The sequence below is a fragment of the Paenibacillus sp. J31R34 genome (genome assembly GCF_059383715.1).
Genome location: NZ_JBXENU010000003.1, coordinates 518,341 through 718,882 on the forward strand (window position 1 = coordinate 518,341; position 200,542 = coordinate 718,882).

A 200,542-nucleotide genomic window follows, 5' to 3' on the forward strand; every position below is an offset into this window, starting at 1 on the left:
TTCGAATTATCGGTGAAATGGGCGATTGGAAGCCGAAGGTTGTTATCTGGGAAAACGTGAAAGGAGTGTTGGACAGAGATGTTATGCCGATCTTTAATGAGTATCTCCGAGCTATGCAAAAACTTGGATATACAAATTCGTTTGATGTGGTAGATGCTAGAAACTTCGGAATTCCACACGCGCGGGAAAGGGTATTTTGCATTTCATTGTTAGGCAGCCAAGTATTTGATTTTAGCAGATTAAAGATTAAGAGTATGCGTCATATATCCAACTATCTCGAATACGGGTACAAAGACGATATACCTGAGCAGTACCTGGTGAATATCCCTTCAATGATAAGTAAGATAGCGGAGTTTAATCCTGTAAAAAAAGAAGATGTGTATAAACGCCGATTGGATGTAATCGAGTCGTTTTGCTACACAATAACCGAAAGGCAAGATCGCTGCCCGAATGCAGGGATTATCCGTAACGAAAATGGGAGTTACCGTTATCTGACGGAGCGTGAATGCTGGAGGCTGCTAGGGTTTGATGATATGGATTTTGACCGGATGCTGGAACAATTCCCGACGCAACCAGGAAAACGTAATGCAACACTCTATGCTTTGGCTGGGAACAGTATCGTAGTTCAGGTCTTGGAAGCAATCTTTGACGAACTGCTGCATCCAAGCGAACAACAAGAGGGATACGAATCCGAATCGGACGGGCAGATCAAATTAGCGATTTGAATATTGAAGAACATAAGGAGGAATTACTTTGGGATACGATTTAAAGCCAAGAAATCAAGAGCTTGAGGATATGACAATTGGTGCTTTTGCATGGCCGTGGATGATGAATGCTGGAATCGGTTTATTGGTAGGGGTAGGTGATTCAATAAAGCCAGCTCAATATAGGTATACACCGGACAAACGGGGTGCAAGCCCACTTTCAAATGATGGTTATTATGTAAATTCCAAAACAGCAAAAATGATGGCTGTTGCAGCAAGAGGACTTGCAGGAATTGAAAAAGGAAAATGGTCTGAATGGGAGTCTTACAGTGAGGAAGAGCGTCAAAATATGGAGGACTGGGAAAAACGCATGGATATGAAAACCTACAACATGCCTATCAGAAAGGACTTCATTGAAAAGTTAGAAGCGTTCGCAGAATTTGCAGAAGAATCGCGTGGGTTTAGCATATGGTGAATCGAGCAGGAGCAATTAACCAGCAAATACAATACCTAAACAAATTGCTAGACAAGCTGGGTTGCAAAATTGACGCATTGGAAGTTTACATGGAAAAGCCCCTTTACGAATCGTTGGGGAACGTAGCTAAAGGGGCTTAAGCGGTAATCTCACTACCTTATATAATATTATAGGGGTGAGAGGCATTGGAAGCAACGGCGAAACACGAACAAATGGAACTTTTTCCGAAGGCGACGGCCTCAGACATAGAAAACGCTAAAAAGTTGCTAGAAGAATACGAACAGTGTATAAATGATATTACCGTTTACGAATCTGAGACATTTGAAAAGCTAAGCGAGTTTGAACAAGCTGACTATGAGCTTTGCAAATATAAGGTTCGGCGTCTTGAACGAGCGGTTAAGCAGATAAAAGATAGCTTGGTAAGAGAAATGACTAGTTACCGATATATCGAATGTAATTCCTATACTAGCACCAGCGTGCATTATACCGAGAATAATTTAATGGAAGAAAGAACGGTAAGCAGGAAGCTAAATTCAGGAATTGAATCGGTAGCAAACTCACTTAAGAAATTCGAAATTGTCAGTAGATGGACAGAGAATGAGCAGTAAAGTGCCGTACTCTGCCACTACAATTGAGACCGCATAAAGGTACAGTTAGTTCATCATAAAGAACGGAAACGTTCGGGTGAACCTACTGTACCTTTATCAATTGTAGGACTCGGCCATGCGGTGGGATCGGCGCGTTTGCGCATCCTTAGACGTTGAGCGTCAAGCGTGTGGTGTGAGGTGGGGTTAGATGCCCCATAACAAGGTGACTTGTCCCTTGTTCAGTTGGCCGGATCATTGTGCCGACCAGCTGACGAAAGGATAATTTTATTGGAGCTGCTTCGGCAGCTTTTTTTGTTGGAAAGGAGTTGAGCCGGTTGAGATATACTCGCAGGCTACCAGTAGTAGTTAACGACAAATTACAGCCGGCTCAATGCCGTGGCTGTCCCTGGGGAAGGTTCGAAGGCTCCAAGCAGTTTTGTTCTAAGGTCAAATGTGTGAAGGAGGAAAGAGAGAATGGGAAAATTGCTGGAATGGCTGGCCGCTAAACTTGCGCCGCAGGCAGCAGCACCGCGCAATCGGCTTGAGCGTCGGAAGGGCAGGCGATAGCACATGAACACAATGCAGCCAATAACGGACCCTGAGTTGTTAGAGGATATTATGGATTTTCTCCGGCAAACCAATTTGCATGATTATATTTTTTCTAACAGGCATTAATACAGGGTTCAGAGTAAGCAACTTTTTGAATTTTTAGGTTCGTAGAAATGGAGGATTTACCCTTTTTTTGTTGAATAACTAACAATGTGTAGTTATATAAAAGGGGATGAATTTTTTGGAGAACCATAATACTAAAGAAAAAGAAGAAATGAAGAAGGAGTTTTCGGGAATTACTTACAAATCATTGGGAATTGGGATTGGTAGTTTCCTTATAGGAATTTTAAGTCTTATAGTAGTTCAAAATATGAATTCGGAGAAAGTATCTTTAGGAACCACAGAGATTATTAATTTTGTTTTTTCAATAGCATTATCTACAGCTTCAATAATACTTGCTATTACAGCTATTTATTTGGGTAAATCATCTGAAAAAGTAATGGTAAAAAGAAGTGATGATAGTATTCGATTGCAGAATGATGTGTTTCGTTTAACCACAGAAGCGTTAAATAGAATTCAATCATCTACAGGTGTTACTGAAAAAAGAATAGAAGACATTATCTCTGGTAGGGTAGGAGATATATCAACAAAAATTGCAGGGGTATTAAATGAAAATGGATATATCGAGAAAGATAGCACTCTGCTGGAGAAAAAAATTAGGGACTCAATAATGAGTGAGGTAGCTGCGACAGGTAATTTTGTAGTGAATAAAGAGAAAGAGCATGAAGAATTGGAAAAAGCCAGAAAAAAAGCTGAAGATCGATTAAAATATGAATCGCTATTACAAAGCTTATTATTGCAGGTCGCAAATAACGATAATTACAAAACACTTCGAATAGATCATGGTGATTTTACCGGAAGTAATGATGAGTTGTTTGATGGGGTTTTCTCTTATGAGGATGTTAAGTTCGGTATCTCTCTATTAGATTCAAGCGATTCTTTTAAAAGTTATTACTTGACTAGACTTCCTGGGTATATTAAAAATTTAGTTGCTCAAACAAATGAGTTTGATTATATCTTTCTTATACTGATAGATGACTTTTATTATGAAGTAATTGAAGAGAACTTAAAACTTTACAATAAAGAAAGAACTGATCGTATATTTGTTATTTTGAATGACAGAGGAATTGTAAAAGATTATATTGATCAGAAAATAATAAAACCAATTTAAGCAGAGATATAGCATCTCAGCATTTTTATTCACCCATCTATAAAAATAAATAATAGTGTAATAAAAAGCATTGGACTCATTCAAAGATGAATATCCCTGTAGCTGTGAGCAAGTCTATTTAAAATATAGAATATTGATACAGAAAAGAGCCGGGGGTGCATTCCCTCACAGCTCTCTCTCAAATAATACCATTATCGACAGGCTTTTAAAAGTATATGTCGAATAATTTTATTTGGGAGGTGAAATATTATGGAGGGCCCTGCATCAAAATTGTTGAATGATATATTGCCAATGTTGTGGATTGTTATTCCGTTCGGGCTGGCGTGGTTCTTGTTTAAGAAACGCCCAGTTCCTATTATAGCAGCAACAGTTATCGGCATTGTTTGCTATTTGATTTTTAAATGAGGCACCTTAGGGTGCTTTTTCTTTTGCCCATTAATCAATTTGAGGAGGAGGAAGATCATGTGAATACAGTACAGCCAATACGGAAACAAGAATTAATCGAACAAATTAAACTTTACCTCTTAGAACGCAATGTACGGGACCACTTCCTTTTTGTTATGGGGATTAACATCGGATTAAGAATAACCGACATGCTCTACTTCAAAGTGAAGGATGTGCGAGGTAAAGATGAAGTGCCCATACGTGAACGGAAGACAGGGAAGGAAAAGATCATTCCAATTAACCCCACGTTAAAGCGGGCCATTGCCAAATACACAAAGGACATGCAGCCAAACGATTACTTATTTCCTTCACGCCAGTGTGATGAGAATAATTTAGCAAAGCCAATAACACGAGAACGGGCCTATCAAATCCTGCAAGATGTAGCCGATCACTTCAAGCTTGAACGAATCGGAACGCACAGTTTAAGGAAGACGTACGGCTTTCACTTGTATGAGAAGACGAAGGACTTGGCACTTCTCATGTACATCTTCAATCATTCAACCGAGGCAATAACGCTGCGATACATCGGCAAGAATCAGGAGTCGTACAGCAAGGCGATGAGCGCCTTCGGGCTGTGAGTTTCACACATTGAGGCGTTGTTAAACTCGCTTCATCTAACGCCCATAAAGGCAGTAGGGACGCGGAGTTTGGGCAAGCTTTGAGCTTAACACTTTATAAGATATGTGAAACTCAGAAGGGCTGAAAGGCCCCTTAATGGCAGTTAGATGGGCTGAGCCCAGACAGGGCAAGGCTTCCGAGCTTTTTGGGCTTTGGGTCCCTCCCAGGGGGTAGGTCGGGTGCGGGTGCGCGTGAGCCCGATATTTGGCTGAGTTTAAATAAATTTGCACATAGTGCAATGTGCAAAAGGAGGGGGCGGAATGAGTGCAAAAACGGGTACTAAAATAATCGACGAAGCCTTGTGTATCAACACATCTGCGCTATGCGAAGTGCTGTCTGTACACCGTAATACAGTTGCACAATGGGTCAAGGCGGGGATGCCCAAAAAGGCGAATGGCTGGTATGAACTGAAATCCACCCTGCATTGGGTCATGGAGAACAGAGGCGTGAAGAAAGAGCCGGAGTCCGAGGAAGAAATGACCTTATCACAGCAAAAGCTTTTTTACGAGGCGAAGCTGAAGGAGCAGCAGGCCGATGCGGCCACGCTCAAGAATGCCGTCAGTAAAGGTGAATATATAAATCGTGATTACGTTGTGAGCGAGCTCCAGCGTTTTTTTGTTGTGCTCAAGCGTTCGATGTCTGGATATAGCCGAAGGATAGCTATGGAAGTTTCCCCGTATGTCGAACCCGATCAAGTCAGGATAATCGAACAATCTATTTCAGATACGACCAATGAGGCGCTGCTTCAACTTTCGGTACGGGGCGTTTATGATGCAAAAAAATAACGATTGGCCGAATTGGATAACGGATGCCCTAGACGTACTTCGACCACCCGAGAAATTGACGGTATCGGAATGGTCGGATCGTCATAGGATACTCGACTCGAAGACGTCAGCGGAGCCGGGACCATGGTCGACAGATCGCACGCCTTATTTGCGGGGAATCATGGATGCTTTCACTGATCCGAGGATTGAGGAGATTGTTTTTGTAAAGCCGACGCAGGTCGGAGGAACGGAAAGTTTGAATAATATGTTCGGTTACGTGGTAGCTCAAGACCCCGGCCCCACGCTTGTCGTTTATCCAATGCTGGAACTCGCTGAGCACGTTTCAAAAAACAGGCTTCAACCGATGCTCCAGCTCAGCCCGACGCTGGCTGAACGATTTAAGGAAGATGAGAGCAAGGTTCTTGAGCTGCAATTCAACGGCATGTATGCAGTTATCGCGGGGGCAAATAGTCCAGCTTCGCTTTCAAGCCGTGCCATTCGTTATTTGTTTATGGATGAGGTCGACAAATACCCGAAAAGTGCAGGGAAAGAAGCCGATCCCCGTTCGCTTGCCCGAGAACGGACGAAAACATTTGCATCCAACAAGAAGATCATGCAAACTTCAACGCCTACTTTGAAAAGCGGGCCAATATGGCAAGCGTGGGAAAGCGTCGACGTACAGCTTCATTATTATGTGCCGTGTCCTCATTGTGGACAGCTTCAAATATTCAATCTGAAGCACATCAAGTTTGATAAGTCGCTACCACGCGAGGAAGTAAGGGCGACAGCCTACTACGAGTGTGAGAACTGCGCTTCACCAATTCGCGATGTACACAAGCCTTATATGCTGCGTAATGGCGTATGGATGGATAAGCAGGGCAATAAGAAGGTTGGAACGAAGACAGGCTTCCACCTCAATGCTATATACAGTCCATGGGTGCGGTTTGGCGATGTGGCCTATGAGTTCTTGACGTCGAAAAAATCGCCAGAAGAGCTGATGAACTTTATTAATAGCTGGCTGGCCGAGCCGTGGGAAAACACGCAAGTCAAAATGAACAGTGACAAGGTGTTGGAAAAAGTCAGCGGCTATGAGGAAGGCGTTGTGCCAGATCGAACCTTATTGTTAACAGCGGGTGTCGATGTCCAAAAGGACAGATTTTATTACACCATTCGTGCATGGGGTGAGGGAATGACGAGTTCGAATATCCGGCATGGCGAATTGGAAACTTGGACTCAAATTGAAGATGTGATGAACATTTCCTATATGGCGCGGGATGGGACGGAATATTTCGTTAATCTTTGTGCGATTGACTCCGGATACAATGCGGATGATACGTATACATTCTGTACTCAAAATTCGGAATGGGCGGTTGCCGTTAAAGGCTCCTCTAATGAGCTGCCGACAAAATATCGGTTAACCAAAATCGATAGGGAGGAAAGAGGGATGTACGGTATATCTCTCTACTTGGTATATGGTGAATATTACAAAGATTTTATTGCTAACCGTATTGTTCGGAAGGAGGATGAGCCGGGCGGATGGTTTGTATACATCGATTGCGACATGGAATACGCCGAGCAGGTGACGGCTGAGGAGAAGGTTATTGAGAAGCGCGGGAAGCGGGACGTGGAAGTTTGGCGTCCTAAAACATCGCATGCGGATAATCACTTTTTGGATTGTGAAGTGTATGCGGCATTTGCAGCTGATTGCATGGGTATTCGTTATATGCGTTATGAAACTCCTGTTTCCGAAAAAAAGTCAGAAGATATGAAGCCGATGGAGAAAAAATCATGGGTTAACAAGGGAGGCTCTTGGTTATGACAAGTGAGGAACGCTTGACGTTGCTTCGCGAGCAGCTTGCAGAAGTCAGGAAAGCAATTAGCGCGATACTAGGCGGTGCGCAAGAGTACCGAATCGGTTCGCGGAGCATTAAGCGACCTGATCTCGGGAAGCTCTACGAAGAGCAAAACCGTTTGGAAAAAGAAATCAACTCGCTTGAAAATGGTGGAGGAATGTTCCGTTTAGCCTACTTTGAAGGGAGGTGATGAAACTGAATTGGATAGATCGTTCTATTGCGGCCGTAAGCCCACGCTGGGCATATAAAAGGCTGGCATGGCGTAATGGTATGAGTGTCTTTGATGCAGGCAGTAGAGGACGGCTTAATCAAGGATGGAACCCGTCAGCAACGCCAAATGAGCAACGGAAACAAGCTGAACGCGGACTTATTCGGGCACGAGCACAGGATTTGGAGCATAACAGCGACATTGCGGCTGGTATTTTGCAGGCGTTTGATCGTAATGTAGCGGGTACCGGTATTATGCTTCAGGCAAAAATTCCCCACGATTTGCCGGGGAATGAAGCGGGTGAGTTGAATCAGCGGATTGAATCGCTGTGGAAAGAATATTGCAAGGCTGAAAATATTGATATTACAGCGACGCAATCACTTGAAGAAATTACGGAAATGATTATTCGGCGTTATGTTGTGGACGGAGGTATCCTAATTGTCAAAGTCTATGTGCCGAATAGCGAATTCCCGTTCAAATTGCAGGTTCGTTCGGTAGATGAGCTAAATACAATGGTTCAAGCAGGAGAAGGGAAGCGGATTGTGGAGGGCGTAGAGATCGACGAGTACAATCGTCCGATTGCTTATCACTTCAAACGCTCATCGGATGGATATTTCACCGATCCTGTCGAAACGGTTCGCGTTCCAGCTAAAGATGTTATTTTTCTTTTCAAGAAAACAAGCCCGTTGCAAATTAGAGAGGTATCGCAGCTCGTTACAGCGCTTCCGCGAATTAAAGACGCCAATCAGTTTATTGAGGCGATATCCATTAAAGAACGTGTGCTGGCATGTATGGCCGTATTTATCAAGAAAGACGTCCCACAAGGGGGAATCGGTCGCGGTATACGTGGTACGGGAGATTCAGCGCCCATTGATTATAATGGTGTATCGCTATCGCCTGGCATGATTGGTGAACTAAACCCGGGTGATGAGGTTCAAACGGTCATACCTGCTGGGCAAGCATCGAATTCCAAGGAGTTTATTACAACACTTGTTCGAATGACTTCTGCTGGAATTGGTTTAAGTTATGAGGCGGTTTCAAGGGACTTGTCCCAAGTTAACTACTCGTCTGCTCGACAAGGATTAATAGAGGATCGCAAGCTTTACAAGAAGCTGCAAAAAATGCTGATTGAACGTGTGCTGCGTCCTGTTTACTTGGAGTTTTTAGAGTCAATGTTTCTTTCGAAACAGTTGAGCTTGCCTGGTTATGCTCAGGATAGAAAAAAATACACGTCTCACGTATGGGTGCCACCAGGCAGTACGTGGATTGATCCAAAAAAAGAAGCCGATGCCAATAAAACAGCGCTTGAGTCCAATCAAGATACACTTGCTCGCATCTGCGCGGAGAGGGGTGAGGATTGGCGGGACGTGGTTGTGCAACGGGCTGCGGAAATCAACTTAATCAATGAATTGATTGGCGAAAAATCAGGGAAAGGAGAGGAAACGATTGAGGAAGAGGAACCAGATGAGGAAGAATCAGACGAGGATTCCGACAATATTGAATAGAACATCAGCACCGTCTAGTGAGCAGTTGTCTCGAACGATAACCTTCAGCCGTGACAGCGTCAACGAGGACAGTCGAACAGCTGAACTATCTTTTTCATCAGAAGCACCTTATGAACGTTATTTTGGTAATGAAATTCTTAGCCATGACCCCGAAGCGATTGACCTGAGTAGGTTAACCGATGTCGGGGTTTTGTTATTTGCGCATGGTCGTGATGCCAATTATGGGAGAATGCCGATTGGTGTCATTCAAAAGGTGTGGCTTGATGGCGCAGAGCGTAAAGCGAGGGCGTTGGTTCAATTTGACGATGATGAGGATAGCGATAAGGTTTTCCAAAAAGTTAAAAAGGGCATTATCAAGGGGGTGTCTGTAGGCTATGCCGTATCCTCTTGGGAAGAAGTCAAGGCGGGGAAGACATCGGCTAATGGTAGACATACCGGGCCTGCTTATGTGGCACTGAAATGGCAACCGTTTGAAATCAGTATCGAGCCCACTCCGGCTGATCCATCTGTAGGCGTGGGACGTAGTTATCATAATGAAGGCGAGGATGAAGGTATGAATGGATTGAAAAGGCTGGCTTTAGCTGCACAAGGTTTGATGCATGCTCCGGATACGGGCGGGGGTACAGGTGGAGGCGCACAGCCAGTAACCACAGGTGAGCGAGCAGCAGCTCCACCATCTATAGACCCCGTACAGGCTGCACAACAAGCTGCCACTGCAGAGCGTTCGCGTGTTACGGAGATCAATACGCTTTGCCGTAATTTCGGCTTGGATGCAACGCCTTATATTGAAGATGGAAGCACGGTAGACAAAGTGAAAGATGCCATTTTACAAAAGCAAATCGAAAATATGGCTCCTCAACGTTCAACGGTGCAGGTAGGAGCTGAAGAACAGGACAAGTTTAGGGCGGCGGCTACAGACGGTCTTTTGCTTCGTGCAGCCCGTACCGTGGATAAGCCAGCGCCGGGAGCGCTGGAGCTGCGCGGCTTGCGCTTGCGAGATTTAGCTGTCGAATGCTTAATTCGTGTTGGTGAAACGGGCGCACATTTATTGCGGGATGAGGAGCTATTGAAACGCGCACTTAGTCCAGACAGTACTTTCCAAGGGATTATCTCCAATGCAGCTAATAAAACATTGTCGCAGGCTTATCGTGAAGCGCCTACTACCTTCCAATATTGGACAGGGCGCGGCTCCAATTCGGATTTTAAAGCAGCAGAGCATTACCGGATATCAGAGGCAGGCAATCTAGAACTCACGCCACAGAATGGACTGATTCCATACGATGCGGCCATGAGGGATGAGAAAGTCACAAAAGCGGTGCTCACATACGCTAAACGCTGGGGATTCACCCGTGAGGCGTTCATTAATGACGATTTGAGCATGCTTTCGCGGGTGCCATCGGCATATGTAATTGCTGCGAAGCGGGGCATTAATAAGTTGGTTTATCAAATGCTAGCTGCAAATCCACTTATTTTTGATGGGAAAAACCTATTCGGGGCTGATCACGGCAACTTGGGAACACCAGGAAGGATTGGCACGACAACGATGAGTGAAGGGAGACGCATGATGCGTACCCAGAAGGGGCAACGCGGGGAAACGACGTTGAATATCGCTCCTCGATTCTTGCTTGCCCCAGCAGCTTTAGAGACAGATGCTGTTCAATACATGCGTTCCGAGGCCGATCCTGAAGGAGCGCACAGTGGGGTAGTTAACATTTTTAGAAATTCTTATGAGGTAGTCGTAGATGCTGAGTTAGATCAATATTCTACAACGGCATGGTATCTTGCGGCTGATCCTAATATCGCTGATACAGTAGAGGTAACCTATCTTCGCGGTCAAGAGGAACCTACGCTGGAGACGGATATTTCCTTTGATCGTCTTGGTATTGATTTCCGGATCTTCTTCGACTACGGCGTTACCCTTTTGGATAGCCGGGGAATGCATAAAAATGCGGGTGCTGCTGGAGGTGAAGGGTAATGTTGAAACTCAAGCAGCCCCTTAATTATGCAGGTAGATTGTATTCTATTGGGGAAGATGTGCGCGGCAAGCTCCCCATGGATTTGATTCAGCAGCTCCAACAATCGGGGAATATTGAAGAATTAGTGGAAGAAACACAAGAAGAACAGCAAAGCGCTAAGGACCCAGCCGGAGACATGGGTCAACAGTCTGGTCAGGATAAAGCAGGAGAAGGAACCCAGCCACCCGGCCGAGGACGCCGGAATGGGTAATTTTAAAGATTTTGTCGATCAAGACTTGGCGTGCTTCTTGAATGTTGAGGAGTTCGCCGATCCGATTGATATTGATGGTCGACAGATAACAGCTGTACTCGATCAGGTTATAGATAGTAAGACCCCCTTGGCTTATGCCGAGGGGGTATCACTCGTTACGCATGTGCTTTTTGTCAGCGCTGCGGAAATGGGCCGAGTGCCAGCGCAAAACCAATGGCTACGCATTAATGGAGACCGTTATCGCGTAGACCGGGTAGGGGATGACATGGGCATGTTGACAATATGGCTGGAGGCGAATGTCACATGATTAATGTACGAGCTGAAGCACAGGAAATCCGAAGTGTACTTAGACGCATCGGATTGATGGATAACATGGTGCGTAAATCTTTCTATTCCGCGCTTAATCGCACATCGCAGCGCCTGAAAACAGAAGCTGGACGGAAGGTTCGGGAAACGTATATTGTCCAGGCTAAAGCCGTAACCAGCCAGGTTGTTTTACGTCGTGGTAGTGTTAGTGATTTAAGCAGTGAATTACGGTGGAAAAACGGGAACATTCCCTTATTTAAATTCCGAACCAATCCGAAATCCATTGCAGCCAAGCGGCCGCGCTTTTTACGGGCATCGGTCAAGCGGACAGGCAGCAACAAGAAGGTAGAGGGGGCGTTCCTTGCCCGAATGAGGAGCGGCCATATTGGTGTATTCCGGCGTAGCGCCAAAAAGAGGCTGCCGGTGCAAGAGCTATACGGGCCAGGTGTGCCAGTCATGCTCAATAATCCGGAGATTTCGAAGCATCTGGAGGATGTGGCCGTAACAGAAATGGATAAGCGGATGGAACATGAATTAAGTCGACGGATGAATGGAGGTGCATCATGACGCCTGTTCTGTTAATGATGGCACTGAAAGATTTCTTGGAATCGGCGTTATCTGATGATGCTTCAGCGATACCGAACGTACATCTAGGCGCGCTACCAAGCAAAACCAATGAAAACCGAGATGAAGAGGTGTTCCCTTTAATTATTGTGCGTCCGATGGACGGCAATAGTGCCAATGAGGAGAACAAGGTGACGGTTAAATTGATCTTTGGTACGCAGTCCGAGGATGACACTGGTTTTATCGACGTGTTGAACCTGATGGAGCGTGTACGCATATTACTGATGCGGCAACGGATTGTTGACAAGAAATATCGAATTGAGTCTGATTGGAAATGGACCTTTTTAGAAGATCAGCCGGAACCACAATGGATTTGTCAGGCGCTTACGACTTGGACATTGCCACAAATTAGACAGGAGGTACAGGGATTATGAAGAAAAAAACGTCTCTGCCCAAAGAAAGCCCAAGCATTTACTTGGGGCCAAACTTGCAAGGCGGTCGTTTGTTGCATGCGACTGTATTCCGGGAAGTGCCGGTGCATATTGCCCGGCTACTGGAGCAACAACCGGACGTGAAGGAATTGCTTGTGCCGATCAGTGCTATGGCTGACGTACAGGCACGCATTGAGCAAAAGGGAACAGCGGAAAACGTAGTTTATCAGCGTCTCTTGAAAGGAGTTGTAGAAAATGGCATTTAAACACGGCGTTACGTTAAGTGAACGGCCAACATCAGTGCTTGCTCCTACGCAAGCGACTAGCGGTATTCCGTTTGTGGTCGGTACTGCTCCCGTACACCTAGCGACAAATGCGGCAGTAAATACCCCGGTGCTCGCCTTTACGTATGGTGAGGCAGTTGCGGCGCTCGGATATTCTGAAAACTGGGCGGATTACACCCTTTGTGAAGCGATCTACTCCCATTTTGTGCTATATGGCATGTCACCAATCATGATCGTTAATGTATTGGACCCGGATACACACAAAACGACGGTTGCGCCTGCTACAGTAGCTGTCAGCAGCAGGGTGGTGACAGTTGAAGTAGACGGTGTAATTTTGCCCACCTTGACAGTCAAGTCAGCAGACGGCACTACGACCTATATCAAGGATACGGACTATACAGCGGCACATAATGACGACGGATACGTGATTATTACCACAAAGGGAGCGATACCAGCCAATGCAACACAGCTCCTAATCGGTTATGACACGCTAAATCCTGAAGCTGTTGACGCATTTGACATTATCGGAGGCGTGACAGCTGAAGGCAATTATACAGGGTTTGAGCTCATTAATCAGGCATTCCCACGTTTTGGCGTGCTGCCGGACCTGTTGGCGGCACCGGGCTGGTCCCATCTGCCAGAGGTAGCAGCCGTCATGAAGGCCAAGGCTAGTAATATTAACGGAAATTTCAAGGCGTTCGCCTTGACTGACCTTGACCCTATGCAAAGCTATGCTGATGCGGGGGAGTGGAAATCGGACAACAATTACACGGGCTCATTACAAGCGCCCCTTTATCCAATGCTGTCGCTTGGCAGCAGGCGTTTTCATTATTCATCTCAGTTAGCTGGACTAATTGCGGCAACGGATACAGCTAACGGAGGCGTCCCGTTTGCATCGCCTTCTAATAAGTCCTTGCAAGCAGATGGAACCGTGCTTGGAGATGGCACCCCCCTATACTTGGGCATGGACCAAGCCACCTATCTTAACAGCCTTGGCATTATGACGGCTGTTAACCTGGGCACTAGCGGCTGGAAGTCATGGGGCAACAACACCGGGGCATTTCCGGCCGTTACGGACCCAAAAGAAAGCTTCCTTTCCATTCGGCGCATGTTCAACTGGATCGGTAACAGTTTGATTCTGACTTACATGCAAAAAGTAGACGATGCTATGAATAAAAGGCTGATCGCAGCTGTGACCGACTCTATCAATATTTGGCTGAATGGATTGACGGCAGCAGGGGCGCTTTTAGGGGGGAGAGTGGAGTTTTTGGAGTCTGAAAATCCTATTACAGACCTGATGGCGGGAAAAATCAAATTTCACTTGTATTTCACGCCACCTGGCCCAGCTCAGGAAATTTCATTTGTGTTGGAATACGACACGACATATTTGGCTGCATTAGCAGCTTAGGGGGTATAACAATGAGCGTAATTAGATCAGAACGGGTTATTGACTATTCATGCTTTTTGAATGCCACAGACTATTGCGGCACAGCTACAGCAACGCTACCCGAAATCACGTACTTGGTAGAGACTATCAAGGGTGGGGGAATTAGTGGTGAGACAGAGGCGCCAGCCCCTGGGCAAACCGGAGCAATGACATTAACGCTGAACTGGCGAACGATTGAAAGGTTGGCGGCTGAGCTTTTGGCACCGAAAGTCCATGCATTGGATTTAAGAGCATCAATTCAAATGTTCGATCCGGTGCAAAATGAATATTTGGAAGTGCCATTTAAAATTAGCATGCGAGTTCGGCCGTTAAGTCTTTCGCTAGGAAACTTAGAGCCATCGGCTACGATGGACACCAGCAATACTTTCAGCGTGAGTTATATTAAAGTGATGCTGGACAATAAAGAAATGCTTGAGATTGACAAATACAACTATATTCATAAGGTCAACGGTCATGATTATCTGGCGGCAACAAAAGCCAATCTCGGATTTTAAAATATGAAGGGAGTTTTAAACGATGGACAACGAGCAAAATGAGCAATTAGAAAAAGAAAATGAGGTTTATATCTTGCATCGACCGATAGACTTCGAGGGGAAAAGCGTGTCGGAGCTGAATGTTGATTTTGATCGAATGTCAGGAAACGACATTATCACAATCGGCAGGCAGTATAGAGCAGAAACGAAGCAACCTAGCACATGGGCGCCTGAAATGAACAAAGAATACCAAGCTTACGTTGTGGCGAAGGCGGCAGGCGTACACGTTGATCTTATCAAAGCGCTATCCGGGAAAGACTTTACCCGTCTGACACTGAGGGCCCAAAATTTTTTGCTTCTATAGAGGTAACGGAGAGCAGTGACATTATGGATAACGTCACTGCTCTTGCTATGCTTACCCATACCCCTATCCCGTTTTTTCTCGAAATGCCATTGAGTGAACTTTCGGAATGGACGGATCGGGTACAAAACATGAAAAACAAGCCAAAGGAAGGGAGGTAACCTATGGCGGGGCGTAGCAGGGAATATGATATTGCGTTTCGTCTGAACGGGCTTATGGATAGCTCGTTCAGGCAAACAATGGGGAGCGCTGAACGGAATATTCAGGAGATAGAGCGTGCGCTGAGGGAAATGAACCGACGCGGGGATTTAGACGATCTTCGAAGGGACGCGGATCAAGCGGACAATTCGCTGGATGCTCTTCGAGAATCGGCCGGAAGTTTCAGCGATGTGCTGCGGCGTGCAGCTGAATACACGGGAGCCTTTGCATTAATTGACGCTGCCGGAGCGTCTCTTCAAAATATCGTCGGAACTGTCGTCGATCAATCAGACGCAATGGCTCAATTGAAGGTGTCAACTGGGATGACCGTGGATGAAATGGAACAAATGAATGATATATCCAAGGAAATCTATAGAGGAGGTTACGGTGAAGGATTCGATGATGTGGCAAATGCGATGGCAACCGTCAAGCAGGTAACAGGACAAGCCGGTGAGGAGATGGAAAAAACATCCGAGATGGCAATTGCCTTCAGGGATGTTTTTGGAGAAGAAATAAGCCAAAGCATTAAAGCAGCCGATACCATGATGCGGAATTTTGGCATCACATCCCAACAAGCCTATAACTTACTTGCACAGGGTGCGCAAAAGGGACTGAACAAATCTGACGAGCTTATTGATACCGCTAATGAGTATAGCGGGTATTTTGCGCAATTAGGTTTCTCAGCTGAAGGAATGTTTGACATTTTTGCTGCGGGCATGGAAGCAGGAGCATTTAATCTAGATAAGGTCGGTGACGGAATCAAAGAGTTCGGCATTCGAGCGAAGGACGCTTCTGCGGGGACGATGGAGGCTTATAAAACACTCGGCCTTAATGGAGAGGAGATGACTAAGCAATTCGCAGCTGGGGGGCAGTCAGCGCAAAAGGCATTTTTGGAAGCGGCTAAAGCCATAAAAGCGATTAAGGACCCAGCAACTGCGAACGCTGCTGCTATTCAACTATTTGGTACACAGGCGGAGGATTTGGAAGCGCGGGTTCTCAAGGCGATGCTATCTGCAGAAAGCCAATTCGACATGACCAAACAGACCATGGAAGAGATAGCCATGGTTAAATACGATACCATTACAAAGCAATTTCAGAAAATCGGACGTGGGTTGATGACGGATGTGGTCATACCAATTGCCGAAGACCTTATGCCAGCCTTAGAAGGCCTGGCAGGTTGGTTACGTGATAATAGCCAACTGCTGAAAGTCATTGCTCTTGGAGTACCGGCCACGCTGCTGGTGACGAACACTATTAAAATTGTGCGCAGCTTAGCGTTAATTGGTACTGCAGCTGGGGCAAGCGGGGCTGCTGGAGCTATTGGCGGTCTTGGAAGGGCGTTAGGGATGCTCACGAATCCAGTGGGCATTGCTGTTACTGGAGTCGCGCTGCTGACAGCCGGGGTATTAGCCTATAAAAAACACCAAAAAGAAGCGCGTGAAGAATTGCTGAACATGGGTGATGCGCTAGAAGAAGCCTACTCTAACTACGATGAAGTAGAAGCTGCCAGCAGAAAGACAAAAGAGTTAGTTACCGAGTATGATCGCTTGACAGCGAAAATATCGGATGCGAAAACACCATCAAACCAGTTAACGGAAGCTCGCAGGAAGCTGAAAATCGTAGAACAAGAGCTTATTGAAATGAATCCTGATATTTTGTCTGCGGAAGGCTCTAAAAACAGCAAATTTCGGGAGCAACTAGGCTTGGTTGAAGATATCAACCAAACACGCGAAGAAATGAGTAAACGCGAACTTGAGCATGCTGCACTTGAGGCAGAAGGAAAGTTTCCTCAATTGCAAAGCACGCTTGACGACGCTACTACACAACTGCAAGAGCAAGAGGCAGCGTATGAATCAGCGAAAAAATCCTACCGTGACTATTTGGAATATGTAAACGAACATCAAAGGATCATTTCCAGCGGGCTCAGCTTTGATGATCAAATGACTGAATTAAATGAGCTATCAAATAAGATTGAAGAGACTACCGGGAAAATATACGGGAACAACTGGGCAGCCTTGCATTTTGACATGTCAGATTTCCAGAAGTCCTTTGATGTAAGTCATGAGAAAATAGCTGGCTTAGAGGCGGATATTGCGAATGCGGAAGCTAGTATAGGCAGCTATTATGATTTGCAAGTGCGAATGATTGAGCAGGAACTGGGCGGCGCAATTGATGAAATGGCGGGAAAATACAAAAAAGCTTCGGATGCCGAGAAAACGCGGTTTGACAGCGCCATTGCACAAATTGCTAAACTCAATGCCCAAGTCGATGAACTACCAACGGACAAAAAGATCAATTTACAGGTCGTTTGGCAGCAAATCGGGAAAGCTCCTTCAGGATCGGGAGTAGTAGCAGGCATTCACGGACCAGCATTGGAAGAGTATGCTGATGGCGGGATAGCGACACAAGCCTCCATTTTCGGGGAAGCTGGACCCGAAATGGCGATTCCATTGAACAATAAGCCCCGATCTCATGCTTTGCTGGATCAAGCCAATGAATTAATGGGACGAGGAGCGGGAGCAGTAAATCAGTATCAAATCAACTACGCACCTGTTGTTAATGCTCCTGGTGCGAGCCCTGATGTGCTATCGCAAGTCGAAAATCTCCTCAAAGAGCAACAACGGGATTTTGCGCGGCAAATCGCTCGGATAATTGCTGATCAAGGGAGAGTGAGTTTCGCATGACCTATACGACTGTCCAGGGCGATACATGGGATATTGTCGCTTATAACCTATATGGGCAGGAGTCCTATATGACATTGTTAATGCAGGCGAATCCGGCTCATCTGGAAACCGTCATTTTTGGTGCGGGGAATGTCTTGAATGTGCCGGTTACTCCGGATACAACGGCATTACACTTACCTCCATGGAAGCAGGTGTAACTTGGCCACTCTATCTGGAATGATGGCTCGGCAAGTGTCCTTGTCCATTATCTATAACGGCAAGGATATATCCGGTTCTATTGCATCGTCGTTGCTCGACTTTGCTTATAGCGATAATCCAGCAGGTACATTAGATGACCTGCAAATTACGCTAGAGGATAGCGGGCGGTTATGGCAAGGCAATTGGTCCCCGACAGAAGGTGACACTCTTACTGCTCGAATTAAAACGATTAATTGGGATGGTCCTAATACGTTCGGGTATCTACCGTGCGGCCATTTCGAAATTGATACGGTATCAGTCATTGGCCCACCGGATGTAGTTAAGTTGAAAGCCGTTTCGCTTCCAGCTGACAGCGCGGTGCGTCGGCAGAAAAATAGTCGCGCGTGGGAAAAGGCAACGCTGAAGACCATCGCGGCGGATATTGCGAAAAAGGCAGACTTAAAGCTGCTTTTTTTGTCTTCAACGAATCCGACTTATGAGCGGGAAGAACAGAAAGAGCAATCTGATTTGGCATTTTTAATGAATTTGGCAATCAAAGAAGGGATTGCAATAAAAGTTTCCGGCGGTAATCTGGTGCTATTCGAAGAAGCAGAATTTGAAAAAAAAGCGCCGGTGGCTACGATAAATCGGGAAAATGTCATGTCATTCGAATTTGAATGGAGCACATCCACATCTTATTACCGGGCTTGTGAACTGACCTATACGCAAACGATACCCGAAACCAAAAGCAAATCAAGTTCTAAGTCTTCAGCGACAACAAAGAACAGCAGCAAGTCGATTAAAGTTACCTATACGCCACCTGGTGCGCCAGCATCTGGACCAGTGCTAAAGGTAACGGAAAGTGTAGATTCACAAGCTGAAGCGCTTCGAATAGCTAAGCAAAGGCTAAGGGAGCAGAATAAAAACTTTGGAAAAGGCAGGCTAACGCTACCAGGGGACGTGCGCCTTGTAGCAGGCGTCACCATTATGGTAGAGGGGTGGAAGCGGTTTGATGGAAAATATATTGTTGAGTCAGCTAGCCATAGCATCGGAAACGGATACGGGACGGATATAACGATTAGAAAGGTATTGGGGTGGTAATTATGCAGAAGCTAATAAAAACGGGCACAGTATCGACTACAGACCCGGAAAGTGGTACAGTCCGGGTCATTTTTCCAGATAGTGATGATGCTGTAAGCGCCGAACTGCCTGTTCTACAGGTGGGCGGCGCTTTTTCTATGCCAGATGTTGGGGATAGTGCGGTTTGCTTGATGCTCGGCACATCCAACGGGGACGGTTTTTTCTTGGGCTCGTTTTATGATGGGCTGGCACCGGATGCAGTAGGACGTACAGTTATGGTTCGTGATGTATTGGTACTGGGTCAATTAACGAGCGGAGACTCACCATGATTTTAGGTGCACTTGGTAAAGTGGTCTTTCAGGTGAGTGACACGACTGTTCGCACGTTGGACAACCTTTCTCGTCGTATTGCTGGGAGATGGTCAACCCATAATGTAATCGGCAAAAAGCCTTTAACCCAATGGGACGGTCCGGCACTCGATGAAATCAGTTTCTCAATGACCTTTCACGCTTCCTTCGGAGTGAATCCCCGAAAAGAGCTGGATAATCTCACGCTGATGGCTAATGGCGGCAAAGCCTACCGATTTACGGTCGGAGGCAAGCCGTTCGGCCGATCCGGTATGTGGACCATTACGTCCGTAGAGTTAGACTTCCAACAGCTCAACCAAAAAGGGCAGCTTATCGTTGGAACAGCTCATATAACGATCCAGGAATATACGGTGGTGAAACGATGACAACGACGATTGTGATAGAAAAACCAATACCGATTGACTTTGGGGCTACGGGCCGAGCTGAGATTTTGCAAAACATCCGAACGATTGTCACAACTTTACAAGGAACCGTACCTTTAGACAGGGGATTAGGTATAGAAGCCACTACATTTGACATGCAGCCAGATATTGCTCGGACACTGGTCGCATCGACAATTATTGGAACTGTGTCAGACTACGAACCACGGGTACGTGTAGAGGAGGTTACGTTTGCTGAAACGGATGATCCTGCGAAGATTATCCCTATTTTGCACATTGCATTCATTGAAGAATCAGAGAGTGAGGTATCTGCCTGATGTCGTTAATCGATTTGCCGGAAATAGAGTTTGTTAGCGCCGACGTGACGGCAACGAGCGATAACCTGATAACAGCATTCGAAGCAATCAGCGAGAGTCAGCTTTACCCGGGCGATCCTAGACGCCTTTTTTTATTGTCGATTGCAGCCATCATTGTGCAGCAAAGGAAGCTTATCGACCTGACAGCCAAGGAAAACCTTCTGCGGTACGCTTCGGGCGATGTGTTGGACCATATGGGCGCATTCGCGGAGACGGGGCGACTGCCTGCTGCTCAATCTGCTGTTACGATCAGGTTTACTTTGTCCGCGCCACAAATTGGAGCTGTATCAATCCCAGCTGGTACGAGGGTCTGCACAGAAGGAGAGCCTAAACGGTATTTTGAAACGAGTGTGTTCTCGCAGATTACTCCTGGTGAGGTATCGATTGAGGTTCCAGCCTTATGCACAGAGGCAGGTACGCTGGGCAACGGATTTGTAATCGGGCAAATTAATCAAATTGTTGACCCGATTGCATTTGTTGCTGCGGCATCCAACATTTCAGTCAGTAGTGGCGGGGCGGACATTGAGGACGATGCTTCCTACCGAGAGCGGATTCATACGGCTCCAGAATCTTTTTCCGTCGCGGGGCCAAGCGGGGCATATGAGTATTGGGCAAAGACGGCGAGCGCATCTATCGTGGACGTTGCTGTATTCTCGCCAGCTGCTTGCGAGGTGGTCGTTGTTCCGCTGCTGGAAGACGGCGAGATACCAGGGCAGGCGCTGCTTGATTTGGTAGAGGTAGCAGTTAGCGGCAGGACACGCCGACCTTTAAGTGACCTTGTGACCGTCCAGCCCCCAACAACTGTCAGCTACGACATTACGCTCACCTATTGGATTGCGGACGAGCGAGCGGCAGAGGTGACAGAAATACGGGCGGCGGTAGAGGCAGCGATAAGCAGTTTCGTGCTCTGGCAAAAGTCCAAGCTTGGTCGGAACATAAACCCGTCGGAGCTTATTCGGCGCATTGTAAATGCGGGGGCGCATCGCGTGAATATCATCTCTCCGACTTATGCAGATGTCGAGTCAGATGAGGTTGCTATAGCGGTAAATGTCACTCCGACATACGGAGGATTGACTGATGATTAATATGAGCAGTGTCAGTTTGCTTGATTTGCTGCCACACAATCTTAAAAATGACGAAACGGTCGCAGCAGCAGCGAAGGCCATAGACGGGGAGCTTCGAAACCTTACGGAGCGTATTTCCAAGCTATCGTATTTTAATAGGCTCGACAGCTTGAGTAGCGAGGAGACCGACGCGCTTGCTTGGCAGTATCACGTTGACTTTTACGACGCAACGCTTCCGCTGGAGCAACGGCGGGCGCTTGTTAAAAACAGCTTCGCATGGCACAAGCGCAAGGGCACTCCATCAGCGGTCGAGGAGCTTGTCGCGACGATATTTGGAAGCGGCGATGTCGTGGAATGGTTTGAATACGGAGGGGAGCCAGGCTATTTTCGGGTCGTTACTAGCGATCCGGAGGCAACGGCAGAACGAGCGGAAGAATTTATAAGAGCGGTAAATTCGGTTAAAAACGCCCGTTCCTGGCTGGAATCCATACGAATTACAACCGAAAGCACGATGGATATTTATTATGCTGGATTCGTGCATTCCGGCGATTACATGATAATTGAACAGGCGGTGTGATATGGCAGCATTTGGACAAATGATCTTAACAAACAGAGGGCGCGTATTGCAGGCTAAGGCGCAAACAGGTGTGCAATTGCAATTTACCTCCATAAAAATTGGTGATGGGCAGCTAGGCGGTCAGTCAATCCCGACGCTTAATGCGCTTATTGGGCTTAAAATGACTCTTCCCATCGGGAAAATGCAGGTGCGCCCCGAGGGAAAAGCTGTCATAGGGACGTTTTTATCAAATTCAAGCCTTGCCAGCGGGTTTTATTTTAGGGAGATCGGTGTTTTTGCTACTGACCCCGATGTTGGAGAAGTGCTGTATTGCTACGCAAATGCAGGCAATGCAGCAGACTATATTCCTGCGGGCGGCGGGCCAGATGTAGTTGAAAGGTACATTGACACAATTGCAATTGTGTCAAATGCATCTAACGTGAGCGCAGTAATTGACGTTTCGCTTGCTCTCACAGCATTAGTTGATTTTGAAGCTCACAAAAGTGACACTGTACTCGATCATCCAGACGGATCGGTCACAGATGCTAAAATCGGCAAACGGTCAATTGATGATAATATTGCGGCTGTCGCGCTGGAGGCAACCTTATCGGATAACCTATCCATGTTGGGTAATATGACTAAGCGTATAACAGGTAAGGCTCAGTGGGATATGTCACCCACAAAAAACCTTGAACAACTCAATGCGGACAAGCTGGATAAGACCGGAGGAACTGTGACCGGAGGTCTGAGGGTGGAGACAACGGCGCGGGAAATCAGCGCGGGCTCATGGGCAGACATAAGCGCCAATAGCATGGGGTATGCGCTGTATGCCCAAAACTGCTACACAGCCCACAATAACGAGTATCGGTACAGCAATACTCACGCTTCGCTGGGCGCACGCGGCATCCGATTTAATCATGCATCAGCGACATTGGAGTATTTTGACACAGGAGCAATCGCTACAATAGCTGATGCGGTGTTTACTCCTACGTGGATCAGCATGAGGCCAGACGCAGCAGCAACGGCTAACCGTACCATCCTGCGTGATGCTAGCGGTCGTGGAAAGGTCGCTGCTCCAGCGGCATCCGATGACATTGCCAATAAAGGGTATGTAGATAGTTTGCCTGTATTGTCTATGGCGCGCCAGGCTATAATTAACGGTAATTTTGATGTTTGGCAGCGCGGGTTAAACTTTGTTAACCCAGCAAACGGACAGTACACGGCGGACCGTTATCAGGTGTCCAGCGGTTTAGATGGTGGCACGTCCCCGACAATCACACATTTAAGAGTAGAGACTGCAGGACTTGTAGCAGCTAGTTTTTATTTTTACAGGACTATCTTTGGCGGGACTGGTGCAAGTTTAGGCAACCTAAGCTATTACTGGCTAAGGCAAAAAATAGATCAAGGTACAAGGTTTTTGTGTGGAGCTGGCAAAAAGGTGACGGTCAGCTTTTGGGCCCGATCCGATATTCCCGGCAAAAAGATAGGCTTGCACATACAGCAATATTACGGCAGCGGGGGCTCTCCGTCAGCTCTGGAGACGATTAACGGTGCAAACTGGACTCTAACATCTACATGGACAAAATTCTCGTTCACATTTGATACTAACACGATAGTTGGCAAAACCTTTGGGAGCAATAATGACGATTACCTAATCGCCAACATTATGTATCAATGGGGATCGGGGTATGCAGCTCGTGCGGGGGCGTCAGTTGCTGAGGGATTTGGAGCTACTGGGAATGTGGATGTAACACAAATCCAAGTTTGCAGTGGTGATGCAGCAGTATCTTTCCAGCCTAAATCATTTGTAGACGAGCTCGCTCTGTGTCAGCGATACTACGAAAAGAGCTATGAATATACTACTTTGCCGGGCACTAATTTTGGTTTGTCTGTATCCAGCCCAGTATCGGTAGTGCATCCTTTGTTTCATTATGGGCAGTCGGTAAGCGGACTGCGAAAGCATACACAGACTATTTTTCGTGTTGCCAAACGCTTTACACCAACCGTTAACTATTGGGATTTACAGGGCAACCTCGGCAAAGTAACAACTACTGATTCAGACAACAATGTTGTTGCAAACAATATGACAGAGACATATCAAGGTATAACAGTCAGTAGTAAGACGCTAATTGCACAAAGTGCTATTAATGCAGCAGGATTTTGTCTGCATTGGGCAGCTGACGCTGAATTATAGGAGGGATATGATTGGACGGATACAATCACTATATACGTATTAACGAGTCCGGGACAATCGTCTACGGCTTTTCATCGGCGTTCGAGCAGCCGAAAAATGGCGATGTTTTGCTGCTGGAGGACGCGCCGAGACACTTTCAGCAGGCCTTTTTGGAGCCATTGATTAATGATAGTGGTCAGTATCGCTTTAAGTGGGATGGCGCTGAGGTCGTGGAGCGGACGGCTGTTGAACTGGCTGCAGATATAACAGTTCAACAGCCGTCTATTACTTCGGATCAGCAGCGCCTCGCCGACATTGAGTTGGCGCTCGCCGAACTATTTGCCGGAGGAGGTGATTAATTTGGCGATGGCTGCATACAAAATCCGTATTATCGCGAATGCCTGCTTGACTCGATACGATTCAGGCGAACGCGGCGTCACTAACATTGTTGATAGCTATAACCTAGCTGCGGATGATAAAACGCTCGTCACGGCAGAGATCGTGGCAAAAAGACCAGAAATAGAAATCAATTAAGCTTCGCGGCAGCGGGGCTATTTTTATGGACAAATGAGAGGATGAGAGGCGTGGAGAAAATGGATTTGATTAAATGGGGAACAGCAGGCGGGACAAGTGCATTAACTTATTTGTATGGTGGATGGTCTGGCGTGCTAGGCGCGCTGCTTGTATTTGTAATTATTGATTTTGTATCAGGATTGGCTGCGGCAAGCGCAGCTGGGGAGCTTAAGAGCAAGATCGGACTTATCGGCATCGCGCGGAAGGTATTTATCTTTGCAATGGTCGCGGCGGGTCATTTGATTGACGGAGTGCTAGGAGATGGCCATATGTTTCGCGATGCAATCGCTTATTTCTACATTGCAAACGAGCTACTGTCCATCATCGAAAACGGCGGGAAGCTTGGTGCGCCAATTCCTCCCGTTATTAAGCAGGCAGTTGAAGTATTAAAAGGGAAAGGGGGCGGCGACATTGCTGACACTGACACAAGTAAAAAATAAATCAGCTGCTAAACTCGCAGGGTTGCTACCAGTAGTCGCGACAGCCACAGAGCGCCTTATAGAGCGTTGTTATGCTCGCGGCGTGCTGATTGTGATTACGCAGGGGCTGCGCACAATTGCTGAGCAGGACAAGCTCTATGCGCAAGGCCGAACGGCTGCGGGCAGCATTGTCACGAACGCCAGAGGCGGCTATAGCTATCATAATTTTGGCGTAGCGATAGATTTTGCTTTACTGTCCCCAGACGGAAAGCAGGTGTTTTGGGACACAAAACGCGACGGCAATGCTAATAAAGTCGCAGATTGGGCCGAGGTAGTAGATGAAGCGAAGCGGCTTGGTTTTGCATGGGGAGGAGACTGGACCTCGTTTAAAGATTATCCCCATTTTGAGATGACATTCGGCCTATCTACCGCTCAGCTTCGAGCTGGCATCCGGCCAACAGCAGTACAGATTACGGCAGCGATGACCATTATTACGAAGGAGGACTCCTATATGATGAAAGCAGAAGACGCAAACAAGATTATCAAGAAATACTTACAGCCCGACTGGGCTGATGCTCATAAGAAAGGCGATGCGGAAGGTAAAGCGGAGGCTCACCGGCTCGCAAATGTGCTGCGACAGGCGAGCGGTCAGAAGGAACAGTAAAATCCCAAACGATTGAGAATATCAAAGCCCTGCCGACCAAATGGTTAGCAGGGCTTTTTTGTGTTTATGATTTACTCGCAGCCGACTCCATCCCCGTCTCGGTCTAGCTTACTGCTATACCCTGGATCGCCTTTGTATATCGGGTCGGCTCCAGCAGCACGAACAGCTGCACAGTTTTTATAATAGACAGCAGTAACAGTCGGCTCGATCTTAGGCTCCTTTGTAGGTATAGGAGTTGAGGTTGGCTTAACCGTTGGCTCAGGTGTGGCAGTAGGCTCGCTTGATGCAGCAACCTTGACGCTAGTCACTTCAAACAGTGCCCGTGTCCCGTCTGGATAATCCTCCAGTTGGTTACCGACCCACGAACCGGCTCCACGATTATCCTTTGGCGTCACGTAAGCGATGTCGGCGCCGGCTCCACCTTCCGCGCACATTGCCATCGGCCATTCGTCTCGATCATATCCCTTTTTCGTTGCCACATCTTTTAATGATGCCTCACGGTTTTCATCAGCTCCGGAACGATCTATAGTACATATTGCCGACTTACCCTTACTTATAGCATCAATGATATGATTAGCAGTTTCGGGATATCTAGATGATGGGAACGTGATCGTGACGTCATAACCGCCATCTGACGTTGGCGACGGTGATAGAGTAGGGCTCGCGGTAGAGGTAGGCACTGAGGTAGGAACAACGGTGCTTGAAGTTGTTGCTACTGGCTTGTCTACTGCTGTAGTGGCGCAACCCGAAAGCAGCAGGGATAGCGTCAAGAGGGATGCTATAAATCCTTTCATCATCTTTTCTCGTTAGCGTCGGAAGCGATGAACCAAATACCCTGTTCTTTGCTGCTTTTGAGTATATATTTAATATCATTTCGTACAGTTGATGCGTCCATGTTAGTCCAATCGGCATTGGCATCCATCAAGCCGAGGTCTTTTAAGACATCGCCTCGCTCATCTGCAACTAGGTCTGGATTAGTAGCAACTATTAATGTTCCCATGGCAAAAATTAAGTTGGAAACTGATTCCTGTGTGCCATCAGGCACACCGATAATATAGACCTCCCTCAAACTATCATCCTTTTTGTTTATAGATCCGTTTAAAACAATATTATCAGCAATTTTATGAGTGAAACCGTTCTGCGCTTCTCCCTGGGTAACCTTGATGCCATCAGCACTGAAAATTCCACCAAACTCAGCAGCAGCAATATTAAATGCCGTTTGGAATTCTTCTACATTCATCCCTATGGTTCCTGGAATGGTTTCTTCGACTGCCACAGGTTCCTTAGTTGGTTCTGCTGTCGCTGTTGCTTCTGGCGAGGCCTCTTGTGTCTCTACTGGAGATGCAGACGTAGCAGGCTGTGTACTCTCTTTGGTAGTCGTTGTTGTTTCCGCAGCAGCTCCACACCCAGATAAAACAACCATGGCTGCAATTGATAAAATAATAAGTTTCTTCAAACCAAAATCCCCCTTTTATGTAATCGACATCATTCTACTACATTAATCAGATTTTGGCGATATGTGGAAGCGTACGGAAATAATATACGTTTTGAGTTTTTGTCCACCGATTGTCCACCAAATTCACAAAAAAGTGCCTAAAACCACCTAAAACTACAACAAACGTTACTCAATAAACCTAGTAAAACCGCACTACACCCACATGTACAAGTGGGGTTTTGTGTCCTCTCCCATGAATAGAGCGTCCCGAAAGGGGCGCTCGATTTTTTTTTGTAAACCCTTATGTATCAAGGGGTTTGGGGGATTCCTATTTTTGGGAACCTGATATTGTCCACCACATTAAATCTTTTCTCCTCAAAAGACCTAAGTTTTTTAAGATTTAATAGGGCATTTTTGAAACTGACTTGCCTGGATTTTGAAAGCGACTTGTATGCGGTTTGCAACTTGTTTATTTTAGTCTCATTTTTTAATTTTTTCATTTCAGATAGGATATTGCCAAGTGGAAGTTCAATTTCCTCGGTAATTTTTTTACCTGTCTCTGGGTCAGATATTCGATGAATAATAATTCTACTATCATCACGATAAATATAATGGCTACCCAATAAAATCCGTTCAATTTCGAGCACCTCACTTTATTGTAATATTTATCGAATTTGCGGATTAATCTATTAATATTTAGGCGAGTGATTCGGCGTACGATTTTAAGCTTAGCAGCTGACCCTGTTTTTCTGGTGAGTGATTGGATCGGCGCAGATTTGCGCTCATTGTCTGCTAGCTTAATGGCTAAACGGAAAATTCTGTTCAACTATCCTCGATTTGCGGCCGGTTCAAATTTAGCGACGTCGCTAATTTAATAAACGGTATAAAGATTCAGAAAGCTCAGATTTGAATTATCAGGATTTTCGTACTCTAAACTTCATTTCAGGACTTTCACCAGAATACAAATTCAGCGCGATCTTCTGCCTAAACCTTTCCAGAGATTTGTCCCCCTGCCCCAATCCTGGCAATGCTGATCTGCAAATTGTGGGAAACCTTGACCCAAGCATGTGAAGGGACTCTGCAAAATTGCTGAGTGGCTTGTTTTAACGATCTCAATTGCAAATCGTGGACGTACCACGATTTGAGGAATTGATTCTCTTTATGCAATACGTAGACGTCTGCGGGTTTGCTGGCGGAAACTCAAAATGATTTAGTGCACAAGCTTCACGTCATATTGACGAGCAGCTCATGAGTAATACAGAGCTTCCGGATCGATGAATTTCAAGAGTTCCACATGTGGAACTGCCAACAAGCAGAATCTTTGAAATGTAACGTCGCATCTGGCAACAGGGAACGGTTCCGAAATTACGGATTCGTTAGAATGACGCTCACCAAAACGGGGGAACATTCGAAGATGGAGCGGGAAGGTAACGCAATCATTCAAAAGGTTGTTGACAATTTGAGTACTTTCAATATTCAGAACTGTTTAGGAGTTTAGCTATTCATTGAATATCATATATTGTTGAATTTTGGAAGGTTTTGTATGATTTATATGGAAAGGAGCGCGGGTTATGATGAAGAAAATTCTAGATGAAATTGATGGGTTTCCGACAAAGAAGGATCTGTTTTATTGGTTATTAATAAGTGTATTATTACTAATTGTTATTTCAGTCTGGAAAACTGATAGCCCTGAGAAACTTGTCAATCAGTTATCTTTAGGTGGGACATTGTTTTCAATCGCCTTAGCCGCTATAGCTATTATTTTTTCTTTTGTACAAGCATCCGATTCATCACGTAGTTCAAGTAATATTATTCAGCAGATAAGTGAAGTTACAAGGGAGATAACTCAGCTAAATCAATTAAAAAATGAAATTGGAGCATCAGTTGGTTCACAGGCAAAATTGGCTTCCGAACTTTCAAAAATACTAGAGAAAATGCAAAAGACAATTGTTGATGGGCCTACAAAAGCGCAAGTGAGTAACGAAATTATCGCATGGAAAAAAGTTGAAAAGAAAGTCAATAGTGAATTTTCAGAGCTTCCAAATTCATTTTTTATACGGAATGGTGCTCATGAGGAGGAGGTTTTGAAGTTATTGCCAGCATTAGGGACAGTTCCATTTGATAAAGTTCTGCAGCATCTAAACTCAATTAATGAAAGTTATGGTGTCGGCAACGTTCATGAGTTCTTAACGCATATGGAGGAACGGGGATTACTTATAATGCACTACGTTAATGGTGAATTGTTCATAGAAAAAGCATCCTGAGGGGTGCTTTTTATTTTGTTGAAAGGGCAAGGTTTTTAATTTATTGTTTGAACTATGAGAATTGTAATGACTGAGCTCAAGATATAGAAGCAGCTTTTTCCTGCCAGTTAAACGTAAAGTTATATCGAGCAGCGGATGAGCTCCTATCTCTTGCTTTGGCGTCGATTCTGAGTCGAATTTATGAAAATAAACAAGACGTTATATCTGCATATCATCAGGAAAAGTGAAATAGCACTTAAGCGACCTAATAAGGCTTCAAATACGCTTGCTATTTAAGAATACTGCTTTACTGCCGATAAACAGCATGAGGTGAATGAAATGATAAATTTTTCAGGAGTACAGTCGGTCGCGGACGCCTTATTTGACAAGCTGATTATCGTGCTGATTGTTATGTTCTGTTGCGGTATTGCAGGGGGAATTATTTCATGGTTTTTGTCACATTTCTTGATGCGTCCAGTGATCGGTATATCGGTTATGGCTGGACTGTTTGGATATTTCAAATACTTAAGCAAATAATTAAAAAAGCCGCTTTGATTTCAAGATTTAATCGATAGGTAATTGAATTAGCTGTACATAGAATTATCTTTTGTTATATTATCTATTTCAGTCCATTAATCCATAATAAATCCCTTTATTTTTATCGAGCTTTTATGACACTAATAGAGGGATTTCCTTCCTTTTGTCGAAATTGCTGATTGGGGGTGCTAGATGTGAATTGGAGCCAGTGGTTTTTGCAATCAAACCCAGCTACATGGATTTCGGCAGTTGCTTCTTGTTTGGCTTTGGTAATTTCGCTTTTTTCTTATCAACTCGCTAGAAATACATCTAAAAATACATCTAGGACATTACTTAGGCCTAAGCAAATGTATTTTAAGTTGCACACTTTCGATGAGTTTATCATTGAACTCTACAATCCTGGACCTGGAATTGCCTATAACGTAACCGCTTCGGCTTATGAGATTACGAACTATAAGGGCAGAGGCTCAAAAGGGACTTGGAGAGAACACAAGGTAGTTGTTTCTAATGAAGAATCGAGACTTGAGCCTAATCAATCCGTTAAGCTGAAGTTTGAAAATCTCGATGTTTTCTATTTCCATCATCACAGGCCAGTCAGAATTAGTTACTATTTATCTAATAATAAAAGAATAATTACGTACTGGATTTTTAAAATGGGAGAAAACCAGAAACAGAGGGTGCACCCAATGAGTAATAAGGAAATATTGCATTACAAGATTTTCAAAAGATTTACTATTGATAGGCTTGACAGGTAGTTTTTGACGTTCTTTCTTTTAGCTAATAGCAATTTGTTACTTCTGAAAATAACCACATACCGTCGGGGTATCTTGTTCGATTCTGAAAGATGAAGTATGATCAAAAAGGAGGGATGTTTGTGGGTTTTGATTGGGGGAGCTTTTGTGGTGGAGCTATTGGCACTGTGGGAGCATTTTTGGCTGCAAGATATACATTAAAGAAGCAATGGGAAAAAGACCAACCGAAAGTTGATAAAAATCGATATTCAGTAGCAATAACTGTTTCTCGTACTATTGACTTAGTTAGTTGGAAATTGGTGAATAATTTAGACAAAGATTCATCTGAATTAATGAATACAGTCATCGCTATGCTTCGTGATTTGGACGAGATTATGCCTGATGCAATTGAAGTGGATCGAAGGCTTGTTAAAATCATAGAGAATACCAAACAAGAATTATCTACATTTAATAGAGAAGTATGGCCGAACTTACCGCGTGAGCAAAAGAATTCGAGCGAATACACAATGAGAACAAACGCAATTCTATATGATAAGATTGAGGGCTGTAGAAGTCTAATTTTAGAAATAATTGACAACCGTAGAGCGCCCTAGCCGGTGCTTTTTTATTTTTAGTTAAACAAACTCTGATAGATGGCGGTAAACAATGAGCAAAAATAAAAAGAAACAGGGATTTACATTAAAATTTGTCTCTGTTAGCGATAGGTCGCGTGAAATTGTCGCTGTTCTTATTTAGAACCGAAATAGAAAAATTCCTTGCTGATAATGGTTTAGTCTCGTATAACTTAGATGAAGTTTTACTCCAGTACATTTCATGCAAAGAATAATCACAAACTAATCAAACGATGTAACGATAAGGATTAGTATAAGATAATTGAAGGATAATTAACCATGGAGCTGATATAACTAATGATCTTTTCAAAGGAAGATTACCAGAATGATCTTGAATTATATAAAAGGCAATTAAAAGTTTCATTAAAACAGGAGAAATCAAATTTGTTGTTCCTAAAGTCTAATTTTGAGAAACTAGGTTTAAGCATTCCTCTAGCTGAAATACAACATGATGATTATTACAAATATAATGGAAATGAAGAAGTTTCCAGAATTGAATTAATGAATACATTAAGTAATTCTCTACTTATTACGATATGCGGAAAATTTGAATATCATATGATTGTGCTTTGTGAAGTCCTGCAAAGAGCTTTAGAAATTGGTGTCAGCCACAAGCATATGAAAGGGCAAGGAATAAGAACAGTAGTTAATTATATTGAGGCTCTACTCGGGTTGAAAATACAAGAAAGTCAAAAATACAAACGAATTGATAGTTGGCTGAAGGTAAGGAATCTTCTAACTCATAATTATGGGTTCACAGATAAGGATGGTGATTTCAACCACATCTTTAAAGTGGATATTTTTTTTGATCATGATATAAATTGTATTGTAACTAATATGGATGATTGTTTGAGGATTTTTGATGATCTAGAAGGCTTTACTGACTATTTATTTGATGAATTAATGTTAATTGTTGAAAAGTCAGATGATATTTTTTATCAGGATTATGACTAAGTGTATAAACTAAACAAATACGATATTCGTCTGAGTAATGTAGTACCGATTAGCTGAACTATTGGAGAAGACTCAGCAATTTGGCCGAGTCTTCACTATTTACAGGCAATACTATAGTAAGTGATTTTCAAGATTGCTTTCCTTCTTGCCAGTAGAAGAGTGCATCCTTGGAGCTCTTCATCAATCTACCTTTTCCAACTCTTGCTACGTGGAAGGAGGAACATTTAACAGTTCATATACCGCTTTTCTGCCGATATGAATTATCTCTTGTACGTGAGGCGGTTCTAAAACTAATGGATAATCGTCCCTTAATTTAATCACCGTAATCAGCTCCTTAAAATCTAACCTTAATCTCTATTAATATTTTTGATTCTATTGATGTTATGTATAGTAATCTGAAATTTTAATTAGAGATTTTAGTAGATTAGGGACATTGAGAGAAGGCAACCGGCGGTTACGAAACAGGAAGAAATAGCCCTCGTCACTTGATGACGGATTGATGACAGAACGCTTCATCAAGCATCAAAAAAAGCCCGAAACCATAAAGTAACGGGCAGCATTCCTATATTGAAGAAATACGAGATTTGAGAAACAAAAAGACTCCTTGGTATGATATTGATGGGTCCACGATGCTGGCCAGCGACCGGATCCAAAAACAAACCAAGGAGACTACAAGATGAATTCTACTCAAAATGAACGCATTAATCAAATCACTTCTTCTACCTTAATTATCGGTGTAGACATCGCTAAATTCAAACATGTCGCTCGAGCACAAGACTACCGCGGAGTTGAGTTCGGTAAGTCAATTGCGTTTGAGAACAACCGTGAAGGCTTCGAAATGGTCGTTAGCTGGTTTAAAAAGATTGCAACGGATCAAGGGTTTCAGAACGTCATAGTCGGCATGGAACCAACTGGTCACTACTGGCTGAACCTGGCCCATTTTCTAAGAGAAATGCACGTTACGTGCGTTGTGGTCAATCCGCTCCACGTGAAGAAGAGCAAGGAATTGGATGATAACTCACCGACCAAGAACGACATTAAAGATGCTAAAGTTATCGCACAGCTCGTCAAAGACGGAAGATACGCCGTACCTAACCTTCCCCAGGGCATCTATGCAGAACTAAGGGAAGCGATGAAAATTCGCGATCATCTGTCGACTGACTTGCGTGTTGTCCAAGGCCGCGTCCATAACTGGTTGGATCGGTATTTTCCAGAGTTCCTCACGGTATTTAAGGATTGGGAATGCACATCTGCACGCCAAATGCTCAGTCTTTGTTTGTTGCCGCATGAAATGGTTTCTGAGTCAGAGGAAGCTCTGTTAAGTCATCTCAGAAAGGTTGCGAAGCGAGGTCTCGGCATCGAGCGTATGAGAAATCTGAAAGCAGCTGCAGGCCGTTCTGTTGGCATACGAGAAGGTACAGCACTAGCAAAACTCGAGCTCCAACTGTTGTTAACACAGTACGAGCTGCTTGAAGGAAAGTTTGAAGAACTTGAGGCAAGGCTGGATGAGCTTTTGGTGCAAATCCCGCATGTGAAGCAACTACTGGCCATTAAAGGAATTGGCCGGGACAGTATAGCTGGTTTCCTCGCTGAAATTGGCGACATTGAACGTTACAGGCATCCAAAACAGATCGTTAAGCTTGCAGGCTTGAACTTAAAAGAAAACACGTCCGGTAAACACAAGGGACAAACGAAGATCACGAAGCGAGGCCGTAAGCGGTTGCGAGCGCTGCTATTTCGCGTCATGATGCCACTGGTGGCTAAGAACCAAGCGTTTAAGGCCTTGCATCAGTACTACACCAAGCGGTCAGACAATCCGTTGAAAAAGATGCAGTCGCTCATTGCGCTATGCAACAAGCTGATTCGAATTCTCTTTGGTGTTCTGAAAAAGGGACATCAGTTTAGTGAAGAAAAGATGTTACAGGATATCCCTCGGTTTACGGAAGTTTCGTTAGCAACTTAAATTCATGTTTTTTTAGAAGACGAACGTTAAAAACAAAGGTACAGACAATTGAAGCACGGATGAGTCGGAACAAAACTAACATACGGACGAAGATCCTGCCGGGCAGCATATCCGACCTCCACCTCATGGACAGGTTGAATGAAGGAATGTGGGAGCGAAGACTCTGTGAGACATGGGAGGGTTGACCTCCATGAGGCGATGTGGAGATCCAAAGGTGCGACCATAAATCTCCAGAAAGTCCACTTTTTTAAAAGAGTGGTCTGGGTGGATATGCTTTTTGCACTTTCCCCAACCCATATTTTACTTCTTCTACAACCTTGTTCCATTCAGCAGTTGTCTCGTACGAAAGTAAAAACGTTCAAAATCTAAGAAAACGTGAGCATTTAAGAGAAAAGCGATTCTCCATAGAGGGAGTAGAACTCCAAATATAGCAAACATATTCAGGCATCATTATCCACGCTTAGGAATGAAAAAACACATCTCCCATGAATAGAACGTCCTGAAAGGGGAACTTTATTTTTTTATTTTACAGAAGCATCCTGCGCAATAAACCATACACCCGTTTCCTGCGAGGATTTAATGGTATATACAATGCCATTACGCTCGGCAGATTTATTAAGGTTATATAAATCAACATTGCTGTCCATCATACCTAGCTCCTCAAAAATATCTCCGCTCTCATTGGTTTCCAAATCAGGATTAGTTGCTCCAATTAAAGCTCCGAATGACAAAATCAAATTAGCGCCCGATTGAGCAGTTCCATCACCAGAACCCATAATAAGAAGCTCTTTAATAGCGCCTGTTTCTTTATTTACAAACCCATTGAGGTAGATGGAGTCAGTAAGCTGATGCTGAAAGCCGGAACCTTCTATTTTCAAAGACTTAACGGTAAATTTGGCTCCCAGCGCCTCTGATGCTTTATTGAAAGCTTTACGGAAGCTCTCTACATCTTGAGCCACGACACCTTCAGCCTTTGCCTTTTCGGTCTTAGAAGTTTCTTCCTTCTTAGAGTCTGCTGCATTGCTCGCTGTTTCAGATGCGGTTTTGGTTTCATTTTTTGAACTTTCTGCGTTTGTAGCAGCTGGAGTAGCGCTTCTATCTTTATTCAAATTACTTACACTTCCTACGATTAGGACGATGATTAACCAGAACCACCATTTTGTATAAAGCGGTTTTCTTTGCTGCATTCTAATTGCCCCCTAAGTTCTTTTTATACTTTTTACAGCTATTCCGACTTGGACGATGCCTTATCGAGCTGGCTTTCATTGCTTTTCACCGAGGCGCTGCCTGCGGCATCCTCATCGCGCAGCTGGCCGTTTACAAGACCGGCAAGCAGGATGACGGTGATTACCCAAAACAACCATTTTTTATAAAACGGCTGGCTCTTCATTGTTCATGCTCCTATCGTTTATTCATGTGTGCAGCCTCATTTATTTAACTGTTTAGCTGAAAGGTGACTTCCAGCTTTTTCGAACCGGTTTGGGCTTCGCCTGTACTCGTTAATGCCATTTTACCGGTAGCGAGCGTATAGTGCGAAGTATCGTTCTGGACGACATCTACAAACACCGAATTGACGATCTGCGATTTAGTAAGTGCGATTGAGCAGGCATGCTGCACAAGCTTTTTAAGCTCTTGTTGATTGGCAGTCAGCGTACTGAGCGTAACATGCCAAATACCAGTGTCATCCATATGTTCATCCTTTATTTCGTAAACAGGCAGCTGCACTTCTGGAGAAGGGGAAAAGGATGTCAGTTGCTCCGCACTCGTTGTTATTGAAGGGGGAGCTGGCACCTCATCCGCTATTTGCTGATCTTTATTCCCTGTATAAATGATCCCAACCATACTACCTGCCAAGAGAGCGACAATGATAAAGCGGGTCTGATTGAATAACAGCTTTCTTCGTTTCAATTGTAACGACTCCTATACTAAAATTTACTTGAATTGCTCGCGAACCCCTTCAAAAGCGGCTTTCATATCATCGCTAGCTGCGGTTGAAATGAATCCAAAGCTGAATTTATCTTCTATTATAAGGCCGATAAATTCCTTATCCCCGTCCCCTTTTACCAAAGTCAGGGTACCCTTCGTTCCGTCTTTTTCATAGTCGACTGTCTCCACAACTTTCGGATTCAAAAAATGATCCTTCTCATCAATAACCGCAGATGCGGCAAATACAAATATGCTTTGAACATCAGGATGCATATGCTCCTGGGCAAATTTCTTTCTGGCTTCTACATCGGTTTCATTATAGTAGGAGTTAATATAACCAAGCGTAAGCTGCTCGCTTACGTTCAAGTCCTTTTCAGGCTCGGCGGTCGGTGCGGCAGTTGCCTCGGTTTCCGGTGAAGGAGATGCCGAAGCTTCAAGCGTTGATGAAGGGCTTGGTGATGCAGTAGCCGCTTCTTCCGATGAGCATCCGCTCAGAACGCCAATAGCGACCGCCGTTATTAGGCCATAACTTATCTTTTTGTAAAATGTTTTTCTCGTTTGCAATGTGTCCGCTCCCTTTATCGTTGTTTCGACACCAATATACTACAAAAGTGATGTTTTGGCGATATGTGGAAGAGAAAGCAGAGAGTATAGTAGTTTTTATCAATCCACTTAGCTAGTTCGTGTATGTAAGCCTGATCTAGATCGGTTTTAGTACCAAACATATTGCCTCACCTGCCGGGAATATCGCCCACGACGAACGTGAACCTACATACCGAAAGTTCGCTCTATACTCTTCGCTTTCAGGTTTTACTCCCTGCACAAAGATAGTTGGCGGACACAGCAGCCGCTATTTTGACAGGTTAATGAGGGTCATAACGGATTTGCTGTCCGCTTACGGCATAAAATCGGATCAAAAGCCAGAATAGCGGAACCTCAGTCCTCCAAAATATGCAGGCTGTGTCCCGAGCCACTTGGTGTCAACAACAATTGTGGGCTGTGGCTTTTTATTCCTTTAGAAGCTGTAAATTGGGGATAGCCGAGCATTTTTAACAAAAGCTTTAACCTCTTTAATATCCCATGGCAATTATGGTACGATAGGCGAGGATAGCGAATAAAGGGGGCATTTGGCAGTGAGAGTCATTGCGGGCGCAGCCAAGGGACGACCGCTGAAGGCGGTGCCTGGCAACAATACAAGACCTACGACCGATAAGGTGAAGGAAGCGATTTTCAGCATGATTGGGCCCTTTTTTGACGGGGGCGTTGCGCTGGACTTGTTTGCTGGAACCGGAGGGCTTGGCATAGAGGCTTGGAGCAGAGGGGCCGAGCGGACGATTTTTATCGATCAGGAGAAAAATAGCATCGACATCATTCGCCACAATACGCAGGCGGCCGGCATGGGGCAGGAAGCAGAAATTTACCGCAACGATGCGGAGCGGGCATTAAAGTTGTTGGAAAAGCGTGGAATCGCTTTCTCGCTTGTTTTTCTGGACCCGCCATACCGAATCATAACGGCGGACAAGCTCATGACTTACATGGCTGACCACGGCATGCTTGAAGATGGGGCAACTATTGTCGTTGAACATGACGCAGCCCATACCTATGAGGAGCAGTGGAGCGGCTTTTTTCAACTGAAAAAAAACAAATATGGCGACACGGCGGTAACTATTTATCGCTACGAGCCGAATGAAGCTCAAAATGGAGGACTTAACGATGCAGACAAATGACCAGATTCGCGTAGCCGTATACCCTGGAAGCTTTGACCCTGTCACTTTTGGGCATTTGGATATTATCCGCCGTTCGGCGAAGCAGTTCGACCATTTAATAGTAGCGGTGCTGAATAATACAAGCAAGAACCCGCTTTTCAGCCTGGAGGAGCGCAAGGAAATGATCACCGAGCTGACATCGGATTTGACGAATGTTTCGGTTGAAAGCTTCCGCGATTTGCTCGTGCGTTTCATGAAGTCCCGCAACGCCAACGTGATTGTACGGGGCATTCGCTCGGTAACCGATTTTGAGTATGAGCTTACGCTAGCATCGACGAACCGGCTGCTTGACGAGGACATTGATACGATTTTTATGATGACCGATCCGAAGTATTCTTATCTCAGCTCCAGTATTGTGAAAGAGATCGCGCAGTTTCAAGGTGCGGTGTCTGAGCTCGTTCCGCCCGCGGTGGAGAAGCGCCTGACTGAGAAGTACAAGTCGAAGTAGTAGATGTTAATTGCTCAGCAAAGCTATTTCTGTAGCTGAAACTGAGCATTATTTGGGTATGTCAGCCTCTCTTCGTGCCAGCATATACAGCGCTGCGAGCAGAAGCATGAGCAGCGCTGATGCAGCCAAAGTGTAGGGCCACAGATTAGGGAAATGCTGCGTGTGAAAATAGCCCGGAACCGGGCTGTTCATCCACGCCCCGTTTGATGAAACGGCTGGCAGCGCACTAGCGGCTAGCCGCCAAAAATCAAAAAGGGCGCTGGCGAGCAGCAGCTGCGCCGGCTTCCACAATAGCACCACGAACCAAGCGGCATGGGCGGCATGCAGCAGCTTGGCGCCAGCGAGCGGGAGGAGCTTAAGGTCTGTCCCGCTTGTAGAATAGCCTGCCTGCAGCAGGCCGCTGATGCCGCTCCAAGCGAGTATCGCGGCGGTGATAGCGGCGCTCAGCACAGGTGCGAGGCTCGGTGCTTCCAGCACGGCAGCTGTGTAGGTGCCGATATGGCTTTCCAGCAGCGCGGGCAGGAAGAGCGCTTCCCACCAGCTTCCTGAGCTGATAAAAAGCCAAAGCGGCTGCATAAGCCGGGCGATGACAGCGGTGAAAATAATCAGGCCGCCAATCAGCATCAGCTTCTGCACGCCGCCGGATACGGCTTCGCCGAGCGCCCGCCCGAAGCCGCGGCCGTCGCTTTCCCGCGCGGCGGTGATGGCCTTGGCCGCCCGCTCAATTAAGCGGCCTTCCTGCACCTGGGCGGCGCGGGCCGGCAAAGCCTCGGACCTGCTGGTCAGCAGCAGCAGCCAGGCTGTCCAAAGCGCAGCCAGCCAGACGGCTGCTGCGATCAACAGCCCCAGCTCCGGCTGATGCATAAAGCCTGCGCCGAGAACGACAAGCATGAAGATGGGATTCGGCATATGTGAAAAGGCGAGCAGCCGCTGGCCTTCTTGGAGCGTAACCTGCCCATGCCTGCGAAGCACGGCTGTCGTTTCGGCACCGGCGGGAAAGCCGGATAGCCAGCCGAATAGCAGGGGGAGCGCTGCCTCTCCGGGAAGCCGGAATAAGCGGCGCATGAGCGGCTGGAGCAGCACGCCGATTCCATGTACGAGGCCAAAGGCGGTAATGAGCTCGAATAGGACGAGAAAAGGCAGCAGCCCAGGAAATACAATATTCCACCATAGGGTCAATCCTTGAAGGGAAGCTTGAAAGGCTGCTTCTGACTGGTAGATAACAGCTCCGACCAGCAGAATGGACGCTAGCGCTGCGAGCAAGGTTTTAGCCACTGGACGATCAACTCCATTTCAGGTCATCGTAGGGAATTGCAGGATTTCGATAAGTGCAAAAACACAAATTTTCAGCTGCGCGTATGGAAATACGGGCTATTTGCAGCGCCTGCATGCCCGTCAATTAGAACTTTGCAATACAAAGGCTGCTTGAGAGCGCCGGGAAATGGCAAATGGCAGCTAGTATAGCGGCTTGTACGATATGTATGCAGCCCCTTTGCCCGTTAGAACAAGGGATGAAGAAGGTTTATGAGCAACGAAAGGGGAGCGATTTGTCCTTGAAATCGTCAGGAGTAAGGCAGTTAGGCTTTATTATGATGGCGACCGCTTTATTTATGTATATGCTGTTGTACGCACCAACACCCTATGTCATGTACGAGCCTGGGCTTGCTGCTCCGACGAAGCCAATGGTTCGTTTGGGCGAGGGAGCGGATGATGATGTAGCGGTGAAGCCCTCAGCAAGCCCATCGCCTGCTTCGAAGCCAGAAGAAGGTGTTTTTCTGATGACAGCTGTCAGGCTATCGGATGCGAATTGGTGGGAAACCTTGTCATCTGCATGGGATAAGGATATAGCGACTTACAGCCGCTCATCGATTTTGCGCGGCTATACGGAGCAGGAATACGCGGAGCGAATGACCGTCGTCATGCAAGGCTCGCAAAATCAAGCCATTGAAGCTGCATACCGCTTCGCCCATCTTTCCTATCAATCAGTGGTCGACAGCATTGCGGTGTCGGATGTGTTGCAGGGCAGTGATGGCAGCGGTTGGGAGCCCGGAGATGTTCTCGTTTCGTTAAAAGGCGGCAAGCCATTTGCGGATGCCGAGCAAATCGTCAGCGAGCTTGGTGCCCATAAGCCAGGCGATGAGGCCGTATTTACCGTAAAGCGGGCAGGAGCAGAGCAAGACGTTGCGATTACGCTGGGCGCCTATGAGGCTCCTCTAACGCCTGATAAGCTTCCTGTGGCGCTTGGCGGTGTTCAGCTTGCTGAGCTTCACAGCCTGGAGCCGGACGATAGCCGCTTTAAGCTGCAAATCGATGCAGGAGCCATTGGCGGCCCTTCCGCGGGGCTGATGTTTGCTCTGCAGTCGCTTGATTTGCTGCTCGACAAGCAGGATTTGACGGGCGGAGCGATTATTGCTGGAACAGGTACAATCGCAGCCGATGGGACGGTTGGGGAAATTGGCGGCATTGCGTTCAAGGTCATTGCGGCAAGCCGCGAGGGGGCAGAGCTGTTTCTCGCCCCGTCCGCCAATTACAAGGAGGCTGCGGACAAGGCGAAGGACATCAAGGCGAGCATGAAGGTCGTCAGCGTGGATAGTCTCAGCGAGGCTAAGCAAGTGATCGAGCAGTATGTCAGCGAAAAATAAGCCGTTTGGATTAGAGCATGATCGGCTTGGCATAATAGTCGCGAAATAAGGCGCCCGGCTGCTGGCCTCCAGCATGAGCGAGCATATAGGCAGCAGTAGCTTGCGTATCAAGCTCTAAATAACGGTAGGGCTGATCAGCAGTCGACGCGCTTAACAGGACAGGCAGCGTCGCGGTTGTGCGCATTTTTCGCAGCAGTCCTTTGCCTTTCTCGCTAAAGCCAAGCACGCGAATATATTGCAGTCCGCTGCGCAGCTTGTCCGGTGTGAAATCCGACTTGGCATGTCCAAGCAAAATAGAGAGCAGAGACCGCTGAAGCTTCGTTCGGGTATAACGTTTCGTTTTGAGCTCTGTAAGCAGGTGCTCCACCTGAAGCTGCTTCAGCCGTGGCAGCGTTTTGCGAATGCGATGCTCTAGCCCCTCGGTTATTTCATGCAGTTCGGCCAGCTGCTGCGCTGAACGGGTGACGATGGCGTGCAGGAGAGGAGAAGCGAAGCTGTCCCAGCTTACGGGACTTCGCCCTGCATCCCATTCGCGCGCCAATACGTCATAGGTTGTGTCCGGCACGAAAGGCTTAATGCCTGCAAGCTGCCTTTCCAGCAACAGCTGTTTGCGAATGGCGGTAGCGCTGGCAATGGCACTGTCCGTAACGTCCTCCTGATTATAAGCAGCCTTCTCGCGGCGAATGGTAAAAGGCTCCATACGCCCGCCTAGACGCGCAAGGGCAATCAAATAGTGCAGCCCCAGCGTATGATTGGGCATGGCAAAAGGAAACGCAGCAGCCTCTGGCTTTCCTATGCTGCCCAAATAAGCGGCTACCGCGCTGCTGTAGGCGCTCGGGTAGCTGATCCCCGTAGCCAGCAGCTCTTTTAGCTGCGAGGCGAAAGCGGGCGGCTCCTGCGCGATGACGGAGGCGGCATCCATAAGCGGAGCCAAATCGCCGCTTTCCGTACCGAAGCAGAAGCCATCGACGACGCCCGTTGCCTCCAGCAGCGCAACGGCGCCGTAGGAGAACCATTCCGCTGCCTGTGTTGCGTAGGCTACTGGCAGTTCAATGACGAGATCGCAGCCCCCGCGCAGCGCGGCTTCCGTACGGCTCCATTTGTCCATTACGGCAGGTTCGCCGCGCTGGAGGAAATGCCCGCTCATTACAGCGACAACGGCATCAGAGCCGCTTGCCAGCAGCGACTGCTCCAAATGATAGCGATGGCCATTGTGAAATGGATTATATTCAACAATTAATCCTACCGTACGCATATAACCCTGCTCCTCAATTGTAAAATGGTTGCATTACAAGCGTAAACGGCTTAAGCTATCCTTGGCGGCAAAGCTGCCGTTTCGCTGGTGGAATATAAGCCTACTATAAGTATAAAACTTATCATTGCTTATATTTCAAGAATAACATAGCTATGATTAAGATAAAATCGGAGTCATCATTTTCAACCGTTGAAAGCGAAAAAAGCTAATCCTCTGTGAAAATGTTGACAAAACCCTTATAAAATAGCTATAATAAATTTTGTTTGTTTGAGGTGATAATATGCAGTTTCATGTAGAAGAAACGATGTCCAAGAGGTTAAAGCATACAATCAATGAATCCATTGATGTTGCTCCTCTATTTGAAGGACGGGCTGATGTGATTAACACAGGTCCGCTCCATGTCGCGCTTAAGGTAGAAGGAAATGCAGGATCCATCTTGGTTGATGGTGAAATGACTATCGATTGGGAGCTTGCTTGCTCCAGATGCTTGGAAGCCGTTCAGGAGCATACAGTCATTCCTTTCTCCGAGCAGTTCGAGCCTGCGCCGAAACGTGGCAAAGACGAGGATGAGCAGGAAGAGGACGACGACGACAGCGACTTCATTGCGGTATCCGGTGAAAGATTGAATTTGCAGCCTTATGTGGAAGAGGCGCTTCAACTGTTTATGCCGTTTGCCCCGCTTTGCAAGAGTGATTGTAAAGGACTTTGTCACACATGCGGACAAAACTTAAATGAACAGACATGCGGTTGCAACAACGAGAAGCTTGACCATCGTTTTGCAGCGCTACAGGATTTGTTCAAGGATCAATAGTGTATCGCTTCGCGAATATTGTGAAGGAGGTGTTAAACATGGCAGTACCTCAAAGAAGAACGTCCAAAACTCGCCGCGACAAACGTCGCACTCACTTTAAGTTGGCTGTACCAGGTATGGTAAAATGCGAGCAATGCGGAGAGCTGAAATTGGCTCATCACGTATGCAAAGTGTGCGGATACTACAAAACGAAAGAAATTATTGCTCAATAATTTCCGGGATCTCACAATGGCACTTCATCGCTTGGTGAGGTGCTGTTTTTTTGCACACGTTTAGCTCCTTATAGCAGCGCTTTCCGTTTCTTTGCGGGACGAAGCCGCCTTTAACCAGGCGGAAGTAACCGTCTAGGCTTGACTCGCTGCTTACAGAGGCTTTTTTTATAGAGAAGTTTAGTACCAGGTGATAATAGCAGACGTTGGTCTGTTGGGCCGACGTTTTTATAAAATATATGATTGGTCAAAAAGCATTTTTGCGCCTGCTTACACGCCAGTCCAAGGTGGTGCCGACGATCGAACGAATGCCCAAACGGCAGCGGCATCAGCTGCTTGCCAAACTAATGGAGGAAAATCCGTTCATGACAGACCGGGAGCTTACAAGGCATTTGAAGGTAAGCATCCAAACGATCCGCCTGGATCGGATGGAACTTGGTATTCCCGAACTGCGCGAGCGGCTGAAGCTGATGGCGGAGCGTTCGTACGATACGGTACGGTCATTGCCGCTTCATGAAGTTATAGGTGATATTGTTGATCTTCAGCTGAATAAAAGCGGAATTTCAATCTTTGAAATACGTGAGGAGCACGTTTTCTCGCGAACCGGCATTGCCCGGGGCCATCACGTTTTTGCCCAAGCCAATTCGCTGGCCGTCGCCATTATCGACAATCCCATCGCTTTAACGGTAACGGCGGACATTCGATTTATTCGCCCGGTAAAATTAGATGAAAAATGCATAGCGAAAGCCTATGTGAGGTCGATTTCCGGCGAACGCTCCAAAGCGAAGGTCGAAATTTTCACGTATGTTGGTGAAGAAATGGTTTTTCAAGGGAATTTTGTGATTTTCCGATCCGCGGGGGAGGCGGAGAATGAAGGAGGGGACGAACATGCGGATAGCCATTGATGCTATGGGCGGAGATAATGCGCCTGGCCTCATTGTGAAGGGCGTGCTTGAAGCCGCGCATGAGTGGCCGGATACGGAGCTCGTACTGGTAGGAGATACTGCCATCATCGAGCAGCTGATGGGCGGCAATAAGCCAGCCAATATCAGTCTGTGTCATGCCGATGAGGTCATCGGTCCAGATGATGAGCCGGTAAAGGCTGTAAGGCGTAAAAAAGGAGCCTCCATGGTCGTTGCGGGCCAACTCGTCCGTGAAAAACGCGCAGACGCAATGCTGTCTGCCGGGAATACCGGAGCATTGATGACGACAGGACTGCTCGTTGTCGGCCGTCTGGATGGCATTGAGCGCCCGGCGCTCGCGCCTATGCTTCCGACGATGGACGATGTCGGCATGCTGGCGCTCGATCTAGGTGCCAATATGGATGCAAAGCCAGAGCATTTATTGCAATACGCAATTATGGGGAGCATTTATCGCTCCAAAGTGCATGGAATGGAAAAGCCGCGTGTCGGGCTGCTCAACGTTGGAACGGAAGCTCGCAAAGGCAATGAACTGACTAAGGCGGCGTACGATCTGCTTGAACATGCGCCGATTCATTTTATCGGGAATGTTGAAGCGAGAGATGTGCTAAGCCGCAGCTGTGATGTTCTTATTTGCGACGGCTTTGCCGGAAATATTATGCTGAAAGCGATGGAAGGCACGGCGGGCTCCCTGTTTGGCTTCATCAAAAACGCTTTTGGCGAAACGCTGCTTACCAAGCTGGCCGGAGCGATTATGCTGCCGAAGCTGCGCAAGCTCAAAAACAAAATGGACTATAAAGAACATGGTAGCGCACCGCTGCTCGGTTTGAACGGACTCGTCATGAAATGCCATGGCTCCTCCGACGAGGTAGCTGTCAAAAGTGCGATTCGCCAGGCGCGAATTGCCATTCAAGGCAAGCTGACCGAATCGATTGCAGCGGAAATAAGCGGGAAGTGAGTGTGTTGTGGTGATTTTGCATCCTGTAGGCATTATTGGTACAGGCAAATATGTGCCTGAACGTATTATAACGAATCAGCAGCTTGAACAAATGGTTGAAACGAATGATGAGTGGATCGTTACCCGCACAGGAATTAGCGAGCGCCGGATGGCTGCACCCGAAGAAGCGACGTCGGACCTCGCTTATGAAGCCTCCAAGGCTGCAATTGCAGCTGCAGGGCTTACGGTAGAGGATATCGATCTCATTATCGTGGCGACGATAACGCCAGACATGGCATTTCCATCGACCTCCTGTCTGCTTCAAGAGAAGCTAGGAGCCAAACAGGCGGCAGCATTCGATCTTTCCGCAGCTTGCTCGGGCTTTATTTATGGCCTTGCAACAGCAACGAGCATGATTTCTTCCGGCTTGTATAAGCATGTGCTTGTTGTTGGCGCGGAGACGCTTTCGCGTATTACGGACTACACAGACCGCAATACATGCATTTTGTTTGGTGACGGTGCGGGAGCGGTTGTGCTTGGCGAGGTAGCAGAAGGCAGAGGCTTTAAGTCTTTCCAGCTCGGTGCAGATGGCGGCGGCGGCGAGCTGCTGAAAGTAAGCGGCGGCGGTTCCCGCATGCCAGCTACGGAGGAAAGTGTCGCATCGCGGCAGCATTTTATCCATATGGCTGGAAATGATGTATTCAAGTTTGCAGTGCGCATTATGGGCAGTGCAGCAGAGGAAGCGCTTCGCAAAGCGGATATGACGAAGGATCAAATCGATCTGCTTATCCCGCATCAGGCGAATATCCGAATCATTCAATCGGCGCTTAACCGTTTGAATTTGCCAGAAGAGAAATGCATGATTAATTTGAACAACTATGGCAATATGTCGGCAGCATCGATTCCGGTGGCGCTGGCAGAGGCGGTTGAACAAAACCGGGTAAAAGAAGGAGACGCTCTCGTATTCGTCGGCTTTGGCGGCGGACTGACTTGGGGAGCTTCTGTATTGATTTGGTAACGGAGGGATTGCAGGATGGGTAAAACCGCTTTTGTATTTCCAGGACAAGGTGCTCAGGCTGTAGGGATGGGCAAGGATGTTTATGAAGCATTCGCGGATTCGCGCCAGATTTTTGAACAGGCGGATGAAGCGCTTGGCTTTAAGCTGAGCGATATTATTTTTGAAGGGCCGGAGGTCGCGCTCAAGCAGACGGCCAATACACAGCCTGCGCTGCTTACCGTAAGCGTCGCGTTGCTGCAAGCGCTAGAAGGCCGAGGCTTAAAGGCGGACTATGTAGCAGGCCACAGCCTTGGGGAATATAGCGCGCTAGTAGCTTCTGGCGTATTATCCTTTGAGGATGCCGTTCGTACGGTGCGCTCCCGCGGTCTCTTTATGGAGCAGGCGGTTCCAGGTGGACATGGCGCTATGGCAGCCGTGCTTGGCGCAGAGCGTGAAGCGCTTGCCGAGCTATGTCGCATGGTGACGGCAGAAGGCCATGTTGTTGAGCTTGCGAACGTGAACTGCCCAGGGCAGATCGTCGTTTCCGGTTCCGCAGCAGGCGTTGGGGCCATTGTCGAGCGCGGCAAGGAAGCCGGATTCAAGCGGGTCATTCCGCTTGAGGTTAGCGGCCCCTTCCATTCATCGCTTATGAAGCCTGCTGCTGAGAAGCTTGCCGGCGTATTGGCAGGCGTAAGCATGAGCGATGCAGCTGTGCCGGTTGTAACTAACGTTACAGCCAGCGCAATTACGGATGCGTCGGCGCTTCGCGCCTTGCTGGTCGAGCAAGTTTACTCGCCAGTATTGTGGGAAGACAGCGTTCGTTATTTAATCGCTGAAGGTGTAGATACTTTCGTGGAAATCGGTTCAGGCACGGTGCTTGCTGGCCTGATCAAAAAAATCGATAGATCCGTCAAGGTGATTTCGCTTAACAGCATCGCAGCATTAGATGCTTTGCAAGCAGCCGAATAGGGGAGGTTTTATCATGTTCGCGAATTTGGAAGGCAAGAAGGCGCTTGTAACGGGCGCTTCCCGTGGGATTGGCAGAGCGATTGCGATCGCGCTGGCAGAAGCCGGGGCAGATGTTGCCATTAACTATTCGGGCAGCGAGGCGGCAGCCGCAGAGACAGCTCAAGCTGTAGAGGCGCTTGGACGCCGTGCCATTGTACTGCAGGCTAATGTAGGCAAGGCAGCTGAATTCGATGCTATGGTCAAGGATGTGCTGGAGCAGTTCGGTGCTATTGATATTTTGGTGAATAATGCCGGAATTACAAGAGACAACCTGATTATGCGTATGAAGGAAGAGGAATTTGACCAAGTTATTGAGACGAACTTAAAGGGCGTATTCAATGGCATCAAAGCAGTTACTCGTTCAATGATGAAGCAGCGTTCAGGCCGCATTATTAATATTTCTTCCGTCGTCGGGGTGCTTGGCAATCCTGGACAAGCTAACTATGTTGCTGCTAAGGCTGGCGTTATTGGCCTAACGAAAGCTAGCGCGAAGGAACTCGCTTCGCGTGGCATTACGGTCAATTGCGTCGCGCCAGGCTTCATTCAGACTGAAATGACGGACAAGCTTCCGGAAGAAATGAAGGAATCGCTTGTTGCTCAAATTCCGCTTGCGCGCCTTGGCAGCTCGGAAGATATTGCAGCAGCAGTACGTTTTCTGGCGTCCGATGCAGCAGGCTATATGACGGGTCAAACCGTTCATGTAGATGGCGGCATGTACATGTAATATAGGGCCGCAAGGGCTTTGCCGGGAATTAAAACGGTTACGTATGGCATTTTAGTTTTAATTCTCGTATAATACCAAAGAGGAGGTGAACCGGATGTCCGAAGTAATAGATCGCGTAAAACGTATCGTTGTAGACCGCCTAGGTGTAGACGAAGCGGAAGTAACGCTTGAAGCTTCATTTAAAGATGACCTCGGCGCTGACTCGCTCGATGTCGTGGAATTGGTCATGGAGCTTGAAGACGAGTTCGATATGGAGATCTCTGATGAAGATGCAGAGAAAATCACAACAGTAGGAGAAGTTGTTAAGTACATACAATCTCTTAACTAAGGAAGCCTGGGTCCCGTTGTCACAAACGGGACTTCTCTCCATCTAGGGCATGTGATTATTTAGAAGAATAAATGAGCGTAAGAGCTATTTATATATAAAAGATACAGCGCAGCAGCGTGTTATCTATATTGCAGTTCATAGAGGTGAATCGAAATGAAGCAAAGAGTTGTCGTTACAGGTATGGGAGTTATGACTTCCCTCGGATATGAGCTGGAGGAATTTTGGGGCAATTTGCTTGCAGGCAAGTCCGGTGTGTCCGTTGTGGAAGCGTTCGATTTTTCGGAATACCCAACGTACATTGCCGCAGAAATCAAAAACTTTAGTCCGGAGGAATTCGGATTGGACAAGAAGGAAGCGCGCCGTATGGACCGCTTTGTGCAGTTCGCTGCTGTAGCCAGCCAATTGGCGGTTAAGGATGCGGATTTGAAAATCGGTGAAAATGCTGATGAGGAACGCGTTGGCGTTATGATTGGTTCCGGTATTGGCGGCCTAGGCACTTGGGAAGATCAGCATAATATTTTGCTGGAGAAAGGCCCGAAGCGCGTCAGCCCGTTTTTTATTCCAATGATGATCGCGAATATGGCATCTGGTCAAGTATCGATGCTTACAGGTGCGAAGGGCCCGAACAGCACAGCGGTTACCGCTTGTGCGACAGGTACTCATTCCATTGGTGATTCGTATAAAATGATTATGCGCGGCGACGCTGATGTCATGCTGTGCGGCGGTGCTGAGGCGACTATCCGTCCGACGGGCATGGCCGGCTTCTGCTCCATGCGCGCGATGTCCGTTCGCAATGATGAGCCGAGTAAGGCAAGCCGTCCTTTCGATATAGACCGGGATGGTTTCGTTATGGGCGAGGGCGCAGGCGTGCTCGTATTGGAGTCTCTCGAGCATGCTCAAAAACGCGGAGCACGGATTTACGCTGAAATTATTGGCTATGGCATGAGCGGCGACGCGCATCATATGACAGAGCCAGATCCAGACGGCGCAGCGCGCTGTATGGTGAAAGCGCTCAAAGATGCTGGAATTGCTCCTGAAGCAGTTGATTATATTAATGCTCACGGCACTTCAACGCCGGTAGGCGACCGTTCAGAGACGAAAGCGATTAAGAAAGCATTTGGCGACCACGCTTATAAAGTGGCAGTCAGCTCGACAAAGTCGATGACGGGACATCTGCTTGGCGCGGCCGGCGGAGTGGAAGCGGTTATTTTAGGCTTGACGCTGCAAAACGGTATCATTGCACCAACGATTAACTTAGACAACCAAGATCCGGAATGTGATTTGGATTATGTGCCGAATGAGCCGCGCAAAGCGGATGTTCGTATCGCAATGTCCAACTCCTTCGGTTTTGGCGGTCATAATGCGACGATCGTGATGAAAGTTTATGAAGCATGATTCCTTAAGCGAGCTGCAGTCGCGTCTGGGGCTACGCTTCAAACAACATAGGCTGCTGAAGCAAGCTTTCACGCATACGTCGTATGTAAATGAGCATAAGCATGGCACAATCGAGCATAATGAGCGTTTGGAATTTTTGGGCGATGCGGTATTGCAGCTGCTCGTCTCGGAGTTTCTGTTTCGCTCCTATCCACGCCGGCCGGAAGGCGAGCTTACGCGTATGCGCGCCTCGGTCGTATGTGAACCGTCACTTGCCCTTTTTGCAGAGCGGCTTGCTCTTGGCGCCTACGTCCTGCTGGGACGGGGCGAAGAGCAGCTTGGCGGCAGACAAAGGCCGGCACTGCTGGCGGATTTGTTTGAAGCGTTTGTCGGTGCGATTTTTCTTGATGCAGGTATGGACCGGGCCCGTGCTTTTCTCGAAGAGCATGTGTTTCCATTCATTGAATCGAACGATTACGGCCTGCTCGTGAAGGATTTCAAATCCAAGCTGCAGGAGCGCGCCCAGCATCATGGGCTCGGTACGGTAGAATACCGGATTACCGAGGAGCGCGGACCGGCGCATGATCGCGAGTTTGTCGTGGAAGTGATTTTGGGTGATGCCAGATGCGGCAGCGGCAGCGGTCGGACGAAGAAGGAAGCGGAGCAGCGCGCAGCGGAAGAAGCGTGGCACTCCCTTTCCGCTCAGCAGTAAAGAGGAAGCTTAAAGAAGAGGCTATTGGGATTGTTACAAATCCCGGTAGCCTCTTTTTTATATAAGGAAGCAAACGTTTTCTCTATTCTGTGTTTCTATTTCTCTTTAATGAAACGCGCCACGCCGCCAAAGAGCGGCAGCAACCGTTTCAATGCTGCTCCAAGGATTGAATTCGTATATGGCGGCAAAGGCCATAAAGTGAGGTTATCCGGCGTCTGTATTTTGTGGTACAATAGCGGGTGAGGTGAAAGACAATTTATGTTCCTTAAGCGTATTGAACTAGCAGGTTTTAAATCGTTTGCCGATAAGACGGAGATGGAATTCGTTACGGGGATTACGGCAGTCGTCGGTCCCAACGGCAGCGGCAAAAGCAATATTTCCGACGGCATCCGCTGGGTGCTGGGCGAGCAAAGCGCCAAAAGTCTTCGCGGCGGCAAAATGGAAGATATTATTTTTGCCGGAAGCGACGCGCGCAAAGCAGTCAATTATGGTGAAGTGTCGCTGACGCTCGACAATACGGATGGAGCACTGCCACTGGAGTACAATGAAGTGACAGTAACCCGCCGTGTCCATCGCAGCGGTGACAGTGAATATATGATTAACAAGCAATCATGCCGGCTCAAGGATATTACCGAGCTGTTTATGGATACGGGAATCGGCAAGGAAGCTTATTCGATTATCGGACAAGGCCGAATTGAGGAAATACTAAGTACAAGGTCTGAGGACCGCCGTGGTATTTTTGAAGAGGCTTCCGGTATCGTTAAATATAAATCGCGCAAGCGGGAAGCGCAGAAGAAGCTTGATGAGACGGAGCAGAACCTGCTTCGTATTCACGATTTGGTTACTGAGCTTGAGGATCAGGTTGGTCCGCTCAAGGAGCAATCGGAGAAAGCGATTCATTATAAAGCGCTGCGAGAGCAGCTGCGTACGAAAGAAATTTCCATGTACGTTCATAACATTGATTCGGTCCATAAATCTTGGTCGGAGGCGAATGCGAAGCTTGAGGTGCTCAAGCAAAGCGAGCTGGAACTGTCAACGGTTGTGAGCAAGCATGATGCGCATTTGGAGAAGGATCGCCTTGCGCTGCGCGCAATCGAGGAGAAGCTTGACCGTCTTCATGAAGCGATGCTGCAATACAGCGAGGATTATGAGAAATGCGAAGGCTACGGCGAGGTTTTGAAGGAGCGCAAGCGCAATCTGGAGCATAACAAGGCGCAGCTTGCGGAATCCGCCGCGTCTCAGGATGCCCGCATTGGCACGCTGATGCAGGAAGAAGCTGAATTCCGCAGCCGTGCGGCTGGTCTGGAGCTGCAGCTGGCCGATTTGAAAGCAAAGCTGACTGAGGAGGAAGACCGTCTTATTGGTGTTGTTGGCGGGGCTGCTCCTGATGCTGAGGAGACGCTGAAGGGCGAGCTGCTTGATGTGCTTAGCGCGATGGCGGAGCTGCGCAATGAAATTCGTTATGCCCAGCAGCAGAAGGAAGCTGTTGGCCGGCGCATGGAGCGCCTTGGCGAGGATGAGCTGAAGTGGAAAGAACAGAAGCGGAAAAGTGGGGCTAGACGCGCACAGCTGGAAGCACAGCTGGAATCGATTTTGAAAGATATCAATGGTGCTCGCAACAAATACATAGATGAGGCTGAAAAAGCGAAGCAGACTGGCCAGTATGTGGATGAAGCGGCTGCAGCGATTCGCAAATGGGAGCAAAAAATCGATGCCAGCATTTCCCGTCGCGATACGATGAAGGAAATGCAGGATGCACTCGACGGCTTTATGCATGGCGTTCGGGAAGTGCTCAAAGCATCGCGCCGCACATCCGGCGGCATTAGCGGCGTTCATGGCGCGGTAGCCGAGCTAGTGCGCGTGCCAGAGCGGATAGAGGTTGCGGTTGAAACGGCACTTGGCGGGGCACTTCAGCATGTAGTCATGGAGGATGAGAAGACAGCGCGCGCGGCAATCGCATTTCTGAAGCAGCGTCAGCTGGGCCGAGCTACCTTCCTGCCTCTCGATGTCATTCGCGCAAGGCAAGTGCCGGAGCATGACAAACGACTAGCAGAAAATGCAGAAGGTTTTGTAGGAGTTGCTGCTGATCTTGTCTCGTGCGATCCGCAATATAAGTCTATTATTCAAAATTTGCTCGGCAATGTATTGCTTGCTGAAAATTTGGAGCAGGCGAACCGTATTGCCTCTAAATGCCAATATCGCTACCGGGTTGTAACGCTAGAGGGCGATGTTGTAAATGCCGGAGGTTCGATGACAGGCGGAAGCTTGCAGAAGAAAGGCGCAAGCTTGCTTGGACGGCAGCGGCAAATTGAAGGACTCGATCAGGAAATTACGGCAGCCGAGGTAACGATGAAGCAGCTTCGCGACAAGCTCAGCGATCTTCGCAAGGAGCAATCGATCCGATCGCAAAATATGGAGGAGCTGCGTTCTCGTTCGGAGCAATCGCGTATTGACGAGCAGCAGGTGCGGGCCGAGCTTCAACAGATGCTGTCTGAGGAAAAGCAGCTTAATGAGCAGGAACAGCTGTATTCGGCTGATCGCAGCAGCCATCTGGCGGAGCAGCAAACGATGCAGGCTACAACCGAGGAGGCGCAGGCAAAGCTTGAGAAGCTGGTAGCAGACGAGGCTAGGCTGCAGGAGGCGATTAAGCTTGCTGAGGAGCGCCGCAAAGCGAGCGAAACGGCGAAGGAAGCGCTGCAAGGCCAGCTGACGGATTTGAAAATCAGCTCAGCCAAGACGGATCAAGAGAAACAGTCGTTTGAAGACCAAGCCGCCCGCGTTCGAGCTGATATTGTAAGGGCGAAGCAGGAGCTTGGCAATGTCCGTTCCCTGCTTGCACAGCAGGAAGAGGAGATTACTCGCCATGCGGAGGAAAGCGTTCAGCAGGTGGAGCAGCTAAATCATTTGAAGCTTAAGAAGCAGGAATGCTCGGAGCAGACGGATTTGCAGCGCTCGGCGAGAGCGGACAGAATCCGCGAGCTGGAACATGGCGAGAGCGAGACGAAGGAGCAGCGCACGCAGCTCCGGCAAATCGAGGAGCAGCTGCGCCAAAATGAAATCGCCGCGAATCGCCTTGATGTGGAGCTTGACAATTTGCTGCGCAAGCTGAGCGAGGAATACGAGCTGAGCATTGAGCTGGCGAGGGAGCAGTACCCTGTGCCTGAGGATGTCATTGGCACACAAAATCTGGTTCGTGATTTGAAACGTCAAATTACGATGCTTGGCGATGTGAATCTTGGCGCTATTGACGAGTATGAGCGCGTCAAGGAGCGTTATGAGTTTTTATCGGAGCAGAAGGATGATCTGGTGGAAGCGAAAACGACGCTTTATCAAGTTATTCGCGAGATGGACGAGGAAATGTCGAAACGGTTCAAGACGACATTTGAAGCAATTAGAGGCCACTTCAGCATCGTATTTGCAAAGCTGTTCGGCGGCGGCCGGGCAGATCTTGTTCTGGTTGAGCCGGATCGTGTGCTTGATACAGGCATTGACATTGTTGCTCAGCCGCCTGGCAAGAAGCTGCAAAACCTGCAGCTGCTCTCTGGCGGCGAGCGTGCGCTTACGGCAATTGCGCTATTGTTTGCTATTTTGCAGGTGAAGCCCGTGCCTTTCTGTGTATTGGATGAGGTAGAAGCAGCGCTTGATGAGGCTAACGTATCCAGGTTTGCCCAATATTTGCGTGAGTTCTCCGAGCTGACGCAGTTTATCGTCGTTACCCACCGCAAAGGCACGATGGAGGAAGCGGATGTGCTGTATGGCGTAACGATGGAGGAGGGCGGCGTATCGAAGCTCGTATCGGTGCGTCTGGAGGAGGAAGCGGAGCAGGCTACCGCGTAGCTTACGGCTTTAAGAATGAGGAAAGAATACATGATAGTTACGAAGACGGAGGAGCAATCGCGATGAGTTTTTTCAAAAGATTGAAGGAAAGCATCGCTTCCAAGACGGAAGCGGTCACGACGATATTTAAAGAAGGGTTGTCCAAAACCCGTACAGCGTTTGTTGAAAAGGTAGAAGAGCTCATTACGCGCCGGAAAAAGATTGACGAGGAGTTTTACGAGGAGCTTGAGGAAATTTTGATCGGTGCCGATGTAGGCGTCAATACCGTGATGAAGCTGATTGACGAGCTTCGCGCGGAAGTGAAAAAACGCAAAATCGAAGATGCGGCTGATTTGCAGCCGGTATTGTCAGAAAAGCTGGTTGAGCTGCTCAAGGGTGATGACAATGAGAAAACTGCCCTTCGCATGTCAGGCAGCGGCATTACGGTTATTTTGTTCGTTGGCGTCAATGGCGTTGGTAAAACGACGACGATTGGCAAGCTGGCTCACAAGTTTAAAAATGAGGGCAAAAGCGTTCTGCTGGCGGCGGGCGATACGTTCCGCGCCGGCGCCATTGAGCAGCTTGAGGTGTGGGGCCAGCGCGTAGGCGTTGACGTCATTAAGCAGCAGTCTGGCTCCGATCCCGCGGCGGTTATGTTCGATGCGGTGCAGGCGGCGAAGCAGCGCGGCGTAGATGTTTTGCTCTGCGACACCGCTGGAAGGCTGCAAAACAAGTCCAATCTAATGGAAGAGCTCAATAAAATTTTCCGAGTCATTCAGCGTGAAATTCCGGATGCGCCTCATGAGGTGCTGCTCGTGCTCGATGCAACCACTGGTCAAAATGCACTCAGCCAAGCGAAGCTGTTCGGCGAGAAAAGCGGCGTAACCGGCCTCGTATTGACGAAGCTTGATGGAACGGCTAAAGGCGGCATCGTCATTGCTATCCGCAATGAGCTGAATTTGCCTGTCAAGCTGGTTGGCTTGGGCGAGAAGATGACGGATTTGCAGCAGTTTGATTCGGAGCAGTTTGTTCACGCTTTGTTTGCTGGTCTAATTAAAGATCAAGAAGAGCCGGAAGAGGCTGAAACGCAGCAATAAATCAGCTTTTTGAAAATATAAGAATGTATAAGTTTTCCCCTTATACTCCTCTTATATTTCACCGCGAAACGTTAGCTTTACCGCCAGAGGACGGTTTTCGGCCGTTTACGCTTGGCCTGAAATGCATGTATTTCGAGCTGACAAGGTTGAAAGCTTGACAGTGCCTGCTTCAATCGTGTAAGATAAGAGACGTTGCTTAAGGTGTAAAGGATTTACCCTTGACGGGAAGGAGCAAAGGTCATGAATGTTAGTGAACCAGACGCCCTTGCGAAGACGACCCGAATTAATTTATTATTTGACTTTTATGAGCCCTTGCTCACTGAGAAGCAGAGGACTTCACTTAAATATTATTTTCACGATGATTTCTCGCTTGGGGAAATTGCAGCGGAATCCGGCATTAGCAGGCAGGCGGTTTATGAGCATGTGAAGCGCGCGGTGCAGGTGCTTGAAAGCTACGAAGGCAAGCTTCGCTTGCTGGAGAAGCATGAAGCATTGCAGCAGCTTGCCGAACATTTGGGAAATAGCGTAACAGAGCTTTCCCTTGGAACAGCTGCTAAGCAGGGAATTCTAGATATAATTGAGCAATTAATAACGACGAACAACAGGTAAGGAAATAACGGAGGTGATGGATCATGGCGGCATTTGAAAGCTTGTCAAGCCGATTGCAAAACGTTTTTAGCAAGCTGAAGGGCAAGGGGAAAGTATCCGATGCTGATGTGAACGAGGCGATGCGTGAAGTGCGTCTTGCGCTGCTGGAGGCAGACGTTAACTTTAAAGTCGTCAAAGATTTTATCGCCAAAGTAAAGGAACAGGCTATTGGTCAGGAAGTGGAGAAAAGCTTTACTCCAGGCATGGTCATTATTAACATCGTTAATAAAGAATTGACCGAGCTGATGGGCGGTACGCAAAGCAAGCTGGCGAAAGCAAATAAACCGCCAACGGTTATTATGATGGTCGGTTTGCAAGGCGCAGGTAAAACAACGACGTCCGGCAAGCTTGCCAAGCTTCTACAGAAGAGCAATTATAAGCCATTGCTTGTAGCCTGCGATATTTATCGTCCAGCTGCGATCAAGCAGCTGCAAGTGCTCGGCGAGCAAATCAATGCACCGGTGTTTTCGCTTGGCGATCAAGCTTCTCCGGTAGAAATTGCGAAGCAAGGCTTGCAGCATGCAAAAGAAAATCATAATGACTATGTCATCATTGATACAGCGGGCCGGCTTCATATTGATGAAACGCTGATGGACGAGCTGAAACAAATTCATCAACTGGTTAAGCCTGATGAGGTGCTGCTCGTTGTCGACTCCATGACAGGTCAAGATGCGGTCAATGTAGCCCAAAGCTTCCATGAGCAGCTTGAACTGACCGGTGTCGTATTGACGAAGCTTGATGGCGATACCCGCGGTGGTGCGGCATTGTCCGTTAAAGCTGTAACGGGCCAGCCAATCAAGTTTGCTGCTATGGGCGAGAAGATCGATTCGCTTGAGCCGTTCTATCCTGACCGGATGGCATCGCGTATTCTCGGCATGGGCGACATGCTTTCTCTTATTGAGAAGGCCCAGATGAACATTGATGCAGACAAAGCTGCCGAAATGGAGCGCAAGATGCGCACGGCTGAGTTTACATTTGATGATTTTCTGGAGCAAATGGCGCAGGTGCGTAATTTGGGGCCGATCGATCAGCTGATGGATATGCTTCCAGGGATGGGCAAGGTCAAAGGGCTTAAAGATATGAAAATCGATGAGAAGCAAATCGGCCGTGTTGAGGCGATCGTGCGCTCGATGACGAAGGAAGAAAAGACGAAACCGGAAATTCTCAACCACAGCCGCCGGAAACGGGTTGCTGCCGGAAGCGGAACATCGGTTGCTGAAGTCAATCGACTGATCAAACAGTTTGATGACATGCGCAAAATGATGAAGCAGTTTTCGTCCATGATGGGGCCTAAAGGCCTTAAGGGCGGCAAGAAGGGCCTGAAAGGCATGCTGGGCAAAGGCATGAAGTTTCCATTTTAATTTAAATAGGTTTATTAATTGAAGGAGGTGAATTTCACATGGCAGTACGTATTCGTTTGAAACGTATGGGTGCTCACAAAGCCCCTTTTTATCGCGTAGTTGTTTCTAACTCCCGTTCGCCGCGCGACGGTCGCTTTATCGAGGAGATCGGTACTTATAACCCGGTTGCACAACCGGCTCAAGTATCCATCAACGAAGAAAAAGCTTTGAAATGGCTGCAAAACGGAGCGCAAGCTTCGGATACAGCTCGCGACTTGCTTTCCAAAGCAGGCGTAATGAAAAAGTTCCATGAGCTTAAGCAACAGAAATAACTGTTGAACAGCGGAGGGCCTTTATAAATGAAAGAATTGATTCTTGTCATAGCAAAGGCGTTAGTGGATCATCCGGAAGACGTAAGCGTGAAGGAAAGAGACGATGACCGCGGCATCGTATATGAGCTGTCGGTTCATGCGGAGGATGTCGGTAAAATTATCGGCAAGCAAGGTCGCATTGCGAAAGCGATGCGTACAGTTGTGACCTCTGCAGCTGTCAAATCAGAGAAGCGGGTTATCGTGGACATCATATCGTAAAACGAATTCGGAGAGGGTTAGGGTTATTTATCCTAACCCTTTTTCAAAATATAAGAATGTATAAGTATGAAACTTATACATTCTTATATTTCTCGAAATGATACGCGTGGCGCCGCCAAAGGATGGCGACATTCGTTTCACCTTGAAACATAAAAACAGAATGATATTCGTAATGGATATTTTTCTGTTTTACGCAAAACGGCTGCTGCCGCCTTTTTTCGGGCCGGCGTCAGCCGTTTATGCGTGTATCATGAGGATTTTGCATAAATGGCCTTGAATGGCAGATCAACAGCCTGATAGCATTCTGCATTTTATTGATTTATGCAAAATCCTGATCATAAAAAGAAAACTATATAAGTTGAACGAAAGAAAATTTCAACTTATATAGCAAAGAAAGGATACATGAATAATGAGCGGCAAATGGTTTACAGTTGGAAAAGTCGTAAATACGCATGGTCTGCGCGGCGAGTTAAAGGTGCTTTCACAGACCGATTTTGGAGATTTGCGTTTTGCAGTCGGCAACAAGCTCGCTATGATACATGAAGAGCATGGCACCAAGCTGGATGTAGAGATTGCGGTTTCCCGTGAGCATAAGGGCAATTATATTCTTAAGCTTAAGGGATATAATGATATTAATGAAGTGGAGAAGTACAAGGGCTGGCTGCTGAAGGTAGCAGAGGAGCAGCTTGGTAAGCTGGATGAAGGGGAATATTATTTCCACGAAATTATCGGCTGCCGCGTTGTGACAGACGAGGGCGAGGAACTGGGCATCATTTCTGAGATTTTGCGACCAGGCGCCAATGATGTATGGGTCGTCGACCGTCCTAAAGGAAAAGGAAGCCAAGTGCTTATTCCCGTTATTGATGATGTGCTGCTTAACGTAGACATTGCTGCGAAGACAGTAACCGTTCATCTTATGGAAGGGTTGATTTAGCGTGAGAGTAGATGTGCTTACGCTCTTCCCTGAAATGTTCGATGGCGTGTTTGGCGCCAGTATTCTTGGCAAGGCACAGGAAAAAGGCATTGTATCGCTGAATGCCATTAATTTTCGAGCTTACTCCGGCAATAAGCATAATACGGTAGACGATTATCCGTATGGCGGTGGAGGAGGCATGGTGCTGAAAGCAGAGCCTGTGTTTTCGGCTGTTGAGCACTTGATGGAGCAGGTCGGAACAGGGGCTCGTCCGCGTGTTGTTTTAATGTGCCCACAGGGGGAAACCTTCACCCAGCAGAAGGCAGAGGAACTTTCGAAGGAAGAGCATCTAATTATGATTTGCGGCCATTACGAGGGCTATGACGAGCGTATACGCGAGCATTTAGTAACGGATGAGCTTTCGATTGGTGACTATGTGCTGACTGGCGGGGAGCTTCCTGCGATGGTTGTCATCGACAGTGTAGCACGCCTGCTTCCCGGTGTCCTTGGCAATGAAACGTCAGCAGTAACGGATTCATACAGCACAGGCCTGCTGGAGCATCCGCATTATACAAGACCTGCTGTATTTCGTGATATGGAGGTGCCGGAGGTGCTGATTTCCGGTCACCACAGCCGCATCGAGACATGGCGCCGCGAGCAATCGCTGCTTCGTACACGGAATAGACGTCCTGACCTGCTGGAGAAGGCTGAATTGACCGCCAAGGAGCGTAAATGGCTTGCTTCTTTGGACAAACAGCAGTCTTAAGCGATAATGTTGGCAAGCCCGGAAAAAGATGTTGAAATTTGGGTTTGAATATGGTATGATTTCAAATGTTGTTCGTATTAATCGGACGGTCCGCTAATGGTAATGACCCAATTTCAAATGGGAAGTTGGAGAGCTATTAAGAACGTCTATGGTGGAAGGAGTGAATCCAAGATGAATCTCGTACAAGCGATTACGCAAGAGCAGCTTCGCAAAGACCTTCCTAACTTTCGTCCCGGTGACACGTTGAAAGTATACGTTAAAGTTATCGAGGGATCCCGCGAGCGGATCCAGCTATTTGAAGGCGTTGTAATCAAACGTCGTGGCGGCGGTATTAGCGAAACTTTTACAGTACGTAAAATTTCCTACGGTGTTGGCGTCGAAAGAACTTACCCGTTGAACTCGCCTAAAATCGATCGTATCGATGTGGCACGTCGTGGTAAAGTACGTCGCGCTAAACTGTACTACCTACGTAACCTTCGTGGTAAAGCAGCTAGAATTAAAGAAATTCGTTAAGTCGAATAAACAAGAGGGGGCTTGGTTAAACAAGCTCCCTTTCGTTATTCTTACAGCTTGTCAGCAAGTATGAATTCGAAGATGGAAAGAAGGCGTTTTTATGGACCAGCAATCACGTAATGATGAAAATGAAGTTGAAATCACATCAGATAGCGCCGAAACGGCTACTCCATCTGCTGAGTCTGACAAAGCAGCGCCTAGCCAAAAAGCTAAAGCGATGAAAGAAACGGTAGAATGGATCAAAGCGCTTGCTATAGCGGTCGTGCTGGTCGTCATTATTCGCAGTTTTCTGTTTGCACCGTTCATGGTTGAAGGCGAGTCGATGCATCCAAACTTTGAAACCGGTGAGCGTCTCATTGTGAATAAAATATTGTACAAATTCCGTGAGCCTGACAGAGGCGAGGTCGTTGTGTTCCATGTTCCGGAACAAGGTAGAGATTTTATTAAACGCGTCATTGGACTGCCAGGAGATACAATCAAGGTTCAAGGCGATGATGTCTTCATTAATGATGTGAAATTGGAAGAGCCATATATTGCGGATGCTATTAAGCAGGCTCAGGCAAATGGTCAGCTTTATAATAATGAATCAGATTTTCCTAATGAGCGAATAACGGAAGCGACTGTGCCGGAGGATACGATTTTCGCAATGGGCGACAATCGCAGCAACAGCCAGGACAGCCGTGCCCTTGGTTATATTTCGGATAAAGAGCTTGTAGGACGGGCGGAAGTTATTTTCTGGCCGCTGAACAAGCTGAGCTTTATTAAGCATTAATTGGCATTTGAATGAGGTGAGAAATTGACGATTCAATGGTTCCCCGGTCATATGACACGGGCGAAACGACAAATACAGGACAAGCTCAAGCTGATTGATGTAACGATCGAGCTGCTTGATGCGCGTATCCCAATGTCCAGCCGTAACCCAATTGTCGATGAAATTTTGGGTGGTAAGCCGCGGTTGATCGTGCTCAACAAGTCTGACCTAGCAGATGCTAAGGTGACGGAGCAATGGATTACGTATTTTAAGGGAGAAGGCCATGAATGCATCGCGGTCGATTCTTCAACAGGAACGCGGGTAAACGAGGTTCCGGTGAAAGCGAAAGAGCTGCTGCAGGAAAAAATTGACCGCCAAATCGCAAAGGGAATTAATCCGAGAGCGGTGCGTGGGCTCATTGTCGGCATTCCGAATGTTGGGAAATCGACGCTGATCAACCGTCTGGCAGGTCGCAATATTGCGCTTACTGGCGATCGTCCAGGTGTAACAAAAGGCCAGCAGTGGATAAAAGCAGGCAAGGACATGGAGCTGCTTGATACGCCGGGTATTTTATGGCCGAAGTTTGAGGACGAGCTTGTCGGCTATCGCCTTGCGATGACAGGCGCGATTCGCGAGCAGGTATTGAATATTGAGGATATTGCATTTTTTGCGTTGAAGGAATTGGTTGATCGTTACTGGGGAAGTGTGAAAGAGCGCTTCGAAATCACGATGGAGCAGCCAGATACGAATGAGTCTGATGAAATCGTCAAGGTGATGGAGGAAATCGGACGCAAGCGGGGTTGTCTGCAAAGCGGAGCGCGTGTTGACCTGGAGAAGGTTTCGGGCATTATTTTGCGCGAGCTTCGTGCAGGCAAGTTCGGCCATATTTCGCTTGAAGCACCGTGGAAGCGAAATAACTAGATTTTTGATTGTATGAGTGTTCTCGTATGCCTGAGGATTTGAAGCGGGGGATAGGCGGATATGCTGGAGTATGAACGTAAGCTGTGGAGTGAAGGTTTCCAGGCGATTGCTGGTGTTGATGAGGTCGGTCGGGGCTGCCTGTTCGGCGATGTCGTCGCTGCTGCGGTCATTTTGCCGCCTGATCTGGTCATTGAAGGGGTAAATGATTCCAAGAAGCTCTCGGAGAAAAAGCGGGATCAGCTTTATGATATCATTATCGAAAAGTGTATCGCGTGGTCGGTTACCCGTGTAGACGCTGCTGAAATTGACCGCATTAATATTAAGCAGGCGGCTAGGCTTGCGATGAAGCTTTCCATCGAATCATTGGCGATAGAGCCTGATTATTTGCTCATTGACGCGGAGAAAGTGGATGTGCCAAAGCCGCAGCTTGCGATCATCAAAGGAGATGCCAACAGCCAGACGATTGCTGCTGCATCTATTTTGGCGAAAGTGACGCGCGACCGTTTATGCGTGGATGAATGGGAGCAGCAGTATCCAGAATACGGCATAGCGGTACATAAGGGCTACCCAACCAAGCTGCATCGCGAGCGTCTGCTAGAGTATGGTGCGAGCCCGCTGCATCGCAAAACCTTTCTTGGGAAAATATTTGCGGAGCAGCAGCAATTATTCTAAATGAGCAAATCGAGTTGTTGATGATAGAATGAAGCGGTCTGGCGATTGCTTGACTTGCTTAGACAAGCGTAAATGGCTGTTGCCGTCCTCTGGTGGCAACAGCCGCTTCGCGATGAAATATAAGCCGTTTTTTAAGGGGAAATTTATAAATTCTTATATTTTAAAGAAAGACGGCATGCTGCTGGTGCAGCGCATATGCCGTCTTTTTTTGTATAATTGAGGTTATACAAGGTGGATTGAGTCGGCAGCATAAAAGCTGATTCATCATACGAAGGCGACTAGCCGATAAAGGTAATAAAGCATGTTTTGTTAGCGAAGCCGGATGAAGCCTGACAGGCTTAAGCTGAATTTCATCGTAAAACGGGAGCGATGGCAATGAATATTGGACAAATGATGAGAAGCATGCTGGGCGAAGCGTCGGGAACGGATATACGCTCGGCTGAGCTTAAGCCGGGACAAACGGTACGCGCCCTGGTGCTGCAGGTATCGGACAACAATGAGGCATTAGTGCAAATCAACGGCGTGCAGGTAAGGGCCACGCTTGAGGTGCCGTTAGCTGCTGGACAAGCAGCGATGCTTCAGGTTGGAGCGCAGGCGGAAGGCGGTCTTATTATGCTGAAGCAAATAGACGCCGCGCTTGCTGAGCTGCCGGAGCAGTCAATCAAGGATTTGCTTAAGCAGTTTGCTTTGCCTGACCAGAAATGGGCGGCGCAAATCATAAAGAACTTAAACCAGGAAGGCATCCCGCTGAATAAGGATGCCGCGCAGGTGTTTCAGCAAGCGGGGGCAGCTATGCCCGCCGGCGCGGATACGGAGCAATGGATGCAGGCGGCAGCCTCTGCATTCAAGCGTGGTTTGCCTGTGACAGCTGCCACGATTAGTGCGCTGCAGCAGGTGATGTTTGGTCCAGCGGCGCATGAGCTGCTGGACCAGCTGAGCCAGCTGGCGGCGACGGCAGCTGCAGCCGGCGGCAAGGAAGCCGCCGGCGGGCAGGCGCAGGCGGGCGGGAAGGAGGCCCAGCTGGCGCAGCAGCTGGGCAAGCTGCAAGCGCTGCTCGGCGAAGGCGCAGAGCTGCTGCGGGGGCTTGGCGGCGGCGAGAAGCCGGGAGCCGCCGCTGGCGAAGCCGGGCGCGCGAATGCGCTGCAGCCGCGCGGAGCAGAAGCAGGAGCCGCCGCGGCAAGAGCGGCGGAGACGGCAGGCAGTGGGCAGCCCGCGAAGATGAGCGGGGCTGAAGCGGCTGTGGCAGCGAGCAAAGGCGATGCTGCTGGAAACAGTGCCGCCGCTCTGACAGGAGCAGGAGCGGCAGGCAAGGCAGAGGTCAGCCCGGCCAACTGGCTTGGCCAGATGATGAAGTGGCTCGGTGTCGATCACGAGCAGCAGCTTGGTAAGCAACTGCTCGGCATTCAGACACAGCCAGCAGCAGGCTCGACTGAGCAAGGGGCCACAGAACCAGAGGCGGGCGCTGCCAATCAGGCCCGTAGCGGCGCAGAACAGGCACTGCGTGGTGATAACGCAGCTGGGCGCAATGCAAGCTCGGCTCAGCTGCAGGAGCGTTCTGGGGCAGCTGAGCGTCCTCTAGCAGCAGCCCAAGCGCAGCAGCAGGCAGCAGCAGCGAGCGACAAGCTTCCAGAAGGCAGCAAGCTTAGCGCTGACTTGCTGAAAGCCGATTCTTCGGTGAATACGACACAAGGGCAAAAAGCAGAGCCATTGCCGGCACTTGCTCAAGATCATAAGCAGAGCATTCAAGAATCGCTGAAAAGCGTGCTGCTCGCACTGTCCACTTCCGATGACGCGCCGGCCGCGCTTAAAGAGACGGCGCAGCAGCTGGTGCAGCATATTACAGGCCAGCAGCTGCTAATGTCGCCTGAGCGTAATGGCGCTCTTTTTAGCCATCTTACCGTCTTTGTTCCTTTTAAGGGGGATGACGGCAATCAGACGGCATCGGTTCATATTCAAACGCGCCGAGGCCGCAAAGGCGAGCTGGATGCGGATAATTGCCGGCTGTTATTTGATTTATCGATGAAAACGCTAGGAGATACGGTAGTAGATGTCCATGTTGTGGACAAAATAGTAAGCTTGACGCTGTGGAACAATCATCCGGCAATGGATGGACTAGCCCAGTCTTCCCGAGCAGAAGTAGCAGACAGCTTGAATCAGGCGGGCTACCAATTGCTGTCGCTGCGAACCTCCCCGATTGTTGAGAATGAAGCAAATGCAGCTGAGGGAGCAGCAGAAGGACATATAACTGCCCCGAGGACGTTTCTTTCCGGCCGTTATAAAGGGGTTGACCTGAAAGCATGAGCACAGAAGAAAACAAAAATAACAAGCCTGAACCGATACGACGGGCGGTTGCGCTCAAATACGAGCCGGGCGTCGGAACAGCACCTGTCGTCGTTGCGAAGGGCAAAGGCTATTTAGCAGAGCAGCTAATTGAAAAGGCGAAGGAAAACGGCATACCGATGCAGGAGGATGCTTCGCTTGTAGAGGTGTTGTCAAAGCTTGATATCGATCAGACGATTCCACCGGAGCTCTATACGCTGGTAGCGGAAATACTCAGCTTTGTTTATCGCTCCGATCGTAAGGCGAGGGATTTGAATGACTAATAGAAAGCCAGATCAGCCTGATCTAACGAGCAGCAAGCGGGCGGACAAGCGCAAATGGACCGGAAAGCTTGGGGAAGCTGCTGCAGAAGCCTATTTGCTGGATGCAGGCTATACGATTGAGGAGCGCAACTGGCGCTGCCGATCGGGAGAGCTGGATCTCATTGTATACGGGGAAGACAAGCTGGTGTTTGTCGAGGTGCGCACACGCCGGTCAGGCGGGCGGTTCGGGACAGCTGCTGAGTCGGTCGATTGGCGCAAGCAAAAACAAGTGGCGGAGACAGCGCAAGTCTATTTAAAGCTGACTCGGCAGCTAGAGCGCAGCATACGCTTCGATGTCATAGCTATTACGCTGGAGCACGATGATGCCATAAGTGAGCTGAAGCATATAATAGCTGCCTTTTAGCGGAGTATCGTTCAATTGAAATCATTTGATGTGGCGTGTGGGTCCCATCAATTAGTTACTGGAACCCATTCCACTAAAAATGAAAAGGAGCATCACTGCGCATTAGGCGGTGATGCTCCTTTTGTAGTTTGATTGATTACTTGTTTAAGTAGGCGCTACCCTTATATGCCTAACCCTATTTTGAAAACCTTATAAGCTGAGCTTTCGATATTGAATAGCTTCTGCTATATGCTCTATCTCGATATAAGGGCTGCCTTCAACATCAGCTACAGTTCGCGAAAGGCGCATAATGCGGTCATGGGCACGCATGCTGATAGGGAGTGTCTGGAGCGCGTGCCCAAGCAGCTCAGCAGCATCCTGACGAATCAGCATCGCCCGGTGCAGGGCTGAGCCGGACAAGCTCGCATCCGTGATGATTTTAAGCTGTGCATAACGTTCCTTCTGCCGTTCACGTGCTGTTTCCACTTGATAGCGCATCACTTCAGAAGACAGAGGTTTTCGATTGCTATCCGTTATCGTGCTGCCAAGGTCAATGGGCTGCGGAACCTCAAGCTGAATATCGATTCGGTCGAGAAGCGGACCGGACAGCTTGGCTTTATAGCGGGCAATTACGGCGTCTGTACAAGTGCAGCGTTTATCTGATGTTTCATGCCCTGAAAATCCGCAAGGGCATGGATTAAAGGACACAGCTAAAATCAGTCGCGCTGGAAAATGAAAGACGGCACTAGAGCGGGCAATCGTCACAATGCCATCTTCCAATGGCTGCCTTAGCACCTCGAGCGTTTGGCGAGAAAACTCAGGCAGCTCGTCCAAATACAGCACCCCATGGTGGGCGAGCGTCACTTCGCCGGGCTTGGGCACAGAGCCGCCGCCTACAAGTCCACCTGCAGAAATCGTATGATGCGGGGCGCGGAAAGGAGCAGCCGCAATAAGGCCTTGATTGTCAGTAGAAAGCTTGCCGGCTGCGCTGTATATTTTGGTCACTTCAATCGCTTCCTGCTCGGAAAGAGGCGGGAGAATGCTTGGAAGCCTGCGAATCATCATCGTTTTCCCGGTGCCTGGCGGGCCTGAAAACAGCACATTATGCCGGCCAGCAGCAGCAATAACAAGCGCACGCTTGGCTAGCTGCTGACCGATAACATCGCTGTAGTCGCCGCAGTCAGGCGCAATCATAGGTTTATTTTCAGCCAACAGCCCTAAATAGCTCTTGCTGCCCTTCTGTTGTTCCGGAGTGTAGCGAATGGCCTCCAGTCCCTCGCCGCCTTGTGGACGCAAATCCATTAAATGCGTGATTCCAAACAGCTCCATACCGGCTATCCAGGCAGCCTCCGGAGCATTAGCGATCGGAAGCAGCACGCGGCGGATGCCTGATTTTTTGGCCTGTTCGATCATCGCAAGCACGCCCGTAACTGGCCTAATAGAGCCGTTAAGCGACAGCTCGCCGAGCATCATCGTGTGATGAAAGTGGGCCGCATTTAATTGTCCACTAGCCGCCAAAATGCCAGCAGCTATTGCAAGGTCGAACGCCGTGCCTTCCTTGCGTAAATCGGCCGGGGCGAGGTTGACGGTAATACGCTCCATCGGGAAGGTGAAGCCGCTGTTTTTAATGGCAGCCCGTACCCGTTCTACGGATTCCCGGACAGCGGGATCAGGCAGACCAACTACCGCAATTTGCGGCAGGCCGCTCGCAATATCAACCTCAACTGCAATTTCTTTGCCTTCGACGCCATAAACAGTCGCGCTCTGCATTAAGCTGAACATAACAAAAAGCACCTCCAATTAGTGGGATGAAGGTGCTTCCTTACGTCCTGCATGTTGCGTGTATGATTTTAAATGAAATGCCGCATTGAATGTTCTTATGGAGTAGCAAAAGCCTGCTTGGTGCAAACTAATCATAATGGGCGCTGTCCATTTTTGTCAAATATTGAATGAAAGGATGGTGGAGGGGATCAAAAGGCTGTATATTAGCGGATTTTGACGTTTAATCTCAAATTGAGATTGAATCCATATCAAAAAAGCCGAAGTCTTCTTGCACGAATATAAGGTAACACCAGAGGAAAAATGCTATGATAATAGATGTTTGTGTACATACGACTGATTTTGGTCTATGAAATGGAGGATTTCAACAATGAATATCCATGAGTATCAAGGCAAAGCGTTATTGAAACAGTATGGTGTAGTTGTGCCTGAGGGCAAAGTTGCGTTCACCGTTGATGAAGCGGTTGCAGCAGCAGAAGAGCTTGGTACGAAAGTTGTTGTTGTAAAAGCACAAATCCATGCGGGCGGCCGTGGTAAAGCTGGCGGTGTTAAAGTCGCAAAAAGCTTGGATGAAGTTCGCGCATATGCAGGAGAAATCCTTGGAAAAGTGCTCGTTACGCATCAAACAGGTCCAGAAGGCAAAGAAGTTAAGCGCCTTCTTATTGAACAGGGCTGCGACATCAAGAAAGAATATTATATCGGTGCTGTTCTTGACCGTGGCACAGGCCGCGTCGTCATTATGGCTTCAGAGGAAGGCGGCACGGAGATTGAAGAAGTGGCCGAGCATTCCCCTGAGAAAATTTTCAAGGAAATCGTTGATCCAGCTGTAGGCTTGCAAGTGTTCCAAGCACGTAAGCTTGCTTATGCAATCAATATTCCAACTCCGCTTGTTAACAAGGCTGTTAAATTCATGATCTCCTTGTACAACGCTTTCGTTGAGAAAGATTGTTCTATTGCCGAGATCAATCCGCTTGTTGTAACTGGCGATGGTGAAGTAATGGCACTGGATGCGAAGCTGAATTTTGACTCCAATGCCCTATACCGTCACAAGGATATTGTCGCATTGCGCGATTTGGAAGAGGAAGATGCGAAAGAAATCGAAGCTTCCAAATACGATCTCAGCTATATTGCCCTTGATGGCAACATCGGCTGCATGGTTAATGGCGCAGGCCTTGCTATGGCGACAATGGACATTATCAAATATTATGGCGGCGACCCTGCGAACTTCCTGGACGTAGGCGGCGGTGCAACGAAAGAGAAAGTAACAGAAGCTTTCAAAATCATTTTGTCCGATGAAAATGTTAAAGGTATTTTCGTTAATATTTTTGGCGGCATTATGCGTTGTGACGTTATTGCGGATGGCGTTATCTCGGCAGCTAAGGAAATTGGCTTGGATCGTCCGCTTGTCGTAAGACTGGAAGGCACGAATGTTGATTTGGGTAAAAAAATGCTGAACGAGTCGGGACTGAACATCGTAGCAGCGGACTCTATGTCAGACGGCGCACAAAAAATTGTCGCTCTCGTGAAATAAATACGCGTATGAATTCATGGACGGGGATGTGAGATTCGATGAGCATTTTGGTAAACAAAGATACTAAAGTTATTACGCAAGGGATTACAGGTGCAACAGGCTTGTTCCATGCGAAAGGCGCACTCGATTACGGTACGCAAATGGTAGGCGGAGTAACGCCGGGTAAAGGCGGAACTAACGTTGACATTACTCTTGAAAACGGTTCAACGGTATCGCTTCCAGTGTTTAACACAGTTGAACAAGCGGTAAAAGCGACAGGCGCTACAGCTTCGGTTATTTATGTGCCGCCGGCATTTGCAGCTGATTCGATTCTTGAAGCGGTTGACGCTGGTCTTGATCTTGTTATTTGTATTACGGAAGGTATTCCGGTACTGGACATGGTCAAAGTAAAGCGTTATATGGACGGCAGCAAAACGACGCTGATCGGCCCTAACTGTCCAGGTGTTATTACACCAGACGAATGTAAAATTGGCATTATGCCAGGCTACATTCATACGAAAGGCCATGTAGGCGTTGTTTCCCGCTCGGGAACATTGACTTACGAGGCGGTTCACCAACTGACGACTCGCGGCATTGGACAATCCTCTGCAGTCGGTATTGGCGGCGATCCAGTGAAAGGCTCCGAGTTTATCGATATTTTGAGCCGTTTCAATGACGATCCTGATACTTACGCGGTTATTATGATCGGTGAAATCGGCGGTACAGCAGAAGAAGAAGCGGCAGAATGGGTTAAAGCCAATATGAAAAAGCCGGTTGTAGGCTTTATTGGCGGCGCAACAGCGCCTCCAGGCAAACGTATGGGCCATGCTGGCGCGATCATTTCCGGAGGCAAAGGAACAGCTGCTGAAAAAATCGCTACGCTTGAAGCATGCGGAATTAAAGTAGCACCAACCCCTTCGGATATGGGCTCCACGCTCGTATCGGTGCTTGAAGAGCAAGGCCTGTTAGAAAAATGTACAACTGCTGCAAAATAATAAAGTTTTAAAAAAAGGTAAGCAACCTTTCGATTCCCGTTAGCGGGAGCTGAAAGGTTGCTTTTTTTTTATGAAGATGAGAGGGCGACTTGCATTCTTCAGCCATGTAACGCACAATAGGAAAGAATGTAAGGGCGTGCCTCATTATAATGGAGGCCGATTTATATGGACCGTGATCATGACGAGTGCAGACAAATTATAATTATGCTTAGCGAAGTGCCAGGCATTGGCTGGCGCACGATTCAGAAGGCAGTAGCCAGCGGCGCGTGGCGAGAGAGCGGCGGTCAGGATGAAGCTGCCTATGTTAAGGCTGGCTTCAGCACCCAGCAGGCACGATCGGCTGTTAAGAGAATAGGGCAAGGACTTGTTGCTCCAGGCTCTTCCTATGAAAAGGCGGCTCAGCTAGGAGCAGCAGTGATTACACCGCTTGATGCGACCTATCCAAAATATTTGCTGCAAATTCCGCAGCCGCCGTGGGTGTTGTATGCGCTTGGCCGGATGGAGCTGTTGAAGCGTCCAATTGTAGCAGTCGTCGGAACGCGCAATCCTACCGCATATGGGCGTCATACTGCTTCTATGCTCACTGAGCAGCTTTCGGCAGGCGGAATGACTATTGCGAGCGGTTTAGCCCGTGGAATCGATAGCAAGGCGCATGAAGCGGCTCTGCGTGGAGCTGGAAGCACGATAGCTGTGCTTGCATGCGCCGTAGATTGTTGTTATCCTTCAGAGAATAGAACTTTGTACCGCCAAATAGCGGAAGAGGGGCTATTGCTCTCGGAAACGCCAATCGGCACACCTCTGCATCCAGGCATGTTTCCGCTGCGCAACCGGATTATCGCAGGACTTTCTCTTGGCACACTCGTCATAGAGGGTGCAATTGGCAGTGGTTCTTTAATTACTGCGGCGCAAGCGCTGGATATGAACCGTGATTTATTCGCTGTGCCAGGTCCGATTTCTTCTCCCAAAAGCGAAGGGCCTAATGCGCTAATTCGCCAAGGAGCAAAGCTAGTTAGCGCGGCTGAGCATATTTTCGAAGAATACGCATGGCTTGGCGATGAATGGCTTAAACATTCGCATTCTTCTGCCTCTTCACAGCGCCAATCGGACAAGGAATTGTCCGCTGATGAACGAAAAATTATCGCACTGCTGCGAGAGCGACCATTATCCATTAATGAATTACACCAGCTGATTGCGGTTCCTTTTGGACATTTAAGCGCTCTTCTGATAAATTTATGTATAAAACGTAGGATCGAGCAGCAGTCTGGATCGCTATATATAGCATTGTAGTAAGCAGTAGAGAGGGGGGCGCCTAACGTGGCAGACTCATTAGTTATCGTCGAATCACCAGCCAAAGCGAAAACAATAGGCAAGTATTTAGGAAGCAAATATATTGTTAAGGCTTCCATGGGCCATATTCGCGATTTGCCGAAAAGTCAGATTGGCGTCGAAGTTGAAAATGATTTCAATCCAAAATATATTACGATTCGCGGCAAAGGCAGCGTATTGAAAGAACTCAAAAGCGCCAGCAAAAAAGTGAAGCATGTTTATCTGGCGGCTGACCCGGATCGCGAAGGGGAGGCTATTGCTTGGCATTTGGCCCATTATTTGGAGCTTGATGCCTCGGATACTTGCCGCGTTGTATTTAATGAAATAACGAAGCAGGCGGTTAAGGATGCTTTTAAGACGCCGCGAAAAATCAATATGGATCTGGTTAATGCGCAGCAGGCAAGACGTATTTTAGATCGTCTTGTCGGCTACAAAATCAGCCCGCTTCTATGGAAAAAAGTCAAAAAAGGCCTTTCTGCTGGCCGCGTGCAGTCTGTATGCGTCAAGCTGATTATTGACCGTGAAAATGAAATCGATGAATTTGTGCCGGAAGAATATTGGTCGATTACTGCAAAGGTATCGCAAAACGGTGTTCCATTTGAGGCCAAATACCATTCCATCGGCGGCGAGAAGCGCGAGCTTGGCAACGAGCAGGAAATGCAAGCCGTGCTGGATGCGATGGAAAGCGGCTCCGATTTTAAAGTAGCGGAAGTGAAGGAAAAGGAGCGTTTGCGCAATCCTGCACCTCCTTTTATTACGAGCTCCCTTCAGCAGGAAGCCGCCCGTAAGCTTGGTTTCAGGGCATCTAAGACGATGTCGGTTGCCCAGCAGCTTTATGAAGGTGTAGAGCTAGGCAAGGAAGGTACGGTCGGTCTAATTACATATATGAGAACGGACTCCACTCGTATATCCCCGATTGCGCAGGAAGAAGCGAAGGAATATATTACGGAACGCTACGGCGCTCCCTATATGCCAGAGCAGCTTCGCGTTTATGCGAAAAAGAACAGCAATGCCCAAGATGCGCATGAAGCGATCAGACCAACGGCAATCATGCGTGATCCGGATACGATGAAGCCGTTTCTCAGCCGTGATCAGTTCCGGTTATATAAACTGGTATGGGAACGTTTCGTATCCAGCCAAATGTCCTCGGCCGTTCTCGATACGATGACCGTTGATATGTTATCTGGCGAAGTGAAGTTCCGTGCGAATGGATCGAAAGTCAAGTTTGCCGGATTCATGAAGGTATATGTGGAAGGCAATGATGATGGGGCAGAGGAAGAGCATAAGTTCCTCCCGCCAATCGAGCCAGGAGATATGATCCCAGCAGAAGCCATTGAGCCTAAACAGCATTTCACCCAGCCGCCGCCGCGTTTTACGGAGGCCAGACTCGTGAAAACGCTTGAGGAGCTCGGCATAGGTCGGCCAAGTACGTATGCGCCGACGCTGGAAACGATTCAGAAGCGCGGATATGTGGCGATAGAAGAGAAGAAATTTGTGCCGACTGAGCTTGGCGACCTCGTTATTCAACTGATGGAAGAGTTTTTCCCGGAAATTCTCAATGCTGAATTTACAGCGAACATGGAAGGGGATCTCGACCATGTGGAGGAAGGCTCGCAGGATTGGGTAAAAGTGCTCGCAACCTTCTACGACTCGTTCGAGAAGCGTCTGGAAGTAGCGGAAGAGGAAATGAAGGAAATTGAAATTCAAGATGAGGTTTCCGATGAAATTTGCGAAAAATGCGGTCTTCATTTGGTTTATAAAATGGGACGCTTCGGTAAATTCCTCGCATGCTCCGGCTTTCCGGATTGCCGCAATACGAAGCCGATCGTTAAGGATATCGGCGTGCCTTGCCCGAAATGTGAGGAAGGCAAAATTATTGAAAGACGCAGTAAAAAAGGCCGAATTTTCTACGGCTGTGATACGTATCCGGCTTGCGATTATGTTTCATGGGATAAGCCTTCAGGCAAACCATGTCCGAAATGCGAAAGCATGCTCGTAGAAAAACGCAATCGCAGCGGTGCAAAGCTGCAATGTCCTACATGCGATTATTCAGAAGAGCTGCAGGATGAAGAACAGGAAGATGCATAGAGCAGCATCATGATGCTGTGCACAGCTCCACATGTTAGTGGACCCGGTCCTCCCTGTATAGGGAGGACAGCTGTGTTTTATCCGTCCTGTAGGTTTGACCCGGAATTTCATGAAAAAAATGATATTTATTTGCGCAAAGCGCGTATTATGATTTGGAGGTAAGTTCATTGTCATCATCATCCTATCCAAAAGTCACCGTTATCGGAGCTGGTTTAGCCGGCAGCGAAGCGGCTTGGCAAATCGCATCTCAAGGCGTCCCAGTTGTACTCTATGAAATGCGGCCTGAGACGAAAACGCCAGCCCATCATACGAATCAGTTTGCTGAACTGGTATGCAGCAACAGCTTGCGTGCCAACGGACTCGCAAATGCCGTAGGCGTGTTGAAAGAGGAAATGCGCCAGCTGGATTCGCTCATTCTTGGCTGCGCTGATCGTCATGCGGTTCCGGCAGGTGGAGCGCTTGCAGTTGACCGGGATGGATTTTCCGGCGAAGTAACGCGCCTTCTGCATGAGCATCCGCTTGTTGAAGTCCGCAATGAGGAAGTTACGGAAATTCCAACGGACGGAATCGTCATTATTGCGACGGGTCCGCTTACAGCTCCAGCCTTGTCCGCGCAAGTACGCGAGCTGCTGGGCGAAGAATATTTCTATTTCTATGATGCTGCTGCACCGATCGTGGAGAAGGATTCTATCGATATGAGCAAGGTTTATCTCGCGTCCCGCTATGATAAAGGAGAAGCCGCTTATTTGAACTGCCCGATGACGGAAGAGGAATTCGAAATCTTTCATGATGCGCTCATTAATGCCGAGAAAGCGGAAATAAAAGATTTTGAAAAGGAAGTTTATTTTGAGGGCTGCATGCCCATTGAAGTTATTGCTAGCCGTGGCAAGCAAACGGTGCTGTTTGGGCCGATGAAGCCAGTTGGACTTGTAAACCCGCATACGGGCAAGCTGCCTCATGCCGTTATTCAATTGCGTCAGGACAATGCTGCTGGTACACTGTATAACCTGGTTGGGTTTCAAACGCATTTGAAATGGGGCGAGCAGAAGCGGGTATTTTCGCTAATACCGGGTCTTGAAAATGCTGAGTTTGTGCGTTTCGGTGTTATGCACCGCAATACTTTCATAAATTCGCCACGATTGCTGGAGCCGACCTATCAGCTTAAAAATCGCCCTACCTTATTTTTTGCAGGCCAGATGACGGGTGTTGAAGGTTATGTAGAGTCAGCAGCTTCCGGTTTAATCGCTGGATTCAACGCTGCCCGGCTTGCGCGCAATCTTGAACCGCTTGTGCTTCCTGGTGACACGACGCTTGGCAGCATGGCGCAGTATATTACGACGGCGGATTTCAAACATTTTCAGCCTATGAATGCGAATTTTGGGTTGTTCCCGCCGCTAGAGAAACGCTTGAAGAGCAAGAAGGAAAAGAACGAAGCGATTGCAAACCGTGCGCTTGCTGGTGTTGAGAAATTTAAGCAGGAGCATTTCACGCATTTGGTAAACAGCTAGTTATGGTCACATAGCTATTTTGAAGATTTTGATCAGTACAGGCGCATTTGCATAGAGGAGGCGAAGAGATGGAAATGGAATTTCATGCAACGACGATTTGCGCAGTCCGTCACGAGGGGAAAGGCGCGATTGCAGGGGATGGTCAAGTCACATTCGGCAACAGCATGGTGATGAAAAATAAAGCGAAAAAGGTACGCCGCTTGTATCGCGGGCAAGTCGTCGCAGGTTTTGCCGGCTCGGTTGCTGATGCAATTACGCTTTTTGAGAAGTTTGAGGCGAAGCTTGAAGAGCATCATGGCAATTTGCAGCGCTCAGCTGTAGAACTGGCGAAGGAATGGCGCTCGGATCGCGTGCTGCGCAAGCTGGAAGCAATGATGCTGGTTATGGATCAGACGGGACTTTTGCTAATTTCAGGAAATGGCGAAATTATTGAGCCGGATGACGGCCTCTTGGCCATTGGCTCGGGCGGCAGCTTTGCTTTGTCGGCGGCTAGAGCACTCAAGCGCCATGCCACTCATCTGGATGCGAAGGAAATGGCACGTTCGGCTCTGGAAATTGCAGCAGATATTTGCGTCTATACGAATCACAATATTATTGTCGAAGAAATCGGCTCTTAAGCGGAGGAGATTAATATGGCAAATGCAGCGTTAACACCAAGAGAGATCGTAGCGGAGCTGGATAAGTATATTGTCGGTCAAAAGCCTGCCAAACGTTCGGTCGCAATCGCTTTGCGCAATCGTTATCGCAGAAGTCAGCTTGATGAAGCGTTGCGTGATGAGGTTGTGCCGAAGAACATTTTAATGATCGGGCCTACTGGCGTTGGTAAAACAGAAATCGCACGCAGATTGGCAAAGCTAGTAAAAGCGCCTTTCGTGAAGCTGGAAGCGACTAAATTCACCGAGGTAGGTTATGTAGGGCGTGACGTTGAATCCATGGTTCGCGATTTGGTTGAAACAGCGATCCGCATGGTGAAAACGGAAAAAACCGAGCAGGTTAAAGATAAAGCGGAGAAGCTGGCAAACGAATTGCTGGTGACGCTGCTTGTTCCTTCGAAAGCAAAGGAAAAGACGCAAAAAAATCCGTTCGAAATGTTGTTCGGTAATCAGCAAAACGATAATTTGCAAGCTGAAGAGCCAGAGCATGATCAGACGATTGTGCAGAAACGCGCTCAGGTGCAGGCAGATCTTGCTGCTGGCAAGCTCGAAAATGAAATGGTCGAGGTTGAGGTTGAAGATGCTGCTCCGAATATGCTGGACATGCTCGCAGGCGGTCAAGGCCCCGAAGGCATGGGTATGAATATGCAGGAGCTGTTCGGACAGCTGATGCCGAAAAAAACGAAGCGGCGCAAGCTGCCGGTTAAGGAAGCGCGTAAAGTGCTTATTCAGGAAGAAGCAAACAAGCTGATCAATATGGATGATGTAATTTCCGAATCGGTTACACGTGCTGAACAGTCAGGCATTATTTTTATCGATGAAATTGACAAAATTGCGAGTTCCTCGCGTGGCAATGGCCCAGACGTTTCGCGCGAAGGCGTGCAGCGTGATATTTTGCCGATCGTTGAAGGCTCGACGGTTATGACAAAATATGGTCCGGTAAAAACGGATTATGTGCTCTTTATTGCTGCTGGTGCTTTCCATATTGCGAAACCATCCGATTTGATTCCCGAGCTGCAAGGCCGTTTTCCGATTCGGGTGGAGCTTACATCGCTTACGCTTGACGATTTTGTGAGCATTTTGAAGGAACCGAAAAACGCACTGACTAAGCAGTACACAGCACTGCTGCAAACCGAAGGCATTGAAATCGAATTTTCAGATGAGGCCATTCATGAGCTGGCATCTATTGCCGCAGAAGTGAATCGAAATACCGAAAATATCGGAGCAAGAAGATTGCATACGATTTTGGAAAAGCTGCTGGAGGATCTGTCCTTCGAAGCGCCTGATATTACGCTGGACCATATGCTGATCACACCGGAATATGTTCGTGAAAAGCTGGGAAGCATTGCGCAAAATAAAGATTTGAGTCAATATATATTGTAGTTGGTATGAGTTTTAGGAGGCAATGGCATGACGCTATTAACAAAAACAAGGACGCTAAACCGCCTGCTGCAGCGGGCGGCTGGCAAACCGCTTATTTTCAGAGAAATGGCGGAGGTGCTGACCAGCACCATTCAAACGAGTGTATTTGTCGTAAGCCGCAAGGGAAAGGTGCTTGGCTGTGCGGCTGTGAATCCGCATGATCATGACTCACTGCGTTCCATGTCGGCGGAAGAGCTGCGTTTCCCGCAGGAAAGCAATGAGCAATTTCTTGAAATGACAGAATCGGTTACGAATGTGGCGCCGGATGCTGGGGTTTATGAGACTTTTCCATCGCTGGGGCTGCAGGAAATTATGACGGTTGTTCCAATAACAGGTGGCGGAGATCGCTTGGGTACGCTAATCTTGACACGGCATCAAGGTGCTTTTGACGACGATGATTTAGTGTTAGCGGAATATGGATCTACGATCGTCGGTATGGAGATCTTGCGTGAGCGTTCGGTAGAAATTGAGCATGAGGCACGCAGTCGCGCCGTCGTGTCGGTTGCTATTGGTTCGTTATCGTTCAGTGAGCTTGAGGCAGTCGAGCATATTTTTGAACAGCTAGAAGGCAAGGAGGGGCTGCTTGTAGCCTCGAAAATTGCTGACAGGGTCGGTATTACTAGGTCTGTAATCGTAAATGCCCTTAGGAAATTAGAAAGTGCGGGGGTCATTGAGACTAGATCGCTCGGAATGAAGGGAACTTACATTAAGATATTAAATCACCAACTTCTTCAAGAGTTGGAAAAAATTAAATCTTGAAATATGAGTCTATACGACTAAAAAAGCCCTATCTTTTTATAAAGATAGGGCTTTTTTCTTATTGTAATAATTTGGAGAATTGATGAATATAAACATGTCGGCAAATATCGACAGCATGATCTCATTTTTTTAATAATTTAATGTCGAACAAAGCAGGAATGCTACGAAGTGTGTTGAATACCTTATATTAGGATCTTTTAATTATCGAAAGTGGTGATAATAAAGTGAACTTATTAAGCGGATCTTCATTCCAAAGGCTAGAGGGGGCAGTTCATGCAGCAGAAATGCGGCAAAGTGCCATTTCGAATAATATAGCCAATGTGGATACCCCGCATTTTAAACGGTCAGAGGTTGAATTCGAACAGCTTTTGGAACAACAATTGAGTAATAGCTCACCTAAGCTGAAAGGAAAGCTTACGAATGCAAGGCATATTCCTATAGGTGGGCCGGTCAATCCAACGCCTCAAGTCATAAGCGATAAAGACACCGCCATGAACAATAATGAGAATAATGTGGATATTGATCGAGAAATGTCGTTGCTTGCGAAAAATCAGCTCAGCTATAACGCTTATCTGCAGCAAATCAATCATGAAATCAAAATGATGCGAACAGGAATAGAAGGGAGAGGCTAAAGAGTGAAAATTTCCAGCGGATTTGATGCGAGCGCCTCTGCTCTAACCGCACAGCGCCTGCGAATGGATGTTATTTCTTCAAATATTGCGAATGCGGAAACGACGCGTGCTGGTTATGAGAACGGACAGTTCGTACCTTATAAACGGAAGATGGTCGTTTTGGAGCCGTTGAAATCAAGCTTTTCCAATACGCTGAATGCAAAAATGGGAAAAAATACAACGACTGGTGGGGTAAAGGTCGCGAAAATTATTGATGACACAGCCCCAACGAAGCTTGTATATAATCCTACCCATCCTGATGCCGATTCAAACGGCTATGTAAATATGCCGAATGTAGACGTCGCGAAAGAGATGGTTGATATGATTTCGGCGTCGCGTTCTTATGAAGCGAACGTCACAGCCATTAATTCTTCTAAAGCGATGTTTGTAAAAGCATTGGAGATTGGGAAGTAGCAACAACCATTAAACATTAGTAGAGGAGGAATATAGTGATTCAAGCCATTTCAATGAACCAGGTGCAGCCTTTAAAGACGATAACAGCTGCCCCTGTTGAGCAAGCTACTCCGGCAGAACTTACAAAAACATTTAGCCAGTTTTTAAATAACGCAATTGAGGGTGTTAGTGCCCAAGAACAAAATGTACATAAGCTTAACGATAAGTTTTTAATTGGTGAAGTTGATGTTTCTCAGGTCATGATTGCTGGCGAAAGAGCGCAGCTTAGTCTTCAACTAACCTCACAAATCCGCAACAAGGTTGTAGAGGCATATCAAGAAATTATGCGGATGCAGGTATAATGAACGATAAAAAACCTGGCAAAGAATTTGGGTGAGGTGACAAGGTGAACGAGAAAATCGCCCAATTTAGACTGAGAATTTCGCAATTCTGGAGTCAAATGGGAAAAAAACAGAAAATAGGCTTGGGGGCTTCTGTAGGCGTACTGTTGTTATCTATTATTCTTCTGACTGTCATATTTACTAGAACAGATTATGAATTGGCTTTTCAAGATCTCGATACGACAGACTCAGCAGCGATTATGAACTACTTGGATAGTAATGGTATCCCTTATGAGCTAGGGAGCGGTGGAACTAGTATTTCTGTGCCAAGCGCAGTTGCGGAACGCACGAAAGTAACGATTGGCTCGCTTGGACTTGTGCAAAACGGATCAATCGGCTTTGAGGCTTTTACAAAGAGCTCCTCGACCTTCGGCACAACCGAAAATGAATTTAACGTCAAATATTTAAGTGCCTTAAATGGCGAGATTCAACAATTGCTAAATCGCATGCAAGGTGTGAAAAGCTCTAAGGTGCTTGTGAACTTGCCAGAAGAAAGCGTGTTTCTAACTCCCGAAGAGAAGGATAAAGCATCGGCTTCCATCTCAATGGAGTTTATGGCTGGCTATCGTCCAACTCAAAAGGAGATTGACGGTTATTACAATCTAGTAAAAACAGCAGTTCCAGGAACGACAGTGGACAGCATTACCATCTCTGGTCCGCAAGGTGAGCTTTTATCCTCTGAAGCGGGAGGCACGATTGCCGGTACCGCGGAAGCAGTTGACAGTCAGTTCCAAATTCAACGCAAATATGAAGCGGAATTGAAAAAGAATATTCAACAGTTTCTAGGACCGATAGTAGGTTCTGAAAATTTGGTCATCAGCATCGGAAGCAACTTGAACTTCGACAATAAGAAGACGGAGGAACAGCAGGTTGTGCCGCTTGCTGAAAATAACAATAACGGTATTATTGTAAGTCAAACGGAACAAACCAGTTCTTCTACAGGAGGCAGCTCCAGTGCAGGCGGTGTAGCGGGAACAGGAGAAACAGATGTGCCGGGCTACACAGCAACAGATGGTTCTGGAAATTCCACCTCGGAAGAAAGCTCTTCTACTGTTAATTACGATTTTGGAAGAATTAATCGTACCACGATTTCAGGGCCTTTCGTAATTAAAGATCTATCCATTAGTATTGGTGTTGAAGCAAGTCGTCTCACTCCAGAATCTCGTACAGAGATTACGACATTTTTGACAGGTTTAGTGCGTGCACAGCTTGCAGATTCAGGTCAAGATGTAAATAATGACGATTTAATTAATAAAAAGGTTTCACTTATCGGACAAACATTTGCTGAAAGCACCGCTACAAACACGATTGGCGGCTTATCAATGGGATGGGCAATTGGAATTGGAGCAGCAGCACTTGCGATTATTGCCGGTTTGATCATTTTGCTCGTTCGCAGACGCAGACAGCAAGCGGCGGCAGCAGCTGAAGCGCAGGAAGCAGTTGTAGCGTCAACCGCTGTAGAATATCCTACCCTTGATTTTGATAGCTTAAGCAATGACAGCCAGGCACGTAAAAATCTTGAGACACTCGCCAAACGCAAGCCGGATGAATTTGTTAATTTACTTCGGACTTGGCTTGTCGATGAATAGAGGTCGTTTGCATGAGTAAATCGATGAATGGGCTATCCGGAAGGCAGAAAGCGGCAATACTGCTAATTACACTAGGCCCCGAAGTGTCAGCTCAAATTTTTAAACATTTAAGAGAAGATGAGATTGAGCAGTTAACTCTTGAAATTGCGAATGTGCGCAAAGTAGATAGCTCAGAGCGTGAAACGATTTTAGGAGAGTTCAATCAAATTTGTGTAGCTCAGGAATATATTTCGCAGGGTGGTATTACTTACGCCAGAGATATTTTGGAGAAGGCACTAGGCGAGAGCAAGGCGGCGGAAGTGATAAATCGCTTGACTGCTACCTTGCAAGTACGACCATTCGATTTTGCTCGCAAAGCAGAGCCGATGCAAATACTCAATTTTATTCAAAACGAGAACTCCCAAACGATTGCGCTCGTGTTGTCCTATCTCCAATCGGAGCAGTCATCGCACATTTTGTCCTCTCTTCCACAAGAGAAGCAGGCCGAAGTTGCCAGAAGAATTGCGCTTATGGACAGCACTTCGCCGGAAGTTATTTCTCAGGTAGAACGTGTGCTGGAGCAGAAGCTTTCAGCTACCGTCACTCAGGATTACACAAATGCTGGCGGTATTGACGCTATCGTTCAAATTTTGAATGGTGTTGACCGCGGTACGGAACGTACCATTCTCGATTCTTTGGAAATTCAAGATCCAGAACTTGCAGAAGAAATCAAAAAACGGATGTTCGTCTTCGAAGATATTGTCAACATCGACAATCGTTCGATTCAGCGGATTATCCGCGATATCGAAAATGCCGATTTGCAGCTTGCGCTTAAAGTTGCTAGTGAAGAAGTGCGAGATGCTATTTTCCAAAACATGTCGAAGCGCATGGCGGAAACATTCAAGGAAGAAATGGAGTTTATGGGTCCAGTCCGATTGCGTGATGTAGAGGAGGCCCAGACCCGTATTGTCGCAACCATTCGTAGATTAGAGGAATCAGGTGAAATCATTATCGCCCGTGGCGGAGGAGATGATATCATTGTCTAATTTGATTAAATCGACAAGCGTTGTTTCTATCGATCAACTAAGAGAGCTTTACTGGAAGAACAAGCATGCGGCACTTGCAGTAGATGCGAATGGCGAAGCTGAAGCTCCAGAGGAAGAACAGCCTGATGAAGAAACGATTACGCTGCGGGATCAAATTATTGCTGATGCCAGGCAGTTTGCAGAAGAAAGATTACGGGAAACGGGCGCTCAGTGTGAGCAAATGCTGACCGAGGCTGAAGCGAATGTGGAGGCTTGGTGGCTCGAGAAAAGGCTCGAAGATGAAGCGACGACAGAAGCTGCCCGTAGCGATGGCTATGAATGTGGTTTTGCGGAAGGAATCGAGCAAGCGAATATGCTGGCCAAGCAGGAATGGGAGCAAAAGCTGTTCGAAGCGAATTCGATTCTAGCTTCCGCTTATACGATGCGTGAGCAAATTATTCAGGAAGCAGAACCTTTTCTGGTCGAGCTAAGCTGCGCAGTAGCGGAAAAGGTAATCGGACAGCAGCTTGAGCAAGCTCCAGAAATGGTCATTGAGCTGATTAAAAAATCGCTTGCAAGAAGACGCGAGCAGGGTGTTATTACGCTGTGCGTCGCACCTGGTCAGTTGGCTTTCGTTCAGGCTGCTCAAGAAGAGCTGAATTTGGCGGTTGATTCTCAAGCCGAATTGCAAATTTTGCCGGATGCCACCGTTAAAGATTTTGGCTGCGTTATTCGTTCCGCATATGGAAGCATTGACGCCCGAATCGATACACAGCTATCAGAGTTAAAACGCGAGCTAGTCCAGTTCGCTCATCAATCAAGGGACGAGCGAGGACAGGCTGATGAGCAATAGTTCATTACAGGCAGGCAAATATGTCGAGCATTTGCAAGCAATTGATCCAATAAGAGTAAATGGGAAAGTCACACAGGTCATCGGGCTAACCGTTGAATCGGAAGGGCCGGATGCAAGTATCGGTGATGTGTGCTACATCTATCCGAATAAAGGCGCAAAGCCGATTAAGGCTGAGGTTGTGGGTTTTCGGAACAATAAAGTTATTTTAATGCCGCTTGGCGATCTACATTCCATCAGCTCAGGCTGTGATGTTGTAGGAACAGGCAAGCCGCTTAGTGTGCAGGTTGGCTCCGAATTGCTTGGAAAAGTGTTGGATGGCCTCGGTCAGCCACTTGATGGTTCTTTTTTACCAAGCCGAATGCAGCATTATTCTACTCATAATGAACCAAGCAATCCACTTATGCGCCCACGTGTTCTAGAGCCGCTGGGCATTGGGGTTAGAGCTATCGACGGTTTGCTGACTGTTGGTAGAGGCCAGCGTGTAGGTATATTTGCCGGATCGGGTGTAGGGAAAAGTACGCTGCTCGGCATGATTGCCCGAAACACCTCTGCTGATGTCAATGTCATTGCGCTAATCGGCGAGCGTGGCCGTGAAGTGCTAGAGTTTATTGAGAAGGACTTGGGACCTGAAGGATTAGCCCGTTCGGTCGTCATTGTCGCTACCTCGGACCAGCCGGCGCTTATACGGATGAAGGGGGCACTGATTGCCACTTCTATTGCTGAATATTTTCGCGATCGTGGTCTAAACGTCATGCTTATGATGGACTCTGTCACACGTTATGCCATGGCTCTTCGTGAAGTAGGTCTTGCGATTGGCGAGCCGCCAGCCACGAGAGGGTATACGCCTTCGGTATTTGCGAATTTACCTAAGTTGCTGGAACGAGCGGGGACAGGCCCGAAAGGATCTATCACCGCCTTCTACACTGTTTTAGTAGATGGGGATGATATGAACGAGCCGATCGCGGATGCGGTACGGGGGATTTTGGATGGTCATATCGTTCTGAGTCGTCATCTTGCGCATAAAGGACATTTTCCAGCCATTGATGTCCTGCAATCCGTAAGCCGGGTTATGAAAGAAATTATTACGGAGGAGCAGCAGGATGCGGCTAATCAGTTGAAACGCCTGTTATCTATTTATAAGGATTCGGAAGACCTCATAAATATTGGGGCGTATCAACGCGGTTCTAATGAAGAAATTGATTTGGCGATGCAATTTATTGATTCGATTCATCAGTTCACGAGACAAAAAACAGATGAAAAAGTCACCTTGGAGGAAGCTCAGGAGCGGCTAATAATTGATTTTTACAGGAGATGAAGCGTTGAATGGGAGCTTTTCGTTATTCCTACCAGAAAATCGTTGATCTGAAGACAAGTGAAAAAACGCAGGCAGAATGGATCCTGTCCTCTTCAATTGGAGAGCTGCAGGCTGCCGAGCTAACCGTCGAGCAATTGCGTGAACGCCGTGAAGAATGGGAGCAGAAGCAGCATCAGTCTTCGCAATCCGGCGTTTCATTGGCTGAGCTTCAGACCATTCAACAATATGTGGATTATTTGGATTCATGTATTGAAGCTAAAATGCTTGAAGTGAAACGGGCGCAAAAGGTCGTCGAGCAAAATCGGATCAAGCTTTCGGACAAAATGCAGGATGAGAAAGTATGGTTGAAGGCAAAGGATAACGAGAAGGAACGTTTCCGGTATGCGATGCAGCTTAAGGAGCAGAACGAGTTGGATGAAATGGCAACTGTCCGTTTCATGGTAAGCGTGCCGTAAACATCCGGCTGCAGCGCAAGGTTAGAGGGAGTGAAATCAGTGGCAGATACAGATGTGGAGAAACAAGGATATAGTGGATTTGAGCGGGCTATGTTTTTTATGACCCCGGTGTTGTTTACGATTGTTGTGCTCGGTATATTGCTGATACTTCTTAATAGCGATATGCGAAATCAGGCGCTAACGATCGGAAATTCGATTCCATTGCTCAAAGATGTGCTGCCAAACCCGCAGTCAGCTAGCGGTGAAAGCACAGATGAAACGCTCAAGGCAGAAAATATGACTCGTAAAATTGCCGAGCTGCAAGCTCAACTGACGGAGAAAGAGGGCCAATTGACGGAGACGTCCACTCTTAAAACGGATCAGGAAAAGGAAATTGCCAGCTTGAAGAGTCAAATTGAGCAGTTGAAACAGTCAAATGCAACACAGGCGCTTGAGGATGAGGCGTACACGGCCAAAATTAAAGAGCTCGCCAGCATGTACGCGCGAATTGCGCCGAATAAGGCGGCCCCTATTTTAGAAAGCATGACGCTTGATGAAATGGTGCTCGTGCTTGATGCGATGGCTCCTAATGATCGTGTGAAAGTGTTGGAGAAAATGACGCCGAAAACAGCGGCTGATGCGACGCTGAAGCTGAAGGATGCCGTTTCGGCGAAAGATTTGCAAATTGCGGCGCTGCAATCGCAGCTTAAAAATGCCCAGTCGACGACAGCAACAACGACTACCACGTCTTCTACACTGGATTCGACGCAGCTAGGTGCAACGTTTGCAGCTATGGATGCAAAAAGCGCCGCCAAGCTGCTGATGACGATGTCGGATGTAAGTGCCAGCAAGGTGCTGCGGATTTTGAACGCGGTAGATGACACAACAAGATCTAATATTGTTGGCGAGATGTCGACGTTGAATGATAAAGTAACAGCTCAAATCGTTTCGAAGCTGATGGCGGGTAAATAGAGGGGAGGTGAAAATAAATGGATGTTTTATCATCACCAGCAGCTTCACAGGCGGCGGCTCCTTCCGCTGGTGGGAATGCCCAAGTGAAGGGCACAGGAGATGCGGCTTTTGCCCAAACGCTGAACGGCCAATTAAATAATGGCCAAGCAGGAGCGGGAACAGGTACAACAGCTCCGGCAAACACTACAGATGCGGCAGCACTCGGAACGATTCGAATGACTACGCTAAATGTAGCCGGCTTGCTTGGAGAAACGAACAATCAGGATTTGCTTGCCGCTATTGATGGGCTGCTAGAGCAAATTGATGAGTTGGATACTGCTGATACGGATGAGGCTGCACAAGCCCAATTGGCAGATTTGCAAGCGATGCTGGAGCAGATGCAGGCATTGCTAGCGTTGTTAGGTTCCCCGCTTGTCACTTTGAAGCAGCCTGATGAGCAGCTTTCCTCAGAGGAGCTCGTTCAAGCAGCGGACGCAGGGAATGATCATGTTGCAGTAAAAGCACAAATTGCGCTTGTGAAGCATGATTTGGAAAATGCGTTGATTCAGCTGGCTAATGTGCTTGAGCAGGGATCTGCGAAACGCGTTCAGCAGCAAGAGCCATCGCAGCTGATTGCACAGCAGCTGGAAGCTTTGCAGAAACTGCTGCAGAAGCAGAAGGAAGCAGGCACGGCCGATCGCAATAACAGCAATGTTCAGGCCATATTTGAACCAGCTGCAGCGGATGAGTCTGCTCCACAGCAAACAGCTGCATGGCTTCAGCGTTTGAACCAGCAGTCACAGCATACTATCGCCTTGAAAAGCGCAGTAGCGGAAGCTTTATCAGCCGAAACATTGGTTGAAGAAACGGCAGATACAGCCGATGATGAGTCCGTTCTGGCAGGCAATTTAAATGCAAACTTTGCTCATTCGCTTAAGCAGGCAACGACTAGCGTGGCAACGAGAGCAGTCGCTCAGCCTTTCGTACTAGCAGACCAATTTGCGGAATCCATGACGGGGCTTATCGTACAGAAGTTTGATATTTCTTCATTAAACGGGAAGCACGAAGCTAAAATCATGCTGTTCCCTGAACAGCTGGGCCAAGTCGATGTTCGAATCACGATGCAAAATGGTCAATTGACGGCGCTTTTCCATACGGATACGGTAATGGCCAAGGATATGCTGGACAACCAAATGTCGCAATTGAGACAGGCACTGCAATCCCAAGGCTTAACGATTGACAAGCTCGAAGTGACGCAGGGACAAGCTGCATCAGAGCTTTCTAACGGCGGGCAGGGACAAGGTTCCAATCAACAATTTACGAATCGGAACAACAATGGAAAAGGCGGAAGCAGATCGGATGAAGCTGCTTTTGAAGCAGATGTCATCGAGCAAATCGCCATTCAGGATATGGGCTACGGACGGGCGGTTAACGCTACAGTCTAAAAGAGATGTTAGGATCATGAGCAACCATTTGCGGGATGGAGGTGATGGAATTGGCAGTCGTTACGAATAAAGTGGTCTGGCCGAATTATGATCAGACCAACGTTAAATTAGCAGGAAAGACCGAGGATGATAAAACATCGCTTAGTAAGGACGCATTTCTCGAATTGCTCGTCACACAGCTTAAAAATCAGGATCCATTAAGCCCGCAGAGCAACACAGAGTTTATTGCCCAAATGGCGCAGTTCACTTCAGTCGAACAGCTGATGAATATGAATAAGCAGCTTACACAGCTGAACTCGGACATTGGCAATGCATCTACAATGATTGGCAAGAGCGTAACATGGCAGGAGCTTGATGATAAAGGAAGCACCGTCATGTATACGGATGTTGTGAAGTCGATTGTAGCAACAGACGGGGTATTATATGCCAAGTTTGAAGATAACACGATGATTAAAGTAAGTGATATCGTTACCATTTCTGATCAGACTCCAGCAGAGACGGAGGAGCCTGAAACGGATGCTCCAGCTGAAAGTGCTGGTGATGCTGAAACGCCTGATAGCGAAGCCGCTGCTGACAGCGAGGAGGAACAAACCTCATGAGCGACAGCATAAAGATTGGGCATTATTTTCCGCTCAAATCCTCGCCATTAAACAATGCGAAGACGGCGGGGCTAAAATCTCAGCAGCCAAGCGAATTTCAGGATTTGCTGGATTCGAAAGTATTGAAATTCAGCCATCATGCTGAAGTTAGGATGAAGCAGCGTGGCATTCAGCTTCAAGCCGATTCATTAACGAAAATTGTAAATGCTGTTGACGAAGCAGCATCTAAAGGCGCGATTGATTCTTTAATCGTTTTTAAGGATATCGCGATGATCGTGAATGTGCCTAGTCGTACAGTGGTTACTGCAATGGACGGCAAGCAAATGCAAAGCAATGTGTTCACGCAAATAGACAGCGCCGTTATTTTAAGCTAGAGCCGGACCAATACGGAGGCTCTTCAGGCTGCTGACCGACAGAGGCAGCCAACTAATCAAAAGGATAAACCTAAATTTAGGAGGGCTTAAATACTATGCTAAGATCAATGTACTCGGGTGTGTCAGGCATGCGCGGCTTCCAAACGAAGCTGGATGTCATCGGCAACAATATTGCGAACGTTAATACGGTGGGTTTCAAAGGCGGCCGCGTGATGTTTAGCGATATTTTGAGCCAAACAACAGCAGGTGTTACTGCTCCGGTAGAAGGCGAGCAAGGTGGTGTGAATGCGAAGCAGATCGGACTTGGTGTCAGCATTGCTTCTATTGATACCGTTCATACGCCAGGAAGCGCAATGACTACAAACCAACCGACGGATCTTCGCATTGATGGCGATGGGTTTTTTCTAGTTACCGCAGCAGATGGTGAAGAATCATTTTTGACAAGAGCTGGCAACTTTATGCTCGATGCGAACCGACAGCTTGTAAACGCAAACGGGTTGTTTGTATTAGATAGTGGTGGTGGCATTATTACATTGCCAGCAGAGGTCACCTCTTTCACAATCGGGCAAGATGGGACGATTACAGGTGTTACCGCGGATGCAACAGAAGAAGTCGCGCAGATCGGAGTAGTCAAAGTCATTAATCCAAGTGGACTCGAGAAAATGGGAGGCAATTTGTACAGAATGACCAACAATGCTAACCCAGATGGAGACATTGAGGCTTACAGAACAGTCGCTGGAGATGCAGAACTTGGAACAGGCGCAATCGTAGCTGGACAGCTTGAAATGTCAAACGTTGACCTGACAGGCGAGTTTACAGAAATGATCGTGGCTCAGCGCGGTTTCCAAGCGAATTCGCGTATCATCACGACTTCTGATGAAATTTTGCAAGAAGTTGTCAATCTGAAACGATAATCGCTAGGCATAACGCAGGTGGGGGGCCATAGCGCCTCCCCCGCGATGTGAGGGGGCAGTTTATGATTACAGTGACTCGTATTAATGGTACTAAGCTCATGATCAATGCTCTGTTGATTGAAGTGGTGGAGGAAGTGCCCGATACCATTATTACCTTGACCACTGGAAAGAAATTTATAGTGGTGGAACGCTCGGACGAGCTTTTGCTGCTGATCCAGAATTATCTTCGTACGATCGGCGTATATGCGGCGGCCCAGAAGAGTGAACAGACGGAGGGTCCTTAAAGATGAAAAAGATGTTGCCATGGTTAGTAACTATACTACTATCGATTGTATTAATTGCTGTTGTGGCCTGGTTTATGTGGCCCACAATAATGGGAAGTACAAAAGAAGATTCGGCTAACAAAGAGGTTGAAGTCAAGCATCTTAGCGCCGATGAACGCGTTGAGGTGACGTCTGAGCTTAAAGAATTCAAGCGCAACTTGAAAGATTCGAACAAAGTCGTTGTCGTTAGCTTTGCTTTCCAACTGGACAGCAAGAAGACGAAGGAAGATTTTGATAAAATCATTGAAATCGAAGTTAAGCCGATTATTAACCGGGCACTTGCAGATATGACGGCTGAAGAGCTGAATGGCTCTAAAGGCGAGGATTTGCTGGAATCGAAGCTGCTCAATGAAATTAATCCGATTTTGGATAAAGAGCAGAAGCTGGTCAAGGTAGAAATAACAGCGTTTATCATGACCAACATTTAATGCTGGTTGGCGACATTCCTTGAAGGGGGTGAGAAAATTTGGTTGATGTTTTATCGCAAAATGAGATAGATGCGCTGCTGGCGGCCCTTAATTCTGGCGAGATGGATGCCGAGGATTTAAAAAAGGAAGAAGTAACGAAAAAAGTCAGAGTTTATGATTTCAAACGCGCTGTTCGATTTTCGAAGGATCATATTCGCAGCTTGACTCGCATACACGAGAACTTCGCGCGATATTTGACAACCTATTTCTCAGCGCAGCTTCGTACTTTCGTTCAAATCAGTGTAGTTCAGGTCGAGCAGCTTCCTTATGATGAGTTTATTCGTTCGATTCCGAAGATGACGATATTGAATATTTTTGAGGCGGAGCCGCTTGAAGGACGCATGGTGATGGAGGTGCATCCAAATATCGCTTACGCGATGCTGGATCGTATGCTTGGCGGGCAAGGCGTTGCGCCTTCAAAAATCAATAACTTGACTGAAATCGAAACGATTATTATGGAAAAGATTTTTAGCCGGACGTTTGAGAGTTTGCAAGAGGCGTGGAAAACAATCATTGATATATCACCACGGCTGGAAGCACTTGAGACGAATCCTCAATTTATGCAAATCGTATCACCGAATGAAACAATCGCGCTTATATCCTTAAGTACGAAAATCGGTGAAACGACGGGGATGATCAATCTTTGTATTCCCCACGTTGTCATCGAGCCCGTTATGCCTCGTTTGTCGGCGCATCATTGGTTCGTTTCGCAGAAAAAGGAGCGTATTCCAGAGGAAGTTGAAATGCTGGAGCAGCGCGTAAGCAAAGCGAAGCTGCCGATTGTTGCCGAGCTTGGTGAATCTTCCATTACGATTCAAGAGTTTCTGGGTCTTAATGTTGGAGATGTCATTTCGCTCAGCAAGCCGGTAGGGGAAGGCCTGCATATTAAGGTAGGCGATAAATTGAAGTTCATCGGCAGTCCAGGCTCCGTGAAAGATCGGTTGGCTATTCAGCTTGATGAAGTTGTGAACGAAGGAGCGGGAGAAGAATATGACGAGTAAAGATTATTTGTCGCAGGAGGAAATTGATGCGTTACTAAATCAATCTTCTGGCAGTACGGATGCTGAACAGCCATCTGCCGATGATGTTCAGTTATCAGATTTCCTCTCAGCTATGGAACAGGATGCGCTTGGTGAAATTGGCAACATTACGTTCGGAAGCGCAGCAACTGCCTTGTCCACATTGCTAGGCGTGAAGGTGGATATTACGACGCCGGAAGTTACCTTTATTCGCAGAGATCAGCTGTCAGATGAATTTCCAAAGCCTCATGTTGCTGTAAGTGTTCAATATGTAGACGGCTTCCAAGGAATAAATTCGCTTGTCATTAAGACGAGAGACGCGCAAATTATTGCTGATTTGATGCTTGGCGGGTCAGGTAATCCTACAGATGAAGAGCTCAATGAGATTCATATCAGCGCCGTCCAGGAAGCGATGAATCAAATGATGGGGTCATCTGCAACGTCGATGTCTACCATTTTCAATCGTTTCGTTAATATTTCGCCGCCAGGCATCGATATTCTCGATGTAGACAACGGTGGGGGAATGGGCCATCTGCCTCCGGTAGATATATTCATTAAAATTTCATTCCGGCTTAAAATTGGAGATTTGATAGATTCGACAATTATGCAGCTACTGCCTGTTTCTTTTGCAAAGCAAATGGTTGCTATTCTTATGGGTGAAGAGACGGGCGAAGAGACTGCTGTAGCAGTCGAAGCACCGCCAGTAGTAGAAGCGCCTCCGGTTGCTCCAGTGCCGCCACAAAGTGCTCCTGAGCAGCCTACGGCTCCATCGTTGCAGAAGCAAGAACAACAACCGCCAGCGGGATATTATGAAGCGCCGATGATGCAGCCGCCTGGCCCGAATACATATGGCCATGCAGCCAATCGCAATGTGAATGTTCAGCCTGTGCAGTTTGCTAATTTCAATAATGTGCCATATATTCAAGGTGAAGAGACAAACCTCAATTTACTGCTCGACATACCACTGAAGGTTACCGTAGAATTAGGAAGGACCCAGAAGCAAATAAAAGATATTTTGGAATTGTCTCAAGGGTCTGTTATCGAGCTGGACAAGCTTGCTGGTGAGCCTGTAGACATTCTGGTTAACAATAAGCTGATCGCAAAAGGCGAGGTTGTTGTTATCGATGAGAACTTCGGCGTACGTGTAACCGATATCGTAAGCCAATGGGACCGAATTCAAAAATTACAATAGCATCCTAGGAGGAAGAAAAAGATGGCAAACCGTATTCTAATCGTAGACGACGCAGCATTTATGCGCATGATGATCCGCGATATTTTATCAAAAAATGGCTACGAAGTAGTTGGTGAAGCACCAGATGGCGCACAAGCAGTGGAAAGATTCAAGGAATTAAAGCCGGACCTTATTACAATGGATATCACGATGCCTGAGATGGACGGCATTGCAGCACTTAAAGAAGTTAAAAAAATCGACCCGAATGCAAAAGTCATTATGTGCTCTGCAATGGGACAGCAAGCAATGGTTATTGATGCCATTCAAGCTGGAGCAAAAGATTTCATCGTTAAACCTTTCCAAGCGGACCGTGTTATTGAAGCAATCAAGAAAACGCTGGGCTAACGGTTGTATGCGATGGTCAAACTTAAAGCTCGTGTAACGCTTATATTGTTTTCAGGAATGGCCGTTCTGCCTGCCGCCGCTTTAGCGGGAGCAGTTCAGACGAGCCAGCCTGAATCGCCATATACTAGCCCGTCCAACATGGCAGGTAGTGTGGTATGGGTTATATTTTCTTTATTGCTAATTATTGGGTTGATCATTGTTGTTATTAAATGGCTCTCGCGGCGCAACCGGGCGTTCGGAGGAACAAATCGTTCGCTTCGTTCGCTCGGGGGCATTTCCTTAGGTCAAAATCATTCGCTTCAAGTTGTTGAGCTTGCAGGCCGTCTATATATTGTAGGGGTTGGTGAGAACATTACCTTACTGGACAAGATTGATGATGAAACACAGGCTGAGGCAATTATTGAGGCAATGGAGAGGCAAGTGCAAGGTGGCTGGTCGCCTGGCGCTTTGACGGACTTGATTTCACGTTTTCGTCAAGGCTCTGGCGAGCAGGAACCACGGGATGAACAGTGGAACGACGCTTCTTCGTTTCAGAATGTGCTCAAGGACAAGATGAATCGTCAGGCGGATCGCAAGCAGCAGCTCGAAGCACTCCTCAAAGACCCTAACCCTAATGAACGGTTGAATGATGATCATGAAAAATAAATGGTGGATAGCTCTTGTTGCGGTACAGTTAGCCGGACTCATATTTCAATCGCATGCTTTTGCTGAACCGCTGCCGAACGTAGAAATTAACTTTGGCAGCACGGGTAGCGATCAGCCGAACCCTAGCGCATTATCGATTTTGTTGCTTATTACTGTACTAAGCATAGCACCTGCTATCCTAGTATTAATGACCAGCTTTACACGCATTATTATCGTGCTTAGCTTTGTTCGGACATCCCTCGGTACGCAGATGATGCCGCCGAACCAGGTACTAATCGGACTAGCGATGTTTTTAACCTTTTTTATTATGGCCCCTACCTTTGGTCAAGTAAACGAGGTAGCCTTGCAGCCATATTTGAAAGGGGAAATTTCCCAAACGGCAGCTTTCGAGAAGGCGTCTGTGCCGATGAAGGCGTTTATGTTCAAGCAGACGAGGGAGAAGGACTTAAAGCTGTTTATGGACTACACGAAGACGGAAAAGCCGGCAACATTCGAGGATATTCCACTGACGGTTCTCATTCCGGCATATGCGATTAGCGAAATTAAGACAGCCTTTCAAATGGGCTTTCTAATATTCATACCATTTCTCGTCATTGATATGATTGTAGCGAGTACATTGATGGCGATGGGAATGATGATGCTGCCGCCAGTAATGATTTCATTGCCGTTCAAGCTTTTGCTGTTCGTCATGGTAGATGGCTGGTATTTGATAGTCAAATCCTTGTTATTAAGCTTCAATACCTGACGACTGTATAAGGGGGATGTTCAATGAGTGCCGATTTTATTATCGGTCTGGCCAGCGAGGCTGTATTTGTAGTCTTAAAAGGCAGCGCACCAATGCTCGCTATCGCTCTTGTTGTCGGACTATTGGTCAGTATTTTTCAAGCGACTACCCAGATTCAAGAGCAAACCTTAGCATTTGTTCCGAAAATCGTAGCGGTTTTTGCATCCGTTGTTTTGTTTGGGCCGTGGATTTTAAATACGATCGTCGATTTCACTTATAATCTGCTGGACAACCTGTATAAATATATCGGATAGGCGTGAATCGCAGCGATGGAGCTTATCGAAAAAAGTTTTCCTATTTTTTTGCTTATTTTTTGTCGAATTACATCATTTTTCGTCGTAGCTCCGATGTTTTCAGGTAAAATGGTGCCGAATATTGCGAAACTTGGTTTAGGTTTTTTTATATCCTTTATTGTGTTTCTCACTTATGGCGTGAACCAGACGGTGGCTACGGATGCAAGCTATGTGCTTTACATTGTACAGGAAATATTGATTGGCCTGCTGTTCGGATTTGTTGTTTATTTATTTTTCGTGGTGGTACAGACAGCAGGGGCATTAATGGATTTGCAGATTGGTTTTGCAATGGCGAACGTCGTCAATCCTTTGACAGGTACTTCGGCACCATTGCTGGGCAATTTTAAATACCTTATGCTCATCGTCATTTTCTTCTCCTTGAACGGTCATCATTATTTGCTTAGAGGGTTAATGGACAGTTACAAATGGATGCCGCTTGCTGGAGACTTTTTTGCGAGAATCAGCAGTGGCAGCATTAGCGAGTTTTTAACAAAGGCAGTTGGAAACACATTCCTCCTAGCTTTGCAAGTTGCAGCTCCGCTGGTCATTGCTATGTTTCTAACCGATGTTGGGCTGGGGTTTCTAGCCAAAACAGCGCCCCAATACAATGTTTTTGTAATCGGAATACCGCTCAAGCTCATTATCGGAATGATTTTGCTTGTGCTTTTAATGCCGGGACTTGCCGGATTATATGAACGTCTCTTTTCTATTATGTTCGATAATCTGGAGCAGCTATTCGTTATTTTCAAAGGGCCGGACGGGTAAAGGGGGCTGTAATCGTGCAAATGTATCGTTTAAAGCTCGACCTGCAGCTATTCAGCCAAGAAAAAACGGAACCTGCAACCCCGAAGAAACGCTCGGAATCACGTCAAAAAGGGCAGGTTTCCAAATCGGCGGACTTTCCCAGTTCCTTTATTTTACTGTTTACGTTTGCTGGGTTTGCTATGTTTGGCGGCTATTACAAAAAGCGTATTATGACGATGTTCGATGATATATTCGAAAATTGGCTGCTGATGGAGCTGACCTCAGAAAATGTTTTCAACTTATTTTATACGCTAATAACCCAAATGTTGATGTTCTTGTTGCCGATATTTACGATAGCCATTTTGGTTGGCATTATCGGTAACGTTGCTCAATTTGGATTCCTGCTTACAGGAGAGCCGCTCAAGATGAAGATCAGCAAGCTTAATCCGCTCCAAGGATTAAAGCAGATATTCTCGATGCGCTCGATTGTCGAAATGCTTAAAAGTATGCTTAAGCTTGCAATCATTGGATTGCTGGTCTATCAGACGATTGCCAGTGATTGGAGCCGGTTGCTTTCGCTCTCAGATCTATCTGTTGAACAAATTTTCGCCTTTGCAGCTGGCCTGACAGTAAATATGGGGATTAAAATCGGTGCTGCACTTGTCATACTCGCTTTTGCCGATTATTTGTATCAGAAGTATGAAAATGAGAAAAGCATGAAAATGTCCAAGCAGGACATTAAGGATGAGCATAAGAAATCAGAGGGTGATCCGCTTATTAAAGGCCGCATCCGTGAAAAGCAGCGTCGAATGGCCATCCAGCGGATGATGCAGCAAATTCCGAATGCAGATGTCGTTATTACGAACCCGACGCATTTTGCAATCGCCTTGAAATATGATTCCTCTAATATGGAGGCGCCCGTTATTATTGCCAAAGGCATGGATCATGTGGCGCTGCGCATTAGGGAAATCGCCAAAGAGCACGGCGTTATTACGATGGAAAATAAGCCGCTTGCCAGAGCATTATACGAACGCGCCGAAATCGGAGATGCCATACCGGCAGATTTGTTCCAGGCTGTGGCGGAGGTGCTCGCATACGTTTACAAGTTGAAAGGCCGTGTTAAATCATCGTAATTTAAGGGAGGAGGAAGCGTCATGAAACCAAAAGATCTTATCGTGTTAATCGGGATCATAGGCATCGTGCTCATGATGGTTATTCCCATCCCTATTCTTTTGCTGGATATTTTGCTTATTCTGAATATTTCAGTCGCTTTAATGATATTGCTTATCGCAATGAATACGAAGGAAGCGCTGGAGTTTTCCATCTTTCCCGCAGTTTTGCTTGTTACGACCTTATTCCGATTAGCGCTCAACGTTTCTACAACCCGGAACATTTTGCAGCATGCAGAAGCGGGGGAAGTTGTCGCAACATTCGGTAGATGGGTTGGCGGCGGGCAAATCGCGATCGGGTTTATCGTCTTCCTTATTCTCGTCGTCGTTCAGTTTATCGTTATTACGAAAGGATCTGAGCGGGTCGCCGAGGTTGCAGCAAGGTTTACGCTCGATGCGATGCCCGGCAAGCAAATGAGTATTGATGCCGACTTAAACGCGGGGCTCATTAATGAGCAGCAGGCGCGGGCCCGTCGTTCCAAAATTGAAAGAGAAGCAGATTTCTATGGAGCTATGGATGGTGCCAGCAAGTTTGTAAAAGGGGATGCGATCGCATCCATCATCATTCTCATTATTAACCTGGTTGGCGGATTTATAATCGGGATGGCCATACATGGTTTTCCCTTTGCCGAGGCACTCGAAACTTACTCGATATTAACGATCGGGGACGGTCTCGTCAGTCAAATTCCAGCATTGCTTATTTCGGTAGCAGCAGGCTTAATTGTTACACGTGCTGCATCGGACGGCAACCTGGCGCAGGATTTAACAGCACAGTTATTTAAATACCCTAATCTTTTATACATAGTTTCAGGAACAATAGCTTTGCTTGGTATCGTTTCGCCAATCGGCGTTATGCGTACGCTCCCCTTTGCGGCACTGCTCGCTTTTGGAGCATGGAGAATGAAGAAGCTGCAGGAGAAGCAAGTGGAGCAAGAGGAAATGCTTGTGGAAGAGCAGCAAATTGAAGAGGTTCGCAATCCGGAGAGCGTTATTGGCTTGCTGCAGGTGGATCCAATCGAGTTTGAATTTGGCTATGGCCTGATTCCACTGGCAGACACGCAGCAGGGCGGGGATTTGCTGGATCGTATCATTATGATCAGAAGGCAATGCGCGCTTGAGCTTGGTCTTGTCGTTCCCGTTATTCGAATCCGCGACAATATTCAACTAAGGCCAAATGAATACGTTGTTAAGATTAAAGGGAATACGGTTGCGAAAGGCGAGCTTCTGCTCAATCATTATTTGGCAATGAGCCCAGGCTTCGACGATGAATCGGTACTCGGTATCGAAACAACAGAGCCAGCATTCGGGCTTCCAGCCATTTGGATTGACGAGCAGATGAAGGAAAGAGCGGAAATGTCGGGATACACCGTCGTAGATCCGCCTTCGGTTGTCGCCACGCATTTGACTGAAATTATTAAGCGTCATGCGCATGAGCTGCTTGGCCGTCAAGAAACGAAGGCGCTTATTGAAAATGTCAAGGAATCGTATCCAGCGCTTATCGACGATCTCATTCCTTCAGTTCTATCGATTGGCGATTTGCAAAAAGTGCTTGCCAAGCTGCTTCGTGAAAAAGTTTCGATCCGCGATCTGGTGACCATTTTTGAAACGTTGGCTGATCACGGACATTACACGAAAGATCCCGATGTGCTGACGGAATATGTCAGACAAGCGCTGTCAAGGCAAATTACCCAGCAATTTGCGGCAACGGGAGATAAGCTTAAAGTGATTACAGTCGGGCCGGCGATGGAGAAGAAAATCGCTGAATCCGTACAGCAGACCGATCAGGGGAGTTACATTGCGCTTGATCCGATCGTCACTCAACAAATTTACTCCAAGCTGAATGAGCAGGTTACCCGGCAAATTCAGTCTGGACAGCAGCCTGTTGTACTCACTTCCCCTACAATTCGCATGTATTTGCGCCAGATTGTGGAGCGGACGATGCAGGAGGTTCCAGTCATTTCTTATAGTGAACTTGAACCGAACGTTGAAGTTCAGAGCGTTGGGGTGGTGAATTTATGAGAGTGAAACGTTATGTGGTCAATGCCCTTCCCGAGGCGCTGCCAATGATTCGAAGCGATCTTGGCAAAGATGCCGTTATATTGAATACGAAAGAAGTCAAGGTCGGCGGCTTCATGGGCATGTTCCGCAAAAAGAAGATGGAAGTTATTGCCGCTGTTGAGTCAAACGCAGCTGCTCCAGAAAATCCGCCCCAGAAGCGGAAGGCGCCGGATGATGTCAGTGCCGTTATGGCTGCCATTACGGAGACGATGCAGAAGCAGCAGCGTGTAGCAGCGGCAACCGCTGCTGCTACAGCTACGGTTGAACCGCCGGCAAGACCTGCGCCAGTTGCAGCGGCTTCTCCGGTCAGCGATCAGCTGATGGATGAAATTAAAGGGATTAAGCAGTCCCTCCTGCAGCTTTCTTCTCAGAAAGCAGGAAATTCATTTTCGGAAGCTGCACAAGCACTTCATGACCGTCTTCAAGAGCAGGAGCTGGAAGTGGAGTGGATCGACCAGCTAATGGCGATCATCTCTGAGCAGGAAGCGCAGCAAAGGGAGCCATTGACGCGTTCGCAAGTATGGGAGCTAGCCAAACGGCAACTGCTCGAATGGATGGCTCCATATGCAGCTGGCATGATCGATGAACAGGCTAGAATCGTTCATTTTGTTGGTCCAACGGGCGTAGGCAAAACGACAACAATCGCTAAGCTTGCGGCTAATCAAACGATTAAGCATAACAAAAAAGTAGGCTTTATTACATCGGATACGTACCGAATTGCCGCCGTTGACCAGCTGAGAACGTATGCGAATATTTTAAATATTCCGCTGGAGGTTGTTTTTTCTCCTATGGATTTGCCGAAGGCATTCAAGCAGCTTGAAGACCGAGAGCTCATCTATATGGATACGGCTGGCCGCAACTTCCGTAATGAGCTGAATGTGTCAGAAGTGAACAGTCTGCTTCAATCGCACGACCGCAATGAAACGGTGCTTGTGCTGAGTCTTACCGGCAAAACGAAGGATATGACATCAGTAGCCGGAAATTTTGTGAAATACGGCATCGAGAAGGTGCTGTTTACGAAGCAGGATGAAACGGCGGTGTACGGCTCTATTTTCAACCTTGTGCTGAGGTTTGGTTTAACACCGACTTATGTGGCAAGAGGGCAGACGGTGCCGGATGATATCGATCGTTTTGACGCTGCTGCTTATATGAATGACTTGCTGGGGGAAGCGGACGATGAATGATCAAGCTGAAGCGCTGCGACATCTGGTAAAGGCAAGCAGCAGCGAAGGCGGCAAGCGCGAAACGCGCATTTTGGCTGTCACCAGCGGCAAGGGCGGTGTTGGCAAGTCCAACTTTAGTCTCAATTTTGCACTGATGCTTCAGAAGCTGGGTCAGAAGGTTCTCGTTTTTGATGTCGATATTGGAATGGCGAATATCGATATACTGATGGGCGTACGCTCCTCCTACCATTTATACCATTTGTTCAAGCAGGACAAAACGATTTGGGATGTCGTTCAGGAAGGGCCCGAAGGACTGCATTTTATTGCAGGCGGATCAGGCATCAAGGATTTGCTGGAGCTGTCGGAGAAAGAGCTGACTTTGTTTACGGAGCAGGTTTCCAAGCTTCAAGGTCTGTACGACGTTATTGTGTTCGATACTGGAGCGGGACTTTCCAAGGAAACGGCGAGATTTATCGCTGCAGCTCAGGAAACCATCGTTGTAACGACGCCAGAGCCGACTTCTATAACCGATGCTTACGCCTTGATCAAGATGGTAAAAGCGATGGGCATCCATCCTAATTTCAGACTTATTGTTAATCGGGCAGACAGCAAGCGGGAAGGTCGACTGACAGCAGATAAAATCAATTTGGCTGCCGAACGCTTCCTAGAAGCCTCCTTGCCATTTCTTGGGCTCGTTCCCGATGATGCTCATGTAGGCAAGGCGGTAAAACGCCAGATTCCTTTCACGATTGCCTACCCAGGCAGTGAAGCATCGAAAGCTATGCATGAAATTGCAGTTCGTTTTCTAGAAAACAAGAGACCGGAATCTGATGCTAAAAACGGTGTAAAGGGATTTTTGCATAAATTATTCAAGCTAACGAGATAGTCCTTTTAATCAGGGGAGGGGAAAAGATGGCTCCTTATCGTGTACTCATTGTAGATGATTCTGCATTTATGAGAAAAATATTTAGTGACTTAATTTTAAAGGATTCAATGTTTTCAATAATAGCGACTGCAACCAATGGGGCCGAAGCTGTTAAAGCAGTGGAAAAATGGAAGCCCGATGTTGTGACGCTTGATCTAGAAATGCCTGAAATGAATGGACTTGAGGCTTTGCAAAAGATTATGAAACAAAACCCGACACCGGTCATAATGCTGTCTGGTATTAGTGAGGATAACACGCGGGATACGATCAAAGCCTTGCAATTTGGAGCATTTGACTTTATACGCAAGCCATCAGGCATTGCAACGAATGACATTATCCAAGTTGGCGAGCAATTGATTGAGAAGCTAAAAACAGCTGTACAGGCGAGGAAGCCTTCTTTCATTGAAGAGAAGATGGAGCTGCCAGTTAAGTCAAAGGAGCTAGAAACGAAAAAGCCCCTAAAAACCGAAGCACCAACAAAAGCAGCATCACGGCTTGCTGCACCTTCTACGGTGAAGAAGAGACCGGAAATTACGCCGCCAATAAAGCCGCCTAGCATTAGCAAAAAGCCGGAACAGCCAGCGGCAGCCAAAGCGGTGGCGCCTTCCTCTACATATAAGCCAGCTGCTCCGCCGATTATAGCGAGCAAAAAAACGGAAGAGCCCGCCCCACCGAAAAAAGAGCTGCCGAGGTCTACATCGTTTCAGCATATTGTCGCAATCGGCGCTTCAACGGGTGGACCGCGTGCCTTGCATACGGTCATTAGCGCTTTGCCGGGCGATTTAGGTGCACCTGTCCTAGTGGTCCAGCATATGCCTCCAAAATTCACAAAATCGCTGGCTCAGCGTCTCGACAGCTTCAGTGCGCTGCATGTCGTTGAAGCGGCTCAAGGCGACCGAGTTCATCCCGGCGTTGTCTATGTTGCTCCCGGAGGCTATCATTTAGAGCTTAGCAAAGATAGTTCCGGTTATTATATTCATTTAACAGAGCAGCCGCAGCGCAATGGGCATCGTCCATCGGTAGATGTGATGTATGAATCATTGGTTCCTTTCAAGGAGCTTAAGCGTCACGCGGTCATCCTGACCGGAATGGGCAGCGATGGTACGAAAGGTCTTAAACAGCTTGTTGAGAGCGGTGCAGTAACCTCTATAGGCGAGGCGGAGGAAACTTGTATCGTTTACGGCATGCCGCGCAGCGCCTACGAAAGCGGAGCAGTCAAGACCGTGCTCCCGCTGCAGCAAATCGCTGCACGTATAGAAAGCTGTGTACTTAAATAACGATTGAAGCAATCACAAGTCTAGCAGGAGGTGCGATACAATGGATATGAATGCCTATCTGTCGATGTTCATCGACGAATCTAACGACCATCTTCAAAGCTTGAATGAAAACTTATTGCGACTGGAAGGCGAGCCGGAAGATCTATCAATTGTTCAAAATATATTCCGTTCAGCTCATACTTTGAAAGGCATGTCGGCTACGATGGGATATGAGGATCTGGCTGCCTTGACACATGAAATGGAAAATGTGCTTGATCTTGTTCGCAATAGCAAGCTCAAGATGGACAGCTTTATATTTGATACGCTTTTCAAGGGTCTTGATGCGCTGGAGGCGATGGTGCAGGATGTCGTTAACGGTGGTACTGGTAAAGCGGATGTGACATCAATTGTGTCCGCGTTGCAGTCGATTTTTAGCGGAGAGCATAAACAAGCGGAGTCGGATCAAAAGGCCGCAGCTGCAGGCGATTCTACCAATGCGGACAAGCCTATTTTGCTGCTGGATGAGTATCAGACTTCGGTCCTTAAGCAATCCATTGATAGCGGACATCAGGCCTATCATATTCATGTAACGATTCGCGAGGACTGTTTGCTGAAGGCGGTTCGTGCCTATATGGTGTTCAACCTGCTGGAAGCACACGGAGAGATTGTGAAATCGGAACCTTCTGTACAGGATTTGGAGCAGGAAAAATTCGATCGTTCCTTCACTGTGTTTACAATTACACAGACGAAGCTGGAAGATCTGCATACGCAAATTATGAATGTATCCGAAGTAGAGTCGGCAGTTGTGACTTTACTTGATGAGGAATCACTTCATCTGCTCAGCACGCCAACAGCGAACCAGCAAGCTGAGGCTGAGGTTAAGAAAGCGAAGGAAGAGGTTGCAGCGGCAATCGCTGTCGCCGAGAAAAAAGAAGAAGCCAAGGCTCCTGCTGCGGTTGCGCCTCGCAAGGAAGCGCCTGCCCAAGCTGCGCCAGCAGCGGTTAATCGGACGATTCGCGTTGATATCGACCGTCTGGATACGCTGATGAATTTGTTTAGCGAGCTGCTAATTGATCGCGTACGACTAGAACAGCTTTCAAGCGAAATTAAGCGCAATGACTTGACCGAGACTGTTGAGCATATGACGCGTGTAAGTACGGATTTGCAAAATATCGTACTCAAGCTGCGCATGGTTCCCGTCGATTCGGTATTCAACCGTTTCCCTCGCATGATTCGCGATTTGGCGAAGTCGCTTGATAAAAAAATCGATTTGGTCATTACAGGCGCGGATACAGAGCTTGACCGTACTGTTATTGATGAAATTGGCGACCCGCTCGTTCACTTGCTCCGCAACTCAGTCGATCATGGCATCGAGACGGTGGAGGAACGCATTGCTGCTGGCAAGTCGGAGGTGGGAACCATTTTCCTGCGCGCTTACCACAGCGGCAACCATGTGTTCATTGAAGTGGAAGAGGATGGACGCGGCATTAACCAAGAGCGTGTGCTGAAGACGGCGATCAAAAACGGCGTCGTTACCGAAGATGAGGCGAAAAAGCTGTCCAGCGACGAAATTAATATGCTGATTTTTGCAGCAGGTTTTAGTACGGCTGAGAAAATCTCGGATATTTCTGGACGTGGTGTAGGACTGGACGTTGTACGTTCCAAAATTACGTCGCTCGGCGGAAATGTGACCATTGACTCGGCGTTTGGCAGAGGAACGAAATTCTCGGTACAGCTTCCGCTGACTTTGTCGATTATTTCGGCCATGTTGATCAAGCTGGGCTCGGAAAAATATGCGATTCCGCTATCCTCCATTGTGGAGACCAGCATTATCCGCAGAACGCAAATTTTGAACGTTCATGGCAATTTAATGATTGAATTCCGCAATACTGTTATTCCTCTTGTATCGCTGAGCCGTGTGCTTGAGACACCTGACTTCAATGATAGCGCCGAGGAAGAAACCGAAATTGTGGTGGTGCGCAAGGGAGAAAAATGGGCGGCAGTCACCGTTGATGAGTTTATCGGCCAAAACGAGATTGTGCTCAAAACGCTTGGCAAATATTTGACCAATATCGAGGCGATTTCTGGAGCGACGATTTTAGGTGACGGCCAAGTGGCATTAATTATTGATCCTAACGCATTAATCAAATAGGAGGTTTTCACAATGGGAGAAGAATTGAAGGTCATTGTTTTCGCGCTAGCTGAAGAGGAATACGGAATTGAAGTAGATAAAGTCAGAACAATAGAGCGGATGTCGCCGATTACTCGCGTGCCTAAAACAGCTGCTTTTATTAAAGGCGTTATGAATTTGCGCGGTGTGGTTGTGCCGGTTGTCGATCTTCGTGGGCGTTTTGGCCTACCTGAGCAGGAACCGACAGATAATTCGCGAATTATAGTAGTAGCGGTAGATGATCTTGAAGTAGGATTTATTGTCGATTCCGCGAATGATGTCATAGATATCGATACGGACAACATCGATTCTCCACCAGAAATCGTAGGTGGCGTTAAAGCGAAATACTTGCATGGCATTGCCAAGCTCGGGGACAGCAGACTGCTTATTATGCTAAATCTAGTTGAGGTGCTGAATAAAAACGAGATCGAACAGCTCATGCAACTGGAGGGATAAAAGTGGCACAATTCAGCAAGTTTGAAGCTTTTGAGCTTGATGTACTAAAGGAAGTCGGCAATATTGGCGCAGGCAATGCAGCTACTGCATTGTCTCGTCTCCTTAACAAGCCAGTCGATATGGGTGTCCCGAAGGTCAGCCTGTTGCCCTTCGAAGAAATTGCCGATCGTGTTGGCGGTATGGAGCAGGTTGTCATTGCAGTGTTTTTAAGAGTGGAAGGCGAAGCGCCAGGCAATATGTTTTTCATTATTCAGGAGGATGCAGCAAAGCGGCTGCTAACTCAACTGCTGTCATTGCCTCACGATGATGAGAACGGCTATTCCGAAATGGAGCTGTCGGCTTTATGTGAAATCGGAAATATTTTGACAGGCTCTTATCTGTCTTCGTTAGCTGATTTTACTCACTTGGCGATGGCTCCATCGGTACCATCCGTTGCACTGGACATGGCGGGTGCTATTTTAAGCTATGGCTTGCTGCAATATGGCGAGATGGGCGATTCCGCGCTGTTGATTGAAACGACATTTCTAGAAGACTGCCAAGACCTGGAAGGCCATTTTTTCCTCATACCCGATCCTGAATCATTCACAAAAATTTTCCGCGCTTTGGGAGTAAACGTCGAATGATACAGCAAAATTTGATTAAGGTAGGAATGGCTGATTTAAATATCGCAACTGAGGGTTCCGTCCTCAAAACAACAGGGCTTGGTTCTTGTGTAGGGCTTACGCTTTATGATCCGTATAATAAAGTAGCCGGAATGGCGCATGTTATGCTGCCTTCCTCCGAAATTGCAAGAGAGTCGACGATTAACTTGGCGAAATATGCGGATACAGCCATTCCTGAGCTTCTAGAACGGATGAAGCATGTGGGTGCACAGCAAAATCGCATAGTTGCGAAAATGGCTGGCGGCGCACAAATGTTCGCTTTTTCAGGTCAGTCGGACTCTATGCGTATTGGTCCAAGAAATGTCGAATCTTGTCTTGAGATCGTCAACAAATTCAAGATTCCCGTTTTTGCACAGGATACAGGCGGCAATTATGGTCGCACCATTGAGTTCGATAGCGGAAGCGGTCTGCTACTCATTCGCAGCGTACAGCTTGGAATAAAGGAGATTTGAATTAATATGATCGGAAATTGGCGATGGAATGTCGGATTAGGACTAACGGGTGTTATATTAACGATTCTTTTCTCACTCGGTAAAAATGCGGTCACAGTCATACTGCTGCGCAGTGTATATGCATTCATCGCCTTTGTTGTCATTGCGTTTATACTGCGTGCGGTGCTTACGTTTATTTTGAAGCCTCCGGCACTACTGGATAACGGCGCTATAGAAGAAGATGGAATAGGATCACAGTTTAATTTGACTACGCCGGACGAAAGCGAAGATTTAAATCAGCTGTTGAAAGACGGACTGGATACTCGCCCTGCACAAGGTGAGGCAGATGGCAAGCAGCAAATGCAGCAAGAGCAAGAGCCGTTTCGGCCATTAGCGCCGCCGCAGCTCGTGTCTGCACAAAACAAAGAACCGGAAGAACTGGCTAAAGTAGTACGTCACCTGACAGGAGGGTGAAAAATATGATTGCTTCTTTAAACATTCCGATGTGGCAAGCTTGGAAAGAAGAAGGGGATATTGAAGCGAAGAAGCGGCTTATTGAGCAATATTTGCCGCTTGTTGATTATGTGACCAATCGTATGGCTATTGGCCTGCCTAAAAACGTATCGAAGGATGACCTCGCCAGCAATGGCGTTATGGGATTAATTGATGCGATAGAGAAGTTTGACTATTGTCGGGGGCTGCAATTCGAGACCTATGCTTCCTGGCGCATTCGCGGCGCAATTATTGACGGTCTCCGTCAAGGCGACTGGGTACCGCGATCCGTGAGAGAGAAAGCGAAAAAAGTGGAAGAGGCTTATCAAAAGCTGGAACAACAGTATTTACGCTCGGTTTCCGATGCTGAAATTAGCAATTATCTGAACATAACGGAAAAGGAGTTTACAACGATGCTTCAAGAGATTGCGGTAACGACTGTATGTTCGCTTGAGGATCCTCTTCGAGAGGAAGAATCGGAAACAAGACTTTCTCTGCTCGTGGATGAACGGGCAAAAAATCCTGACCATAAAGTCCATGAAGTATATTTGAAAGATTCACTAGTTAATGGAATAGAGAAGCTGACGGAGAAGGAACGTATCGTCGTTTCCCTTTTTTATTATGAAGAGCTGTCTTTAAGTGAGATTGCAGAAGTGATGTCGCTCTCGCCGTCACGGATTTCCCAGCTCCATTCCAAAGCTATTTTACGTCTTAGAGGAGCTTTATCCAAGCATAAAGATCAACTAATGCAGTACTAGAGTGGAGGCGTGAAATGGAAGGTCAATTATTGGATACCATTATGAGCGTTCAAATATCAGCCGATAAAATGTCAGCATTTTTGACATTTAAACGTTTGACGGATGATTTCGAATGCTCGCTTGAACAATTAGAGCAGTTTGTGCAAAGTAGTGGAGTGAGCGAAGGAATTATACCCGGCGTCCTTCAAAACATTTGTAACAATCCGCTCGCTTTTTATAAAGAGCAAACTTTAATTGCCGATGGTAAGCCTGCTGAAGTTGGCAAGGACGGTTTTGTTCAATTTATTTACGATATGAAAAACAAGGAACGACGTCCTGCCGAAAATGAGGATGGCACCGTAGATTTTAAGGAAATGACGCAGTTGAAAAATGTGACGCGTGGTCAGCTGATTGCTGAACTGGTAGCCCCTGTTGCTGGAGAGCCGGGTATAACGGTAACCGGAGATGAGGTAGCTTCGAAAGAAGGCAAGGCAGCGCGTTTTAAAATAGGAAAAAATGTTGTGCTGAACAATGAGCAAACTGCCATGTATGCGGCGCTGGACGGACTCATTACGATGACGGATAAGGATAAAATCAATGTATTTCCTATTTACGAGGTAAATGGCGACGTAGATTATAAAATAGGAAATATTGATTTTGTCGGTACCGTAGTCATCCGCGGAAATGTGCTTAGCGGCTTCCGCATCAAATCTGCGGGGGATATTCGCATTATTGGCGGTGTTGAAGGCGCCGATTTGGACGCTGAAGGCTCTATTGAAATATCAGGCGGCATTATGGCGGGAAACAAAGGTTTTGTCAAAGCCGGTAAAAATGTGAAATGTTCCTTTATTCAGGACGGCAATGTTATTGCTGGCGATGATGTGCTCGTATCGCAAAGTATTATGCATTCGAATGTTCGCGCTGGTAAAAACGTTATTTGCTCAGGGGCTAAGGGACTAATGGTTGGCGGGACCATTCAAGCGGGCGAACGGGTTAAGGCTCGCACAATCGGGAATACAATGTCTACCGCTACAGTAGTTGAAGTAGGTGTAAAGCCGGAGCATCGCTCGGAGCTGCTGGAATTGCGCACAAAGCTCAAACAACACAATGAGAGCATGGATAAGGCGGATAAAGCGCTTGTGATTTTGGATCAATTGGCTGCGATTGGGCAGCTGACCGATGACAAAATGGCCATGCGCATCAAGCTGAGCGCGACTAAACGGCAGTCGATGACCGAAGTCGAGCAGTTCCGTGAGCGAATTTTGGATATTGAGCGTACGCTGGAAGATAGCGACCAAGCTGGAGTTGACGTCAATAACACGATTTATGGCGGAATCAAAATTGTAATTGGCCGATATACGAAATATATTAAAGACCCGCTGCAGCGTGTTTCCTTTCAGTATTTAGATGGAGACATCTCACAGGTTAGTTACCGTTCGTAAAAACTTGAGCAAGCTGACCCAAGAGGGAGGTAATCAAGATGGCTTTCAAACCTATTGATTTGCAAATATCGATTCCTCGCACACCGGAATCCAGCGGACTTCAAGGGCAGATGAATCATAAGCCGTTGTCGGATCAGACGAAGCTTGCCGAGCAGCAAGCTGCCCAGACCGAGCTAGTTCGCCACAAAAATACGGAAGTAGAGCATTCCGTAGGCCTGAACGTTCGTCAGGATCAAGAATCAAGCAAGCAATCAGATGAACGCAAGGGCAAACAAAAAAAACAGGATGGGCAGGATAAGCATGAAGAAAGCCATCCCCCTGTGCATCCCTATAAGGGACATCATGTAGATATTTCGCTTTAAAGGCAGGTGGGAGCAATCATGTCTAACTGGCAATACATAGTTTTGCTTGGCGCAGTAGTCGTTGTTTTTGGGTTGCTTTTACCTAGAAGGAAACAACCCGCAGCTGCTCAAGCCGTCAATAATATGGAAGTTTCGCTGGAACAGTTTATGGAGAACATGGAGCAGGACAATCGGGAGCTTACTGCACTTATCGTGCAATCGCAAGAGGAAGCACGTACTAAGGCGCAGCGCAGCGAGGCGCGTTTAGCGGACCTGGAGCGGAAATACAGCGCTTTGGAGCAGCAGAAGACTTCTGCCGTATCAATGCCAACTGCTTGGGTACAGCCTGTTAAGGCTGCTGCCGCCGTTCCCCATGTTCCTGCGGTATTGCTCGACGAGCCTGAGGAGCTAGAAGAGCCAGCTCCGCCTGCGAAGCAAACGATCCAGCAGCGCTATCCAGATTTGTTTGAGTTTCATCAGCAAGGCAAGTCTATTGAGGCTATTGCTAAAAAATTGAACATGAACAAGGGCGAGGTTCAGCTTATCCTTCAGCTTGCGAAGCAGGAGGAGGGGGCCCGTGTTTAAAAATCGCTTGTTTTTAACCGGGCTTGGCATTGGCATTATTATCGGTGCATTATTGCTCCAAATGATGATAATTGGCGAATCCAGCCAGCAAAAGCTCAGTAACCGCGACAACGCAGGTGCAGAGCAAGGGGAAAAGATATATTCGCAAAGTGAAGTCGACGCCATTCTTGAAGCGCAGCGGGCAACGAGCAGCCTAAAAGAAGAAAGCGAAGCAACAGTTGCGCCTTCACCAGCTGCATCACCTAAACCAACTCCATCTGAAAGCGCTGCTCCGCTAGCCTCCGCCACAGCTTCTCCAAACCAGACGGCACCGCCAGCGGAGCATTCTTCACCTGCTGCGGACACGGGGGAGGATACCATTCGCAAAATGGTTCGCATTCAGGCAGGAACGAATTTGACCGCGGCGTCTGTGCTGCTGGCCAAGGAACAGCTTATTACCGATAAAACGGCATTTATCCGCAAAATGAAGCAAGAAAAGAAACTGGTTCGCGCCGGTTATTTTTTATTTACAGGAACCCCTTCGCTTGCAGAAGTTATTACAACCATTACGACGCAGCCAATGACGCCAGAGGAAGTAAAAGCGTTTAAACCACAATAAAATGGCGGAATGCGGTAAATTTCGGGTAGAGATTGTTGCGTATGGCATGCAATTATGGTATATTAATTGACGGTGTTAAAAACACACGCTGATTAATTTCGTTAACGGTGCTTCTGCTTAGGTGGAAGTTTTAGCGAAAGATGACGTCGGCGGAGGGCACTACAAAAAAACCATTATCAGGAGGTGTTGAAGAAATGGCGGTTATTTCCATGAAACAGCTACTTGAAGCTGGGGTACACTTCGGTCATCAGACTCGTCGTTGGAACCCGAAGATGGATCGTTATATCTTCACTGAAAGAAACGGAATTTACATTATCGATTTGCAAAAAACAGTTAAAAAAGTTGACGAGGCTTATAACTTCGTTCGCTCGATCGCTGCAGAGGGCGGCACTATGCTGTTCGTCGGCACGAAGAAGCAAGCTCAAGATTCCGTTAAGGAAGAAGCTGAGCGTTGCGGTAACTTCTACATCAACCAACGTTGGCTCGGCGGTACGCTGACTAACTTCCAAACGATTCAAAAACGTATCGATCGTTTGAAAACTTTGGAGAAATGGGAAGAGGACGGCACTTTCGAAGTTCTTCCTAAGAAAGAAGTTATTATTCTTCGCAAAGAAAAAGACCGTTTGGAAAAATTCCTCGGCGGCATCAAAGGCATGAAATCGTTGCCTAGCGCTTTGTTCATCATCGATCCTCGTAAAGAGCGTATCGCTGTTGCTGAAGCACGCAAACTTGGAATTCCTATCGTAGGTATCGTTGATACAAACTGCGATCCAGACGAAATTGACTATGTCATTCCTGGTAATGATGATGCAATTCGTGCAGTTAAATTGCTTACGTCTAAGATGGCTGATGCAATTGTTGAAGCTAACCAAGGTGAGCAAACAACTGCTTAATTCAATAAACGTAAGCTTTTAGGCGAAGGGCGGTCAGAAGGTGAAAGCCTCTCACCGCCCTTTTCTCACGAATACCTAAATAAATAAATCGAAACCTTCAGGAGGGCTCAAAATGGCAGTTAGTGCGAGCGCAGTAAAAGAACTTCGCGAAAGAACAGGGGCAGGAATGCTCGATTGTAAAAAAGCTTTGGATCATACAGACAATGATATCACGAAAGCGATTGAATTCCTTCGTGAGAAAGGCCTTGCAGCAGCAGCTAACAAAGCTGGCCGTATCGCAACAGAAGGCGTTGTTGAATCCTACATCCACGCTGGCGGTCGTATTGGCGTTCTAGTTGAAGTTAACTGTGAAACAGACTTCGTTGCTAAAACAGACCAATTCCGTGAGTTTGCAAGAGATATCGCGATGCAAATCGCTGCAGCAAACCCTAAATTCGTTCGCCGCGAAGAAGTTCCTGGTGATGAGCTTGAAAAAGAACGCGAAATTTTGCGTGCACAAGCCCTTAACGAAGGCAAGCCTGAGAAAATCGTTGATAAAATGGTTGAAGGCCGTATTTCCAAATACTATGAAGAATATTGCTTGCTTGAGCAAACGTTCATCAAAAACCCAGACCAAACGATTTCCGAGCTTCTTAACGATAAAATCAACAAAATTGGTGAAAACATTTCAATCCGTCGTTTCGTTCGTTATGAGCTGGGCGAAGGTCTTGAGAAAAAAGTTGATAACTTCGTAGAAGAAGTTATGTCGCAAGCTAAACTGTAAACCGATCGCAAAGGCGGGGCGGGGCGTCCGCCTCGCCTGCTTTCGTAAGCGGAGAAACTTTATATTTTGATAACCGGATGCAATCTAAGAGCTTTAGATTCATTCATGGAGGTAAGCAACGTTGGAAAAACCCGTGTTTAAACGTATAGTATTAAAAGTTAGCGGCGAATCGTTGGCAGGAAATAATGGCTACGGTATTGAGGCTTCGATAATTGCTTCTATTGCAGAGCAAGTAAAGGAAGTTGTAGCATTCGGTGTTGAAGTTGCCATTGTTGTAGGCGGCGGTAATATTTGGCGCGGAATCGCAGGAACTGCTAAAGGGATTGATCGCGCAACGGCGGATTACATGGGGATGCTGGCTACAGTTATGAATTCTCTTGCTCTACAGGATGCATTGGAACAAATTGAAGTGCCAACCCGCGTACAATCCTCGATTGCTATGCAGCAAATCGCTGAGCCGTACATTAGACGTCGTGCTATTCGCCACCTGGAAAAGGGACGCGTCGTTATTTTTGCTGCTGGCACAGGCAATCCGTTTTTCTCAACAGACACGACAGCTGCTTTGCGTGCTGCTGAGATTGAAGCTGAAGTCATTTTGATGGCAAAAAATAAAGTGGATGGCGTATACTCTGCTGATCCATTTAAAGATCCAACTGCAGTTAAGTTCGAAGAGCTTACTTACATGGAAGTTTTAAATAAAAATCTGGGTGTTATGGATGCGACAGCATCTTCGCTATGCATGGACAACAATATTCCGCTCGTTGTATTTGCAATTACAGAGCAGGATAATATTAAGAGAGTCGTGCTGGGCGAGAAAATTGGCACCATTGTGAGAGGAAGTGCGAAATAATGCCTCAAGCTATTAAGAAAAATGCCGAAGAGCGTATGGAGAAAGCAATCGGTGCGCTGCGCCGCGATTTGGCCAGCCTACGTGCAGGCCGCGCATCAGCATCTTTGCTTGATCGTGTGCAAGTTGAATATTACGGTGCAATGACACCAGTGGCACAACTGGCTAACGTAAACACGCCGGACTCCCGTACGCTGATGATTCAGCCATGGGATAAAACATCTCTTGCAGCTATTGAAAAAGCGATTATGAAATCGGATCTTGGTTTAACGCCAGCTAATGACGGCTCAATGATTCGCATTTCGATTCCGCCGCTTACCGAAGAGCGTCGCACCGATCTTGTCAAAATGACGAAAAGATTCGGTGAAGAAGCGAAGGTCGCTGTCCGCAACATCCGTCGCGATGCGAATGATGATGTGAAAAAGCTGGAGAAAACGGATATTTCAGAAGATGAGTCCCGTCGTCATCAAGATGACATTCAAAAGCTGACAGACCGTTTTATCGTTGAAGTAGATAAAGTATTGGTAGCTAAAGAAAAAGAAATTATGGAAGTATAATTTCGCTAAAGCCCCTCCGTTAGGTGGGGTTTGGTTTAAATATAAGGCTTTATTTTGTATAATGCCTTATATATCAACGCGAAACGCAAGCTGCCTTCTATTTGGCAGGTGGCAGTCGTTTACGCTTGTTAAATCCGGGTTGGAGGAACGAAGATGATCAGTCGACTTTGGGCTAAATTTAGCAAATCGTCCCCACGTCCGGCAGCGCCGCCACAATTAGACAATGTGCCTAAACATGTTGCCGTTATTATGGATGGAAACGGGCGTTGGGCCAAAGACCGTGGATTACCGCGAATAGCGGGTCATCATTCCGGGATGAAAGCGGTCAGACGCATTACGATGGCAGCAGACCGGCTCGGCGTTAAATATTTAACGCTTTATGCTTTTTCGACGGAAAACTGGAAAAGGCCTAAAGATGAAGTTGATTTTTTAATGAAGCTCCCTCAGCAATTTTTGGAAATTGAAATAGATGATTTAATGGAAAAAAATGTTCAAGTTCGCGTCATGGGGCACAGGGAGGATCTGCCTTCCTTTACCATTAAAGCGTTGGACGAAGCAATGAGCAAGACCGCAAATAATACGGGACTCGTACTTACTTTTGCGCTAAACTATGGCAGCCGCAAGGAAATGCTTGAAGCGATCAAGGAGATCGCAGCGGATGTGCAAGAAGGACGGCTCACCTGTGACCAAATAGATGATCATGTGATGAGTTCCCATTTACTGACCCGCGACCTTCCAGATCCTGATCTGCTGATTCGCACAAGCGGAGAATTGCGTTTGAGCAATTTTATGCTCTGGCAGCTTGCCTACAGCGAAATGTGGTTTACAGACGTCTATTGGCCTGAATTTTCGGAGACCCATTTGGAAGAAGCGATTGAGGAGTATGGGCGGCGCGCACGGCGATATGGCGGACTATAAGCTTCGATAACGGAGTGTGACCTATACATTGAAACAGCGAATAGTGACGGGAGTAGTAGCAGGCGCATTTTTTATTGCGCTTGCAGTAGCGGGAAGCTGGCTATATGCCGCTTTGCTCGTATTGCTCGCGATGGTAGGCTTTACTGAATATGTCAAGATGAACGGCCAAGCTTGGGCTCATCCGGCTTCATTGCTCGGATACGCGGGTGTGCTGTTTTTTGTGCTACCATGGAACCTGATTGGGGTAGAAACGCCATCCTTCATGTTTGTAACATGGGTGCTGGCATTCCTGCTGCTTGCTTTAACGGTTTTGACCAAAAACAAAACAACGATAGACCATGCGGCACTTATGCTGCTTGGTGCACTGTACGTTGGCCTGGGTTTTGGAGCGATGAATACGGTAAGACAGATGGACGATCATGGCTTGTTTTGGACATTTTTGCTTCTTGGCTGCATATGGTCCTCAGACATTGGCGCCTATTTTGCGGGGAAGGCTTTTGGCAAAAACAAGCTCTGGCCGTCCATTAGTCCAAATAAAACGATTGAGGGGGCGCTCGGAGGCGTTGTGCTGTCGCTAGTTGTGGCGGCTATCGGCGCATTTTTATTCCCCGACTTCATCGTATTTGGCAAAGCGCTTCTTATTGGGCTGCTCGCCGCTGTAGCTGGTCAGTTTGGTGATTTGATTCAATCGGCTTACAAACGAATACGTGATATAAAAGATACAGGAAATGTACTGCCTGGTCATGGCGGCGTTTTGGATCGTTGCGACAGCTGGATTATCGTGTTTCCATTGATCGTGCTCTCCGGACTGCTTCCTTTATAATTTGTAAAACAGGCAAAAAGCACATGTATAATCCGAGTGTCAGAGGAGATTGAGATGAAAAAAATAACGATTCTTGGATCAACAGGCTCCATTGGCACGCAAACGCTGGATGTTATTGCAAACGACCCGGAGCTTTTTCAGGTTGTCGGCTTATCGGCGGGCAGCAATACGGACCTGCTTATTTCGCAGGCAATCCGCTTCAAGCCATCCATCGTTTGCTTGTCAACGAAGGAAGCGGCTGAAGCGGTTGCCTCTTCGCTGCCTGCGGGAACTCGGGTCATTTATGGCGAGCAGGGCTTAATTGAGCTTGCTGGAGCAACAGAGGCTGATATCGTCGTTACGGCGCTTGTGGGCAGCAGAGGACTCCCTGCGACGCTTGCAGCAATTGAAGCGGGCAAAACGATTGGCCTTGCAAACAAGGAAACGCTCGTAACAGCGGGTCATATCGTGATGGAGAGAGCTAGGAAAAAGGGTGTGCCGATCATACCGATCGACAGCGAGCATTCGGCTATTTTTCAATGCTTGAATGGAGAAGATCGCAGATCGCTAAACCAGCTTACACTGACGGCCTCAGGCGGCTCATTCCGCGATCGCACGCGCGAGCAATTGAAAGGCGTTACTGTGGCGGAAGCGCTGAATCATCCTAACTGGTCTATGGGGGCCAAAATCACAATCGATTCTGCCACAATGGCCAATAAAGGGCTGGAAGTCATTGAAGCCCACTGGCTGTTTGATGTTACATATGATCAAATTCATGTTCTTGTTCATCCAGAGAGTATTATTCACTCTTATGTGGAGTTTACTGACCATAGCGTAATTGCGCAGCTGGGGCTCCCTGATATGCGCGTGCCGATTCAATATGCGCTGACATATCCGCATCGCTATCCAACGCCTACAGGCCGGCTTGATTTGGCGGCGATTGGCAAGCTTCATTTTCGAGAGATGGACTTTGAACGTTATCCGTGCCTGCGTCTCGCCTTCGAATGCGGCAAAGCGGGACAATCAGCGCCAACGGTATATAATGCGGCAAATGAAGTAGCGGTGGCGCGGTTTCTTGCTGGCGAAATCGAATTTTTGGATATTGAGCGCACGATTGAGGAAGTGCTTTCTCGCCATCCTGTAACGGTGGTCGATACGCTCGAAGCTATCGCTGAAGTCGACAACTGGGCGCGTCAAATGGCTGCTACTGTGTAACTTGCGCTTTGCCTCGCGGTTCTCTTGTAACGGGTAGGAGAATAATGATAATCTATGTACAGGCCGTTACGAACAGGAGGCTCTATATGGAGACGATTCAAATTGTTTTATTAACCGTGCTCGTGTTTTTCGTGATTGTGACGATCCATGAATGGGGCCACTATTATTTTGCCAAACGAGCAGGAATATTGGTCAGGGAATTTGCCATCGGTTTTGGACCTAAGCTCATTTCCATTAAACGCGGTGAAACGCGATTTACCATTCGCCTTGTTCCGGCAGGTGGCTTCGTCCGCATGGCAGGCGAGGATCCGGAAATTGTAGACGTGGCCTCTGGGCAGACGATTGCGATTAAGCTTAAAGACGATAAGGTGACGAGACTGTACCTGGACCGTCTGGATGAGCGCAGCGGCGTCATTCGTGGTGAAGTGACTCAGATAGACCTCGAAAGGGATTTGTTCGTTACGCTCGATATTGAGGGCGAGAAGGAACGTTTTTCCTTGCATCCACAAGCCTTGATGATTACCAAAGGCAAAGAAACGCAAATTGCGCCGCTGGACAGACAGTTTGGCAGCAAATCGGTAGCTGCGCGGGCGCGAGCTATTTTTGCAGGTCCGTTTATGAATTTTGTGCTGGCGTTTGTATTGTGTGGCGCTTATATTCAACTCGCAGGTACACCGGAAAATTTACTTGTTGATTCGATTAGCAAGGGGATGCCGGCTGAAAAGGCCCAATTGCAAAGCGGCGACATGATTCAAGCGATTAATGGTACGCCGATTGGTACGGATTATGATAAAATGATTGAGATTATTGGCGGCTCGCCTGGCGTGCCGATCCAAATGGACATTGTGCGCGGCGGCGTAGCGCAGAAGATAGAGCTGACTCCAGCTTCGGATGACAAAGGAGTCGGTAAAGTCGGCATCACTGCTACTTACAAGACGCGCACGGCAACCATTACAGAAACGGTAACGGGTGCGGGTAAGCTGATGAAGCAGATGACCGTTATTATTTTCGAAGGTCTTAAAAAGCTCGTAACCGGTGATTTTAAACTGGATGATTTAGGCGGGCCTGTGCGTACAGCAGAGGTGACCAGCCAAATTGCCAAGCAGGGAATTGCCGAATTGACGCGGTGGACCGCCATGCTGAGCTTATATTTGGGGATTTTCAACCTGTTGCCCATTCCAGCACTGGATGGAAGCAGACTTATTTTTCTCGGGCTGGAGGCACTGCGTGGCAGACCGATTGACCCGAACCGGGAAAGCATGGTTCATTTCGTCGGCTTTGCGCTCATTATGCTGCTGATGCTGGTAGTAACCTATAACGATATTTTGCGATTGGTGCGAGGGGAGTCTTAATCTTTTATGTCTAAGGATAAAAAATTTGTTTCGGAAATTACGCCGCAAAGCGAGGATTTCTCGAAATGGTATATCGATGTCATCAAAAAAGCCGAGCTTATGGATTATTCGCCAGTGCGCGGATGTATTATTTTTCGCCCGGAAGGTTATGAGATATGGGAAAATATTCAACGTGATCTGGACCGCCGTTTTAAAGAAACCGGCCATCGCAATGCGTATTTCCCGCTCTTTATTCCAGAAAGCTTTTTCCAGAAGGAAAAGGAGCATGTCGAGGGCTTTAATCCTGAGCTTCCTTGGGTAACGGAAGCAGCAGGCGAGAAGCTTGAGGAGCGCCTTGCTATTCGTCCAACCTCGGAGACGATGTTCGGGCATATGTATGCGAAATGGATTCAATCGTACCGAGATCTGCCGCTGCTCATTAACCAATGGGCGAATGTTGTCCGCTGGGAGAAACGGACACTTCCGTTCCTGCGTACAAGCGAATTTTTATGGCAGGAAGGCCATACGGCGCATGAAAATGAAGAGGAAGCGCGTCAGGAAACGATGCAAATGCTGGGCATTTACCGTGACTTCGTTGAGGAGTTTTTGGCCATTCCAGTTGTCGTAGGCCAAAAGACGCCTTCGGAGCGTTTTGCTGGCGCTGTAGATACGTATTCAATTGAAGCGATGATGAAGGATGGCCGTGCCGTACAGGCGGGAACTTCTCATTACTTGGGAACAAAATTTGCCGTAGCGTTTGACATTAAATATTTGGATCGTGAAAATCAGCTGCAATTTGCCCACACGACCTCATGGGGTGTGAGTACCCGTCTCATTGGTGCGATGATCATGGTGCACGGTGACGATCGTGGTCTTGCTTTGCCGCCTAAAGTGGCTCCAACACAAGTGATTATGATCCCAATTGGGCCAGCAAAAACACGCGACCAGGTTGTTGGCCGGGTAGATGAGCTGTATGCCGAGCTTAAAAAAGCGGGCGTTCGCGTCAAGGTCGATGACCGTTCCGACGTAAGCCCAGGCTGGAAGTTCAATGAATATGAAATGCGCGGTATTCCGCTTCGTCTTGAGCTGGGGCCACGTGATATGGAAAATGGACAAGTTGTACTCGTATCCCGCATTAGCGGCGAAAAGAAGGTAGTCGAGCAGGCTAATCTTGTCGCTGAAGTAGAGGCGATGCTTGTACAAATCCATAATGAGATGTTTGAGAAAGCGAAGCAGTTCCGTGAGGATCATTTCTATTCGGTAGATACGCTGGATGAAATGAAGGCATCGCAAGAGGAGCAGCGCGGCTTTGTGCTTGCGGGCTGGTGTGGTTCGGACGCATGCGAGAAGCAGGTCAAGGAAGAGACGGGCGCCACAAGCCGCAACATTCCTTTCGAGCCTGCCGAGAAAAAGAGTACATGCCTCGTTTGCGGCGATGCCGCCGAGCATACGGTCGTTTTCGCTCGCGCTTACTAGAAAGAGTATTATATTTTATGGTTCTGTATTGTGTTTTAATGTGTTATGCTAATTTCAAAGCAATTTCAAGGCAGGGAAATGGAATCAACCATTTCCCTGCTTCTATGAGAAGTGCTGGTTTAGCGAGCGCTTATACAACGGTTTTTGCGTTGGGGAGAGCGAGGCTAAGGGGGCAAGCGGAGTGAAAGGTTTGAGCTGGAGAAGCGTTAGCGTTAGCTTTTGCCTATACATTTCTGCCGTTTAACGGCTTATTCGAGGAAATGTGTGGGCAATGGCGATCGTAAGCCAAACCTTTCGCGCAGCGCTAATCTACCTTAACCGAGCCGATCTTTCCCCATTGCAACAGCGAAAATAAGCCAGCGAGCGTTAGGAGTGGATAAATTCATGAGCCAAACCGACAATAAGAGGCAGCGCTTTGAGCTGCTGCTGCAGCAGTCGGAATTACCGCAGGAAATGATACAATCCTTTTTTCAGGATGGTTATATAGATCAGGTTGTAGTCGCCAAAAACAACCGCAAGTGGACGTTTTGCATTCGCAAAACGTCTTTGGTTCCTTATAAGACCTATAGTGGACTATGCCAGGCGGTCAAGCAAAAGTTTGCCCATATTGCCGATACCTCTTTCCAATTTATATACGATGAACAGCTTTCTTCAGAGGAGCTTGCGAGCGAATATTGGCCGCTTTTCAAAGAGTGGGCGCAGCAGGAAATTGCTTCGGTTAACGGTTGGCTGCTCAAAGCAACGATTACGACGGAAGGCGATGTTATTACGCTGCTGATGCTCGATGAAATGGGGCTTGAGCTGGCACGCAAAAAGCGGATGGACGAAGAAATCACTCGATTTTACGAGCAGCAATTTAGCCGCAGCTATAAAGTAAAGCTTGCCGTTGGCGAAGCAAAAGCAGAGGTTTACGAAGAGTTTGAGCAGCGGCGGGTAGCCGAAGAACGCGAGGTCATTCAGCAAATTATGGCCAGCGCGGCAGCTGAGGAATTGGGTGATGACGGCGAGCCGCCAGCAAAGCTAGCGGTTGGATATGACATTCGCGAAGAACCAGTTCCGTTGATGAACATTCGCGAGGAAGAGAAGAAAATAACGGTGCAAGGCGCCGTTTTCGGACTAGATAAGAAGGAGCTGCGCAACGGAAGCACGCTCTTTACCTTCAACCTGACCGATTTCTCTGATTCCTTGTCTCTAAAAATGTTCGCCAAAACAAAAGATGATGTCAAGGTGCTGGATCTATTGTCCAACGGCAAATGGGTGAAGGCGCGAGGCAGAGTCGAATACGACCGCTTTATGCAGGAGCCTGAGCTTGTCATGATGCCGAATGATTTGCATGAGGTTCATGCGCCAGCGGAGCGCAAAGACAATGCGGAGGAGAAGCGGGTAGAGTTCCATCTGCATACGACGATGAGCGCGATGGATGCGGTGGCTCCCATTGACGCTTATGTAAAAATGGCAGCCAAATGGGGACATAAAGCAATGGCGGTCACTGATCACAGCAATGTGCAATGTTACCCGGAAGCAGCGAAAGCAGCGAAAAAGAATGGCATTCAGCTATTATTCGGCCTAGAGGCAAACGTGGTTAATGATGCGGTCCCGATGGTGCTTAATTCGCGGGAGCAGCCGCTTGCTGGCTCTGAATATATCGTTTTCGATATTGAGACGACGGGACTTTCGGTTATTAACAACAAAATTATCGAGCTTGCCGGCGTGAAAATGAAAGATGGCAAAGAAATAGCGACATTCGCTACCTTCATTAATCCGCATGAGAAAATTCCTTATCATATTCAGCAATTGACGAATATTAACGATGAAATGGTGCAGGATGCGCCGGAGCTTGCACCGAAGCTGCGCGAATTTATTGAATTTATTGGCGATACTGTACTCGTTGCCCATAACGCCCGCTTTGATATTGGGTTTTTGCAAGCTAACTGCAAATCGCTTGGACTGCCAGAGATTAAAAACCCGGTCCTCGATACGTTGGAGCTGGCGAGATTTTTGCATCCAAGCCTGAAAAACCATCGTCTCAATACGCTGTCGGCTAAATACAAAATCAGTCTGGAAAACCATCACCGGGCGATTGATGACTCCATTGCCTTGGGCGGCGTATTATTCGGCTTGATTGGCGATGCGGCAGAACGAAATGTGACAGGCCTTCATCAATTAAATGATTATGTCGGTATCGATTTATCGAACAGCCGCCCTTTTCACTGCTGTATTTATGCACTGAACGCGGTCGGCAAGAAAAATTTATATAAGCTCGTATCGCTTTCCCATACCAAGCATTTTAAACGGGTAGCAAGCATCCCAAGAACGAAGCTGGTGGAACTGAGAGAAGGACTGCTCGTCATATCCGGCTGTGAAAAAGGCGAGTTTTATGAAACGGTGCTGAATAAATCCTATGAGGAAGCAGTAGAAGTCGCGCGGTTTTATGATGTGCTGGAAATTCAGCCGATTGATTTTTACATGCATTTAGTAGACAAAGGTCTCGTTGGCAGCCGTGCAGAAATTGAGCAAGCGCACCGTCGTGTGTGCCAAATTGCCGATGAGCTGGGCAAGCCGGTTATTGCAACAGGCAATGTCCATTATTTGAACCCGAGGGATAAGCTGTTTCGTGACATTGCCATTCATGGCATAACGGGCTTTAGCCCGCTCAAGGATATGCGCAAGCCAGATGCCCATTTCCGTACAACCGATGAAATGCTTAAGGAATTTGCATTCCTTGGAGACGCGCGGGCGTATGAGGTTGTTGTGACCAATACGGTGCAGCTCGCAGAACGCTTTGAACCGTTTGACCTGTTCCCACCAGAGCTGTTTACGCCGATTATGGAGGGAGCGGAGGAGGAAATTCGTACCACCTGCTACAATACAGCCAAAGGATTTTATGGCGAGGATTTGCCGCAAGTCGTCATAGACCGTCTGGAGAAAGAGCTCGTGCCGATTATCAAATTCGGATTTGCCGCGAACTATTTAATTTCCGAGCGGTTGGTGAAAAAATCGAATGAGGACGGTTATTTGGTCGGTTCCAGGGGCTCGGTTGGTTCCTCCGTCGTAGCTACGTTTCTCGGCATATCCGAGGTTAACCCGCTGCCAGCGCATTATATGTGCAAAAATCCAGCGTGCAAGCATAGCGAGTGGTTTCTCGATGGCAGCATACCAAGCGGTTTTGACCTACCCGACAAAATATGTCCAAAATGCGGAGAGCCGCTAAAAGGCGAAGGTCAGGACATTCCGTTCGAAACGTTCCTTGGCTTCAAAGGCGATAAAGTTCCCGATATCGATCTTAACTTTTCTGGCGAATACCAGCCGATTGCCCATAATTACACGAAGATCATGTTTGGGGAAAAAGCGGTATTCCGGGCCGGGACGATTGGTACGGTAGCGGAGAAAACGGGCTTTGGTTTTGCCAAGAAATATGAAGAAGCGAACGGTAAAAAATGGCGCGGCGCCGAGCTGTCCAGACTGGCTGCCGGCGTAACGGGCGTCAAGCGCAGCACGGGCCAGCATCCGGGCGGGATCGTCGTTGTGCCGGATTATATTGAGGTAGAGGATGTCACACCTGTTCAATATCCGGCCGATGACGTAAATGCGGAATGGAAAACGACCCATTTTGACTATCATGCCTTTGAGACCAATTTGCTCAAGCTCGATATACTCGGACACGATGATCCGACAATGATGCGCATGCTTCAGGATTTGACTGAGGTTGATCCAACAACGATTCCAATGAACGATTCTAAAGTGATGAGCATGTTCAACTCGACCAAAGCGCTTGATGTTTCTCCAGAGAAAATTCGCACGCCTGTCGCGACCTACGGTGTTCCAGAGATGGGGACGAAGTTCGTTCGGCAAATGCTGCAGGAGACGCAGCCGTCTTCTTTTGCCGATTTGCTGCAGATTTCCGGCTTGTCGCACGGAACCGGCGTTTGGCTAGGCAATGCGCAGGAGCTCATTAAGAAGGGAACCTGCAATATTAAAACCGTTATAGGCTGTCGGGATGATATTATGCTTTATTTAATTTACAAGGCGGGCATGGATGCGGGTCTAGCCTTTAAAATTACCGAGAGCGTGCGTAAGGGCAAAGGGCTTTCCGACGAATGGATCGAAGAGATGAAACGCTGCAAGGTGCCGCAGTGGTACATTGACTCTTGCCTACGCATTGAGTATATGTTTCCGAAGGCGCATGCTGCGGCCTATGTTATTTCGGCGGTGCGCACAGCCTACTTCAAGCTGTATTATCCGATTGCTTATTATGCGACCTACTTTACCGTTCGCGCCGAGGATTTCGACCTTGAAATTTTGTGCCAAGGTTATGATGCAATCAAACGAAAGCTGATTGAAATTGAAGAAAAAGGCTTTGCGGCGCTGCCTAAAGAGAAAGCGAGCATCTCGCTGCTCGAGATGGCCCTTGAGATGACAGCGCGCGGGTTTTCTTTTAAACCGATTGATTTGTACCGTTCGGATGCGACAAAATTCCAAGTCGATGGCGATTCACTCGTGCCTCCGTTTGCGGCGATTCCGGGCATTGGAGAAAATGCCGCACGCAATATAGCGGCTTCCCGCAACGATGGCGAGTACTTGTCGATTGAGGATTTCCAGCAAAGGTCGAAGGCAAGTAAAACGATTGTTGAGGTACTAAACGGGATGGGCTGCTTCCGCGGATTGCCGGAATCAAACCAGCTGTCGCTGTTCTAAAACGTGGTATATCGGCATTTGTACAGCATTTCAACTTGAAAAGTTTTCTTGTCACTACTTATGCGGTTATGTTATAATTTTCGTGGCAATGATGTTGATAAGCGTTTGATGCAGAAGAGTGGGGAAACCCACTCTTTACGTTTTGTTTTCGGGTCTTTAAGGGTCTGAAAGGCCAAATCAATCGTTTGGACCGAACGGGAGGTAGCAGCAATTTGAGCATTTCCAAAATCAAAACCGACGTGGAAGAAATGGTTACACCGTTTCTAAGCGAAAATGGATTTGAACTTGTTGATATTGAGTACGTCAAGGAAGGAAGCAACTTCTTCCTCCGGGTTTCAGTAGACAAGGAAGGCGGCATTGATATTGACGAATGCGGCCGTATTAGCGAATTTTTAAGTGAACAGCTGGACAAGAACGATCCGGTAACGGATGCTTATTTTCTTGAAGTGTCGTCGCCTGGCGCCGAAAGGCCGCTTAAGAAAGCCGAAGATGTGCGCAAAGCCGTCGGCAAGCACGTATATATCACAACCTATGAGCCGATTAACGCATCCAAGGAATTTGAAGGCGACCTTATTTCGTTCGATGGAGAAGAGCTTGTGGTCAAAGTCGGCAAGAAAGAGCATGCCATTCCTTATGCTAAAGTGGCGGGAGCACGCCTCGCTATCGTTTTTTAAAATATAGGAAAGTATATCATTTTGTTATCCTTTCTCTATATTTCTCGGAATGAAACGCGCCGCACCGCCAAGGGACGGCGACAGCCGTTTCATCTTGAACAACGTTTGTTATTATTGAAGGGGGGACTAGAGTTCCAATGAGCATGGATTTTATTGAAGCATTATCGGAAATAGAGAGGGATAAAGGGATAGCCAAAGAAGTGCTGATTGATGCGATCGAAGCAGCGCTGATTTCAAGCTACAAGCGGAACTTTAACGCTGCGCAAAATGTGCGTGTCGATATTAACCGCTACACGGGTGTTATTAAAGTATATGCCCGCAAGACGGTGACGGACGAAGTGCTTGATCCCCGTTTGGAAATTACAGTAGAAGCGGCGCGTGAAGTGAATCCGCATTATCAGCTGGATGATGTGGCGGATATTGAAGTGACGCCTCGTGATTTTGGCCGTATTGCAGCACAAACTGCGAAGCAGGTCGTGACGCAGCGCATTCGTGAGGCAGAGCGTGGCCTGATCTACAATGCTTTTATCGACAAAGAAGAGGATATTGTGAATGGTATCGTGCAGCGCCAGGACGTTCGCAACCTGTTTATCGATTTGGGCAAAGTAGAAGCGGTTATGCCGCTTACAGAGCTGATGCCGACTGATAAATTCAAGCACGGAGACCGCGTGAAATCGTATATTACGAAAGTGGAGAATACGACAAAGGGTCCGCAAATTATTTTGTCCCGTACGCATCCAGGTCTGCTTAAACGTTTATTTGAGCTAGAAGTTCCGGAAATTTACGATGGAGTCGTTGAGATTCGCTCGGTTGCGCGCGAAGCTGGCTTCCGTTCGAAAATTGCCGTTTTCTCGCGCAATGACGAGGTTGACGCTGTAGGCTCATGCGTAGGTCCGAAGGGCATGCGTGTACAAACGATTGTTGGCGAGCTGAAAGGCGAGAAGATCGATATCGTTTGCTGGTCTGAAAATGTCGAGGAATACGTTGCGAACGCGCTTAGCCCATCTAAAGTGCTCGAAGTTATCGTATTTGAGCAGGAAAAAATGGCTCGTGTCATCGTGCCGGATTACCAGCTTTCGCTTGCAATCGGGATTAAAGGGCAAAACGCTCGTCTAGCGGCGAAGCTGACTGGCTGGAAAATCGACATTAAGAGTGAATCGCAAGCTGAGCAGGAGTACGGTCGTCAGAAAACGATGACGGCAGTTATGCCGCAAGATTCGGTTTCCATTGATCTGGCTTAACTAATATATCGGCTGCGTTCATCAACGGGTAAAGGGGGGATGTGCGATGAGACCGAGAAAAGTGCCGCTGCGCAAATGCGTAGCCTGTCAGGAAATGAAACCGAAGAAAGAGCTTATTCGGGTCGTTAGAACGCCTGATGAGGAGATTCTAATTGATCTTACTGGCAAAAAAGCCGGTCGGGGCGCTTATTTGTGTGGGAAAGTCAGCTGCTTTAAGCTGGCCAAAAAGACAAAAGCACTGGATCGAGCTTTGAAGCAACCTGTTGGCGTAGCCATTTACGACCAGCTTGAACAGGATTTCATTGCGGTAGAGGAAGAGTTTCTGGCAGAAAAGGAGCGGGTAAGCGATGAAGATGAATAAAGGCTTGTCCTCGCTCGGCATGGCCATGCGGGCTGGAAAATTGGTTACTGGCGATGAAATTGTGCTCAAGGCGGTACGTAAGGGAGAGGTGCATCTCGTCATTATTGCGGGTGACGCATCTCCAAATACGAAAAAAAAGTTTCAAGATAAATGCAGCACCTATGGGGTAGAGCTCGCCGAAGCGTTCGACCGCGATCAACTTGGAAAAGCTATAGGAAAGCTGGACCGAGTCGTACTGGCGGTAACTGACGCAAAGTTCGGAAAAATGATTGCGGGTCATCTGAATCAAAATTCGGAGGTGGATCATATTGAACAAACCACAGGACAGCAAGGACAATAAAGATAAGCTGCGTGTATACGAATATGCGAAATCCCTCAGTATGAGCAGTAAAGAAATTATAACGATTCTTAAACGGCTGGATATGCCCGTTAACAACCATATGAGTGTGATGGAAAACGATATGGTTAATAAAGTGGAAGGCTTCTTCCGCGATATTAAAGCTAACGCAGCAGCGAAGCGGGCGAAAGAATCAAGCGGAGCAACCGTATCTTCTACATCGCAGGCGCCATCTAGGCCCGCTCAGCCGAAGCAGCAACCAGTACCACAGCAAGAAGCCATTAAACCGGAGCTTGAAGCTTCCGCATTAAACAATAAAAAAATTACGCAAGATAGACAGGAGCCTATGAATTCTATTAAAACGACAACGCAAAACAACCAACAGCAACGTCCGTCCCAATCGTCCCCAAGCAGCAACAACAGGTCCGCAGCACCTAGCGGCAGCCGTCCAGCGCAAGGTTCTGGCCAATCGCAAAGCAGCAGCCGTCCTAGTCAAGGCGGTCAAACGCAAAATAGCCGTCCGAGCCAAGGTGGACAATCGCAAAACAGCCGTCCGAGCCAAGGATCAGGCCAAGGCAACCGTCCAAGCAGTGGCGGCCCATCGCGTCCACCAGCTTCACAAGGAGCTAATCGTCCATCTGGAACAGGTCCGTCTCGTCCGGCAGGCGATGCTTCGAGAAGCACAAGCGGCAATTCGAATAACAAGCCAGGCGCAAGAAAACCAGGTGCAAACCAAGGGCAAAAACGGTTTGAAGATGGCAGACCAGGCGGTTTTGGCCGCAACAATAACAATAATCGCGGTGGCAGAGGACGCAACCAACGCAATCAGCCGCAAGTATTCCGTGAGAAAATCGACAATACGCCTAAAAAAATCATCGTACGCGGTACGTTGACTGTTGGTGAATTGGCGAAATTGCTTCATAAAGATGCTTCAGAAGTTATTAAAAAGCTGATCGTTCTTGGCGTGATGGCTACCATTAACCAAGAAATCGACATGGATGCGATCCTTCTGCTTGCCGGTGAATATGGCGTTGAAGTAGAAGTGAAAATTCCGGTTGAAGAGGATACGTTCGAAACGGTAGAAGAAACGGATGAGGAAGCTGATTTGTTGCCTCGCCCTCCGGTTGTAACGATCATGGGTCACGTTGACCATGGTAAAACAACATTGCTCGATGCGATTCGCAAAACGAATGTAACGGGCGGAGAAGCTGGCGGTATTACCCAGCATATCGGTGCTTACCAAATCGAAGCTAACCATAAAAAGATTACGTTCCTCGATACACCTGGTCACGAAGCGTTTACGCTCATGCGTGCCCGTGGTGCACAGGTAACGGATATTACAATTATCGTTGTTGCAGCCGATGACGGCGTTATGCCGCAAACGGTAGAGGCAGTCAACCATGCGAAGGCAGCGGGCGTTCCAATTATCGTTGCGGTTAACAAAATCGATAAGCCAGATGCTGATGCAGATAAAATCAAGCAAGCTTTGACCGAGTATGAGCTGGTTCCGGAAGAGTGGGGCGGGGATACAATCTTCGTTAACGTTTCAGCGAAACAGCGTATTGGTCTGGAAGAACTGCTCGATATGATTTTGCTTGTAGCTGAAGTCAATGATTTCAAAGCTAACCCTGATAAGCGTGCACGCGGTACAGTCATTGAGGCTGAGCTCGATAAAGGTAAAGGTCCAGTTGCTCGTGTACTCGTACAGCATGGTACGCTCAAAATCGGAGATGCTTTCGTTGCGGGCAACTGCTTCGGCCGTATCCGGGCTATGGTTAATGACAAGGGCCGTCGCTTAAAAGAAGCTGGACCTTCGACACCAGTCGAAATTACTGGTTTGACAGAGGTTCCACTTGCTGGCGATCCGTTCATGGTGTTTGAAGACGAGCGTAAAGCGAGAGCAATCGCTGATCGCCGTGCGATTAAGCACCGTCAATCCGAGCTTGGCGCGAACTCCCGCGTAACGCTTGATGATTTGTATAAGCATATTAAAGATGGCGAGATCAAGGATCTCAACGTTATTATTAAATCCGACGTTCAAGGTTCGGCAGAGGCGCTGAAAGGCTCGCTCGCGAAAATTGATATCGAAGGCGTACGTGTCAAAATCATTCATAGCGGTGTAGGTGCGATTACCGAATCGGATATCAACCTGGCTTCTGCTTCGAATGCAATCGTTGTCGGCTTTAACGTTCGTCCGGAGCCGCAGGCTGATCTGGCCGCGCAGCAGGAGAAAGTTGATGTTCGTATGCACCGCGTTATTTATAACGTAATTGAAGAGATTGAACAAGCGATGAAAGGGATGCTTGATCCAATCTTCAAAGAGGTAATTATCGGCCATGCTGAAGTCCGCAACGTATTTAAAGTAAGCAAAGTCGGAGCAATCGCTGGTTCCATGATTACTTCTGGTAAAATTACTCGTTCTTCTGAAGCGCGGATCGTTCGCGGCGGCATCGTTGTTTTTGAAGGTAAAATCGATACGCTCAAACGCTTCAAGGATGATGTCAAGGAAGTTGCTCAAGGCTACGAGTGCGGAATTACGCTTGAGCGGTTTAGCGACTTCAAAGAAGGGGATATTATTGAAGCCTTCGTAATGGAGTCAGTAGAGAGGTGAATAAAGCATGGCTAAAATTCGTGTAGGTCGGGTAGGCGAGCAGATTAAAAAAGAGCTCAGCCAAATTATCCAGACAGAAATTAAAGATCCACGCGTCGGTTTTATTACAGTGACTGGCGTTGAAACGAGTAATGATTTGTCCCAAGCCAAAGTATATTTGAGCGTGCTGGGCAGCGAAGAGCAAAAGGAAGAAACGCTCAAAGCAATCGGCCGTGCAACAGGCTTTATCCGTTCTGAGCTTGGCAAGCGGATGCGTTTGCGCCATACGCCAGTGCTGATCTTTAAATTCGACAGCAGCATTGAGTATGGAAGCAGGATTGAAGGAATCCTCGAGGAAATTAACGGGGAGAACAAAGGATCATGACGGCTGCTGCGACCTATTTGCAGCAGTTGGATGATGCACTTGCTTTTATGCGCGGTGGAGACGACTTTTTGGTCGTCTCCCACGTGCAGCCAGATGGCGATGCCATTAGTTCGACGGTTGTCGTCGGTTGGCTGCTGGAGAAGCTTGGGAAAAAATCTACGCTGATTAACGAAAGTGAGCTGCCCTCAAGGCTTGCTCATTTGCGCTCATTCGATACGATTATTAATTATGCGAAAGCACAGCCAACACAATCGTATGCTCGCGTTATTGCGGTCGATTGCGCTGATTATCGTCGGATGGGCAAAGTGGAGAGCTTGTTTGCTCCGGGAGTGGAACTGCTCAATATTGATCATCATCCGACTAATGATGGCTTTGGTACGGTTCAATTGATTCGTCCGAATGCAGCAGCTACGGTTGAGATTTTATATGATTTAATTGAACGTGCGGGCATTTCCATTGATTTGGAATGCGCGACGGCTATATATACAGGGCTCATTACAGATACTGGCGGTTTCCGCTACTCCAATACGACACCACATGTGATGAATATTGCTTCGCGCATGCTGTCGATTGGTGTACCGGGTCACAAACTGGCCGATCAGCTGCTCGAAAAAATGACGATGTCAAAGCTTAAGCTTCTGCAGCGCTGCCTTAGCAGACTTACTTTTAGCGATAATCAGCAAATTGGCTGGCTATATGTCAATAAGGATGATTTTGCTGAGACAGGTGCGGTATCGGAAGATATGGAAGGCATCGTCAATTATGCACTGAATATTGACGGCGTAGAAGTCGGCATTATGTTTAAAGAGACGGAAGATGGCGGAGTGAAGGCCAGCTTAAGATCAGCAGGGACGGCGGATGTTGCCGCGATTGCCCAATCTTTTGGCGGTGGTGGACATGTCCGTGCTGCTGGCTGTCGTATTGATGCGCCGCTTCAAGAAGCAATCGCCCAGTTGGTCGATGCGGTCAGAAAGGCGTTGAGCTAACAGATGGACGGTATTATCGCAGTATGGAAGCCTGCCGGCTGGACCTCGCATGATGTCGTAGCCAAGGTGCGAAGACTGCTGAAGATGAAGCGTATCGGCCACACGGGAACGCTGGACCCGATGGTGACAGGTGTTCTGCCACTATGTCTCGGCCGGGCTACCCGTGTAGTCGAATATGTACAGGAGCGTCCCAAGGCTTATGAAGCTGTTATCCAGCTTGGCCTTGCAACGGATACAGAGGATTTGACAGGGTCGGTCACGCAGGAGCAAACAGGTGTGCAGGTAACACGTGAAGATATTATTCGCGTGCTGCGCGGCTTCGTTGGCGTTATCGAACAAGTTCCGCCGATGTTCTCTGCTGTAAAGGTAGATGGAAAACGTTTGTATGAACTCGCACGTGAAGGCAAGACGGTAGAGCGCAAAGCGCGGCAAGTAACGATTCATCAAATTGAGCTGCTCGATCTGGAGCTTGATTTGGAGTTTCCGCGTTTTTCATTTTCGGTTGTCTGTTCCAAAGGAACGTATATCCGCACATTATGTGTAGATATCGGCCGGGCGCTAGGCGTTCCAGCGGCGATGGCGGAGCTTACCCGGACGATGTCCGGAGGTTTTACGAAGGAGCAATGCGTAAGCCTAGAGCAGATTGAAGCTCTTGGCACGGAGGGGATCGGGCCGTTTATTTTGCCTGCTGAGCTGGGTATCCAGCATTTGCCTCGCGCTACGGTCGATGCTCATTCGGCCTCGCTTGCCCTGAAAGGACAGAAGCTCCCGCTTCGTTTGCTTGCTGAAGAGCTAGAAACGGACCAGCCGATACGTCTTTTTGATGAAAATGAATTGTTTATTGGTATTTTCGAGGCCGATTATGCTTTATCGGTGCTCACGCCTATCAAGGTGTTCTCGTAACTGGGCTTATACTTAGTTATCGGAAAGTCATATAGGAATTGCAGGTGCATCAGCGTTGGAAATGATTTCATTGGAATATCCGGCAATTGAGCTGCCGGAACAGCTGCGAAATAAATCGCTTTCTATTGCAATTGGACATTTTGACGGTGTACATCGCGGACACCGCAATGTCATTGAGCAAGTTGTTGCAGCAGCCAAGAGAACCGGGGGATTGTCGGCGGTTATGACGTTTAACCCGCATCCGAAGGAAGTGCTTGGCCGTGGCGATCAATATTACAACTGTTTGACGCCGCTTGCGGTCAAACAGTCGCTATTTGCTGATTTAGGTGTCGATTTGGTGCTAGTCGTCAAATTTGATCATGATTTTGCAGCGATTATGCCGGAGCAGTTTGTTGACGAAGTGCTTCGCCGTTTAGGAGCTGCACAAATTGTAGTTGGTTTTGACTTTAATTTTGGCTACAAGGGCCAAGGAAATGCTGCCGCAATGAAGGCGTTATGCGAGCCGGACATTCAGGTCGAAATTGTTGAGCCGCTGTACGATAATGGCTTGAAGGTGAGCAGCACTTATATTCGACAGGCGCTTAGCGACGGTGATATTGAGCTTGCGACAAAGCTGCTTGGGCGTCCCTTTGAGATAGCAGGAACGGTTGTGCACGGTGATGGCAGAGGCAGCAGCATTGGCTTCCCGACGGCTAATGTGGATGTTTCCTTGCCTTATGTCATGCCGCGCCTCGGCGTTTTTGGCATTTCAGCGGTCGTACTCGGCAAGTCGTATTATGGCGTATTAAATCATGGGATGAAACCGACCTTTAATAAAGAAGATATTCGTCCGGTGCTGGAAGCCCATTTATTCGACTTTCATCAAGCTATTTATGATGAGCCCATTAAACTGCAATTTCATTCTTTTATCCGTCCTGAGCAGCGTTTTAGCAGCGTAGATGAGCTTATTCGGCAAATCCATGCGGATGCTGAGCAGGCGAAGCGTCAGTTTGGCGTGGAATAACCGCCTATTGGCATTTACTTTTACTATAGGCTTGTGATATACTAAAACACGTTGCGATTCTACTTTTTGTCAGAATACGCAGCTGCAATTGGAACCTTAGCTTGGATGTCCGCTCTCACCGACGGCGCCTGGGCTAATGGCGATTATTGAATATAAGTTCAAGGAGGTGACTTTAGGATGGCAATTACACAAGAGCGTAAACAAGAATTGATTGATACGCACAAAACGCATGCGAGCGATACGGGTTCACCGGAGGTTCAAGTAGCTATCCTAACGGAAAACATCGTTAACTTGACGCAACATTTCCGGGAGCACAAGAAAGACCACCACTCCCGTCGTGGTTTGCTCAAGATGGTAGGTCAACGTCGTAAGCTGTTGAGATACCTTAAAAACAAAGATGTTAGCCGTTATAGCGCATTGATCGAAAAACTCGGCCTTCGCCGCTAAAACATGTTTCAAGAGAAGCAACCTGGTTGTTTTGCTGTCCGGCATTACGGACTTGGCAAAATCGGGTTGCTTTTTGTAATATGCGAGAGTTAAGCAGGAGATAGAGGTCTTGCTGGCGAATGTTATGTTTGTCAATTGTTAAAAATTATTTTTGGAACACAGGAGGGATACGTTTGCAACAGGTTGAAATGATTTTGGGTGGACGGAAGCTTGTTCTGGAAACAGGCAGACTTGCGAAGCAAGCGAATGCTGCTGTAACCGTACGTTATGGCGAAACCGTTGTACTCTGCACAGTGACCGCTTCCAAAGGTCCTAAGGATTTAGATTTTTTCCCACTTACCGTGAACTATGAAGAACGTATGTATGCCGTTGGTAAAATCCCTGGTGGTTTTATTAAACGTGAAGGACGTCCGAGTGAGAACGCGATTTTGTCAAGCCGTCTGACGGACCGTCCGATTCGTCCTTTGTTCCCTGAAGGCTTCCGTAATGATATTCAAATCGCGAATATCGTCATGAGCGTGGATCAGGATTGCTCGCCTGAAATGGCGGCAATGATTGGTACTTCCGCTGCGCTAGCAATTTCTGATGTTCCATTTAACGGACCAATCGGCGGCGTGAGCGTAGGTCGTGTTGACGGCGAATTCGTTATCATTCCAACCGTTGAGCAAGAGCAGAATAGCGATATTTTCGTTGTCGTTGCTGGTACGAAAGATGCCATTATGATGGTGGAAGCAGAAGCGAATGAAGTTCCTGAGGACGTTATGCTGGAAGCAATTATGTTCGGGCATGATGAAATCAAGAAAATCGTTGCTACAATCGAGCAATTGCAGGCAGTTGCCGGCAAAGAAAAAATGGAAGTTACGCTTCATGCAGTCAACGAAGAAGTAAATGCTGCTGTACGCGCATTTGCATCTGCTCGTTTGGTTGAAGCGATTCGCATTCCGGAGAAGCATGAGCGTCAAGATGCTATTGATGCTGTTAACGCGGACACGGTTGCACATTTCGACGAAGTATATGCAGAGACGCCTGAACTGCTTGGCGATGTTAAAGAAGTGCTTTACGATATCGTTAAAGAAGAAGTTCGCCGCCTAATTACACATGAGAAAATTCGCCCTGATGGCCGTGCGCCAGAAGAAATTCGTCCAATCGAATGTGATGTGGCGATATTGCCGCGTACACACGGATCGGGACTGTTCACACGTGGACAAACACAAGCACTCAGCATTTGTACGCTTGGACCGCTTGGCGATGTACAAATTCTTGACGGCGTTAGCCCGGAAGAAACGAAACGTTTTATGCATCACTATAATTTCCCGCCATTCAGCGTAGGTGAAGCAAGACCGCTTCGTCCTCCAGGCCGTCGTGAGATTGGACATGGTGCTCTCGGTGAGCGCGCGTTGTCGAAAGTTATTCCATCTGAGGCTGATTTCCCGTATGCTATTCGTCTTGTATCCGAGGTACTCGAATCGAATGGATCAACATCGCAGGCTAGTATTTGCGCAAGCACACTTGCTATGCTGGACGCAGGCGTTCCGATTAAAGCTCCGGTTGCAGGTATTGCGATGGGTTTGATTAAAGATGGCGAGCATTTCTCCATTTTGTCCGACATTCAAGGGATGGAAGATCATCTCGGCGATATGGACTTTAAAGTAGCAGGTACAGCAGAGGGTGTAACGGCCATTCAAATGGATATCAAAATTGACGGTATCGATCGTTCGATTTTGGAGCAGGCGCTTGAGCAAGCACGCGAAGGACGCATGCATATTCTAGGTAAAATGACGGAGATTATATCGGTTGCTCGTCCAAACCTTTCCAAGTACGCGCCTAAAATTCTCACGCTTCGCATTAATCCGGACAAAATCCGTGATGTTATCGGCTCCGGCGGTAAAATCATCAACAAGATTATTGAAGAAACCGGCGTGAAAATCGATATCGAGCAGGACGGCATGGTTTACATTGCTTCTTCTAATGAAGAGATGAACCAAAAAGCCAAAGCGATTATCGAAGGCATTGTGAAGGAAGTTGTAATTGGCGAAATTTATTTAGGTACGGTTAAGCGGATCGAGAAATTTGGCGCATTCGTTGAAATTTTACCGAACAAAGACGGTCTTGTGCATATTTCCCAGCTAGCGAACGAACGTGTCGCTAAAGTGGAAGATGTCATTGCGATCGGCGACCAAATTACAGTTAAAGTAACGGAAATTGATCAGCAGGGCCGTATTAACTTGTCCCGTAAAGCTGTATTGACGCCAACTGTACCAGCACAATAACGGCTGCAGCGTTACAAGGTAGGGGCACCGCAAGGTGCTTTCTCAAAATATAAGCGTGCAGAGGTTTTCTCTTATTTTTACGAGTCTATTTCTGCGCCAAACGGATTGTTGCCGCAAAAAAACGGCAACGCCGTTTATACTTGTTTTATAAACGAAGCAAAGAGCCAGATTCCATCTGTCTCTTTTTATTTTGCCGTCAAAAATTCCTCTCCTATAAAAGTCGGCAATTTCTCTCTAACATAATCTCGTCCTATTATTCATACATATGGAGCAATGAGGGACGAGGTGAATGAAGGTGCTGAGAAAAATAGGAGCAGCCATAGGCTGCATGCTGATTATGGTCGTGTTTATTCGCGTGAACGCGGGAGGGACTGCCGATTATATCAGCGCAATTAAACGGGAAAGCGGCATGATGACGCAGACGGATGAGTCGATTCTGGATGAAAATAAAGCGAAGCTGCGTGCTGCTGTCACAGCGGAAGCTGAGAGCCGCTCCATTAAGCCAGTCGATGCCCGTATTGACCGCGTATGGAAGGCGATTCCTGGTTATAATGGGCTGGAGGTAGACATCGAGAGCACGGTGGAGAAGACGATAGCGTCGGGTTCACTCTCGCCGATTTTATATGTGTACAAAGAGACGGCCCCGCGCATTAAGCTGACAGATTTAGGTCCGCTTCCGGTATACAAAGGCAATCCGAACAAAAAAATGGCTTCGCTAATGATCAATGTTGCGTGGGGTAATGAATACATAACGCCGATCCTTCAAACCTTGGACAAGGAAGAGGTAAAGGCAACTTTTTTTCTCGATGGCTCGTGGCTGAAGAAATATCCGGAAATTGCCAAACAGATTCAGGCGGAAGGGCATGAAATGTCCAATCATGCGTATACGCATCCGAAGATGAGCGAGCTCAGCCGCAATGCTGCCTATTTGCAAATTTCCCGCACGGAGGAACTGCTCAAATCGACGCTTGGCGTGACGAATAAGTGGTTTGCCCCGCCTTCGGGCGATTTTAACCAAATGACGGTGCAGGTGGCGGCGGAGCAGAGGCTTCGCACGGTGTTATGGACGATAGATACGGTCGATTGGACGAAGCCTAATGCGGACTGGATCCTTCGGCGCATTTCATCGCGGCTGGAGCCAGGCGCACTTATTCTGATGCATCCAACAGCGTCCTCGCGCGATGCTTTAACCGGAATGATTCGTGAAATCAAACGCCAGGGCTATGCGCTTGGCACCGTAAGCGAGACGCTGTCGGAGGCGCGGATTCCTGCTAATGTTGAGCCGCAACCATAATTTTGATATAGTGTTTACATTCATGCTTACAGGAGGACCCTTCGTGAAAAAATATACGCTTAGCAACGGTTTAAGAGTCGTAGTCGAATATATTCCCACCTTCCGCTCGGTTTCATTTGGCATTTGGGTAAAAACAGGCTCCCGCAATGAGACGCCGGAAAATAACGGGATCTCCCATTTTATCGAGCATATGCTTTTCAAGGGGACAGATCAGCGCAGTGCCAAAGACATTGCCGACCTGTTCGATGGTATCGGGGGCAATGTAAATGCGTTTACCTCGAAAGAGTATACCTGCTATTATGCCAAGGTGCTGGATGAGCATTTGCCGCTCGCTGTAGATGCGCTTTCGGACATGTTTTTCAATTCCAAGCTGGACGAGGCGGATTTGGCGAAAGAGCGTAATGTTATTTTAGAAGAAATTTCGATGTATGAGGACACGCCAGATGACAAGGTGCATGATGAAGCGTCGCGTGCGGCATATGGCGATCACCCCCTCGCTTATTCGATTCTGGGCCTAGAGGAGCGTCTTGCCGAAATGACGCCTGATACACTGCGTGCTTATATGAACGATTATTATACGATTGACAACACCGTTGTCAGTGTCGCAGGTAATGTGGAAGAGGGCAAGCTGCTGGAGCTGCTGGAGCAGTATTTTGGCAAGTTTGATCGCAAAGGTACGCCTCAGCTGGTGGAGGCGCCGGATTTCCGTGGAGATTATATTTTCTATAAGAAGAAAACCGAGCAAAACCATCTTTGCCTGTCCTTTCAAGGCTGTTCGATTTCTGATGAGAAGCTGTATGCGATGGTGCTGCTCAACAATGCGCTTGGCGGCGGCATGAGCTCGCGCCTGTTCCAAGAAATTCGTGAAAAGCGCGGCCTAGCCTATTCGGTTTATTCTTACCACTCCTCTTATGCGGATAGCGGCTTATTCACCCTATATGCGGGTACAGCGCCGAAGCAAACGAAGGAAGTGCTCGATTTGACGATGGAGCAGCTCGAGGAGCTTGCTTCCAAGGGACTTGAGGATGTTGAGCTTCATCGTGGCAAAGAGCAGCTTAAGGGCAGCCTGATTCTTAGTCTGGAGAGCACAAGCAGCCGAATGACCCGTCTTGGGAAAAATGAGCTAATGCTGGGCCGGCATTACACGCTCGATGAGCTGCTTCAGCGTATTGATTCCGTGACGATGGACGATGTGAGAAGCGTAACGGAGCGTTTGCTTGCGGCACCTTTTGCTGTGGCAATGGTAGGTTCAAGCGAAAAGGCTGCATCTAAACTTGGGAGGGATCGTTTTGTATCGCGTACTGTTTAAAAGAGTAGAGGGCAACGAAGACATCAAGCTTCCTTGCAAAATGTCCGAATGGGCTGCAGGCTTCGACCTGCAGGCCGCTGTATCAGAGCCTGTTGAGCTTGCACCAGGTGAGCGCAAGCTCATTCCAACAGGCTTTGCGATGGCAATGCCAGCTGAGCTGGAGGCGCAAATTCGTCCACGCAGCGGTCTGGCCTACAAGCATGGCATTACATGCTTGAACTCCCCAGGAACGATCGACGCCGATTACCGCGGAGAAGTTAAGGTGCTGCTCGTTAATTTGGGGCAGGAGCCGTTCACGATTGCACGTGGCGAGCGCATCGCCCAAATGGTGTTCCAGAAAGTGCCGGTTGTTACTATTGAAGAGGCAGCCGAATTGCCGGATACGGTGCGTGGCAGCGGCGGGTTCGGACATACTGGCGTTTAATGATTAAGACCGGAGCAACTGCTCCGGTCTTTTTTTTCACCCATTCTGGGCCCAGGCATAAGATAGTCTATATCTACATGCGCGAGAGAGGAGTGAAGCCGATGCTAACAGGCGTTCAGGTGCTGCTGATCGGCGGCGACGCCAGGCAGCTCGAGGTGATTCGCAAACTGACGGAGCTGGATGCGACCGTGGTCATATCGGGCTTTGACGGCCTGCAGTCAACGCCCGAGGGAGCCGTTCAAGCTGAATATGATGAACGGTTGTTTGATGGGGTAGACGCCTTAGTGCTGCCTGCTGTCGGTACCGATGACCAAGGCGTCATTAGCGCTGTATTCAGCGATAGCGAGATCAGGCTGGAAGAGCGCCATATGGCTCGCTTGCCTAAGCACTGCAAAGTGTACGCAGGTATGGCAAAACCATATTTGAGCGACCTCTGCAAGCAGCATCAGCTGGAATTGGTAGAGTTGTTTGAGCGCGACGATGTTGCGATTTATAACTCTATTCCGACAGCTGAAGGTGCGGTGATGATGGCGATTCAACATACCGATATTACGATTCATGGCTCCACCTGCATGGTGCTCGGATTCGGGAGAACGGGGTTTACATTGGCGCGGACGTTAAAGGGCTTAGGAGCGAATGTACTTGTCGGGGTACGCCGGGGTGAGCATTTTGCAAGAGCGCTCGAAATGGGCTTCGAGCCTTTCTACACCAGCAATTTGCGCCAATATACGGGCAATATTGACTTGCTTTTTAACACAATTCCGACTATGATAGTCACAGCGCAAATTATAGCAAATCTTCCTTCGCGAAGCGTCATTATTGATCTGGCTTCGAGGCCTGGCGGAACTGATTTCCGCTTTGCTGAGAAACGGGCCATTAAGGCGATGCTCGCGCCCGGACTCCCCGGTATCGTCGCACCCAGAACTGCTGGACGAATCATAGCCGATTGTTTAACACAATTGATTATGGACGACTTGATAAATCGGGGGAATGGGGAATGAATTGGTCCGGGCTTACAGTAGGGTATGCATTGTCAGGGTCACACTGCACGTTTGCCGAGGTTATGCCGCAAATCCAGCGGTTTGTAGACGCAGGCGCGAACGTTGTACCTATAGTATCGCAGACTATAATGACGACGGACACGAGATTTGGAACGTCGGAGCAGTGGCAGACACAGCTCAAAGCGATTACTGGCAATGAAATTATTTCGACGATCGTGCAAGCCGAGCCGCTTGGTCCATCGAAGCTTATTGATGTGCTGCTTATTGCTCCATGCACAGGCAACACAACAAGCAGGCTGGCTAATGCGCAGACTGACAGTGCGGTGCTTATGGCATCTAAATCACAGATGCGCAATGGAAGGCCAATCGTCATTGCAATTTCTACGAATGATGGCCTTGGCCTTAATTTGGCGAATATTGCGAAGCTGATCGTAACGAAAAATATTTATTTTGTACCGTTTGGCCAAGATAATCCGGTTCAGAAGCCTAATTCGCTAGTAGCGAGAATGGATTTGGCACTGGAAACATGCGAGGCGGCGCTGCAAGGCAAACAGTTACAACCGCTCATTATTGAGCGTTTTAATTATTAAGCTTTTTATTCTGAGTTTTTATAAGACCGAGGGGAGCATTACGGCAAATGTCAAATCAAAAATTGTTTAACGTTGCAGTAGTTGGCGCAACAGGCGCAGTAGGGGAACAAATACTAAACTTGCTCGATAAGAGAAACTTCCCTATTAAGGAACTGAAGCTTCTGTCTTCAGCGAGGTCTGCTGGTACGAAAATCACATTCAAGGGCCAGGAAGTGACGGTGGAGGAAGCGAAGCCGGAGAGCTTTAAGGGCATTGATATAGCATTATTCAGCGCTGGTGGAGACGTTACGAAGGCGCTCGCGCCGCATGCTGTTGAATATGGAACGGTATGTATTGACAATACGAATGCGTACCGTATGGATCCAAATACGCCGCTTGTTGTGCCTGAAGTGAATATTGACAAGGTTAGCGAGCATAAAGGTATTATTGCCAATCCGAACTGCTCGACGATTCAGATGGTAGCTGCGCTTAAGCCTCTTCAAGATAAATACGGCATTAACCGCATTATCGTATCGACTTATCAGGCGGTATCTGGAGCGGGTGCAAAGGCGATTGAGGAAATGCTGCGTCAGACGCGCGCATCCCTGGACGGCGAAGCGGTTAATCCGGCTATTTTGCCTGTAGGCTCGCTGCCTGTGAAGCATCAAATCGCCTTTAATGCGATTCCGCAAATCGACAAGTTCCAAGAAAATGGTTATACGCTTGAAGAGATGAAGATGGTCAATGAAACGAAGAAAATTTTGGATGACCAATCGATTGAGGTTACTGCTACCTGCGTACGTATTCCAGTCGTTTACGGGCATTCGGAATCGGTTTTTGTTGAGCTGAAAAATAACTACGATCTGGAAGATGTCAAGCAGCTGTTGTCTGACGCCCCGGGTGTCGTGCTGGTTGATGATCCGGCGAATCAGCTTTACCCGCTCGCAACGGAAGCAGCCGGCAAACCGGAAGTATTTGTCGGACGTTTGAGACGCGATCTTGGTCATGAAAATGGGCTTAACCTATGGATCGTATCGGATAACCTGCTTAAAGGGGCCGCATGGAATGCGGTTCAAATCGCCGAGCACATCGCACAGGCTTAACGAATAAACGGTGCAAGGACATGATAGCTGGCGGCATCTTGCCATTCGGTGATGGGGGAAGAGGCTTATGCGCACTCTCGTTCAGAAGTTTGGAGGAACCTCAGTATCATCTGATTTTGCCAGAAATCATTGTTTGGAGCATATTAAGCGTGAACGCGAAAATGGTTTTGGGCTCGTCGTTGTCGTTTCGGCTATGGGTCGCTTAGGCGACCCATATGCTACGGATACGCTGCTTGATTTAGTACGAAGCAATGGAGATTCGCTTCCGCTGCGTGAGCGGGATATGCTGCTGGGCTGTGGTGAGATGATTTCTGCCGCGGTCTTATGCAGCTTGCTTTGTTCCAAGGGGATTCCGGCTACCATTTTAAGCGGCTATCAGGCAGGCATTATAACGGACGGGCATTTCGGCCAAGCGAGAATTAACGATTTGCGTCCGGAGCAGCTTCTAAAGAATCTTGGTGAAAATAAGGTCGTTATTGTTACCGGTTTTCAAGGCGGCACCGAAGGTGGAGAACTGACTACGCTCGGCCGCGGCGGGAGCGATACGTCGGCGACTGCACTTGGCGCTTCACTGCGTGCAGAACGGGTAGATATTTATACCGATGTCAATGGTATTCTGACAGCTGATCCGCGAATTGTGAATGATGCAAAACCGCTTCTTGTCGTCAGCTATGCAGAAATTTGCAATATGGCTCGTCAAGGGGCTAAGGTCATTCATCCCCGTGCTGTTGAAATTGCCCAGCAAGCGAGAATACCGATTCGTGTACGCTCAACTTTTTCGCTCGATGAAGGAACGTTAGTAACGGACAGTCCGCTCCATGCTACTGGAATGGTAAGTGACCGTCATGTGACAGGCATTGCGCATGTAGCGGGCATTACTCAAATTTCAGTGCAGACGGTGGAAGGCAAGGCGGACGTCCAGTTGCAAGTTTTTCAAACGATGGCCCGTCATCACATTAGCGTAGATTTTATAAATGTAACGCCGAGCGGAGTCGTTTACACGGTATTTGACTACGATGCAGCGAAGGCTGTAGCTGTGCTGGCGGACTGTGGCTATGCACCGACAGCGATTAGCTGTTGTGCAAAGGTGTCAGTCATTGGCGGCGGGATGAACGGTGTTCCGGGCATTATGGCCCGTATTGTAGAGGCGCTTACGCTGCAAGGAATTTCCATTATGCAAGCCGCGGACTCCAATACGACCATTTGGGTACTGGTCAAGGATGTGGACATGGCATCTGCGCTGCGCGCGCTTCATGCCAAGTTCGAGCTTCATTTGTAGCAGGAAGCAACCACAATAGACCCGTTTTGCGAAGCAACGCTCTGGGCCAGGGCTTTCGAAGAAGCTTTTGCTTCGCAAAACTTAGATTTAGATGCTTACGAAGTGAGTTTTGATCCGCAAAACTTCAAGGAGGAGTCAGAATGGAATATGGAAGGTTAGTTACAGCGATGGTCACCCCATTCGATGCTGCTGGCGAAATTGATTGGGATGCGACTGGACTATTAATCGATTACTTAATTGAAGAACAGCTTAGTGATAGTCTTGTTGTATCAGGAACAACGGGCGAGTCTCCTACACTTACGGATGAGGAGAAAGAAGCGCTATTCCGTTTTTCCGTAGAGCGTGCTGCTGGACGGGCTAAAATTATTGCAGGCACAGGAAGCAATAATACGGCACATTCCATCCATTTGACGAAAGTGGCTGAGGCGAGTGGAGTTGACGGTGTACTGCTAGTAGCTCCTTATTACAATAAGCCGAGCCAAGAAGGCCTTTATCAGCATTTTAAAGCGATTGCAGAGTCGACGAAGCTTCCGGTTGTATTGTACAATGTTCCAGGCCGGACAGTCGTGAATATATCGGTTGAAACGACGCTGCGTCTAGCGGCGATTAGCAACATCGTAGCTACCAAAGATTGTGCGTCATCCGAGCAGATCATTCAGCTTGTAGCAGGCGCGCCAGAGGGCTTTAAAGTATACAGCGGCGATGATGCGGCGACGCTCCCGACATTAGCAGTGGGCGGCTATGGCATTATCAGTGTAGCTAGTCATGTTATCGGCAAAAAAATGAAGCAGCTTATCGAAGCTTATGTGAGTGGAGATGTTGTTTTGGCTGCCAAGCTAAACGGCGAATGCTTCCCGGTATTTAAAGGCTTGTTCGATTGTCCGAATCCGGTACCGAACCCTGTTGCTCTGAAGCATGTACTGGGACTGCGCGGCTTCCCGGTTGGCGGGGTTAGACTTCCTTTGGTAGGCGTTAGCGAATCGGAAGCTGAATTTTTGCAAAACCTCGTTGATTCTTCAACTGCATTTTAATTAAGCTCTTAATTAATGATGAAGCTGTTGCCTTGGCAACAGCTTTTTTTCATTCCACTAAATGCTTTACCTCACCAAGTACTTCATTCTATGCCTCGTGGGCTTTTCATTTAGAGGGAGATAAGCGGAGTGAAAGGTTTGGGAGTGAGAAGCGCAAGCGTTCGCTTTTGCTCTGTGATTTCTACCGCTAAAGTTTTTACAATTCGGAGAAATCACAGGGGAATGGCGATCGACCCCCAAACCTTTCACGCAGCGCTCCAACCTCACACCATTCTTTTAGTACGGCCGAAGCCCTCAGCCTTGTATTCGATCTTTTTCATCATGTATAATGAGTTCAAGTGATCGGGTGCGGAAATGATTTGCAAATTAAGCGAAGAATGGAGCAGCTTCCTTCTTGTTTAACAGGAAAAAAACATGACCTCATCAGGTTGGAAAAAGGAGGGATATTCATTGTCCAAAAAAAATGTGCAGGATAAACTGTTGATTTTTGCATTAGGCGGCATTGGAGAAATTGGAAAAAATATGTATGTCATTCAATATGACAATGATATTGTGATTGTAGATGCGGGGCTTAAATTTCCGGAGGAGGATATGCTAGGCATAGATATTGTTATTCCGGACATTTCGTATTTGAAGGAAAATCGCGAGAAGGTACGCGGCATTGTCATTACGCATGGACATGAGGATCATATCGGCGGGCTTTCCTACATGCTGCGCAGTCTTAACGTTCCGGTATATGCCACGAAGCTGACGCTGGGACTCATTGAAGGCAAGCTGAAGGAAGCAGGACTACTGGGCGAAACCAAGCGAATACTCATTAATGCGGACTCGGAGATAGAGCTGGGCAGTATCAATGTGTCCTTTTTCAAGACGAACCACAGCATTCCTGATTCCGTAGGCGTATGCTTGGAGACGCCGGAAGGTGTCGTCGTACACACGGGTGACTTCAAGTTTGACCATACGCCAGTCAATGGGCAATATGCTGACATTAAGCGCATGGCGGAAATTGGGCAGAAGGGCGTGCTTGCGCTGCTGTCCGACAGTACTAATGCGGAACGTCCAGGCTATACGCCTTCGGAGCAAAATGTAGGAGAAGAGCTCAAAGATATATTCCGCAAATCGCCGCAGCGGGTCGTAGTTGCAACGTTTGCCTCCAACGTTCACCGCATTCAGCAGGTGATAAACGCCGCTATTGCTACGGATCGCTATATTGCTGTCGTTGGACGCAGTATGGTCAATGTGGTGGGCATCGCTGGAGATTTAGGCTATTTGAACATTCCAGACGGCATGATTGTAGAACCGGAAGCTGTAAATAAGCTGGCCGCTGATCGCGTCGTTATTTTATGTACGGGCAGCCAAGGCGAGCCCATGTCAGCTTTGACACGTATGGCGCGTTCAACGCATCGTAAAGTCGATATTTTGCCGGGAGATACGGTCATTATTGCAGCGACGCCAATTCCGGGCAACGAGCGGTATGTAGGGCGGACAGTGGACGAGTTGTTCCGTCTAGGAGCAAACGTCATTTATGGACCGGGCTCGGTATCCGGTGTCCACGTTTCTGGTCATGGCAGCCAGGAAGAGCTGAAGCTGATGCTTAATCTGATTAAGCCCAAATATTTTATCCCCATACATGGTGAATACCGGATGCTGCGGCAGCATGCTTTGCTGGCCGAGGCAGTTGGCATTGAAAAATCGAATATTTTCGTTATGGAAAATGGCGATACGGTAGAGGTGCAGGGCGGCAAGGCACGCAGAGGCTCAAAGGTTCCGGCAGGCAATGTGCTGATTGATGGCCTTGGCGTTGGCGACGTCGGCAATATTGTGCTTAGAGATCGCAAGCTGCTGTCGCAGGATGGCATTCTCGTCGTCGTGGTGACGCTGCGGAAGCAGGAGGGCACCATTGTGTCTGGACCTGATATTATTTCGCGCGGCTTCGTTTATGTACGTGAATCGGAAGGTCTGCTCGACGAAGCGAACAAAATTGTATCGGCGACGCTGCTGAAGCTGATGAACGATAAAGTGAACGAGTGGGCTTCGCTGAAGACGAATGTGAAGGACGCGCTCGGTCGTTTCCTCTATGAGAAGACGCGCCGCCGGCCGATGATTTTGCCAATCATTATGGAAGTGTAATTGAACAAAAATAAAAAAGAGTGATGAACGCCCGGATAACCGGACCGTTCGTCGCTCTTTTTTTCGTGCAGTTTTTCCAACGCTGTGAAATTTAGCTGCCGACTGCCTGGCCGCCTTCTATTTTGGCTTTGCCGCCGCTGCCAATCCAAGTGCGCTTCCATTCCCTTTGAATGAACGCCAGCATGAGCATGCTGAGCAGGGCAATGCTGCTTAGAATGAGGAAGCCCGGTGTATAGGAGCCTGTCGATTGATAAAGGCTGCCGAGAATAAGCGGCAGGAAGTATCCGCCAACACCGCCCGCTGCGCCGACAATCCCGGTCATGATGCCGATCTCCTTGCCGAAACGCTGTGGCACGAGCTGGAATACAGCGCCATTGCCCGCGCCGAGACACATCATGCCAAGGAACAGCAAGGTGCAGACCACGTAGAGTGAAGGCAGTAGGGAGACGGAAGCTAACATAACACCAGCTCCGACATACAGCGTCATCAGGACACGAATACCCCCAAGCTTATCGGAGAGCCAGCCGCCTACAGGACGGAAAAAGCTTCCGGCAATCACGCAAATGGTCGTAAAATCTGCCGCCTGAATCGCGGAAAGCCCATATTGCGTGTTAAAGAAAATCGTCAAATAGTTGGACATGCCGACGAAGCCGCCGAATGTAACACCGTATAAAAGACAGAACAGCCATGCATCCTTTTGCTTCAGCACTTGTCCATATTCGGACAGCTTTTTCGGAGCGGGCTGATTGGGGCTTTCCTTGGCAAAGATCGTAAAGATGACAAATACGATTGCAATGGGAATAAGCGCAAGTCCGAAAACCGCTTCCCAGCCACCAAAATGCTGTGCCAGCCGATTAGCAAAAAGCGTCGTCAGTACGGTACCGCTATTGCCTGCTCCAGCGATCCCCATGGCAAGCCCTTGATATTGCGGGGGATACCATCTGCTTGCAAGCGGCAGTGCTGCTGCGAAGGAAGCTCCAGCCACGCCGAGCAATAGAGCAACGAAATGCAGCTCTGTTAAGGAATCAACAAATTTCCAACCCCAAATGAGCGGAATCATTGTAACGAGCATGCCGATTTGGCCGGTTTTCTTAGGTCCAATATGGTCTGTCATAAAACCTAGCACAAGCCGCAATATCGAGCCTCCCAAAATAGGTAAAGCGACGAGTTTAGCCTTCTGAGCGGCATCCATCGGGAAATCGCTGGCGATAACAACAATGAGCGGTCCCATCAAAATCCAAATCATAAAGCTGATATCGAAATACAAGAAAGAACTGAACAAGGATGGTTTATGTCCACTTTTCCAAAACGCTTTTTTATCTACCATGTCTCTATCTCCTCTATGATTGGTTTTCTCGTGCTCAGTCAGCGTGGGTGATGGCGGTTTTCGCATTCCCGGGGTGCATGGCGCACCGCAATTCCAGCTGTACATATGAAGAAAAGGCCGCAGTCTGCCCCAAGCTAAAGCTCGGACGGATTGCGGCCTCATTGCCGAACGCCAGCACGACTCTGTGCGGACGATAGTTGCTCACCTCATTGTGAACTCAAGCTGAATTATAGAATAACCTCCACTACATGTCAACAAATATTACACAAAACAATTATGCGATTTAAATGCCTAAATCACGTCATATATATTGACACATGTGTCGAATTCTTTTATGCTCATAATAATCCATATAAAGGCCGCACAATGGTGTGCCGCCGCCCACCGGCAATGAAGCCCGCTCCCTGCTGACAGGGAACGGGCTTTTATGCTTATTTTCAGCTAAATGAAGGAGGAGCCCCCCCCATGGCGGTTGCCCGTGTAGATCGTGTTGATATAAAAAAAGGTTTAAGCGTTGACGAAGCGGTTCATAGTCTAATCGAACGTACGCTGCCGGGCAAGGTAGAGCAAGTGCTTCTACAGAAAGCCGCTCAGCGAGTGCTTGCCGAGGATTTTTACTCCCCATTTCCTATGCCTCCTTTTCGCCGGGCAGCAATGGATGGTTATGCGCTACATTCAGCTTTTACCCAGACAGCTTCACCGGCTAATCCGATTCGCCTTATCGTAACTGGCGAGGTGCAGGCGGGGGCAGGAGGAGTAGCTTGGCATACAGGCTCAGGCTGTCGTCCCCTCATTAATGAACAGCTGACGGCCGTGCGTATTTTTACAGGAGCTCCTGTGCCTTACTGCTTTGATGCAGTCATTAGACAGGAAGAAATTCAGCTCCCGAGCTTGCAAGGACAGCAAACGGACGCAGTGGTATGGGGAATGCCGCAAATTCAAATCAATCAGCCCGTACAGCCGGGAAAAAATATTGCCGAGGCAGGCGAAGATATTGCTGAAAACAGCCTCGTCATTAAAAAAGGCACCAGACTTGGTTCGAAGGAAATCGCCATTCTTGCCTCTTATGGGCAGGAACGGGCTTCTGTAGTCGCAAGACCCAAGGTCGCCATCATTCCTGTTGGAGATGAGCTGCTGCTTCCGGGCCAGCCCTTGCAGCCGAATCGAATCTACGATGCCAATGGCTTCGCTGTGGAAGCATTTTTGCAAGAGCTGGGTGCCTCGGTGGTTCGTTCCTTGCCAATAAAGGATGATGCGGATGTGATTGCTTCGGCGATTAAGCAAGAAGCGGAGCATGCGGATTTGGTTATTACTACGGGAGGCATATCGGTAGGCGATTATGATTGTGTGGCCCGCGCGGCAGATCGCCTCGGTTTTGAGCCATTGTTCACTAAAGTGATGATGCGCCCTGGGCCGCATTCGTCGGCATTTATACATCAAGGAAAGCTGTTGATTAGCTTGTCTGGCAATCCTGCTGCGTGCTACACAGGGCTTGTACTGTTGGTTAAGCCAATCATACAGCATTGGATAGGTCTCAATGGAAGCAAGGCGGAGTGGAAGCAAGCTGTACTAATGGACGATGTGGATAAGCCTTCGCCCTATCCCCGTTATATTCGTGCTTTTGTGTGGATGGAGGCGGGGGAATGGCGGGTTAAGCCGCTGCCGAACGATAAATCGGGCAATATTGCTGCTTTTGCGGGTGCGAATGCACTTGCGGCAATTCCGAGTGAAGGTCTTCAGGCAGGAAGGCATGCCGCGTTTCTTAGTTTGACTTAACAAGCAAATACCATTTTGGCCATTTTACTATAGAACGGAGGTAACGGCTTTGATGAAGCAAAAACTTGTCGTTATCGGCAACGGGATGGCTGGCGTTAAATGCGTAGAAGAAATATACGAGCTGGCTCCTGAAGCGTATGACATTACCATTATAGGGGCAGAGCCACATCCCAATTATAATCGTGTTCTTCTCTCCAAAGTGCTGCAAGGGAATACAGCGCTAGCTGATATTACGTTGAACGATTGGAATTGGTACAGTGAGCGGGGCATTAATCTGTTAACTGGCGAGAGGGTTGAGCGTATCAATGCGGAGGAGAAATGGGTGCTGACAGCATCAGGGAAAAAGATAGCCTACGACCGCCTGATTATTGCAACCGGCTCATCGGCATTCATGCCCGTGCTGCCAGGCATTCAAAAGCCCGGCGTAACGGCGTTCCGCAATATGGAGGACTGCCAGGCGATGATGGAGGCTTCCCAGCGCTTTAAGCGTGCTGCCGTTATTGGTGGCGGCCTGCTCGGGCTTGAGGCGGCGAGAGGGCTGCTTAATCTCGGGATGGAGGTTGATGTCGTTCACAACGCCGGCTATTTAATGAACCGCCAGCTTGACCGAATGTCAGCAAACCTGCTTAAGGATGAGCTGATGAAGCAGGGCATGCGTTTTTGGCTTAACAAGCGGACGGAAAAAATAACAGGTGTCCGCAGGGCAAGTGGCCTGCTGTTCTCGGATGGAACGACGCTTGCTGCGGACCTCATCGTCGTAGCGATCGGGATTAGCCCGAATTTAGCGGTTACAGCGGATAGCGGCATTCGGACGAACCGTGCAATCATCGTTAACGATTATATGGAAACGAATATAGCAGGCATATACGCAGTAGGGGAGTGCGCTGAGCATCAAGAAACCGTATATGGACTAGTTGCTCCGCTTTATGAACAGGCTAAGGTGCTGGCGCGTCATCTGTGCGAGGTAGAAACGGAAGGCTATCACGGCTCCATACCGTATGCACAATTAAAGGTTTCAGGCGTGGAGGTGTTTTCCGCGGGTGTTATCCGCGATGAAGAAGCGGAAACCGCGCTGCAGCATTATGATGCGATGAAAGGCACTTATAAAAAAGTAACGATGCAAGGCGGTATTGTAGCTGGAGCTGTATTATTCGGAGACAGCTCCGAAGGCAGCAAGCTGCTAGGGTATTTGAAACGCCGCGCTGGAATAGGCGTGCTCAAGGAAAGTGATTCAGGCTCCAAAACAGGCGGAGCTGATGCTGTTGCAGCTGCCATGCCGGACGGTGAAACGGTCTGTGCTTGTAATGGGGTAAGCAAAGCAGCTATTGTAGCGGCGATACATGCTGAGGGGCTTCAATCGGCTGATCAAGTGCGCGACAAGACGAAAGCTTCCGGCTCCTGCGGCGGATGCCGTCCAATGGTGGAGGCGCTCGTAGCATATGCTTTATCAGGAGTTGGGGGAGCAGTTAAAGCGGCGCCAATTTGCGGCTGTACGGAGCTTGACCCGGCAGGGCTTAAAGAAGCTATGCTCGGGGATACATTCAGCGATGCTGCTTCAGCAAGAATGACTCTTGAATGGAACAAGCCTGAAGGCTGCTTCATTTGCCAGACAGCGATGGGCTATTATTTGCGGCTGGCTGCAACAAGTGAGGCAGGCGATGTTCCAGGTCAGGCGCAGCTTCATTACCCGACGCTGCAGTCCGTGCTCCTATCTGCTTCTACGAAAGGGGAAGCGTCCTCCAACTGCCCGATTTCGCATGCCGACCGTCTCGAAGTTGGTGGGCCGGGTTATATTGCTGCAGAGCTGGAGAAGGCGCTGGGAAGTCTGGCATCGCCGACCATGCTCAAAGCTTCTGTATCTGCGGGTGCCTTATATCCTGCCGGTGTGCTGGTTCATGATGTCGGTATTGCAGCGTCGCCAGCAGGGTGGGAGCTTTATATTGGCGGACATATGGAAAGCCCGGTCAAGCAAGCTCAACTGCTTATGATAGAGGCAACGGAGCAGCGAGCGGCAGAAACGGCGATAGCCTGTATGCAATGGTACCGTCAAACCGCCTATTATGGGGAAGCTGTATGGAAATGGCTGGAGCGAGTAGGGCTTATTGCGGTAAGAGAGAAGCTGCTTGACCCTGATTTTCGCGAGGAGCTGCTCGGCAGCTGGCAACTGGAACATAACCGAGAGACATGCACCGTTTGAGTAGGGAGGAAAAATAATGATAGAGCTAAAAGTAGTTGAGCCGAAAGCCCAAATAACGGCAGTCATGGATACACAGTGCCCTTTTTGCAGCGTGCAATGCAAAATGCGCGTCGAAGAGGAGCGCTCGGCGGCTGGACGTTTTGCTTATAAGGTGACAGCGATCCCGAATGCCGCATCGGAAGGACGGCTATGTGTGAAAGGGATGAATGCGCATCAGCATGCGCTGCATCGCGAGCGCCTTGTTCATCCACTCATTAGACGGGAGGGGAAACTTGTGCAGGCGACATGGGAAGAGGCGCTCGAGCTGGTTTCCAGCCGTTTCCAAGCTTTGCAGGCCGAGCATGGTGTGGATTCCGTCGCTTTATATGGCGGTGGCTCGTTGACGAATGAAACGTCTTATTTACTTGGCAAATTCGCTCGTGTTGGTTTGCGTACTCGCTATATTGATTATAATGGACGCTTCTGTATGTCGGCGGCCGCTTCGGCAGGAAGCAAGACATTTGGTATTGATCGCGGATTAACGAATCAGTTGAAGGAAATCGAACGGTCGGAATGCCTGATTCTTGCTGGAACGAATATAGCGGAATGCCAGCCGACGCTAATGCCTTATTTTACAAAGGCAAAGGAAAACGGGGCGACCCTCATTGTCATTGACCCAAGAATGACGGGAACGGCCGAGCTTGCGGACATTCATTTGCAGGTGAAGCCAGGCATGGATGCTGCGCTTGTGAATGGCATGCTAAAAGTTATTTTTGACGAGGGACTCATTGATCGAGGGTTTATTCGCAGCCGTACGAAAGGCTTCGCAGAGCTGGAGCAGCATGTAAAGGCGCTGAATTTGGCTGATATTGCCGAAAGCACTGGGGTTCCCGAGTCGCTCATACGCCTCGCTGCGCTCGCATTTGGTGAGGCGAAGACGGGGATGGTTTTTACTGCACGTGGGGTTGAGCAGCATGCCGATGGTCATTTGGCGGTGCGGAATTTTCTCAATATGGTGCTGGCAACGGGGAAAATCGGCCGTGAGGGCTGTGGCTACGGGGCGGTCACCGGTCAAGCCAATGGACAGGGGGGACGAGAGCATGGTCAAAAGGCTGATCAGCTTCCTGGCTATCGACTGATCGAAAATGAGCGTGATCGCGCTTATGTGGCGAGCGTCTGGGGCATTCGCCCAGAGGAGCTCCCCGGCAAAGGGGTGTCCGCTTATGAAATGATGGAAATGGTGCATCGTGAGGAGATTAAAGCTCTACTTGTCATGGGCTCGAATCCAATCGTCTCGAATCCGAATGCAACGCTCGTGGAGGAAGGAATCGCCAAGCTTGATTTTACCGTCGTAGCAGATATGTTTCTGTCCGAAACGGCGCTGCTAGCTGATGTTGTGCTGCCAATATCCGCTTATTTGGAAAATACCGGAACGATGACCAATTTGGAAGGTCGCGTTTTGCTTAGAGAAGCGGGTCGCCTTGCGCCTGGAGAAGCCCGTCATGACTGGGAAGTACTGTGCGATCTGGCCAAGAGGCTTGGCCGCGGCGAGTATTTTGCCTTTGAAAATTCGGAGCAAATCTTTAATGAGCTGCGTTTGGCAAGCAAGGGCGGGCTTGCCGATTATTATGGCATTACGTATGACCGGCTGCGCCAGGAGGAGGGCATCTATTGGCCTTGTCCATCGCTTGATCATCCGGGTACGAAACGGCTGTTCGAGAAGTCTTTTGCCCATGAGGATGGGCTAGCCGCCTTCCAAACGGTTGCGAGCGATTCCCCGGCTGAAAAGACAGACCGTGAGTTTCCGCTGCTTATGACCAATGGACGGCAGCTGTCCCATTACTTGACGGGCGTACAGACGCACCGCAGCCCTGCTCTGGAAGCGAGAAATGTGGAAAATCATTTGGAGATTCACCCTAATACTGCAAAGAAATACCGCATTGAAGATGCCTCCCTGGTAGCCGTGCAATCGAAGCGGGGAGTAGTCATATTACGCTGCAAGGTCGCGGACAGCATTCGTGAAGACACCGTATTTATTCCCATGCACTGGGGCGGTGTGCAAAATGTAAACCGGGCGACCAGTCCACAGCTGGACCCTTTTTGCAAAATGCCGGACTTTAAGACAAGCGCGGTATGCATCCGGCCATACATTGAATATTTACAGGAGCATCAAGCATAAATAAATGCGACATTCCCATACTATGACGAGCCGTAGGTTCTGCCAAAACGGTATTAGCCTTGTTCAAGAGGGGGAATTCGCCGATGTGGCCGTATTCAATGAGTTTAACAGGAGAGCAGCCTGAGCCTTATGATGAAGAGAAGAAAAAGGCGGCTGGGGCGCTTGACGCTTTGCAACAGCTGGGCCAGGTGAGCATTCCGCAGGCCGAGTCCAATATTTTTTGCATGACGATTATTGGACAGATTGAAGGGCATATGGTGCTGCCACCGCAAAACAAAACGACAAAATACGAGCATTTGATTCCACAGCTGGTCGCTGCAGAGCAAAACCAGAAGATCGAAGGTGTGCTGATCGTTCTCAATACGGTTGGCGGCGATGTGGAAGCGGGGCTCGCTATTGCTGAAATGATTTCTTCCTTGTCAAAGCCGACCGTTACGCTTGTACTCGGCGGCGGGCATTCGATCGGTGTTCCAATAGCAGTTGCGGGCGACATGTCGTTCATTGCTGCGACAGCAACGATGACGATTCATCCCATTCGCTTAAATGGCACCGTGATCGGTGTTCCCCAAACATTCGAATATTTGGATAAAATGCAGGAGCGCGTCGTTCGCTTCGTTACGATGCATTCCAAGATTCCGGAAGCGACTTTCAAGGAGCTGATGTTTAAAACAGGCGAGCTGACGCGCGATATCGGGACAACCGTCGTCGGCGGAGACGCGGTGAGCCATGGCTTGATTGATGCGGTAGGAGGTCTTGGCGACGCGCTTCGGGAGCTTAGGCGGCTGGTAGAGCAGCGCAGGGTGGCCGGTATGCCGGGGGTGTTTAACTAATGTCTGTTCTGTATACGATTGTTCCGCTGGAAGAAGTGCTTGCAGGCTGGCAGGCGGAGGAGAAAATCAATCAGGGCCGCGAAGTTTGGGTGGATGGCGTTTATATGCAGGTAGAGCCTATTGCGCCAGGGATGGGCAAAGTCATTCGGCTCATTCATTGCGGACTGGATGATTACTTAAATCCGCAGCTTTCGCCAGGAGCTGTTGTCAAATATTGAAAATGGATTTTCCGGTTTAAGGGACTAACGAACGAATAGGAACATTTGTCCACCTATGGTATAATGTTTTACCGGGGGTGACGAACGTTGGCTAAGAAGAGAAGGGGCAAGAAATCGCTCGCAGCAAATTTGAAATATGAGGTTTACGGTATTTTACTCATTACGGTATCGATTATTGCTTTATCGGGAGAGGCGACGGTTGGACGTTCATTGTCCAAACTGTTCGGCCTCTTTCTGGGTAAATTTTACTTTGTGATTGCACTGATTGGCATATATGTGGGGCTGGTCGTGATGGTCAAACGAATGTGGCCGAAAGGATGGTCGAACCGGAAAACAGGCATGCTTGTGCTCGTGTTAGCCTTTACGCTGTGGAGCTCCATTGCGGAAATTGACCGCAAGCTGGGGGATACGACGCTGTTGTCCGGCAAGGTGATTTTGAATCAGCTGGACAGCGACTTAAGGGGAGAGCTGCTTGCTTCCAATCCGCAGGATTTGCGCCCGCTTAAGGACAAGGCAATTAGCGGAGGTTACGTTGGAGCGCTGCAATATTCCGTGCTTTTCACCTTATTTGGTAAAATTGGCGCCCAGCTGCTAATGCTCGTCATGATTGCAATTTCCATTATGCTCATTACAGGGAAGTCCTATGTGGAGCTGTTCAAGACGCTGCGTACCCGCTTTGTTCGTATGCTCAAGCTGCTCGCAGCAAAATGGTCGGATTATTCCGCCGAGCGGGCTGCGGCGCAATCATCTAGAAATGCAAGCGTAGTATCGGGAGCAAGCACCGTGCTCACTTCGGACAATACGATTGATGATGATGAAGATTTTGTGCCTCGCCTTGCCAAAAATAAAAAGTCGCTGTTTTTCTCCTGGAGGCAATCCGATAAGACGAAAGCTGCCGCAAGCCATGACGAATGGGAACTGGAGGATGAGCCGCTTCATGGTGAGGCTGGTCGTGGCGAAGAAGGCGCGGCAGTACCGCATTGGGCGGAAGATTGGGATCAGGATCAGGACTGGGACAATGAGCAGAACGGATCTGCTGCCCAAACATCGACCGGTACTATTGCTTCATCATCCGCAGCTCCGATGCCAGAGACAAGCGCTAGCTTATGGCCTAGCGAGCAGGAGGATTTGGCTGCCAAAGCTGCCCAGTCATACGCTCATACCGACATAACTGATGAGCAGGAATGGTCAGAGCCGTGGAGACCGCAAGAAACGCAGGAGCAGCAAGAGCTGGTACATATAGAAGGAAACGAAGCAGAGGAAGCGGAAAATAATGCAGTTGAGCAGATGAATGAGGAATTTGAGCAGGCTGTTCAACAGGATAGCAAAGAGTATGAAGACCCTCTATTGGATGGCGTGAGAGCGGCAGAGAGTCAACAGATTGCTACTGCTGTATCTGGCTCTAATGCTGGTACTAATGAAGTGAATCATCAATCAGCGGAAAGCAAGCCGGCGCTAGCACCATCAAGCGTGCCAGTGGTCAAGCCGTACGTTTTACCGCCGTTTACTTTGCTGTCCAAGCCTAGCCATATGGTCAGAGGCGGCATTGGCTCAAGTTCCATGGAGGCGAAGCTTAAGCTGGAGCGGACGCTCGAAAGCTTTGGCGTGAAGGCGAAGGTACTTGATCCCGTTATCGGCCCAGCCGTTACCCGTTTCGAGGTTGAACCGGCATCGGGCGTCAAGGTTAGTAAAATTGTCAGCTTGACTGATGATATCGCACTTGCGCTTGCAGCCAAGGATATTCGGATGGAAGCGCCTATTCCAGGAAGGTCGGCTATCGGGATAGAAGTGCCGAATATGGAAATCTCCATCGTTACGATGCGAGAAGTAATGGAAACAAAGGAATTTTATGAATCGCCTTCCAAGCTGTCGATTGCCTTTGGCCGTGATATTGCGGGCAAGCCGATCGTGGGCAATTTGGCAAAAATGCCCCATTTGCTTGTAGCGGGAGCGACAGGTTCCGGTAAATCAGTCTGTATAAACGGGATTATTACTAGTATTTTGTACAAAGCAACGCCAGATGAAGTTAAGTTTCTCATGGTTGACCCGAAAATGGTGGAGCTAAACGTCTATAACGGTATACCGCATTTGCTGGCTCCTGTTGTAACAGATCCGCGTCGTGCATCGCTTGCGCTTAAGAAAATCGTTGTCGAGATGGAAAAACGCTATGAGCTGTTTTCAAAATCGGGAACTCGTAATATTGAGGGCTACAACACTTTAATGGCAGATAATCCGAAAGCGGTTCTGCCTTACATTGTCGTCATTGTCGATGAGCTTGCCGATTTAATGATTGTAGCGGCTAACGATGTCGAGGACGCCATTGCCAGACTTGCGCAAATGGCTCGCGCGGCAGGCATTCACCTTATTATTGCGACTCAGCGTCCGTCTGTTGACGTCATTACCGGTGTCATTAAAGCGAACATTCCATCGCGAATTGCTTTTGGTGTGTCTTCTCAGGTCGATTCACGAACGATACTCGACATGGTCGGAGCGGAAAAGCTGCTTGGCCGCGGCGACATGCTTTACTTGCCAATGGGTACCTCCAAGCCAACGCGGGTACAGGGAGCATTCCTTTCCGATCAGGAGGTCGAGGCGCTCGTTGGTTACGCCAGAGGGCAGGCAGAAGCGGAATATAAGGAAGATCTTGTACCGGAAATTGACGAGGAGACGGCTAGCTCTGAAGAGGTCATGGACGAGCTGTATGATCAGGCCGTTCAAATCGTCGTCGAAGCAAAGCAAGCGTCGGTCTCCCTGCTTCAACGCCGTATGCGAATTGGCTACACTAGGGCTGCAAGGCTCATTGACGAGATGGAAGCCCGCCATATTGTGGGTCCATACGAAGGTAGCAAGCCGCGTGAGGTGCTGCTTACAATAGATCAGCTCGAAGCGGGACGAATTAGCTCTTAAATGCCAGCAGCGAAAAATTTTGCATAGAAGCTGGACTGATTTCTCATACTAGACTTAGGCAACGCTGTTAATTAGCGTACTATCTTGTAAGAGAAAGGCAGATCCTTCTATGAAAAAAAGACTAATGGTCATAACCGCAGTGCTCGTTATCGCCTTGTTCGGCTCCTACTCACTCCGGCATATGAATCAAGTTAAGACATCGGAGACATTCAGCAGTGCAACGCTCAAGGTTGGTTCCTCGGGCAAGGATGTGTACGAGCTGCAAGGCAGGCTGAAACATCTGGGATATTTCAGCGGAAAAGTAGATGGGCAGTTTGGAGCAAGCACGAAAAATGCCGTTACCTGGTTCCAATGGAAATTCGGAATGAAGGCGGATGGGGTGGTCGGGGCTTCGACAAAGCTGAAGCTTTGGGAAGCGACCAAAGCTTGGAAGCCGACAGCAGCAGCAGATTCGTCGTCCGGACAAGCTGGTTCGGGGAATGCGGCTGCTCCTAGCAATGGCGGCGGAGGTGGAAGCTCGCTTTCCAAGTCCAACAAGCTGGGTCTCAGCGCCAATGATTTGAAGCTGATGGCGAACGCCGTATACGGGGAATCTAGAGGCGAACCCTATGTAGGGCAAATAGCCGTTGCAGCGGTCATTCTAAATCGCCTGCAATCAACTAGCTTTCCGAATTCGATTTCGGGCGTTATTTTTCAGCCGGGTGCCTTTACCGCGGTAGCGGATGGCCAAATTTGGCTGACGCCAAATGAAACAGCTAGCCGTGCGGTTATGGATGCGATAAACGGCCAGGATCCATCAAATGGCTGTTTGTATTATTTTAATCCAGAAACGGCAACCTCGAAGTGGATATGGACCAGGCCTCAAGTGAAAACGATAGGCAAGCACATTTTTTGCATGTAGCGTCTGTACAGAAGCAACCGTTCTGCCTTAACGCAGCTCTGGTTGCTTCTTCCTTTTCGCATCGGTTAGAATGGTATAGGATACTCGAAATTGGAATACATTTACTTGAAGCATAGAACGTTATGCTTTTCGTATGCAGAAAAATTTAGTTTGGAAGGAGCTAGCGAAGGTGACACTTTTCGAAAGAGGACAATTTGGTCGAATACGGCTGCATGTGCTGCCAACTAAGCGTTTCAAGACGTTCGCGATTTCCTTGTTTGCCGGGCGCGTGCTTGCAGAAGATACGGTTACAGAGACAGCTCTTATTCCTTTTGTGCTGCGCAGAGGGACGGCGGCGACGCCTGAGACGAAAGCATTTCGCGAGCGACTCGATGATTTGTACGGTGCCGGCTTCGGCTTTGATGTATATAAGCGTGGAGATTCTCAAATCGTCCAATTCCGCATGGATGTCATTAACGATCAATTCGTAGCCTCTGACACGCCGCTGCTTGCAGCGTCATTGGGACTGCTTGGCGAGGTGCTGACCGAGCCTTTGCTCGAAAATGGCGCATTCAGCCGTAAATATGTCGATGCGGAAAAAGTGACGCTGACGAAACGGCTGGAGTCAATCGTCAATGATAAAATCCGCTATGCCGCTGAGCGATGCGTTGAAGAAATGTGCGCGAATGAGCCTTATCGGCTGCATCCGCTTGGCAAGCTTGCTGCGATTGAAGGGATAACCCCGGAATCACTCCATAAGCAATACAAGACATGGCTTGGGGAAGCGGCGCTCGATTTGTACGTAGTTGGCGATACTACGCTTGAGGAAGTGACAGCCTATGTACGTGATGCGTTTAAGCTGGCTGACGGAGCAGCGGCGAGCTATCCAGCGGCAGACGTTACTCATCAGGTGCGCGAGGTTCATACGGTTGTAGAGCGAATGGATGTGACTCAAGGGAAGCTGAATTTGGGTCTGCGTACAGGTGTCGCTTATGGGGATGATGATTATGCAGCAGCTCTTATGTATAATGGTGTGCTCGGCGGATACCCGCACTCCAAGCTGTTTTTGAATGTGCGCGAGAAGGAAAGCCTGGCTTATTATGCCGCTTCCCGTCTGGATGGACATAAAGGCATATGCACGGTGCAGTCAGGTATCGAAATAGAGAACTATGAGAAAGCGGTCAAAATTATTCGCGAGCAGCTTGAGAGCATGCGTCAAGGCGAGCTGTCCGAGCTTGAAATGAGCCAGACGAAAGCAATGATAGCGAACCATCTGCGCGAGCTTCAGGATTCTGCTTATGAAATGATCGCTTACGATTTTAATGCGGTGCTGTCCGGTAAGGAAAGAAGCGCCGAGAAGCTGCTTGAGCAGGTGCAGGCTGTTACCGCTGCTGATATTGTCAGAGTCGCACAAAATGTGCAGCTCGATACGATTTATTATTTGCGTGATCGGAAGGAGGCGTAACCACCGTGCAACCATTGGAATATAAGGGCGTACAGGAGACGCTTTATCGTGAAGTGCTGGATAATGGACTTGAAGTCATAGTGCTGCCTAAAGAGGGCTTTCATAAGACATACGCTACATTTTCCACGAAATACGGCTCAGTAGATAATTGGTTCGCAGTCGGCGAAGGGGAAGCGGTCAAAGTGCCGGACGGAATTGCTCACTTTTTGGAGCATAAAATGTTCGAGGAGCCGACGGGCGATATTTTTGCTACGTTTGCGTCCCAAGGCGCTTCCGCTAATGCTTTCACAAGCTTCGACCGCACGGTATATTTGTTTTCGGCGACGGAGCAAATTCCTGCCAACCTGGAGACGCTCATTAATTTTGTGCAAAATCCTTATTTCACCGATACGAATGTGGACAAGGAAAAAGGCATTATTGAGCAGGAAATCAATATGTACAAGGATAATGCAGACTGGCGCGTTTATTTTGGGCTCATTGATGCGCTGTACCATACCCATCCGGTTCATATTGATATAGCCGGCACTGTGGAGTCGATTTATCAAATTGACAAGGAAACGCTGTACCAGTGCTATGAAACCTTTTACCACCCATCCAATATGCTGCTGTTCGTCGTTGGCGGCGTAGATGCGAAGGAAGTATTTGATCTGGTAAGGAACAATCAGGCAGCCAAAAACTTCACGCCGCAGGGCGAAATTCGCCGCTTGTTTGAGGAAGAGCCGACTTCGGTCAAAACACCGCATAAAGTGACGAAGCTTCCGGTATCGCTGCCGAAATGCATGTTTGGGTTTAAGGAGAAAAATACGGGGTTATCCAGTGAGCAACTGCTGCGTCAGGAAGTTACCTCCAAGCTGATGCTCGATGTTTTGTTCGGACCGAGCTCAGCTTTGTATGAAGAGCTCTATGAAAGCCAGCTCATATCCGATTCCTTTGGAACCGAATATAATGCAAATCCAGGCTATGCGTTCTCGGTACTTGGCGGAGATACGCCAGATCCAGAGCAGCTGCTTGCACGTGTTAAGGCTGCAATTGAGCAGGCGCTAGAAAACGGACTGGATGAAATCGCCTTTGAACGCTCTAAAAGGAAAAAAATCGGCGGTTATTTGCGGATGCTGAACTCCCCTGAATCCATCGCTGGCGAATTTACGCGTTACCGCTTCCGGGACAGTGACATGTTTGACGTGCTGCCATTGTATGAAAGCTGTACGCTTGAGCAGGCGAATGAGCGTCTGCGTGAGCATTTTGATTTTAATCAGCTGGCGGTATCGATAGTGGAGAAGCCTGAGGCGTGAAGACGCTGGGGGAGATGACTGTGCTTATTACAGGGGGAAGCCGTGGCATCGGCGCCGCAATTGCGCGGCGCTTCGCGGCAGAAGGCATGAATGTCGTCATCCATTATTTGAATGCCCATGAGGCGGCAAATGAAACTGCGAGGGAATGCTTGCAGCTTGGCGGAGATGCGATGACCATTACCGCTGATTTGCGCTCCAAGGAGCAGCTGCTGCGCATGCGAGACAAGCTTGAGGCGCATAACCGAATGCCTGATATACTCGTTAATAATGGCGGTATCGCGCATTACGGCATGCTGATGGACGTATCGGAGGAAGAATGGGACGACCTGATGGCCGTCAATCTCAAGGGAATGTTTTTGTGCAGTCAGATTTTCATGCCGCGCATGATCGAAAATCGTTTTGGCCGAATCATTAATGTATCTTCCGTTTGGGGGATATCGGGCGCCTCCTGTGAAGTGCTGTATTCCACCTCCAAGGGAGGAATGAACGCATTTACGAAAGCTTTGGCTAAGGAATTGGCTCCGTCGGGCGTTACGGTCAACGCGGTTGCCCCAGGTGCGGTCAACACGGAAATGATGGATGGGTTTAATGAGGATGAGAAAACAGCGCTGGAGCAGGAGATTCCGCTGGGCCGTCTGGGCCAGCCGGATGAAGTTGCTTCGCTCGTTTATTTTCTTTCCCTGCCGGAATCCTCCTACATTACAGGCCAAGTCATCAGCCCGAATGGCGGCTGGCATACGTAAGGAAAAATGCTGTTTTCTAATGTTACAAGCTCCGCATAATCTGCCTCTTATCGAAGCAGAATAATGACTGTTGATGATTCTTCACAACACAAGGAGGCGAAGGAAAATGTCAACCGTTCTTACAAACTTCGATACGTGGAAGCAGTTTTTGGCTGACAAGGTCCAGCATGCGAAGCAAATCGGTATGGACGACGAGTCCATAGCGAACCTGGCCTTCGAAATCGGATCTTTTCTCGATGAAAAGGTCGATCCGAAAAATGAGGAGCAGCGCGTATTAAAGGAGCTGTGGGATGCAGGCGACGATTCCGAGCGCAAAGTTCTAGCCCGTCTCATGTTAAAGCTGGTACAAAAGGCGTAATTCGCTACATGTTATTCGCAGAAAAGCCTCCCGCACGGAGGCTTTTCTGCGAATATGAATAATAACTGCCGGCAAAGGCCGCAACCGTTTCAATAGTTTTGATGTGAGGTTGCAGGATTGTGGCGAAAATTGTAGAATAAGATTTTGACGGACAACTGGATATGTATGGTCAACAATGTGCTGGGATGGTGATTAGGCTGGAATCAAAACAATGGTATATGGAATATAAGATACATAAGAATAGGCCAGGCTTGCTCGGTGATATAGCTTCTTTGCTTGGTATGCTGGAAGTAAATATAATGACGATTAACGGTGTGGAAGACCGGACGCGTGGCATGCTTCTGCAAACCGATGATGAAGAAAAAATCGTGCTGCTCGGCAAAATGCTGAAAAAGGTTGATAACATTACAGTGAACAAGCTGCGTACACCAACTATCGTAGATATTTTGGCTGTGCGCCATGGAAGATATATCGAACGTGATTCTGACGATCGCAAAACATTCCGTTTCACACGGGATGAGCTTGGTATTCTCGTTGATTTTCTTGGCGAAGTGTTTAAACGTGAAGGTAATCAGGTTATAGGTTTACGTGGCATGCCGCGCGTAGGAAAAACGGAATCCATCATCGCTGGCAGCGTATGCTCTAATAAACGGTGGGCGTTTGTTTCTTCTACGCTTCTGCGCCAAACGGTAAGAAGCCAGCTGTCGGAAGAAGAAATGAACGAAAATAATATTTTTATCATCGACGGCATTGTGAGTACGATTCGTTCCAATGAGCGCCATCATGCCTTGCTACAGGAAATTATGGCAATGCCTTCGACGAAGGTCATTGAGCATCCCGATATTTTTATTAAAGAATCCCAATACGATCACAGCCATTTTGATATTATAATAGAGCTGCGCAATACGCCGGATGAGGAAATAACGTACGAATCGTTCACTGCAAATTACTCGGATGATTTTTAAGCTGAAAGGAGGAAGCAGGCATGTCTAATCTTGGAGCGCTGCTCCGCAAGGCGCGTGAAGAACGCGGGCTGACGCTTGACGATATTCAGGAAACGACGAAAATTCGCAAACGCTACCTCGAAGCCATTGAAACCGGCGATCACAGCGTGCTGCCGGGAAGCTTCTATTTACGGGCCTTCGTGAAAAATTATTGCGAGGCTGTAGGACTTGATACCGAAGAGGTGCTGCGCCTGCACGAGAAGGAAGTACCGAATACCATTACAGAGACGTTAACGGAGCCTGTTACGACAAGGCCGCCCAGACGCGTACAGTCTGTCGGCTCTGACCGTATTGGCAAGTTAGGCTTTAATGTGATGATGTGGTCATTTTTGATTTTGATTGTGGCGGTCGTATGGATTTTTGTCATAAATCAAAAAGACAAACCGTCTGATATGATCGATCAAGGAACGAAAATTACCGATGAATCTGCGCCGCCTACGCCGACACCGGAAGCTGGAGCGACAACGGGTGCTGTTGCACCTACGGTTACTCCATCTCCTACTCCGACGATTCAGGAGGATGTGACGGTTACTTTTTCATCGAAAATCGGCAAGGTCGACCATTATGATGTAGGTCCAGGAACAGCCGTTCACAAGCTGGAAATCAAGGTCGCTGGCGGAAAAAGCTGGATGGAAGTTCGCGAAGGTGGATCTAAGGGCAGCGCGCTGCTATCGGAAAATGCAAACGACGGCTCTACGCTGAACTTTGAATTGACGCAGCCGTTATATATTAACGTAGGCCGCGCCGATCTGGTCACGATTTCAGTTGATGGCGTGCTTGTTCCAGATGGGGATCGGGCAGGCTCGAAAAAAATTCAGCTGAATCCGGCGGCATCGGCGAATACAGGCAGTCCGGAAGCGACTGTCTCGGCTACGCCGTAACAGTGATTAAAGCTATTTTATAGGGGAGTGGAGTTACATGTCTTCAGAAAGTTCATTTGATATTGTGTCCAAGGTGGACATGCAGGAGCTAAACAATGCGATTCAGCAGGCGGAGCGTGAAATCGAGACGCGTTTTGATTTCAAAGGAAGCAAGAGCAGCATTAAGCTTGAAAATGAAGAGCTGGTTCTCGTTTCTGACGATGAATACAGGCTCAACAGCGTTATTGATATTTTGCAATCGAAAATGATTAAACGCGGCGTGCCGATCAAAAATATGGATTACGGCAAAATTCAGTCGGCTTCGGCGAATACCGTTCGCCAGCATGTTAAGCTCAAGCAGGGCATCGATCAGGAGCACTCCAAAAAAATTAATATTTTGATTCGCGATTCGAAGCTAAAGGTGAAAAGCCTGATTCAAGGCGACCAAATTCGCGTAAGTGGCAAAAGCCGTGACGACTTGCAAGCCGTTATGAATTTACTGCGCGGTGCTAATTTGCCGATTGAGCTGCAATTCACAAATTATCGTTAACCGCATGTGACGGTATAGAGGTCCTCTTTTTTCGCTATTTGGCGGGAGAAGGGGGCTTTGTTAAACCTGTTTTTCTTCATTTTGACACCAGATTAAGCAATGTATTATACTTGGTAAGATAGTTTCGCGGAAGGGATCTGGGGAGACGCAGATGACAGAACAGGTGAGTGTAATGACGCGCAATGGCAGGACAGATTTTGTTTTATTCGGGGAGGAAAAGGCATGAATCTCGCCAATAAAATTACGCTGGTTAGAATTATTTTAGTGCCAATTATTATGGTTTTCCTACTCGTTAATATGAATGTGGGCTCAGTTGTATTTGATGACTATTCCATTACATATAACCAGATTATTGCGGCAATTATTTTTATTGTGGCAGCGAGTACGGACGGTTTGGACGGGTATATCGCCCGCAAGAACAAAATTGTAACCAATTTGGGCAAGCTTCTTGATCCACTCGCTGACAAGCTGCTTGTTGCGGCTGTACTGATTTCACTGGTGGAGATGGATAAGCTGGCTGGTTGGATTGCCATTCTGATTATTAGCCGTGAATTCGCTGTTACTGGACTTCGCCAAATTGCGCTGCTTGAGGGCAGTGTAATGGCGGCTAGTAAATGGGGCAAGTGGAAAACAGCTATACAAATTACGATGATCATATCGCTTTTGCTTAACAATTTCCCGTTCGCCTTCATCTCGTTTCCATTCGATTTGATTGCAAGCTGGGTCGCAGTTGCGATTACGCTCTATTCCGGAATTGATTATTTTGTGAAAAATAAACATTTAATACCGGTAGAATAACGATGAAACGCGCTTTGCCGTTTTTTGAAAAGCATCTTCCCTGTTTCGGGGAGGATGCTTTTGCTTACCGAATTATAGCGCTGCCATTACCTAAAGGAGGATGAATAGCATGAAAGCAGAGATTATAGCAGTAGGTACTGAATTGCTGCTTGGACAGATTGTAAATACAAATGCACAGTATTTGTCCCAAGAGCTGGCTGGGCTTGGCATAGATGTATATTTTCAATCGGTAGTCGGAGACAATCCAGAACGTATTCGCAGAGCGATTGTAACAGCGAGAGAACGCGCCGACTTGCTCGTGTTTACCGGAGGCTTAGGACCTACGCTTGATGATTTGACGAAGGATGTGCTGGCTGCTTATTTGAACCGCGGTTTGTCCTTGCACAAGCCTTCTATGGATAAAATCGAAGAGCTGTTCAGCTCAAGAGGCATGCATATGGTTGAAAGCAATCGCAGACAGGCATTGTCTATCGATGGCAGCGTGGCGCTGCACAATGCGGCGGGCCTTGCCGTAGGCAACGCCCTGACAGAGGATGGCACGCATTACATGCTGCTGCCTGGGCCTCCTAGGGAAATGAAGCCGATGATCGACGGGCCGGGCAAGGAATGGCTGCTGACGCTTCTGGGACACGAGCAGCCGCTTTATTCGCGTTTGCTTAAGTTCGCAGGTATTGGGGAGTCCAACTTGGAGGCTAAGCTGCTCGATTTAATTGAAGCACAGGTTGATCCGACAATTGCTCCTTATGCGAAGGAAGGCGAGGTAGCTATTCGTGTTTCCACGAAAGCGGCAACGCAGGCAGAGGCTGACAGCAAGATAGATGCGACAGTGGAACAGATTATTGAACGCATTGGAGAGCATCTGTATGCCCAAGAAGACATTCCACTGGAGGAGGCGGTCATAAGACTGCTTCGTGCGAGCAGACGCAAGCTGGCCAGTGCTGAGAGCTGCAGCGGCGGTCTGTTAGCTGAGCTGATTACGAGCGTTCCAGGAAGCAGTGGGGAATATACGGGCGGCGTTGTAACGTATACGAATGAGATGAAGCATGCGCTGCTTGGCATACCTTTGGCACAGCTAGAGGGCGAAGGGGCACCTGGCGCGATCAGCGAATCGACAGCTGCGTTAATGGCTGAGCGGATACAGCAGCTTGCAGACAGCGACTTTGGCGCGTCTATAACAGGTGTGGCAGGGCCCGCAGAAAGCGAAGGCAAGCCTGTAGGACTTGTTTATATAGCTATTGCCGAGCGTGGCAAGGAGACGGCGGTTTATCCGCTTCAATTAAGCGGCAGCCGGACGATTATTCGCGTACGTGCTGTGAAAACGCTTCTGTACCGTTTGTGGCTTGCTATCCAGAACTAAAGATCAGAAGTAGAATGTCCAAAGCCAGGCGAAAGGTGTTGCTTTTTGCCGGAAACGGGCGTATACTGAACACAACTTACGGAAGAACCGTGGCGAAGATAACTTTGCTGCGGTTTTTTTTGTTTGGTTCAAGGTGAAACATCTGTTGCCGTCCTCTGGCGGCACATCGTGTTTCAGTCCGAGAAATATAAGCCTAATTTATACGTGAAAAACTTATAAATGCTTATATTTTTAGAAATTTCAAAGCTGCATGCCTACCGTCGTCTTCACAAAAAAAACGAATGTATGTTCGAAAAAGTGCTTGGCAAAGGGTCGGAAAAAGGTTATCATTATATTATAAATAACGAAGGATGTGAGTTGATTGGCTGATCGTCGTGCTGCGTTAGATATGGCTATGCGTCAAATTGAGAAACAATTCGGCAAGGGCTCTATTATGAAACTAGGGGAATCAACACATATGCAAGTGGAGGTCGTGCCGAGCGGCTCGCTTGCTTTAGATATCGCACTTGGAATCGGGGGTTTCCCGAGAGGACGTATTATTGAAGTATATGGACCCGAATCTTCTGGTAAAACGACCGTTGCGCTTCATGCGATTGCAGAAGTTCAACGTGCAGGTGGACAAGCTGCCTTTATCGATGCAGAGCATGCACTTGATCCGTTATATGCAAGCAAGCTAGGTGTCAATATCGATGAATTGCTGCTTTCCCAACCAGATACAGGGGAGCAAGGGCTAGAAATCGCAGAAGCGCTCGTTCGTAGTGGCGCGGTTGACATTGTTGTTATTGACTCCGTTGCGGCACTTGTACCTAAGGCTGAGATCGAAGGCGACATGGGTGACTCGCACGTTGGTTTGCAAGCACGTCTAATGTCTCAGGCACTTCGCAAGTTGTCTGGCGCCATCAGCAAATCGAAGACGATTACGATCTTTATTAACCAACTGCGTGAGAAGGTCGGCGTTATGTTCGGTAACCCTGAGACGACACCAGGTGGACGCGCTTTGAAATTTTATTCCAGCGTACGTCTTGATGTCCGCCGTATTGAGACACTGAAGCAAGGCAATGATATGATTGGTAACCGTACACGTATTAAAGTTGTCAAAAACAAAGTGGCTCCGCCGTTTAAGCAAGCCGAGGTTGACATTATGTATGGTGAGGGCATTTCCAAAGAGGGCACGCTTGTTGATCTGGGTGTTGAACTCGATATTGTACAAAAAAGCGGTGCGTGGTTTTCCTACAATGGCGAGCGTCTCGGTCAAGGCCGGGAAAATGCTAAGCAGTTTTTGAAAGATCATGCAGATATTGCCGACGTCATTGACAAGCAGATTCGTGATGCCAGCAATTTGGTAGCGACTGCCACTCAGGCGACAGGGCTTGGTAAAGAAGAAGAGGACGAAGACGATTTCGACGAGTCTGAATTGGATTAATACGCTAAATTAGTAGCGAAATGGATAATTAATAATGACGACGCCGTTCCTTTTTAGGGACGGCGAACTTGTTTTAGGCAACATTTACAACTAGTTGCAAAATGTAATTTGGAGGGCCTATGATTGAAATCAGAGCGGTCGAGAAAGACAGTAAGCACCGAAGCCGCTATCTTATATTCGCGGAAGGCGAAGAGCCGATTTTATCGGTTCATGAGGATCTGTTGATCCGCCATACGCTGTTTAAAGGACAACTTCTGACAGAGTCGCAAATAGAAGAAATTGGCAGCGAGGACGAGCGGTATCGCGCTTATGCGATGGCTGTTTATTATTTGGGCTTCAAGCCGCGGACAGGCAAGCAGATAGAGCAGTATCTGCATCGGAAGCTAATTGCTCAGGATCATATTAATTACACCATAGAGCGTTTAGAAAAGGAACATATTGTGGATGATGAACAGTATGCGATGCAATTTGCTGCTCAGCGAATGAAAAGCAGCCAGAAAGGCAGGCGTTACATTCAGCAGGAACTTATGCAGCGGGGCGTGTCAAAAACAGCAGCGCTTGCTGCTACTTCAGCAATTGACAGTGATATGGAGTTGAACACAGCTATTGCTACCGCTTCCAAAAAATGGCGAAGCATAAAAGGAGAGCCGTTTGAGCGCAGACGCAAGCTGGCGGCATTTTTAATACGAAGGGGCTTTCCTGTAGACATTATTAAAGCCGCAGTAAAATCAGCGGAAGAGAATGCATAATCAATGAAGCAAAAAGATCAACTTGGGCTTTTGCTTGACAAGTGATTTTACCAAAAGATAAAATGAGTTTGTATTCCTTCCACATCAAATCTATTTTCCTTCCAAAAATTGATTTGAGAAGATTATTTTCGGCAAGTTGTTAGAAGATGAAAACGGTATGGAAACCGACTAAAATCAAATATCATTCCAAGCGTTTGCTTTTGTGAATGCAACGAGGAGGTGAACAAGAGGATGGATCCTATTTGGACGATCTTGATCAGTCTCGTTGTTGGCGTTATTTTCTTTGGAGTTGGTTATTTTATTCGAAAGTCGATTGCCGAAGCCAAAATTTCCAGTGCTGAGCAGGCTGCTATCCAAATCGTAGAAAATGCGAAAAAAGAAGCAGAAGCCCAGAAGAAGGAAACGGTGCTGGAAGCGAAAGATGAAGTCCACAAACTTCGTACCGAAGCTGAAAAAGACATTCGTGAACGTCGTAATGAGGTTCAGCGTCAGGACAGACGTTTACTCCAGAAAGAGGAGTCGTTGGATAAAAAATTAGAAGCGCTGGAACGCAAAGAAGAATTAGTTGCCAACAAAGAGAAACGGATCGATGAAACCCAAGAACAGATTGATACCATCTATAAGCAGCAGCTTAGCGAGCTGGAGCGAATTTCCGGCTTGACGATGGAAGGTGCGAAATCGATTATTTTGTCTAATGTTGAACAGGAAGTACGACATGAGACAGCGCAGATGATCAAGGAAATCGAGCAGCAGGCTAAAGAAGAAGCAGATAAAAAGGCACGTGATATTATATCGCTCGCTATCCAACGTTGTGCGGCTGATCACGTAGCAGAAACGACTGTATCAGTCGTCTCCTTACCGAATGAGGAAATGAAAGGCCGCATTATCGGACGCGAAGGTCGTAATATCCGCGCTCTGGAAACATTGACCGGTATCGATCTCATTATCGACGATACACCGGAAGCGGTCATCCTGTCTGGCTTCGATCCTATCCGGCGTGAAATTGCCCGAACTTCACTTGAGAAGCTTGTCGCTGACGGACGTATCCATCCTGCTCGTATTGAAGAGATGGTTGAGAAATCACGCAAGGAAGTGGATGAGCGTATCCGTGAATACGGGGAGCAAGCTACTTTTGAGGTGGGTGTACATGGCTTGCATCCTGACTTGATTAAGATTTTGGGAAGACTCAAGTATCGGACAAGCTACGGTCAAAACGTGCTCAAGCACTCCATGGAGGTTGCTTACTTGACTGGACTTATGGCTGCCGAGCTGGGCGAGGATATTACACTCGCAAAGCGTGCAGGCTTGCTGCATGACATCGGTAAAGCACTTGACCATGAGGTTGAAGGCTCGCACGTTGAGATTGGCGTTGAACTGGCCAAGAAATACAAAGAGCATCCTGTTGTTATTAACAGTATTGCTTCCCACCATGGCGATTGTGAAGCCACTTCGGTTATCGCAATGCTGGTTGGTGCAGCTGACGCTTTGTCGGCAGCACGTCCAGGCGCACGCCGTGAGACGCTCGAAACGTACATCAAGCGTCTGGAGAAGCTGGAGAATATTTCGGAGTCATTCGATGGTGTTGAGAAATCGTATGCCATCCAGGCCGGACGTGAAGTACGCGTTATGGTACAGCCTGAGAAGATTGACGATACAGAAGCATTCCGACTCGCTCGCGACATTACGAAGAAGATTGAAAGTGAGCTTGATTATCCAGGCCACATCAAAGTCACCGTTATTCGTGAGACTCGGGCTGTGGAATACGCGAAGTAAACAGCATAGCAACGCGGAAAAGTGGCTGCCCTGCAGCCACTTTTCCTGTCTGAATAGGTAAAAGGAAGTGAGCAGCAATGAACGTATTATTTATTGGGGATATTGTTGGAAGTGTAGGGCGTGCAGCCGTTAAGCAAGTGCTTCCAGCGCTTAAATCGAAATACAACCCGCATATTATTATCGTGAACGGTGAAAATGCAGCAGCAGGCCGGGGCATTACTAAAAACATTGTCAATGAGCTGTTTGAATGCGGTGTTCACGGGATTACGATGGGCAATCATACATGGGATAACAAAGATATTTTTGATTGGATTGATGATGAGCCCCGTATCGTAAGACCTGCGAACTACGCGGAAGGAACGCCGGGACGAGGCATGGCGATCATTAAAGCGAACGGCAAGCAGCTGGCGATTATAAATTTGCAGGGAAGAACGTTTTTACCGCCGATTGATTGTCCATTCCGCAAAGCGGATGAGCTAATCGAGGTGGCGCATGAAACGACGAAAAATATTTTGGTCGATTTTCACGCGGAAGCGACTTCGGAAAAAATTGCAATGGGCTGGCATCTGGCTGGACATGCATCTGTGGTTGTAGGAACGCATACGCATGTTCAGACGAATGACGACACGATTTTGCCAGGCGGCACAGCCTACTTGACGGATGTGGGCATGACGGGCCCGAAGGACGGAGTGCTGGGGATGGAGCGCAATGCGGTGCTGCATCGGTTTATGACTCAAATGCCTACACGTTTTGTCGTGGATGAAGGCAAGTGGCATTTGCATGGCGTGTCGATCCAAATCGATGATGCGACAGGCGAAACGACCAAACTCCAAAAAATCAGACTGGTTGAAGAAGATTGGCTGCTCATGTAGCAGTCTTTTTTGTTTAAAATTTAGATGATTCAGAACAGTTCGTTAATTTCGGCGATAAAAGCAGGAATTTTTCTACCTCTCTCGAATACTATTGCTAGTAGTGGAATCCATCCATCATTCCCGAGGAGGTACATTTTTATGGATGTATTAAAAGTTTCAGCAAAGTCCAATCCAAATTCCGTTGCAGGTGCGCTGGCCGGAGTTTTACGTGAACGCGGCGCCGCTGAATTACAAGCTATCGGGGCGGGTGCACTAAATCAAGCGATTAAGGCAGTTGCAATTGCGCGAGGATTTGTTGCTCCCAGCGGGGTGGATTTAATTTGTATACCAGCATTTACAGACATTGTGATTGATGGCGAGGATCGGACGGCGATTAAGCTCATTGTTGAGCCTAGATAAGCGCTTAAACGAAGCCTTAAGTCGTTAGAGAAATGTAGAAAAAAGTTCAAATGTAACGCCTGCCTACACTCGCGTAAGCAGGTTTTTTGCTTTATAGTGACATATGTTGTTGTGAGTTAAAACAAATAAATGTTATGATTATTGAGCAGGTTGCAGATAAGGCGCATGATCCTTGTGGCAAGTAAAGCAGATCAATAAGCGAAGGGAAGTAAATGCAATGACACAAAAACTAGTACCTGTAGGGGTATCGGCACGCCATATTCATTTATCTGAAGAGCATGTCGCGATTTTATTTGGAGAAGGCTACGAGCTGACGGAGGCGAAAGCACTCTCTCAGCCAGGACAATATGCAGCAAATGAAACGGTTGCCGTAATCGGACCGAAATCTTCTTTTCCTAAAGTAAGAATTCTTGGGCCTGTCCGTAAGGCGACACAGCTTGAAGTTTCACGTACGGATGCTTTCTCGATTGGCGTAAACCCGCCGGTTCGCGAATCCGGTGATATTAGCGGCTCCGCTGGCATTACACTGAAAGGTCCAGCTGGAGAAGTGACGATTGAGGAAGGCGTTATCGTTGCAGCGCGTCATATTCATTTCCATACGAGCGATGCTGAAAAGTGGGGCATTGCCGACAAGCAAAAGCTGAAAGTGCGTTTTGGCGGAGATCGTGGCGTCGTATTTGAGGAAGTGATCGCCCGTGTATCCCCAGACTTTGCACTCGACATGCATATTGATACGGACGAAGCGAATGCGGCTGGCATTAAAAATGGCGATACAGCTGAAATTGTAGGCTAATCATTATTTTGTAGTAGGTCCTACTTATTATTGAAACGGATAGCAGCGAATGAGCTGCTGTCCGTTTTTATATTTTTTAAAGCAAAATAGGAAGGCGTTTTCAAGATTTGTTGGAAAAAATAGAGCATTAGCAGCATCAATAATGGATTCGATGGACTTATATGTGTTATAATTTCTTATTGATGTTTAAACACGGGTGAGCACAAGGATATAAGGATGTGACTAAAGCATGACAAAGGGGAACTCGGCGGATTTGAAAGCCGCTAATAAAGATAGGGATTACTCGAAATATTTTGATTTCTCTGATGCGAAGGTGCTTAGCGAGGAAGACGGCAAAATCACCTATCGAATCAAAGGGCGCAATATTCAAATCAATGCTGCTCCGAACCACAAGGAAGAGAAAAAACGGGGCAAAGAGGACATAGAGGTTCATTATGATTTTTCCATACCGGAGGAATTCCGGACGCTGGGCAAAGGCAAGTTTTATTTGATTCAAACGTACGGCTGCCAAATGAATGAGCATGACACGGAAGTTATGAAGGGCATGTTCGAGGAAATGGGCTATACGGCGACGGACGATCGGACTGAGGCGGATGTGGTGCTGCTTAATACATGTGCGATCCGGGAAAATGCCGAGGATAAAGTATTCGGGGAGCTGGGACATCTTAAGGTGCTGAAGCAGCAGAAGCCGGGCTTGCTGCTCGGCGTATGCGGCTGCATGTCGCAGGAGGAATCGGTTGTCGGACGTATTTTGCAAAAGCATTCCTTCGTCGATATGATTTTTGGCACGCATAACATTCACCGCTTGCCATTCCTGCTGCAAAATGCCTATTTCAGCAAAGAGATGGTTGTCGAGGTATGGTCCAAAGAAGGCGATATTATTGAAAACATGCCGAAGAAACGTGAAGGCATGCGGGCTTGGGTTAACATCATGTATGGCTGCGATAAATTTTGCACGTACTGCATTGTGCCTTACACAAGGGGCAAGGAGCGGAGCCGCAGGCCGGAGGACGTCATTGCCGAGGTAAGGGAGCTGGCGAGACAAGGCTTCCAGGAAGTGACGCTGCTGGGGCAAAACGTGAACGCTTATGGCAAAGATTTTGAAGATATCGCCTATCGCTTTGGCGATCTCATGCACGATATGTCTAAAATCGACATTCCGCGCGTTCGTTTTACAACGAGCCATCCTAGAGATTTTGATGATCATCTCATTGAGGTGCTGGCACAGCGGGGCAATTTGGTCGAGCATATTCATCTGCCTGTTCAATCGGGCAGCACGGAAGTGCTTAAACGGATGAGCCGCAAATACTCGCGTGAAATGTATTTAGAGCTTGTAGGTAAAATTAAGGCGGCTATCCCGGATGCGATGCTGACCTCTGATATTATCGTCGGGTTCCCTGGCGAAACGGATGAGCAGTTCGAGGACACGCTCTCGCTCGTTCGCGAGGTGGGCTTTGACTCCGCCTATACCTTCCTCTATTCGCCGCGTGAAGGTACGCCTGCTGCCGGTATGGAGGATAATGTTCCACTTGATGTCAAGAAGCGTCGGCTGCAGCGTCTGAATGATTTACTTAAACAGATGAGCCTGGAAAGCCATCAGCGGTTGATCGGCACGACAATCGAGGTGCTGATTGAAGGTGAGAGCAAAAATAACGCTAATGTGCTAGCTGGACGTACTCGTACGAACAAGCTCGTTCATTTGGAAGGTCCGCAGGAATGGATTGGGCAGCTTATTGAAGCGAAAGTGACGGAAGCGAAAACCTGGTATATTAAAGCAGAGCCTACAGAAACGCAATTGCGCGAAGTGGTTGTGCTCTAAACGATAAAAGGTTAACAGCAAAACTTGATACCAATTACAGGAGAGATGATAAATGTCTGAGCAACAAACGGTCCAAGGAAATACGGAGCATGGCCATCACCATCATGAGCATGGCGAAGGATGCGGGATTCCAAAGTTTGATACGCGTGATTTGCTAATTCGCGAAGACATTATGAAGAAGGCGAAAGAGCTTGCTGACCTGATTTATACTTCTGAGGAAGTGCAGCAGTACCGCCGTGCGGAAAACCAAATTCAAGGCAATACGAAAATTCAGGAATTGATTGCGACTGTGAAGAAAAAGCAAAAGGAACTTGTCGCCTTTGAAACGACTTTCAAAAACGAAACGATGGTCAAAAAGATCGAGCAGGAAATGGAAGTGCTTCAGGATGAGCTGGACGGCATTCCGATCGTAACGGAATTCCAGCAAAGCCAGTCCGACATCAACTATTTGCTGCAGCTCGTTATTTCCATTGTACGGGATACGGTTTCTGAGAAAATCAACGTTGAGGCAGGCTCTGAGGAAGCGCCTGCTGAGTGCGACTAACGACTTGTCTAGACTTTCGTTCGTGGAATCGGGAAAGCGAATGAAACAGGAAAGGGGCTGCGCAATGGCGAAATACCATTGCTTGCAGCCCCTTTTTTTATAAAGAAAGTACGGTAGAGTGCATTATAAATGCGTACGCATTAAACGGCTGTCGGGAATGAAGCAGCGGCTTCTGTATTTTTCTTGCCAGTTGAAGCTTGAATCCTTAAAATATACGGCTTTAACGCCATCGTTATAATGACCGCCAATACGGACTTGGCAGCATCGCCTGGCAGGAATGGGTAGCAGCCATTAATCATTGCTTTTTGAAAGGAGAGGCCTGTTACTTGCATTAGCCAAGGAATTCCAATTACATAAGCGAAAAAAGAACTAAACAGCTCGAAAATGACAAACAGCAAAATAGCGGTTGCGATGCGGTTTTTTGCTGCAAAAGAGCTATGAAGCAGCTTGGATGAGAAGAAGCCTACAAGCAGAGCGCAAAAGGGGAAGGCTACGAGAAAACCGCCGGTAGGTCCGGCTATCATGCCGAAGCCGCCATTTCCGTTAATAAGCGGAAGCCCGATCGTTGCTAGTACAACGACAATCAAAATGGATAAAAATCCATTGCGTGCACCGAGGAATAGTCCCGCGAGCGCAACGGCCAGCGTTTGCAGAGTTATCGGTACGGGTGAGGCGGCAAACTTGAATTGAAGGCTGCTCATGACAATAAATAAGGCAGCGAATAAGGCTATGTACACCAGGCTGCGAATATTCGTACTGCGTTTGATCAATGAAATCGTCTCCTTTAAAATGATGATTGCTTTTATAATGTTAACCATATATTATTCATTTATGGTTAACAAAATGGATTGTAGCACAGAGCGGCGCTTTGGGGAAGAGGGCAGGTGAAATTTTTTGCACGATTATTTGATACAAGTTGAAGGTCTGACGGTTAGGCCACGCGTTTTTGACATGGCAAGTGAGCAGCTTCCCATTATTAAAGATGTCAGTTTCACTCTGAACGAAGGGGATTGGCTGACGCTGCTGGGGAGCAATGGGAGTGGGAAAAGTACGCTCGCTAAAGTCATTGCCGGGTTTCCTGTGGGTGAGAAAAGCGGGACCTATTTGCTTGGAGCGAAGCTTGCTGCCTACAATAAACCGATTCCAATTGTCATGCAGCAGCCCGAGGCCTCCATGCTTGGCGCAACGCCTTGGGAGGATATTGTATTGATGCTGGAGCAGCATGGGATTAACAGCGAGGCGATAGCTGCGCTTGCGGAGGAGTCGCTTGGTTTAACCGGCTTGCTGGAACGGAAGGACCAAGCGGTTGGCACTTTGTCGGGCGGGCAGAAGCAGCTGACAGCCATTGCTGGTTGTCTGGCGGTAAAAGCCCCTGTGCTTGTGCTCGATGAAGCGACTGCAATGCTGGATCCTGAAGCAAGTCTGGCCACCTGCGAGCAAGTGCGCGAGCTTCACGCTGCAGGGAGCACGATCATATGGATTACGCAAAAGCTGGCTGAGCTGCGACATGGTGATCGAGTCGTCGTGATGGAGCAGGGGCGACTCGTTTTTGACGGGACGACGGAGATGTTTTATGAGCGCAGTGGTATTGAAAAGGGGACGGGAAATGAAGAAGGAGGGCGGAGCTGGTGCGAGCTGCTCGGTTTTGAGGCCCCCTATGCGGTACAGACAGCTTGGGAGCTGGAGAAGCTGGGCATCGTTTTAAAGCCTCTGCCTTTGACCGTAGACAGGCTCGCGGAGGCGCTGCAAAGATGATCGATTTTAGCTGGAGGCTGGAAGCCGTACGCGTCTGTGCAGCAGGAGAACGAGACCAAACGCTTCTGGCTATAAAAGAAAAGCTCGTATTTAAAGAAGGTACGATTACGCTGCTTATCGGCAGCAATGGTGCAGGAAAATCCACGCTGTTGGAAACAATGGCAGGGCTCCGCAAGCTAAGCGGGGGTGAGATTGCGCTTGGTGCTGATTTGCTTTGGGTGAAAAAGGGAAGACGCAGACGTCTTAGCCGCAGCGTCGTGCTGAATACGGGCATAGCGCTCCAGCATTCGGAGTCCCAATGGTTTGCGGCGACCGTGAAGGAGGAGCTCCTCTATTCACTGAAGCCGTATAAGCTGGAGCCGCCGGAGAAGGAACGGCGGCTCCAGCATGCGCTGCAAGCAGCAGGCTTGCCTGCCGAGCTGCTTGCCCGCGATCCTTGGTCGCTCAGCGGCGGACAGCAGCGGCGACTCGCACTGGCTTGCCTGCTGGCATGCAAGCCGCAATGGCTGCTGCTGGATGAGCCGACGGCGGGGCTGGACGCCGAGGGCATCAGCCGCTTGTGCGCCGTATTAGCGGCGCACAAGGCGGCTGGGCGCGGAGCGGTCGTGGCAACGCACGATCCGGGCGCGCTGCTGCCGCTTGCGGACGAAGTCGTCGTGGTCGTGGACGGCTTGGTCCGCGAAGCGGTCGCTGCATCGGCGTGGGCGAATGCCCACGCTGCAGATGCAGCTGCGCCGCAGGCGCTGCGCGCGCTGGCGAAGCTGCGCGGCTTCGCGGCGCAGCCGCCGGGCGGTGGCGCCGCCGTATGGCCGGCGCCGAAGGCACTTGCGGCGGCGATCCATGCCGCCGCCGCGCAGCCGCAGAGCGGCCGGGCGGACGCCCCGGCCGCAGCGGCGCTGCCTGGCGCGGCGGCTATGCCGCTCGCCGCGCCGCAGGCGCCTCCTGCGATGGAGCTTCGCCCATCGCCGGGCGCAGAGCCCACAGCGGCGAACGCTTCGCCGCCGCTGCCTAAACCTAAGCGCCGGCAACTTCCGCCGGCGCAGCCCGAAGCGCAGCGCCTAGAGGCGCGCTTCGATCCAAGAGCGCTCATCGCCGCCTATATGCTGCTGGCGGCGACCATCATCATGCAGCATAGCTGGAGCGGCTTGCTGCTTGCTGGAGCGCTTGCAGCCGCGATATGGCTGCCGCTGCGCACTCAAATGCGGCCGTGGCTCGGTTTTATTCGAGCCTACGCCTTAATCGTTCTGCTCTTCGGTGTTGTAGCCGGAGCACATCTACAGCCATTATCGTTTGATTGGGAGCAATCGGCACGAACGATGCTCCGCTTGGCGACGCTTTTTTGCGCCATGCTGCTTGGCCTGCCGATGCTGCTGCTTATGACGCCGCTGCGGATTCAGCGGGCGCTGGAGCAAACATTCGGCTGGATGAGCCGATTTAAAGTCCCGATCTCAGCGATTACCTTGACCGTGACCTTAATTTTCCGATTTATTCCGCTGCTGCTAAAGGAATGGGAGCGCTTTGCGAAAATCGCCCATGCGCGGGGGAAAGCAACTACGCCAGTCGGCGCTTTGCCGCCCTCGATGCTGGCATCGGCAATTATTCCCTACATTCGTTCAATTTTGCGAATAGCCGAGCAAATGGCAGAGGCGCTGGAGGCGAGAGGGATTGGCAACAATGAGATTCGTTCGACCCAAGGCTTCCGCTTGCGATTTGGCCGTCAGGATGTACTGCTGCTCGGAGTAGCGGTAAGTGGCTCGGTCGTATTATATATTTGGGCTACCCTTTAAAGCTTTTATGATCATAATGATTTACTGACTTTCTATAAGATGATGGGGCCGGAGAGCTTTTTAACTTCAGAATATGATTAGCAGCTAGATATGTCACGTTTAGGTATAAGGAGCAGGAAATGAAAATTAGAAAACTTGGCTCAAACGAAAATTATACAATGGAGCTATTGCTGTTAGCAGATCCTTCTCAAAATCTTGTTGAGGAATACGTTAAACGAGGAGAGTGTTTTGTAGCTGAGGAAAACAATCAAATGATAGGAATTTATGTGCTTCTGCCTACAAGGCCTGAAACGGTTGAATTGGTGAATATAGCCGTTGTGGAATCGATGCATGGAAGAGGAATAGGAAAAATGCTAGTTTTGCATGCCGTTCAAACAGCCAGGGAGAGAGGATATACTACAATTGAAATCGGTACTGGAAATTCAAGTATAGGACAATTGGCTCTGTATCAAAAGTGCGGTTTTAGAATAGTTGGTGTTGACTTAGACTTTTTCATCAGGCATTACTCAGAAGAAATTTATGAAAATGGAATTCAATGCAGAGATATGATTCGATTATCTAGATATTTAGATATGTAAGCTAGCAGCTAGCGTTATATGGTTAGAAGTTAAATCTGTTATTAATACAAAGAAACAACGATCGTTCAATCAAACAGCGACAGCCTAAGACATAATTTTCTCGTCTAGGGCTGCCGCTGCTTCTATAATTTGGATTAGGGCGCGTCTGAAAACCCGTTCAGTGGCACCTTTCACCGCCTTTTCGCCCCCTGCTTCGTACCGTTTGCTTGGTACCCCCGGTACGCATTCACAAGCGCGCCTTGCATGGAACGAAAATTCGGCAAAATTTGCTGTCCTTAGTGTAGAAAGAAAATAAAGTCTTAGACTAACGATACATCATTAACCGAGGGACGGGCAGATTTGTTTAAAACCAGCGAGACTGAGCAATTGCCAGAGGTCGCTCTTTTGGCGAGCCGAAGAGTGTGGCTGATCAGGAAACTATCTACGCTTGGAAAGTAGTGTTACCTATTGAGTAAAGTGAAATTCCGCAAAAAATATCAAAACAGAGCGTTCCATCTGTCGTAAAGTGAGTATATCGATATGGAGGCATTAAAGTGGATTATAAGGATTTGGTAATCAAGGCCATTACCTATATTGAGGATCATCTGACCGATGAGAGCTTAAGCACCAAGGTTACGGAGGCTGCGGGCTATTCGCCGTACCATTTTCACCGGATCTTCCTATCGGTTACGAGAAACTCCGTCTCGGAGTACATACGCAAGCGGAGATTGACACAAGCAGCATACGATTTATTTTATACCAACCAAAGGATCATAGATATTGCCATCTTGTACCGGTTCGAGTCTCAGGAATCCTTCGCCCGAGCCTTTTGGAAAATGTTCTCCATCTCGCCTGGACAATTTCGAAAGCAAAGGGACATGAAGGACACGCTGTTCCGGGCAATGGAGAAGCTTCCTTTGGATGAAGTGGGGCTACAGCATTTGAATAAGAGCGTCTCCCTCATGCCAGCTTTTGTCTGCCTGAATAAGCTGAATCTGGTCGGTATGTCAATACCGGGTGTCAATTCGGACGAGGTCGGAAAGCTATGGTGGAGCTTTAGGCAGCGTTTGTTTGAAATTGAGCGAAAGCCGGATACGGAAGACATATTTTATGCAGTCATTGAACTTACAGGTAGGAAATGGGAAATCACGTATATCGCTTGTGTCGAGGTGGCTAGCGAGGAGAGTGTAGTTCCCTTGGGAATGGTCGCTAAGCTGCTCCCAGTGGTAACTTATGCAGTTTTTACTCATAAGGGGACATTATCGAGACTCAACCATACGTTCCAGTACATTTATGAAACGTGGTTACCCCAGTCAGGCAGCGTTCGTACTAATTGCCCGGAGTTTGTGCGTTACGACCATCGATATCTAGGACCGATGAACGAGGATTCGGTATTAGACATATATATTCCCGTTGGCTCGCCATATTAGGAGCATGTAGTTCAATGAGAGGAAGAGATCAAGATGAACAAAATAGAAGACATTGTTGAAGTATATGCAGGTTGCTGCGAGGTGAAAATTACCGACAACACATTGAGGGTGACCGTTCCCATGATCGTGGTGTATCCGACAGATGCACCGGAACAGACTGATAGGATAGGGCCGTACTCGTTGGAGGTGTCCAGAGACGCAGCACCGCTGGATGGAAAATTTAGGCTAGTCCTCATTTCACACGGTACAGGCGGTTCACCGCTTGTGTACCGGTCGCTCGCTCGGCATTTGGCGCGCAGCGGCTTTATCGTTGGCCTGCTCGAACATCCATTCAATAACCGCAACGATAATAGTTTGGAAGGTACTGTCCAAAACCTCACCTATCGCCCCCGGCACCTTCGCATGGCAGCCGACTGGTTTTTTGAAGATGAGAGGTTTAAGGGGCTTCTCCAGCCGGGAGGCCATTCGGTCATCGGGCATTCCATGGGGGGCTACACCGCGCTTGCAGCAGCTGGCGGCATCCCGACCTCCTTCCCTACTGAGAGCCCGGATGGGAAGCCGCAGCAGATCGATGTTCCTTATGATTCACGCATCCGGTCCCTGATTTTGCTAGCCCCGGCGTCCGTTTGGTTCCGTAATGAGGGAGCATTAAGCAACGTTCGGCTCCCCATTCTCATGTTGGATGCCGAGCAAGACCCTTACACACCTCCTTTTCACGCGCAGATCATCATGAATAGTGTTGCTGAACCGCAAATGATTCGCTATCGGACGGTGGAGAATGCCGGACATTATTCCTTCCTGACTCCTTTCCCAGCTGAGATGATTTCACCATCCTTTCCCCCCTCGCAAGACCCGCCCGGCTTTGATCGCGTGCAATTTCACGAAAAGCTGAAGGCCGAAGTAGTAGAGTTTCTGTTGACTTAACATTAGGAACAATCACTTTCCGTCGAAATCAAATGTTAAATGAGAGTTCGATTAAATAATCGTTACGCTAACTGGGGAATGTTAGTTCAAAAACTGGCTGAAACAGCAGCGGCAGTCTAAGACTTTATTTTCACGTCTTAGTCCGCCGCTGCTTACTTTATTGGAACAGTCTAAAACTTATTTTGCGAAGGCTGCCAAATTAATATTTGAAAAACCACATTAGATCAACAACTCCAGTCTAGAACTTTATTTTCAACGAACACTTAGAGTTCTCAGACACGCCCTAGTCAACCTATGAAAATAAAATGATTTATCATGTATTCCCCGCAACATTTCTGCTCGTAGTTCGCTCCTTCATATACCACCACACACTAAGCAGCGCTGCGGCAGCACCAAGCATGCCGCCGAACCAGAAGCCGCTGCTCATGCCCCAGCTGTCGTTGAGCCAGCCGGCTAGAAAAGGGCCGGAAAACATCCCAATCGAATATACCGCCTGATAAAGGCCCATGGCAGTGGCTCTCCCGGATGGCTGGACATCACGAATGGCAAGTCCGAGCAGTAGCGGCAAATGCAAGCCTTGGGCAAAGCCGTTTATCGCTTGCGTCAGCGCCAGCATCGCGAAAGAATCTGTATAGGCAATGGACACCGTACATATTGTGCTTAGCACAAAGCCCATTCCAATGGTAACCCAATTGCCGAAGCGCGGGGCGAACCATTTGGCCGTAAACATTGAAGCGAGCGCATGCGGCAGCATAAAGGCAAAAACAATCAAAGTCAGCCCATATCCAGTAATGCCCAGCGTCTCTGCCTTGAGTGGCGTAAAGCCAAACATCGTGATGAACAGCACGCCATGTGCGAGAATGGAGAGCAGCGATACTTGAAGCAGCAGCTTCGTGCCGATAATGCTGCGTGCCATTGCGAGTGTCATGCCGACGCGCTCATGCGGCTGTTTCGGTGGTTCTTTTAAAAGCAGGCCTAGCACTAGCCCTACCCCAGCGATAACAGCCCCAGTAATGAAAGGTGCGGCATCTCCCCACATATCGGTCACCGTTCCGCTCATCAGCATGCCGAGCATTTGGCCGCTAACGATCATCACGCTAATGCTGCCCATCGCCCGTGCAGCATCTTCTGCGGCAAAATAATTGGCATACATAACTGTAAAAGCAACCCATGTCGAGGCGCATATGCCAGCCATTGCCCGGCCTCCGAGCGGCCATAGCCAGTGTCCGGGCACTAGAAACAGCAAGCAGCTTATGAGAGCAGTCACCATTCCCAGTATTATAAACGGCTTGCGCTTGCCGAAGCGGTCAGAGGCAACTCCAACGGGGAAGCGTATGAGCATTTGAACAAAGCCATAGCTGCCAAGCACAATGCCTATCAACTGCATCGACAAGCCTCGGCCGCTCAAAAAAGGCGATAATGTCGGTACATAAACGTACATCGACGTCCAGTATAATAGCGTAACTATCGTAAATACCAAGCGTTGTGAAGCAGTAGACATTTTTATAAAACCCCTTTCATCACTACTTTAGCCTACGATCACGCATTTTGTCACCCATAAATACGGTTGTCTATACAAGGCGAATAAGCGTTAATAGGGATCATTTTTTGACTTTGCTTGTTAAACTTCAAATTACCTTCAGTAGAGGTTTATATTTTCTACTTAAGATAAATGCTACTAGTACCGTGAAGCAGAAGTGTGGTCCGAATGGGTGAACTTCTGCCAAGTATGGATATGGACTAGGAGTGAGGCAAAAGTGAAAAGCATCATCCGATTTTCGCTCAATAATAAAGTAGCACTGTGGATTTTGACACTGCTTGTGCTGGCAGCAGGCATGTACGCAGGCCTTCGTATGAAGATGGAGACGCTGCCCGATATTACCGTGCCGATTGTTAGCATTACGACGGTATTTCCAGGCGCCGCACCAGAAGAGGTGATGGAGAAAATCACCAAGCCTATCGAGCAGCGGACCCGCCATGCGGAAGGGGTAAGTGTCGTGCGCTCGACCTCCTATGAAAATGCATCTTCCGTCGTCATTGAGTATGACTATGGTACCGATATGGACAAGGCGGCAGCGCAAATCAAGGAAGATTTGAATGGGCTAAGCTTGCCCGAAGGTGTGGCAACCCCGCAAGTATCACGAATTAGCTTGAATGCATTTCCTGTGCTTTCGCTTAGCTTCTCTAATGAAAAAGCAGATATTAAGGAGCTGACACGGACGGTCGAAAATGACGTGCTGCCGATGCTCGAAGGTATTGATGGTGTAGCTAGTGTGCAAGTATCCGGACAAAATGCAAATGAGATCCAGCTAGCCTTTAAGCCGGAGCAGTTGGCGAAATACGGATTGACGAAGGAAACGGTCAAAGGCTTGATTCAAGGCTCGGCGCTGACCGTCCCGCTCGGCGTGTTTGAATTTGGACAGTCGGAGAAAACGCTCGTTGTAGACGGAAATATTGCGACGTTAGAAGCTTTGAAAAACATGGACATTCCCTACAATCCAGCCAATAGGAATGGGGCAGGCCATACTGCTCCCCCAGCAGCAGACCGGCAAACGGGGCAAACGATGCAGCCAGGTGGCTTGAATGCTGCCAGCGGGCAAGCTTTATCCCCGGCGGCAGGTCTGGTTGACTCTGATCAGGGCTTAGCTAAGGCGATAGCCAGCATGAGCACGCTCCCTACCGTAAAGCTAAGCGAAATTGCAAATATATCGATCATCGGCAAAGTCGAATCGATATCGCGGACGAATGGGAAGGAATCGATCGGCGTATCGATTGTAAAGGCGGCTGATGCCAATACCGTTGAGGTCGTGGATGCGGTGAATGCTGAGCTGGTCAAGCTGAAGCAAGCGCAGCCTGCGCTTATCGTGGAAACGACACTGGATCAAGGGAAGCCGATTAAAAAATCGGTGGAGACGATGGTAAGCAAAGCGGTCATCGGCGCCATTTTTGCCGTGTTCATTATATTGATCTTTCTACGCAACATTCGTTCGACCATTATTGCTGTCATTTCGATTCCGCTATCCCTTCTAATTGCTCTTCTGCTGCTTAGCCAGATGGACATTACGTTGAATGTCATGACGCTTGGTGCCATGACGGTGGCGATTGGCCGGGTCATTGATGATTCCATCGTCGTCATCGAAAATATTTACCGAAGGCTCTCGCTTCCAGGTGAAAAACTGTCCGGCAAGGAGCTGTTTCTGGATGCGACCCGTGAAATGTTCATCCCGATTTTTGCCTCGACCATTGTGACGATAGCCGTATTTTTGCCGCTGGGCCTTGTGTCGGGCATGATCGGCGAAATTTTTATGCCCTTTGCCTTAACAGTCGTATTTGCTTTGCTTGCCTCCTTGCTTGTGGCGGTAACGGTGGTGCCGATGCTGGCGCATCTCATGTTCCGGGGCGGCCTGCCTTCAGGCAAGCGACATGCGGACAAGCCTGGTCGCTTAGCCGAGTGGTACAAAAGCATTCTCCGCTGGTCGCTCAATCATAAGGCTGCTTCGTTTGGCGCTGCAGTAATCCTGCTCGTGGGGAGCTTGTTTCTAGTACCGGTTATTGGAGTGAGCTTCCTGTCGTCCGATCAGGAGAAAATGATGCTGGTTACGTATAACCCGGCTCCAGGGGAGACGAAGGAGCAGGTGCAGGAGCTGGCGTTACAGGCAGAAAAGAGGCTGCTCGGACGGCTGGGACTGAACATTGTCCAATATGCGGTGGGTGGTGCCAATCCGTTTAGTCCAGGTGCTTCGAAGCAGGCTGTGTTTAATTTGCGATATGAGGATACCTTTCCGGCGTTTGACGATGAAAAGCAGCAGGTGGTCGCCCTGCTTGGGAAGGTTGGGGGACGTGGTGAGTGGAAGCAGCAGGATTTTAGCGGTGGGGCGCTAGGTGGATCTGGCTTGTCCATTACTGCATTTGGCCCAGATATGGCTCTATTGGAACCCGTTGTCAAACAGTTGGAAGAGAAGCTCAAAAAGAATGCTCATTTGACAAATGTCGCAACAAGCCTTGCTGCAACCTATGAGCAATACCGTCTGGTCGCCGATCAGCGGAAGCTAAGCCAATATGGCTTGACGGCAGGACAGGTGGCGGCGGCGCTCAGCCCCGTTCGGAGCCAGCCTGTACTTGGAACGGTTAAGCAGGAAGGAGCCGAGCTAAACATTTATGAGAAGCTGGAGCAGGCAGCCTATGCCAGCAAAGCTGAGCTCGAAAAGGTCATGCTGACCTCTCCGCTTGGGGCGCAAGTAGCGCTTAGCGATGTCGTAACGATTAAGGAAGGACAATCGCCGAATACGATTACCCGGCAGGATGAGCGCGTTTATGCGGAGGTGACGGCGGATGTGGTTTCTTCCAATGTAGGAGCTGTATCGGCGGAGCTGCAGCAAATGCTGGATGATATGCCGGCTGCAGCGGGGATCAGCTACAAGCTGGGTGGGGTGAGCGAACAAATTAATGAATCGTTCACGCAGCTTGGCATCGCAATGCTGGCTGCCATTGCGATTGTCTATTTTGTGCTTGTTCTTACGTTTGGCGGCGCTTTGACTCCGCTTGCTCTGCTGCTTTCGCTCCCATTTACGGTAATAGGCGCATTGCTTGGCCTGCTTCTAGGCAGGGAGACGATAAGCGTTACATCGCTCATTGGCGCGTTGATGCTTATTGGCATCGTCGTTACGAATGCGATTGTTCTGGTGGACCGGGTCATCCATAAGGAAGCGGAGGGACTATCTGTCCGTGAGGCGCTGCTCGAAGCAGCAGGCACGCGCCTGCGTCCGATTTTAATGACCGCTATTGCGACGGTCGGCGCATTGCTGCCGCTTGCGTTCGGGTTTGAGTCAGGCGGGCTTATTACAAAAGGGATGGCGCTGACTGTTATTGGCGGCTTAACGAGCTCAACCTTGCTGACGCTGGTAATCGTTCCTGTATTCTATGAAATTTTTCACCGCAGGCCAAAATCATTTTAAAAAATGCAGCAAGTATAAATACGTTATGCTTAAGCCTGGGATCGCTTTATGCGAACTAGGCTTTTCTTTTTCCTGCATTGGATGAATTATGTAAAATTATGAAACATTTTCGTCGTTTTTTGCGTTAGGTAATAGGATAAGTACATATAAAAATAGGGAGGGGTCTGTCTGTGAGTCGAATAGGTTTTAAAATCAAGCTTTTTGTAATGATGATTATGATCGTTAGTTTATGTGCAGACCTTGGGACAACGGGCTCGAGAGCCTATGCCGAAGCGGCAGGCATTGAGCTGAAAACGGAAGCAGGCTATCAGGGCAGTGTGAAAATGGATAAAAGAATGCCTGCCCATCTTACGCTGACGAATCGGACGAATACCGACTTAAAGGGCGAGGTCGTCATTTCGGTTATTTCGCCTTATGGCGGGATGACGACCGATTATGTCGTACCGGTCGAACTGCCGAAAGAAACGCCCGTTGAGCTGACGGTTTCATTGCCAGGCACGCAGCTGAGCAAAGACAATAACAAAATCCGCTTTTTTGAAGGCGCTTCTGCCAAAGGGAAGGAAGTAGCAATCATTGGCAAAGCCTTTTTGGACAGCAATGGCACAGCCGATTACACCTTTGGGGTTCTCGCAAGCGATCCCGATACGTTAAATTTCATGCCTTCGCTGAATGTGCGAGGCTACCAAATTTCCGTCATGCCGCTGACGCCGGAGCAGCTGCCGGATGAAGCTTCCCTGCTCGATTATTTTGATGTCCTTGCCATTAATGATGTAGCGACTTCGGATTGGAGCGAGCAGCAGGTGGCGGCCATTACAGGCTGGATCAGCAAGGGAGGCACGCTTATTCTCTCGGGAGGCGCAGGCTACAGCAAAACAGCGAAAGCTTTTGCAGCTATTGCGCCGGTTGAGCCGGATGGCGGGACGGTGTCACAGCCGATTTCGCCTGAAATGGTGAACGCGGGTGTTGCGAAAAGCGCAAGCGCAGGTGATATGACGCTGTCGACAGGCAAGCTTGCCGCTGGGGCAACAAAGCTGTTAGGCGGGGAAACGCCGATTGCTGCCGAGCGCAAGCTGGGACTGGGCAAGGTGCTGTACATTGCCTTTGATCCCGCATTGGAGCCGATTGCTTCTTGGTCGGGAAGTGCCACATTGTACGCCAATTGGCTGCAAAGCTCGCTATTTCCAATGCAGCAGGGCTATACGAACGGCAATAATACGTATTGGAGCTTTCAACAAATCGTAGATCAATTTCCGTCCATTTCACCGCCTAATTTTGGTCTCTTGCTCGTCATGTTTATCATTTATATGATTGTTGTAGCTCCGGTGCTGTATTTAGTGCTGCGAAGGGTAGACAAGCGGGAGTGGTCATGGTTTCTCATTCCGCTCATCTCGATCATTTGCGGTGCCGCTATTTTCTTCTTCGGCGCTGAAAATAAACGTTTTATGTCTACCCATTCGGTCCAAACGGTGCAATTATCTGGCCAAGGCGAAGGAGTTAAATCTGGTGCGTTTTCGATTTTCGTTCCGAATGGCGGCGAAGTAGCTGCCCGTTTCGATGAAACGCTTCCCCTAACACCTTATGCATCAGGCAGCAGCACCGGCGACTTGAATTTGCGCAGCGACAGCAGAGTGGTGAGCCTAGAAGGACAAACGACAGCTGAGTGGAAAAATGTAGAATATTGGTCGACACGCAAAGCCGTATTTGAAAATGTCCCGATGCAGGAGCAGGTCGGACAATTCAAGGTATCCTACGAGAGCAGCAACGGGCAAATAGGTTATAAAATTAAAAATGACACCTTGAATGATTTAAATCAGGTGGTTGTTGTGATGAACGGCAGCAGCTACTCAATCGGTGATTTAAAGCAAGGCGAAGAAGGTTCTGTGCTCATTTCCAATAGTCCCAACACAGGCATGGGATATTTTAACTACGGCAGTCTGATATTCCCTTATCAGGGCGGCAGTCAGGATACGTTCAGCAGGCAGCGTACGCTGGTCGATGCGTATTTCAATACGAACTACAGTTCCTCGACTATGCCGATGATTTATGGTCCGGTTGTGCTCGGATTCAGTGAAAATGAAGATGCATTTTTTACCGTTAATAACAATAAGGTGAAGGCTGCTAATTTGACGATGTGGGTGCAAAGCCTGGGTGAGATGGAGCCGGATGAAAACGGCCGCCTAATCGTGCCTGCAGGCTTCGTAAATCCCGTTATTATTGAAAAAAGTGTCAATCGATTAGAGAATTTTGGGAACTCTACTTTTTCGATTGGGCAAGGTGAGCTGGTGTTGGAATACAGATTCCCTGAGCGTGAGCAGCTGACATACGATCAATTGGACATTCACCTTGACCCTTCCCAATCCGGGCAAAATTTGAAGTGGCTCATTTGGGATGAAGCACAAGGCAAATGGCTGAAAGTAGCAGCGGAAATGGAAGATCCTTCGAATTATCTCATAGATGGCTTCAAATTGCGGATGAAGCTGATCGTTAATACCGATATAGAAACGAGAATGCCTCAAGTGGCAGTGGAAGGCGAGGTGGCAAAGCATGAATAAGGAAGAGCAGGCGCAAGAAAAAGTGGCGCATGAAGCGGGGGTTTCGCCCGAGCAGGATCAGGCAGCCGTTCCCATGATTGAAATTAAAGGACTCAGCAAGTCTTTTGGCTCATTTCATGCCTTAAAGACGCTTGATTTGACGATTGCCAGGGGCAAAGTGTTCGGTTTTGTGGGGCCAAATGGCGCGGGGAAATCAACGACGATGTCCATTTTGGCTACACTGCTCTCGCCTTCGTCGGGCTATGCGAAAGTGGATGGCTTTGATGTGACGAAGCATCCGGCAGAAGTGAGAAAGCGGATTGGGTATATGCCGGATTTCTTCGGTGTGTACGATCAATTTAAAGCGGTCGAATATTTGCATTTTTATGGTGCCAGCTATGGAATACCCAAGAAGGAACGGGAAGAGCTTATTCCGCAGCTGCTTGAGCTGGTCAATCTCAGTGACAAACGGGATGCTTATGTCGATACGCTGTCGCGCGGCATGAAGCAGCGGCTGTGCTTGGCGCGCTGCCTTGTGCATGATCCCGATTTGCTTATACTCGATGAGCCGGCTTCCGGTCTTGATCCGCGGGCGAGAATCGAAATGCGGGAAATTTTGCTTGAGCTGAAAGCAATGGGTAAAACGATCATTATTTCCTCGCATATTTTGCCAGAGCTTGCGGAGATGGTCGATGAAATTGGCGTCATTGAGCATGGGCAGATGATTGCCCAAGGCAATGTGTCGGAAATCCAGAACCGGCTGCGGGTGAAGCGGATCTTATATATTCGGCTGCTGGAACGGCTGGAAGAGGCTGAGCAGTTTTTGCAGGAGCAGCCGCATGTGACGCGTCTGATGCGCGATGAGCGGGGCATACATGTTCATTTTAGCGGACAGGATCTCGAACAGGCAGAGCTGATCAGCGAGCTGATAGCTGCGGGTTACCGCATCGTTTCGTTTAGCGAAGGGCAGACGAATTTGGAAGATGTCTTTTTGGAAATTACGAGAGGAGGGGACGGCTTCGAATGAGAAACGATACCGTAAGCAAAGATTGGCGCAGCAAGCTGATCAATCCGGTGCTGGATAAGGAATTCCGATTGCGGATGCGGACGCCGCGCACGATGTGGACGCTGCTTGCCTATTTATTCGCCATTGGGCTGTTTGCCCTTAGCTCCATTTATTTGCTTAATATGAGCTCGGGCAATGCGGCCTCCTTTAATCCGAGCGAAAGCCGGATGCTGTTTTATTTTCTCAGCTTCGTACAGCTCGGCCTCATTTCCTTTATGGCCCCGGGCCTCACGGCTGGCGTTATAAGCGGCGAGCGTGAACGGCAGACACTTAATCTGCTGCTTACGACGCAGCAAAGCTCGACGACGATTATTTTAAGCAAGCTGCTGTCTTCTCTAAGCTTTATGATTTTAATCGTCATTAGTACGCTTCCTGTATACAGCATGATCTTTCTGTTCGGCGGCATATCGCCGTCGCAGCTGCTGCTCATCTTTTTCTTTTATTTATTTTTGATGATCGTTATAGGAGCCTTCGGCGTTTTGTTCTCCACCATCATCAAGCGGACGATGATTGCTGTTATTTTGACCTATGGCGTGACCTTGTTTTTGTACGCGGGCACAGCGCTCATTGGTTATGTAGCGCTAATGGTATCTATGCAGGTTTCAGGATACAGCGGTTCTAACGAATGGATCGCTCATATTTTTGCATGGAATCCAGCGGTGGCGATGTACAGCATTTTGGACCCTAACATAACTAGAGAAATCGTTTATACGGGATCTGGTTCAACCGCATCGGAACCGTTTCTGCAGCTCTGGCAGGAGTTTATGCTCATTTATCTCGTGTTGGCCGCTCTAGCCATTTGGTTAAGCATTCGCTACCTGCGTCCTCGTATGAAGCAAAGCGGGAAGTAGCATATAAGAAGTCGGGTTTAAAGTAGGAGGGAGCGCAAATGGCGCCAAGCGGAAGCAGTCAGGCTAAAGAACAGCAGCAGCTTCCTGAGCTGCTATTGCCGGTGCGACTGAGATTGACCATGTTCACAATGTGCAAGCATGGGCTGAAAGGCTTGCTTATAGGCAGCTCGGCAGGCTTGCTGCTGCTCGTCGCAAGCAGGCTGTGGCCGCTGCTTCATGCGCGGCCAGCGGCTGTGGTTTTGGCGGCAGCGGGCCTGCTGGCGGGGCTGCTGTACGGTCTTTGGCGGCGGGCCTCGCTGCGTGATGCGGCGAGAGCGATGGATCGGCACGACACGGATGATGCCGTGTCGACTGCGCTTGATGGATGGCTGCGCCCGGTTGGGCAGCCATCCGCTATTGTGCTGCTGCAGCGGCAGGAAGCCATTGCTGCAGCGAAAGCTTATGCCGCTATGCTGAGCAAGCGGCTGCCTTGGCCCGCATGGGCGGCGTGGAAGCGGGCCGTTCTGGGGGTTAGCGCGGTATGGGCCATATCCGCGCTTTTGCTCGTATGGGCGAATCCGCTGGATCATTTGGCGGAGGAGCGGGCCGCTGAGCGGCAGCAGCTTGAAGAGCTGCGGGAAGAGGCGGCTGCGCTCGCGGAGGAAGCGGAGCGGGCAGATGTGCCCGAGGAGGCGAAGCGGCAGCTTGCTGAGCCGCTTGAGAAGCTGCGCAGCAAGCTGGAGAAGCTGCGCAGCAAGCTGGAGGAAAACGACAGCGACATAGAGGCGGCGCTTGCCGAGCTGGCCGAGGCGATGCGCGAGCTTGAGCAGACGGCGGAGCTGGCGAAGCAATCGGCGTCGCAGCTGGATGAGGCGGCGGAAGCGATGCAGCGCGAGCCCGCACTGAAACAGCTGGGAGCTGCGCTGCAGGACCGGCTGGAATCGGGGATGAGCGAAGCGATTAGCGATATGCGTTCGGAGCTGCACAAGCTGACGCCTGAGCAGAAGGAGCAGCTGGCACAGGCGCTGGAGCAGCTTGCGGGGCAGCTGCCGCAAGACAAGGAGGCGCTCGCCTCCGCATTGGCAGAAGCCGCGGAGCAGGCGCGCAATCCCGAAGCGGAAGGTGACGCTTCGGGCGAGACGGAGGGCGGCGATGGCCTCGCCGCCCTAGAAGAAGCGCTGGCCGGCGAATTATCGCAGGCTCAGCTGGAACAGCTGGCTAGCGCAATGGCGAGCCAGCTTGGGCAAAGCGGACAGCCGCTTGCGGGCCAATTGGCTGCAAGCGGCGGCTCCGTGCCGCCGAGCTGGGCAGCGGCGGCCTCCGGCAATGGCTCGCCGAGCGGCAGCAGCGCTGGCGGAGCATCGGGCTCGCCGAGCGAGCCCGGATCGGGCGCGGCGCCGGGAAGCTCTGGCGCCTCCGGCAGCGGCGAGCCTTCATCCAGCGGTGCTGGTACAGGAGCCGGTGCCGGTCAAGGAGCAGGCGCTGGTGATGGAGCCGGGTCTGGTCAAGGCCAGGGAGCTGGCAGCGGCTCGGGCAGTGGGCAAGGAGGCTTGCAAGGCGGTACCGGAGCGGGTGGACGAACGCTTGTAACAACACCGCGCACGATGGCAGGCGAGGGCAATGTGCAGGAGGATGGCGGACCATCGACTGGCGGCCAGGAGCAAACGGGGGGCAAGTCGCCGATGATTGACGGAACGACACGCCCTTACGAGGAAGTATACAGCGAGTATGCAACCGAGGCGAAAAAAGCGCTTGGACGCTCCCAGCTGCCGCAGGCCATGCAGGATAAAGTAAAGCAATATTTCGACAACATACAGCCGAATCGATAAGGAGCGAGGTGGACAAATGATTGAATCCAAGGAACAGATTACACAGGCGGCTGAGCGTATAGCTGCTCTGAAAGAGGAAATTGGAAGCGTCATTGTAGGGCAAAAAACGGTAGTTGAGCAGCTATTATGGTGCATGCTGGCAGGCGGACATGCGCTGCTGGAAGGCATCCCCGGTCTCGGGAAAACGATGCTTGTCCGCACGGTTGCGGATACGATTTCCTTGCAATATTCAAGGATTCAATTTACGCCCGATCTGATGCCCGCAGATATTACGGGAACGACGCTGATTGATTTTACCGAGCAGGGTGCGGCGGGACGCAGCTTTCAGCCTGGACCGATCTTCGGTAATCTAGTGCTGGCCGATGAAATTAACCGTGCTACGCCGAAGACACAAAGCGCACTGCTTGAAGCGATGCAGGAAGGCACGGTGACAGCTGGCGGAGAAACTCGCCAGCTGCCGCGTCCTTTTTTTGTATTGGCGACGCAAAATCCAATCGAGCAGGAGGGGACATACCCACTGCCGGAAGCGCAGCTTGACCGTTTTCTGCTCAAAATCGGCGTCAGCTATCCGACGCGCGAGGAGCTCAAAGAAATTGTGCTGCGGACAACGGCAGTAGCTCAGCGCCGCGCCGAGGTCAAGATGACTGCGGATGAGCTGACCGAGCTCCAAGTGTATGCCAAGCAAATTCTGGTTGCAGACGATGTGCTGGACATGGCGGTTCGGCTAGTGATGATGACGCATCCTGCAGAGGCAGATGCCCCTGACGATGTGAAGCGTTATGTCAGATTTGGCGCTGGACCGCGGGCGCTGCAAGCGATTGTGGCGGTCAGCAAGGTAAGGGCGCTTTGCAGCGGCAAGCTGCATGTATCGTGGAGCGATATTCGCGAGGTAGCTGTGCCAGCGCTTCGACATCGGGTCGTGCTCGGTTATGAGGCACAGGCAGCAGGCATAACGACGGATCAGATGTCCGAATCCATCTTAAACGCATTGGAGCTGACAAGATGAATGGGCAAGGCAGCGGTTCCGGGAGCGGAGCCCGGGATTCAGCGTTCAGCGGCGCTTTAGCCAAGCTATTCCCCGATACGTCCTTGCTGAATCGATTAGAGCGCATGAAAGTGGCTGCGGGCAGCCGAGTAAAGGGCACGATGGCTGGCAAGCGCCGCTCCAGCACGCTCGGCGGCTCGCAGGAATTTGCAGACTATCGCCCTTATGCGCCCGGCGACGACATTCGCCGTTTGGATTGGAATGTTTATGGGCGAACGGGCAGAGCATATATGCGGCAATATTGGGATGAGCAGGAGCTTACCTTGCATGTGTACGTTGATATATCCCCTTCGATGAATTTTGGCGGCGAACAGGCCAATAAGCTGCGCTGCGCCTTGCAGCTTGCAGCTTGCGGCGGATACGCTGCACTGTCAGGCGAGGACCGCATTGCGGTCAAGCTGTTTGGCGGCTCAGCTCCGGCAGAGCTTCCAGCGCTGCGCGGAAGGGGTTCCGCTGCGCGATTGTTTCATTTTTTGGCAGCGGCACTAGAGCAGGCAGCGGAGCAGCAGTCTTTTCACCCAGACGATGGGCTTAAGTCTTCTGCGATGGGTGAAGGGACAGCAGCTATGCAGCAGCAGGCGGCAGCTTTGTCCATGCGGGAAGCTACTCAGCAGGCTGGGCAGCTCCCGCATCGTACGGGCGTTACTTGGATTGTATCCGATGCGATGTATGAAGCGGGCATTGAGAATACGCTGCTCAGCCTGCTTGCTGCTCGGCAGCAGGTTGTTTTTCTCCATTTATTGAGCCCTGAAGAGCTAAATCCGTCTTTGACAGGCGAACTGAATTTGCTTGACAGTGAACTCGGAACGGGCAAAGAGGTTGCTTTAGGCAGTCGTTTGCTGGAACAATATCGCGATACGGTGAACGAATATTGTAATGAGCTCAAGAAGCTTTGCGCCGAGCGCGGAGCCCTTTATATTTTTATTGATACGAGCAAGCCAATGGAACAAACGATTCAGCATACGCTGCTTCGCGCTGGTGTGCTGCACAGCCATAGTTAAGATTGAACTGGAACTAATAATGAGGTGCAACTTAGAACTCAGGTGAAAGGAGGAGGGAAAATGCAGCTGCTATCGCCGCTATCTGCATTATTCGGCTTGGCGCTCCCAGCCATTGTTTTAATGTATTTATTCAAGCGCACGTATATGGATACCGAAATTGCGAGTCATATGCTGTGGAATCGCATGCTGCGAGAGCAGGAGGCGAATCGTCCGTGGCAAAAGCTTCGTACACGGCCGCTTATGCTTTTGCAGCTTCTCGCAGCTGCTATATTAGTGCTGGCGCTCATGCAGCCGTATCTTACGACGGATAGCCGTAGTGGCAGTCATACTGTCATTGTACTAGACCGCTCGGCAAGCATGACCGCGGCTATGCCTGGGGGAAGCTCTCAAGGCAGCATGCTGGCCGCCGCTGTACAGCAGGCGGAGCTGTGGCTGAGCGAGCAGCCGAAAGGGGAGCTTATCACTTTGCTTGTAACGGGCGAGCAGCCCCGCATTATTTTGTCCAAGGAAACGGACCATGAGCTCGTGCTGCAGCAGTTGCAAACCATTACGCCAGATTTCGGTACACAGGACAACGTAGCAGCTTTATCGCTAGCCGACTCACTGCTTGCCAATGAACAAGGCGGACAGATATTGCTGCTCTCCGATGGCAGATGGCAGGACGCAGACTCCGTTAACCTGCTGACCCTTCATGCGAAGCTTGAGCAATTCAAGCTTTCTGCCCCGCAAGCTGGCAGTAATAATAGTGCTATCTTGTATTTTGGCATTCATGCAGCAGTTGGAGAAGACGGCAAACGTGCAGGCATAGTGACCCTGCGAAATGACAGCCTTGCGTCTAAGCAGCTTGAGCTTGCCGTATATGCGGACAAGGAATCGGAGCCTGCGGTGAAGAGGTCGGTCAAGCTTGAGGCTGGGGGCTGGACGAGCGTAGATATTAACGGTCTGCCGGAAGAAGCGAGCTATTACACCGCCAAAATCAGCGGAGCGACTGATGATTATGCCGCTGACAATATCGCCTACCAGTTTCCGATCGTGTCTAAAGCGCAGCAGGTGCTTTTGGCTACATCAGGCAACTTGTTTTTGGAAAAAGCGCTCCAGCTTGCCGGCGTAAAAACGATAAAGGTTGATCCAGCGCAGTATGTTCCTTCCAATGAACATGTTAAGGACATCGACTGGGTCATTATGGATGGCGACACAGCAAAGCTTCGAACGGACAAAAGCTGGCAGGAGCTGTTTTCCTCCAAGCCTGTCTGGTATATCGACCATCCGGAAGCGACCGAGGAAGAGACAGCTTCGCCTGCGAATAGCAGGGTGGCGCTGTCCGAGCATCCCGTTACCGCCTATCTTTCATTTGAAGATACCCATATCGGACGGATGGTGAAGGCGAAGGATGCTGGGACTTGGGGAGAAGCGATTGTTACATATGGCGGCTTGCCAGCCATTTATGCTGGCTCGGTGCAAGGAAGGCCGCAGCTGCGCTTTACCTTTGACATGCAAAGCAGCGATTTGCCGCTGCGGCCGGAGTTTCCCGTGTTAATCGTGCAGGCTGCGGATTGGATGAGCGGAGGGAGTCAGGCACAGCTTGGGACGGCGGATGCCGGAAGTACGCTCCAGCTTGCTTTTTTAAATGAGACAGTTAGTGCCAAGTGGGAAATGATCGAAGCCCTAGGCGGTTATAGCGAAAAATCACTGCCCGACAGCAAGCTGGCTGCCGCGCTTGCAGCGCAAGAGCCAGCTGTCGCCCCAGTGGTTCCGGGTTTGTACCGTTTAATCGAGCAAGATGCAGAAGCGGAAACGATCGGTCAGAGGATGCTTGCTGTAACAGCGGCTCCCTCCGAAAGCGCATCGATGTCCACAAATTCCGAAATCAAGCCGCTTGCCGCTGGTTCAACTGAGACAAGTGAAAAGCAGGCTGAAGCGGGGTTGGCTGCGGGAAGTGTGGAGACGGCAAATGCTGCAAACGCTTTTGCCGTATGGCTCGCGCTTGCACTGCTTATGCTGATGCTGGTGGAATGGGAGGTGTATAGGCGTGGGAATGCAGGCTAATTCGCCTTGGGCGCTCCTTCTTCTTATTCCGTGGGCAGTGGCGGTTTGGTGGATGATTCGTGGTACGCTGCGGCTGCAAGGCACTCGTAAAAAGATAGCCATAACGCTGCGTGCATTTATTCTGCTGCTGGTCATTGCGATTGCTGCAGGTGTGCAGCCATACTTGCGTATCGAGCAGCGAAACGTTATTTTTGTAGCAGATCGTTCCGCATCCGTCAATGCCGATGCCGTTTTAGGCGAGTGGATTGCCAAAGCCTCGGCGGAGAAAGACGAAGCCGACCAGAGCGGAATTGTGTCCATCGGACTAGATGCCGCCATCGATAAAGTGCTTTCGCCTGATCAGCTTCCGAGTGCGGAACGATATACGTTTCGATCAGGCGTGAATGAAAACTTCACGGATCTGTCTCAGGCGCTGCGCCTTGCGTCAGGCATGCTGCATGAAGCCGGGGGCGGCAAAATCGTGCTGCTCTCCGATGGCGCAGAAAACGCCGGAAGCATGCTGCGCCAAGCGGAGCTGCTGGGGCATGCAGGCATTGAGGTGGATGTCGTTCCGGTAGCTGCCCCGCAGCGGGTGGACGCCTCGCTCGAAGCGATGGACGTTCCGCAAACGCTGCGTCAAGGCGAGAAATTTACGTTTGAATTTACGATTAACAGCACATCATCAGGTACGGCCAAGCTGAGGCTCTATGAAGACAACCGCGAGCTGTCAACAAGCGAAATTGTGCTGGAGCCGGGCAAAAATCGTTTTGCGCTGCAAAGCGCTGCGCTGGAACCGGGCTTTCACCGTTTTCGGGCTGAGCTGTATGCCGAAGGGGATGAACGTGAGCAGAACAATACTGCTTATGCGTTCAGCAGAGTCAGCGGCCCGCCCGCTGTGCTCATTGTCGAAGGTGTGCCGGGCTCATCAGGCAATGTGGAGGCAGCTTTGAAAGCTTCGCTCATTCGTTACGAGACGATACCGCCTGAGCGGCTGTCTGTACAGCTGGCTTCATATGCCGCCTATGACAGCATTATTTTAAACAATGTTTCAGCAACCCGCATTGCGGCTAAACCGATGGAGTGGCTTGGCAAGGCGGTCAGCGATTATGGCATTGGCCTAGTCATGCTGGGTGGCGACAACAGCTTTGGCTTGGGTGGCTATTTCCAAACGCCTATAGAGAAGGCGCTGCCGGTCTATATGGATTTGAAGGGCAAGCGCCAACTGCCCTCGCTCGGCTTGATTTTGGTAATTGACCGTTCCGGCAGTATGGTCGGCGGCAAGCTGGAGCTGGCGAAAGAAGCGGCAATGCGGACGATCGAGCTGATGCGCCCAGAGGATTCAGTAGGCGTAGTCGCCTTCGACTCGACGCCTTGGTGGATCGTGGAACCGACCAAGCTGACGGATCGCGAGGAGGTTTTGGATAAAATCCAGGGCATTCAGGCCGATGGGGGCACGGAAATTTTTCCGGCGCTCGATACCGCTTATAACAAGCTGCTGGAAATGGATGCACAGCGCAAGCATATTATTTTGCTCACCGATGGGCAATCGGCTTCCAACCCGGGTTATGCTGCGCTGACACAGGGCATGGTGGACAATAAAATGACGATGTCTACAGTTGCAGTCGGCGACGGTGCGGATCAGGTGATGCTGGAGCAGCTTGCGAAGCAGGCAAAGGGACGGTTTTATTTTACAAATGATGAAAGCACGCTTCCGGCTATTTTCAGCCGTGAGACGGTGCTAATGTCGCGAACCTATATTGTGGAGCAAAATGCTCCGCCGCTCGTCGGGCAAGCCGGAAGCTGGTCGTCGATGTGGCAAAATGGCGTGCCGAGCTTGCAGGCTTACATCGCAACGACAGCGAAGGAAACGGCAGAGGTCGCGCTGCTGTCGCCGCAAGGTGATCCGATTTTGGCGCGCTGGGCTTATGGATCAGGACGAACGGTAGCTTGGACGAGCGACTTGACTGGGAAATGGTCACGAGACTGGGTGCAGTGGGGCGCATTGCCGAATGTGCTCGCCGAGTGGATTAAGTGGACGTTTCCCCAGTTTGAGAGCACGCCTTATTCCGCAACAGCTGCGCTTGATGGTCGAGAGGCTATGCTGCGCTTGCGCACCGAGGGCAGTGATACAGCTGCTAAGCTGTCGGCTGTAGTCACGGATGAAGCAGGCGAAAGCACGTCGCTTTCGCCGCTTCCAGCAGCTCCGGGCGAATATGCGGCAAGCCTTCCGATATCGAAACCGGGCGTGTATTTAATGCAAGTGAATGAACAGAGCGCTGCAGCTGGCGGAGTGGAAGCGCCCAATACGGGCAGCGGCACGACGACGGGTTTTGTCATCCCCTATTCGCCCGAGTATCGATTGACGGGTGAAAATGGAGCAGAAGCGCTGCAGCAGCTTGCTGACGCTACAGGCGGACGCTTGCTGTCGCTGGACGCGCCGCAGGAGGCTTACCGCTTCATTCCAGTAGAGTCCAGGCAGCCTTATGATTGGACGCGTGAGCTGCTCTTATTGATTTTGGTGCTTTGGCTGGTCGACATTTTACTGCGCCGACTGTCGCTTCCTTGGCAGCGAATCGGGCGGAAGCTTTTTGCGAGACTGGGGCTCGTAGGTGGACGTTTGCAGAGGAATGAGCCAGCCGCCGCTCCGTCAGGTGCGATGAGCAGGCTGCAGCAGCGGAAAAACCGCACCGCTGGCTTTTATGGTGAGCGAGCGGATACAAGTGACGTGACTCCAACTCCAACTTCGCCAGCATCTGGTCAGGTGAAGGGAGCGAGTGGAGAGCTTAATGGCGTTCAGGGAGCTTCGGCCAATACGTCGCAAACGACTAGTCGTCCGTCTCGAGCACAGGCTAACGCTTCAGGCGGCAGCAGCCAGCCGTCGGCCCCTCCTTCGAACCCAGAAACAATGCAGGCTGATGGTCAGGCAACGGTAAATCGTCTGCTTGCCGCCAAGAAGCGCGGCAAGCGGTAGCATTTTTGAACGGATGCGAGGCTAAAATGTTGGCATTGTTTAGAGGAATGGACAACGGCGGCGTCGAAAGTTACAATGCACATAAACGATTTTTCTGAGGAGCTGACGTAACGATGTATAACGAAATCACGCCGGAGCAAGTTGAAGCGCGTCTGAATAATAAGGAAAAGTTTCATTTAATCGATGTTCGTGAGCTTGATGAGTGGGAGGATGGACATATTGCCGAAGCAGCGCATTTGCCATTGTCTGAAATCCAGGAGCGTTTGGATGAGCTGCCTAAGGATGAAAATATAATTTTCGTATGCCGCAGCGGCGGACGCAGTGGCAAAGTATGCGACTTCCTCGCGCCACAGGGCTACTCCGTGACCAATATGACGGGCGGCATGCTCGCATGGCCGGGAGCCATCGTTACTGGAGCGTAGCATAAAGCGTTAAAATCAAAAGCAGCTTTGCAACCGGATGTTGGCGGATTGCAAAGCTGCTTTTCACTTTTTTCGATTCGGAAAAAAGGCATTGATCATGATATAATAAAAATTAAACGGAGCTGATCCTTCATGAATCTGCTAAATCCAAGAAATGACTTTTTGTTCAAACGCATTTTTGGGAGTGAAGAGAATCGCGATGTCCTACTAACCTTTCTAAATCGAACATTTGATGAGGCTGGCAGGCCTCCATTGACAGAGATTATTTTGCTCAACCCTTATACAGATAAGGACTCTCCGCGCGACAAGCAATCCATTCTGGATATTCGAGCCAGAACAACTGAAGGTGAAATTATTAATGTTGAAATGCAGCTTTTTAATAAATATGATACGGAGAAAAGAACGCTTTTCTATTGGAGTAAGCAATACTCTGGGCAATTGCAGGAAGGGCAGCCTTATAGCCAACTGAAACGGTGCGTGACTATTAATATTTTGAACTACGCCTTGCTGCCGAATGATTTGTACCATAACGTATTTCATCTGCGGGAAGATCGAACCGGAATTTCGCTAATTGACGATATTGAAATTCACTTTCTAGAGCTGCCGAAACTAGACGAACAAGCCATTTCCATTGAGGAAGGCGGACTTGTGAACTGGCTGTTATTCCTGAAAGGTGCAGATCAATCTAAATGGGAGGTGTTAACGATGAATGAACCGGTACTAAGAAAGGCCATGGATACGCTGGAATTTTTGAGTCAGGATTTAGAAGCACGAAGACAATATGAAGACCGTCAGAAGTATCTGCATGATGAGGCGTCGATGTATGAAGCAGCTAACTCAAGAGGGCGTGCTGAAGGAAAAGCAAGTGGGAAGGCAGAGGCGAAAAAGGAAATTGCCAGAAAGCTTCTTACTCTTGGAGTTGAGCTATCCGTCATCATCGAAGCATCCGGTCTAACTGAGAAAGAGATCATTGATTTAAAGTCGTTGTAGTTAAAAATAGAGACGAGCGGACCCATGGCGGTCGGCTCGTTTTGTCTTTAAGGAGTTGTTTTTACAAAAAAAATCGTCAATTGACTGTATAAAAAGTACAGACCGCCTTTTATGACGGTCCGAGAGATAAATTTATGAGGTTACCGTAACATACCAAGTCCAAAGAAGGACTCCGCTGGTACTGTAGCCACGGACTGTTGCGCTGCCAGTATTTAATGCGGTTAGCCATCCAGAAGATGATACTGAAACAACAGATGTTCCTGATGCAACAACATAGTTATTTGCACCAATGAGTAACGTAGAATTTCCTTTTTTCAAAGTTGTAAAGGTTGTTCCAGCTGCGGAAACCGTTGTTGGAGCTAATAGTGCGAAGCTTGAAAAGGATGCGAGTGCTAAGGTTGTGGCGAGGAAAATTTTCTGAATGGATTTTTTCATTTGAACCTCCCTTTTGATTAATTTACTTAAATGGTAATAATAAGTAAATTCAAGTTAATCATACATTATGATTTTCTGCTTGCATAGAGGTGTATATTGTCGAACTAAGACTATTAATTGCGAGCACGTTTGTTTCTGTTTAGTTGAGTGTGACTGTGTTTAAAGAGGCTATATTAGGCGCCTGTAAACACATGCCCACAAATAGCGCAACAAAGCTTGATTGGCGAGTTCGACTCAAGCCAATATTTTTCAATCATCGAACTCACTTAGAGTGCGACAGATGTAGCAACAAAAAAGGGAGATGATCGCGATGTTTCAATCCACGCACTCACATAGAGTGCGACCCACTAAATCTGCGGCGGTGATCGCCGGGGAGATAGTTTCAATCCACGCACTCACATAGAGTGCGACATCAGGGAAGAAGTTGGCAGGCGACACTATCTCGTTTCAATCCACTCACTCACATAGAGTGCGACAATGAATACAGAAATACATGGGAGGGCTATACATGTTTCAATCCACGCACTCACACAGAGTGCGACAACCTTGTGCAGCGTCACAGCCTGGGTTTCCTGATGTTTCAATCCACGCACTCACATAGAGTGCGACATTATTGTCAGAAGAAAATAAAGTATTAGACTGAAAAATAAAGTGTTAGACTAGGAAAATAAAGTATTAGACTGGCAACTGGTGCCCGTTGGTTAAGCTAACGGGCAGGATAAGGAATTTTTGAAAGGTTATTGATATAATAGAAAGGTGGGAAAATTTTGATAGAAACAAAACGTCTTATTATTAGAGAAATGGTGCAGTCCGATTATGATGCATTGTGCGGAATATTGTGTGATGAGGAAGTAATGCGTGCTGCTTATGAAAGTGCATTCAACTTAGAAGAAGCACAAAATTGGCTTAACAGACATCTTAAAAGATATGAAGAATATGGTTTTGGACTTTGGGCTGTTGTATTAAAAGAAACAAACGAAATGATTGGTCAATGTGGCTTGACAATGCAAGGCTGGAGAGAAAAAGAAATTTTGGAAATAGGATTTTTGTTTCAAAAAGCGTATTGGCACAAAGGTTACGCAACAGAAGCAGCAATTGCTTGCAAGGAATACGCTTTTTCAGTTCTTAATGCAAATAGGGTTTATTCTATTATTAGGGACACAAATATAGCCTCTCAAAAAGTTGCTGTTCGAAACGGTATGAATATTATTGATAAAGATACTAAGAATTTTAGGAATATAGATATGGAATTTTTTCTTTATTCTGTGGAGCGAACAAAATGAGCAGGTGAAATTGAAAAAGGTTTCCATGATGAACCCATATACTGTTTAAAATTGAGCTAACGGAGAGTCTGTAAAATATTCTGTGTAAACTCTCAAACCCGATTACAATAGAAGAAAGGCTGGTTTGAGAGGATGGCACCGATGGCGAGATTCAATAAGGAACAAGTGAAGGCAT

General features: G+C 48.3%; 195 protein-coding genes and 1 pseudogene (1 of these 196 cut by a window edge). 182 read left to right on the top strand and 14 right to left on the bottom strand.

Translation table 11 applies throughout. The features are described from left to right. The 32 genes from AC50YG_RS11750 to AC50YG_RS11905 all read left to right on the top strand — a co-directional run. A protein-coding gene (locus AC50YG_RS11750; RefSeq protein WP_494826962.1) for a DNA cytosine methyltransferase crosses the window boundary here: on the top strand, positions 1-725 show its 3' portion. It extends 286 nt beyond the left edge of the window; only the last 725 of its 1,011 coding nucleotides appear in the window; its start codon lies off the left edge, out of view; its stop codon occupies positions 723-725. Between the two features lie 28 nt (positions 726-753). Beyond that, on the top strand, positions 754-1,179 hold the full coding sequence (locus AC50YG_RS11755) for a hypothetical protein (RefSeq protein WP_494826963.1): 426 nt from the start codon (positions 754-756) through the stop codon (positions 1,177-1,179). Between the two features lie 185 nt (positions 1,180-1,364). After that, the gene (locus AC50YG_RS11760; protein WP_494826965.1) at positions 1,365-1,787 is read left to right on the top strand and encodes a hypothetical protein; all 423 of its coding nucleotides are present in this window, start codon (positions 1,365-1,367) and stop codon (positions 1,785-1,787) included. A 769-nt stretch (positions 1,788-2,556) separates the two neighbouring features. Beyond that, entirely contained in the window at positions 2,557-3,546 is a 990-nt protein-coding gene (locus AC50YG_RS11765; protein ID WP_494826967.1) for a hypothetical protein, read from the top strand. Positions 3,547-3,795: 249 nt separating this feature from the next. Beyond that, positions 3,796-3,951 (top strand): hypothetical protein, encoded by a 156-nt coding sequence (locus tag AC50YG_RS11770; RefSeq protein WP_494826968.1) that lies wholly within the window; start codon positions 3,796-3,798, stop codon positions 3,949-3,951. 59 nt (positions 3,952-4,010) lie between these two features. Beyond that, the gene (locus AC50YG_RS11775; protein ID WP_494826970.1) at positions 4,011-4,568 is read left to right on the top strand and encodes a site-specific integrase; all 558 of its coding nucleotides are present in this window, start codon (positions 4,011-4,013) and stop codon (positions 4,566-4,568) included. Positions 4,569-4,868: 300 nt separating this feature from the next. Further along, positions 4,869-5,393 (top strand): DUF1441 family protein, encoded by a 525-nt coding sequence (locus AC50YG_RS11780; RefSeq protein ID WP_494826972.1) that lies wholly within the window; start codon positions 4,869-4,871, stop codon positions 5,391-5,393. Then, a complete protein-coding gene (locus AC50YG_RS11785; protein ID WP_494826973.1) occupies positions 5,377-7,191 on the top strand; it encodes a phage terminase large subunit family protein in 1,815 nt (604 codons plus the stop codon). The genes AC50YG_RS11780 and AC50YG_RS11785 overlap by 17 nt, the downstream gene beginning before the upstream one ends. After that, complete coding sequence (locus AC50YG_RS11790) at positions 7,188-7,415, top strand: DUF6148 family protein (RefSeq protein ID WP_494826976.1); 228 nt, start codon at positions 7,188-7,190, stop codon at positions 7,413-7,415. Before AC50YG_RS11785 ends, AC50YG_RS11790 begins: the two co-directional genes overlap by 4 nt. Beyond that, positions 7,415-8,938 (top strand): phage portal protein, encoded by a 1,524-nt coding sequence (locus AC50YG_RS11795; RefSeq protein ID WP_494826977.1) that lies wholly within the window; start codon positions 7,415-7,417, stop codon positions 8,936-8,938. The genes AC50YG_RS11790 and AC50YG_RS11795 overlap by 1 nt, the downstream gene beginning before the upstream one ends. Further along, positions 8,931-10,913: a prohead protease/major capsid protein fusion protein gene (locus AC50YG_RS11800; RefSeq protein WP_494826978.1), complete on the top strand. Its 1,983-nt coding sequence runs from the start codon at positions 8,931-8,933 to the stop codon at positions 10,911-10,913. The genes AC50YG_RS11795 and AC50YG_RS11800 overlap by 8 nt, the downstream gene beginning before the upstream one ends. Further along, positions 10,913-11,164: a hypothetical protein gene (locus AC50YG_RS11805; protein ID WP_494826980.1), complete on the top strand. Its 252-nt coding sequence runs from the start codon at positions 10,913-10,915 to the stop codon at positions 11,162-11,164. The genes AC50YG_RS11800 and AC50YG_RS11805 overlap by 1 nt, the downstream gene beginning before the upstream one ends. Beyond that, positions 11,157-11,471, top strand: a complete 315-nt coding sequence (locus AC50YG_RS11810; RefSeq protein ID WP_494826982.1) for a head-tail joining protein — start codon at positions 11,157-11,159, stop codon at positions 11,469-11,471. Before AC50YG_RS11805 ends, AC50YG_RS11810 begins: the two co-directional genes overlap by 8 nt. After that, complete coding sequence (locus tag AC50YG_RS11815; protein WP_494826983.1) at positions 11,468-12,037, top strand: phage tail protein; 570 nt, start codon at positions 11,468-11,470, stop codon at positions 12,035-12,037. The genes AC50YG_RS11810 and AC50YG_RS11815 overlap by 4 nt, the downstream gene beginning before the upstream one ends. After that, positions 12,034-12,468, top strand: a complete 435-nt coding sequence (locus AC50YG_RS11820) for a hypothetical protein (RefSeq protein ID WP_494826985.1) — start codon at positions 12,034-12,036, stop codon at positions 12,466-12,468. The genes AC50YG_RS11815 and AC50YG_RS11820 overlap by 4 nt, the downstream gene beginning before the upstream one ends. Next, entirely contained in the window at positions 12,465-12,731 is a 267-nt protein-coding gene (locus tag AC50YG_RS11825) for a hypothetical protein (RefSeq protein WP_494826987.1), read from the top strand. The genes AC50YG_RS11820 and AC50YG_RS11825 overlap by 4 nt, the downstream gene beginning before the upstream one ends. Further along, the gene (locus AC50YG_RS11830) at positions 12,721-14,157 is read left to right on the top strand and encodes a phage tail sheath family protein (protein WP_494826988.1); all 1,437 of its coding nucleotides are present in this window, start codon (positions 12,721-12,723) and stop codon (positions 14,155-14,157) included. Before AC50YG_RS11825 ends, AC50YG_RS11830 begins: the two co-directional genes overlap by 11 nt. 11 nt (positions 14,158-14,168) lie before the next feature. Next, complete coding sequence (locus AC50YG_RS11835) at positions 14,169-14,690, top strand: phage major tail tube protein (protein WP_494826990.1); 522 nt, start codon at positions 14,169-14,171, stop codon at positions 14,688-14,690. Positions 14,691-14,712: 22 nt separating this feature from the next. Further along, positions 14,713-15,033 (top strand): phage tail assembly protein, encoded by a 321-nt coding sequence (locus AC50YG_RS11840; RefSeq protein ID WP_494826992.1) that lies wholly within the window; start codon positions 14,713-14,715, stop codon positions 15,031-15,033. Between the two features lie 161 nt (positions 15,034-15,194). Next, entirely contained in the window at positions 15,195-17,912 is a 2,718-nt protein-coding gene (locus AC50YG_RS11845) for a phage tail tape measure protein (RefSeq protein ID WP_494826993.1), read from the top strand. Next, positions 17,909-18,109 carry a tail protein X gene (locus AC50YG_RS11850; RefSeq protein ID WP_494826995.1) on the top strand — a complete coding sequence of 67 codons (201 nt, stop codon included), beginning with the start codon at positions 17,909-17,911 and terminating at the stop codon, positions 18,107-18,109. The genes AC50YG_RS11845 and AC50YG_RS11850 overlap by 4 nt, the downstream gene beginning before the upstream one ends. A 1-nt stretch (position 18,110) precedes the next feature. Next, positions 18,111-19,190 carry a phage late control D family protein gene (locus AC50YG_RS11855; RefSeq protein WP_494826996.1) on the top strand — a complete coding sequence of 360 codons (1,080 nt, stop codon included), beginning with the start codon at positions 18,111-18,113 and terminating at the stop codon, positions 19,188-19,190. 2 nt (positions 19,191-19,192) lie between these two features. Then, entirely contained in the window at positions 19,193-19,498 is a 306-nt protein-coding gene (locus tag AC50YG_RS11860) for a hypothetical protein (RefSeq protein WP_494826998.1), read from the top strand. After that, on the top strand, positions 19,495-19,902 hold the full coding sequence (locus tag AC50YG_RS11865) for a phage tail protein (protein WP_494826999.1): 408 nt from the start codon (positions 19,495-19,497) through the stop codon (positions 19,900-19,902). The genes AC50YG_RS11860 and AC50YG_RS11865 overlap by 4 nt, the downstream gene beginning before the upstream one ends. Further along, positions 19,899-20,234 (top strand): GPW/gp25 family protein, encoded by a 336-nt coding sequence (locus tag AC50YG_RS11870; RefSeq protein ID WP_494827001.1) that lies wholly within the window; start codon positions 19,899-19,901, stop codon positions 20,232-20,234. The genes AC50YG_RS11865 and AC50YG_RS11870 overlap by 4 nt, the downstream gene beginning before the upstream one ends. After that, positions 20,234-21,358 carry a baseplate assembly protein gene (locus AC50YG_RS11875; RefSeq protein WP_494827003.1) on the top strand — a complete coding sequence of 375 codons (1,125 nt, stop codon included), beginning with the start codon at positions 20,234-20,236 and terminating at the stop codon, positions 21,356-21,358. Before AC50YG_RS11870 ends, AC50YG_RS11875 begins: the two co-directional genes overlap by 1 nt. Beyond that, positions 21,351-21,914: a phage tail protein I gene (locus AC50YG_RS11880; protein ID WP_494827005.1), complete on the top strand. Its 564-nt coding sequence runs from the start codon at positions 21,351-21,353 to the stop codon at positions 21,912-21,914. The genes AC50YG_RS11875 and AC50YG_RS11880 overlap by 8 nt, the downstream gene beginning before the upstream one ends. Before the next feature lies 1 nt (position 21,915). Then, the gene (locus AC50YG_RS11885) at positions 21,916-24,087 is read left to right on the top strand and encodes a phage tail-collar fiber domain-containing protein (protein WP_494827007.1); all 2,172 of its coding nucleotides are present in this window, start codon (positions 21,916-21,918) and stop codon (positions 24,085-24,087) included. Between the two features lie 11 nt (positions 24,088-24,098). Then, positions 24,099-24,425, top strand: a complete 327-nt coding sequence (locus AC50YG_RS11890) for a hypothetical protein (RefSeq protein WP_494827008.1) — start codon at positions 24,099-24,101, stop codon at positions 24,423-24,425. 1 nt (position 24,426) lies between these two features. Further along, a complete protein-coding gene (locus tag AC50YG_RS11895; RefSeq protein ID WP_494827010.1) occupies positions 24,427-24,600 on the top strand; it encodes a hypothetical protein in 174 nt (57 codons plus the stop codon). A 59-nt stretch (positions 24,601-24,659) separates the two neighbouring features. Then, complete coding sequence (locus AC50YG_RS11900) at positions 24,660-25,079, top strand: phage holin family protein (RefSeq protein WP_494827012.1); 420 nt, start codon at positions 24,660-24,662, stop codon at positions 25,077-25,079. Next, positions 25,051-25,722, top strand: a complete 672-nt coding sequence (locus AC50YG_RS11905; RefSeq protein WP_494827014.1) for a M15 family metallopeptidase — start codon at positions 25,051-25,053, stop codon at positions 25,720-25,722. The genes AC50YG_RS11900 and AC50YG_RS11905 overlap by 29 nt, the downstream gene beginning before the upstream one ends. Before the next feature lie 71 nt (positions 25,723-25,793). Here AC50YG_RS11905 and AC50YG_RS11910 read toward each other — a convergent pair whose 3' ends face one another. The 3 genes and pseudogenes from AC50YG_RS11910 to AC50YG_RS11920 form a co-directional block, all read right to left on the bottom strand. After that, entirely contained in the window at positions 25,794-26,030 is a 237-nt protein-coding gene (locus tag AC50YG_RS11910) for an excalibur calcium-binding domain-containing protein (protein WP_494827175.1), read from the bottom strand. Next, a pseudogene (locus tag AC50YG_RS11915) lies at positions 26,028-26,516 on the bottom strand (hypothetical protein); the annotation flags it as partial. The gene AC50YG_RS11910 and the pseudogene AC50YG_RS11915, both read right to left, overlap by 3 nt. Beyond that, positions 26,516-27,178 (bottom strand): hypothetical protein, encoded by a 663-nt coding sequence (locus tag AC50YG_RS11920; RefSeq protein WP_494827016.1) that lies wholly within the window; start codon positions 27,176-27,178, stop codon positions 26,516-26,518. The gene AC50YG_RS11920 and the pseudogene AC50YG_RS11915, both read right to left, overlap by 1 nt. A gap of 1,550 nt (positions 27,179-28,728) precedes the next feature. Here AC50YG_RS11920 and AC50YG_RS11925 point away from each other — a divergent pair. The 6 genes from AC50YG_RS11925 to AC50YG_RS11950 all read left to right on the top strand — a co-directional run bounded on the left by AC50YG_RS11925 (position 28,729) and on the right by AC50YG_RS11950 (position 34,217). Beyond that, the gene (locus AC50YG_RS11925; protein ID WP_494827017.1) at positions 28,729-29,421 is read left to right on the top strand and encodes a hypothetical protein; all 693 of its coding nucleotides are present in this window, start codon (positions 28,729-28,731) and stop codon (positions 29,419-29,421) included. A 318-nt stretch (positions 29,422-29,739) separates the two neighbouring features. Then, complete coding sequence (locus tag AC50YG_RS11930) at positions 29,740-29,937, top strand: hypothetical protein (RefSeq protein WP_494827018.1); 198 nt, start codon at positions 29,740-29,742, stop codon at positions 29,935-29,937. Between the two features lie 194 nt (positions 29,938-30,131). After that, complete coding sequence (locus AC50YG_RS11935; protein WP_494827019.1) at positions 30,132-30,692, top strand: hypothetical protein; 561 nt, start codon at positions 30,132-30,134, stop codon at positions 30,690-30,692. A gap of 119 nt (positions 30,693-30,811) precedes the next feature. Continuing rightward, a complete protein-coding gene (locus AC50YG_RS11940) occupies positions 30,812-31,282 on the top strand; it encodes a hypothetical protein (RefSeq protein ID WP_494827020.1) in 471 nt (156 codons plus the stop codon). 315 nt (positions 31,283-31,597) lie between these two features. Further along, positions 31,598-32,254 (top strand): hypothetical protein, encoded by a 657-nt coding sequence (locus tag AC50YG_RS11945; RefSeq protein ID WP_494827021.1) that lies wholly within the window; start codon positions 31,598-31,600, stop codon positions 32,252-32,254. Positions 32,255-32,930: 676 nt separating this feature from the next. Next, on the top strand, positions 32,931-34,217 hold the full coding sequence (locus AC50YG_RS11950; RefSeq protein WP_494827022.1) for an IS110 family RNA-guided transposase: 1,287 nt from the start codon (positions 32,931-32,933) through the stop codon (positions 34,215-34,217). Positions 34,218-34,738: 521 nt separating this feature from the next. On the opposite strand, the gene AC50YG_RS11955 is transcribed toward AC50YG_RS11950, so the two are convergent. The 4 genes from AC50YG_RS11955 to AC50YG_RS11970 are packed head-to-tail and all read right to left on the bottom strand — an operon-like array spanning position 34,739 to position 36,707. Then, a complete protein-coding gene (locus tag AC50YG_RS11955; RefSeq protein WP_494827023.1) occupies positions 34,739-35,404 on the bottom strand; it encodes a hypothetical protein in 666 nt (221 codons plus the stop codon). 38 nt (positions 35,405-35,442) lie between these two features. Then, positions 35,443-35,607, bottom strand: coding sequence for a hypothetical protein (locus AC50YG_RS11960; RefSeq protein ID WP_473759380.1), 165 nt, complete (start codon positions 35,605-35,607; stop codon positions 35,443-35,445). A gap of 44 nt (positions 35,608-35,651) precedes the next feature. Further along, positions 35,652-36,125 carry a hypothetical protein gene (locus AC50YG_RS11965; protein WP_494827024.1) on the bottom strand — a complete coding sequence of 158 codons (474 nt, stop codon included), beginning with the start codon at positions 36,123-36,125 and terminating at the stop codon, positions 35,652-35,654. Positions 36,126-36,149: 24 nt separating this feature from the next. Further along, a complete protein-coding gene (locus tag AC50YG_RS11970) occupies positions 36,150-36,707 on the bottom strand; it encodes a hypothetical protein (protein ID WP_494827025.1) in 558 nt (185 codons plus the stop codon). Between the two features lie 569 nt (positions 36,708-37,276). Between AC50YG_RS11970 and rsmD the strand changes: the two genes are divergently transcribed. Next, positions 37,277-37,870 (top strand): 16S rRNA (guanine(966)-N(2))-methyltransferase RsmD, encoded by a 594-nt coding sequence (rsmD, locus tag AC50YG_RS11975; protein WP_494827026.1) that lies wholly within the window; start codon positions 37,277-37,279, stop codon positions 37,868-37,870. After that, positions 37,857-38,357: a pantetheine-phosphate adenylyltransferase gene (coaD, locus tag AC50YG_RS11980; protein WP_494827028.1), complete on the top strand. Its 501-nt coding sequence runs from the start codon at positions 37,857-37,859 to the stop codon at positions 38,355-38,357. Before rsmD ends, coaD begins: the two co-directional genes overlap by 14 nt. Positions 38,358-38,405: 48 nt before the next feature. Here the strand turns inward: coaD and AC50YG_RS11985 are convergent, their stop codons facing one another. Further along, positions 38,406-39,632, bottom strand: a complete 1,227-nt coding sequence (locus AC50YG_RS11985; protein ID WP_494827029.1) for a nucleoside recognition domain-containing protein — start codon at positions 39,630-39,632, stop codon at positions 38,406-38,408. Positions 39,633-39,910: 278 nt separating this feature from the next. Between AC50YG_RS11985 and AC50YG_RS11990 the strand changes: the two genes are divergently transcribed. Beyond that, positions 39,911-40,999 (top strand): YlbL family protein, encoded by a 1,089-nt coding sequence (locus AC50YG_RS11990; protein ID WP_494827031.1) that lies wholly within the window; start codon positions 39,911-39,913, stop codon positions 40,997-40,999. A 10-nt stretch (positions 41,000-41,009) separates the two neighbouring features. Here AC50YG_RS11990 and AC50YG_RS11995 read toward each other — a convergent pair whose 3' ends face one another. Further along, on the bottom strand, positions 41,010-42,254 hold the full coding sequence (locus AC50YG_RS11995; protein WP_494827033.1) for a nucleotidyltransferase: 1,245 nt from the start codon (positions 42,252-42,254) through the stop codon (positions 41,010-41,012). Between the two features lie 280 nt (positions 42,255-42,534). Between AC50YG_RS11995 and AC50YG_RS12000 the strand changes: the two genes are divergently transcribed. The 25 genes from AC50YG_RS12000 (at position 42,535) to AC50YG_RS12120 (ending at position 65,307) form a co-directional block, all read left to right on the top strand. Further along, the gene (locus AC50YG_RS12000) at positions 42,535-43,065 is read left to right on the top strand and encodes a YceD family protein (protein WP_473759370.1); all 531 of its coding nucleotides are present in this window, start codon (positions 42,535-42,537) and stop codon (positions 43,063-43,065) included. A 38-nt stretch (positions 43,066-43,103) separates the two neighbouring features. Beyond that, the gene (rpmF, locus tag AC50YG_RS12005; RefSeq protein ID WP_042160385.1) at positions 43,104-43,277 is read left to right on the top strand and encodes a 50S ribosomal protein L32; all 174 of its coding nucleotides are present in this window, start codon (positions 43,104-43,106) and stop codon (positions 43,275-43,277) included. A 305-nt stretch (positions 43,278-43,582) separates the two neighbouring features. Next, positions 43,583-44,179: a transcription factor FapR gene (gene fapR, locus AC50YG_RS12010; RefSeq protein ID WP_338556715.1), complete on the top strand. Its 597-nt coding sequence runs from the start codon at positions 43,583-43,585 to the stop codon at positions 44,177-44,179. After that, positions 44,163-45,152, top strand: coding sequence for a phosphate acyltransferase PlsX (gene plsX, locus AC50YG_RS12015; protein WP_473759369.1), 990 nt, complete (start codon positions 44,163-44,165; stop codon positions 45,150-45,152). The genes fapR and plsX overlap by 17 nt, the downstream gene beginning before the upstream one ends. Positions 45,153-45,162: 10 nt before the next feature. Then, positions 45,163-46,149: a beta-ketoacyl-ACP synthase III gene (locus AC50YG_RS12020; protein WP_473760214.1), complete on the top strand. Its 987-nt coding sequence runs from the start codon at positions 45,163-45,165 to the stop codon at positions 46,147-46,149. 15 nt (positions 46,150-46,164) lie between these two features. Beyond that, positions 46,165-47,097 (top strand): ACP S-malonyltransferase, encoded by a 933-nt coding sequence (fabD, locus tag AC50YG_RS12025; protein ID WP_494827036.1) that lies wholly within the window; start codon positions 46,165-46,167, stop codon positions 47,095-47,097. Positions 47,098-47,110: 13 nt separating this feature from the next. Beyond that, positions 47,111-47,860: a 3-oxoacyl-[acyl-carrier-protein] reductase gene (gene fabG / locus AC50YG_RS12030; RefSeq protein ID WP_341282446.1), complete on the top strand. Its 750-nt coding sequence runs from the start codon at positions 47,111-47,113 to the stop codon at positions 47,858-47,860. A gap of 94 nt (positions 47,861-47,954) precedes the next feature. Continuing rightward, complete coding sequence (acpP, locus tag AC50YG_RS12035) at positions 47,955-48,188, top strand: acyl carrier protein (RefSeq protein WP_046230681.1); 234 nt, start codon at positions 47,955-47,957, stop codon at positions 48,186-48,188. Between the two features lie 153 nt (positions 48,189-48,341). Next, positions 48,342-49,583, top strand: a complete 1,242-nt coding sequence (gene fabF, locus AC50YG_RS12040; RefSeq protein ID WP_473759367.1) for a beta-ketoacyl-ACP synthase II — start codon at positions 48,342-48,344, stop codon at positions 49,581-49,583. After that, on the top strand, positions 49,573-50,274 hold the full coding sequence (gene rnc / locus AC50YG_RS12045) for a ribonuclease III (RefSeq protein ID WP_473759366.1): 702 nt from the start codon (positions 49,573-49,575) through the stop codon (positions 50,272-50,274). Before fabF ends, rnc begins: the two co-directional genes overlap by 11 nt. A 258-nt stretch (positions 50,275-50,532) precedes the next feature. After that, positions 50,533-54,111 (top strand): chromosome segregation protein SMC, encoded by a 3,579-nt coding sequence (gene smc, locus AC50YG_RS12050; RefSeq protein ID WP_494827039.1) that lies wholly within the window; start codon positions 50,533-50,535, stop codon positions 54,109-54,111. Between the two features lie 62 nt (positions 54,112-54,173). Beyond that, entirely contained in the window at positions 54,174-55,187 is a 1,014-nt protein-coding gene (gene ftsY / locus AC50YG_RS12055) for a signal recognition particle-docking protein FtsY (protein ID WP_473759363.1), read from the top strand. A 240-nt stretch (positions 55,188-55,427) separates the two neighbouring features. After that, complete coding sequence (ylxM, locus tag AC50YG_RS12060) at positions 55,428-55,796, top strand: YlxM family DNA-binding protein (protein WP_494827040.1); 369 nt, start codon at positions 55,428-55,430, stop codon at positions 55,794-55,796. A gap of 23 nt (positions 55,797-55,819) precedes the next feature. After that, positions 55,820-57,196: a signal recognition particle protein gene (ffh, locus tag AC50YG_RS12065; protein WP_494827042.1), complete on the top strand. Its 1,377-nt coding sequence runs from the start codon at positions 55,820-55,822 to the stop codon at positions 57,194-57,196. A gap of 38 nt (positions 57,197-57,234) precedes the next feature. Beyond that, complete coding sequence (rpsP, locus tag AC50YG_RS12070) at positions 57,235-57,507, top strand: 30S ribosomal protein S16 (RefSeq protein ID WP_046230688.1); 273 nt, start codon at positions 57,235-57,237, stop codon at positions 57,505-57,507. A gap of 27 nt (positions 57,508-57,534) precedes the next feature. Continuing rightward, complete coding sequence (locus tag AC50YG_RS12075) at positions 57,535-57,765, top strand: KH domain-containing protein (protein ID WP_046230689.1); 231 nt, start codon at positions 57,535-57,537, stop codon at positions 57,763-57,765. A gap of 409 nt (positions 57,766-58,174) precedes the next feature. Then, a complete protein-coding gene (rimM, locus tag AC50YG_RS12080; protein WP_494827045.1) occupies positions 58,175-58,699 on the top strand; it encodes a ribosome maturation factor RimM in 525 nt (174 codons plus the stop codon). A 1-nt stretch (position 58,700) separates the two neighbouring features. Beyond that, entirely contained in the window at positions 58,701-59,444 is a 744-nt protein-coding gene (gene trmD, locus AC50YG_RS12085) for a tRNA (guanosine(37)-N1)-methyltransferase TrmD (protein ID WP_341282454.1), read from the top strand. Between the two features lie 171 nt (positions 59,445-59,615). Continuing rightward, positions 59,616-59,957, top strand: coding sequence for a 50S ribosomal protein L19 (gene rplS / locus AC50YG_RS12090; RefSeq protein WP_056039073.1), 342 nt, complete (start codon positions 59,616-59,618; stop codon positions 59,955-59,957). 100 nt (positions 59,958-60,057) lie between these two features. Next, the gene (gene lepB, locus AC50YG_RS12095; RefSeq protein ID WP_341282455.1) at positions 60,058-60,729 is read left to right on the top strand and encodes a signal peptidase I; all 672 of its coding nucleotides are present in this window, start codon (positions 60,058-60,060) and stop codon (positions 60,727-60,729) included. A 24-nt stretch (positions 60,730-60,753) separates the two neighbouring features. Beyond that, entirely contained in the window at positions 60,754-61,629 is an 876-nt protein-coding gene (gene ylqF, locus AC50YG_RS12100) for a ribosome biogenesis GTPase YlqF (protein WP_494827048.1), read from the top strand. A gap of 60 nt (positions 61,630-61,689) precedes the next feature. Further along, positions 61,690-62,301, top strand: a complete 612-nt coding sequence (gene rnhB / locus AC50YG_RS12105; RefSeq protein WP_473759355.1) for a ribonuclease HII — start codon at positions 61,690-61,692, stop codon at positions 62,299-62,301. Between the two features lie 375 nt (positions 62,302-62,676). Then, the gene (locus tag AC50YG_RS12110; protein ID WP_494827049.1) at positions 62,677-64,602 is read left to right on the top strand and encodes a TP0910 N-terminal domain-containing protein; all 1,926 of its coding nucleotides are present in this window, start codon (positions 62,677-62,679) and stop codon (positions 64,600-64,602) included. Further along, positions 64,599-64,904: an EscU/YscU/HrcU family type III secretion system export apparatus switch protein gene (locus tag AC50YG_RS12115; protein WP_341282459.1), complete on the top strand. Its 306-nt coding sequence runs from the start codon at positions 64,599-64,601 to the stop codon at positions 64,902-64,904. The genes AC50YG_RS12110 and AC50YG_RS12115 overlap by 4 nt, the downstream gene beginning before the upstream one ends. After that, positions 64,897-65,307, top strand: coding sequence for a YraN family protein (locus AC50YG_RS12120; protein WP_473759353.1), 411 nt, complete (start codon positions 64,897-64,899; stop codon positions 65,305-65,307). Before AC50YG_RS12115 ends, AC50YG_RS12120 begins: the two co-directional genes overlap by 8 nt. A 189-nt stretch (positions 65,308-65,496) precedes the next feature. Here AC50YG_RS12120 and AC50YG_RS12125 read toward each other — a convergent pair whose 3' ends face one another. Beyond that, positions 65,497-67,068, bottom strand: coding sequence for a YifB family Mg chelatase-like AAA ATPase (locus AC50YG_RS12125; RefSeq protein ID WP_494827051.1), 1,572 nt, complete (start codon positions 67,066-67,068; stop codon positions 65,497-65,499). A 367-nt stretch (positions 67,069-67,435) separates the two neighbouring features. Between AC50YG_RS12125 and sucC the strand changes: the two genes are divergently transcribed. The 75 genes from sucC to AC50YG_RS12500 all read left to right on the top strand — a co-directional run bounded on the left by sucC (position 67,436) and on the right by AC50YG_RS12500 (position 143,439). Continuing rightward, on the top strand, positions 67,436-68,596 hold the full coding sequence (sucC, locus tag AC50YG_RS12130; RefSeq protein ID WP_341282462.1) for an ADP-forming succinate--CoA ligase subunit beta: 1,161 nt from the start codon (positions 67,436-67,438) through the stop codon (positions 68,594-68,596). A gap of 38 nt (positions 68,597-68,634) precedes the next feature. Continuing rightward, positions 68,635-69,570, top strand: a complete 936-nt coding sequence (gene sucD / locus AC50YG_RS12135; RefSeq protein ID WP_341282463.1) for a succinate--CoA ligase subunit alpha — start codon at positions 68,635-68,637, stop codon at positions 69,568-69,570. Positions 69,571-69,735: 165 nt separating this feature from the next. Further along, complete coding sequence (gene dprA / locus AC50YG_RS12140; RefSeq protein ID WP_494827054.1) at positions 69,736-70,857, top strand: DNA-processing protein DprA; 1,122 nt, start codon at positions 69,736-69,738, stop codon at positions 70,855-70,857. Positions 70,858-70,884: 27 nt separating this feature from the next. Beyond that, positions 70,885-72,984 carry a type I DNA topoisomerase gene (gene topA / locus AC50YG_RS12145; RefSeq protein WP_473759350.1) on the top strand — a complete coding sequence of 700 codons (2,100 nt, stop codon included), beginning with the start codon at positions 70,885-70,887 and terminating at the stop codon, positions 72,982-72,984. 167 nt (positions 72,985-73,151) lie between these two features. Next, positions 73,152-74,492 carry an FADH(2)-oxidizing methylenetetrahydrofolate--tRNA-(uracil(54)-C(5))-methyltransferase TrmFO gene (gene trmFO / locus AC50YG_RS12150; RefSeq protein WP_494827056.1) on the top strand — a complete coding sequence of 447 codons (1,341 nt, stop codon included), beginning with the start codon at positions 73,152-73,154 and terminating at the stop codon, positions 74,490-74,492. Between the two features lie 68 nt (positions 74,493-74,560). Next, positions 74,561-75,109, top strand: a complete 549-nt coding sequence (gene hslV, locus AC50YG_RS12155) for an ATP-dependent protease subunit HslV (RefSeq protein ID WP_056038270.1) — start codon at positions 74,561-74,563, stop codon at positions 75,107-75,109. 15 nt (positions 75,110-75,124) lie between these two features. Beyond that, positions 75,125-76,528, top strand: a complete 1,404-nt coding sequence (gene hslU, locus AC50YG_RS12160; protein WP_473759345.1) for an ATP-dependent protease ATPase subunit HslU — start codon at positions 75,125-75,127, stop codon at positions 76,526-76,528. A gap of 27 nt (positions 76,529-76,555) precedes the next feature. Then, a complete protein-coding gene (codY, locus tag AC50YG_RS12165; protein WP_494827058.1) occupies positions 76,556-77,326 on the top strand; it encodes a GTP-sensing pleiotropic transcriptional regulator CodY in 771 nt (256 codons plus the stop codon). Between the two features lie 224 nt (positions 77,327-77,550). Next, on the top strand, positions 77,551-77,958 hold the full coding sequence (flgB, locus tag AC50YG_RS12170) for a flagellar basal body rod protein FlgB (protein ID WP_473759343.1): 408 nt from the start codon (positions 77,551-77,553) through the stop codon (positions 77,956-77,958). A gap of 3 nt (positions 77,959-77,961) precedes the next feature. After that, positions 77,962-78,411: a flagellar basal body rod protein FlgC gene (gene flgC / locus AC50YG_RS12175; protein WP_341282470.1), complete on the top strand. Its 450-nt coding sequence runs from the start codon at positions 77,962-77,964 to the stop codon at positions 78,409-78,411. Between the two features lie 53 nt (positions 78,412-78,464). Continuing rightward, positions 78,465-78,752, top strand: a complete 288-nt coding sequence (gene fliE, locus AC50YG_RS12180) for a flagellar hook-basal body complex protein FliE (RefSeq protein WP_473760212.1) — start codon at positions 78,465-78,467, stop codon at positions 78,750-78,752. Between the two features lie 44 nt (positions 78,753-78,796). Then, a complete protein-coding gene (gene fliF, locus AC50YG_RS12185; protein ID WP_494827060.1) occupies positions 78,797-80,380 on the top strand; it encodes a flagellar basal-body MS-ring/collar protein FliF in 1,584 nt (527 codons plus the stop codon). Positions 80,381-80,391: 11 nt separating this feature from the next. Then, the gene (gene fliG, locus AC50YG_RS12190) at positions 80,392-81,405 is read left to right on the top strand and encodes a flagellar motor switch protein FliG (RefSeq protein WP_341282473.1); all 1,014 of its coding nucleotides are present in this window, start codon (positions 80,392-80,394) and stop codon (positions 81,403-81,405) included. Continuing rightward, positions 81,398-82,237 carry a FliH/SctL family protein gene (locus AC50YG_RS12195; protein WP_494827062.1) on the top strand — a complete coding sequence of 280 codons (840 nt, stop codon included), beginning with the start codon at positions 81,398-81,400 and terminating at the stop codon, positions 82,235-82,237. Before fliG ends, AC50YG_RS12195 begins: the two co-directional genes overlap by 8 nt. Next, positions 82,227-83,552, top strand: coding sequence for a flagellar protein export ATPase FliI (gene fliI / locus AC50YG_RS12200; RefSeq protein ID WP_473759340.1), 1,326 nt, complete (start codon positions 82,227-82,229; stop codon positions 83,550-83,552). The genes AC50YG_RS12195 and fliI overlap by 11 nt, the downstream gene beginning before the upstream one ends. Before the next feature lie 8 nt (positions 83,553-83,560). Beyond that, complete coding sequence (gene fliJ, locus AC50YG_RS12205; protein ID WP_473759339.1) at positions 83,561-84,007, top strand: flagellar export protein FliJ; 447 nt, start codon at positions 83,561-83,563, stop codon at positions 84,005-84,007. A gap of 39 nt (positions 84,008-84,046) precedes the next feature. Beyond that, positions 84,047-84,958, top strand: coding sequence for a MotE family protein (locus AC50YG_RS12210; RefSeq protein WP_473759338.1), 912 nt, complete (start codon positions 84,047-84,049; stop codon positions 84,956-84,958). 17 nt (positions 84,959-84,975) lie between these two features. Further along, positions 84,976-86,382, top strand: a complete 1,407-nt coding sequence (locus tag AC50YG_RS12215) for a flagellar hook-length control protein FliK (protein ID WP_494827065.1) — start codon at positions 84,976-84,978, stop codon at positions 86,380-86,382. A gap of 50 nt (positions 86,383-86,432) precedes the next feature. Then, entirely contained in the window at positions 86,433-86,981 is a 549-nt protein-coding gene (locus tag AC50YG_RS12220) for a flagellar hook capping FlgD N-terminal domain-containing protein (protein ID WP_494827066.1), read from the top strand. Continuing rightward, a complete protein-coding gene (locus tag AC50YG_RS12225; protein ID WP_494827068.1) occupies positions 86,978-87,355 on the top strand; it encodes a TIGR02530 family flagellar biosynthesis protein in 378 nt (125 codons plus the stop codon). The genes AC50YG_RS12220 and AC50YG_RS12225 overlap by 4 nt, the downstream gene beginning before the upstream one ends. 95 nt (positions 87,356-87,450) lie before the next feature. Further along, on the top strand, positions 87,451-88,269 hold the full coding sequence (gene flgG, locus AC50YG_RS12230) for a flagellar basal body rod protein FlgG (RefSeq protein ID WP_494827070.1): 819 nt from the start codon (positions 87,451-87,453) through the stop codon (positions 88,267-88,269). Positions 88,270-88,331: 62 nt separating this feature from the next. After that, the gene (locus AC50YG_RS12235) at positions 88,332-88,553 is read left to right on the top strand and encodes a flagellar FlbD family protein (RefSeq protein WP_341282482.1); all 222 of its coding nucleotides are present in this window, start codon (positions 88,332-88,334) and stop codon (positions 88,551-88,553) included. A 2-nt stretch (positions 88,554-88,555) separates the two neighbouring features. Beyond that, complete coding sequence (locus AC50YG_RS12240; protein ID WP_494827072.1) at positions 88,556-89,020, top strand: flagellar basal body-associated FliL family protein; 465 nt, start codon at positions 88,556-88,558, stop codon at positions 89,018-89,020. A 38-nt stretch (positions 89,021-89,058) separates the two neighbouring features. Further along, positions 89,059-90,060, top strand: coding sequence for a flagellar motor switch protein FliM (gene fliM, locus AC50YG_RS12245; RefSeq protein WP_046230722.1), 1,002 nt, complete (start codon positions 89,059-89,061; stop codon positions 90,058-90,060). Further along, the gene (fliY, locus tag AC50YG_RS12250; RefSeq protein ID WP_473759332.1) at positions 90,050-91,270 is read left to right on the top strand and encodes a flagellar motor switch phosphatase FliY; all 1,221 of its coding nucleotides are present in this window, start codon (positions 90,050-90,052) and stop codon (positions 91,268-91,270) included. Before fliM ends, fliY begins: the two co-directional genes overlap by 11 nt. Positions 91,271-91,291: 21 nt before the next feature. Beyond that, on the top strand, positions 91,292-91,654 hold the full coding sequence (locus AC50YG_RS12255; protein WP_338555945.1) for a response regulator: 363 nt from the start codon (positions 91,292-91,294) through the stop codon (positions 91,652-91,654). Positions 91,655-91,666: 12 nt separating this feature from the next. Further along, positions 91,667-92,299 (top strand): flagellar biosynthetic protein FliO, encoded by a 633-nt coding sequence (locus AC50YG_RS12260; RefSeq protein ID WP_494827075.1) that lies wholly within the window; start codon positions 91,667-91,669, stop codon positions 92,297-92,299. After that, on the top strand, positions 92,289-93,044 hold the full coding sequence (gene fliP, locus AC50YG_RS12265; RefSeq protein ID WP_473759330.1) for a flagellar type III secretion system pore protein FliP: 756 nt from the start codon (positions 92,289-92,291) through the stop codon (positions 93,042-93,044). The genes AC50YG_RS12260 and fliP overlap by 11 nt, the downstream gene beginning before the upstream one ends. Positions 93,045-93,067: 23 nt before the next feature. Beyond that, entirely contained in the window at positions 93,068-93,337 is a 270-nt protein-coding gene (fliQ, locus tag AC50YG_RS12270) for a flagellar biosynthesis protein FliQ (RefSeq protein WP_473759329.1), read from the top strand. Positions 93,338-93,352: 15 nt separating this feature from the next. Further along, on the top strand, positions 93,353-94,141 hold the full coding sequence (gene fliR, locus AC50YG_RS12275) for a flagellar biosynthetic protein FliR (protein WP_341282488.1): 789 nt from the start codon (positions 93,353-93,355) through the stop codon (positions 94,139-94,141). Between the two features lie 20 nt (positions 94,142-94,161). Continuing rightward, the gene (gene flhB, locus AC50YG_RS12280) at positions 94,162-95,253 is read left to right on the top strand and encodes a flagellar biosynthesis protein FlhB (protein ID WP_494827178.1); all 1,092 of its coding nucleotides are present in this window, start codon (positions 94,162-94,164) and stop codon (positions 95,251-95,253) included. Positions 95,254-95,274: 21 nt separating this feature from the next. Further along, positions 95,275-97,308, top strand: a complete 2,034-nt coding sequence (flhA, locus tag AC50YG_RS12285; protein ID WP_494827078.1) for a flagellar biosynthesis protein FlhA — start codon at positions 95,275-95,277, stop codon at positions 97,306-97,308. Continuing rightward, entirely contained in the window at positions 97,305-98,531 is a 1,227-nt protein-coding gene (flhF, locus tag AC50YG_RS12290; protein ID WP_494827080.1) for a flagellar biosynthesis GTPase FlhF, read from the top strand. Before flhA ends, flhF begins: the two co-directional genes overlap by 4 nt. After that, positions 98,524-99,396: a MinD/ParA family protein gene (locus AC50YG_RS12295; RefSeq protein ID WP_473759326.1), complete on the top strand. Its 873-nt coding sequence runs from the start codon at positions 98,524-98,526 to the stop codon at positions 99,394-99,396. Before flhF ends, AC50YG_RS12295 begins: the two co-directional genes overlap by 8 nt. Positions 99,397-99,422: 26 nt before the next feature. Beyond that, positions 99,423-100,712 (top strand): protein-glutamate methylesterase/protein-glutamine glutaminase, encoded by a 1,290-nt coding sequence (locus AC50YG_RS12300; protein WP_494827082.1) that lies wholly within the window; start codon positions 99,423-99,425, stop codon positions 100,710-100,712. 40 nt (positions 100,713-100,752) lie between these two features. Next, positions 100,753-102,843 carry a chemotaxis protein CheW gene (locus AC50YG_RS12305; protein ID WP_494827083.1) on the top strand — a complete coding sequence of 697 codons (2,091 nt, stop codon included), beginning with the start codon at positions 100,753-100,755 and terminating at the stop codon, positions 102,841-102,843. A gap of 12 nt (positions 102,844-102,855) precedes the next feature. Next, positions 102,856-103,317, top strand: a complete 462-nt coding sequence (locus tag AC50YG_RS12310; RefSeq protein WP_338555967.1) for a chemotaxis protein CheW — start codon at positions 102,856-102,858, stop codon at positions 103,315-103,317. A gap of 2 nt (positions 103,318-103,319) precedes the next feature. Then, positions 103,320-103,940, top strand: a complete 621-nt coding sequence (locus tag AC50YG_RS12315; protein WP_046230734.1) for a chemotaxis protein CheC — start codon at positions 103,320-103,322, stop codon at positions 103,938-103,940. Continuing rightward, on the top strand, positions 103,937-104,431 hold the full coding sequence (locus AC50YG_RS12320; RefSeq protein ID WP_341282495.1) for a chemotaxis protein CheD: 495 nt from the start codon (positions 103,937-103,939) through the stop codon (positions 104,429-104,431). The genes AC50YG_RS12315 and AC50YG_RS12320 overlap by 4 nt, the downstream gene beginning before the upstream one ends. Before the next feature lie 6 nt (positions 104,432-104,437). Further along, on the top strand, positions 104,438-104,884 hold the full coding sequence (locus AC50YG_RS12325) for a hypothetical protein (RefSeq protein ID WP_494827089.1): 447 nt from the start codon (positions 104,438-104,440) through the stop codon (positions 104,882-104,884). A gap of 5 nt (positions 104,885-104,889) precedes the next feature. Continuing rightward, positions 104,890-105,660, top strand: coding sequence for a FliA/WhiG family RNA polymerase sigma factor (locus AC50YG_RS12330; RefSeq protein ID WP_341282497.1), 771 nt, complete (start codon positions 104,890-104,892; stop codon positions 105,658-105,660). 14 nt (positions 105,661-105,674) lie between these two features. Continuing rightward, positions 105,675-107,081, top strand: a complete 1,407-nt coding sequence (locus AC50YG_RS12335; protein WP_494827091.1) for a flagellar assembly protein A — start codon at positions 105,675-105,677, stop codon at positions 107,079-107,081. A 38-nt stretch (positions 107,082-107,119) separates the two neighbouring features. Beyond that, entirely contained in the window at positions 107,120-107,443 is a 324-nt protein-coding gene (locus AC50YG_RS12340) for a hypothetical protein (RefSeq protein WP_494827093.1), read from the top strand. Positions 107,444-107,461: 18 nt separating this feature from the next. Next, a complete protein-coding gene (locus AC50YG_RS12345) occupies positions 107,462-108,007 on the top strand; it encodes a hypothetical protein (protein ID WP_494827095.1) in 546 nt (181 codons plus the stop codon). Further along, positions 108,000-108,605, top strand: a complete 606-nt coding sequence (locus AC50YG_RS12350; RefSeq protein ID WP_494827097.1) for a hypothetical protein — start codon at positions 108,000-108,002, stop codon at positions 108,603-108,605. Before AC50YG_RS12345 ends, AC50YG_RS12350 begins: the two co-directional genes overlap by 8 nt. 194 nt (positions 108,606-108,799) lie before the next feature. Beyond that, positions 108,800-109,498, top strand: a complete 699-nt coding sequence (gene rpsB, locus AC50YG_RS12355) for a 30S ribosomal protein S2 (protein WP_046230742.1) — start codon at positions 108,800-108,802, stop codon at positions 109,496-109,498. 112 nt (positions 109,499-109,610) lie between these two features. Continuing rightward, entirely contained in the window at positions 109,611-110,261 is a 651-nt protein-coding gene (gene tsf, locus AC50YG_RS12360) for a translation elongation factor Ts (protein ID WP_056038172.1), read from the top strand. A gap of 121 nt (positions 110,262-110,382) precedes the next feature. Further along, complete coding sequence (gene pyrH / locus AC50YG_RS12365; RefSeq protein ID WP_341282502.1) at positions 110,383-111,111, top strand: UMP kinase; 729 nt, start codon at positions 110,383-110,385, stop codon at positions 111,109-111,111. After that, the gene (gene frr / locus AC50YG_RS12370; protein WP_046230745.1) at positions 111,111-111,665 is read left to right on the top strand and encodes a ribosome recycling factor; all 555 of its coding nucleotides are present in this window, start codon (positions 111,111-111,113) and stop codon (positions 111,663-111,665) included. The genes pyrH and frr overlap by 1 nt, the downstream gene beginning before the upstream one ends. A 153-nt stretch (positions 111,666-111,818) precedes the next feature. Next, complete coding sequence (gene uppS / locus AC50YG_RS12375) at positions 111,819-112,583, top strand: undecaprenyl pyrophosphate synthase (protein ID WP_341282503.1); 765 nt, start codon at positions 111,819-111,821, stop codon at positions 112,581-112,583. A 28-nt stretch (positions 112,584-112,611) separates the two neighbouring features. Further along, positions 112,612-113,406: a phosphatidate cytidylyltransferase gene (locus AC50YG_RS12380; protein WP_494827099.1), complete on the top strand. Its 795-nt coding sequence runs from the start codon at positions 112,612-112,614 to the stop codon at positions 113,404-113,406. Positions 113,407-113,460: 54 nt separating this feature from the next. Then, complete coding sequence (locus tag AC50YG_RS12385; protein ID WP_494827100.1) at positions 113,461-114,600, top strand: 1-deoxy-D-xylulose-5-phosphate reductoisomerase; 1,140 nt, start codon at positions 113,461-113,463, stop codon at positions 114,598-114,600. A gap of 86 nt (positions 114,601-114,686) precedes the next feature. Then, entirely contained in the window at positions 114,687-115,952 is a 1,266-nt protein-coding gene (gene rseP / locus AC50YG_RS12390; RefSeq protein WP_473759314.1) for an RIP metalloprotease RseP, read from the top strand. Positions 115,953-115,958: 6 nt separating this feature from the next. Further along, the gene (proS, locus tag AC50YG_RS12395; RefSeq protein ID WP_473759313.1) at positions 115,959-117,407 is read left to right on the top strand and encodes a proline--tRNA ligase; all 1,449 of its coding nucleotides are present in this window, start codon (positions 115,959-115,961) and stop codon (positions 117,405-117,407) included. A 384-nt stretch (positions 117,408-117,791) separates the two neighbouring features. Beyond that, complete coding sequence (locus tag AC50YG_RS12400) at positions 117,792-122,102, top strand: PolC-type DNA polymerase III (RefSeq protein ID WP_473759312.1); 4,311 nt, start codon at positions 117,792-117,794, stop codon at positions 122,100-122,102. A 212-nt stretch (positions 122,103-122,314) separates the two neighbouring features. Next, positions 122,315-122,776 (top strand): ribosome maturation factor RimP, encoded by a 462-nt coding sequence (rimP, locus tag AC50YG_RS12405; protein ID WP_341282509.1) that lies wholly within the window; start codon positions 122,315-122,317, stop codon positions 122,774-122,776. Positions 122,777-122,913: 137 nt separating this feature from the next. After that, on the top strand, positions 122,914-124,017 hold the full coding sequence (gene nusA / locus AC50YG_RS12410; protein WP_341282510.1) for a transcription termination factor NusA: 1,104 nt from the start codon (positions 122,914-122,916) through the stop codon (positions 124,015-124,017). A 46-nt stretch (positions 124,018-124,063) separates the two neighbouring features. Then, entirely contained in the window at positions 124,064-124,378 is a 315-nt protein-coding gene (gene rnpM, locus AC50YG_RS12415) for an RNase P modulator RnpM (RefSeq protein WP_046230754.1), read from the top strand. Beyond that, positions 124,371-124,718, top strand: a complete 348-nt coding sequence (locus AC50YG_RS12420; RefSeq protein WP_056039066.1) for a L7Ae/L30e/S12e/Gadd45 family ribosomal protein — start codon at positions 124,371-124,373, stop codon at positions 124,716-124,718. The genes rnpM and AC50YG_RS12420 overlap by 8 nt, the downstream gene beginning before the upstream one ends. A 40-nt stretch (positions 124,719-124,758) precedes the next feature. Then, a complete protein-coding gene (gene infB, locus AC50YG_RS12425; RefSeq protein ID WP_494827179.1) occupies positions 124,759-127,326 on the top strand; it encodes a translation initiation factor IF-2 in 2,568 nt (855 codons plus the stop codon). 7 nt (positions 127,327-127,333) lie between these two features. Further along, positions 127,334-127,690 (top strand): 30S ribosome-binding factor RbfA, encoded by a 357-nt coding sequence (rbfA, locus tag AC50YG_RS12430; RefSeq protein ID WP_046230756.1) that lies wholly within the window; start codon positions 127,334-127,336, stop codon positions 127,688-127,690. Continuing rightward, complete coding sequence (locus AC50YG_RS12435; protein ID WP_494827102.1) at positions 127,687-128,676, top strand: DHH family phosphoesterase; 990 nt, start codon at positions 127,687-127,689, stop codon at positions 128,674-128,676. The genes rbfA and AC50YG_RS12435 overlap by 4 nt, the downstream gene beginning before the upstream one ends. A 3-nt stretch (positions 128,677-128,679) precedes the next feature. Continuing rightward, positions 128,680-129,579, top strand: coding sequence for a tRNA pseudouridine(55) synthase TruB (truB, locus tag AC50YG_RS12440; RefSeq protein ID WP_494827104.1), 900 nt, complete (start codon positions 128,680-128,682; stop codon positions 129,577-129,579). 61 nt (positions 129,580-129,640) lie between these two features. Further along, positions 129,641-130,582, top strand: a complete 942-nt coding sequence (locus tag AC50YG_RS12445; protein WP_494827180.1) for a bifunctional riboflavin kinase/FAD synthetase — start codon at positions 129,641-129,643, stop codon at positions 130,580-130,582. Between the two features lie 177 nt (positions 130,583-130,759). Continuing rightward, positions 130,760-131,029: a 30S ribosomal protein S15 gene (gene rpsO / locus AC50YG_RS12450; protein WP_046230760.1), complete on the top strand. Its 270-nt coding sequence runs from the start codon at positions 130,760-130,762 to the stop codon at positions 131,027-131,029. A 188-nt stretch (positions 131,030-131,217) separates the two neighbouring features. Next, positions 131,218-133,299, top strand: coding sequence for a polyribonucleotide nucleotidyltransferase (pnp, locus tag AC50YG_RS12455; protein WP_494827182.1), 2,082 nt, complete (start codon positions 131,218-131,220; stop codon positions 133,297-133,299). Between the two features lie 289 nt (positions 133,300-133,588). Beyond that, positions 133,589-134,593, top strand: coding sequence for a polysaccharide deacetylase family protein (locus tag AC50YG_RS12460; RefSeq protein WP_494827106.1), 1,005 nt, complete (start codon positions 133,589-133,591; stop codon positions 134,591-134,593). Positions 134,594-134,636: 43 nt separating this feature from the next. Continuing rightward, complete coding sequence (locus tag AC50YG_RS12465; RefSeq protein WP_473759308.1) at positions 134,637-135,902, top strand: M16 family metallopeptidase; 1,266 nt, start codon at positions 134,637-134,639, stop codon at positions 135,900-135,902. Then, on the top strand, positions 135,883-136,326 hold the full coding sequence (gene dut, locus AC50YG_RS12470) for a dUTP diphosphatase (protein ID WP_341282517.1): 444 nt from the start codon (positions 135,883-135,885) through the stop codon (positions 136,324-136,326). The genes AC50YG_RS12465 and dut overlap by 20 nt, the downstream gene beginning before the upstream one ends. Positions 136,327-136,427: 101 nt before the next feature. Next, positions 136,428-137,327 (top strand): dipicolinate synthase subunit DpsA, encoded by a 900-nt coding sequence (gene dpsA / locus AC50YG_RS12475; RefSeq protein WP_473759307.1) that lies wholly within the window; start codon positions 136,428-136,430, stop codon positions 137,325-137,327. Then, positions 137,324-137,917 (top strand): dipicolinate synthase subunit B, encoded by a 594-nt coding sequence (locus AC50YG_RS12480; protein WP_046230765.1) that lies wholly within the window; start codon positions 137,324-137,326, stop codon positions 137,915-137,917. The genes dpsA and AC50YG_RS12480 overlap by 4 nt, the downstream gene beginning before the upstream one ends. A 47-nt stretch (positions 137,918-137,964) precedes the next feature. Further along, positions 137,965-138,999 (top strand): aspartate-semialdehyde dehydrogenase, encoded by a 1,035-nt coding sequence (locus tag AC50YG_RS12485; RefSeq protein ID WP_341282519.1) that lies wholly within the window; start codon positions 137,965-137,967, stop codon positions 138,997-138,999. Between the two features lie 67 nt (positions 139,000-139,066). Continuing rightward, positions 139,067-140,278 (top strand): aspartate kinase, encoded by a 1,212-nt coding sequence (gene dapG / locus AC50YG_RS12490; RefSeq protein WP_494827108.1) that lies wholly within the window; start codon positions 139,067-139,069, stop codon positions 140,276-140,278. A 140-nt stretch (positions 140,279-140,418) separates the two neighbouring features. Continuing rightward, positions 140,419-141,309 (top strand): 4-hydroxy-tetrahydrodipicolinate synthase, encoded by an 891-nt coding sequence (dapA, locus tag AC50YG_RS12495; RefSeq protein WP_494827109.1) that lies wholly within the window; start codon positions 140,419-140,421, stop codon positions 141,307-141,309. 450 nt (positions 141,310-141,759) lie between these two features. Then, positions 141,760-143,439: a ribonuclease J gene (locus AC50YG_RS12500; RefSeq protein ID WP_494827110.1), complete on the top strand. Its 1,680-nt coding sequence runs from the start codon at positions 141,760-141,762 to the stop codon at positions 143,437-143,439. Between the two features lie 91 nt (positions 143,440-143,530). Here AC50YG_RS12500 and AC50YG_RS12505 read toward each other — a convergent pair whose 3' ends face one another. Beyond that, positions 143,531-144,766: a nitrate/nitrite transporter gene (locus AC50YG_RS12505; RefSeq protein WP_341282523.1), complete on the bottom strand. Its 1,236-nt coding sequence runs from the start codon at positions 144,764-144,766 to the stop codon at positions 143,531-143,533. A 465-nt stretch (positions 144,767-145,231) separates the two neighbouring features. Between AC50YG_RS12505 and AC50YG_RS12510 the strand changes: the two genes are divergently transcribed. From AC50YG_RS12510 to AC50YG_RS12625, 24 genes are all read left to right on the top strand, one after another. Then, on the top strand, positions 145,232-146,542 hold the full coding sequence (locus tag AC50YG_RS12510) for a molybdopterin molybdotransferase MoeA (protein ID WP_494827113.1): 1,311 nt from the start codon (positions 145,232-145,234) through the stop codon (positions 146,540-146,542). Positions 146,543-146,594: 52 nt separating this feature from the next. After that, positions 146,595-148,739 carry an FAD-dependent oxidoreductase gene (locus AC50YG_RS12515; protein ID WP_494827184.1) on the top strand — a complete coding sequence of 715 codons (2,145 nt, stop codon included), beginning with the start codon at positions 146,595-146,597 and terminating at the stop codon, positions 148,737-148,739. 16 nt (positions 148,740-148,755) lie between these two features. Beyond that, positions 148,756-150,897 (top strand): assimilatory nitrate reductase catalytic subunit NasC, encoded by a 2,142-nt coding sequence (nasC, locus tag AC50YG_RS12520; RefSeq protein WP_494827114.1) that lies wholly within the window; start codon positions 148,756-148,758, stop codon positions 150,895-150,897. 83 nt (positions 150,898-150,980) lie between these two features. Then, positions 150,981-151,727 carry a ClpP family protease gene (locus AC50YG_RS12525; protein ID WP_473759298.1) on the top strand — a complete coding sequence of 249 codons (747 nt, stop codon included), beginning with the start codon at positions 150,981-150,983 and terminating at the stop codon, positions 151,725-151,727. Beyond that, positions 151,727-151,945 carry a YlzJ-like family protein gene (locus AC50YG_RS12530; protein WP_473759297.1) on the top strand — a complete coding sequence of 73 codons (219 nt, stop codon included), beginning with the start codon at positions 151,727-151,729 and terminating at the stop codon, positions 151,943-151,945. The genes AC50YG_RS12525 and AC50YG_RS12530 overlap by 1 nt, the downstream gene beginning before the upstream one ends. Positions 151,946-152,032: 87 nt before the next feature. Further along, positions 152,033-154,852: an FtsK/SpoIIIE family DNA translocase gene (locus tag AC50YG_RS12535; protein ID WP_494827115.1), complete on the top strand. Its 2,820-nt coding sequence runs from the start codon at positions 152,033-152,035 to the stop codon at positions 154,850-154,852. A 109-nt stretch (positions 154,853-154,961) separates the two neighbouring features. Beyond that, on the top strand, positions 154,962-155,753 hold the full coding sequence (gene sleB / locus AC50YG_RS12540) for a spore cortex-lytic enzyme (protein ID WP_494827116.1): 792 nt from the start codon (positions 154,962-154,964) through the stop codon (positions 155,751-155,753). 133 nt (positions 155,754-155,886) lie between these two features. Then, the gene (gene yfmF / locus AC50YG_RS12545) at positions 155,887-157,197 is read left to right on the top strand and encodes an EF-P 5-aminopentanol modification-associated protein YfmF (protein WP_494827118.1); all 1,311 of its coding nucleotides are present in this window, start codon (positions 155,887-155,889) and stop codon (positions 157,195-157,197) included. Positions 157,198-157,202: 5 nt separating this feature from the next. Continuing rightward, complete coding sequence (yfmH, locus tag AC50YG_RS12550; RefSeq protein WP_473759292.1) at positions 157,203-158,489, top strand: EF-P 5-aminopentanol modification-associated protein YfmH; 1,287 nt, start codon at positions 157,203-157,205, stop codon at positions 158,487-158,489. Positions 158,490-158,503: 14 nt separating this feature from the next. Then, positions 158,504-159,232: an elongation factor P 5-aminopentanone reductase gene (gene ymfI / locus AC50YG_RS12555; protein WP_473760202.1), complete on the top strand. Its 729-nt coding sequence runs from the start codon at positions 158,504-158,506 to the stop codon at positions 159,230-159,232. A gap of 106 nt (positions 159,233-159,338) precedes the next feature. Next, on the top strand, positions 159,339-159,590 hold the full coding sequence (locus AC50YG_RS12560; RefSeq protein WP_473759291.1) for a DUF3243 domain-containing protein: 252 nt from the start codon (positions 159,339-159,341) through the stop codon (positions 159,588-159,590). 197 nt (positions 159,591-159,787) lie between these two features. Beyond that, complete coding sequence (locus tag AC50YG_RS12565) at positions 159,788-160,555, top strand: DUF3388 domain-containing protein (protein WP_046230848.1); 768 nt, start codon at positions 159,788-159,790, stop codon at positions 160,553-160,555. A 20-nt stretch (positions 160,556-160,575) separates the two neighbouring features. After that, entirely contained in the window at positions 160,576-161,475 is a 900-nt protein-coding gene (locus AC50YG_RS12570) for a helix-turn-helix domain-containing protein (RefSeq protein WP_473759290.1), read from the top strand. Between the two features lie 37 nt (positions 161,476-161,512). After that, on the top strand, positions 161,513-162,004 hold the full coding sequence (locus tag AC50YG_RS12575; protein ID WP_046230783.1) for a YajQ family cyclic di-GMP-binding protein: 492 nt from the start codon (positions 161,513-161,515) through the stop codon (positions 162,002-162,004). Between the two features lie 222 nt (positions 162,005-162,226). Further along, positions 162,227-162,802: a CDP-diacylglycerol--glycerol-3-phosphate 3-phosphatidyltransferase gene (pgsA, locus tag AC50YG_RS12580; protein ID WP_341282534.1), complete on the top strand. Its 576-nt coding sequence runs from the start codon at positions 162,227-162,229 to the stop codon at positions 162,800-162,802. 109 nt (positions 162,803-162,911) lie between these two features. After that, on the top strand, positions 162,912-164,159 hold the full coding sequence (locus tag AC50YG_RS12585; protein WP_473759289.1) for a competence/damage-inducible protein A: 1,248 nt from the start codon (positions 162,912-162,914) through the stop codon (positions 164,157-164,159). A 361-nt stretch (positions 164,160-164,520) separates the two neighbouring features. Further along, positions 164,521-165,582: a recombinase RecA gene (recA, locus tag AC50YG_RS12590; protein ID WP_341282536.1), complete on the top strand. Its 1,062-nt coding sequence runs from the start codon at positions 164,521-164,523 to the stop codon at positions 165,580-165,582. Between the two features lie 119 nt (positions 165,583-165,701). Beyond that, positions 165,702-166,331 (top strand): RecX family transcriptional regulator, encoded by a 630-nt coding sequence (locus AC50YG_RS12595; protein ID WP_494827120.1) that lies wholly within the window; start codon positions 165,702-165,704, stop codon positions 166,329-166,331. A 231-nt stretch (positions 166,332-166,562) separates the two neighbouring features. Further along, positions 166,563-168,104, top strand: a complete 1,542-nt coding sequence (gene rny, locus AC50YG_RS12600) for a ribonuclease Y (protein ID WP_341282538.1) — start codon at positions 166,563-166,565, stop codon at positions 168,102-168,104. 77 nt (positions 168,105-168,181) lie between these two features. Further along, a complete protein-coding gene (locus tag AC50YG_RS12605) occupies positions 168,182-168,976 on the top strand; it encodes a TIGR00282 family metallophosphoesterase (RefSeq protein WP_494827122.1) in 795 nt (264 codons plus the stop codon). Positions 168,977-169,114: 138 nt separating this feature from the next. Next, positions 169,115-169,375: a stage V sporulation protein S gene (locus AC50YG_RS12610; RefSeq protein ID WP_025335291.1), complete on the top strand. Its 261-nt coding sequence runs from the start codon at positions 169,115-169,117 to the stop codon at positions 169,373-169,375. Positions 169,376-169,592: 217 nt separating this feature from the next. Continuing rightward, the gene (locus AC50YG_RS12615) at positions 169,593-170,168 is read left to right on the top strand and encodes a phosphate propanoyltransferase (protein WP_341282540.1); all 576 of its coding nucleotides are present in this window, start codon (positions 169,593-169,595) and stop codon (positions 170,166-170,168) included. A 229-nt stretch (positions 170,169-170,397) separates the two neighbouring features. Beyond that, positions 170,398-171,987, top strand: a complete 1,590-nt coding sequence (gene miaB, locus AC50YG_RS12620) for a tRNA (N6-isopentenyl adenosine(37)-C2)-methylthiotransferase MiaB (protein ID WP_494827124.1) — start codon at positions 170,398-170,400, stop codon at positions 171,985-171,987. Positions 171,988-172,039: 52 nt separating this feature from the next. Next, positions 172,040-172,531: a YlbF/YmcA family competence regulator gene (locus AC50YG_RS12625; protein ID WP_341282542.1), complete on the top strand. Its 492-nt coding sequence runs from the start codon at positions 172,040-172,042 to the stop codon at positions 172,529-172,531. 140 nt (positions 172,532-172,671) lie between these two features. Here AC50YG_RS12625 and AC50YG_RS12630 read toward each other — a convergent pair whose 3' ends face one another. Further along, a complete protein-coding gene (locus tag AC50YG_RS12630; protein ID WP_473759285.1) occupies positions 172,672-173,301 on the bottom strand; it encodes a biotin transporter BioY in 630 nt (209 codons plus the stop codon). A gap of 124 nt (positions 173,302-173,425) precedes the next feature. On the opposite strand from AC50YG_RS12630, the gene AC50YG_RS12635 reads away from it, so the two are divergent. The 5 genes from AC50YG_RS12635 to AC50YG_RS12655 all read left to right on the top strand — a co-directional run bounded on the left by AC50YG_RS12635 (position 173,426) and on the right by AC50YG_RS12655 (position 178,984). Further along, positions 173,426-174,286, top strand: coding sequence for an ATP-binding cassette domain-containing protein (locus AC50YG_RS12635; RefSeq protein WP_473759284.1), 861 nt, complete (start codon positions 173,426-173,428; stop codon positions 174,284-174,286). After that, on the top strand, positions 174,283-176,073 hold the full coding sequence (locus AC50YG_RS12640; RefSeq protein ID WP_494827125.1) for an ATP-binding cassette domain-containing protein: 1,791 nt from the start codon (positions 174,283-174,285) through the stop codon (positions 176,071-176,073). Before AC50YG_RS12635 ends, AC50YG_RS12640 begins: the two co-directional genes overlap by 4 nt. A gap of 119 nt (positions 176,074-176,192) precedes the next feature. Next, on the top strand, positions 176,193-176,651 hold the full coding sequence (locus tag AC50YG_RS12645) for a GNAT family N-acetyltransferase (RefSeq protein ID WP_494827126.1): 459 nt from the start codon (positions 176,193-176,195) through the stop codon (positions 176,649-176,651). Positions 176,652-177,184: 533 nt separating this feature from the next. Beyond that, a complete protein-coding gene (locus AC50YG_RS12650; protein WP_494827127.1) occupies positions 177,185-178,060 on the top strand; it encodes a GyrI-like domain-containing protein in 876 nt (291 codons plus the stop codon). Between the two features lie 33 nt (positions 178,061-178,093). Next, positions 178,094-178,984 carry an alpha/beta hydrolase family protein gene (locus tag AC50YG_RS12655; RefSeq protein WP_494827129.1) on the top strand — a complete coding sequence of 297 codons (891 nt, stop codon included), beginning with the start codon at positions 178,094-178,096 and terminating at the stop codon, positions 178,982-178,984. Between the two features lie 313 nt (positions 178,985-179,297). Here the strand turns inward: AC50YG_RS12655 and AC50YG_RS12660 are convergent, their stop codons facing one another. Next, positions 179,298-180,485, bottom strand: a complete 1,188-nt coding sequence (locus AC50YG_RS12660; protein WP_494827131.1) for an MFS transporter — start codon at positions 180,483-180,485, stop codon at positions 179,298-179,300. 256 nt (positions 180,486-180,741) lie between these two features. Between AC50YG_RS12660 and AC50YG_RS12665 the strand changes: the two genes are divergently transcribed. The 11 genes from AC50YG_RS12665 to AC50YG_RS12715 all read left to right on the top strand — a co-directional run bounded on the left by AC50YG_RS12665 (position 180,742) and on the right by AC50YG_RS12715 (position 198,649). Beyond that, positions 180,742-183,939, top strand: coding sequence for an efflux RND transporter permease subunit (locus AC50YG_RS12665; RefSeq protein WP_494827132.1), 3,198 nt, complete (start codon positions 180,742-180,744; stop codon positions 183,937-183,939). 170 nt (positions 183,940-184,109) lie between these two features. Then, entirely contained in the window at positions 184,110-186,491 is a 2,382-nt protein-coding gene (locus AC50YG_RS12670) for a DUF8725 domain-containing protein (protein ID WP_494827133.1), read from the top strand. A gap of 73 nt (positions 186,492-186,564) precedes the next feature. Continuing rightward, a complete protein-coding gene (locus AC50YG_RS12675) occupies positions 186,565-187,497 on the top strand; it encodes an ABC transporter ATP-binding protein (RefSeq protein ID WP_494827187.1) in 933 nt (310 codons plus the stop codon). Then, positions 187,494-188,387, top strand: coding sequence for an ABC transporter permease (locus tag AC50YG_RS12680; protein WP_341282549.1), 894 nt, complete (start codon positions 187,494-187,496; stop codon positions 188,385-188,387). Before AC50YG_RS12675 ends, AC50YG_RS12680 begins: the two co-directional genes overlap by 4 nt. A 38-nt stretch (positions 188,388-188,425) precedes the next feature. Continuing rightward, positions 188,426-190,195: a DUF8809 domain-containing protein gene (locus tag AC50YG_RS12685; protein ID WP_494827135.1), complete on the top strand. Its 1,770-nt coding sequence runs from the start codon at positions 188,426-188,428 to the stop codon at positions 190,193-190,195. 16 nt (positions 190,196-190,211) lie between these two features. After that, positions 190,212-191,201, top strand: coding sequence for an AAA family ATPase (locus tag AC50YG_RS12690; RefSeq protein WP_494827136.1), 990 nt, complete (start codon positions 190,212-190,214; stop codon positions 191,199-191,201). Next, positions 191,198-192,241, top strand: a complete 1,044-nt coding sequence (locus AC50YG_RS12695) for a DUF58 domain-containing protein (protein ID WP_494827138.1) — start codon at positions 191,198-191,200, stop codon at positions 192,239-192,241. The genes AC50YG_RS12690 and AC50YG_RS12695 overlap by 4 nt, the downstream gene beginning before the upstream one ends. A gap of 60 nt (positions 192,242-192,301) precedes the next feature. Continuing rightward, positions 192,302-194,287, top strand: a complete 1,986-nt coding sequence (locus AC50YG_RS12700; RefSeq protein WP_494827139.1) for a VWA domain-containing protein — start codon at positions 192,302-192,304, stop codon at positions 194,285-194,287. Next, complete coding sequence (locus AC50YG_RS12705) at positions 194,277-197,237, top strand: VWA domain-containing protein (protein WP_494827188.1); 2,961 nt, start codon at positions 194,277-194,279, stop codon at positions 197,235-197,237. The genes AC50YG_RS12700 and AC50YG_RS12705 overlap by 11 nt, the downstream gene beginning before the upstream one ends. A gap of 113 nt (positions 197,238-197,350) precedes the next feature. Next, on the top strand, positions 197,351-197,659 hold the full coding sequence (locus AC50YG_RS12710) for a rhodanese-like domain-containing protein (RefSeq protein ID WP_494827141.1): 309 nt from the start codon (positions 197,351-197,353) through the stop codon (positions 197,657-197,659). Between the two features lie 132 nt (positions 197,660-197,791). Further along, positions 197,792-198,649 carry an Rpn family recombination-promoting nuclease/putative transposase gene (locus tag AC50YG_RS12715; RefSeq protein ID WP_494827143.1) on the top strand — a complete coding sequence of 286 codons (858 nt, stop codon included), beginning with the start codon at positions 197,792-197,794 and terminating at the stop codon, positions 198,647-198,649. A 132-nt stretch (positions 198,650-198,781) separates the two neighbouring features. Here AC50YG_RS12715 and AC50YG_RS12720 read toward each other — a convergent pair whose 3' ends face one another. Next, positions 198,782-199,084, bottom strand: coding sequence for a BLB8/JUQZ-1 family protein (locus AC50YG_RS12720; protein ID WP_494827145.1), 303 nt, complete (start codon positions 199,082-199,084; stop codon positions 198,782-198,784). Positions 199,085-199,851: 767 nt separating this feature from the next. On the opposite strand from AC50YG_RS12720, the gene AC50YG_RS12725 reads away from it, so the two are divergent. Further along, positions 199,852-200,367 (top strand): GNAT family N-acetyltransferase, encoded by a 516-nt coding sequence (locus AC50YG_RS12725; protein ID WP_082596080.1) that lies wholly within the window; start codon positions 199,852-199,854, stop codon positions 200,365-200,367. Positions 200,368-200,542: the final 175 nt, after the last annotated feature.

Coding starts and splice junctions, on each gene's coding strand:
- AC50YG_RS11770 (WP_494826968.1), top strand. CDS start 3,796: ATGGAGGGCCCTGCATCAAAATTGTTGAATGATATATTGCCAATGTTG.
- AC50YG_RS11780 (WP_494826972.1), top strand. CDS start 4,869: ATGAGTGCAAAAACGGGTACTAAAATAATCGACGAAGCCTTGTGTATC.
- AC50YG_RS11785 (WP_494826973.1), top strand. CDS start 5,377: ATGATGCAAAAAAATAACGATTGGCCGAATTGGATAACGGATGCCCTA.
- AC50YG_RS11790 (WP_494826976.1), top strand. CDS start 7,188: ATGACAAGTGAGGAACGCTTGACGTTGCTTCGCGAGCAGCTTGCAGAA.
- AC50YG_RS11795 (WP_494826977.1), top strand. CDS start 7,415: ATGAAACTGAATTGGATAGATCGTTCTATTGCGGCCGTAAGCCCACGC.
- AC50YG_RS11805 (WP_494826980.1), top strand. CDS start 10,913: ATGTTGAAACTCAAGCAGCCCCTTAATTATGCAGGTAGATTGTATTCT.
- AC50YG_RS11810 (WP_494826982.1), top strand. CDS start 11,157: ATGGGTAATTTTAAAGATTTTGTCGATCAAGACTTGGCGTGCTTCTTG.
- AC50YG_RS11815 (WP_494826983.1), top strand. CDS start 11,468: ATGATTAATGTACGAGCTGAAGCACAGGAAATCCGAAGTGTACTTAGA.
- AC50YG_RS11820 (WP_494826985.1), top strand. CDS start 12,034: ATGACGCCTGTTCTGTTAATGATGGCACTGAAAGATTTCTTGGAATCG.
- AC50YG_RS11825 (WP_494826987.1), top strand. CDS start 12,465: ATGAAGAAAAAAACGTCTCTGCCCAAAGAAAGCCCAAGCATTTACTTG.
- AC50YG_RS11830 (WP_494826988.1), top strand. CDS start 12,721: ATGGCATTTAAACACGGCGTTACGTTAAGTGAACGGCCAACATCAGTG.
- AC50YG_RS11835 (WP_494826990.1), top strand. CDS start 14,169: ATGAGCGTAATTAGATCAGAACGGGTTATTGACTATTCATGCTTTTTG.
- AC50YG_RS11840 (WP_494826992.1), top strand. CDS start 14,713: ATGGACAACGAGCAAAATGAGCAATTAGAAAAAGAAAATGAGGTTTAT.
- AC50YG_RS11845 (WP_494826993.1), top strand. CDS start 15,195: ATGGCGGGGCGTAGCAGGGAATATGATATTGCGTTTCGTCTGAACGGG.
- AC50YG_RS11850 (WP_494826995.1), top strand. CDS start 17,909: ATGACCTATACGACTGTCCAGGGCGATACATGGGATATTGTCGCTTAT.
- AC50YG_RS11860 (WP_494826998.1), top strand. CDS start 19,193: ATGCAGAAGCTAATAAAAACGGGCACAGTATCGACTACAGACCCGGAA.
- AC50YG_RS11865 (WP_494826999.1), top strand. CDS start 19,495: ATGATTTTAGGTGCACTTGGTAAAGTGGTCTTTCAGGTGAGTGACACG.
- AC50YG_RS11870 (WP_494827001.1), top strand. CDS start 19,899: ATGACAACGACGATTGTGATAGAAAAACCAATACCGATTGACTTTGGG.
- AC50YG_RS11875 (WP_494827003.1), top strand. CDS start 20,234: ATGTCGTTAATCGATTTGCCGGAAATAGAGTTTGTTAGCGCCGACGTG.
- AC50YG_RS11880 (WP_494827005.1), top strand. CDS start 21,351: ATGATTAATATGAGCAGTGTCAGTTTGCTTGATTTGCTGCCACACAAT.
- AC50YG_RS11885 (WP_494827007.1), top strand. CDS start 21,916: ATGGCAGCATTTGGACAAATGATCTTAACAAACAGAGGGCGCGTATTG.
- AC50YG_RS11900 (WP_494827012.1), top strand. CDS start 24,660: ATGGATTTGATTAAATGGGGAACAGCAGGCGGGACAAGTGCATTAACT.
- AC50YG_RS11925 (WP_494827017.1), top strand. CDS start 28,729: ATGATGAAGAAAATTCTAGATGAAATTGATGGGTTTCCGACAAAGAAG.
- AC50YG_RS11930 (WP_494827018.1), top strand. CDS start 29,740: ATGATAAATTTTTCAGGAGTACAGTCGGTCGCGGACGCCTTATTTGAC.
- AC50YG_RS11945 (WP_494827021.1), top strand. CDS start 31,598: ATGATCTTTTCAAAGGAAGATTACCAGAATGATCTTGAATTATATAAA.
- AC50YG_RS11950 (WP_494827022.1), top strand. CDS start 32,931: ATGAATTCTACTCAAAATGAACGCATTAATCAAATCACTTCTTCTACC.
- AC50YG_RS11955 (WP_494827023.1), bottom strand. CDS start 35,404: ATGCAGCAAAGAAAACCGCTTTATACAAAATGGTGGTTCTGGTTAATC.
- AC50YG_RS11960 (WP_473759380.1), bottom strand. CDS start 35,607: ATGAAGAGCCAGCCGTTTTATAAAAAATGGTTGTTTTGGGTAATCACC.
- coaD (WP_494827028.1), top strand. CDS start 37,857: ATGCAGACAAATGACCAGATTCGCGTAGCCGTATACCCTGGAAGCTTT.
- AC50YG_RS11995 (WP_494827033.1), bottom strand. CDS start 42,254: ATGCGTACGGTAGGATTAATTGTTGAATATAATCCATTTCACAATGGC.
- AC50YG_RS12000 (WP_473759370.1), top strand. CDS start 42,535: ATGCAGTTTCATGTAGAAGAAACGATGTCCAAGAGGTTAAAGCATACA.
- rpmF (WP_042160385.1), top strand. CDS start 43,104: ATGGCAGTACCTCAAAGAAGAACGTCCAAAACTCGCCGCGACAAACGT.
- fapR (WP_338556715.1), top strand. CDS start 43,583: ATGCCCAAACGGCAGCGGCATCAGCTGCTTGCCAAACTAATGGAGGAA.
- plsX (WP_473759369.1), top strand. CDS start 44,163: ATGCGGATAGCCATTGATGCTATGGGCGGAGATAATGCGCCTGGCCTC.
- fabD (WP_494827036.1), top strand. CDS start 46,165: ATGGGTAAAACCGCTTTTGTATTTCCAGGACAAGGTGCTCAGGCTGTA.
- fabG (WP_341282446.1), top strand. CDS start 47,111: ATGTTCGCGAATTTGGAAGGCAAGAAGGCGCTTGTAACGGGCGCTTCC.
- acpP (WP_046230681.1), top strand. CDS start 47,955: ATGTCCGAAGTAATAGATCGCGTAAAACGTATCGTTGTAGACCGCCTA.
- fabF (WP_473759367.1), top strand. CDS start 48,342: ATGAAGCAAAGAGTTGTCGTTACAGGTATGGGAGTTATGACTTCCCTC.
- rnc (WP_473759366.1), top strand. CDS start 49,573: ATGAAGCATGATTCCTTAAGCGAGCTGCAGTCGCGTCTGGGGCTACGC.
- smc (WP_494827039.1), top strand. CDS start 50,533: ATGTTCCTTAAGCGTATTGAACTAGCAGGTTTTAAATCGTTTGCCGAT.
- ftsY (WP_473759363.1), top strand. CDS start 54,174: ATGAGTTTTTTCAAAAGATTGAAGGAAAGCATCGCTTCCAAGACGGAA.
- ylxM (WP_494827040.1), top strand. CDS start 55,428: ATGAATGTTAGTGAACCAGACGCCCTTGCGAAGACGACCCGAATTAAT.
- ffh (WP_494827042.1), top strand. CDS start 55,820: ATGGCGGCATTTGAAAGCTTGTCAAGCCGATTGCAAAACGTTTTTAGC.
- rpsP (WP_046230688.1), top strand. CDS start 57,235: ATGGCAGTACGTATTCGTTTGAAACGTATGGGTGCTCACAAAGCCCCT.
- AC50YG_RS12075 (WP_046230689.1), top strand. CDS start 57,535: ATGAAAGAATTGATTCTTGTCATAGCAAAGGCGTTAGTGGATCATCCG.
- rimM (WP_494827045.1), top strand. CDS start 58,175: ATGAGCGGCAAATGGTTTACAGTTGGAAAAGTCGTAAATACGCATGGT.
- rplS (WP_056039073.1), top strand. CDS start 59,616: ATGAATCTCGTACAAGCGATTACGCAAGAGCAGCTTCGCAAAGACCTT.
- lepB (WP_341282455.1), top strand. CDS start 60,058: ATGGACCAGCAATCACGTAATGATGAAAATGAAGTTGAAATCACATCA.
- rnhB (WP_473759355.1), top strand. CDS start 61,690: ATGCTGGAGTATGAACGTAAGCTGTGGAGTGAAGGTTTCCAGGCGATT.
- AC50YG_RS12110 (WP_494827049.1), top strand. CDS start 62,677: ATGAATATTGGACAAATGATGAGAAGCATGCTGGGCGAAGCGTCGGGA.
- AC50YG_RS12115 (WP_341282459.1), top strand. CDS start 64,599: ATGAGCACAGAAGAAAACAAAAATAACAAGCCTGAACCGATACGACGG.
- AC50YG_RS12120 (WP_473759353.1), top strand. CDS start 64,897: ATGACTAATAGAAAGCCAGATCAGCCTGATCTAACGAGCAGCAAGCGG.
- AC50YG_RS12125 (WP_494827051.1), bottom strand. CDS start 67,068: ATGTTCAGCTTAATGCAGAGCGCGACTGTTTATGGCGTCGAAGGCAAA.
- sucC (WP_341282462.1), top strand. CDS start 67,436: ATGAATATCCATGAGTATCAAGGCAAAGCGTTATTGAAACAGTATGGT.
- sucD (WP_341282463.1), top strand. CDS start 68,635: ATGAGCATTTTGGTAAACAAAGATACTAAAGTTATTACGCAAGGGATT.
- dprA (WP_494827054.1), top strand. CDS start 69,736: ATGGACCGTGATCATGACGAGTGCAGACAAATTATAATTATGCTTAGC.
- hslV (WP_056038270.1), top strand. CDS start 74,561: ATGGAAATGGAATTTCATGCAACGACGATTTGCGCAGTCCGTCACGAG.
- hslU (WP_473759345.1), top strand. CDS start 75,125: ATGGCAAATGCAGCGTTAACACCAAGAGAGATCGTAGCGGAGCTGGAT.
- codY (WP_494827058.1), top strand. CDS start 76,556: ATGACGCTATTAACAAAAACAAGGACGCTAAACCGCCTGCTGCAGCGG.
- fliE (WP_473760212.1), top strand. CDS start 78,465: ATGAACCAGGTGCAGCCTTTAAAGACGATAACAGCTGCCCCTGTTGAG.
- fliG (WP_341282473.1), top strand. CDS start 80,392: ATGAGTAAATCGATGAATGGGCTATCCGGAAGGCAGAAAGCGGCAATA.
- fliI (WP_473759340.1), top strand. CDS start 82,227: ATGAGCAATAGTTCATTACAGGCAGGCAAATATGTCGAGCATTTGCAA.
- fliJ (WP_473759339.1), top strand. CDS start 83,561: ATGGGAGCTTTTCGTTATTCCTACCAGAAAATCGTTGATCTGAAGACA.
- AC50YG_RS12215 (WP_494827065.1), top strand. CDS start 84,976: ATGGATGTTTTATCATCACCAGCAGCTTCACAGGCGGCGGCTCCTTCC.
- AC50YG_RS12225 (WP_494827068.1), top strand. CDS start 86,978: ATGAGCGACAGCATAAAGATTGGGCATTATTTTCCGCTCAAATCCTCG.
- flgG (WP_494827070.1), top strand. CDS start 87,451: ATGCTAAGATCAATGTACTCGGGTGTGTCAGGCATGCGCGGCTTCCAA.
- AC50YG_RS12235 (WP_341282482.1), top strand. CDS start 88,332: ATGATTACAGTGACTCGTATTAATGGTACTAAGCTCATGATCAATGCT.
- AC50YG_RS12240 (WP_494827072.1), top strand. CDS start 88,556: ATGAAAAAGATGTTGCCATGGTTAGTAACTATACTACTATCGATTGTA.
- fliY (WP_473759332.1), top strand. CDS start 90,050: ATGACGAGTAAAGATTATTTGTCGCAGGAGGAAATTGATGCGTTACTA.
- AC50YG_RS12255 (WP_338555945.1), top strand. CDS start 91,292: ATGGCAAACCGTATTCTAATCGTAGACGACGCAGCATTTATGCGCATG.
- AC50YG_RS12260 (WP_494827075.1), top strand. CDS start 91,667: ATGGTCAAACTTAAAGCTCGTGTAACGCTTATATTGTTTTCAGGAATG.
- fliP (WP_473759330.1), top strand. CDS start 92,289: ATGAAAAATAAATGGTGGATAGCTCTTGTTGCGGTACAGTTAGCCGGA.
- fliQ (WP_473759329.1), top strand. CDS start 93,068: ATGAGTGCCGATTTTATTATCGGTCTGGCCAGCGAGGCTGTATTTGTA.
- fliR (WP_341282488.1), top strand. CDS start 93,353: ATGGAGCTTATCGAAAAAAGTTTTCCTATTTTTTTGCTTATTTTTTGT.
- flhB (WP_494827178.1), top strand. CDS start 94,162: ATGTATCGTTTAAAGCTCGACCTGCAGCTATTCAGCCAAGAAAAAACG.
- flhA (WP_494827078.1), top strand. CDS start 95,275: ATGAAACCAAAAGATCTTATCGTGTTAATCGGGATCATAGGCATCGTG.
- flhF (WP_494827080.1), top strand. CDS start 97,305: ATGAGAGTGAAACGTTATGTGGTCAATGCCCTTCCCGAGGCGCTGCCA.
- AC50YG_RS12295 (WP_473759326.1), top strand. CDS start 98,524: ATGAATGATCAAGCTGAAGCGCTGCGACATCTGGTAAAGGCAAGCAGC.
- AC50YG_RS12300 (WP_494827082.1), top strand. CDS start 99,423: ATGGCTCCTTATCGTGTACTCATTGTAGATGATTCTGCATTTATGAGA.
- AC50YG_RS12305 (WP_494827083.1), top strand. CDS start 100,753: ATGGATATGAATGCCTATCTGTCGATGTTCATCGACGAATCTAACGAC.
- AC50YG_RS12310 (WP_338555967.1), top strand. CDS start 102,856: ATGGGAGAAGAATTGAAGGTCATTGTTTTCGCGCTAGCTGAAGAGGAA.
- AC50YG_RS12320 (WP_341282495.1), top strand. CDS start 103,937: ATGATACAGCAAAATTTGATTAAGGTAGGAATGGCTGATTTAAATATC.
- AC50YG_RS12325 (WP_494827089.1), top strand. CDS start 104,438: ATGATCGGAAATTGGCGATGGAATGTCGGATTAGGACTAACGGGTGTT.
- AC50YG_RS12330 (WP_341282497.1), top strand. CDS start 104,890: ATGATTGCTTCTTTAAACATTCCGATGTGGCAAGCTTGGAAAGAAGAA.
- AC50YG_RS12335 (WP_494827091.1), top strand. CDS start 105,675: ATGGAAGGTCAATTATTGGATACCATTATGAGCGTTCAAATATCAGCC.
- AC50YG_RS12340 (WP_494827093.1), top strand. CDS start 107,120: ATGGCTTTCAAACCTATTGATTTGCAAATATCGATTCCTCGCACACCG.
- AC50YG_RS12345 (WP_494827095.1), top strand. CDS start 107,462: ATGTCTAACTGGCAATACATAGTTTTGCTTGGCGCAGTAGTCGTTGTT.
- rpsB (WP_046230742.1), top strand. CDS start 108,800: ATGGCGGTTATTTCCATGAAACAGCTACTTGAAGCTGGGGTACACTTC.
- tsf (WP_056038172.1), top strand. CDS start 109,611: ATGGCAGTTAGTGCGAGCGCAGTAAAAGAACTTCGCGAAAGAACAGGG.
- frr (WP_046230745.1), top strand. CDS start 111,111: ATGCCTCAAGCTATTAAGAAAAATGCCGAAGAGCGTATGGAGAAAGCA.
- uppS (WP_341282503.1), top strand. CDS start 111,819: ATGATCAGTCGACTTTGGGCTAAATTTAGCAAATCGTCCCCACGTCCG.
- AC50YG_RS12385 (WP_494827100.1), top strand. CDS start 113,461: ATGAAAAAAATAACGATTCTTGGATCAACAGGCTCCATTGGCACGCAA.
- rseP (WP_473759314.1), top strand. CDS start 114,687: ATGGAGACGATTCAAATTGTTTTATTAACCGTGCTCGTGTTTTTCGTG.
- proS (WP_473759313.1), top strand. CDS start 115,959: ATGTCTAAGGATAAAAAATTTGTTTCGGAAATTACGCCGCAAAGCGAG.
- AC50YG_RS12400 (WP_473759312.1), top strand. CDS start 117,792: ATGAGCCAAACCGACAATAAGAGGCAGCGCTTTGAGCTGCTGCTGCAG.
- nusA (WP_341282510.1), top strand. CDS start 122,914: ATGAGCATGGATTTTATTGAAGCATTATCGGAAATAGAGAGGGATAAA.
- rnpM (WP_046230754.1), top strand. CDS start 124,064: ATGAGACCGAGAAAAGTGCCGCTGCGCAAATGCGTAGCCTGTCAGGAA.
- AC50YG_RS12420 (WP_056039066.1), top strand. CDS start 124,371: ATGAATAAAGGCTTGTCCTCGCTCGGCATGGCCATGCGGGCTGGAAAA.
- infB (WP_494827179.1), top strand. CDS start 124,759: ATGAGCAGTAAAGAAATTATAACGATTCTTAAACGGCTGGATATGCCC.
- rbfA (WP_046230756.1), top strand. CDS start 127,334: ATGGCTAAAATTCGTGTAGGTCGGGTAGGCGAGCAGATTAAAAAAGAG.
- AC50YG_RS12435 (WP_494827102.1), top strand. CDS start 127,687: ATGACGGCTGCTGCGACCTATTTGCAGCAGTTGGATGATGCACTTGCT.
- truB (WP_494827104.1), top strand. CDS start 128,680: ATGGACGGTATTATCGCAGTATGGAAGCCTGCCGGCTGGACCTCGCAT.
- AC50YG_RS12445 (WP_494827180.1), top strand. CDS start 129,641: ATGATTTCATTGGAATATCCGGCAATTGAGCTGCCGGAACAGCTGCGA.
- rpsO (WP_046230760.1), top strand. CDS start 130,760: ATGGCAATTACACAAGAGCGTAAACAAGAATTGATTGATACGCACAAA.
- pnp (WP_494827182.1), top strand. CDS start 131,218: ATGATTTTGGGTGGACGGAAGCTTGTTCTGGAAACAGGCAGACTTGCG.
- AC50YG_RS12460 (WP_494827106.1), top strand. CDS start 133,589: ATGAAGGTGCTGAGAAAAATAGGAGCAGCCATAGGCTGCATGCTGATT.
- dpsA (WP_473759307.1), top strand. CDS start 136,428: ATGCTAACAGGCGTTCAGGTGCTGCTGATCGGCGGCGACGCCAGGCAG.
- AC50YG_RS12480 (WP_046230765.1), top strand. CDS start 137,324: ATGAATTGGTCCGGGCTTACAGTAGGGTATGCATTGTCAGGGTCACAC.
- AC50YG_RS12485 (WP_341282519.1), top strand. CDS start 137,965: ATGTCAAATCAAAAATTGTTTAACGTTGCAGTAGTTGGCGCAACAGGC.
- dapG (WP_494827108.1), top strand. CDS start 139,067: ATGCGCACTCTCGTTCAGAAGTTTGGAGGAACCTCAGTATCATCTGAT.
- dapA (WP_494827109.1), top strand. CDS start 140,419: ATGGAATATGGAAGGTTAGTTACAGCGATGGTCACCCCATTCGATGCT.
- AC50YG_RS12505 (WP_341282523.1), bottom strand. CDS start 144,766: ATGGTAGATAAAAAAGCGTTTTGGAAAAGTGGACATAAACCATCCTTG.
- AC50YG_RS12510 (WP_494827113.1), top strand. CDS start 145,232: ATGGCGGTTGCCCGTGTAGATCGTGTTGATATAAAAAAAGGTTTAAGC.
- AC50YG_RS12515 (WP_494827184.1), top strand. CDS start 146,595: ATGAAGCAAAAACTTGTCGTTATCGGCAACGGGATGGCTGGCGTTAAA.
- nasC (WP_494827114.1), top strand. CDS start 148,756: ATGATAGAGCTAAAAGTAGTTGAGCCGAAAGCCCAAATAACGGCAGTC.
- AC50YG_RS12525 (WP_473759298.1), top strand. CDS start 150,981: ATGTGGCCGTATTCAATGAGTTTAACAGGAGAGCAGCCTGAGCCTTAT.
- AC50YG_RS12530 (WP_473759297.1), top strand. CDS start 151,727: ATGTCTGTTCTGTATACGATTGTTCCGCTGGAAGAAGTGCTTGCAGGC.
- sleB (WP_494827116.1), top strand. CDS start 154,962: ATGAAAAAAAGACTAATGGTCATAACCGCAGTGCTCGTTATCGCCTTG.
- yfmF (WP_494827118.1), top strand. CDS start 155,887: ATGCAGAAAAATTTAGTTTGGAAGGAGCTAGCGAAGGTGACACTTTTC.
- ymfI (WP_473760202.1), top strand. CDS start 158,504: ATGACTGTGCTTATTACAGGGGGAAGCCGTGGCATCGGCGCCGCAATT.
- AC50YG_RS12560 (WP_473759291.1), top strand. CDS start 159,339: ATGTCAACCGTTCTTACAAACTTCGATACGTGGAAGCAGTTTTTGGCT.
- AC50YG_RS12570 (WP_473759290.1), top strand. CDS start 160,576: ATGTCTAATCTTGGAGCGCTGCTCCGCAAGGCGCGTGAAGAACGCGGG.
- AC50YG_RS12575 (WP_046230783.1), top strand. CDS start 161,513: ATGTCTTCAGAAAGTTCATTTGATATTGTGTCCAAGGTGGACATGCAG.
- pgsA (WP_341282534.1), top strand. CDS start 162,227: ATGAATCTCGCCAATAAAATTACGCTGGTTAGAATTATTTTAGTGCCA.
- AC50YG_RS12585 (WP_473759289.1), top strand. CDS start 162,912: ATGAAAGCAGAGATTATAGCAGTAGGTACTGAATTGCTGCTTGGACAG.
- AC50YG_RS12595 (WP_494827120.1), top strand. CDS start 165,702: ATGATTGAAATCAGAGCGGTCGAGAAAGACAGTAAGCACCGAAGCCGC.
- rny (WP_341282538.1), top strand. CDS start 166,563: ATGGATCCTATTTGGACGATCTTGATCAGTCTCGTTGTTGGCGTTATT.
- AC50YG_RS12605 (WP_494827122.1), top strand. CDS start 168,182: ATGAACGTATTATTTATTGGGGATATTGTTGGAAGTGTAGGGCGTGCA.
- AC50YG_RS12610 (WP_025335291.1), top strand. CDS start 169,115: ATGGATGTATTAAAAGTTTCAGCAAAGTCCAATCCAAATTCCGTTGCA.
- AC50YG_RS12615 (WP_341282540.1), top strand. CDS start 169,593: ATGACACAAAAACTAGTACCTGTAGGGGTATCGGCACGCCATATTCAT.
- miaB (WP_494827124.1), top strand. CDS start 170,398: ATGACAAAGGGGAACTCGGCGGATTTGAAAGCCGCTAATAAAGATAGG.
- AC50YG_RS12625 (WP_341282542.1), top strand. CDS start 172,040: ATGTCTGAGCAACAAACGGTCCAAGGAAATACGGAGCATGGCCATCAC.
- AC50YG_RS12640 (WP_494827125.1), top strand. CDS start 174,283: ATGATCGATTTTAGCTGGAGGCTGGAAGCCGTACGCGTCTGTGCAGCA.
- AC50YG_RS12645 (WP_494827126.1), top strand. CDS start 176,193: ATGAAAATTAGAAAACTTGGCTCAAACGAAAATTATACAATGGAGCTA.
- AC50YG_RS12655 (WP_494827129.1), top strand. CDS start 178,094: ATGAACAAAATAGAAGACATTGTTGAAGTATATGCAGGTTGCTGCGAG.
- AC50YG_RS12660 (WP_494827131.1), bottom strand. CDS start 180,485: ATGTCTACTGCTTCACAACGCTTGGTATTTACGATAGTTACGCTATTA.
- AC50YG_RS12675 (WP_494827187.1), top strand. CDS start 186,565: ATGATTGAAATTAAAGGACTCAGCAAGTCTTTTGGCTCATTTCATGCC.
- AC50YG_RS12680 (WP_341282549.1), top strand. CDS start 187,494: ATGAGAAACGATACCGTAAGCAAAGATTGGCGCAGCAAGCTGATCAAT.
- AC50YG_RS12685 (WP_494827135.1), top strand. CDS start 188,426: ATGGCGCCAAGCGGAAGCAGTCAGGCTAAAGAACAGCAGCAGCTTCCT.
- AC50YG_RS12690 (WP_494827136.1), top strand. CDS start 190,212: ATGATTGAATCCAAGGAACAGATTACACAGGCGGCTGAGCGTATAGCT.
- AC50YG_RS12695 (WP_494827138.1), top strand. CDS start 191,198: ATGAATGGGCAAGGCAGCGGTTCCGGGAGCGGAGCCCGGGATTCAGCG.
- AC50YG_RS12700 (WP_494827139.1), top strand. CDS start 192,302: ATGCAGCTGCTATCGCCGCTATCTGCATTATTCGGCTTGGCGCTCCCA.
- AC50YG_RS12705 (WP_494827188.1), top strand. CDS start 194,277: ATGCAGGCTAATTCGCCTTGGGCGCTCCTTCTTCTTATTCCGTGGGCA.
- AC50YG_RS12710 (WP_494827141.1), top strand. CDS start 197,351: ATGTATAACGAAATCACGCCGGAGCAAGTTGAAGCGCGTCTGAATAAT.
- AC50YG_RS12715 (WP_494827143.1), top strand. CDS start 197,792: ATGAATCTGCTAAATCCAAGAAATGACTTTTTGTTCAAACGCATTTTT.
- AC50YG_RS12720 (WP_494827145.1), bottom strand. CDS start 199,084: ATGAAAAAATCCATTCAGAAAATTTTCCTCGCCACAACCTTAGCACTC.